Below are 230,686 nucleotides of genomic sequence, written 5' to 3'. Positions count from 1 at the left end.
GGTACCACCGCAGGTAATCCCATCAGTGCAACTAATCCCATCAAAGTGACGGTAGCTGCTGGGGATGTTGCAAGTTATCAGGTGATAGTTGATTTACCTGCTGCACCACAATTGAAGGGTTTCCCAGTACCGATTACTGCTTTTGTGGATGTGAACGGTGATGGTAAACCCGCAGGTGAACCTAGCAATATTACCATCGATCGGGTATATACAAATTACTTGGAATTGAAGAAAGAAGCACGAATTTTAGAAGCTAATGGAACTCCTGTTAGTGGTGCTGCGGGTACATTTACAATCAATCAAGCAGATTTAGCAGTAGCAGCAACTCCCGGTAGGATTATTGAGTACCGGATTACCTACACCAATATTTCCACAACTGGTGGTGCTAATAGTGTAATTCTGCCTGTTAAGGATTTGGTGATTACCGAGAATGGTTCCACTGGTGGTAATACCTGGTTTAGCACTACTGTGGATCCGAAATATTCCGCTACTGTAACGCAGGGTTCTGCGGTTGGTACAAGTGTGACTGTGACGACTGCTGCAAATGCTTCCGTGACTGATATTCAACAGTACGAAGATGCGATCGCAAATGTCAATCCTGCGGGAACTGGTACATTTATCTTCCAGCGAAAGATTAAGTAAATTACCCTAATCCCCCCCCTTATAAAGGGTGGAATTGCCTGAAGTTTACTTGGTATTAGCTTTTAGCTAACTAAAAACTCAAATTTTTACTATTTCTAAGCAAAAGGAAAAAATGATGAAAAAACAAAATTTGTATTTAGCGGGATTAGGGATAGCAACGGTTGTATTATCTCTGTTACCGATGGGAAATAAACCTGCAATCGCTCAATTGCTGGAAAGCGGAACAATGGTAGTTCAGAATGTTCTCCAGCAACCTAAGGTAAGTTTAAATTTGGTTGCAGATAAGCAAATTATTCAGAAAAATAATCAAGGTCAGGTGATAGTAAGTTGGAAAGAACTGGATACCAAAAAAGCGGTTTTACCTGGAGAAGTAATTCGGTTTACGGTGTTGGGAAAAAATCAAGGTAATAAGTCTGCAAAGAGTTTAAATATTGTTCAGCGTATTCCCCAAGGGTTGATATATCAACTTAAATCAGCAACAGCCTCAGTTAAGGATACCACTATTACTTATAGTATCGACCAAGGTAAGACTTTTGTGGCGAGTCCAATGGTGAAAGTAACTTTAGCTAATGGCAAAGTTGAAGAACGTCCCGCACCAGATTCAGCTTATACCCATCTGCGGTGGGATTTTAAGCAACAGCTACAACCAGAAGCATCATTGCAGGTAGCATACCTGACGAAAGTTCGCTAGTTGCCTTCGTAGTAGCACTGAACCCGGATTTCTGAAGATTGCGCTAAAGCGCTACTACAAAATGTTATTAGGTTTTTATCATGCATCTTTCAATCATAAAAAAAATAATAAAACGAATTAATCGCTGTCGATTAGTTTCAACAAATTTATTAATAGCAACTAGTTTAATATCACAACCTGTTTTTGCTGCTGGATTAATTCAAAATACAGCAACATATAGATTTAAAACACCAACGGGAGAAAATATCTCTGGGGTGACAAACCAATTAAAACAGGAATTAATTGACCCTTTTGGTCGAATTCGCGGTTGTGGTGGTGAGGTTTTAACTGATTATACTGGGTTCAGTGTGGGGTTGTATGAGGTTGGAGCAAAGGATACTTTAGCTGGTTTGGTACCTTTAACTCGCACTGGTTCAGGGACTGATTTTACTGGACTTTCACCAAATATACAGAATGTCAATCCCTTTTTCTTGGCAAATGACGAACCTAGAGGTGCATTTAACTATTTATTAAACCGCGATCGCGGTCAGCTTGAAATAGGCAAACGCTATATCTTAGTTGTCAATCCACCTGCTGCTGCAACAGGGTTTAGTCAAAGGCAAATCCGCATTGTGATTACGAATGTTGATAATGTTGCTAAGACTGTATCCTATACGGCAACTGCCCTGGATGGGAAGGGCATTAGTCAAGATGGGGATTTGGCAACATTTAGCACGACGGTTGCTATTAATGACGCGGTAACTACAGGTTTTACCCTCTCAGCAATTGATTTATTAGATCGTCCAATCTGCGTTGGTGCTGCTCAACCAATTCAGATTACCAAAACCGCAGATAAAGCAGCAGCAGAACCGGGGGATACGGTTATTTATCGTCTTTTGGTGCGGAATTTAAATAATGTCCCTGCGACTCAGGTTGCAATTACAGATGTTTTACCAACGGGATTTGTGTTTGTGGGTAAATCTAGCCGTGCTGAACTCAATGGCAATTCTGTAATTGTTAATACTAGTACAAGTGGTGCCAATATTACATTTAACGTTGATGGAACGATTCCTCCGGAAGGTTCTGTAAATCTTGTCTATGCAGTGAAACTTAGTCCTGATGCGGTGCGGGGTTCTGGTGAAAATATCGCTAGTGTTATAGCTCGTCGTCCTGATAATAACGCCGAATTGCGGGATGGTCCTTCCCGTTATCGGGTGAAAGTTCGCTCTGGAATTCTTAGCGATTGCGGTACGTTAATTGGTCGAGTATTTGAAGATAAGAACTTTGACGGAGAACAACAAACTGGTGAACCTGGGATTGCAAATGCTGTAGTAATTCTGGATGATGGCAACCGTATTACTACTGATGTGAATGGGTTATTCTCGGTTGCTAATGTCATTTCTGGTAGTCGTACTGGAGTGCTGGATTTGAGTAGCGTTCCTGGATACAACATTGCTCCTAACCGTAAGGTGAGGGAACGCAATAGTCAATCTCGCTTGGTACGTCTGGAACCCGGTGGACTTGTTCGGATGAATTTTGCCGTCACTCCTTGGAATGGGGAGGTTCTGAAAAAATGAAAACTTTAAAATATACTTTTATCGCTCCTCGTTTACTTGTTTTAGGGTTGTTTGCCGAATTGCTTTGTTTAGGTTTGGGTGGAAATATTGTTAACGCTCAACAGAATCAAGATGACTTGTCTCTAAATCTCTCTCCTGAGAAGAGAGAGACTTTGAATTTAGATATGGGTTCTCAGGGAGAAACAAAAACTGTTGCGACTCCACAATTAAATTCTGATAACGGGATTAAATTTATTGAACCTGTTACAGGCTCTATTATAGATATTCCTACGAGCGCGATCGCGTTAGAGTTTCCGCAGGGTTCCCAAATAGAGTTACGTGTTAATGGGGTGTTGGTTGATAACAAACTCATCGGACGTACTGAAACCAATTCTCAAACCAAAACTATTACCCAAATTTGGTATGGGGTGGGATTGCAGGAAGGGGAAAATACAATTACTGCTCAAACTGTGGTGAATGGTGTTACTAGTCAACCTATCACAACAAGGGTGACGGTGCGGGGTACTCCGAAGCAAATTACCCTAAAAACCTTAGAAACCAGGATTCCAGCTAACGGACGTTCCACAGCTACAATTACAGGGGAATTGTTGGATGCTGGGGGAAACCGTTCTAACCGGGATGCTTTTGTTACTCTGGAAGCAACTGCGGGTGAGTTTGTGGAGAAAGATGCAAGTGAGTCCCAACCAGGTTTTCAGGTACAAGCAAAGGAGGGACAATTTAAAGCATCTTTGCGTTCGGTACTCCAAGCGCAAAATGTGCGAATTCAAGCCAAATTAGGGGATATTGATGCTTTTACCCAACTACAATTAGAAACAGATTTACGTTCCTCCTTAGTTACAGGTGTAGTTGATTTGCGGTTTGGGAAACGGGGAACTGATTTTTATGGAAGTTTCCGCGATTTTCTGCCACCCGATAAAAACTATAATTATCAACTGGATGGCAAAGGAGCAGTATTTGCCACTGGTAAACTTGGAGATTGGTTATTTACAGGAGCATACAATAGTAGTAGAAACTTGAATGAGACATGCGACCGCACTTCCAGTTTATACCGCGATACTCAATCTTGTGAGCAAGCATATCCTGTATATGGTGATAGTTCCACATCAGAAATATTAACTCCTTCCCAAGATAGTGTTTATGCGAAATTAGAGCGTAGTTCTCCTGGTGGTGTTGGTGTCGATTCCTTGATGTGGGGAGATTACAACACAGAGGAATTTGCAAGTCGTTCCCAAGAGTTTACCGCAACCAATCGCCAACTTCACGGCTTTAAGGCTAACTATAATTTTGGCAATCTCCAAGCAACAGCAATTTACGGTAACAATATCCAAGGATTCCAACGGGATACCATATCCCCAGATGGGACAAGTGGATTTTACTTCCTTTCCCGTCGGATTTTGCTTCCTGGAAGTGAGAATGTATTCTTGGAATTGGAAGAATTAAACCGTCCGGGAACTGTATTATCACGGAAGCAGTTAAACCGGGGTTCTGACTATGAAATTGATTATGACAGAGGTACATTACTATTTCGTGAACCTTTGCTGCGAACCGATGTTGATAATCAAGGACAGGTATTAGTCAGACGGATTGTTTCCACTTACCAATACGACAACCAAGATAATAGTAGTAACTTGTATGGTGGGAGATTGCGTTATCATCTCAACCGCAATCCTAATCAAGAAAGTTGGATTGGGGGAACTTACCTAACTCAAAACCAAGGTGTACGCAACTTTGAAATATATGGTGCTGATGGGTTATTTTCCCTCAGTCCAAAAACCAACTTAATTGCCGAATACGCCCATTCCCGTAACGATTCCGATATCATGGGTTTTGTCAGCGGTTCTGCTTACAGATTTGAGGTAAATAGCGAAATCGCCAAAGGTATTCAAGGACGTGCATTTTACCGTCAAGCGGAAACAGGTTTTGCTAACGATGCAACCATCAGTTTTGTACCTGGACAAACCCGCTACGGTGGGCAAATTAGTGCAGCACTTTCCCAATCTACCCGTTTACGGTTGCAATATGACCATGAAAAAAATGAAGGTATCGCACCTCGTCAACTAAATACCTTAGAAGACTTACTCACACCTCGTACCCAAGCACTTCCCGGTACAAAAGTCGATAACTCCCTGACAACAATTTCCGCAGGAATTCAGCAGCAAATAGGTAAGGCAAATGTAGATGTAGATTTACTATTCCGAGATAGGGAAGACAAACTAGTACCTGAAGCAACAGGAACATCAACTCAGTTGCGTTCAAGATTAAATTTCCCCCTAGCAAAAAACCTCACATTCCTCGCTCAAAACGAAACAAGTCTTTCCAGCAATACCGATTTAGTTTATAGCGATCGCACTGTGTTGGGATTAAACTATATGGTGACTCCGGGAGTCAATCTACGTTTAGGACAGCAATTCTACACCAACGGACAACTCGCTGGACAATCAATTACCAGTTTTGGTGTTGATGGTGAATACAAACTTGGTTTTGACACCAGTTTAACAGGACGGTACACCCTCCTGGGTGGAGCAAATGGAATGACAGTTCAAGGTGCTATTGGTTTAAACCAACGCTGGGTAATTTCCCCTGGTTTAAAGATGGATTTAGCCTATGAGCATGTTTTTGGCAACTTTGCAGGTGTTACAGGTGCAGGAACCCAATTTATCCAACCTACAGCACCCGGACAAAGTGCTGCTTCCCTCGGTTTTGCAGGTGGCGATAGCTACAGTGCTGGATTAGAATATAACGATGGCAAAAACTTCCAAGCAAGTGCGCGCTATCAGCACCGTAGTTCATCAGGAGGAGCTAATACCGTAATTTCCGCAGGAGCAACCGGCAAAATATCACCATCGCTTACAGGATTACTCCGTTACCAACAAGCGGGTTCATCCAACTTGAAATTATCAGGTATCGAAGATACAGCTAATTTCAAACTAGGATTAGCATTCCGCGACCCCAACAATGACAAATTCAACGCTTTACTACGTTACGAATACCGCAAAAACCCATCCACAATCCCCGACTCCATCTTAATAGGTGGTGGTACAGGAGTCGAAGACCACACATTTGCAACAGAAGCAATCTATGCACCAAATTGGCAATGGGAATTTTACGGGAAATACGCTTTACGTAACAGCACCACCTTTCTAGCAAATGATTTAGTTGGTACCAGTACAATCTCCCTATCTCAACTTCGTGCAACCTACCGTCCTGGTTACAAATGGGACTTAGTAGGGGAGGCAAGATGGATATCCCAAGGTGGACTCAACTATAGTGAAACCGGATATTTAATTGAAGCTGGATATTACATCACACCAAACCTGAGATTAGCAGGGGGATATAGCTTTGGACAAGTAAATGATAGAGACTTTAGTGGTTCTCGCAGTGATGGTGGTTTGTACATGGGTTTAACGGTGAAGCTGAACGAATTATTTGATGGTTTTGGATTACAAAAACCAGTTCCGAAACCGCGACAGGAGCAAAAATCGTTGACACAGATTTTACGCGCAGCAAAGACAACAGAAAGGGTGAGTCGAGGAGTGCAAAATTAATGAAAACACCAATTACTCATCTACAACGAATCCAAAAACCTTTTACCAAACTCACTTTATTACTGTGTACCTTAAGTTGCTGGGTACAACCTGCTAAAGCCGAAGGTAGCAGAGAATTAGTTCAAAACGGCGGGAATCGTCCTTTCACCGAGTGGAGAACCGATAGAACCGCAGGGATTTTGCGGCGTACCGTATTAAAGGTTTATGTTAACAAGGACGAAGTGATTAATCTGGGTTCTAGTGCTGTAGGGGTTGATAAAGGCGATATTTTGCTATTTAAAGATGGAGATAACGTCGATTCGACAACACCGACACTCAAGTGCAGTACGGCTGTAGATAAAGGCATATTAGATACTAGGGCAAAGGAAATAGCCGGTCCACTACCCACTACTGGGGGTTATACGCCCTGTACTTACACAGCACCCGCATCAGGGGTATATCAAGTAGTATTTTACGGAACTGATGGAAAAACCTCTACTACCGATCCTACTACAGCAAACGGTGTTGACTATATCACCAATCCATTGACTACAGCTGCTCAAAAAAGTGCTGTCTCCATGTGGGACATTACAGTAAGAAGCAGTGCAACCTCAACAAGCGATATCAAAGGTCGAGTCTTTACCGACTACATTGCCCTAAATATGGGTGCTAACAACCGCTACTTAAAATCAAACATATACATACTAACTGATGATGGCTACCGATATAGTACCGACTTGAGTGTTGGTAGAGGAATCGATCCTTATGGTTTTCTTTTCTTTGCCAACGAGAAAGGTTTACTAGCCCCAAATGGTCAACCACTCTACCACACTGGAAAAAAAGCAGGAGATAGTGCCATGACACCACCTCTAGATGGGGGTGTGACAATTCAAGCACCCAAATATCCACTATTTTTTAATCCCCCTAGTAACGATGCCATTTCTGGTTTAAACGTATCCCTGATTGCACGGGAACCTTTCCCCGCAAGCAACTTTAAATTCACTGGAGGTGTTGGTGGTAGTGGCAACCAAACCCCTGAAAGCGTGGGGGGTACCTTTAGCTTTGATGCACCCCAATCTGGGGGCTTTCAAATTATTATTGATGCTGATAACGATGGAAACTATAATACGGCTAGTAGCGATCGCATATTAGAAGGTAGTGCGGTTGGAGGTTCTAATACTATTATTTGGGATGGAAAAGATGGTGGTGGGAATGTTTTGCCAGCGCGACCAGGTAATGCACCCTACAATGCCAGGATTACCCTGAAAGGGGGAGAATACCACTTTCCCCTCATAGATGCCGAATCAGCTGCTGACGGGTTCAAAATCGAAATGCTCAACCCACCTGGTCCCTTTTCCAACGGTGCAAATCAAACAACTATCTACTTCGATGAACGTGACTATAAAGTCTCAGAGACAGATGTGACGCTGGGTTGCAGCCTTGCGGCAGGACTACCTGTATGCGATGGACGAGGTGGTGTTGATAGTGCATTAGGCGCACACAAATTTGGAACAAACACAGGTAATTCCACTGATTATGGTGATCGAAAAGCCATTGACACCTGGATTTACTTTCCCAGTTCCGCTGTATTGACCCCACTGATAATTATTCCTCCTGGCACATTAACCGCAGATAAAACCGTTGCTTTGGTTGTGGATAGCGATAAATCTGGTGGTAGCACTCCCCTAGGTAGTCAGGTTCCCACCCCTGGAGATATCCTGGAATATACAGTTATTGTGAAAAATACTACCACTACCACCCAAAGGGATGATGTTGTTCTCAAGGATACAATCCCTGTGAATACAACTTACGTTCCAGGTACATTACATATTGATGGGACAATTAAAACTGATGGTACAGGTGATGACCAAGCTGAATTTGCCAGTTCTGAAACCGTATTCAGATTAGGTACGGGGGCAAACGCAACCACAGGTGGAACTTTAGCAGCTAACGCAACCAGCACGATTAAATTCCGGGTCAAAGTTAACGATCCATTACCCAACGGTGTTACAAAAGTATCCAATCAAGCAGTTGTTTCTAGTAATGGCATACCTAATATTAATAGTAATGACCCCGGTACACCCACAGCAGACGACCCTACAGTCACTAAAATTGCCCCCCGCTTGCGTTTGGTGAAGCGGGTGACAGGTATCAAAAAGGCAAGCAGCACAGCAGTTACTCCCGTTGGTGGTTACAACGATTTAGCTACAGATGTAAACGACGATGCCGCAGTTAGTTGGACTCCCAACGCCAATACTTATTTGTTAGGCGCGATCGCATCCGAGGATATTCCCACCAATCCCGGCGCTCCCGCACCCCAAGACGAAGTTGAATATACAATTTACTTCTTGGTTGACGGGGGAATTACAGCCAGAGATGTGGATATTTGCGATTTTATCCCCGCGAACCAAACCTATGTTGATGGGACAATGGAACTGAATTTGAACGGGGGAACCACGAGTGCGATCGCAGATACTCCCGGTGCAAGTGGTGGCTTTTACCCTCCAACTACAACTTCTTTTCCTGATGCTTGTTCAGGTACAAATAACAGCCGAGGTGCATCTCACTTTAAAGTTGGTAATCTTAATTCAAATTCCTACGGATATGTTCGGTTTCGAGCTAAAGTAAATTAGCTATCAAAAAAACACCAGCTTTCCATAGAAGGGTATCCCTGTAAAAATAATCAGCTAAAATGTAACCAACGGAATCAATGCTAACTTGCGTTCCGTCGTGGCAGTGTTAGCTGAAACAGCAAGAAGCCTCACGTCTCGCAGGGGAGTTAATATTTACTTTATAAATAAGCTCTTGGCATCAATAACAAAAATGAAAAAAGAATTCTCAAGCTTGGTGATTTCAACTATCAGCTTATTCTTTGTTTCTACTTCTGCTGCTATTGGTAGTGAACAATCTTATGATAATTTCGTAGCTCAACTACCAACTCAGGGGGGAACTTATATTTGTAATGGCAGTAGTTATACTTATCCCTATGCGGGGTGTACTTATAGCACCACTAATACTAATCCGACGATTGGTAAGTCGGTAAATCAGGTTCCAACACAGAGAATAATTTATGTCTGTAATGGTAGTAGTTATACTTATCCATATGCAGGCTGTATTTATAGTACAACAACTAACACTAATCCGATTATTGGTAAGTCCATAACTGAGATGCCAGTTCAGGGGGCGACTTATGTCTGTAATGGTAGTAGTTATAGCTATCCATATGCAGGCTGTATTTATAGTACAACGACTAATACTAATCCAATTATTGGTAAGTCCATAACTGAAGCTCCAAATCGAAGGGCAACTTATGTTTGTAATAAAAAGAATTATACATACCCATACCCCGGCTGTACTTATAAAAAAACAAACGGTAATCTCATAATTGGTAATCCGATACCTTAAAAAATAGTTTTGATGATAGAGTCCTGTTGCCGGAGATTATGCGATCGCCTAAAATTTCTAGCTTCAGAAACTCAATAATCGTCGATAATATATTCAAAAACTCATGACTCAATCCAAGGGCAAAGTTTACCTGGTGGGGGCTGGCTTAGGAAATCCAGAATACCTCACTTTGGCTGCCTACAACTTGCTAACTACAGCGGAAGTCTTAGTTTATGATGCTTTGGTAGATTCCCAATTATTCACCTTATTACCACCTGATTGCCTTCAGGTTGATGTAGGGAAACGGGGAGGAAAACCCAGTACACCCCAAAATGAAATTAATCGACTTTTGGTGATGTATTGCCAGCAAGGAAAACAAGTTATTCGGCTCAAATCTGGTGATCCTTTTATTTTTGGTAGGAGTGCTGCCGAAATTACGGCACTCAAAGCTGAAAAATGCGACTTTGAAGTGGTACCGGGGATTTCTTCGGCACTTGCAGCTCCATTACTTGCCGGAATTCCCCTCACAGATCCGGTTTTAAGTCGCTCTTTTGCGGTAATTAGCGCTCACGAACCGGAAATGTTAAATTGGGAAGCTCTTTCTAGTTTGGAAACTTTAGTTATATTGATGGGGGGAAAAAATCTAGGGGAAATACTCCATCAACTACTGCGATTTAAAAAACCCCGCATTACTCCCATTGCTATTATTCGTTGGGCAGGTACTCAAGGGCAAGAAACTTGGTTTGGGACTTTAGAAACGATTTTGGCACAAACTGAAGGAATTTCCCTCTCACCAGCAGTGATAATAATTGGTGAGGTTGTGGGTTTATCCCAGTTCTTACAACCAGAACAAGAAGCAGGGGGGAAGGGAGCAGGGAGCAGGGGAAACACTTCTTTGCTTCTACCGCTAAAAAAACTGGAGCAAGGATCACAGTCCCATACTACCCGATCTATTTTTGAATCCAACAGTTTAGAATCTCAAACCATGTCCAGTAAACTTCCTTTGACAGGAAAAACCATCCTAGTCACCCGTGCAACCGGACAATCAAGTCAATTTTCTCAACTTCTAAAAGAAGCAGGTGCAAAGGTGGTGGAAATGCCAACCTTAGAAATAACTTCCCCATCAAACTGGCAACCGTTAGATAATGCGATCGCGCAAATCTCCTATTTCAACTGGTTGATTCTCACCTCTAGTAATGCTGTAGAGTATTTCCTCGAAAGATTACTCTCACAAAATCGAGATACAAGGGTTTTAGCAAACCTGAAAATTGCCGTAGTTGGTGAGAAAACAGCCAAATCTCTGGAAAAATACTCCCTCAAAGCCGACTTTATCCCCCCTAACTTTGTTGCCGATTCCTTAGTGGAAAGCTTTCCGGAACCACTTCTGAATAAAAAGCTGCTATTTCCCCGCGTCGAAAGTGGTGGTAGGGAAATATTAGTTAAGGAATTTTCTGCTAAAGGTGCCGAAGTCATCGAAGTTCCCGCATATCAATCCCGTTGTCCCCAAAATATTCCCCCAGATGTAGAATTAGCCTTGATAAATGGCACAATAGATGTAGTTACTTTTGCCAGTTCTAAAACAGTTCAATTTTTCTATGAACTAGTGCAACAAAACCTATCACAAAAGCCAATTTCCCAATACTTAGCAGGACTTTGTATTGCATCAATCGGTCCCCAAACCAGCAAAACCTGTCAAGATTTACTTGGTAGAGTAGATGTTGAAGCCGAAGAATATACTTTACCAGGTTTAACCCAAGCTTTAATTAAGTGGGGAAAGTTGAGTAAGTAATAAGTAATGAGTAATAAGTAATAAGTTCGTTTTTGAGACAGGGATTCAAACCCCGCCTCAAAAACTATCTGCCTCAAGGCAGGGGCTTTGAACTAGGCTGTTGACTCTGTGCTTTTTTGGAGCTAAAAGTTCACACAATATCTGTGACATAACTTGTTCCTTGTCTCTAGCAAGGAATACAGAGTTGGAGGCTCTGCCTAGGCTGTTGACTCTGTGCCTTTTTTGGGATTTCGTTCATGCAAAAAACGTGGATAGTCACGATGGCTGAAACCTTGTTTTTGGTAGGGTTTTAACGAGAAATTAAACGCCACGAACAAAAGTACCAAAAATCGCCCAATTTTCAACAAAGTCAACAGCCTAGGCAGAGCCTCTGGCTTGGGTTCCCAGGCAGAGCCTAGGAACCAGTCGATGACAGAAAAACTGTATGAACAAAAAGCGTGAAAATTCGATCAAAGTTAACAGTCTAGTATCGTTCGGCTTAAATACGCCTACCATTTAAAACGGCTACAAATGGTGATTTTTTCGAGGTTCGTAGTGGTGGTTTTATTTCCGCCATGCTGTACTAGCTTAAGTCCCCTGCCGCCCCATTACAAAACATACTCATTACTCATTACTTACTTTTTAATGGGTGAGTAAGGTTTGTTGTACCTCCAGTTCCCTCAACGGGACTGCCTCAAATCAATCAAAGTTAGGGAAATAGGAAAAATGAAACGTCTCATCGGTTTAACAGGTGGTATCGCTACAGGCAAAAGCACCGTCGCTAAATACTTAGCCGAAATTTATAACTTACCAATTTTAGATGCGGATATTTATGCCAGAGAAGCAGTTAATCAGGGTTCACTAATTTTAACTCAAATTGCCGAAAGATATGGAAGTGAAATATTACTTCCAAATGATAATTTAGACAGAGAAAAACTCGGTGAAATAATTTTTAAAAACAAACTTGAACGTCAGTGGCTAGAAAGCAAAATTCATCCCTACGTTCGGGAAAGATTTAATCAGGAAATTCAAAAATCCCCTCAAGAAACCCTTGTATTAGTTATTCCCCTGTTGTTTGAAGCCAAAATAACCAACCTAGTTACAGAAATTTGGGTTGTCAGTTGTTCAGAATCACAACAACTACAGCGATTGATCAATAGAAACAAGTTAACGCCAGAACAGGCACAAGCTAGGATAAGTAGTCAAATGCCGCTAACCGAAAAAATCGCACTTGCGGATGTGGTTTTAGATAATTCCCAAACATTAGAGGTTTTATTACAACAAGTCGATCAAGTTATCGATAAGAAAGCCCCTGCGCCAAGCGCACGCTACGCTACAGGCTAAAGCCTGGGGCTATATGAACAAAGTCTGCCTCCGCAGACTAGAATTACCCTGCCGTAGGGCAAGCGGTTAGGGGTTTATCCATCTGCTGTATTCTGGTTTAAAATTGTCCGCCTACTGCAACTTAAAATCTACATTCGTATTCAATTAGTCAGAGATATAAAAACTTTCGCTTCTTACTCTTGATAGAGATATAACTCTAGCGAATGATTGATGTAAATACTTTTAAAAAATGTGGAAATAGTAGAGTGCTAAGTCACACACATTAAAGCTATTTAAATCAGCCTGTTTAGGGCAAGGTAAAGCTTTTAAATTTAAACAGATTATTTAAACTCAAGCAAGTGAGGAGAAAATCATGGTAGTAGGATTACATCGTCGTTCAGTAGGTGTGTTTTCTCGTCGTCAAGATGCCGAATCCGCATTACACGAACTCAAAAACTCCGGTTTTCCCATGGATAGAGTATCTGTAATTGCCCAAGATAGCGATCGCACAATTGCGGGAGCGGAGGTAAAAGAAAATGTAGGCAACTTAGCTGACGAAGGTGCATCCCTAGGAGCAGTTTCCGGTGGTGCATTAGGAGGATTAACAGGTTTGCTAGTTGGTTTAGGAACCTTAGCAATCCCCGGTGTTGGTCCAGTCATGCTAGCTGGTGCCACTGCAACCGCATTAGCAACAACCCTAGCTGGTGGAGCAATTGGAGCCGCTGCTGGTAGCCTACTCGGTGGATTAATCGGTTTGGGAATTCCGGAAGAGCAAGCAAAATCCTACAATTCTCGCGTTGAAAAAGGACATTACTTGATAATTATTGATGGTAGCGATGCTGAAATCTCCCAAGCAGAAATGATTTTAATGGGGAAAGGAATCGAAGATTATTCAGTCTACGAACATCCTAACCGCATGGAAGCAGGTGATTATGTTGCACCTGTAGCCACCTCCGCTGTCACCCCAGATTACTTAACTCCCCCCATGGTTGCACCTGTAGGTAACTCAACCCTGCAAAGAAAGCGAGCAATAGGTGTATTCTCCCGAAGACACGATGCGGAAGTTGCTCTAACTGAGTTACGCGATGCTGGTTTTGATCTTAGCCAAGTTTCGTTAATTGGCAAAGATACATCCGGTAATGTTGCAGATATAAACGTGCGTGGAGATAAAGCAGACGAAGGAGCCAAAACTGGTGCAGCTAGCGGTGCAGCAATTGGAGGTTTAGGTGGACTGCTAGTTGGTTTAGGGGCTTTAGCTATACCCGGTATTGGACCAGTAATTTTAGGTGGTGCTGCGGCAACGGCTCTAGCAACCACCTTGACAGGAGGCGCAATTGGTGCTGCTGCAGGTTCAGTAGTTGGTGGTTTAGTTGGTTTAGGAATACCAGAAAACCGTGCGAAAGAATATAGCGATCGCTTAAATCGTGGAGACTATCTAGTTATGGTTGATGGGACTCAAAGCGAAATCGACCATGCTGCCACTATTCTCAAGCGTCAACATATCGAAAACTTCGAGATCTTTAACGCCACCGATATTGATACCAGAAATAAGAATTACTCTCCCTCAACTCACCAAAATATTGCATCTTCAAATAACGCCCCTGTCACCATTATCGACCATCGTGATGAAACAGTGTGAACTACTCCGACTTGCCTACGGCTAAAGTCTCAGCTTCCCAATTCATCGGGAATAGGCTCTAAAACTCTGTAGTTTTTTTGGTCTGACACTCCCTCCAAGGGCAGGAGTCCTGGTTCCCAAGACCCAAATCTTTCTCTTGCAACATATACCTATTAGCTTGGTTTTCGCTTGCGGCATTGATGGTCAAGACATCAACTATCTTACCATCACAATCCCCACCTTATGAGTACATTGAAGGTGGGGACTTCCGCGACACGTAAAAAAAAGGCAGGGGGTAGGGAGAAAAAGAGCAGACGTTCCCAGAGCGTCAGCCGACGGGGGAAAAAATCCCCACCCATGTTCCTTGTTGAATCCCCATCTGTAATTCTGAGCTTTGCTGAGTACTAAACCTCGTCCATCATGAAAAGTGGAGTTTTGTCATTGCGACGTAAGGTAGACGAGCGAAGCGAGGCTTCTCGCAGAGTAGCATAAGCCCGTAGGGCTGGCTACGCCTACTCACAATCTTGACTTTAAACTACGGTTCTTAAAATATACAAGGTTTATCCCCCTTACTAGAAAGCTCCTCTACTGCCCACTGCCTACTGCCTTTTTCAAAGAAATTAATTCCATCAATTCCACTTAAGTAATCTATCAATAAACCCAAAAGGAACAAATATGAAAAAAATCGCCACCATTACTGTAGGTATTCTTCTTGCACTCGGTACCGCTGCCTGTGAAAACCCAGCCAAAACCAGTGCAGACGCACCCAGCAGTACCGAAACCGTATCCAGCCAAGTACCAGATTCAACATCAACCGAAGCAGCCCAAAACGATGCTCAAAGCGAACTGCGTAGAAGACAGCTAAACGAGGATATCCGCGCTCGTGAACAGCGCAACAACGTCACAGGTGGAGATACAGATAGAGCCACAGGAGACTTAGAAAGTCAAGTTCGCTCCAAACTAGAAGCGAATATACCTAACGGTGCTTTAGCTGTGAAAGCTGAAGAGAACGGTACGGTGACAGTGAGTGGCACAGTTGCCAAGCAGGATCAACTAGCAAAAATCGCACCCTTAGCCAAAGAGATTAAAGGTGTAACTGCCGTTGACGTGAAAGCCACAGTAGTACCAGGCAATAATTAGTAATCTGTCAACACGTAAATAATGTGATTTTTGGGGTGCAATTTCCTGCACCCCATTTTTAGTCATTTTTGGGATTGTGCGATCGCATGATAAAGTTTTACCTTCTAAGTTCCGGATAGTATTTTTTATCGCCGTAATAACACTTAGATACTCAAAGATATCTCTGTATATAAAGACGTGGCTTCCTCTAAAATTGTCAAAATTATTACAATTTTAATTCATGAAAACTCAGTAGCTTAGATAGAGTATAACTTGATTACTTATCTCACATTTAATATGAAAATACTGTCCAAAGCGAATGTCCAAACTCCCATAACCAACTATAGTCGAGAAGTTGAGTTACTACTGTGCTGTAGCCGAACAAGTATTGATAACGCTACATGCGAACAACTCACATCACGCAAGCTTCGCATCAAAACTCTAGTAAAAAAAAATATTGACTGGGAATATCTACTAATCCCAGCGAGTCAGCACTGAGTGCAAAGACTCCTGTATCATAATCTGAGTAAAGCTTGTTCAGTACATATTCCCCAAGATGTACTAGCTCATCTTCTTATATCTATTTCATAAATCATCTAGAGTTCCAATATTTGCTATTTGCGTAATTTCCCGATTTACCAATTTTAGGTAGAAATGTTAACTACGTGTAATTTTTTATCAAGTCCCAAATTGCAAAGATATCGAGTAGGAAAGTATGACCACCAATACATACGATAGTAATAAGCAACCAGGAGATATGCAAACTCTAGAGAAATTCGATCGCCAAAGTTCGGATATTTTAACTAGTCAAGAAATCGAATTAATTCTTGCCTGTAGTCGTACACAGCACGATTTAAAAACAATCGATCGTATTCATAACTTAGTCGCGCAGGCTCTGGATTGGGGTAAGATACTCCAGGTTGCTTACATGCATGGTGTCATGCAAATGTTGTATTGGAATCTGAATAATATTTGTCCGAATTCGGTTCCACCAGAAGTATTAGCATCATTACGCCAGTACTATCAAAAAAATACTTTTAATAATCTCATTCAAACACAAGAATTGTTGAAAATTCAGCAGTTATTTACCGAACATCAAATTCCAATTCTCCCTTTTAAAGGTCCCCTATTAGCTAGTGCCGTTTATCGCAACTATTCCCTACGTCACATTACAGATTTAGATTTTTTAGTAAGAAAAGAAGACTTTAGCAAAGCTGTAGATTTATTAACATCACAAGGCTTGGAAGCAAAAATTCAAGTTCGTTGGGAATGTCATTTAATTGGTAAAAATGGATTACTTAATATTGATCTTCACAGCGAAATTATTCCCGAACATTTATCTTGTGCGATCGAACCCAATTTTTGGTGGGATAGTTTAGGTAGTTACGAATTAGGAGGTAGTAGCGTTCCTAATTTATCTCCCGAAGCTTGGTTTTTATTATTGATTTTGAATGGGAATAAAGAATGTTGGAGAAATTTAAAACGAATTTGCGACGTTGCAGAAGTAATTCGAGCCTATCCCAAAATGGATTGGGATGCGATATTAAGCAAAGCAGATCGATTCGGATTTCGGAGATTGACTAATTTAGCTTTTTTGCTTGTCGGTAATTTATTGGCTGCTCCGATTCCCGAACCAATATGGCAGCAAGCAGTATTAGATAAAAAAGCTGGTGCGCTATTTTTGGAAATTAGCAAGCAATTATTTGTAGAGAATAAAGAAATAATTTTAGAAGTTCATATCAACCTATTCCACATTCGCACGCGAGAAAGAATTCCCGACAAGGTAAAGGTATTAGTAGATTTAATGAATTATTCGGGATGGTTTACACCAACAGAAAAAGATTTGAATTTAGTCAAACTACCAAATTATTTATATTTTCTCTATTACTTCATTCGTCCGGTACGAGTTTTACAAAAGTATCAAGTAGTTATTTTTAAGTTTATGGATCTATCCGGTCAAAAGAAATTAAATAATTAAATTTATCCATGACTCGTTGCACTCGATCATTCAAAATAAATCATAAAATAGCATCGACAAATACGACAATATTACAAAAAGTACTGATTCTATATCTATCTTGAGAAAGAGGGAGTTAGGATAGTCCCAGCAAAAAAAGGAATAATGTTAATGTCGATCAAGCAGTTAACTCAAAACAAGCAAACTAACAGAATTATGTTATTCGACCTTTCCATTAAAGGTCATCATCCCAGTTATATCCAATATTTAATTAAATACTGGGAAAAACATAATTTCGATAGCGATTTATCCAAAAATTTAAATATTGTTGTGTCTCCAAAATTTATCCAAGAACATGGAGATGTAGTATCGCTGGTTGGAGATAGCAAAAATATCAAATTTACAGCTATTAGCGCAGCAGACGAGTCCATTCTCAACGCACGCAAAACAAAAGTTCAACGCAATTTGCGGAATTTTCGCGAATGGTCGATATATTGTAAGTATGCCAAAAGCTTACAAATCGATCGTGCATTAATTATGTATTTCGATACTTGTGGACTTCCCCTGGCATTAGGAGCGAAATCACCCTGTTCTTTTTCGGGAATTTATTTTCGTCCCACATTTCACTACAACGAATTTGACGAATATAAATCTTCTTTACAGGATAAAGTGCAAGCAACACGGGAAAATATTCTTTTATCTCGTATTCTCAGGAATCCTCAATTGCAAAATTTATTTTGTCTCGATCCTTTTGCCATAAGTTATCTAAATAAATTTCATTCCCAAACTCAATGTATACATTTACCCGATCCAATGGAAATTATTCCGAGTAAAAATTCTAGTTTTGGCATGGATTCGATAGAGGTGAAAGAAATAGATGTAATACAAAAATTGGATAAACAAAAGTTGGGAGTCGAACCCGGACGAAAAATATTTTTACTATTTGGTGCAATTACTTCACGCAAGGGAATATACCAATTATTAAAATCTCTCAAACAATTATCCGACGATATCTGTCGGCAAACCTGTATTTTAATTGTGGGAGAATGTGGAATTAAAAGCTCGATCGAGAAATTAATTATTGAAGTTTGTCAGGAAAAGCCTTTACAAATTATTCGGCGCTACGAATTTATTAAAGATGAAGAAATTCAACCCTATTTTCAATTAACCGATTTTGTCCTCGCTCCCTATCAAAAGCATGTAGGGATGAGTGGAATCCTCCTCTGGGCTGCCGCTACGGAAAAAAATGTCCTAAGCTCTAATTATGGTTTGATGGGTGAAATGGTACGACGCTACAAACTAGGAATTGCGATCGACTCCACAGTACCCGAAGAAATTGCCAAAGGGATTACAAAACTTTTATTGGAGAAAAAAACGAACGTGCTAGATGAAGAACGATCAATATTAATGAAATCCTTTATCGAACAGAATTCTGCCGAACGGTACGCTCGGACAATATTAGATCGTATTTTGTAGTTATATATTTATAAATTCTATAACGAATAAACTGTCAGATATTATTAACTATTGCCTGTGATCGCTCGCCAATTAACTATCTAACAAGACTAATTAGTCATAAGGATTGGCAGCATCCGGTTTTGCCAGATAGACTTTTTTAGATAACCCATATAGTGAGTTTTCTGGCGCTAGATAATTATGCTTATTCCAAAAAGTCGATGCTCCCCAAGGATTTTCGCAAATTCATCCCATAGAAAATGAAGGTATTAGAGGATGTTATTTAGACAGTTGTATGGAAGGTTGGCGGCGAATAAAAATCTTGGCATAAATTCAAGAATATCCGACATTCAAGATTATTTATACGAGATAAAAGTTGGTTATAAAAAAGTTAAATCCAAACTTAAAAGAAGAGCTAACTATCCCTTTTTTGAGGCTGCGGTTATCGTAAATAATCAACCGACTAGTAACACCAGTTTAGACGGTAACAGAGATAGAGAGGATTATTCGTTCGATCGAATCCCCGTTGCGATTGAAGATGTATGCGAGCTATATCCCAAAAGGGTAAAAATTTTATTTAAAAATATAAATTTAGAAAAACCAGGTTTGGAACTGGTTAAACAAGCAGTATTAGACAATAACTTAGATGCTGCTTGTCGGGGATTAATCGATTATTACCATCAGAGACCAATTCAATCCTGGCTGGGAAATTATTCGATAAAATGGCTGGAAAATTCTAATTGCAGTAATAATATATTAACATCAAGAGATGCCGACGAAATCATAAATGATATCTATACTTTCCAAACAGTAAAATCCCAAGTTCCTCGTTTTAAGAATGGTTTTTTAAATTGGTCTTATTCTGGAATAAAAAACGATCGAGAATGGGCTTGGTTCCTAAATCGTCACTACCATATCAAAGAGTTATTTAGCAGCTATAAGCAAACTGGCAAATTAGAATATATTCATTATTTAAATAATAATATTATTGATTGGATAATTTCGAGTAATAGCGAACAAAAACATATTCGATCTCAGTGGCGTGGACTAGAAGTTGCATGGCGAGTTTATCATTGGTCTTATATTTTTTATGGACTGCAAGATGTTCCAGAATTTAGCGATGCTTGCCGAATTTTAATGCTTTCTAGTATTGTCGAACATGCATATTTCCTCAGGCACATGCACACATGGGGAGCGAATTGGCTAGTCAAGGAAATGAAAAGTTTGGCGCTTATTGCTTGTTGTTGGTCGGAATTTAAAGATGCGAATAAATGGCTGGATTATGCCTGTAAACATTTAGAAGCAGAAATTATCCAACAAGTTTATCCCGATGGCGCTCATAAAGAACTCACCAGCCATTACCATCGAGCAACTTTAGATGATTTCCAAGATTTTGCCGATTTATTAGTTGCCATGGGAAAACCAGTCCCCGATCGATTCCATTCCTATTTGGAAAACATGTGGAATTATTTGGCTTATTCTATATCTTCAAATGGGATGAGTTTACTTAATAACGATTCTGATTTGGACGACAATCGTGAAGCATTAATATCGGCAAGTAAAATCTATCATAGACCCGATTGGATATATATATTAAATCACGGTCAAGAACCCGCTGAGAACCCCACCAAATCATTCGCCGAAATCGCCAAAAAACCATCAATATTTTTTCCTTGGGCTGGTCAATTAGTCATGCGAAGTGGTTGGGAAGAATCATCCCATTGGGGATTTTTCGATATGGGTGCTTTGGGGATAAACTATCACGTCCATCACGATAAACTACATCTATCAATATCAGCTTATGGTCGTGATTTATTAGTAGATAGTGGTAGGTATAGTTACGTCAGAAATAAATATTGGCAGTATTTCCGCGAATCTGCCGGACACAATGTAATTTTAGTCGATCGCCAGGGTCAAAAAAACGATCGCAAACAATCCTACCAATCCCTAATCGATCGCTGTGTCATTACAGAAGAGTTTGACTTTGCCCAACAAACATTCGATCGCGGTTATATCAATATTAAAGGTAAAGCAACCCACACCAGGGCTGTTCTCTATTTGCGAAATAAATATTGGGTGGTAGTCGATCGCATTTTTACGAATCGACCCCGAACAATTGAAGCTTTATGGCATTTTCATCCCGATTGTACGGTGGTAATGTCGGGTGAATCTGTCGGTTCGATCGATAAAGATGTGGGAAATTTACAAATTATTCCTGCTGCTAATTTCCCTTGGGATGTCACAGTTGTACGGGGACAGGCATCTCCCATGCAGGGTTGGTGGAGTCGGGAATATAACCATAAAACTCCCAATTCTACGGCTATTTATCAAACTGAAATAGCTGGAAATGCAACTTTTGCTTGGGTGCTATTTCCCAGTTTGGGTGTGCCTACAAATGTAACGGTAAATGTTATATCATCGAGCGGAGAAACAATTTTAATCGATGTGAAAATCCCAGGAGAAAATGACACGAGAATCGCGGTGCGATTGTCTGGGAATGGGGAAATGAAGTTAAATGACGAACTATCTTTCAAAGGTAGTTGTGCAATTATTCGCGGTGTGGAGAAAGCTTTGGTATCTAATGGTTGTATTTGCGATGTCAAAGGGGAAATTGTAACATCTGATTCATTTTGCCAAGAAAAATAATACCCTGTATCAACAATCATCCGGATGCCAACAGGGATTGTACGTAGACGTTTATTGTTTGGGTGTTCCTGTGATTTGCATCTATGAAATGTATAAATTGTACCAATCAAATCCATTTGTTTTTAGGTTCGCTAATACGGAGAATCAAATTCTTCTGTTAACTTAATATTTCGAGCTAAATAATTGTCGTGAGTTCCTATCTATGAGTAATTATCTAAAAAAACTTCTCTACGTGCTACCTGCCAACAAAAGTCACTTAGTTATACTGGTACTATCTTTTTTATTAGTATCGCTAATGGAGGCATTTGGAATTGGTTTAATTGGACCATTTATTAATTTAGCTAGTAATCCTAAAGTTGTTTTTGAAAATCAAATTGTAAACAATATTTACGAATTGACTGGTGCCATCGGTCAAAACAAATTTATTGCTGGGATCGGAACTATTATTATTATCACTTTTTGCCTGAAGTCTTATATTAGTTGGAAGGTTCAAACTTACGTTTTTACATTTAGTTACGAACAGCAGGGAAAGTTAACGAGTAAACTTTTACATGCTTATCTAAATGCACCTTACGTTTTTCACCTCAGTAAAAGTTCTAATTATATTGTTCAAAATACCGTTAACGAAACAAAGGATTTTTCCAATGGAATTCTCATCCCTCTTCTAAATAGTTGCTCGAACCTGATTATTTCTTTTTCGCTGACTCTATTATTATCTTTGACTAATTTTTTCACTGTTGTCGCGATTCTAGGAACAGTGATTCCCGTATTTTTATTATTAAATAATTTTAAGGATAAAATAAAAGCTTGGGGAAAGCAGGCATCTATATCAACCGAGTCAATCATACGAATTATTAATCATGGATTGGGAGGTATAAAAGAAACCAAGGTAATTGGTTGTTCTCCATATTTCGAGCAGCAAATGCTAGAACAAGAACATATATATGTTGAAGCAATGAGTGGAGTCTTTGGCTTTAAGTTATTGCCTCGAATTATTATCGAAACATTCTTAGTAGTATTTTTGATAGGGTTTACATCTATATTCTTACTTTTCAATAATGATATTAGAGATTTGACTGCTGTTCTTAGTGTTTTTGCGATCGCTTCGATTCGAGTAATTCCAGCCTTCAGTAATTTGGCAGTGAGCATGACTTCATTAAAAAAGCATAGCTTCACTCTCAATAAGCTCTATAATGATTTAAAAGAGTTAGAAAAAATTGATAAGTTGCTCGATAGACAATATTCATCTAGTGATGCTAGTCGGGGAAAAGAATTAATATTCGATCGAGAAATTACTCTAGATACTCTTAATTATCGCTATCCAAATGCATCCGAGCTTGCATTAAATGGAGTCTCTTTAAAGATTAAAAAGGGTGAGTCCGTCGCACTTATTGGTAAGTCGGGAGCGGGTAAAACAACATTGGTCGATGTCATCTTAGGATTGTTGGTTCCCGATAGTGGTGATATCAAAGTTGATGGTAAGTCGATTTATCAAGATTTGCGCTCCTGGCAGAATTCGATCGGCTATATTCCTCAAAGTATTTTTCTTACAGATGAGACGATCGCCCAAAATATTGCTTTTGGAGTTTCCGAACATCTTATTGATAAAACCAGATTACAAAAGGTAATTAAAACAGCACAACTCGAAGATTTAATCGAGAGATTGCCCCAAGGAATTCACACGATGGTGGGAGAAAGGGGAGTACTTTTATCTGGAGGACAGAGACAGCGAATTGGAATTGCTAGGGCGCTATATCACGAGCGGCAAATTTTAGTTCTCGATGAAGCAACTGCTGCATTAGATAACGAAACCGAGAGTTTAATTACAGAAGCAATGCAGTCTTTGAGTGGAGAAAAAACCTTAATTATTATTGCCCACCGTTTGAGCACTATTAAAGATTGCGATCGAGTTTACGTGCTTCAGAATGGTGCTGTGCTTCGGGCAGGAAACTATCAAGAAATCGTAGAAAAAGAAAATGCTCATTGATGCCTACAATGGCAAGTTTAATACTTGGGATTATCAATGGTTATTTTCTCAATGGTTTCACGATGGTCTTAGCGTTATCCCAAATGTAAATTTTATTTCTAATATTGGCTTTGGTGTGAAGGCTACGAATACTACAAACTCCAGTGAAACTACTCCCTTTGCTAATAGGTCGATTTCAGGAATTACTTTTCCTTTGAAACATCCAGCAAATATAATTGCTCACAAAAAAGCTGACACTTTTACGCAGAAAACTAGATTCGATCCTAGTTTTTTAACTAGAGTCAAGTTAAAACTCCATCGGGCTATCAAAATAAAGCGTAAATAGACCTTGCTATGTAAAGCAAATTGATAGATAGACTTTATTGCAAAAATCAGGCACAAATTATTAATTATGAAAGCAGCTATTTGGGGTTCGTATAATTACGGCAATTACGGTGACGATATAATGGCTCTTCAATTTGCCACTTATTTGAAAAAATTAGGTGCAGAGCCTTATGTTTATGGCTTAGATAACAATCTTGCCAAGAAATATGAAATCAATACTACAGACTCTTGGGATGAATTATTCGACGGTTCTAAATTTTGTCTTATTGGTGGCGGTGGAGTTTTAGTCAATAACTTAACCAAAAATGTAGATGAGGAATTTCAGGAATTATATTTAAGAAGTATCAAGCATAATTGCCCAGTATTTCCAATTTCGATCGGGGGTCAAGGCTTAGGGGAGAATGCTATTTTATCGCAGACGCGATTAGAATTCTTTTCAGGAGATGCTTGTCAAACTCCAACTGTAAGATTAACAGAAGATGTAGAATTATTTCAAAAATTTGGTAAGCAATCTATTTTTTATCCAGATGTTTTACTTTCGGTTGCTGATTATTGGAATATTATTCCTAGAACTAAACCAAACGAGCAAATCCAGGTCGGAATAAATCTCCCCGCTTCTTTTCAAGCAAACTTATTAGTAAATCAACTACGATTTATTTCTCAAGTTCGAAAAGATATTGTTTTTCATTTTGTACCAACATATTTGCCCAACTCTTCAATCAATTGGGAACTATCACCAAAGCATAATTCACCATTTATTAAAAATCATATCTATACCGATCCAAAAAACACAATGGAGTTTCTTCGCTCCTTAGATTTAATAATTTCCTATAAGCTACATTTGGGCTTGACTGCCCTAGCATTAGGTGTTCCATTTTTTAGTGTTGGTGGACCTGGCAAAGCGAAGCAGTTTTTGAAAAGTATCGATGCAGAATTTGCGATTTTTCCATCTAACGCAAAAGTAAGTCGTCTTTTTAGATTTCTGAGTCGTCCTAGTAACGTGAGAAATGTGAGAAATCAATTTGATTTCAACTCGATCGCAAAATTAAGAGAAGCAAGTTGGGGACACATGAAACGTATCGATGAAATTGTTGCACAGTTTCGGTAAAAATTTGTACGATCGATAAAATATGAAAATTCTGCATTTAAGTACGCTGGATCTTGTCGGAGGGGCAGCTCGTGCAGCCTATCGCGTCCATCGAGGTTTGGTTGATATTGGTGTCAACTCCCAAATGTTAGTGAGGTATAAATCGAGCAAAGATAAAACAGTTATTGCACCAAAATCCTACTTGGAAAGGGGATTGGGAGAATTAATTGCTAATGCCAATCAACATCCGATAAACTCCTACAAACATAAGGGTAGAAATTCCTTCTCTCCCCAGTGGTTAGGGGATGGAATTCGTTCTAAAATTAATCATCTCAATTCCGATATAGTGAATTTACATTGGGTAGGAAGGGGTTTTATTCAAATCGAAACCCTGGCAAAATTAAAGCAACCTCTGGTTTGGACTTTAATGGATATGTGGTCGTTTACTGGTGGTTGCTACTATACAGATAACTGCGATCGATATACCCAATCCTGCGGTAAATGTCCCATGCTTAGTAGCGATCGCGATGATGATTTGTCTCAGAAAGTATGGAATCGCAAAATCAAAGCTTGGCAAAACCTCAATCTTACTCTTGTAGCTCCAACTCAGTGGATGGCAAAGTCTGCTGCTGCCAGTTCGGTATTTAAAAACCAACGAATCGAGGTCATTCCTTTTTGCTTGGACACTAATGTTTTCAAACCTATCGATAAACAAGTTGCCCGCAAAGCGTTAAATTTACCACTGGATAAAAAACTGGTATTATTTGGTGCGCTCAATGCTACACAAGACCAAAGAAAAGGTTTTCATTTACTCCAACCCGCATTACAGCAACTTGCCAAAACCGAATGGAATCAAAAAATTGAAGTTGTTGTTTTTGGTGCTTCTCCACCCGAAATACCCCTAGATTTGGGATTTAATGCCCACTATTTGGGGAAAATCAACGATGATATCGCGTTAGCTTTGGTTTATGCCGCTGCGGATGTGATGATTGCTCCGTCAGTTCAAGAAGCATTTGGACAAACTGCCTCCGAATCGATCGCTTGTGGTACTCCTATCATTGCATTTGCTGATACAGGATTAGCGGATATTGTCGAACATCAGAACAATGGGTATTTGGTTAAACCCTACGAAATCGATGATTTAGCAAGAGGAATTATTTGGGTTTTAGAAAATGAAGAACGCCATCAGAAACTCAGCGACAATGCTCGGAAAAAAGCAGAATCCGATTACCCTCTGGAACTACAAGCTCGCCGTTACGAGACTTTATATGCAGAAATATTGCGAGATTGTAATGCATTGAATCATTAAAAAAATATGCTTTTCATCTGATTCATGGTTCGGATATTGAAGCTATTATTATTCAAATTTATACTATAGGATTCCTATAGGAGGATTGCTCTGTCAGTGAATAACATAATCATCGAGAACATTCAAATATTGAATAGCCAAGTAGAATCTATATTTGATTCCAATATTTCATCTTCAAAAAGTTATTTAACAGCTTCTATTGATGGTAAAACTATTTATTTTGCAGTTCAAAAAGAAAATGCCAAGTATCTTATACATGAAGTTTATGATGCTTTTGTCGTTGCATCAATTCCTCTGGCACTTCAAACTGGTAGGAATATTGTTGTAAATGGAAGTATCTCCGAAAGTCTATTTTATAATCTGAAGAATGAAGTAATTCCGATTTTGTTGATGACAAATAAAGACTATCGAAATTTTGAAATTTCAGCCCAAGAACTTTACTCTGAATCAATTAATAGTGAAAATGCAATTGGATTGGCTTTTTCTTGTGGTATCGATAGTTTCTGCAGTCTCGAAATTAATAAAGATTCACCTACCAATTTTCAGATTACCCACTTCCTAAATTTTTATGCAGGAGCAACACATAATAAAGTCGAGCATGAAAACAAACTAGGAAATGTCAAAAATTTAGCCTCACTACTGGGCATAGATATCATAGAAGTTGATAGTAATATTACAGATTTAATTACTATGAGTCATTCCCAAATTCATTCTGTCCGAAATATGGCACCAGCTTTAGCTATCCAAAAACTACTAGGAAAATTTTATTATTCATCTGCTTATCATTATAAGGATTGTGGGGTTTTTCAAGGCGGTACATCTGCTCATTTAGACCCAATAATTTTGGCTAAAATGGGAACTGAAACGATGAAGGTATATTCGATTGGTTCCCGATTTTCTAGAGTAGAAAAAACAGAAGTAGTGTCCTGTAACAAATATAGCTACGACTTTCTTGATGTTTGCGTCGATACAGACTACCAGGTACAAAGAAAAGAAAGCGATCCAATGAATTGTGGAGTTTGTTGGAAATGCAATCGAACCTTATTAACTCTTGAAATATTAGGCAAGGAGAAGTTATACGAACGAGTTTTTAATTTGGATAAATACTATTTCCAAAGAGATAATTACATCAAGAGTATTATCAATGATGAAAGCTCTCTTTCTCAAGAAGTACTGGAACTAGCAAAAGAAAATAAATTTTCTCCAATCGAAGACTTAGAATATGATAAACTAACTTTAATTAATTGGAAAATTAAAGCAACTATTTCAAAATACCGAAAAAAAGTGTTCCAGCGTCTCAATCGCAATAAGCTTATTGCCGTAGCTAGTACAAGACGGCGTAAATAAGCAGACCATTATTAAAGCTCAGTAATAATCAGCTTTCCCCTACTACCTACTGCCTACTCACTACTGCCTTCATGTATGTACTAGAGAGGAAAAGGCAAGCTGACGCACTATTAAATGAAGGGAACGATTACAACACCCCATAAGAAACCAAAAAAAGCAGAGCTTTCCGAAACTAAAAAAGAGGAAAATAAACAACTATCCTCTTTACGAATTAGTGTTGAGCATCTAATCTGTCGAGTCAAAACTTTTCACGTTGCTAGCGACAGATTTCACCTAGGGAGGCATCGTTACAACCAGGTAATTATGACAGTATGTGGGTTAGTTAGATTACATCTAAATTCATTAAGAATACGAGCGTTATAATCTTTGAGTTTTATCCATTCACATTTACTTCAAAGGACAGCTATGTTTTTCCCAACTTTTAATATTTTTGATTTCTAAACCCCAGAAACCTCATTTTTACGTTCGATGAAAAAGTAGTATAAATGTATTTATCGTGTCTGTAAAGCCTTTACTGCAAGCACTTTATCTTTCGTAGACAGGTATACTAGAAAAACCCAGTCATCTTTAAATGACTGGGTTTTTTAATTCAATTTTTTTAATTCAATTTTCTGTTATCTCAATTAATCGATAAATCACAATACTGTAATACCCAAGCTTTTGCCCGCTCTCCAAAGTTTAATACTGGCTCGATCGCGATTGGTTTTAATTCGATCGTGTTTGCAGAAAAATCCTTGAGAATATCTTTGAGTTCACCAACACTTTGCACACCAATGCCATTTCCATTTATCCGACAAAATTCCCGCATTTTAGCATCGCGAGCGATCGCAATATAGGGAATCCCCAATCCATAAGAAATAATTGCACCGTGCAATCTCGTCGTAATTAATAACTGGCTGTGACAGTAATAATCTGAAATAATATCGTTAAGCCCTAAATAAGTTCGTTGAATATTATCTGTATATCTAAATTTTGTAATCGACTTAGCAATTGTCGCTTTGATTTCCTGTTTGTCTACTTCCGAAACCAACTCCTCGTGAGAACTATATAAAGCCGTTTGGGAGTTGCGATCAACAGAATCTCGGAAATTCTGCATCATTTTAATAGTGGGACAGGCACTAATATCGGCATTATCAAATCCATAATATTCTGCCGTCAAATCATCACGCACATTAATTAATTCGCATTTTTTAGCCACTTCTGCAACTATTTTCCGATCGACACCTGCATTCGCTGTACTGTCCAACAAATCTTTCCGTACACCCGTTTTATCGGGCAAACATACACCCACACCCCAAATTATCACCGGGATTTTGCATTCATTTAAAAACTTAGTCCAAAATCCTTCAAAACATTGGTGTAATAATCCCGCACCGCCAATAATTGCACACTTATAATTACTATTGATAAAATCGAAATCAATTTCTTTGTCGTGGATACACCAAGTATCCGTTACATGTCCGAGCATTTCTTGAATTCCAATCACCGGGGTAAAATTCCCGATATTATCCACAGAAGAATAAAACTGAATTACGGGCGATCGCGTCTGTCTTTGCTGGGGTTTGATTGTGGATAAATCGTATAATCTTGTTCGGCGATCGCCGACAAAAGTCCGATATAGAATTGTGCGAGCTTTTGTTCTAGCCGTACGAATAAAAATCATTGTTATCTCCAGGCATAATTTACCTATATTTATTTTCATTTCTTTGCTGGGTTATCCGGTAAATTTACGGATAATGTTGTTTTTGGATGTAAATTCTAGTATGAAATATTGATGCCCCTATCATCCTGAATATCGAACGTCAAGATTAATTATCCCGATTAAGTAGGTGGGCATAAATAAACAGAACTATACTTTGTCATTGCGTAGTTTACGAACCGAAGGTTGGAGGCACGACGTTCGCTGAAAGCGTTCTCGCAGAGTAGCATAAGCCCTCCGGGCAGGCTACGCCTTTCTTAAATGCCGTAGGCTTTACGCAAGGGTTTTGAGCTATTTACATTTTGTTACATAGTTGTAAATTTTCCCGCCTACCTACTTAATCATAAATATTTAATAAAAATATTTGGCTAATAACAGATAAGAACTTCCAACAAAAGCATAAATTCTATAAAACATGAATAACCTGCGTATTGCCTGGCTCCTAACAGCAGCGCCAAGCTACTGGCATCCCATCCTCACCGAATTTGTGTCCATATTTCCACAAACAAAATTATTTACAGCCAAATGGCAGGGCTTTGCCAAGGGATACGAACAGAAATTTGCCGTCGAAATTATTGGCGATCGCAAATTATTGGAACTAAAACAAAACTCGGGTGGTTACAGCAATAATGTTATGTACCTTTCACCCCAAATAATCCCCTATTTATGGAAATTTAAACCTGATATTATCTTTGCCGATGGCTTTTGTCTGTGGACGATTTTTGTCGCGATTCTCAAATTAGTTTTTAGCTGGAAAATTATCTTAATCTACGATGGTAGTTCCCCCAGTGTGGACTATCGAAATTCAAAATTGAGAATATTTACTCGCAGGCGGATTGGAAAGTTTTGCGATCGATTTATTACCAACCACCAACCAGGAAAAGACTATTTGCATCAAGTTCTGGGTATAGATGCCCATACTATTTTCGTACATCCCTATCTCGTACCAGATCTACAAGCATTATTGCAGGATTTTGACCCCCATCTCAGTCAAAATCTCCCTCAAACTATTCAACTCCAAAAGCCAATTTTTTTCTCTATCGGACAAATTATTCCCAGAAAAGGAATTCGAGAACTCATCGAAGCTTGTTACATCCTCCAACAGCAAGGATACGAAAAATATTCCCTACTCATTGCAGGGGAAGGAAACCAGCGTCAGGAATTGGACGAACTGGCGAAAAAATACAATTTAGCTACCAATATTTCTTGGCTCGGACAAGTTAACTACAGCCATCTAGGAAGCTATTTTCACCTCATCGATGTATTTGTATTTCCTAGCCACGAAGATGTTTGGGGAATGGTATTGCTCGAAGCGATGAGTTTGGGGAAAGCGGTAATTGCTTCTCAAAATGCAGGTTCGGCAGAACTAATTAGAGAAGGAGACAATGGTTACACTTTTAACCCTTCCTTTCCGGAAGAACTCGCAAACTCGATGAAAGAATGTATGGATAATCCACCTCAGATTGGGGATATGGGGGATCGATCGCGGGAAATCATGAGCCAGCATACACCCAAAACATCTGCTATTTTTTTGACAGATGTAGTTAAAAATGTAATTGAAAATAGCGTTCTCCAGGACAAATAAAAATATTTGTTTTTGGAATTTTTGGAATTATTGGAATTCACTTTATTGGAATTAATTTTATTTTTCTAATTACTATGAACCAAACTCGGGTTGCCTGGTTACTAACAACGGCTTATTACTACTGGCAGCCAGCAATGGCTCACCTGACCAAAATATTTCCCAATACCACCGTTTTCACCACCGTTTGGAAGGGATTTGCTCCAGGATTTGAAGACTCCTTCAAATTTGAATTGGTAGGCGATCGCAAAATTATTTCCCTGAGTAAATCCACAACGGGTTACGGTAACAACTTTACCTACATGCCATTAAATATCGGCAAACGGCTTTTGGAATTCAAACCCGATGTAGTTTTTGCGAATGCATTTGGTGTGTGGACTATCTTGGCTTTGCTGTTTAAACCGCTGGGAAAATGGAAAGTCGCGATCGCTTACGAAGGTAGTTCCCCCAGCGTTGATTTTCGGAATTCTCCCCATCGTTTGTACCTCCGCAAAGTTATGGCAAATGCTGCGGACGCTTTAATTAGCAACAGCAATGAGGGAAAAAACTACCTGACTCAAGTTCTCAAGGTCCCCGAAACCAAGGTATTCGTCCAACCCTACGAAGTCCCCTGCGCCAAATCCCTACTGGCAAGTCATAATTCTTCCCCAGAGATCAGCCAAATTCAACCCGAATCCAAATCCGAATCCCACCATCCCGTTTTCCTATTCGTCGGTCAAATCGTCCCGCGTAAGGGGTTACATTTGTTGCTGGCAGCATGTACATCCCTAGCAAAAAAAGGTGTAGAGAATTACACGATTCAAATTATTGGGGATGGTAAGCAAGTGGAAGAATTAAAGCAATACTGCCGAGAAAATCAATTAGAAGAACACATCCAATGGTTGGGAAGGGTCGATTATGGATGTTTGGGAGAATACTTCCGTCGAGCCGATGCCTTTATTCTTCCCACCTTAGAAGATACCTGGGGATTGGTAATCTTGGAAGCCATGATTTTGGGTAAGGCTATTCTGACATCAAAATGGGCTGGTGCCTCGGAACTAGTGGTTGAAGGGGAAAATGGGTACCTATTCGATCCCTACCAACCGGAAACCATTGCCGCAGTCATGGAACGAGCGATCGAAAATCCTCAATTGCTGCCAGCAATGGGGAAAAAGTCCCAGGAAATCATGAATAAATACACCCCCGAAGCTGCGGGCAAATTTTTGGCAGATGTGACATCCTTTGTTTTGGGAAATCAGCATGAACAATAATCCCGAAAAATTGCATATTCTCATTTCTGCCTACGCTTGCCGACCAAATGAAGGTTCGGAACCGGGAATTAGTTGGAATCTGGTTCCAGAACTTTTGCAATATCATCATATTTGGCTACTAACCAGGGAAAATAACCGCAAAGTTATCGAAGCGGCTTTACAAACCCATCCCATCCCCGGACTGAATATTGTCTATTCCGACATTCCTTCCTATCTACGTTGGCTCAAACCCAGTCAAAAAAGCGTTCACATCCATTATTATCTCTGGCAAATAGCAGCCTATTTATACGCCAAGAAACTCCACCGAGACATTAAGTTTGACTTAATTCACCACCTCACCTACGTCAGATACTGGAGTCCCAGTTTTCTCTCTTTACTTCCCATACCATTTTTATGGGGACCAGTGGGAGGGGGTGAATCCGCACCTGGGGCTTTTTGGTCGGATTTTAGTCTGCGGGGAAAATTCTACGAAGTCATGCGAAATTTGGCTCGTACCCTTAGCGAACTCGATCCCTTTGTGCAAATAACAGCCAAACGTAGTGTATTGGCACGGGCAACCACGGAAGATACGGCAAAATGCCTGAAGAGATTGGGAGCCAAAAAAATTGAGGTTGTTTCCCAGTTGGGTTTATTGGATGGGGAGATTTCCCACCTATCCCAATATTCCCTGGCAGCTAATTATCCGGTGCGATTTATTAGCATCGGTAGGCTGTTACACTGGAAGGGATTTCATTTGGGTTTGCGAGCTTTTGCCCAGGCTAATTTACCTGGAGATGTGGAATATTGGATTGTGGGAGATGGTGCGGAAAAAGCCCAATTACTTGCTCTAGTGGAAGAATTAGGGATTGGGAATCGGGTCAAATTTTGGAACCATCGATCCCGTCAGGAAACCCTGGAAATTTTGAGTCAAGCGTCAATTTTGGTACATCCCAGCTTGCACGAATCGGGGGGACAGGTATGTTTAGAAGCGATGGCAACTGGTCGTCCCGTGATTTGTTTGGATTTGGGTGGTCCGGCAACCCAGGTTACCCCGCAAACTGGAATCAAGGTGCACGCAATTAATCCCGAGCAAGCGGTGGCAGATTTGGCAGCAGCAATGGCAAAATTGGCAACCGATGCCCAATTGCGATCGCAGATGGGTGAAGCAGGAAAAAACAGGGTAAAGGATTTATATAACTGGAATGCCAAAGCGAAATCGCTAGCACAACTATATACGGAAATTGTTAGCAAAGAATTGCAACAGGTAATTATCAAATAGCGATGACTAGAATCCAACAACCGATGAAAAAACCTTGGAAAATTCTCATTTCTGCCTATGCTTGTAAACCCAAAATCGGCTCGGAAGGGGGTGTAGGTTGGAGTACGGTACGGGAATTAGCCCGCCATTGCCAAGAAGTATGGTTAATTACCCGTAAGGATAACCATCCCAGTATCGAAGCCGAGTTGCAACTAAATCCCCTACCGGAATTAAAAGTATATTATTACGATTTACCACAATGGCTGATTTGGTGGCGTAAAGAACGTACCGTCGTCTACTTGCACTATTATTTTTGGCAATTGGGAATTTATTTTGCCGCCCGCAATTTACATTCCCAAGAAAAATTCGATCTTATCCACCATGTCACCTATGGTCGCTATTGCTACCCAGTGTTTCTGGCGTTGCTTCCCGTTCCTTTTATTTGGGGACCAGTTGGAGGTGGGGAAGTTGCACCAAAAGGCTTTTGGAAGAATTTCGATCGACAGGGAAAATTACATGAATTGTTGCGAAGTTTGAGTTGTCGAATTGGGGAATTCGATCCCTTCGTAAAATTGACGGCAAAGCGGAGCGCGATGATTTTGGTATGTACGCGAGAAACAAGCGATCGCGTGACTAAATTGGGAGCAAAACGAGTCAAACAAATTTTGGGACAAACGGGAATCGATCGCGAAGATTGGGAAATTTTGGAAAAACATACCATTTCACCAAATCATAATCCCATCCGATTTATTAGTATCGGTCGTCTGCTGCACTGGAAGGGGTTTGACTTGGGTTTAAGAGCTTTTGCACGGGCAAATATCCCAGAAAGCGAATACTGGATTGTGGGGGATGGTTCTCAACGTTCCCAATTAGAGACTTTAGTAAGGGAATTGGGAATCGTTAACAAAGTTAAGTTCTTAGGTGAGCTATCGCGACACCAAACCCTAGAAATTTTAGGAACAAGTAGTGTTTTAATCCATCCCAGTTTGCACGATTTTTCACCGACGGTATGCATCGAAGCAATGGCTGCTGGCAAACCCGTAATTTGTTTGGATTTGGGGGGACCAGCAGTTCAAATTACCGATACAAGCGGATTTAAAGTCAAAGCGAGGAATGCAGGGGAAGCAATAACCGGGATATGCGAAGCAATGCAGAAATTGGCGGTAAATAGAGAGATGGTTTCAACAATGGCAATAGCAGCGAAAACAAGAGCCAGGGAAGAATATACCTGGGACATAAAAGGATTATCGATCGTCCGGTTGTACGAAGAGGTATTGCATCGGGAGGTATTAACCCATGCCTAACCCGAATTTAGTCGTATTCAACGGTCGCTTGCTAGCCAAATCGGAAACCTTTATTCGCGCTCAAGCCGAAGGTTTGAAAACATTTACCCCCTACTACGTGGGAGCCAAATTCGTTGGAGGATTGGAATTACCGATCGATCGAACTTTGGTTGTCAACAACGGTGGTGTTATCGGTTCTATTCGAGAGCTGGGTTTTAAGTTTTTGGGAATTGCCCCCCAACTTTACCAGAAAGTCCAACAACTCGCTCCTGCTTTAGTTCATGCCCATTTTGGAGTTTGCGGAGCTTTGGCACTTCCCTTGGTTCGTCAATTACAGGTACCTTCGATCGTCACCTTCCACGGTTTAGATGCGACAATGAGCGATCGCTATGCCCGTACCCAATCCATCAGTACCAGGCTTTACCTCCAACGTCGGGAAAAACTCAAGCACGAAACCAATTTATTCATCACCGTGTCGGAGTTTCTCAAGTCCGAACTCATCCGTCAAAATTTTCCCGAAGAGAAAATAAAAGTCCACTACATCGGTGTCGATACCCAAATTTTCCAACCCAATCCCGATATTCAAAGGGAGCCGATCGTTCTATTCGTCGGTAGATTGGTGGAAAAAAAGGGTTGTGAATATCTCATGCAAGCCATGTACCGAGTTCAAGCCACCATGCCAGAAGTGCAATTGGTAATTATTGGGGATGGGGAATTGCGATCGAACCTAGAACATTTGGCAAAATCAAACCTGGTAAATTACCGGTTTCTGGGAGTCCAACCCTCTGATGTAGTGAAATCCTGGATGCACAGAGCCAGGGTTTTTTGTGTTCCCAGTATCCGTGCTAGTTCGGGAGATTCTGAGGGATTTGGTATCGTTTTTGCCGAAGCCCAAGCAGTAGGATTGCCCGTCGTCAGTTTTGATCACGGTGGCATTTCCGAAGCAGTAAGCCATGGAGAAACTGGACTGCTGGCAAAGGAAGGCGATAGTGAAAAATTGGCACAGTATATTTTAAAACTTTTAAATGATAGGGATTTGTGGCAAAAGTTTAGTAACAAGGGAATAGAAAGGGTACGAGCGCACTTCAATCTCCACAAACAAAATCAAGCTTTAGAAGATATTTATCGATCGGTATTAGCAGGGATTATTCATAAGGGGAAGTAGAATGCGAATTTTGAGCGTCCACAATAACTATCAAATCCGTGGTGGAGAAGACGAATCCCGAGAATCGGAAGAGAGACTATTGCGGGAAATGGGACACGAAGTTGATGTGTACGAAGAACATAACGATCGCGTTGCAACCATTGGTGCTGCAAAAATGGCACTGCGAACGATTTGGTCGGATGAATCCTACAATATTGTCCGGGAAAAACTGCAAAAATCCCCCATGGACTTGATGCATGTGCAAAATTTCTTCCCCCTGATTTCCCCTTCCATCTACTACGCAGCCAAATCGGCAGGGGTTCCTGTCGTGCAAACATTACGGAATTATCGCTTGCTCTGTTCCAACGGTTTATTTTTCCGCGAAGGTCAAGTCTGCGAAGACTGTTTGGGGAAATTTATTCCCTACCCCGGTGTTATCAATGGCTGCTACCGAGAAAACAAAGCCGCAAGTGCAGTCGTCGCATCGATGCTCGTCACCCATCGATCGCTACAAACCTGGACAAAAATGGTAAATAAATACATCTGCCTGACGGAATTTGCCCGACAAAAATTCATCGCTGCGGGATTTCCCCCCGAAAAAATCGCCGTCAAACCCAACTTTATTCCCGATCCCGGTATGGGAGATGGCAGTGGTGGATATGCTCTCTTTGTCGGCAGGTTGTCAGTGGAAAAGGGATTAGATACCCTACTTTCGGCTTGGGAAAAAATCGGTGGCAAAATGCCTTTGAAAATAGTTGGGGATGGTCCTCTGTCAGAGCGAGTCCAACAAATTACTCAAAAATTACCCCAAGTTGAATGGTTGGGCAGACAACCGATGCCAGAAGTTCACCGTCTCATGGGTAGTGCCAGGGTGTTGATTTTTCCCTCTGAATGGTACGAAACCTTCGGACGGGTGGCAGCAGAAGCATTTGCCAAGGGTACTCCCGTGATTGCCGCCAAAATTGGTGCGATCGCGGAATTGGTAGAACATGGCAGAACCGGATTGCAATTTCAACCGGGTAACGTCGAAGACTTGGTAGAGCAAGTGGAATGGGTATTGAACCATCCCGCAGAATTCGATCGAATGCGTTTGGTAGTCAGAAACGAATATGAAACCAAATATACCCCCCAAAAAAGCTACACCAAATTGATGGAGATTTATGGTTTGGTTGGTAAAAAGTAAATAGGGTAGTCCTAAAGATGTGATAAATTTTTGCACTTTGCATAGCGCATTATCATCCCAAAAACATTACTTTTTTAGGACTAACATAAATTTAAGTAAAAAATTAAATATAAAGTCGAACATCAATCCAAACAACAGTTGTGCGATCGCCAAAAAATATGAATACCCCTGTTTTACTCAAAACGAAAAAGAGTGCTTTCATTGCTTTTTCCACATTAATATTATTGGGATTTTACACTACATTTTATATTCGTATTTTTACGTCGGTTGGTATCCCATCTGCAATCAACTTTTTGCATCTTCTCATTGTTCCTTGGGCTTGTATATTTATTCTGACGAAAACCCGCATCAAAAATAAAGCTCAAATTGCCGCAGTTAAGGAAATAATTTTCGCTTTATTTATCTTTTTTACGGTTAATGTTGCCAGTGCCTTTGTCAATAAAGCTGGTTTTATCAACTATATTCTCAATTTTCTCCTATTGTGTGAACATTTTCTGTTGCTACTAGCAATTATCTGTGTTCCTATGACCTGGGAAAGAATCAAAGGGCTGCGATCGCATATCGTCTTTGCTGGATTTATCAATACTATATTTGCATACATACAATATTATGTGTTTAGATTGCATCTGCTGGGAGCGGGAGGAGCAGATAACATCAAAGGAGTTTTCATCGGTCAGGGAGCAGGTCACGTTGTTGGTGCATCCGTAGCTCTATCCTTCGGTGCTTTTTATGTTTTAAGCGCAAAAATAATTCCTATTTGGTTGCGCTTAAGCATACTCCTCATCACGATTTGGCACATGAATATCGCTGATGCGAAACAGTCCATATTAATCTTTGCCCTAGCATGGATGATTTTATTACTAACTAAGTTTAAAAATATCGGAAAATTACTACAATATTTGATTGTAGGAATTATCTTAATCGCTGGATTTTACTGGTGTGTACAAAATATTCCCGAATTTAGAGCTTTCAAAACTTGGATTCGACCGGAAATCTACGGTCCGGATGGAGAAGCAACCTTACTCAAAACATCCATATTTCGCATCGTCCCCAGTTACTATCAATCCTTCTGGAACCAGTGGTTGGGTTTGGGTCCAGGTCACACAGTGGGACGGTTGGGGGGTTGGCTAATCAAAGACTATCGAGAAATATTAATACCACTGGGAATCACCATCCATCCAGCTAGTAATGAGGTTTGGAACGCAGTACGCGATAGCTGGTTGGGCGACCAATCGAGTATGTTTTCGCCCCTATTTGGTTGGGCTGGAATTTGGGGAGACTTGGGATTTTTGGGATTGGCTTCGTTTATCTATATTTGGTCGGTTGTGTGGCGGAGGATTTGCGTGGATGATATCTCACGGTTGTTTGTAATTTGCGTGTTTCTCTTTGGCTTGGTTTTGTCGCAAATGGAGGAACCGGGATACATGCTGTACATCAGCAGCATTATTGCCATTCAATACCAAGAGCATCAATATAGGAAAACATACTCTACGGCAGAACAACCAAAAACAGAATTAAAAAATCCCAAAACATTAAAGGGTTGGGTAAAGCGCTTGTTATTAATTAGCTAAATTATAGCTAAACCACAATTACCCGTTCCCGATTCGTTCGATTTGTGCCGTCCACATATCGGAAGGATTGGCATAATAGTCGATTTGTTCGACTCGATATCGGCATACTTGGGAATCATGGCATCAAACGATATAATTTCCCACACTAACCCCTTTAATTTGAGCGGTCATATAAACTGTGGTACTACCTTCCACAGCTTCAAATACGTAATCGCGATCGCGTTCTTGATGAAAAGGTCGTAGATTCTCAGTTTTTGGCGGCTTATTGGCTGGAATTTATGGTGCAAGCTGTTCGATACAGATGCCGCTACAGCTAGCAAATCAATTTGGGTGCGACTCTTTTCCACGAGAAATTTTGAAAAATATATTTCTTGCTTTAGCTTCTCTATTTACCACCTTGAAAAAGCTAGTACTGCTAACGTTAGTTGCTAGCTACCTAAAATTGAATAAGTTCAAGATTTTCTCGCCAATTTGGCAGAACTAATCCAAATGTCTGAGAAACTTTCTCTGTATTAAGTGTAGAAAAAGCTGGTCTTTTGGTTGGTGTGGGATATTCAACAGTGGGTATGGCAACTAGATTTTGGAGTTTATACTGATTGCGATTGGGAACCAGTTCAAATATTGCTTTGGCAAAATCATACCAACTTGTTTGACCTGTGGAGGTGAGATGATAAGTCCCGCTGTGATGATGCAAAAAATCTTTGAAGTTATATTCTCCCAAAGATAAAATTTTTGCAGTTGATTCAGCTATTAATCTACTCCAGGTAGGTGAACCAATTTGATCATCTACAACTTTTAATTCTTCCCGTTCTTTTGCTAATTTCAACATTGTCATCAGGAAGTTTTTACCTCGTAATCCATATACCCAACTGGTTCTAATGATTAGATGTGGTATTCCTACTGCTTGAATTGCTTTTTCTCCAGCTAATTTGGTTTTACCATAGATATTTTGTGGTTCTGGTTGATCTATTTCCGTATAGGGTTTTGAGCTTTTGCCATCAAATACATAATCTGTTGAATAATGAATTACTCCTGCACCAATTAATTTTGCTTCTTCGGCAATAATACCGGGTGCAATACCGTTAACTGCCATAGCTAATTCTGGTTCTGATTCAGCTTTGTCTACTGCTGTGTATGCACCGGGGTTAATAATTAGATCGGGTTTGATTTCTCGAATAACTTGGCGAATACTGTCTGGTTGCGATAAATCCATATACAAATCGGAGTTACTGACATCACGACTGACGGAAATCACTTCACCCAAATTCATTAAACTTTTTTGCAGTTCCCAACCAACTTGTCCGGTGACTCCTGTAAGTAGTATTTTGGTCATGGGTATACCTCGGCTGATTTGAGATATTTACCTGCTTGATCTTTGGCTGAAAGTATGGGTGATTCTGTTAAAGACCAGTTAATGCCAATTTCTGGATCATTCCAAATAATGGTACGTTCATGTTCTGGTGCATAAAAATCTGTGGTTTTATATAGTATTTCCGCATAATCTGAAAGTACCAAAAAGCCATGGGCAAATCCGGGTGGAATCCATAGTTGCTGTTTGTTTTCTGCGCTTAAGTTAACACCAACCCATTGACCAAAGTATTGAGAACTAGTACGTAAATCAACTGCAACATCGAATATTTCACCGAGGATTGCTTTGATGAGTTTTCCCTGGGGTTGATTTATTTGGTAGTGTAGACCACGGAGAACGTTTTTTACAGACCGCGAGTGATTATCCTGGACAAAGTGCTGAGTAATATTTACTTGATTGAATAAGGTTTTTTGATTATAGCTTTCGTAGAAAAAACCACGTTCGTCACTAAAAATTTTTGGTTCAATTAGCAATACGTCAGGAATTTTGGTTGGTGTTATTTTCACGATGCAGTCCTTTAATCTCTCTGAAACAAATTATCACGCTTGGGATCGCAAAACCAATTTCCTTTCAAAATTGTTAAACATAATTGAGTATATTTAATAAATATTGTCCATAACTACTTTTAATAAGTGGTTTTGCGAGTTGATAAAGTTGTTCAGAATCGATATATCCTTGGTGATAGGCAATTTCTTCTATACAAGCGACTTTTAAACCCTGTCTTTGTTCCAAGGTTTGAATAAAACTGGCAGCTTGGTGTAGGGATTCGTGGGTTCCTGTATCTAACCAAGCATAACCACGACCTAGTATTTCGACTTTTAGTTTTCCTTGATTGAGATAATTTCTACTCAGATCGGTAATTTCTAATTCGTTTCGTGCTGAGGGTTGGAGATTTTCGGCAATTTTTACTACTTGAGAATCATAGAAGTAAATACCAGGTACAGCATAGTTAGATTTTGGTATGTGTGGTTTTTCTTCTAAACTGACAACTTGACCATTGCTATCAAATTCTACTACACCATAATGTTGGGGTTCTGCGACTTGATAACCAAAGATTAAGGCACCTTCTTGTAACTTTGCGGCACTAGTTAATACTTCAACTAAGCCATGTCCATAAAATAGGTTATCACCTAAAATTAAGCATACGGTGTCATCACCAATAAAGTCTTTGCCTAGGATAAAAGCTTGTGCCAATCCTTCAGGTTTTGGTTGTTCTATGTAGCTAAATTTTAAACCCCATTGGCTACCATCTTGTAAAAGTTGTTGAAATAATGGTAGATGTTCGGGTGTGGAAATTATGAGTATTTCGCGGATTCCTGCCAACATTAATGTTGAGAGGGGATAATAAATCATTGGCTTATCATAAACTGGCATTAGTTGCTTACTCACTACTTGAGTGAGTGGATAAAGTCGAGTTCCTGATCCGCCAGCTAAGATAATACCTTTCATGTAATATTGATAATTTTGGTTTTAGATTGAAGAAGATCTTTGAAAAATTGCAAAACTGACCGAGGAACCCCTCTCCATAGCTTGCTTCCCGCAGGGTACCTCTCCCCCACAGGGCTGCGGTGTACACACAAGTATCGAATTCCCTATATTTTTTATAATTCCACGCCCGTCAACGGTTGAAACCGCCGTCTAATAGCTAAAGTCATCTACAAGATGACTGAATATTTTTAGTTTTTAGTCCATTGAAATGGACTTTTGCTGTGAGACTAGGATTTTCAATCCCAGACGGAGTGAGGGATTTACCTGTTATTACTTTACTTGGACTTGTGTGTACACCGTAGGCTTGCGGGGAGGGGGAACTAAATTCTTGTTTCCTCGCTGATTTCGGGGAGGGTTAGGGTGGGGTTCTTTATGATTCAGCTTCATATCAAATTGGTATTAGTAGTCTGTCAATATAAAAATGACGGTTGTAGAGATGTAGCACTGCTACGTCTCTACAGGATTGTGGATGTGTATATAACCATCAAAATTTTATTGACAGACTATTAGGTGGATAGTGATATTTTTCTGTTTTCATAGTTTTGTCGAATCCAATTTTGGTAAGTTCCTGATTGAATTTGTTCAATCCAAGCTGTGTTATTTAGGTACCATTGAATGGTTTTTGTTAAACCACTGGCAAAGTTTTCTTTGGGTTCCCATCCCAAGTCGTGTTTAATTTTACTACAATCAACGGCATAACGTCGATCGTGTCCTGGTCTATCTTTTATATAGGTAATGAGGGAAGAGTATTTAAAGTTAGATTTAGGGACTAATTCATCTAATATCGTACAAATTTGCTCCACAACTGTGATATTTGCAAGTTCGTTATTTCCTCCAATATTATAGGTTTGACCTATTTCACTCTGTTGTAAAACTAGATAGATTGCCTCACAGTGATCTTCAACATATAGCCAATCACGGATATTTTGACCATCTCCATAAATTGGTAATTGTTTGCCATTTAAGGCATTGATGATCATTAAGGGAATAAGTTTTTCAGGGAATTGATAAGAACCGTAATTATTTGAGCAATTAGTTGTTAATGTTGGTAAACCGTATGTATGCTGGTAAGCTCGAACTAAGTGATCTGAACTGGCTTTAGAAGCAGCATATGGGCTATTGGGATTATAGGGAGTATCTTCTCTAAAAGCTGACGCACTGGGTTCTAAGGAACCGTACACTTCATCAGTAGAGATGTGTAAAAAACGGAATGTTTTACCTTGTTGGGGAGATAATTGATTCCAGTAATTTTTGCTGGCTTCTAGGAGATTAAACGTCCCAACTACATTGGTTTGAATAAAATTTTCTGGACTAATAATTGACCTATCTACATGACTTTCGGCAGCAAAGTTAATAATTGCATCAGGTTGATGCTTTGCTAATAAGTCCTGTATTAGCCGACTATCGGCAATGTCACCTTGAACAAATTTATACCCGTTGTCGCCCTGTAATTCAGCCAAATTATGGGGATTGCTGGCATAGGTTAGCTTGTCTAGGTTGATGATATTAGCCCACTTTTGCTTTCTAGCTTTGAGGATGAAGTTAGATCCGATGAAACCGACTCCACCTGTAACTAAAAATGTCTGCATACATTCACGTTTTAGTTTCCATTACCAGTGTTGCAGAGATGAATTACATCTCTCTGCTTTTCCAAGGCTTGATTTGGTAGATCGATACTCCCTGCTAGAGTGTCGCCAACGCACAGAAGTGCGAATGCCCTCAATCATGTTCTCACAAGTTGTTGCCAATTTGGCAAGTATTACCGAGAACTTTAATTTCAAATAATTATTTATATGAAGATATTCACTGGGAAAATCCGCTGAAATACCTACATGAACTGAAATATCTTTATATACTAATTCGCTAAATATGAAGATCCGATAGATAAAGACTGTGTAAATTTTGAAAATTCTTCCGGATATGTCTGGTAAATTTCTGTATTTTCGGGGTTTTTGAGAATCCAAGGCTAAGGGGAGTGAGTAGTGAGTAGCGAATAGTCAGTAGTGTTAAGGGTTTGAGGTAAGTTTATGTTCTCTTACATAGCGGATTTTTGGGGTGCCTCTGCCTCCAAAAATAGTTTTCCAGAAGCGAAAACATTTGGGGTGGTTAGGGCAATCAGCACAATTGAGGCAAACAACCGTTTGCCCCTAAGGGTCAGCCCTTTCAATGCGAACTAGTGTACTAGCTTTTCTGTCCAAAATACACGTCCAATTAACCCCCTAAAAATAAGGCTTGTGATAAATCTTCGACAAAACGAATAATTCAATCGGCGGTATATTGATCGTTTTTGATCTGCGGAGATCGTAAATTTGTATGGATAACTAAAAAACTTAATTTTACGGTAACGCAAGAATGAGGGTTTCAGCCGGAAAAATGGTAGTACGTATGAACGCATTGAAAGGACTGCCCCTAAGGGTTTATTGATATTAAATTTGGTAGTTTTAGTTTTTTAGTAAAGATATCAAGTGTTTTAAATATATATAACTATGTAACTAAATAAAATTATTTTGGTTCTTCAACTTTAATTTTGATCAAAGAAGCCATCCACATATCGGGTGGATTTGAGTAATAGTCAATCATTTCAACGTCATAATGGTAAATGCGATCGCTTCGTCCGCCAAATGCATCGCTCTTTTGAATGAGAATGCGATCGCCAACTTTGATCCCTCTGCCCTGTGCCGTCATGTAAGCTTTTGTCAAATCTTCGCCAACTTCAAAAACGTAGTCGCGTCCACTAACATACTGGGTATAATCGTATATCTTGTTTCGTCTCTGCTGAATTCGATTGAGCAAAAAATTAAACAAGGATATTAGGGTGGGACGGTTAGCACTTTTTGTAGTAGACGACATATTTAAATAGGATGATATTTCACTTACAGTACAGGAGGCAATAACTATTAGTGGTCAATTTGGCAAAACCTGAGATGGACGTTAGAAAAATAAATAGCAATCGTAGAAATAAATAAACTATATTAATCATATCCTGGTTTTTTTCAGACTAGGGACAATAGTTACCTGAATATTCTTAACAGTCTGAAGATTTCTGTAAGTCTGCCAGTAAAAGCAAACTGACAATAAAATATTTACCAATCTATTTAAATTTTTGCTGAAATAGCACTTGACAACATTGGGGTAGTACCTGCTATATTAACAAGTGTGAATCGTTGAGGCGTCGCCAAGTGGTAAGGCATCGGGTTTTGGTCCCGACATCCCTAGGTTCGAATCCTAGCGCCTCAGCTTTATAGAGCAGTCTAATGGCTGCTCTTTTTTATTGCCAGGAATTACTGAGCGAATAATACGGTGTACCTTTGCTTCGTTAATCTAATTTGTACAGGCAGGATGCCTGTTCCACAATATAAAAACTTGCATTGTATTTAATGGACTTGTACTGTGAGACTGGGATTGGACATCCCAGGCGGAGTGGGAATTTACTCCACCTCTTGTTGAAAATCCTAAAAATTTCAACAACTAAACTTTATCCGGAAATCTTTTATGTGTGATGTAAGAATAGACTAGTCGGATAAAACTACGTATTTTTACTACTCTAGCCAGAGAAAAATAAACTGCGATCCGTCAGTAAATTTAATATATCTAGGGAATAGATAGGAATTGAGGCGCTGCTGACTTGATGTATGAAAGCGATTCTGCGTAATGTTGAAATACTGGGAAGACGCAATGTATTGGGTCTCTACATCCGTAATTCGGCAAAGCTGGGGTTTTTTAGCACGGGTCTGTGCGACCAATTAAGTACTACTCCATTAGTTAGGCAAGGAATATCACCCTATTTGTACCAGAGATTAAGCTAAATCATGTATAAAATCAAGATATTTTTAATTTAAAACCAAACAAGTTCACAAATTTTTACTGTGTGATGTTACTGTATTTTTAGTGCATCTCTCCATGTTTGCCCGGATTTTGTATTTTCGCTGCTAATTTACGTAGGTTTTAAATCATACCGAAGTTAGATCTTGGGCTAACTGTACTTTGTCAAAAATCGGGTGCGACGATCGTCAGACTAAAACCTCAACCGTACCAAAATGCGATCGCATCCAGAAATTGCCAACATTAGTAATCACAACGACCCGCATTATGCTGAAGTCAGAAAAACATCCTCAACAATTGTTACAAACCAACGTCAATCAGTTAAGTGATGCAGATGAAGGTGGATTGAATCTCGGTCAAGTTGGCTCCACTCTCCGTCGTCGAGCCTTACTAATTGCTGGAATCACCGGTGTAGTCGCAACTGCTGCGGTACTAAAAGCAGAAACCGATCCTCCAGTCTATCAAGGTCAGTTCGAGATTTTGACAAAGCCTGTCACAGGTGAAACCAAAGCTATAGTCAATGTCCCTCAAGCTATTAGTGGACAGATAGCACCTGAGGCAGCTAATGAAATTAGTACAACTATCAAAGTCTTAGAAAGTCCACGTCTTCTAAATCCTGTAGTTAAAAATCTCCAAAAGAAATATCCAGATTTGACCTACACTGGTTTAGTTAGTAATTTAGAAATAACTTCCCAAGAACAAAATATTTTGTCTATTGAATATGCTGACCTTGATGAAGCGCAAGTTACTGATGTGCTGCAAGCTTTGTCGGAAGTGTATCGACAATACAGCTTGGATGAACGCCAAAAAGATGTAAAAGAAGCAATTAAATTCGTTAAGGAACGAATCAACAAGGGTGGATTGTTGACGCGAGTTCAGGAATGGCAAAATAGACTCCGCAATCTTCGTCAAACAAACAACTTAGTTGAACCAGCCCAGAAAGCGCAAGAAATATCTAGTCATATTGCTAGTTTGACGCAACAGCAACTAGAAAACCGAATTCAATATGAGCAGATGCTAGCTCAATATAATGATTTACAACGAGAATTAGCACAGCAACCAAGCGAACGAACTGGTAATTCAATTTTGAGTGCAAATGCTCGTTATCAAAAGATACTTGACGAAATTCAACAAGCTGACATTGTAATCAGAAAGCAATCAGCTATTTTCAAAGCAGGTGATTATCATCTAGATACTGCTACTGATACAAAAGATGGTTTGCTACCATTGCTAAAAATTGAGGAAGAAAGAGTTCAGCGAGACTTCCAAAGTCGAGTTCGAGAACTAGCTGCCAAAGATGGGGCTATTGGTCAGAAAATTACTAATCTAAATGCCTACCTACGCACATTGGCAACTGTGAGTCGTGACTATGACAATATCCAGCTACAACTGAAGATTGCCACTGATAACCTCAATCAATTCCTAACTAAGCAGCAAGCATTAGAAATTGAAGAGGCACAAAGACTTCAACTTTGGCAATTGTTAGATCCAGAACTTACTCAAGTCAATGAACCGTCAGCTGTCTCTGATAGTGTGAAGCGGAACTTGGCACTGGGTGTAATGTTAGGTTTACTGTTAGGAACAGGGGCAGCATTAATCATTGACAAACTCAGCAATGTTTTCTATACATCTAAAGACTTGAAGGAATCTGCTTTACTGCCTTTGTTGGGTGTGGTTCCTGCCCGTAAAGAATTGGCTACTTTGGGTTTACAGGATAGTACAACTGGTGAACTACTTCAACCTAACCGTGCAGCATTCTTTGAAGTGTTCCGCTCTTTGTATACTAATATTTTGCTTTTGGGTTCAGATGCACCCATTCGTTCGTTAGTTATTAGCTCGGCACAGCATGGTGATGGTAAATCTACCGTGGCTGTATACTTGGCTTTGGCGGCTGCGGCAATGGGACAAAGGGTATTGTTAGTTGATGCGAATTTACGCTGTCCGACTCTGCATCAGCGATTGGGATTGATGAACATTCAAGGCTTGACAGATGTGATCTCCTCTGATCTGGAGTGGAGTAATGTGATTGAGCGATCGCCTATTGAAGATAACCTTTATGTTCTCAGCGCTGGTCCAATTCCACCTGATTCTGTTCGCTTACTTGCCTCCCAAAAAATGCAGGATTTGATGAATGACCTGCAAACAAGTTTTGATTTAGTTATTTACGATACACCACCAGTTGTTGGTTTTGCTGATGCTAATTTATTGGCGGCAAATACCAATGGAATGGTCTTAGTGGCTGGATTAGGCAAGCTGAAACGAACCTTATTCAAGGAAGCCTTGGATGAGTTGCAAATTTCCGGAACTCCAATTTTAGGAATGGTAGCAAATAAATCTAAAGATGCTCTCTCTGCTAACTACAGTCATTATCAGCAGTACTATAGGCAGAATGTCAGTGTGGAACGGATTAATACTGGGGAACAAAATCAGCAATCAAGTTCTAGTTCTAGTATTAGAAGAATCGGCGGTAGATAAAAGTTTAGGACTAGCCCTTTCAAGGTGATAACTAGATTGAAGAAGGCAGGAAGCAAAGGGCATAAGTGTTAACTAAAAAGTATAGGTAATCACAAAGCCAGTTAACAAACCATAAAAAATGTAGAGACGTAGCACTGCTACGTCTCTACAAAGGTTTAAGATTAATTTGAGTTATTTATCTGCTGATTTTAAGGCTCTATCTAATACTTCCCTCGCTTGTTCAGCTTTTGATCTTGCTTCTTGGTAGCGAAGATTAGCTTGAGCATAGTTTTTCAATACCTTAAAGCCTTCTTTGAGTTTAGAAATCTCTTCCTCTGATACAGATTGATCTGAGAATAGGATATCAACGGCTTTGCGAACCTCTAAAGCTTCACTGCGAGACTCTTGGACTTTTAATTTGAGGGTAGCTAGATTACTAAGGATTTGGACAGCTTGAGTAATGGCATCTTCGCCGCTAGTATTTTCGGTAGCGGTTTCCTTGACTTCGATTAGTTGTTGGGGGCTAAATCCCTCTTCAAGTTCCGTGGGTAATTTACCTGTATCCATGAGTTCCATCAGCTGATCCATGGCTTTCTCACGGGCTTTGGCTGAATCTTTTCCAGGAATATTGAGGATGATTTCTGGGCTTTGAGCGAGGGTGTACTGAACCATAATACAGGCAACGAATTTACAGCTTGAAGAGCTAGTAGATTCTGGCAGAGCATACTGATTCACATACAGGGGAAGATCAAGCTTGATTTTCTGAGTCTGTAATTAAATTTTGTATTTTTGCCAAACTTTACTAGGTATCTCATATTAGCGTGAAAGCTGAATACAAATTTACTGGGATATTCAAAAATTAACAGAGATTGTAGTTAATCATCTATGCTGGTTAAGAGGAGTTGCCATTCAGCGATCGCATTCTCGGAAATAGTTATACTCAGCCGTTGTTTTTCGGTTACAGGTAGGTAAAGTTTCAAAGGGCTATCTACTGGTATTTGGGATAAAATACTGGTTAATTTATATTCTCCGACGCTAGCTGCTGGGGACTCTTGGGCGTAAACATCTGGTGCAGTTAATAGTTGACCATCTTTTGTTTCGATTTCCAAGACTTGGGGATGCAAAAATTCAACCACACCAGGAAAACCAACTAAACGAAGATGTTGATCTGGTGATTTACCGGGATTTATTTTTTTATACAGAACTACCTGCCAGGGATGCCCGATGTTATCTCTGGTGGATATTTGGGAATGGTAACGCATTACCCCAGGTGCATCTTGGTGTTGGCGAAGTGTTGCTGATACGGAAGATGGAAAGTTAACTAATAGAGTTAGTATTAATGCGATGGCAAATAGAATATTTTTTGACATAAATATTACGATAGTCTTAAGTATAGTTACAGGTGGTAGATTTTGAGCAGAATGAATGGTGATCGCTAGCAACTTTATTTATAAAATAACTTAACTTAAACCCATACTTTAGATAGAGGTAACTGAAGTTGTGATGTTAGATAGTTGAGGTGGTGATAAAAAATAGATAGTTAATTTTTACGTTAAGTTTAAAAGCATCAAGACTTCCAGCTTTGATGTTAAGGTCTATATTTGAAAGATAGCTTGCATCATTTGCCCAGCCAGGTGATGATGTCGGCTGTTACTGTTTAAATTAGTAGACAGTGTGGACGCATAGCGGAAAAACCGCAAGCTACAGTAGGCAGTTATCAAGATTTAAATTAATGGATGGCTTAAATAATAGCTGATAACTGGTGACTGATAATTGTTTAATTTGCGTCTAGTTCTAATTCAGGAATTTGCCATGCACGAACTAGCTCAAACTGTTCTCAACAGTGATGAAAAAGTTGCTTTACGTCAGTTAATTTCAACTTTAGGGACTTCTGGGAAACGATATCTACTCAGAAATGAAATTCTCCAAGCTTTTGGTGATTATTGTCAGCAGACAGAAAAACCTGCTTACTTTTTCCATGTTTCGGGATTGGGTAAACTCATCAATTACACCCACGAAATTATTTTAGAGGAAGAAAGTACCTGGTTTTTGGTGCGTCCTTGGATTGCCAGTCAGGAAGTTTGGCGTTTAGGTGCGGATATGGAGAGTTTTGAGCGCATGACTCCCCAAGCATTGTTGAATGTACGCGATCGCATTGTCAATCGCTTCCAACCCCAGATACTAGAAATAGATTTAGAACCTTTTTATCAGGGTTCTCCCAGAATTGATGATGCCCGAAATGTGGGTCAAGGTTTAGCTTTCCTGAACCATTATTTATGTAGCCAATTGGAAACCGATCCTGAACATTGGCTAGAAGTATTGTTTCAGGTTTTACACCGTTTGGAGTATGATGGGTTGCCGCTGTTAATTAGCGATCGCATCACCTCTGGAAAAGAACTAGTCGAACAGGTTAAAGCTGCACTCACCATCCTCAATCAACGTTCACCCCAAGAAACTTACGATAAATTCCGCTTTGACTTACAAGCACTGGGTTTGGAACCAGGTTGGGGTAATACAGCTTCCAGGGTGAGGGAAACCCTAGAACTATTTAACCGTTTGATTGATAACCCAGAACCGGGGGTAGTGGAAGCTTTTGTTGCTAGGATTCCGGCAATTTTCCGTGTCACTCTCATCTCCATCCATGGTTGGGTAGGACAGGAGGGGGTAGCAGGGAAACCGGAAACTGCTGGGCAGGTAATGTATGTAATCGAACAAGCTCGCAACTTAGAAAAAAAACTCAGAGAAGAGATAAAGCTTGCAGGGCTTGATTTATTGGGAATCAAGCCTCATGTGATAATTTTGACGCGGTTAATTCCCAACTGCGAAGGAACAGCTTGTGATATGCGCTTGGAGAAACTCCAAGGTAGTGACAATGCTTGGATTTTACGGGTACCTTTTGCCGAACATAACCTGCAAGTTACCCAAAACTGGATTTCTAAATATGAAATTTGGCCCTATTTGGATCATTTTGCCTTAGAAGCAGAAAAACAACTCCTGGCAGAATTTCGCGGCAGACCAAATTTAATTATTGGTAACTACAGTGATGGTAACTTGGTTGCTTCCCTATTGGCACGCCGTTTGAAAGCGACTCAATGTAATATTGCCCACGCTTTAGAAAAACCTAAAAACCTATTTAGTAACCTTTATTGGCAAGATTTGGAAGAAAGATACCATTTTTCGGCTCAATTTACTGCTGATTTAATCAGCATGAACGCAGCAGATTTTATTATTGCTTCATCTTACCAAGAAATTGTCGGCACACCCGACAGCATCGGGCAATATGAATCATATAAGTGTTTCACAATGCCAAGTTTGTATCATGTGGTAGATGGGATTGATTTATTTAATCCCAAATTTAACGTTGTGCCACCAGGAGTAAACGAGAATATTTTCTTTGCCCCCAGCCAAACAGGGAACCGTGATGATAACTGCCGCAGCCAAATTTGCCAAACCTTATTTACCCGTGAAGATCCGCAAATTCTGGGTAATTTAAAAGACCCAAAAAAACGTCCGATTTTTGCCATTGCCCCCATTGATGCCATTAAAAACCTGACTCGGCTCACGGAATGTTTTAGCAAAAGTCCAGAATTGCAAGAACATTGTAATTTAATTTTACTAACTAGTAAATTACATCCTGACCAAACAACCCACCCAGAACAAGCAGAGGAAATTGCCAAACTCCACGAGTTGATTAACCACTACCACCTCGAAGGCAAAATTCGTTGGTTAGGATTGCGCCTCAGTAATTTAGACTTAGGAGAAACCTATCGAGCGATCGCAGATTATCAGGGGATATTCGTTCACTTTGCCCATTTTGAACCCTTCGGGAGAACCATCTTAGAAGCAATGATTTCTGGTTTACCTACCTTTGCCACTCAGTTTGGAGGTGTATCGGAAATTATCGAAGACAAAGACGTATTTTTAATTAATCCCACCGATTTAGAAGGGACAACCCAGAAAATAGTACAGTTTTTGGAAACATGCGATCGCATTCCTGAATATTGGCAGGAAACATCACAACGGGTAATCGAACGCATCCAGAATAAGTTTAACTGGGATTCCCACTGTAAACAACTATTACTCATTGCCAAAATTTACAAGTTTTGGGATTTTGCCATCCCCGAAAACCGTGAAGCGAGAATGCGCTATTTAGAAACTTTATACCATTTAGTTTTTAAACCCAGAGCTGCAGAAATCTTGGAAAAACATAGTCACATTAAATCAGAATAAGGAAGAACAGACAACGAATAAGTTATACTGCAAGCGGTTAGCTATTAGCCTTTAGCTATTAGCCATTAAGTTTAACCTGAAAGCGCTATAGCGATTTAGGAAGTCCAGTTTCTAGCCATTTTTGGTATATGTTGATCTAACTTATCAAGGGAAAATAGCCAAAGGCAGATAAGGGTATAATCGGGCAAACAAATAGTCTATTCCTCTCCCCCTGTCTCTTTGTTCATCTTCATGGGTTTCCCCACCCTGCGTCAATCCAAATCAAAAAAAATCAGTACCTTTGAATAATTAAGAATAGCAGCTATGGATATAAAAGGTCTGAATAGCGATTTCATCTACACAGATTGGACATTAATTGAAACTCGGTTTCCCCCAGAACAAATTCATCACCGGGAAACAGTTTTTACCATAGGTAATGGTTATTTAGGGACAAGAGGAACTTTTGAAGAAGGTTATTCGCGCTCGGTGGCAGCTACCATGGTTAACGGTGTCTATGATGATGTCCCCATCGTCTACACCGAACTTGCCAATTGTCCTGATTGGTTACCTTTAGCAATAGTTGTCGAAGGCGATCGCTTCCGCATGGAACGTGGTGAGATAATTAGTTATGAGCGACAACTAGATTTGCGTTGGGGGGTTCTACAGCGTAGAGTTAGATGGCGTAGTCCCAATGGCAAAACTGTAGACTTAGAATTTGAACGCTTTGCCAGTCTTGCCGACGAACATGTATTAGTGCAACGCTGTCAAATTACACCCGTTGATTTTGATGGTTTAATAGAAGTCCAAAGTAGTATTAATGGTTATCCCGAAAACCAAGGCTTTAACCATTGGGAATTACTAGATCAAGGTAAACGTAAAGAAGGACTGTGGCTGAATCTGAGAACCCGTGGTTCCCGCATTAGCTTGGGTATGGCAACGAACCTAGTTGTACGGGATACTGAAGCGAACTTACAAGTTAGCAATCCCCCTGGATATCCCACCTTCACTGCATCCTACCAAGGAATAACCGGACAAACAGTCACGGTAGAAAAATTTATCACAGTTTATACATCCCGTGAAGTTACAGATCCTGTAACAGCAGCATGTGAAAAACTAGGAGAACTATCTAGCTACTCCCAGCTTTTAACTGCACAAAAGCAGGCATGGAATGCAGCTTGGCACAATAGCGATATTAAAATAGAAGGTAATACCCGCGATGCCTTAGCGGTACGTTACAATATTTTTCAACTTCTAATTAGTGCCACAGCTCACAACGATAAAGTTAGTGTCCCCGCTAAAACCTTATCTGGTTTCGGTTATCGCGGACATATCTTCTGGGACACAGAAATTTTTATCTTGCCATTTTTTACCTTTACCCAACCAGAATTGGCGCGAAATCTCCTATCATACCGCTACCATACCTTACCTGGAGCCAGACGCAAAGCCATCCACTACGGCTATAAAGGGGCAATGTATTCCTGGGAAAGTGCCGATACAGGGGATGAAGTCACACCAAGATGGCTGCCACCTAATGACCCCTACGGAGATGATATCCGCATTTGGTGCCGCGATCGCGAAATTCATATTAGTGCTGATATTGCGTATGCAGTTTGGTACTACTGGTACGTCACAGGTGATGATGGGTGGATGCGAGATTACGGTGCCGAAATTATCCTCGATACCGCCGTTTTTTGGGGAAGTCGGGTAGAATACAACACCAAATCAGAACATTACGAAATTCGTGGTGTAATTGGTGCAGACGAATATCACGAATTAGAGAACAATAATGCCTTCACCAATCGCATGGTACAGTGGCATTTAGAAAAGGCGATCGCACTCCAAGATTGGCTAAGGGAAAATTACCCCGACAAAGCCAAAGAACTAGAAGAAAAACTTCAACTTTCCCTCAGTAGAAGACTACGCTGGCAAGATATCATCGCCAATTTGTGGATTCCCTACAATGCTGCCACAGGCATGATAGAACAATCAGATGGATTTTTCCAACTCCAAGATATCAATCTCGAAGATTACGAACCCCGCACCAAGTCGATGCAAACCATCCTCACCATCGAAGGTGCAAATAAATGTCAGGTTCTCAAACAACCCGATGTTTTAATGTTGCTGTATCTGATGCGGGAATCCCACGATTTTCCCTATACTTTAGAAGTTTTAGAGAAAAATTGGGACTACTACGCACCCCGTACTGATATTACCTATGGTTCATCTCTAGGTCCCGCAATTCACGCAATTCTTGCCTCCGATTTAGGAAAAACCGCAGAAGCCTACACCCGGTTTCTCCAAGCAGCATTAGTTGATATCGAAGATGTACGAGGAAATGCGGATGATGGCGTACATGGTGCCAGTGCGGGAGGTGTTTGGCAAGCTGTGGTATTTGGCTTTGGTGGAATTCAACTCACAGAAGCTGGACCCGTTGCCACACCCCATCTTCCCCCCGAATGGCAACGGTTACAGTTCAAAGTTTATTGGCGTGGGAAATGGCATGAATTTGATTTAAAGGCAACAGGTGAAACCATGGAAAATAATGCAAATCAGATTCAAGGAGTCATCTTTGATTTAGATGGTGTGTTAACTGATACCGCAGAATATCACTATCGAGGATGGCAAAAACTCGCCGATGAAGAAGGATTAAGTTTTAGCAGGGAAGCAAACGAAAACCTCCGAGGTGTATCTCGAAGGGATTCACTCCTCTACATCACAGGTGATAAAGCCTACTCAGAAGCACAAATCCAAGAGATGATGGAGCGTAAAAACCGCTACTATTTAGAATCAATTCAAGATATCTCACCAATCGATTTACTACCAGGAGCGTTGGATTTACTTAAGGAACTGAAAGCAGATGGTATTAAAATTGCTATCGGTTCAGCAAGTAAAAATGCTCAAATGGTGGTTGAAAAACTGGGAATCAATTCCTACATAGATGTTTTAGCAGATGGCTTTAGTGTGGAAAAACCTAAACCAGAACCTGATTTATTTCTCTTTGCAGCCAAAGAACTAGGATTAATACCTTCCCAATGCATCGTTGTTGAAGATGCAGCCGCAGGAGTGGAAGCTGCATTAGCCGCGAAAATGCGAGCCGTGGGGCTTGGTCCCGCCGAACGAGTGGGAACCGCCACCGTAGTTTTACCTAGCCTTGCAGGAGTTAATTGGCAGGATTTGCAAGGTAAATTAACTAAGTAATCCAGTCCCATTAGCAAGCCGGGAAACCCAGTTTCTTCAGTTAAAACATGAAAAACTTTTGTGTTTAGTCGAAAGAAACCGGGTTTTTGTCGTTAGTCGCTACCCACCTTCAAGTGTAATCAGTTGTTCCTAAATACGACTATATGTACACAAAGCATATTAATATTTAATTATCAAAATAAAATTTTCAGTTAATTTGAACTTTTTGAATCTGTCTGTTTCTATTGTCAAAACATTTCTTTTTAGTCAGAGCATCTATTAAAGTCTTAAGCAAGGCGAATGAAACAGGAAAAAACTCGACGCAATCGGGGCGTAATACTCACCCTTCAAGGCTGGGATAAGTTCCAATCTGCAAAAGTTACAGCCGAATTAGCAGAAAACACACAAGCCAATTTTACCTTAGAAGAATTAAGCGATCGCACTCAGCTAGCACTGCATACTATATCTAAAATACAGGGACGCACCGAACCTGTAGATAGAAGTTCGTTGCAATCTGCCTTTGCTGCCTTTGGCTTAGAATTGTGTAAAAGGGATTACACCCAACCCAGTCCCCCTGATGACTTGGAAATCCGACGTGCAAATCCTCAGTATGACTGGCAAGAAGCACCGGACGTATCTGTATTTTATGGTCGCAGCGAAGAACTGTTACATCTACGACAGTGGACATTAGAACAAAGGTGTCGTTTAGTCGGATTACTAGGAATTGGTGGTATTGGTAAAAGCACATTAGCAGTTAAATTAGGACAACAGATTCAAAGCGAATTTGAGGTAGTTGTATGGCGAAGTCTGCAAAATGCACCACCAGTGGAAGATAATTTAACCAGCATCCTGCAATTTTTACTGTGGTCACTGCGAAAAGAGATAGTGATCCCCGAAAACCTTGACGGTAAACTCTCAAAGTTGATGGAATGCTTGCAATTAAATCGATGTCTGCTGATTTTAGATAACTTTGAAACAATTTTAACTAGTGGAAATCAAGCTGGGCAATATCGCCCTGGTTACGAAGGATATGGGCAATTACTCAAACGTGTGGGAGAAGTAACCCATCAAAGCTGTATTTTGATTACTTCTAGAGAAAAACCCAGAGAAATGATCCCGTTAGAAGGAGACAGAACAGGAGTAAAATCTCTACCATTAAAAGGATTAAATCCTACCGAAGGGCAACAATTATTTCTGCAAAAAGGGGAATTCACGGGTACAGAACAAGAATGGCAGTTACTCGTTAATCATTATTCAGGTAATCCCCTCGCATTAAAAATGGTAGCAGCCGGAACCCAAGAACTTTTCAATGGTAGAATCGCCTCTGTTTTAGAGTATGCAGAACAAGGCGCACTCATCTTCGAGGATATCCGCAACCTCTTAAAATGTCAGTTTCAGCGTTTGTCAGCAGCAGAAGCGGAAGTAATGTACTGGCTGGCAATTAATCGAGAACCAGTATCCATTGCTGATTTAACAAACGACGTGCTGACACCTGCTTCCAAACGTCAATTACCGCAAGTAATCAAATCTTTATTACAACGCTCATTAATTGAAAAAAGCGGTGAGCATTTCTTTCTCCAACCAGTGGTGATGGAATATACAACACAGCAATTAGTGCAACAAGTTTGTCAAGAACTTGTAGAGCAAAAGTCTGTTCCTTTACGCTTATTCCAAACCCATGCTTTAATCAAAGCAACAGCAAAAGACTACATCCGAGAAACACAAAAGCAATTAATTATCCAACCCCTATTTGAGCAATTGTTATTAAAGATAGGCAGCCAACAACAACTGGTAATTTTATTGCAGGATGTATTGGAGCAGCAAAGACATCAAACTGGAATACTAGCAGGATATGCAGGGGGTAATGTCCTCAACTTGTTAGCCCATTTGCGAGTAAATTTACAGGGGTATGACTTCTCGAATTTGAGCATTCGGCAAGCTGACTTACAGGGTTTAAGTTTAGTAGGAGTTAATTTCCAAAATACTGCCTTTGATAACTCTGTATTTGCTAAAAGCTTGAAGGGCGTTTATTCACTTGCTCTAAGTCCAGACGGTAAACTATTAGCTACAGGCGATCACGATGGGCAAATTCATCTGTGGCAAATAGCAGATGGAAAAAACCTCCTGACATTTAAAGGGCATAAAGGTGTAGTTTGGACAGTTGCCTTTAGTCCTGATGGGCAAACCCTGGCAAGTGGTGGTCATGACGGATTAATTCAATTATCGGATACACAAACAGGAGATTGTTTAAAAACTTTAGATCAACACACGGGTATTGTTTGGTCTGTCAGCTTTAGTCCCGACGGTCAAACTATCGCAAGTGCTAGCCTAGACACTTCAATTCGCTTGTGGGATATCTACTTAGGTGAATGTGTCAAAATATTGCATGGTCATACTAGTTCAGTATGTTCAGTTAGGTTTAGTCCAAATGGTTCTATCCTGGCAAGCAGTAGTCAAGATGGTGACATTCGCTTGTGGGACATCAGTAAAAGCATCTGTATAAAAACTTTGGCAGGTCACGACACTAGGGTATGCTCGGTTCAGTTTAGTCCAGATAGCAAAATTCTCGCCAGTGCTAGTAGCGATCGCTCTGTCAAATTATGGGATGTGAGTAAAGGTACTTGTATCAAAACATTTAATGGTCATAAAAATGAAGTATGGTCACTTTGCTTTAGTCCAGATGGTCAAACTGTAGCTACAGCTAGTTATGACTATAGTGTGAGATTGTGGAATGTAGAGCTAGGTACCTGCATCAAAATTTTCCAGGGACATACAAGTGAAGTGTACTCAATCATTTTTAGTTTAGATGGTCAAAACTTAGTAAGCGCTAGCAAAGATTCCAGTGTGCGTATCTGGGATGTAAATACAGGTGTATGTCTGAGAAATTTACAAGGTCATTCCAGTGGAGTGCTTTCGGTCAGTATTAACCCTGTATGCACAGCATTTTTGGAAGGGATTGATTATGTATTAGCAACAGGTAGTAGTGATGGTTTGGTTAGGCTATGGGATGTCGCATCTGGGTACTGTACTAAAGTTTTACAAGGTCACGTAGATTGGGTATGGTCAGTTAGCTTTAGTCCAGATGGTCGAACCATAGCCAGTAGCAGTGACGACAAAAGCATTAAACTGTGGGATGTTATTTCTGGTGATTGTATTACAAACTTGTATGGTCATAGCGGTGGAGTCACATCAATTAGCTTTAGTCCAGATGGTCGAACCTTAGCTAGTGCAAGTAGAGACAAGAGCGTGAAATTGTGGGATATTCACGAGCATAAATGTATCAAAACTTTAGTTGCTCACACAGAGCCAATCTGGTCAGTTAGCTTCAGTCCAGATGGTGATATTTTAGCTACAGGTAGTGATGATTACTTGATTAAGCTGTGGGATGTCTCTGAAGGTAAATCCATAACAACTTTATCTGGTCACACTAACGGAGTCTGGTCATTGAGTTTTAGTCCAGATGGTAAAATGCTCGCTAGTGGTAGTGTTGATCACTCAATCAGATTATGGGATACCAGTAACTTTGCTTGTGTAAAAGTGTTGCAAGGACATACTTCTACTGTATGGTCAGTCAGTTTTAGTCCTGATGGTTCCACCTTAGCATCCGCCAGTTCTGATCAAACAATTCGCTTATGGGATACCAGTAACTTTACCTGTTTCAAAGTGTTGCATACTCATGGTAGTGGAGTATGTTCTGTTTGCTTTAATTCTGTTGGTAATATCTTGGTTCATACTAGTCAAGATGAGGGAATTAAGTTTTGGGATGTGGAAACAGCTGAGTGCATAAAAAATCTGAAGGTTGATCGGCTGTATGAAGGGATGAATATCAGGGGGGTGACTGGGTTAACAACAGCCCAGCGATCAGCTTTGTTGGCTTTAGGGGCGATGGAAGGTGTAAGGTAGGTTTGAGCAGGAGTGCGATCGCTCATATCAACCCTATTACCGAAAGGGTGATCGCTGATTTGACACATTTACTTAGAATGCGATCGCCTTTTTTGAGATAGGTCGTAAGGGGGCGATCGCCATACAAGCTCTATGATTAGTTTTACCTTGTTACATATTTTCTACATTGCAAATTACCATTATTGTTAACAATTATACCTGGGTTACAGAGACGATAATTGTCTAGGTGTGTATTTACCCATCTACCCTGCAAATCTTGACAACTTGCTGACAACCTATCAATCTTTCGGCTACCTTCAGAATATGTTGATTCTTGAATACCTTTGCAAGTCTGAATGTAGCTTCCTGATGGAATAGCAAAAGCTGGTGCAAATATTATTTGAGCCGCGAATATAGAGCCAACTAAAACTGCTTTCTTCATGATTGTTTTTCTTCTAGTTGTTACATGCTCTAGTTTGCTTATTTTCCTTTTCTGACACCAGGCAAATTTAGCAAGTTAAACTCAACTTAAGCATTTTGTAAATTGTCTAACAACATTTATGTAGTGGCGACTTCAGCTAAATCGACCCTTTGATCTAGAATGCGATCGCATTTGTGAATATATTAAGAATGGATGCATAAATTGGAAAATTCTCTTTCCCCTCGCTGACTTAATTAAAAGTATTCAGCCTAACACGATATCACACACCCTACGAGAAAAAATGTGCTAGTTGCGTAAGGACTACTATTTACTAATGTTAATAAATAATGCAACACCAAGACGAATTTCATAAAACTCTGATGTCTCTGAATTAGTAGCATTCAAAGCGATATTTGAGTATCTTGACCAATTGCTCAACACCGTATCATGAGTCTCTTCAAAATTGATTCTTGCGCTTGGATTCCTAAATAAACGAGCCACATTCCTACCAACTTCATTAAAACGTACAGCTTCGGAGATGGCTACGGCAAAGCGTACAAGTGCAGTATTTATGCTTTGAGAATTGCGAGAAGGGTTATTGTTTACTAGATTTCGGAAACTCTGTCTCAGTTCATCTAAGTTAAAATCAGCGCGAGAAAATTCTCCTCCTAACAAACTATTATAGTTTTCTGTCGCTGATAGTTGAGTTTGGCTGTTCGCTTGTCTAACACTTGTAACAGTCGCTTCCCTAAAGTAATAATAAGTTGAGTTCCTACTGTTAATGTAACCCTGCAAATATAGGTCTCTACGCCTGAATACAAATCCAATATTATTACCTTCAAATTCGACCTGGACTGTAAAATAAACATTGTCTGCTTGGTTACGAGTTCTTCGTATTTGTGGGGGATTAGTTGAACTTCCAGGTATATTTAAATTAACTAATTCAGTTTGACTATTTCTAATAGAAGAGACTGCCCTTATATAGTCATCTAAACTATCAAGTAATGTTGTCTGAATGACTTCAATAGGCGGATTTTGATCATTGGAGTCAAGACTGGGATCTCTCGGTGGTTGTTGAGCTATTTTAAAAGTAGAATCGGAATTAATAGTAGTGCTTTTTTGAGAAAAAACTGTTTTTTCGGAAACTTCTGAGGCAAGTATTACTGCTGGCGAAGAAAGAGTTGTCAAACTAGTGGTTATTATTGCCCCTAAACGTAGTATGAATCTTTTTTGCAATAGCAGATTAGAGATATTTTTCATGATTAATTACTCGCTGATGCTTCAATTATGTTGAGGAAAATTCGAGAGTGTTTATAAATAAAAAATAAAATTGTTGTCGGGGGAGGTAAAAAGCGGTGTGGATGTTCCTCCCGCTTTATTACCGTTGTGCAAGATGCAGGGTTCTATATGACAGGATTTACGCGATTGTGACAATGGGAAGGTTGCTGCGTGACACCAAAAGCCTTATTTTTCGTTTCAAATTAATCGAAGTGTCAGACACCCTACTTAAAAAATTATTTTATAAACACTCTCTTAGAGTTCATCGCGTATGCGTTCTGTTTCTAGTTCCCTACGTAAAATTTCTTGCTCAATCAATTCTTGATTTGCATCCCTAGGAAGAGGAGGCAAACGTCGTAAATTATTTACATCTATATCAGCAATATCAGTTGTAGCTGCGGATGTTTGAGGAGTGCAACAATAATTAGAATTCCTACGTAATAAAAATCCTAAATTATTATCAATATTTTCCAACCTTAGTTTAGAAAGTTTGTTGTTTCCTTGCCCATCATCACATAGAGCATATAAAACACCTCGGACAATTCTAGCTTGCGAGCAGGTTTCTAAAAATGTACTTTTATAACCGTCTGCTAGGCTACTATACGCTAAGTTGCCGTTATTATTATTTATCCCTTCTAAATCAATTTCGGCTGGTATAGTAATACCGAAAGCTCTACAGTTAGCAGCTAGTACTGCTCCTGTATTGCCTCCTCCCAGTATCTTCTCATCGGTACAACTTTGAAAATATGTTGCAGGATTAGCAGAAGCTTGGGAAGTCGCAATTAACTCTAACGTGAAACTAAATACGATGGTGGCAACCGCTCCTTTCAAAAGTATGGCACTAGTTTTAAAAGTTGCAGTGAGGAATGGATTGATTTTTTCTCTTGGATACATGATTATTTATCCTTATTCAAAGGTATTATAGTTGCGATGTAATGAGAATTTACACACCGTTCAAATTCTTGATTATTTCATCCGAATTGCTTGTTTAATTGAAGTTCTAGCCACCTCCCGTAAACTTTGAGCGAAGGAGTCTGCTTGTATGCACATACCAATACTTAACAATGCTAAAACTCCAATAATTAAGCATAGAGATCTTTGCTCATACTTAGAAGTATCTTTTGTTTTTATTGAAGATACTGTTAAATTTTCTAGAGATTGATTATTCCTAATACAATTAAAGCTACCTGGTCTATAAAATTTATAATTTAACAATTTTCCTTTATACAAAAATCTATAATTAGGACTCTGATAAGTATGGTTTTCTTTCTCTGGAAAAAGCATAAGTTCATCCCTAAAACTCTGTGACTCTTTACGAGTAAAATTTATCTTTTTAGTCAAAAAAACATGTAATACCAAGTTGATTTCTGTAGTGGTAGTTTCAGGATGATGAGATTGGTATCTACGTAGCTTGCTTCTCCGTAGGAGTAAAGTCGCTCCGCGTCTACGCAATGACAGATAGATACTACTACCTCTGATAGCAACTTAGTATAAGAAGTCATTTGCTAAGTAAGTGCGATCGCGTTGTTGCACCATTTCAGTCTGCGTACTATTCCTTAATTGCACAAGGCAACTTTGGCAAGTTAATTTCAACTTAAGATTCTGGAAAAAAAAGGAAGCGATGATCTTTAGTCGGTCACAGACCATCATCGCTAAATAAATCCTTTGAGAAAAAGTAAGAAGGATAGCACTAGTAAAGAAATAAAGTCACCCGAACAAACCACAAGTTAGCAGCTATTTTTAAAGAATCGATAAACTTTATCAACTTGGATTCGACAAATCAGAAATTGAGTCAAAGCAAGAGGTAGTTAGTATTCCACCTTGTGGAATCGGTGAATTAGGGTTGTATCTTGACTTCAAAATCTCAAATAAATCTATGTTTAGGCAAATTTCGCCATTTACCCTGTATTAAACAGATATAATCTATGCAAGACTCTCCCTCATCCCCTCGCTTCCCTCAATTTTTTGCGGGAATGGCTGTTTTGTCGGTTGCGTTAGTAATTAGTTCCTTTATCGGTGCTAGTGCAATTCGCAAATTAAAACCACCAACTGATGCACTTAGTGTCACAGGTTCTGCAAAACGACCGATTAGTTCGGATTATATCATTTGGCGGGTATCTATATCTAGCCAACAACCAACACCCCAAGCAGCATACCAAGAACTAAAAACCCGTACAGAAAGGGTACAGAAGTATCTCCAAGATAAAAAGGTTCCCAATGATGTTGTAAAGTTGAGTTCCATTGATACTTCTACAGTTCCGGAGGTAATTAATGGTCGGGAAACTGGTAATACCTTGGCTTACAGGTTGAATCAACGGTTTGAAATTCGTTCTAATGATGTCGATCGCATTTCTAAATTATCTCAGCAATCCACAGAATTAATAAATGAGGGAATTCCTTTAGTTTCTGAACCTCCAGAGTATCTATATACACAATTAGCAAAGCTGCGAATAGAGATGGTGGCAGAGGCAACAAAGGATGCAAAAGAAAGGGCTGAAGCTATAGCTAAGAGTACTGGAAGTAAGATAGGGTCAGTACAAAGCGCTCAAACTGGGGTATTTCAAATTACTTCCCGCAACTCCACAGAAGTGAGTAATTCCGGTATTTATGATACTTCATCGATTGAAAAGGATATTACTGCTGTTGTGTCGGTGAAGTTTGCGATGGAATAGATTTAATCAGGGAACAGGGAATAGGGAACAGGAAACAGTTTTCCTTTCGCTCTCTATCAACCCGCTACTTAAAGCGCAAGTAAATTAATAAAGCCTCGACTTTCTTCCGTTCTAACTGATAACTGTTAACTGATTATCCCATTCCCGCGTGAAAATAATCATAAATTTCCTGAGCAATGTGGGAACCGATACCGGGAACTTCTGCGAGTTGCGAGGGTGTTGCTTGACGGATATAATCAACTGAGCGGAAATGTGCGAGGAGTTGTTTTTGACGATGGTGTCCTAAACCGGGGATTTCGTCTAAACGCGATCGCTTAAGCTGTTCACTACGCTGTTGACGGTGGAAAGTCACAGCAAATCTATGTGCTTCATCCCGTAATCTTCGTAATAGTTGCACTCCTGGTTGTTCTGATTCGGTTTCTAGGGGGAATGATTCTCCAGGAAGGAAGATTTCTTCCCGTTTTTTTGCCAAACTCACAACACGTACATCTTTGATTAAATCCATTTCCTGAAGAACTGCCACCACTGCGGAAAGTTGTCCTTTCCCTCCATCAATCATTACCAAGTCAGGGAAATCTGGGTTTCCCTGACGTTTTAGTTGGGGTTGTTCGGCAAATTTGCGAAAGCGTCGTTGAATCACTTCTGCCATACTGGCAAAGTCGTCTGAATGTCCGATGGTAACGGCGGGATTTTTGATTTTGTAGCGACGGTAGTGTTGTTTTGCCGCTAAACCATCAATAAAGACTACCTGGGATGCAACCGCGTTGGAACCTTGGATGTGGGAAATATCATAACCTTCGATGCGGTGGGGAGGTTCTGCTAAATCCAAAATAGCCGCTAAATCAAGCATTGCTTCGTGATTTCTGTCTCCTAATTTCTGCATCCTGCGTAATTCGTGTTCGGCATTACGCTCCACCATCTCAATTAATTCTGCCTTAACTTGACGCTGTGGTGCCAGAATATTTACCTTACGTCCTTTGCGTTGACTCAAAGCTGCCGCTAAAATCTCGCTATCAGGTAACTCATGCTGAACAATAATTTCTAGGGGAATTTCCACATCATCGGCAGTTTGGTAATGTTCTTCCAAAACCCGTTGTAAAATTGCTCCAGGTTCACTATCTGCATTGGCAACATAACCCAAACGTCCTACCAATTGTCCTGCACGAATTTGGAATAGTTGAATACAGGCGTGGTTATCATCTTGGGATAACGCGATCGCATCCCGCGACACAGTATCATCTGGTAAGGAAACTTTTTGACCTGCCGTGAGAGACTTCAACCCATTAATTTGATCACGGATTCTTGCTGCTGATTCAAAATTCAGTTCCTCAGCTTGCTTCTCCATCGTCACAGTCAGAATATCAATCAATTCCTGTCCTCTACCTTGAAATACCATTGCCACCTTTTGAACAATTTTCCGGTACTCTTCAGGTGAAACCAATTTTTGACAGACTCCTGGACACTTACCCAAATCGTAATTTAAACAGGGACGATCCTTAAATAGAGGTTGGGGACGTTGACGGAGAGGAAAAATCTGCTTACAGATATGTAAAACCTCCCTAAGTAACCGAGAATCAGTATAGGGACCATAAAATTTATCTTTTTCCTTACCCAGTTTCCGTTTGCGAGTAATAAAAATTCGCGGATATTCCTCAGACCAGGTAACAATTATATATGGATACTTTTTATCATCTTTGAGAAGAACATTGAAATGTGGTTGGTGCTGCTTGATGAGATTGGCTTCCAGCGCTAAAGCTTCCGATTCAGTATCAGTAACGATGAACTCAATATCTGTTACTTGTTTTACCATCGTGGCAATCCGCTCAGTCAAGCGCTGCGAATCACGGAAATAAGAACGAACACGCGATCGCAATTTGCGTGACTTGCCTATATACATTATGCGATCGCTTTCATCCCGCATGAAATAAACACCCGGTTCTGGGGGAATTTCAGCTAGACGAGTTTCTAAGCGTTCCGGATCCCTAACTAGCGGTACTATTGTAGCAGATATTGTCATCGTTCAACTTCTACCAGGTTAAAACTTTTTTGGTATCTTCTTTGGTACCCCTTTTTATTTTAGGTAAAATCACTACATTTAAACCTGCTGCCACCCTAATTTTTGGTGGAGATAACCCCACTCAATTGTTCACAGCGATATTCTCCACACTACATCTACTTAGAACCTATATGCAGTCAAACTTTTAGCCTAATTTATCGAGAATTATTAATTATATTTTGTTCTTTTACGACTGAAGCTAAAAGAGATAATTTACCTTTAAACATCGAACTGTATATTTAGATATTTGCAGACACATACCATCTTCATGTTTATGAAATTAACTAATAGAAGCTTGTGTGAATAGAAATTGGTGTTTTTGAATTTTCCAAGTTACTTGAACACTAAGTCACAAAACTCCTTAATATCCACCCAAAGTTATTGCTTACTTGGTAAATAACATCCTATTGTTTGCAATTTCTTTGTAATTCATGGCAGTAACACCTGACAATTGGTCAATTTTTCGGAAATTACTCCAAATATTCAATATTAAGCACATTAACGGATTTATCTGAATATGGGAATTGCTTATGATTTGTATATAAACAAAATAACTAACATAAGCAGGGTTTAAAACAATGACTAATTTTCAAGAATTTGAAGCACAATACAAAAATGCAATGAGTGAAACTCTTGATGAATTGCAAACAGCAGTCCTTTTATTAGCACAGGTTCAAAATAAAATTTATCAAATTGGTACCTCGGTTCAACATCTAAGTCAGAGCGTTGAAGAATTTATCAGTAACCAAGATTCTCAATAAAACCAAATTCAAAAATCAAGATACTTAAATATAACTACGATCTCGATATTCTTATGTAGTTAGAAAACCAAATAACTTACAAATAATTAATCCTAAATTTGACAGCAAGTCAACTCTTCACCAATTACCAAAAGTAACTCGCTGAGATTAACTGGTTTAACAAAATACCGACGAGCACCTAACTTCATTGCCCGCTCTTTATCTGCTGCAAATGCAAAGGCAGAAACAATAATAATTGGAATTTTTAAGTATTTTGGATGTTGTTTAACTTCTGTCAACAGCGAATAACCATCGATACCTGGTAATTTCAAATCAAGCAATATTAAATCTGGTTTAAAAATTTCAATTTTTGTAAAGAAATTATGACCACTAGTCAAACTCTCGACATGATACTTAAAAAAGCTTAAGTAGTCACTCAACAACATTCGGTTAATGTCATTATCTTCAACCAGTAGAATGCGTTGACTTGAATGTAACTCAAATGTTTGTTCTCGATTAATTAACTGCGCTGTCATCTCTACCCATTTTTTTATTTCAAAGCAAATAAATATTGCTGAAAGTCGGTAAAATTCGCACAATTGCCAATATTATCCGGGATTTTGGTTAATAGTCTCAGTATGGTTTATGACTTTTTCTCAATATTATCTTAAGATTCATAATTAGGCAAAGAGCATGATTTTCATCATATTAACCTACATATTTACCGTTTGTATATCCATTTTATTTTAACTAACCAATTTAACGACTCCACCCTTGGTAAAGAAGATAAGGCATAAAATTAAAATTTCCATTCCCTAGACTCAGCAACTCCCTAAGACTGTAATTCTAAAAGTAGCCTACTTTGTCAAAATTAGTAATGCCATGTTTACGGAAAATTTGACAATAGTCAAGAAAACATTACTAGGGACTTCCGATTAAATAATTATCCAATTTCGTATTGTACAAGAGGTATCCCTGTAATCTTTTCCGGCAAGACTTCGGCGTGAGCGCTCAGTCCTTACCTCCGGTACACTTCGTTCCGACAGGCTCAGGAACCATCGAACGCTACCCAAACCACAGGATATTTTACTTCCTGGAAGTCCCTTAGATAAATAATATATTCGGCTGATAATTATTTTGAGAAAGCCGTGATTATACGATTGATATATCAACAGATAAATGATATGAGAATAGGTGTGATATGAAAATTAATATTTATCTCTAGAATGCCAACTTGTCATCAGCTAAAATGTATTATTTTCATTTCCCATTTTGCCGAAATCATTATTGATATTCACATCGAAAATTTGCAGATTCCGACACTTTGCAGCAAATCCCATTCAAATCGTCACACAGATTAAGAGATTAAAAAGGGGACAAATGCTTCTCAAAGTCCGCCTTAAAAAGGGGGATTTAGGGGGATCTAAAACGTTTCGCTACTCACAAGAGGACTTTTCAAACATCCTCTTAAACCCCCTAAGCTGTTAAGCGCCTAATTTGTATATCTAAAGCGGGCAAGACTTCGGCGTGAGCGCTCACGCCGAAGTCTTGCCGGAAAAGACAGGCACAGATGGTTGTTCCACAAGAGAAAATTGGATAATTATTTAATTTTGACTTGTTTATTGACCACAAAACCTATAAATATCAACAAACCAATAATTGATGACGACTCAGGTACACGTCTGCGAGGTGAAGCTTTTGGTACTTGCCAACGGTTAGATAAATATTGAGTTGTGTTTGGAGATTGACTAGTCGTTTTAATAGTAGTTTTATTATTACCTTGGTATGTGTAGATAATTTTTCCATCAACAACATCTTCAGTAATTTTAGCTGCTTCTTCTAGTTGAGCGATAGTATGTGAAAATTTAGTTACTGGCATTTGCAATTTATAAGCAAACTGATCGCTATCAAAATAGTTCGTGTACGTATTTTTACTAGAGACTATTTCTGGTTGTGGTGTGAATAAAGAGATATTTTTAACTTTTAATTCTTTGCTGCTACTGGGAAATTCGGCATCCTTTAATGAAGCTGCCTGTACAGGAGAAGTTAGTACGGTAGTCACAGCCACCCAAATTACGACATACAAACTAATCTGACTTTTCGCTAGTGTCATTATATAAGAGTGATATATTTCACAGTTTCTATTCAGTATTTCACTGTAGTTTAACCTGAATGTGAAAAAATCGTGATGACAGGAATAAATTTATTGTTAATTTATAGTGAAGACTTAATGAAGTCTTTGAACATTCAATAGTTTGAATTTTTGGGTTTATAAGATGGGGCAAGATAGCCACACCACAACTATTTTACATTGGCGGTTGATATGTAATAATCCTTCTCGTTTAGATAGAATACAACTCAGCTAAAAATTCGCCAATTCTGGCAACGGCTGTTTTCAAAATATCTGGTTGATGAACTAAGGCAAAACGCACATAACCTTCTCCGGATTTACCAAAACCAGCACCGGGAGAAGCCGCAACACCTGTTTTTGCTACTAAATTCATACAGAATTCTACTGACTTATTGTTCCAAGGTTCGGGTAATTTAGCCCAAATATACATAGTGGCTTGGGGTATAGGGACTTGCCAGCCGATACTATGCATTTCTTTGATGAAGGTATCACGACGTTGTTTGAAGGTGTCTACAGCTAAATCTACACCTATTTGGGAACCAGTCATAGCTGCGATCGCACCATTCAAAATCCCTTGATATTGGTTAAAATCCACGGCAGCTTTAACTTGACGAAGTGCGCGAATTAACTCAGCATTGCCGATAGCGTAACCGATGCGGAAACCGCCCATATTGTAGGATTTAGACAGGGTAAAAAACTCAATAGAAATGGCTTTTTCGCGGTCTGCTTGGAAGATGGAGGGTGCTAGGGAGGTTTTTGATGTTTCCCCGTTGTCGGGAAAAACCAAATCAACATAGGGGAAATCATGAACCAGAATAATATCGTGTTGCCGACAAAAACTCACGGCAGACTGGAAGAAATCCAAAGGCGCGATCGCACTGGTGGGATTATGGGGATAACTCAATACCATCAACCGTGATTTTGCCAAAATATCGGCGGGAATATCGGCAAAAACTGGTAAAAAGTTGTTTTCTGCCAGTAACGGCATGGGATATATTTTTCCTGATGCCAAATAAACCCCCCCAGCGTGGGAAGGATACCCAGGATCTAACAGCAGAGCATAATCTCCCGGATTGAGGACTGCAAGGGGGAAATGTGCGGTTCCTTCTTGGGAACCAATCAAAGGTAAAACTTCAGTTTCGGGGTTGACAGAAACACCAAACCTCTGCTCATACCAAGTAGCCGCAGCTTTGCGGAAATCTTGAGTTCTGCCAAACAGCAAATAACCATGGGTGCTAGGGTCATAGAGAGATTGTGCGATCGCATCAATGACGTGAGGTTGGGCAGCCAAATCGGAGGAACCCAAAGATAAATCAATTATTTGTTTTCCGGCTGCCAACGCTTGACTTTTGGCAGTATCCATGTCTGCGAAAACGTTAGTTTCCAGAGGTTGTAAGCGTGTGGCAAATTGCATGTTTGGAGAAATTAAAAATTTTTCAATATTATTGGTATTTAGCTCCGCGACTTTTCAAAAAGCCGGGGAGCTAGAACAGCTAATTTAAATAGGTATCTATAAAACTGAGTAGCTTCTCTTTCCCAATTGCCCCTTCAGTTGCAGCTAAAAGTTGACCATCTTTGACCAACCGAAAAGCTGGTACACCTTCGATTTGATATTGTTTAACAGTGATGGGGTTGGGATCAACTTCCATTTTGACAATTTTTAAGCGATCGCCATATGCATTTGCGGCAGTATTTACCGTTGGTGCCATCAATTTACAAGGTCCACACCAAGCAGCCCAGAAGTAAACTAATACGGGCTGCTGGGATTTTAAAACTTCAGTTTCAAACTCAGTATCATTAATAACTGTTACACCCGTACTCATCTTAATCTCCATCAAGTATCAGAAATAAAAGCATTACACAACAATACTTTATCTCAAAATGACCGGGGAATTGGGTAAACACAATGATTAACCAATTATAATTAGGGCAATAAGCACCATCCCCGACGCATTTATGCTGTCAGACCAGCTAAAAATTACTTTACCTACTACCGACGAACTGCCTTGTTCCGATGATACGCCAGTGGATAATGTAGACCGAAGGGCGGGGCGAAGCCAAGACCAGAATTTTTTACCCAATTTACTGCTATTTCTCCTTAACTCCATCTGGGCTAATCGCATGGATTGGTTTTTTGGTGTAGATATGGGAGTTTATCACACCACAGGAGTGAGTCCCAAAGTCCCTGTAGTTCCAGATGGCTTTTTGAGTTTAGGGGTGGAACGTAAAAAAGGTGGAAAATCCCGCAAAAGTTACGCAATTTGGGAAGAAAATCAAGTTGTTCCGAAACTAACCCTGGAAATGGTATCCCATACACCAGGGGGTGAATATGACGAGAAGTTAGAAATTTATCGGAAGCTTGGCGTACTTTACTATGTGATTTATAATCCCGAATTTTGGCGACGTGACCAACAACAACCGTTTGAAGTGTATAAGTTAATTGGAGAAAATTATCAACAGCAAATCGGTGAACCCTATTGGATGCCAGAAGTAGGTTTGGGTATTGGACGTTGCAATACTGTATTTGGTGGTATCCAACAGGAGATTTTAGCTTGGTATGACGAACATGGTAAGCGGTATTTAACTTCAGAAGAACAAGTTCAACAGGAAAGGCAACGTGGAGAACAGTTAGCGCAGCATTTGCGATCGCTCGGTATCGATCCTGATAATCTACCTACTACTTAGGTGATTTCCAGAATAAAAATTACCACATAATTTTCATGACATGGTAGGGGCAAACAACCGTTTGCCCTTCTAATTGGTAAAATCATTCCTAGAAATCACCTTATTGATGTTGGGTTACGCAAAGCCTCCACCCAAGCTGCAAAACTGTAGGGGTTTAGCATTGCTAAACCCCTACGGCAAATGTGTTTTTTCAAATATTCATATTTTGTATTTCGTGTCAATGTGTAAGTTCTGATTTTCTTAAATTCATCAACAAAAAGACAGAGAAAATTCCCTGTCTTTGTGATGCTATTTCCAAAATCTTACATTTGGTCAATTTGCTTCCGCAGTGCTTCCAACTCAGAATCCACTGGTTCTTTTTCGGTGGGAGTGGATGTTGCTGCTGGGGTTGATGTTGCCGCAGTTTGAGAGGGAAGTGCCGCTTGATTTGCTGGAGTTCCTCCCAACATTTGCATTTTCAATGCTTCCAATTCATCATCAACATCGCTACCCGATTCCAACTTAGCAAACTGGCTTTCCAAATCCTGTCCAGCCATTTCAGCACTGGCTTGGGCGCGAGATTCTTGGAGCATGACTTTCTCTTCCATCCGCTCAAAAGCAGCCATAGCCGAGGAAGTATTCATACTACCAACCATACCTTGGAGTTGTTCTTGTGCCTTGGCTGCGGTAATCCGCGCTTTGAGCATATCCTTTTTGGTTTTGGCTTCCGAAAGCTTACTTTCTAGTTGCTGTAGACTGCGTTTGAGGGTTTCAACTTGAGTTGTTTGTTGATCCAAGCTAGCTTTGAGAGAACCACTTGAGTCGGCGTATGTTTTTTTCCGCTCCAAAGCTTGACGGGCTAAGTTCTCGTCGCCTTTTTGCAGTGCCAATTGGGCGTTACGTTGCCATTTATTGATTTCGTTTTGTGCGTCGTTATATTGCTTGTCTGTGCGCTTTTGAGCGGCAATAGCCTGGGCGACACCTTGACGCAACTGTACCAAGTCTTCCTGCATTTCCAGGATAGCCTGTTCGAGCATTTTTTCTGGGTCTTCAGCTTTGCTGACCAGATCGTTAAGGTTAGCACCGACGACTCGTTTGATTCTGTCAAATAAACCCATAACTTTTCCCTTTGAGATTTACGCCCTAGCTGTGCGGTTTGTTTCTTTACTATTTAATAACTACCTATTTCACTGTAATATTTCCAGCAAAAATCGGTATTACTTCTCTATATCTTTCTAAGATAAGCGCAATGCAGGATAATTGACCATCCCTTAAGGTTGCGAATTGTTAGTTGATTCTGGTAGCTGAGATTTGGGGGTACTGAGTTGCTGTTTCATTGCCGCTAGTTCGCTATCGACTTCCTGATTTGCTTCTAAAGCTGTAAATTGCTTTTGTAAATTGTCTTCACTATTGAGAGATAGCACCTCATTTTGTGATTCTAATTGTAACAGTTTATCTTCGACCCGTTCAAACACCCCGGTACTCGTAACTCCTGAGACATCCCCTAAAATTTCTTGGAGACGTACCGAAGCTTCGGCAGAACGGATACGGGCAATATACATATCCCTTTTGCTTTTGAGTTCGGATATCTTTAGTTCTAGCGATCGCATATCTTGTTTAAGCTTACCAACTACGGTATTTTGCTGTTGCAGTTGTTGAAACAGGGCAGTAGCAGTATCTTGGTAAGATTTACGTTTAACTAGGGCTTCACGGGCTAGGGGTTCGTTAGTTTGTTGGATGGCAAGTTGAGCGCGACGATACCATTCTTCGGCGTTGGCATTGGATGTTTCCGCCTGTCTTTCGGTACGCTTTAAAGATGCGATCGCACCTGCCACCGCTTGCCGAAGTTGGATTAACTGCTCTTGCATTTCCGACACCGCTTGTTCCAAAATTTTCTCTGGATCTTCGGTTTTTGTCACCCAACTGTTGACATTGGCACGAACTACACGGTTGAATCTGTCTAAAAATCCCATATTTATATTATAAAAATTTATAAAATTGTGCTAAAGGGGCGGAGTGAGAAATTTGCCCGAAATCTTTGTAGAGACGTAGCGGTGCTACGTCTTCACCTATTAACGAATCCGAGCTTCAATTCCCTTCCCTTTCAATTCTGCCACTAACTGCTTGGCTCTTTCCTTAGTTGTGACAGCACCTAAATGAATTAATTTGCCATCTGGTGATAGATATGCATCACTAATTGCTTTACGGGCTTGAGCAAAAGCGCGGTCACCACTATTATCAATCACCACATGATATAACCCATCAGCACCAGGTTGGATATCAACATCCGATTGGGCAACTGGGGGGGCAGTGGTTGGGGTAGGAATCACCGCTGGCAGTGGTTCAGGGTTAGCTGGAACTACTTGGAGTGGTTGAGGGGGAACCGCTGGGTTAACTGGATTTGTTTCCACAACTGCTGTCGGTTCTGGTTTTGGTTTTAATCCCACAACATCATTGGGATTTTTGACTTCGGGAAAATCCTCGCTGGCAAGATTCGGGTATCTAGGTATGGGTGTTAATGTGGGTTCGGAAACAGTTTGATTACTACCATTAGTTTCCATATTTTCACCAGTACCCAAGCTTCCCTGAGCAAACTTAAATAGCTTAGGATTTGCAATAACAAAGGCTAATAGTAAAGCACTTGCTAAGAGTACCAACATTGAGCCGATACCCAAAGGAGATAAAAAGATACTTGTATTTTGTTTTTTCTCGGCTTTGGGTTGTTCTTCAGTCAAGCTTCGTAATAAAGCTTCTGAAGATTCCAAATAATCATCAGGTTCAGTAGCGCTTTTTTTCGACTCCCCAGAATTATCCTGTGGTTGGGCTTTTATAGTTGTCGGCACAATAGTTGTAGAGTTGGCAGTCACAGGTATTTCCGGCTTAGTTTCGGGAATCGGATCAGCAACAACAGGGGATATGAGAGTATTTAGTTGAGATGCAGGTGTTTCTTGATGTTTTGGTTCAACTGGCAACTCAGTTGCACTCGCAGATGAAAACGCGATCGCTGATTGTGTGGAACCTGCTGTTGAACTAGCTGCACTTTGACTTGCTGTCTTGACTATACCCCTTGTACGTCGATAGCGAGCTAACTCTTGGTCAAGTTGCACCTCCAAACTTGCCAATGCTGCTGCTAGTGGGGGTTTGATGCTAGGAGTTTTAGAAGATTGCATACCCGAATATGTCAGGGATTTTTGAATCATATTTGTCTACCTTCAATTAAACCTAGATTGGATGGAATAAAGCAAAATATATTCGTGCGAATTTAGATATGGAAATTATCATGGAGATAACACACAACCAAGATAAAGTTTTGGTACTTTTTGAGCAAAATGTCATTGAAGTCTATTCATAATATTTTAGGTATCTTAGAAATTCAAGAGAGATGGCAAGAACCACCACTACAACGAGTGTTGAAATGTTGGCATGAAGTGGTGGGAAAAACGCTTGCCAAGCACACCAAACCTGTGTGGATTCAGCGTGATGTCTTACAGGTGGCAACTTCTAGCGCAGCTATGTCACAGAATTTAACATTTGAACGGCAGCGGCTGCTAGAAAAATTAAACCAAAGATTAGCAATACCCTTAACAGATATTCATTTTTCCACGGCTAACTGGTACAAATCATCACTACCGAAGGAAAATATCACCATTGCTTTACCAAGTGAACATCCAAGTTACGTAGGGGAAAAGCTGAAAAGATCTCGTTCTCAGATATTCGTAGCAAAAGATATTAATGAAGCTTACGATAAATGGGCAGAAATTGTGAAAGCGCGATCCCATGATCTCTCCCTCTGCCCTCAATGTCAATGTCCCACCCCCCCAGGTGAACTGCAACGTTGGGGTGTATGTTCATTTTGTGCCGCAAAACAAATGCGGTGAAGTACCCCAACCTACTTCGCTAAGGTTGGGGCTTCCAACATCATTGAACCAGTGACGGTTTTATTCGTCCTCGGAGTTTCCCGTATCTTTCGCTCTTGCCACGTTAGGCATTCCTATTGCTAGAAATTCGGAACTAAATCCGATGATGATCTTACAAAGCGTCTACGGGCAGAAAAAAGTACGTTTACCTTTGGGGTGAAACGTTTGCGGAGTTGGATGACCCCGCAAAGCTTTCACTAAAATATTGGCTAGAGGATAAATCTGAGGAATCAGAATAGAAAAGTTTTGCGAATTGTCCCCACATAAATTGCATCATTATTGGCATTATGTTCAGGATTAATAATAACATAAAATCCGGGAGTAATATACATATTATCGTTGATATGGTAACGATAAAAAGCCTCAAAATGTAAGGCTGTATTTGGGTCTTTTCTACCATCAACATCAGTTTCAATTACCTTTGGGGGTTGACCAATAATTAAACCCAATAAATTCCCCTCACCACCAATATCATTTAACGCTAAAGTTGCCGCCCAAGTGAGAATTTTTGCCTTATCTCCTTTATTTTCCGAAGACTGTGCCTCTGCGTCAATTAACCCAACCCAACCCGATAATGTTGTTCGTTGATCGAAGCGGTAAGATGTTTGTATTCCATAGGCATTTGCAGTATTGGCAGCACCATCAAAAGGGTCATTTGCAAACTCGCTACCTTTCCCTGTATCTAGATTATTGTAGGCACGAATATAGGTCAAACCCAAACTAAGTTTATCAATCGGTCTTAAAGTTAACTGCGCGATCGCACCATATTCTCCTCCAGTGATTCCTTGTTGGGGATTATTGGGTTTATCCCCTGCCATATATCCTAAAGATAAACCGACGCGATCGCTAAATCGATATTCAATTCCCGCACCAACTCCACCACCCAATTCATAAATTGCCGATTTATCGCTAAAATTACTAATGTGTCCAATAGCACTGCTGCCAATTGGTGAGTTGAGACTATTGGTAAACGAGGTCAAACTTCCTCCTTCTGTGGAAATAAACACCTCTAATTTTTTCATCGGTCGAAATTGATAGCTAAATTGACTAATTTCCACATCATTTCTACTGTCTCCAGCGAATGATAAGTTTGCCATGTCAGTATCAGCAACTCGACCAAATCTAGTGCTATTTCTTGCTAATAAACGCATCCGTAATTTATCTTTTCCGGTAAAGCTACTATCAATATTTAATTCGGTGCGATGACTAAAAACAACATTCCCATTAATATCATTACCATCAACATTACTAACTGCAAATATCACTTTTCCTAAAAGTTGACTGGTGGTGGAAAAAGCCGGTCGTTTTTCCAGTCTACTTAAGTTATCTGCGATCGGCTGTAATTTGGGATTTAGCTCGGCTAATTCCTGGGCAAATTCTCCTTGCAATCGTTTGACAATTTCTAATTCTTCCTGGGTTGCATACTGTTCTCTCGCAGTTTGAATCATCTTATTTACAGTATCTAAACACGCATTAAAAGCGGCAGCAAATTCATAGCGATTTAAGCTACGATTGCCTCTAAAGCTATTATCAGGATATCCAGAAAGACATCCATAGCGCTCGATTAAAGATTGTAAAGCTTGAAATGCCCAATCTGTCGGTTGGACATCAGTAAGTTGATTAACTGATGTCACTGGTAAATTTTCTTGATTATTTTCTTGATTATTTTCTTGATTAATTGTAGGTGCTTCTATCTGAACATTATCAGGATTGCTTAAGTCAGCTTGAGAGGTTTTATGCTCAAAATTTATTTTGTCGTTATCACTAGAAGTGTTCGGAAAATTTTGTCCACTCGCAAATGCAATATTCATTGTCTTGCCAGGAATTAATATTCCAATAAAAACATATATAAATGTCTGACAAATGTAGTGTCTAAAAGTTTTCATAAAACCTCATAACAATTACAGATGGTTTGATAAGCCATCCATGAACACTTATATACAACACTCTCAATTTTTATATTTATTTCAGTTTTCACACAGTTTACTTACTGCCCATGTTTTAAAATTCTAGTCAGACTTTAGCATTAAGTACAGTATAAATGAATAGGCTCAAAGTCTTGAATAATTATCATAAGTTTTATCCATAGTGCTTAAGCATCAAGAAAATTAACGATATCAGAATTTGTACCTGCTGCCGGGAGTATCATACCAGAAAGTGCTGATACCAAAATTAATTATGAATCCTATTTGGAAACACCTCCCAATTATCACAACTTTATTCGCTGTATCTTTTTCAACAATAGATATCACTAGAAGTTTTGCATCACTAACGAACGAGAATAAAGAAGTTAATTCAGAGTCCCAAAACCAAAATTACTTATCTCTTGTTAGTGTACGAGCCAGTGAAATTACTGCAAGAGCAAGAAATACAAAATACTATTTCACGATTAATATACCTAAATCTTCACGACCCTTACGAAAGGTAAATATAGTTCAGCGTGGAGGATTTGACATAGTAAAATTTAATCTTAATCAAACTAAAGCTTATGCAATAAATAATACTAGAAAAGAGATTAAGATTACTGAAACCAAACCCGAACTAAATGGTCAATCTGTCACTTTTGACCCTCCCGTTGAATCCGGACAAAAATTGACTCTAGTGATGGGAGTAAGGGAAAATCCTCAAAACGACGGGAATTACTTATTTGAGGTGACGGTTTTTCCAGAAGGAAAATTGGAGATGGGTCAATCTTTGGGTATTGGAAGATTGCGAATTACCTCGATGTTTTAGTTTTTTTCATCACATTAGACAGTAGTACTTCATACTTCTAATACTTTCATGATAGCTTTCTCATCAAAATTTCATTCAAAACTCATGTACAAGCCTGAAGATATGTATCAAGAAAGGAAACACTATTTAACCGCAGTGCTTCCCTGATGTATTGAGAGGTTTGTCACCATGGGAGTTTGTGTTATCGGTACAGGATATGTCGGCTTAGTTACAGGTGCTTGTTTAGCGAAGGTTGGACACCAAGTAATTTGCATAGATAACAACGCTGAGAAAGTTGCATTAATGCAGTCTGGGAAGTATCCCATATTTGAACCCGCATTAGATCTCGATGGTGTTGCGGAACGTCAGCAAGCGATCGCAGGGTTTGATCTCGTTAGCAACCCCGAATTTTTGCGTGAAGGTTCGGCTGTATATGATACTTTCAATCCTGACCGCATTGAAGTAGCGAATATTTGCGATCGCGTTGACGCGGATATAACGCAAGTGGCAAAAGGTATTGCTTAGATTCCCGAATTGGTAGTAAATTTTTGCAAACTGGGATTGGTTGGGGTGCTTCTTGTTTTCCCAAGGATGTATCAGCACTGATTCATACTGCTGATGACTATGGTTATGAGGCACAATTATTAAAAGCGGCAGTTTCGACAAATCAGAATCAGCGTTTATCTGCTTTGGAAAAACTGCAACAGGTATTAAAAATTCTTAAAGGTAAAACGATCAGGTTATTGGGGTTAACTTTCAAACCAGATACTGATGATATGCGTGATGCTCCTTCATTAGATTTGATTTCCGAACTAACGCCTTTGGCTGCGAAAGTTAAAGCCTATGACTCAATTATTTCACAAAAGAATCTCCATCCGCATTTTGCACATATTAATTTAGCAAATAACCCAAAATAACTTGCAAAGGATTGTGATGCATTGCTTTTGGTGACAGATTGGCAAGTATTTAGCGAACTTGATTATCGAGAACTTGCGAATGTAATGGTGACAGAAATTATGATCGATGGTAGAAACTTATTAAATCCGCAAACTTTAGAATAAGCTGGGTTTTATTCTGTTGGGATTGGTCGTCCAAATCGCGGAAATATATGTTTGAAAACTAGAATTTTATCGAAAACAACTAATATTCACGTAATTTACAAACTGTCGTCTAGAGATTCTCAGAATTTGGGATTACATATTTTCTGTAATTGCGATGTTGTCCAAAATCTAAAATCCGAAATCTAAAATCCGAAATCTAAAATCCGAAATCTAAAATCCAAAGTCTAAAATCCAAAGTCCAAAATCTAAAATCAGAAATAAAATTGAGGCTTTTAATGATGAGACTAATGGTATATTCTCACGATACATTCGGTCTAGGCAATATTCGGAGAATGTTAGCTATATGCGAACATCTGGTACAGGAAATTCCCGGACTTTCGATTTTGTTACTATCTGGTTCACCGATGTTACAAGGATTTCGTTTACCCAAAGGACTAGACTATATTAAACTTCCCTGTTTGAACCGGGGAGAAACTGGGGAAATAGCAGTCAAGTATTTGGAAATGAATATAGAGGATACAGTCAGATTGCGATCGCACCTGATTTTATCAGCAGCAATTAATTTTCAGCCCGATATATTTTTGGTGGATAAAAAAGCTTACGGTATCAAGGATGAGTTAATTCCAACGGTTCGTTATTTACATAAAGTATTACCAAAAACAAAGCTTGTATTGTTGCTACGGGATATCCTCGATACTCCAGAAAAAACCATCCATGAATGGAAAAAACAGGGTTACTATGCAGCAATTGAAAAATATTACGAATCACTATTAGTTGTGGGAACTCCAGATATTTTAGATTTCCGTCAAGAGTATCAATTACCGGAAGCAACAGCAAAGAAGGTAAGATTTTGTGGTTATATCCGTCGTCCATCAGGAAATAAAAGTAAAACTCAAATTCATCAAGAATTAAAAGTACAAATAAATCAAAAGTTAGTATTAGTAACTCCTGGTGGTGGAGAAGATGGTTATGATTTAATTAATAATTATCTACAAGGGCTAAAAATATTACCGAATAGCGACTATATCAAAAGTTTAATTATTTGCGGTCCCGAAATGCCAACAGAGCAGAAACAAGGATTTGAAGAAGCTGCAAAAATAAATCCCCAAGTACAAATTGGAGAATTTACCGACGACTTAATGAGTTATGTAGAAGCCGCAGATGCAGTCGTGTCAATGGGTGGTTATAACACAGTTTGTGAGATACTTTCGGCTGCTAAACCTGCTGTCATTATACCCCGCGTCAAGCCTTCTCAAGAACAGTTAATGCGTTGTCAGAGAATGCAGGAAAAAGCTTTATTTAAAACTATACATCCTGATAATCTCACACCAGAAATATTGATGAATCAATTAATCCATGTGTTAGCAAATCCTCATAAAGTTCACAGTGTTGATTTAGAAGGTTTACCCAGAATTACACACCATGTCAGGAATATTTTAGTCGATAAATTCACCCCCCCCCCTCAACCCCAATTTGTTTATTCATAGTCCAATAAAAATAACCATCTAGCAACCGCATTAATCACCGAGAATATATAGCTAATGACTCCGATTCATTTGCAGAACAAAAATTAATAATTTAAATAGCAAAACCTGAATATTACACAGAGGAAAAAATAATGAAAAAACTCATGTTTTACTGCCAGCATATTTTAGGTATGGGTCATTTAGTTCGCAGCATGGAAATAGTTCGTGGTTTGATACCAGAATTTCAAGTTTGTTTTATTAATGGTGGAGAAGTAATTCAAGAATTTCCATTTCCTGATGGTATTGAAGTAATCAATTTACCCGCAATCAAAACAGATTCTGAATTTCAATCATTACAAGTAGTCGATACGTCATTCACACTCGCAGAAGTTCAAGAAATTCGCAAAAATAAACTTTTGGAAATTTTCAATCAATTTCAACCTGATATTTTCATGATTGAATTATTCCCCTTTGGTAGAGGAAAATTTAAATTTGAGTTGATTCCCCTACTCGAACAGGCAAAAGCAAGCAAAAAACCAGTGAAGGTGGTTTCGAGTTTACGTGATATAGTCGTTACCAAAAGTAATCGTGTTGATTATGAAGAAAAAGTTTGTAAATTGATGAATAAATATTTCGATTTACTGCTAATTCATGGGGACCCCAAATTTTATCCCTTGGCAGAAACTTTTACACGTTTAGCAGATATAAGATGTCAAATTAGTTACACAGGGTTTGTTGTTCAGAAACCACCCATAAACCCGATTTTAAATTCAGAAGAGCAAGCAATTATTGAATCAGATAATCCACTTATCTTAGTGAGTGTTGGTGGTGGAAGATTTGGTCATGAATTAATCGATTGTGTAGTAGCATCAGCACCTATACTTGCACAAAAAATTCCCCACCACATCCAAGTATTTACAGGACCATTTATCTCCCCAGAAAAATTAGATAACTGGCAAAATCTCACAGCTAATCACGAAAATATCAGCGTTAGCTGCTACACCACAAATTTACTCAGTTATATGCAAAAAGCCGACTTATCTATTAGCATGTCCGGCTATAACACCACTCTAAATATTATGACAATAGGTGTAAAAGCCATGATATTACCCTTTACAGGTAACGACGACCAAGAACAACAAATGCGAGCCGAAAAACTCGAAAAGTTAGGTGTAGTAAAAATGATTCAACCGCAAGAATTACAGCCGGAAATATTTGCAGACGAAATAATTAATTACCTAAGAAAAGACCATAATACTATAAACTTTGATTTTAATGGTGTAGAAAATACCACCTCACTATTAAAACAACTTATTCCCCAACCACAAGTAGTTTAATTAATTTTCTGTTTACCTTTACCTTACAACCAAATAAAATTATGACCAAAAAAATCTGTATCACAACCTTAGAATATCCTCCCGATGTTGGTGGAGTTGGTGAGTCAGTAAATCGCATTGCTAAAATGCTGAGAGAGGTGGGTTATGAAGTTCACGTCGCAGTTTTTCGTTCCAAACAACGTTTAGTAGAAAAAAGTACTTATCGTCGTGCTAGCTGTAAAACAACTGTACAAGATAATATATTTGTACATAGAATCAAATCAGCATCTCGTGACGGTGTAACAGAAGTGACGGACTTTTTAGCTGATGTTTATTTTCAATTAAAATGTCTCCATCAAAAATATAAATTCGACCTTTTTCATGCATTATTTTTGGTGGAAACTGGTTATGTCACCACAATGTTGGCGAAAGAAAATAATATCCCAGTAATTAACAGTGTGCGTGGTTCAGACTTACACAAACATATTTTTAATCCCAAAAATTACGGTCAAATTGCTTGGATTTTAGAAACTTCCGCTTGGACTACTTTTGTCAGTCGAGATTTACAAAAACGTGCCCATGTTCTCGTTCCTAGCATCCAATCAAAATCCTCTGCTTTCTGGAATTCGATTGTCCCGATTGATTTTACAAGTCTTCCCAAACCAGCTTTATTCGATGAATTATCTGGTTTAATTATTGGAACTACAGGGAGATTTCGTGATAAAAAGGGGATTGAGTTTCTGTTAGATGCTTGTACGAAACTAAGTCAGGAAATTGATATTACTCTATTATTAGTTGGTGACTTTGTTGATAAAGAAAAGCTATATTGGGAATATGAATTACAGCAATCTACCCTGGGAACTAAACTGCGAATTACAGGGATTAAAAGTCGGGAAGAAGCTTTAGCTTATTTACCACATCTAGATATCTTTACCATACCTTCTCTGACCGATGGTTGCCCCAATGCTTTACTCGAAGCAATGTTAGCAGGTTGTGCAATTGTGGGGACAAATGTGGATGCGATCGGGGAAATAATTGAGGATAATATTAATGGTTTGTTGGTGAATCCTGGTAGTAGTTCAGAATTAGCTGCTGCTTTCAAATATTTAGCTGATAAACCAGAATTGCGACAAAAATTTGGTGTTGCAGCACAGGAAAAAGTATGTCAGCAACTGACACCAGAAATTGAACAGGGTAATTGGTTGAGTATTTATCAACATGTATTGAAATCATCAGATTCGTTGATTACACCCCCAGCTAACTGCTGTGTAGTTTCTTTTGGTGTCGCTGATTCAGGATAGAGATGAATCTCACGTAGAGATGCAGAGAAGAGAAGGAGTTTCGTTTTGATATTATCTCTTTGCTTAGAGAAATACTGTAACTTCTTGTTTGAGGTACTTTGATTAACTCCACGTATCAATCCGTAATTACTATCAAGGAATTATTGGTCATTAATTATGAACAACCCACAAGTAACTATTGTTATATCTCAACGGGAACGTTTCAGTTTTACCCGTGAATCTCTGGAAAGTATTTACGAGCATACGACAGTACCTTTCAAGTTGATTTATGTAGATGCTAATTCTCCTCAAAAAATTCAAAAATATTTAGAAGAACAATCTCAAGCAAAGGATTTTCGACTGATTCGTAGAGATTATTATCTATCTCCAAATCAAGCACGCAATTTAGCTATTCCCCATGTAGATACTGAATATCTGTTATTTATAGATAATGATGTTTTGGTGAGTCCAAACTGGTTAGAATCTTTGTTGCAATGTTCAGAAGAAACAAATGCAACCGTTGTTTGTCCTTTGACTTGTATTGGCAAAAACTTTGGTGAAGTTGTGCATTTAGCAGGTGGAGAAGCACATATTGTTGAACATGTAAAAGATGACGGCAGAATTAAACGCAAAGTTCATGAGAAACATTACTTTGTCAACCGTAAAGTAGCAGAAATAAAAGAACAGTTACAACGTCAAAAATGTGAATTTGCAGAATTCCATTGTATGTTAATTAAAAGTGATATTTTCCAAAAAATTGGTTTGCTAGATGAAGGATTCCTTAGTACTCGTGAACATATAGACTTTTGCATGACTGTCAATAATGCTGGTGGTAGTTTTTATTGTGAACCTGCTTCTGTTGTCACCTATGTACCTGGTTTAAAATGGGAGTTACCCGAACTAGCGTTTTTTATGGTGCGTTGGAGTAATGCTTGGGAAGTTGCTAGCTTAGAACATTTTGCTCAAAAATGGAATCTTGCAACCAAAGATAGATATTTCGAGAAACGCTACCAACGGATGGGACATCGACGACACAAAGGTTTTTTGATACCTTTCCTAAATTATATTACCTTTGGTTGGAATCCATTATGGTTAGAAAAATGGGCGATTAATCTGGAACGGAAAATTAATCAAGTTATCACAGATAATTATGTGAAAAGTCTACCACAACAGTATCAATCGCTATCTGAAACCAATCCTCAACAACGGGAATTAGTTTCTAGTCAATAGTTTTTTTGCAAAGGCAACTTACAATTGTAGTCAGCGATTTATTGCTCAAATATAACAGATATAATGACTAAATTTCTGACTACAAACCTTTAAATACACAAGTAGTTTCTTTATATCTTGCACCTAGTAAAAATGCAGTAAAAAGAGCCAATATTTGCTTGAATAAGTTCACCATGACTGAAATTCAAATCCCAGTCTAATAGTCAAAGCCTATGCTCATGAGACTAAAAAATTGAAGTATATTCTATTAATCTTTATTTAAAAATTATTTACTTAACTCAGATTCATATACACCGAGAAAATGACACAGAAAAAACCCAAAAGTATTAAAAACGCTTTACCTGTAATGGTAAGAATTTGGCAGCGTTTTTCACCTCAAATTCAGCAGCAAAACAAGTTACTAATTACATCTTTTATTGCTTTAATAGCGGAGATATTTCTTCACCTCTTAGAACCTTGGCCGCTCAAATTTATTTTTGACTATATTCTTGTCCCGAACTTTAAAGAAAAAATCTCAGAAATTCCTTTATTTCAAGGATTAGACCCATTTAGTTTAGTTGCTGTACTTGCGATCGCATTAATCATAATAACTGCTTTACGTGCTTTTGCAGCCTACTTTAGTATATATGGAATGTCATTAGCTGCAAGTAACATCTTAACAGAAATTCGAGCCGAACTTTATCGCCATATTCAAAATCTTTCCCTATCTTTTCATCATCGAGTTAAAAGTGGTGATTTAATTACCCGTGTCACTTCAGATATTTCTAAACTGCGAGAAGTAACAGTGATGTCCTTATTACCCTTAGTCGCTAATTCTTGCACAATTTTAGGCATGATTATTGTCATGTTTTGGGTACATTGGGAATTAGCCATTTTTGCTTTAGCGATATTTCCAATATTTATTTTTGCAACAGCACGTTTAACAACAAAAATTCGGGGAATAGTCAAATCTCAACGTCAAAGGGAAGGATTATTAGCAGATGTGACAGCAGAATCCCTTGGTGCAATTAAAATTGTACAAGCACTGTCTCTTCAGTCCATGCTAGAAAATACCTTTGCAAACCAAAATCGTCAAAGTTTTCAAGAAAGTACCAAAGCACAAAAACTTGCCGCAGGGATGGAAAGAATGGTGGAACTTTTAGTTGGAGTTGCCACCGCTTTGGTACTATGGCGAGGTGTGCATTTAGTGATGGGTAATCATATTACCCCCGGTGATTTATTAGTATTTGTCAATTATTTCCGTATTGCCTTTAAACCCATGCGGTTACTAGCAAAATATGTCGGACAAATTGCCAAAGCGACTGCATCAGGCGATCGCATTCTTGATATCCTTGATACTGTTCCCGATATACAGGACACTCATTGGTCAAAAGAGGCTCCGCGTTTTCACGGGGATATGCATTTTAAAAACGTCAGTTTCGCCTACAATTGCGAACAAAGTATCCTGAAAAACATTAACTTTACAGTCTTACCCGGTCAGCGCGTGGCTTTGGTAGGGGCTTCGGGTGCTGGAAAGTCAACACTGACAAGCTTATTGCTCCGACTCTACGACCCAACCACCGGAGGAATTTTCATCGATGGACATGATTTACGTGAGTATAAAATACAATCTCTACGTCGGCAAATTAGCGTAGTTTTACAGGAAAGTGTGTTATTCGCAGCCAGTGTAAGAGATAACATTGCCTACGGTGATTTAAATGCATCAGACAAAGAAATTGAGCAAGCTGCAAAGTTAGCTAATGCCCATGATTTTATTCTGCAATTACCGCAAGGATACAACACAATTTTAGGAGAACGGGGGGCAACACTTTCGGGAGGACAAAGACAAAGAATTGCGATCGCTCGTGCTGCGGTACGTCAATCACCCATAGTTATTTTAGATGAACCAACCACAGGTTTAGACCAGGAAAACGAACATGCGGTAAATGAAGCGTTGAATCGATTGACTGAAAGACGCACAACTTTTACAATTTCCCATAACCTCAAAGCAGTTCAGAATGCTGACTTAATTGTTTATATCGAAGCAGGGGAAGTTTTAGAAAAAGGCACTCACGAGGAACTAATGTATCAAGGTGGTAGGTATGCAGCGATGTATGCATTGCAATCAGCATTAGGAAATAATTGCGATCGCCCAGATTCTTTTTCAGTGCAGGTATAAAGAGTAACTTGTTATTAGATATCCAACAACAAAAACTTCGCAAATTTAACCCGTCTAATTTTCCTGCGTCACGGACAAAGTACATACAACTAACAGAAATTATATCAAGGTTGTTGTGATGAATCATTACTTACTCAAAAAGGAAGAATCCAAGCAGATAAAAGTGGGAAATTTTTAAGTATTACAACTAGAAACGAATCCACAACAGCTAAATATTCAACCCAATAAAATTAGCATATTATTTTATCCCACATCACAAAATAAACCAATTATCCAAGCAATAAAGATTTGTACGTGAAAATAAATAGATTTGCGTAAATCAAAGACATTCCATCTAGAGTTGATAGTTGTGATTCAGCACCAACAGTTTTTACTAAAGCACAACTTACAAAAAACAAAATATCTTGAGGTAATTTATGAAAATTTTAATTACAGGGGTTGCAGGTTTTATCGGTTATCACTTAGCAGAAGAATTACTTCTTGAAAGTGAGCAAATTTATGGAATTGACAATCTTAATTCTTACTACGATGTCAGTCTTAAAAAAGCAAGATTAAGCCAATTAAATCTAAATTCTAATTTTAAATTTCAATATTTAGACCTCATCGATAGCTTAGGAATATCCCAACTATTTCAACAGGAGAAATTTGATTGCGTTGTTCACCTTGCTGCACAAGCAGGAGTCAGATACTCACTAGAAAACCCCCAAGCATATATTGATAGTAACTTAATTGGATTTACAAATATCCTTGAAGCTTGTCGTCACAATCAAATTAAACATTTAATTTTTGCATCTTCTAGTTCCGTTTATGGTGCAAATATAAAAGTTCCATTCTCAGTTAGCGATAATGTAGATCATCCAATTTCATTATACGCAGCGACTAAAAAAGCCAATGAACTAATGGCGCATTCCTACAGCCATTTATATAATTTACCCATTACTGGATTGCGTTTCTTTACAGTTTACGGTACCTGGGGTAGACCAGATATGGCTTATTTCAAATTTGCTAAAGCCATCGATCAAAATAAATCAATTGATGTATATAACTATGGCAAAATGCAACGTGACTTTACATATATTGATGATGTAGTTGAAGCGATAGCGCGATTAATCCATAAATCACCGCAAAAAATGTCCGCCAATATTAACAGCAACGCTTGCTATAAGATTTATAATATTGGTAATAATAAGCCAGTTGGATTATTACGATTTATTCAACTAATTGAATCGGCAATGGGTAAAAAAGCAGAGAAAAACTTTTTACCTATGCAACCAGGTGATGTGACTGCTACATATGCAGATGTGGATGATTTAATCCGAGATATTGGATTTAAGCCAAGTACCAGTATTGAAGAAGGTATCGAACGCTTTGTTCAATGGTACCAAGGTTATTATCATTAGACATCTCCATGAATTAATTATGTGTCACCTGGAACCCTTGTAGAGACGCGAAATTTTTCGTCTTTCAAGAAAGACTTTGCATAATGCTTATATGATAACTTCTGGTTCGCCCATTTTTTGGGAGCATCTCACCTTTGCGGCGTTGTATAAATGCGGGATGCGTAAACGGGTATTCTCACCTTCTACTCTCGTCATATATGTTTTACTAACAATATGGTGTTCATAGTTTTTACAATAAATGCAATTTTTATCGAGATTCCTTATCACCCTTTTTGCAGTGGTGATACTACCTTCACACCTAGTAATAGCTCAAACTTCCACTATCACCCCTAACGAAAATCTAGTTGTTCAAGGTATTCCCCCAATACCTACAAGTTTAGTTACAACAATTGAACGCTATACAAATTTTAGAGCTGCAAGCTTGGCAAGTTGGCATCCAGTGCGGCGAGAAATGCTCATTTCAACCAGATTTGCAGATACTCCGCAGATACATCTAGTCAAATCTCCTTTAGCCTATCGTCAACAGTTGACGTTTTTCCCAGAACGCACTTCTGGTGGAAGTTTTCAACCCACAGAGGGTAATTATTTTGTCTTCAGTAAAGATATTGGTGGTAACGAATTTAGCCAAAATTATCGCTATGATTTAGCCACTGGAGATATTACCCTATTAACTGATGGGAAATCGAGAAATAGTGGTGGACTTTGGTCTAATAAAGGTGACAAAATCATCTATACATCTACTCGTCGCACTGGTCAAGATAATGATTTTTATCTAATTGACCCCAAAAACCCCCAAAGCGACAAGCTGCTGATGCAAGTCAAAGGTGGCGGTTGGGGAGTATTGGATTGGTCGCCAGATGACACACAAGTATTAGTATTAGAATACATCTCCGCCAATGAAAGTAACCTCTGGTTGGTAAATGTAGCTTCCGGTACCAAAAAACTCATTACACCGAAAATAGGTAAAGAGAAGATTTACTATGGGGGCTCTGCATTTAGTACAGATGGTAAGGGGCTATATATTATTACCGATAAAGGTTCTGAGTTTCAGCAATTAGCATATGTTGACTTAGCAACAATGCAATATAGTTTTCTGACTCAAAATATTCCTTGGAATATCGAAGAATTTGAACTTTCTGAAGATGGGAAAAATCTAGCTTTCATCAGCAATGAAGATGGTGCCAGTATTTTACATATTCTCGACACCAGCACCCGTAAAGAAAAACCATTACCAAAACTACCCGTAGGACAAATATTAGGGATTACTTGGCATCGCAATAATGTAGATTTAGGTTTTACCCTGGTTTCAGCCCGTTCTACTGCTGATATTTACTCCTTAAATATTCGTGATAACAAAGTTCAGCGTTGGACACAAAGCGAAACTGGAGGATTAAACACAGCAAATTTTAGTGATGCACAATTGGTTCGCTGGAAAAGTTTTGATGGCAAAATGATCTCTGGCTTTCTCTATCGTCCGCCAGCTAAATTTACTGGTAAACGCCCTATCATGATTGACATTCATGGGGGTCCAGAAGCACAATTTCGTCCAGGATTTTTAGGACGTAATAACTATTACCTAAATGAATTGGGTGTAGCTTTGTTGTTCCCCAATGTTCGTGGTTCTACAGGTTATGGAAAAACCTTCCTTCAACTGGATAACGGCTTTAAACGAGAAGATTCAGTTAAAGATATCGATGCGTTATTCAATTGGATTGCCACTCAAGCAGATTTAGATAAAGATCGAGTGATGGTGACAGGTGGCAGTTATGGGGGTTATATGTCATTGGCAGTTGCCACAAAATATAGTGATAAAATCCGTGCTGCAATTGATATTGTCGGCATCTCCAACTTTGTCACATTCTTGGAAAAAACCGAAAGTTATCGGCGTGATTTAAGACGTGTGGAATATGGAGATGAGCGAGATCCGAAAATGCGGGAATTCCAACTCAAAATTTCCCCTTTGAATAACGCTCAAAACATCAGAAAACCGCTGTTTGTCATTCATGGGAAAAATGACCCCCGTGTTCCTTTGAATGAAGCCGAACAAATAGTCAAAACAGTCCAAAAAAATAATGTACCTGTTTGGTATTTGATGGCGAAAGATGAAGGACACGGATTTAGTAAGAAGAAAAATATCGACTTTCAGTTTTATGCAACAGTGATGTTTGTTAAGGAATATTTATTGAAGTAGAAGCTAAGTTGACCTTGATGCTAGCTATAAAGGAACGTGTTTTATCGAATCCCTTTACATCCTCTGCCTACGAAACGTTGAAGCAGGGGATGTAAAGCCATTCTTCGGTTAGATCATGATGACTAGTTACCATATTTCATCTTTTGGCTTTAAACTATAAATAATCAAACTCGTGATCACCATTCCAGAGAGCATATGGATGTTGAACCTCAAGACGCAACTAAAAATTCTGGTAAATATTTTCTCAATCGCAAACCATTAGAACTGCTCAGAGAGACGGAAGCGTTATTACGTCGTCCAACGGTTTCTGTACTTGCACCAATTTTACCAGCAAACTTAAGTCAAGGTTTAGATCAAGCGTCTTTAATCGCTGAAGATACTTTGGAAAATCTAGCAAAAATTGATCTGGATGAAATTACAGATTTTGATTTGCGAACTGCTCGAATTCACGTTGGTTTAAGTTTTGTGGGTTTTGGAGCATTGATGCTGGTTATATTGTTACTTTATCTTCAGGCTTTGCATCCAGAGATGAGCGCATCTGAACAAATCTATCACTATTGGTATGAATATGTCTGGTTTGTGAATCTTGGAGTTGCGGGAATGTTTGTGTTGGGTAGGGAAGCAATGCGTCCAGTTCAAAAAAACTCTAACAAGTCATTTTAAAATTTTAACTTTGCTCAGTTTAACGTTAGTTAGAGTAAATGAATGGGAATAATACGAAGTAGATTTTTCATGGTTCCCTATAAATATGCAGTATCCTCTCCAACTAACCTTTAAATTTTGGGCTTTTTCTCCCCAAATCTCCATCGTCGATACTCAAGGTAATTTACTTTTTTACGTCAAACAAAAGCTTTTCAAGCTTAAAGAAGCAATTACTGTTTTCGCTGATGCGGAGCGTACTCGCCCTTTATACTATATTAAGGCTGATCGGGTTATTGATTTTTCGGCACGTTACGATTTTACAAACGAAAATGGGATTTCGATTGGTGCAGTCAAACGGCAGGGATTAAAATCGTTGTGGCGAGCGCGTTATGATGTATTTGACGGTGAAAATATCAATTTTACGATTCAAGAGAAAAATCCTTGGGTAAAAATCGCTGATGCACTGTTTCAAGAAATTCCAGTTGTTGGGATGTTAAGTGGATTTGTGTTTAATCCTACATATTTAGTTAGCCGCAGTGATTCTTCGGTTGTGATGCGGTTAGAAAAAATCCCTTCGTTTTTTTCACGGCAGTTTAGTATCAAAGCGATGGATAAATTAAGCGAACAGGAAGAAACACAAGTTCTATTAAGCTTGATGATGATGTTGCTGTTGGAGAAAAATCGTGGTTAATAATTTGGATTGAATCTAAGTAAATATACTTTGATGAAGTGGCTCGTAGGCGGAACTTGGGGTATAAAGCTACACTCTCCCGCTTGTGGTGGTTTTCAAAGCTGGGTATTTGGTATCCCAAAAGTTAGCCAATATTATATGGGTGAGCCGAAATACTGTTAACTTTGACTTTACAATTTGATAATATTCTTTGCTCAATGTCGAAGTTATGTTAACGGAAATTTTGCCTTTCAGTTTTGAAGTTGATACGGTTGCGATCGCTGGTTCGAGTTTGTGGTCTTTAGCTTCATATTTGGCTTTTTCGCCTGCGAGTGATCAGGTGACTAATTTGCTGAATCGCTGGTTTAATTTTGCTGAGGGTTTTCTTTATACTAGTAAGGATGAGTTTGAGAGGACTCGGAAGGCGAGGGAATCTCAGAATGCTTTCTATGCTTCACTTTTGAGTATTGTCCCTTTTATTCTTTTTGGTGCTTTTTGTAACTGGGGTGTGGAGTTGAGTTTGGGTCGGAGTTGGGCGATTAGTATGGGGATTCTGGCTTGTATGGGTTGTGGGGTGTATGAGTTGGGTAGGCGGGATGGACAGTCGTCTGAGGAGGAATGAGAGGAAGAGGAGAGAAAGAAAGAGTTTTAACGCAGTAGACGCTTTTGCGGCTTCCCGCAGGGTGGGGCGCGGAGGTAAGCGCAGAGTTACGCGGAGTCGGTTTTTGAGAGGTTTTGGGTGTTGGCAATTTCTTGTTGGACGATGTTGACTAGTTTCTCTGCTGCACCTGTTTCTCCTCTAATTTGACGCAGCTGTTGGCGCATTTTTTCGAGTTTTTCGGGGTTGTTGAGGTAGTCGAGGACTTGTTCTCCCACTTGGTGGGGGTTGAGTTTACCGATGAGTTCGGGTACTATTTCTTGTTGTGCCCAGATGTTGGGCCATGCTAGTAAGCCTCGACGACGCAAAAACCACCAGTTGATGAGTTTGGCGAAGTTGGTACCTATTCCTGGTAGGTTAGCAAGGATACCGAGTATGCCGTCCCAAGAACGCATTGCGTCGAGTTGTTGGGTGGGCAGAAGGACTACCATGGGAATGGCAAGGGAACCGAGTTCTGCGGTGTTTGCCCCAACGGTGGTGAGGCAAATACTGGTTTGTGAAAGTATGTCGTAGGCGGGACTTGGGGTATAAAGTTGAACTATTAAGCCTGTGGTGGTTTTGAGTACTGGGTAGTTGTATCCTTCGAGGTGCTGAATTAGGGTTGCACCTTGAAATCCAAAGTAGTTAGCGATGGGGTTTGTTTCGGGATTGGCGAAATTTAGTAGTGTCTCGAAGTTGAGGGTTGGTGCTACGGGGATGATGAATTTTATTTCGGGTTTGTGGGTGTGGATGTGTTGCGCGATCGCTAATGTTAATGGTACACCTTGAGCTAGTTTGGCTGGTTTTGATCCGGGAAGGATGCCAATTAGGGTTTCTGTTTGGTTTGCAATGTTGGATTCTGGGATAAATGTTGCTGTTTCGGAAATGAGGTCGCCAACTACGGTAAATTTATCTTTGTATTTTGGTGCAACTTTTGCCATGGTTTCGGGTTTCATGACGGCAAATCGATCAATGAGATTATGCCACCTTGCATCCCATTCGGCGTAGATAATGGTTTTGTATCCCAGTCTTTTACCAATGATGACGGGGAAAAATTGATCTCCTCCCAAAAAGATGACGATTCCTTTGTTTCTCCAATCCCAGTTTTCTCTGGTTTTTCCCCACAGGAGAAAGGGAAAGAAGTCTGTAGCGGCTTGCACTCGATCCACTTCTGGGTAAGAATTAAGAATATCTGCTTCTTTGCCGCTGGCATTGGGACAGGGTGAGAGAATTACTGATATACGGACTTGGGATGTATCGTTTCCAAGTTTTTGTCGTAGCACCTTGACAACGGGACGCACCCATGTGGCAACTTCACCGGGACCATTGGAAAGGATAAGAATGTCTAGTTGATTCATGAATTTAGTGAAGTTTTCGTGGTGAGTGCATCTCGATTCTGTTTCTAAGCATACAGTGTAGAAAAGAGCCTATTTTAAAAAATCAACCCTTAATTATGAAACGTAGATGGAAGTCACTGTTTCTTTCCTTTAACTGGGTATTACTCTCGGTGGGAACTTCTATATCTGTGATTTTGACACAACCTTTAATTACTCCTGCGAAGGAACCTGTGATTTTTCCTGTGACTGAGGAATCACTGAATTCTGTTCCCAATCAAGGAGGTACAATATCAGATGATTTCGATTATTTATTTGCACCACCAGTTTTAGATCAAGTTACTACAACTAAAGATAATTCTAAAAGTCCTTCACAGCAGCAAATTCCTGAGGAAGTTAAAAAACCGGAATCTGAAGATGAAGCTAAGAAAAAACCCCAAGAGAAAGTAGAGGAAGCTGCACCAACTCCGGAGGAATTAGCTCGTCAGCAAAAGTTAATTGAAGCGGATAAACTATATTTGGCAGGAAATCTCGCAGAAGCTGAGAAGCTTTACCGGGAAGCAAAGGAACCTTTTTCGCAGACATCTACTAAAGATGAACCGCGTCAACCTGCAATTACTGATGCTGAACAGTTGACACCAGCAGGTAAGGTATATTGGCGAGAAGCGGAAGCGGGAATTGCTAAGAAGTTACAAACTCGCACTTTAGTTCCTTTGGATTTACTGGTGCAGCAGGTACCACAATTTATCCCCGGTCATATAAGATATGCTGAGGAGTTGAAAAAATATGGGGATGAGAAGAAGTCACTCCAAGTCTTAGAAAGGGCTGCATCTTTATATCCCAATCAGCCTGATTTAGTGAAAGCGCGTGTAGATGCTTTAGCGGATGCGAAAAAGTGGATGGAAGCTTCTTTGGCAGCTAGGCAATATGCGATTTTGAATCCTAATAATTCCTTAGCACCAGAATTTACGCAGTTAGCCGATAAACACCTCAAACAATATAAATCATACATTAGAGGGGAGATTCGCGGGAATGCGATCGCTAATATCCTCACGGGTGCTTTAGGATATGCGGTGACGGGTAGTTTGTTAGGACCTTTTTCCGCCCTCGATTCTACAATACTCTTATTCCAAGGTGAACAATCGATTGGTGAGTCGGTGGCAAAGCAAGCGAAAAAGCAGCTTGATTTGGTGAAAGATGAAACAGTTAATACCTATGTTAATGATATTGGGCAGAAATTAGCTAAGGTTGCTGGACGTGATGAATTCAAATATGAATTTTTCGTCATTCCCGAACCCGATTTAAACGCTTTTGCCCTCCCAGGTGGTAAAGTCTTTTTGAACGCTGGCGCGATCGCTAAAACCAAATCAGAGGCTGAATTGGCTGGTTTGATTGGTCATGAATTGTCCCATGTAGTGCTTTCCCATGGTTTTCAACTTGTGACTCAAGGTAATTTAATTTCTAATGTGACTCAGTATTTACCATTAGGTGGTACGGTGGGACAGCTATTTGGGCTTAGTTATAGCCGGGACATGGAACGTCAAGCAGATATGTTAGGCACCCGTATTCTTGTCACATCTGGATATGCAGCCGATGGATTGCGAAACCTGATGGCAACTCTCAAAAAAGAGCAAAAAAATTCACCCCCAACCTGGGTATCATCGCACCCTGGAGGTAATGAAAGAGTTAGCTATTTGGAGGAAACAATATCCCGCAATGGTTACAACCGCTATGCTTACGAAGGTGTTGCCAAACACCAAGAAATTCGGGAGAAAGTTAAGGTGATACTGGAAAAAGCAAAGGAATGTAAGGAAGACGCGACGAAATGTCCAGAAGAGAAAAAAGAAAATTAAATAAGGGAATTCCAACAAAATAATTTCCCAATAGGTGCACTGGTGGAACAGGCTAGAAGCCCGCACCACATGAGGATTTTTTAAATTGGAAGTCCCTAAATGTAGAGATGCGATATATCGCGTCTCCACATCATAATTATGCTGACATGCCATTTTCAAATCTATCTAGCTGTGCTATGTCATCCTGTTTTGGATGGGATTGACCGTAGATTTTTGGTAAACTGCCAGTACTTGCTAAAATATTGCGAACTTCCAAATTAGAGATTTCATTGAGAGCGCGATCGCTTAAAATAGAAGTCACTACTGCAATCCCGATTCCTTGGGCAACTGCACAGTTAAACTCCACAATTCTTCCTGCCGAACAAGCATAACCTTCAAATCCGGATGCAGGACTAATTACGGCTAAGTTGTCGATATTTCGCAATAATGTGTGTTGAATCCCGACATTAAATAGGGGTACTGGTAATTGAAAGAACAACAGATTTCCCATGCCTTTCTCAGTTGCCCTGGTACCAAGCCCTGCAATTCCACCTCGGACATCAAAGTGGTAGCCAAAAGTACCAATTGCTTCTTGGGGAGATACACCACCTTGAAGCATTTCAGTACCTGTGAGGGGGTCAATTACTCCTGTGATGTTTCCGGCATGACGAATGTATAATTCTGGTGCAGGTGTGACAGTGGTAGCACCTAAGCTTTTAAACCACTTGATGAGATGTTGCATCTCCTCTAACATCGCGGCTGTGGGTTTCGCATTACCACGGGCTAAATTCTCGGCTTCATCAGCCGAAACATCGAATAGAAGTGCATTCCAAGACATTCTCCCGTTCTCCAATATGGCAATATTTGCCTTATCTAAAAGAGCGCGACTTTGATCTAAAGATAAAGCTGTACCTCGGAAACCATGGTAGACGATGGATAAAGCGTAACTGCGAACATCAATATAATCGCTACCTGCATACATCGCAATTTTACTGAGGTCATGCTGATTTTTGCTAAATGCTTCTCGAAGTTGGGAAAAACGCTCGCTATCCCCACCCGCAGCAACTTTCATCCAGTTTTGGGCAACTGCATCATTAGGGTTAGCTAATCGCTGCATATATTGCATTTCCAAGTCTTTCAGCTTTTCCACTGTCAATCCTTGAGTTTCAAAGGTGAGTGTGACTGAAAGTTCCGAACTTGGTAAACCAAATGTTTCAAATCCCTTGAGTTTTTTCGCTCCACTGAATTGAGCTAACTCGGCATTAATTGTAGCATCAATAAATTGCTTGGCTGTGTAAATTTCGCCTTTGGTGAGACGAATTGCTGTGATTTTGGAACCAGATTTAGTCACAGATTCAATTTCAATATTGCTTAAAATATCTGCTTTTACTTCCTTCAACATCCCCCGTAAAACTGCATCTGCTTTGCGGGTATCTAAGGCAACTTGAGTAACTTCAGCTTTGGTTAAAAATTCCTGATAAATTTTCGATGATTCACCATAAATGCCGATTTTATGAAGCTTTCGGATATCAGCAGGAACTACTGAGCGGTCAAGGTAAGACAAAGCACCTCGCACTAAATGACCACCAATACCTAACTGAGAATTCCCTTTAAATAGTAATAGGGAACGAGGATACTTATTTGTGCGACGGTAATATTCCCTCGCCGCACAAACTAAAGCGAAAATACCAGGTAACTCATCGCCAAAAGTAATGATATCATAGTTACGAATATTGGAATTATTAACTGCTTGTAGGTCTAACATGAGGATTTTCTCTATATTTTTATTGTTCTAGAGAAAATCAACAACAAATTTCAGTACAATTCCGGATTCTAACGGGTACCCTTAAGGGTAATTATGGAAGTTTTTTTAGATGGTAATGGTAATTCGGAATCTGGTATTTTGGTTATGTATCTTTAAATTGGTATTTGGGTTAAATCAACAGTTAATTCTTGACTAGAAATCACGCATACCTGACATCTTACGAGATATCACTAGGGGTGTTTGATGTTTTCTTATGTTAGGAAGAAAAAGAGATACATAACTAACTAGCGGTGGACAGAATGAAATTCTTTATCAAAGCGGGAACAGCAGTAACTATGAGTTTTTTACTCTGTTCACCAGCAAGTGCAGCAGAGTTAAATAAGATACTGACTACAAATAAAAATTTGTCTGAAGCTTCAGCGCAGATATCTGGCAAAAAAATCAGCGAAGATACTAATTCTAACCCAGTAAATAATACATCCGATCAGCCATCAATCCCTGTAAACCCTGAACAAGCAACAGAAACCGCACCACCATCCACTGGGGGAAACATCGCTGAAATAGCGAAGATGTTACCAGAAAATACTCCTTTAATCGGGATAGTTAGTACTAAAATATCAGCCTGGAGTGATTTAAATCGCTTCCAATTGTTTAAAATGGCTGAAGATGCCATTAAAACATTTATTCCAGCAGGTACTAACTTAGATTATGTCAAAGATGTTCAATCTTGGCTAGGTGAACAGGCTGTAGTTGCCTTCATGCCGAAGGTAGGTTCTACACCCGTAACCCTTGAAGAAACTTCTGTGATTATTGTTCCCATCAAAAATATGGCAAAGGTACAGCCATTTATTGATTTAATCACATCCAACAAAGAAAATACTACAGAAAGAGAATATAAGGGTGTGAAGATTACGGAAATTAAAATTGAAGTACCTCAGTTGGAAAAGCCACCCACGAAAAAAGAGCCAGCAGCCAAAGCAATTAAGAAACCATTACCAGCTAAGAAGTCAAGAATTTTAGCGATCGCTTCCGTTCCAGGATACGTTTTAACTGGTAACAGTAGCAAGCCCATCGAACGGGTAATCGATATGCGTGAAGGTGGCATTCCCACCCTTGCAGCAAGTCCCCGCTTTCAACCCACACTCCAAAATCCCCAAGTTAACACCACCCTATTTGGGATTTACGAAAATATCCCAGAATTTATACCTTTAATTAAAGATATATATGATGATTTGTTAACTCAAATCCCCAAAACAGAAGGTATACCTTTACCTCCCAACCCCTTTGATGACAAATCTTTCAACTTTGAAGCTCTCAAAGAATACTCCAGTGTTAACGGGTTTGTGACTCAACAACCAGAGGGTTTACGGTTGCAAATCAATTCTTACCGTCAGCAACCAAAATCTGACAATGGAATCGAAACCACCAACAAAACCGAAACGATTTTATCACGTTTACCTGGCACCACCTACTACTCATTTTCGGGACGCAATCTCAACTTTGTTTGGCAAACTATTTCCACAGCATTTTCTACCCGACCAGAATTGAAGAAAGGTTTAGATGAATTCCGCAAATTTGTCAAAACCAGTGTCGGCTTAGACTTCGACAAGGATATCATGAGTTGGATGGATGGGGAATATGCTCTTTTTGCCTATCCCACCAAAGGCGGATTTATCCAATCGTTTGTTCCCAACTTTAACTTGGGTATTGGGATTGCACTGCAAACTAGTAACCGCAGCAGTGCTGATAAAGCCATCAAGAAACTGACAGAAGTCTCACAACTAAAGGTTAACGAAACTGATATTAAAGGACAAGCAGTCACCAGCTTGAAAGTTGGAGAGCCATCTCAAAGCTTGGTGGCATATAGTTGGATGGAAGATAACACCATTATATTGACCACTGGACAGAGTGCGATCGCTGATTTAGTTCCCAAGCCCCAAAGTTCTCTAACCACGAATTACAACTTTATCACTGCAACCAAATCTTTCCCTCGCCCTAACCAAGGATATTTCTACCTGAATATGGGATCTGTTTTGTCATGGGCTTATGGTCTTATACCATCACAATATACTCAAGATCCAAACTTCCGTATTTTTAAACAAGCTATCGGCTCAATTTATAGTATCAGTGCTACATCTACCGCTGACCCAGAACGGGAAGAAGTTGATTTTCTCATAGTTTTAGCACCAACAAGAAATGTGAATAAAAATTAGCATCAAGCATCAGTTCGGTAGAAGCAATTTTGTTTATTTCTCCTTGAAAGTCATTCTACCGGACTGATTTCCTAATTTGTCGCTACAATTTAAACCAAAGAGTAATTAAGTAGGTGGGTAGAAAAAATTATCGTTCTGCTCAGGGAGTAGTGAGTAGGGGTAAGGCTTTGAGATGAATTTACATTCTGTTACATAGTTCCGTTTATTTCCGCCTACTTACTTACACTTGTATTCTATTAAGTTAACAAAATTTAATGAAATCCACAGTTTCCTTAAGTTTGAAAGATGCATTTTTTCCGGATAAATATAGATAATTTATTCAAGTTTAACAACAACAATTAGATTAGTAATCAATATGAATAGTAGATGTTAAATTGCGTGTATTTACTCAAGTAGTTTATATTTATTTGCCGTCATCATGTAAGCATATCAGCCAACTTCATAAACAAAACTTACAACTAATATTGGCTGCTTGAATTTAATTACATAGTGGAGGACATAGAATTTTATGGAAACTTATTTGAGTCACGGTTCAGATGGAGATAATGTTATTTACCTACAAGAGTGTTTAAATAATTTTGGTTATGATTTGGACGTTGACGGCATTTTTGGTGATAACACTCAATATGCTGTTGAAGATTTTCAGTCTTCTCAAGGTTTGGAAGCTGACGGCATTGTTGGCTCAATGACTTGGGATGCTATTCAAAATGTACTGGCAAGTTTTGAACCTGCCTGTTAATTTTTATCAATTTTATCGTCATATTTCAAATATCACAGTTGCCATTCTAATTACTTTTAGAATGGCTTTTTGTAATTAGGATATCCAAGATATAGCAGTGGACATCTAGGTTATGTCATAAATATTTGTTTAAAAGGGAACTGGGAACAGATAAATATCCTAATAAAAATGGCTACAGCTATAAATTTGAAATAGTATTAAGATAATCCCCAACTTACTTTTAAATAAGTCGGGGATGTGCTTCTCAAAACTGTCATGATGTGGTAATAAACATCTAAGATTTTCCATAGATGTTTAATGAGTAAAATCAGAGATTAAGATATTTAATTACAGATTGAACATCTTTATCACCACGTCCTGAGCAGTTGATGACAATGCGGGGATTACCAGTAAGCTGGGGACAGAGTTGTTCGAGATATGCGATCGCGTGTGAGGTTTCTAAGGCTGGAATAATTCCTTCCAATTTTGATAACCGCTGAAATGCGTCTAAAGCTTCTTGATCTGTAACGCTGTAATATTCAGCACGTCCATAATCTTTCAAAAAGCTATGTTCTGGACCAACACCAGGATAATCTAAACCAGCACTAATTGAGTGTGGTTCAATTACTTGACCTTCTTCATCCTGTAATAAATAACTCATTGCTCCATGTAACACACCCACTTTACCCTTGGTTAAAGTTGCTGCATGTTTATCAGTATTTACACCAAAGCCTGCGGCTTCCACACCAATGATTCGGACACTGGATTCATTAATAAACTCGTGAAATAACCCCATGGCATTGGAACCACCACCCACGCAAGCCATGAGGATATCCGGCAACCCACCCCATTTTTCCATTGCTTGGGCGCGAGTTTCTTCCCCAATCACAGCATGAAAATCCCTTACCATCATCGGATAAGGATGGGGTCCAGCCACAGAACCAAGAATATAGTGGGTGCTTTCCACGTTTGTTACCCAATCACGAATCGCCTCTGAAGTTGCATCCTTCAAAGTTCCAGTTCCCGACTCCACCGGGCGAACTTCAGCCCCCATCAAGCGCATCCGAAACACATTTAGGGCTTGGCGTTCCATATCATGAACACCCATGTAAATCACACATTCCAAACCAAAGCGAGCGCACACTGTAGCAGTGGCGACACCATGTTGTCCCGCACCAGTTTCGGCAATAATTCTTTTTTTGCCCATCCTTTTAGCCAATAACACCTGACCAATGGCATTATTAATTTTGTGAGCGCCAGTATGATTTAAGTCTTCACGCTTTAAGTAAATCTGCGCCCCACTACCATCAGGACGAGCATAATGTTGAGTCAAACGTTCGGCAAAATAAAGCGGTGTGGCACGTCCCACATAATCCCGCAATAAACCCTGCAATTCTGCTTGAAACCCCTGTTCGTTACGATACTGGTAATAAGCAGTTTCTAATTCAGCTAATGCAGGCATCAGAGTTTCGGGGACATATTTTCCACCGAAGCGTCCGAAACGTCCTAATGCATCCGGACGTTGTGTATTTTGGAAGTTTGGGTTGATGGGTGTAATGGTCACGGCTAACTCTTGGCAATTTACAGCACGACCTTAATTATAGGCAGTCAGAGGGGACAAGGGGTAAGTTGAAACAATAAAGGATAAAATTAAAATTCAATTACGGTCAGATTTCCAACTCAATTTATGACTCCCAAAAAAGGTAATTCTTCAGGAAGTGGTTTTTCTTGGCGCGAATTTGGTGATGATAATTCACCAGCTTTGGAACGGGGAACACCAGATTTACCACCAGAAAAGCAAAATGTCCGCGTGCAAGCCACTAGAGCTGGACGTAAGGGTAAAACTGTAACTGTGATTACTGGATTTGAGACTAACACGGAGACTTTACAGGCATTATTAAAACAATTAAAAGCTCAATGCGGTAGTGGTGGAGCATTGAAAGAGAACGAAATCGAAATCCAAGGCGATCACAAACAGAAGATTTTAGAAATTTTAATTAAGTTAGGTTACAAAGCTAAAATAAGTGGTGGTTGACCGTAGCCCAGACTGGAGGCAGGAGCCTCCAAATCTGTATTCCTTGCCCGGAGACAAGGAACGAGTTAGAGCAAAGATGTTGAGTGAATATTGAGCCTCTAAAGTTTAATTTTTAGCTGCAAGCAAAATAATCCCTAATTTTCAACTACCTGAAGACATATTGTGTTGATATATGCTTTGCTGTAAATTTTTACAGTAATCTCCAATACTATCATTTCCAAGATAATACCATCACTTCAGTGTAGGTAGTTGATTTTATATTTACGGGAGTTCAGTAACCTTGAGTGAAAAAGAACTATTTGAGCAAGAGGACTATCTCAAATCTCGGATTGATGAGTATATTTATCAGAAAAGCCGCGAACATCAGATATCCAAAAGGCATTTTCTCCAAATATTAGCCGCCACAGTTGGAGGAAGTATAATCACTGGTTTTTCATCATCAGCGCGTGCCGAAACTATCATCAAACCCCAAAAAATAGTCAAAGCAGTACCAGCAAATTATATTTCCCATAGTCAAGGAACATTGGAAATGAATTGGGGGGAAATGTATCAACGTGGTTACATTGTTCCCAACAGTTTATTTTATGTGCATAATCGTAGCGCCCCGCCAGCTTTTGACCCGGCAACTTGGCAACTAAAGATTTCCGGAACTGGCGTGGCTCAACCTTGCAGCCTTAGTTATGACCAAGTTATCACTATGTCATCCCGTTCGGTTATCTGTGCGATTGAATGTACAGCTAACGGTAGACGGTTCTTTGAAGAAGCATACAATCGTCCGGTTCCCGGTGCTAACTGGCGCTTAGGTGCAATTGGGGTCGCAGAATGGACTGGTGTACCTTTAGCGACATTATTAGAACTTGCCAAGGTAAAGTCAACAGCCCGTGATGTCCAAGTTATTGGTGCTGATTTAGATTCCCTCGATGGTAAAGGAACAAACACATCCAACTTCAACAGTGTTATTCCCATCGCTAAGGCAAAGTCAGCCGATTCACTCCTAGCATATGCCATGAACGGTGAACCCTTACCCCCAGATCATGGTCGTCCCTGTCGAGTAATTTTACCAGGATGGTCAGGTAATGCACATGTCAAATGGATTACGGAAATAGTAGTTTCTGAATCACCTATATATACCCCTTGGGTGACAGAACAAATGGTTTTAAAAGGTGCAGATTACCCAGTTGCAGAAAAATATCAAGGTAAATTAGTCACCTACCAAAACGTGAAAAGTGCCTTTGAATTACCTTGGGATACCACCTTAGTAGCAAAAAAATATCTGTTGCGAGGGCGTTCTTGGTCAGGTTTAGGAAATATTCGCCGTGTGGAAGTGAGTTTAAATGGTGGGAATACTTGGCAACTAGCAAGAATGCAAGAACCCAATTTACCTTACGCATGGGTGCGCTGGGATATCGATTGGCACCCTATACCTGGTAAATATATCCTCCAAGCTCGTGCCACTGATAGTAAGGGAAACACCCAACCATTAACTGTTCCGTGGAATGACGGGGGATTACTGTATGGGGGTGTTGTGAGTCACCCTGTGACAGTGGTGGGGTAGGGAGGCAGGGGAGCAGGGGAGGTAGGGGAAAATAACTTTATTGTCTACCAGGATCTGAGTAATACATTTAGTACATTGGCTTGACCAAAATTTAATGGGGGAACGGGTGCATGGATAGTTATAGTTGGTTGATTTTGGGTACCGGGGGTTTAGTTTCTGGGGTGATATCTGGACTTTTGGGAATTGGTGGAGGTATAGTTACTATCCCGTTGATGATTGCATTAGGTTATTCTCCGGTTCAAGCGATCGCTACTAGCAGTTTGTTCATTGTTATGACTTCCATATCTGGTAGTATCCAAAACTGGTTGATGGGTTATCTCAGTTTCCGAAAAATTATGTTTTTAGGGATTCCTGCCTTTATCACCACCGGAATCGGGGTATATTTTGCTAGTCGTATTCCCCCATATGTCATCTTGGCTGCTTTTGGCGTGATTTTGGTGATGAATATCTACTTAATTGAACTACGTAAGCAGTTAGTTAGTCACACAGAACAAACCGCATCACTCACACCAATACTAAATCCTGTTGTTGCTAGTGTTGGAGAGAGTAGCATATCTATCGAACCAAGCTTTAACTCCCTAATCTCGACAATTAGTACAGGAAGCATCGCCGGAATCATGGCTGGTTTATTTGGTTTAGGGGGAGGTACAGTTATGGTGCCACTACAAATACTCTTACTAGGGGAACCAATCAAAGCAGCCATTCAAACTAGTTTGGGGGTAATTGTAATTACAGCCTTTGCAGCTTCCCTAGGACATAGTTTTGAGGGGAATATTCTCTTTTTACCTGGTTTGATTTTAGGATTTGGTGGTGTAATTGGAGCGCAACTAAGTACCAGGGCGTTACCAAAATTACCAGAGCATATAGTTCGCTTAACATTGCGAATCTTTTTAGGAATTTTGGCAATTTACGTATTTTGGGAATCCTGGGTTAATTTCTCTAATTCCAATAGCTAGGTGGGGATAAACATGGTATTCAACCTATACAAGGTTCATTTCTGCTCAACTACAATCGACTCACCATCACTTAATCTTTCCAAACCAGAAGTAACTACTTGTGTTCCTGTTTCCAAACCTTCTATAACTGGGTATTTATTACCTTTGATTTTGCCCAGCTTCACAGATTGCTTACGGGCAATTAACTCAGAAGTTGGTTGGGTTTGAGCTAGGTAAACAAAAGTCTCTCCTCCAACTCTTGATATCGCTGCAGCAGGAACTAATATACCCGGACGTTGATTCCAAATTAATCTTGTCCGTACAAATTGCTCGGCTTTTAACTCACCTTTCGAGTTATTGTAGGATGCTTTTGCTAACATTGAGGGAGTCGTATTATTGACATTCGGCTCAATGGAAGCGACGGAAGAGGTACCAATCAATTTACCCTGAATATCTAAAATTTCCACTAAAGTACCTTGACGCACCTGCCGAGATTGTTCGATAGGTAAAGAAATTTGCACTTCTAAAGGTTGATTTTGACTAATTGTGACTAATTGGGTGGAATTATTCACGATGTCTCCGACTTTGACTGAGATATTCCCAACAACGCCAGTTAAGGGAGCGGTGATGCGATAATATTGTTGTTGGTTTTGCTGCTGTTTATTAGTTGTTTGAGCTTGCTGTACAGCTTTTTCGGCTTGGGAAACACTGATACGTTGTGATTGGATTTTTGACTCCACTGCACTTAAGGCAATTTTGGCTGCACTGAGACGGTTTGCATACTGTTCACGATTTTGACGGGAAACAGCCCCTTCTGATGCAAGCTTGGTATACCTATCATATTCTTGCTGGTTAGTTTTTACGTCAAGTTGTCTTGATGTGAGTTCTGTTTCTAAGGAATTGAGTGTGCTGCGAGCATTGTCTAGCTGGGATTGTGTAACTAAAGCTGCGGCAGTTACACTACTGATAGCGGCTATTTGCTGCGGTGGATCGATTTGTATAACTGTTGCACCTTGCTTGATAATACTTCCCGAACGAACAAAAATTTGAGTGACTTGACCCTGTATTTGTGATTGTAACGCCACAGAACGGCTGGAAGTCAGATGGGCAATAAATTCAGAACTATCTTCTACGGTACCAGTTTGGACTGTGGATAATTTGACTGGTGTTGGTGAGAGGTTGGTGGGTTGTGGTGTGGTGCCAGATTGGGATGTTTGTGGGGAAGAAGTTAGATTACGCCAAATTAGGAATACTCCCCCTGATAATGCAATTAGGGGTAGTAATAACCATAGCCACTGTTTTGAGCGCTGTTTATGTGTTGGGGGTGACGAAGAGTTTTCATGATCAAGTTCAGTTTCGGGTTTAGAAGATGTCATAGCTTATACAGAGCTAATGTAGTTGATTTGAAGCGAGTCTGTTGGTTGGTAGAGGCAATGAGGGATTCTTGGTACAAGTAATCAAAAGTTAGAAGTCTTGGTTGAAAAGAAAGACGATTTGATAAGCTTTGTAGAGTTTTTAAATGTTGCTTTACCTGTATCAAGTTGTACTAGCCTGATTTGATCTGTATCGGTTGTTCAAATCTACTGATTTTCCCTGGTTATTTCTGGTTAAGGGTTGATTATATTAATCTACAGAATTTGAGCAATTTCGCTAAATTTCCCACGGATGTGTACCCTGGGGATCTATGGCGACAGGTGCTTCATACAGGGTGCTACGTTTTTGGGGATGGATGCCCCCGAAAGCTAGCTTATCTAATTATTATCCAATTATATTTTATTCCAGCACACACTACAGATTTTTCTTTGGTGGAATGGTTAAAAAGTCGTTAAAGGTGAAGTATTAAGAAAAAATATTAATTAATGATGCAAATGTTAGCTATTGATTGAGGTTTTTTGATAATTAAACATACTAGTACTGCAATGCTGAAGTCAAAAGCAAAAAGACCTATTTTTGATGCTTTGACACTGTTTCAGATGGTAGCTTTATTTGCGAGCCGCTTATTCTACATCATTTCCATCATCAAAGTAAATCAAGGAAGAAAAGCACATGTTGATGTCAACTCTACTAGCTACTGTTGCCGATACAACCTCAAGTTTAGAATGGAGTCCAGTGGTTGGGGGAATTATGGTTGCTGCGAATATAGTAGCGATCGCACTGGGCAAAGCGGGCATGAAATATCCTAGTGCCCCTCCAGCAGCTCCTGCTTCTAATTTCTTCGGTGGTTTTGGCTTGCCTGCAATTTTGGCTACAACTAGTTTTGGACATATTTTGGGTGCAGGTGTTATCTTAGGTTTGCACAATATAGGCAAAATCTAAGCCTATTTCCCCGACTAAGCACCTAAAACGAAAATTTTCTAGAGGTAGCCACTAAGCCGTCTCCAGAAAGGTTTCACTCCTTGTTTTCACCTCGTTTGCTGAACGAAGAAGTTAGAGAACACACTTGATAGATAGAGAAAATAGAGCCAAAGTAACTTTGGCTCTATTTTTTTGATTTTAGGACTGACGCAATCGTAACGAGAAAACGATACTTTGAGTAGGTGTAGCCAGCCCTACGGGCTTATGCTTACGTCGCAATGACGTAAATTCGTAGTTATTGCGTAAGTTCTAGATTTGTTTTGTTTGACTTAGTTGTCGTAGTTTAGCTTGGGGAATTATGAAGTTGTACTAGAAGTTGCTACCACAGCCAGAAGCGATCGCGTACTGCTTGGAGATAGGCTCGTACAGGGATTTGATAAATTTCAATAAACAGCCAAGCAATAATTACAAAATGGCACAAAAAAGTCAGCACCATCCAAATATAAGGAACCCAACTCAAAGGAGCATCAGGAACTGGGGGAAAATTATACACAACCACCCCAATAATAGTAGTGGGTAGAAGGATAAATGCGATCGCCGCACAAACATAACCCCAGCCAAGTTCCATCCCTTCTAAATGGGCTTCTGTCCAACTAAAGCCATTCCAGCGCCAAACTAAGGGAGGTTGTCGTGCAGGCATCTTTAATTGTTGTTGCTCAACATTAACCGTAAATATCTGTTGACAAAAGTCACAAGACATTGCTTCCATCATTGGCATGTGGCTAATTTTACCAACCCTGCACACAGGACAAGGATAGACACCGTGATAATCAACAGATGAAGCTAGGCGTTTAGAACCTGACTTCAGAAAGTTTTTTCTCAAAATTGAAGATGGTTTGTCCATACACTGTTGACAATTGGTAACTTTTTAGTTTCTTGTGAAGTAGCCACCATGAGCTTTGCACAAAAATCAGAATTAAAAATGACACTTTGACTAACTGATCAGAAAATTTGGGTAGAAACCCCATCCTCTAAGATTTTTCGCTGCTTTTATTGAATCGGGCTGTTGAGAAAATTACAATTCTTTCTGGAGCATTTTTGGGGATTGACGTTACTGTTTTGTTTTGTTAGGATAACCCCATCTACGACTATTTTAATTTTTCTCAATAATTTATCAATGTTCCACAAAAATTACTACTTCTATTTTTGGTATGGATTGGTTCACCGGGGGTGAGTCTAGTTTCCATACGGAAATTACCCGGTGAACCGCAGAGTGTACTCTGCGGTTTTTGTTTTTTGAGGAAAAATTAGCAAAGTTTCATTGACTACCATGACATTTCAAACAATCTCATTCAATAGCTATTACTTTTGGTTTTACTTCTGGCAAGATCCTTCCGGGAGATAGCTATTGCGTGAAAATGCCATCGCCCGGAACCACAAATTATGGTTTCGGGCTTTTTTTGTTCTATCTATCAAACTTACTTAGGAAAACTAGCAATCATGATTAACGCTAAATTAGCCGCTAAATCCCACCCTCAACACCAAAGCATCGTCAAACTCAATTCCCAAGTTGCTTTCGGTGGTAAAGAATTGGTGATTATTGGTGGTCCCTGTACGGTGGAAAATCGCCAACAAATGGAAACAGTAGCGGCACATTTGTCAACTACATCAGTACAAGCTTTGCGTGGAGGTGCTTACAAACCCCGTACCTCTCCCTACGCATTCCAAGGGATGGGAGAAACCGGATTAGAAATCTTAGCGGCAGTTAGTAAAAAATACCATCTTCCCGTTGTCACCGAGGTAATGGCTATTTCCCAAATTCACGCGATCGCATCCCATGCTGATATGCTGCAAGTTGGTAGTCGCAACATGCAAAATTTCGATTTACTCAAAGAATTAGGACAAGCAGGTAAACCAATTCTCCTCAAACGTGGTTTAGCTGCTACCATCGAAGAATTCGTCATGGCTGCTGAGTACATCATGAGTCATGGCAACCTGGATGTAGTACTTTGTGAACGGGGAATTCGCAGCTTCGACAACTACACCCGCAACGTTTTGGATTTAGCCGCAGTTGCCGCACTCAAACAAATCACCCATTTACCCGTAATTGTCGATCCCTCCCACGCTGTCGGCAGACGGGAATTAGTGGCACCCATGGCAAAAGCAGCAGTCGCTTGTGGTGCTGATGGTTTAATAATTGAATGTCACCCAGAACCAGATAAATCAGTTTCCGATGCCGCCCAGGCATTATCTTTACAGGAAATGCTGGAATTAGTAAATAGTCTCAAACCTATTGCCACAGCAGTGGGACGCAGTATCTCAGAATTAGCAGTGGCGTAGTGCCAGTTACAACAGTTTTCACCCTAGTACGTCAAGGCAGTAGTGAGTAGGCAGTGGGGGAAAGCCGTTTATTACTAAGGCTTTCATGGTCAAATAATGGTCTAGTTATTTACGCCATGCTGAAGCTTCTTGTGTTTTCTATTCCTTATTAGATACTTAATTTAATTACATTTACTTCCCCCGGTAGAAGAATAAATAAGGCATGAAAAACTAAGATGATAGCAACATAGAAAAGGAAAAATAACATGAATCTTCTAGCTTGGATCGTTTTAGGAATAGTCGCCGGTGCAATAGCTAAAGCCATTTATCCTGGTAGGCAAGGTGGTGGTATTCTTTCAACCATGATTTTGGGTATTATCGGTGCCTTTGTCGGCGGTAGCATCATGACATTTGTGCAGACGGGAACCTTAGCATTAGCAAGTACGACTTTTAGTCTTCCCGGTTTATTCGTTGCTGTAATTGGGGCTATTGTCGCAATCTTCCTCTGGGGATTAGTAACCCGTGGAAACGCCGTTTAATTAAGTTAAAAAAGTAGATTTAATTTAAAGGTTAAAATCAGCCTTGTTGGAACTATAAGTGATCTACCCCACTAATTTTTTTTAAATAGTGGGGTTATACTTTTGCAGTAATAGCGATTCACAAAACGTTTGCCACTAAATTAGAACCTACCGATGTATCAGTCCCACAGATATTCCCCATGTGTTAGACAACACACAAAATGTATACCTATAGATTTACTCAAATCCTCCCAAGATACTACATTGGGATGGTTCCCTTAACTAAAAGCAACGACTAATATTTATACAACCGACAAAAATAACTATGGTCTTAACAATAATCGCCTACACTACTGTCACAACCTAAAAGCCCGAAAGAAAAAGAGCAAATTAATCTGGACTCCAAAGATTTTATTGGAAATACATCAACCTTCCAGAGTCTAATTTTAACTTTTGGCTTGTCCATAGTAGTCTATTATTTCAGAAAATTTAGCCATGACAACACAAATTCAAACTCGTGGTCAACTAGAACGGACATTATCACAGCGCATTCAAGCTTTCTACCGTGAGCAGCTAGGGCACCAACCCAGCAAGATCACCTGTCAAATTAGCGATCGCAATCTCCTAATTGTACTAGAAAACTCCATCACTCCAGCTGAAAAGTTATTAGCAGAATCGGGGTCTCAAGAACTGGCTGAACAAGTTAGAAGCGAATTAGACGAGGCAATCCAACCATTGCTTCTAAAGTTGATTGAAGAGACTTTGAGTGTAACTGTCCTTGAATTGTTAAGTGATGCAACTGTAGAAACTGGACGCACCGGGATTATCGCCGTGTTAGGGGATTTGCCCAACTTCCGCAGTCCTACCGCTACAAATAAACACAAAAAAAAGGAAATTAACCAAGATGAATCTCAAAACTAAGTCAACAGCTGTTTCCAACCCCAGTGGAACTTAAGCGGAGTCGCGTATTAGATGGGTGGGTAAATAGCGATATAGTAATGCCTCCAAATTGTCAATTGAATAAGGCTTACTAATATAATCATCAAAACCTGCACTGAGAATACGATGATATTCCTCAACCCCTGATAGAGCAGTTACAGCAATTGCTGGTATTGTGCATGTCAATGGTTCTTTCTTCAAAGTATAAATGAGATCGATGCCACTAATTCCCGGCATCAAAATATCTAGTACAATTAAATCTGGTTGATATTCTTTCGCAATTGAAACCGCAGAGGAACTACTTCCCTGGGAGATTAGTCTACAACCTATAGATTCGATCACATAACCCATCAGTAGTAAATTATCTTCGTTGTCTTCCACAACCATCACTAACGGCTGTTGACGACTGTGCGGCTTTTCGGCTGCCATAAATCCATACGACGATTCCATTATCCCTCCAGCAAAGCTTAAGTCGTGGCAATTTCCCGTAAATCCAAAAACAGACAAGGCATCCCATCGACAAGAAAATACTAAGTTTCTTTAGGGTTGGCTTAATCTTCGGAGCACAGATTTTACTAACTTTGCTTACATTTACAAATTCGTAAGGAAAAAATAGTTGAATCTTTATATATAAGCTACATACTCCACTAATTATATAGAAAATAAGCAGACCAGTATAGTGATTGATTCAATATTTGTTAACTTTTTTAATAATTTCTCAAAACTTACAGAAATTTTATCTATGAGTGTAGATTAAATAAAGTGCATCTGTAAATTTGTGTTCTTTAAAGGCTTCAAAGCCCATAGAAAGAAGACTCATTTCCCAGACTCCACTTAGAAACAAAGAATTTTCGTAGCACAGCAAAAAGTTGTAGAGACGTTAAACCGTAACATCTCTACAACTTTTGAAGAAAAATTGAGTTTTTTAGCGCATTAGTATTCTACTACGGGGACCAACTGCTTTTTTGGGTTGATTACTGTCAAAACTGACGTTTTTGACTGTACCAGATGGATCAACTGCTGCAATATTAAAATCTATGCCACTACCAGTACTTGGTGATGGTTGATCTACGCTGTTAGAGTCTGACGATATTTTATTACTAGGAGTAATCTCAGCGTCTGAAGTTACGCCACTGTCAAAAGATATGTTGTTATTATTGTTTAAAGCCCCAATACTATTAATGGTTAAATCTGGTTCTGGATTCCCCATTCTATTAGCTTCTACATTAGTGTTAGAAGTTTCGTTTTTCTCAGTAATTTCACGCTCATCTTTTAATGTGTTAGGTTCGACTGTAACAGCCTTATTTAGAGCAATAGTGTTAACCATATTGGTAGTAACTGGATTATTATCATTACCAAGAGTTCCATTGTCACTAACAGTAACACCACCAGTAAAGGTGCTTGGTTCAACAGTAACACCTTGATCTAAGGTAATTCCACTACCTGGATTAGCAGCAACTGGGTTAGTGTTAGCATCAAGAGTTCCATTGTCACTAACAGTAACACCACCAGTAAAGGTGCTTGGTTCAACAGTAACACCTTGATCTAAGGTAATTCCACTACCTGGATTAGCAGCAACTGGGTTAGTGGTAGCATCAAGAGTTCCATTATTGCCAACTGTGATACCACCAGTAAAGGTGCTTGGTTCAACAGTAACACCTTGATCTAAAGTAACTCCACTACCTGGATTTGTTGCCACTGGGTTAGTGGCAGCATCAAGAGTTCCATTATTGCCAACTGTGATACCACCAGTAAAGGTGCTTGGTTCAACAGTAACACCTTGATCTAAAGTAACTCCACTACTTGGATTTGTTGCCACTGAGTTAGTGGTAGTACCAAGAGTTCCATTACTGCCAACTGTGACATCATTGGTAATTCCAGAACTTACTATTCCACCACCAATTCCACTGTTGATGATTCCAGTATTAACTATCCCAGTATTTGTATTAGTGGTGGTATTAGAACTAGTATTGGTGTTGGTATTAGTATTAACGGGACTGACAGTAGATAGAACCTCTGCATTGTCAGGTACTTTGATTGTCACCCTAATTAAAGGTGCATTGTTCATCTTGTAAGATGTAACAGTTGGTTTAGCTTCGCTACGTTTCCCTGGCATGAAATCCGATTTAAAATCAAAGACTGTCGGGGTATCAGTACTACCAGCTTTAGCATCACTATACCGCAACCCTTGAGCATTGACTTCAAATTTGCCTTTGTATTGTTGTCCAGTTTTGGGATCGGTGACAACACCTTCATAGTAGGCTTTACCGACCGTAAACTCATCTTGAACGTTACCTTGAAATTTTACACCATCCAGCTTACCTTGATAGGAATAAGATGAAAGTTCACCATCTGAAAGTGCAGGTGAAGTTAAAACTCCATCAAATGAAACAACAGGAATTCCGAGGAAGTCAACGTAATATTTGATGCTTCCATCAGGATTGTTACTGAATTGAACAAATTTAGAAGAGTAAACAGGAACTAGATTTGGGTTATTTTTTGTCCCAATATTTCGGTAATAGGTACCTGTTGAATCTGTATCAATGCGGGTTGTACTTGTGTTAAAATTTGGATTAAAACTGGGTAATTGAATTGTCCCAGATATTGCTCCGGTACTTTGAATTATAATTTCAGCAGATGCGCTAGAAATATCTGTGTTTAGCAAACTTGCCGCCAAACCGCCAGTTTTTAAGGCAGCTAGGGTTAGCTTGGGAATGATACTTTGATTATTTTTTGTTAGAGTCATCAACTATTTTCCCTGGTATTAAATAATCTTGTGAAGTTGGTTTTGGTAAAAAATCTGCTGTCAAAAGATAGGATCCAGAAAACAGAAGTGAAAACTATTTGATCTGATATTCTGTGAGCCTTTAAAGAAAGGTTTTGATATTTGTTTGAGGTTGTTTAAAAAATGATTTCATACTCCTGTTAATGACTAAATAGGTTAGTGTTGAAAATTATCATTATGACAAGGCATAAAGAGAGAAGTTTTTGGAAAACTTTACTTTCCCTTATATACTTCCATTTTTTAGCGCCATTCTACTTAATTTATAGGTGGTTGCAAAGTAAAAGCTAGAAAGTTGAGAGAGTTTGTGAATTTGAGATACTGCCGTGTTGTCAAATTGTTTGGTAACTGGTGTGTACGTAGTTGAAAACCTCTAAAAAAAAGCAGAAATCATTTATCAATGCTTGATTTGTGAGGATATTCGTGGCTTGCTGACTGTATTTAAAAGCCTCCAATTATATAGTTCAATCTAAATATTTCTACAGAAAGATAAATCTAAAGCCGGAATGCATTTGTAATCAAGATATTAACTTCATCTTTTTAAGTGAATCACAAAGTTTTCTTCAAGAAGAGATGCCTTAATTAGAGATTGAAAAAGGTGCGAAATGCTTTTTGATCGAGGTATTCAGCATTTGAGTTGGTAATTTATTTTGACCAGATTTGCTGGGTGTTCCGACTAAGTACATACTGAGAACAACCAACAGAAAGTTCTATTACAAGAAGGCAGGAGTCAGGAGTCAGAAGGCACGAGTCAGAAGGCACGAGGCAGGAGGCAGGAGTCAGAAGGCAGAAGGAATAAAGCCGATAAAACAGGCTTTTCACTTATTTTCAATGGTTAGTTTATTTAAGCTGAACTGTAGTAGTGCAGCATCGCGTAAATAACTAGAGGATTATTTGACCATAAACGGCTTTCCCCCACTGCCTACTCACTACTGCCGTGCTGTACTAGGAAAAGTTTTACAGAAAATTTTAAAAGGGCGAACATTTGTTCGCCCCTACTGCTAGGACTCTTCTGCTTCTGGATAAATTAGGATTTTATAGGTTTCGGCTGTGGGTTTAGTCGCTTGTTCTACAGCTTCAGATAGGTTTTGCAGCGGGAAGCGATCGCTTATTAATTCTTTTACATTAATTCGGCGATTAAACACAATATCAGCGGCTAAACTCTGCACCTTAAATGAAGAACTGTAACTTCCCATCAAGTCAATTTCCCGACGGTATAGAATATTGGGGTTAATGGGAATCTCCAATTCATCGGGGAATTCGGCAAAGAACAATATTTTTCCACCTTTGCGGGTACAATCCAAAGCTTGGAAAAATGCCTTCTCACTGGGGACAGCAAGTAAAGTTGTATCCACACCCATCCCGTTAGTAAGTGCGTGAATTTTTGCAGGTAAATCAGCATCTCTAGCATCAAAAGCAGCTTCTGCACCTACTTTTAAAGCCTTCTCCACACGGGAAGGAATCAAATCGGTGGTAATTGCTTTAGCGCCAAAATACTTCACCAACATCACAAACATTAACCCAATTGGACCAGCACCAGTAATTAATACGGTTTGCCCAGGTTGAATATTTGCCTTTTTCACGGCTTTGAGGCAGCAATTAGTAGGTTCAACAAAACTTGCTTCCTCAAAGCTAATATCGTCTGGGATGGGAATCAAGCCGCCATTTTCCACAATATGTCCCGGAACCTTCACATACTCAGCAAAACCCCCTCCGCTGGGTGCAAACCCCGCTGTGGTGACGATATTTTTGTAGGTGTCGCACATTGAATAATTTTCATTCAAGCAATAATCGCAGCGCATACAGGGGATGTGATGCATTACTGCAACCCGCTGTCCAATTTGCCACTTTTTCACCTTTGCACCCACACCAGCAATCACACCCGCAGTTTCATGTCCAAAAATGCGTGGAGGTTCATAAAGGGGGTAAAGGATTTTTTTGATATCAGATTGACACAACCCTACAACCCTGACTTGAACCAGTACTTCATCTGCTTCCAGAGATGGGACTGGGATGTCCTCGTAAGATAGATTTTTAACGCCTCGAAATACCTGTGCTTTCACGTTGATTTTACCGCGATCGACGTTTATAGATGTAACATTTTGTGGGTTTTTCGGCTATCTTTCTGTTGAAAATCAAATTACTGCCTTGGAATCTCTTGGGTTATGGGGAAAGGGCAGGTTAGTATAAATACGCAAAAGACATTCTAGTATTTTTTATTACTTTATATTCAGGAAAATTCCTGACAGAGGTAGATTTTGTCTGTGAAGATGAATATTGATATATATACATAAAATATAATGAGCAATATAGGTCTGTTGCTAATGGGTGTAGCTGTATCTGGGCAATCACCAATAGCTGAAATCCATTCCTCAAAAGCAATTAGCCTGGAAGAACCAGAAAAAAAATTTGTAGCTGCTCAAGTAAATGATGCTATTAGTAGCGACAAAATTACACCTCCAGAATTTGCTATGGGGGAAAATAATTTACAGCCCATAACTTCTCCTTTAAAAATAGAGCATCAAAATATACTAAAAACTTCGACTCCGCCGAATCTCAAAAATCACCTTCAACAGAATCAGTCAAAAGCCGATACGGAAGTGGAGAAAAAGATTCTTCTTTCTCCGTCCACCAAATTAGCTTCCTCAGAACCGAAAACGCAAGAGGAATCAAAAGTAGATCTATCAGCATCAGTATCATTACTAGGGGATAGGGAGGAAAACACAGAATCGGAATCTGATGCTTCCATGTCCCAGGTGACATCGGTATCACAGTTAGAAGATGTAAAACCTGCCGATTGGGCATTTGCAGCTTTACAATCTTTGGTGGAAAGATATGGTTGTATCGCCGGATTTCCTGATGGTAAATTTAAAGGCGATCGGGCAATGAATCGGTATGAGTTTGCAGCTGGGTTAGATGGTTGTTTACAAAAAGTGAGTGAATTAGTTGCCAATAACACCGAAAATGCTGTGAAACAGGAAGATTTAGCTGTGTTACAGCGTTTACAAGCAGAATTTACAGACGAATTAGCGACAGTCAAAGCCAAACTGAGTTCCTTAGAAGGACGTTCAGCACAGGTTCAAGAAAATCTGTTTTCTACAACCACAAAGCTGTATGGACAGGCAATCATGAGTGTACAGGGAACCAATGCAAGTAATCAGTACTTATTTCCTGGAGATCAAAAACGTGCAGCGCAAACCAATCCAACTTTTGCTTACAGCACTCAATTAACATTTGCGACGACATTTACCGGGAGAGATTTGTTGTTAACTGGGTTATCAGCAGGAAACCTCAAACCTTTCACCCAATCAACTTTTACTAATATGGGAAGATTGGGTTTTGAGTCTGATAGTGACAGTAATGTATCACTAAATGAATTATCTTACCGTTTCCCAGTTAATGAAAATTTAGGTGTGGTGATTGGTACAGCTGGTGTGAACCCAGTCAATGTATTTCGCGGGATTAGTCCCTTAGAAGGTTCAGGGGAAGGATCAATTTCCTTATTTGGTCAAAGAAATCCTATTTTATCAGTTGGTGGTGGTAGTAGTGGAATTGGGGTAGATTGGCAATTAAGCGATCGCATTAGCTTACAAGGTGTTTATAGTGCGGAAATTCCTTTTTTCCCTGGAGACATTAATATTGGTGGACTATTTGGTGGTAGATATACAGCAGGTGCCCAATTAACAGCCACCCCCACCGATAATATTGATGTTGGTATCCACTATTTATTTTCCCATGCTCCCGACGACAACCTCCGCACAGGTATCGGCGATACACAATTAACTTCACCTTTTGTACCCAATATTCCTTTTGACACCCATGCAGTTGGTGCAACAGTCGGATGGAGAGTCAATCCCAATTTACATTTAGGAGGATGGGGTGGTTGGACATATTCCGAGCCAACTAGTAATATTTCTGGAAACGTCCAAACAACCAATTGGGCAGTTTTTGCTGCACTTCCTAACCTCTTCCGTCCTGGAAATATGGGTGGAATTATTGTTGGGCAACCTCCCAAAATCTCATCCAGTACACTACCTGATGGTTACAACTTGCCCAACTTTGCAATTCCAGATTTTCAAACAGGTGGTGGTAAAGGAGGAAGGGAAGATACATCACTGCACGTTGAAGCCTTTTATCGCGCTCAACTCACTGATAATATCGCCATAACTCCTGGTATCTTAGCTGTCTTTAACCCTAACCACAACGATGAAGGTGATACCCTAATTGTCGCCGCATTGAGAGCGACATTCCGGTTTTAGGCAACTCCACAAATTAAAATTTAATCTATTTGAATCACACTTAACTACCTAAATCTTGTTTAGACGTTCCACCGGAACGTCTCTACTATTCACCTGAAAATTGCTGTAAAATTTCACCTATTTGAATCACGCACTTACTTTCTGGCAAAATTAGATGGGTCTTGATCTCGTCGATGCTTAGTGGGAATCGGGTCTGGCTGTCCATCACCTACCAAGGCTGCGGTTTTCTCCAAAGATTCCCGCAATCGCTTGGCTGCGTAGATGGACATGTCTCGCGGTACATTTATGCGATCGCGTAAATATCGCAGAGCAATATCAGAACCCTGGGGAGGTAGGCAATCTTCACCAGTCATCATCTGTGTTAAAGCACATCGCAAAGCTTGATCAAACAGTTCATCATCAGCGGGGTTAACTCGGATGATATTAACATGATGCTCAATAGTTCTTTGTAGAGCTTCCCTACGGGAATTTTCGGGTTCGGGATAGGTGACATCTGGTAGCCCAAACCAAGAACCATTATCTACCCGTTTCTTATTAAGCAGCATCTGGGGTTCACCGTTTTCCCAACAACCCCCCATCTGGGGAGGTAAATCATGTACATGGGTATGAAAATCGCTCTGGGTACCGCAGTAGGTTGGTCGGCTTTCCATCGCCGCAAACCATGCACCCAAGCGGGGATTTTCTTCTCGCAGGGAGTAACCCTTGTAGTAATAAAGACTGGCATTCATCCGTTCCACATAGGGCGTAAAGATGACATCAACAGTACCGAAAGTATTTAAAAAGTAAGAACCCGGAGTACTAGCCAAAGCCTCCTCAACCCTAGCCACCACCCTGATAAATTGCTCACGGTTGCGTCGTTCTTGGTTAGAAGAAATCATTGGGTAGCACAACCAAGCGCACCAAGCTCTAAATAAAAGCCGCTCTAATTGACGCAGGGGAAGCACGCTGGGGTCTTCCATTCCTTGATTTAATGAGCCAAAAACCTTTTCCAAGGCAAGTAAAATATCATCACTTTCTGTAATAATTCGCCCATCTAACTCGATGGCAGGGAGCATTCCTGATGGTACTTTGCGTTTGTACCAGCTTTCTTTCTCCCCATAGCAGAACATTGTCACTTTTTCGATCCGGTAGGGGATTTGTTTTTCCTCTAACCATAACCAAATTTTTTGACAATAAGGACACCAAGCATGGTTATCACGGTATAGCGTTACCCGCACAGCAGATTCCGGCTGTCCAAATAAGCGCAACCTGGCTTTCGCGTTGGTAAGACCGTTAACGGCATCGATTTTATAGTCGGTAAGGGTTTCTAGTTCTTGCCAGCTTAGGGGTGTGGTATTCATAGGGTAAGTTGGGAGTAATAATAAATTTAGCTGAAACAGCAGTTAACTTCACTTTGGGATGTACGGTCTTCTAGATTTTGTCCGACCTACTGCAATAAAGCAATCCGCAATCGCTTCTCAGGGGTAAGTTCGTGGTAAAAATCCTCAAGTGCAGTTTTGTTTCAAACATACATTTTTATTTTTTGTGCTTGTGAATATTTGGGTTTATTTCTCTTTTGAGTTAGAGCAGTCAATCAAGCAAAATATGTGTATTTACTGAGATTCTTTCAACTACGTAATTCAAGTCACTATTCACACACTTAAATTTCTCGATTTTTGTTACTTAAATTCATTTAAATCAATAACTATTTACAAATAACCAGCTAATTATTTCCAAACATTAAGAAAATCCAAGTCATTCTCAACTATTTCACGATTTTGCTGCATTACAAAACTTCTCAAAAACCCGATACATTCGATGTTATAAATAGAATGAATAAATTGGGAAACTATACCCATTTATTCTCCGCGCTTCTTTGCGCTTCACAGGGAAACACGGGATGCGGGAAGCTCAGTCACTACGTGCAAAGCACGGGCTTCGCCTACAGTGCTGAGAGGGAAGCGACAGGAGGGATTTTAATCCCCTTCAATCTTTATCTAATCTTCATATCAGACTCATATGAGTCTGATATGATAAGAATATGAAAAAGAAAGCAATGCCCATTCAGCTAGACGAAATTGAAAGACAAAAGTTAGAAGCCCTTGCTTCTAAATGGGGTTTAAGTCTATCAGGAGTTGTAAGACGTTTAATCAGGGAGTATAGCGATGTCTAATTATGGATGTCAGCAAATACTGATCCACCCAGATAAAGATTTAAAAGCTTTGTTGGAGTATGTTTGTACAGAAGCAAATAATTTAATTAACTGTGGAGTCTATTACAGTCGTCAATATTATTTTAAAACTGGTAAATTCCCTAGTAAAGCTGATTTACACAAACAGTTAGGAACTGTTCAGAGAAATAAACATTATCAAGCATTGTATTCGGACACTGCACAGCAGATTTTAACGAGTGTTGCTGAATCTTTTAAGTCTTTTGTAGGATTATTAAAAGGAATTAAAAAAGGCACTGTTACTCAAAAGCCTAGACTTCCAAACTATCGAAAATCTGGAGGATTGGCTCTAGCTACATTTACCGGACGTTCCCTTAAGTTAAAAGATGGAATGATTCGGTTTCCTTTGGGGACTTTGGTAAAAACTTGGTTTGGGGTTGATGGGTTTTACTTGCCAATGCCTACAAACCTAGATTTTAAATCTATTCGAGAGGTTAGGATCCTACCGAGGAACAGATGCTTCTATGCAGAGTTTGTTTATCAATCTGATGATGCTGTTTGTCAAGTTGATAAATCCAAAGTATTGGGAATCGACCACGGAATAAATAACTGGCTAACCTGTGTCTCTAATATCGGAACATCTTTTATTGTCGATGGTTTACACCTCAAGACTCTTAACCAGTGGTACAACAAATCAGTTGCCAAAATCAAAGAGAACAAGCCCCAAGAATTCTGGTCTAACAGACTTGCGGCAATAACAGAAAAGCGTAATCGTCAAATGCGCGACGCGGTTAACAAAGCCGCAAGGATAGTTATCAATCACTGCATTGACAATCAAATCGGCTCTATAGTCTTTGGATGGAACCAAGGTCAGAAAGATGGTGCTGATATGGGAAAAAACAATAATCAAAAGTTTGTCCAAATCCCTACTGCAAAACTAAAAAACCGTATTGAACAGTTGTGCGAACAATACGGAATAGTCTTTATTGAAACCGAAGAAAGTTATACTTCTAAAGCATCGTTCTTAGATAATGATGTTCTACCTACATTTGGTGCAAAACCCGAAAGGTGGAAAAGTAGCGGTATTAGAACCAATCGTGGTGTATTCAAAACAGGAACCGGAATCAAAATAAATGCCGACTGCAATGGGGCAGCAAATATTATCCAAAAAGTAGCGGTGATGGCTGGATTTAATTTAGCCGGAATCAGTAGAGGCTGTTTAAGTCAGCCTAAGAAAGTTCTTTTATGGACTCTTCAGAAATCTCAGTGTCTTTAGACCTGAGAAGCTTAATCTGCGATTCTCTGCGTTAAAACTCTTCTCTTCCTCTTCCCTCTCCTCCTTTATTCCTTAAAAAAGTGCAAATCATCAAACGCAACATCGACTTAAAAGTAGATGATAGCCTCATGAGGGTTTATATAGCTTCACCAAAAACCCCAGGAGTATATCCAGCAATCATTTTCTACAGTGACATCTACCAACTTGGTAGCCCGATGATCCGCTTAATTAACTACTTAGCTGGATTTGGCTACATAGTTGCAGCACCGGAAATCTTCCACCGCATCGAACCTGTGGGTTCTGTAATTGAACCAGATGATATAGGCAGAATGCGAGGAAACGATGATGCTTGTCGCACTTTGGTGGCTGAGTATGACAGTGATATTCAGGCGATGATTGATTTTTTAAAAGCTGAAAATTCAGTTTCCCAAATTGGCACCCTCGGCTTTTGTATTGGTGGACATTTAGCTTTCCGTGCGGCTTTTCACAATGAAATCAAAGCGGGTGTTTGTTGTTATCCCACGGGAATTCCTAGCGGGAAGTTGGGTAAAGGGGTAGCTGATAGCATCCACAGGGTGGGGGAAATAGCTGGTGAAATGTTGTTGATTTTTGGGACTTTAGATCCGCATATCCCCGAAGCCGATCGCATCACTTTGTTAGAGGCGCTCTCTCAAGGGGAAGTTTCTCACCAAGTTTTGATGTATGAGGCAGAGCATACTTTCATGCGGGATGACGGTTATCGTTATGATTCGGTGGCTGCAACGGCTGCATGGGGAGAAATTATTACTTTTTTAGGTTGTTTGAGCTAGTTTTGCTAATAACTGGTTGATTTTGTCTGCTTCTTGGGTGTTGCGCTGTTTTTGTAGTAAGTCTCTGGCTTTTTCTAAGTTGGTAATTGCCTCTTTCGATTGATTCTGTTGCATTAGGGCATTGCTAAGTCGTAAATAAGCGTCGGCTTTTTTTGGCGCTCTTTCTATGACTTCTTGGAATTGCGCGATCGCTTCTTGGGTTCGGCTTTGCTGCATCAAGGTGTCTCCAAGAAGTAGATGCACTACATCGTTGGTTTTGTTGATGGCGATGACTTTAAGAAATTCGGTTTCGGCTGCTGGGTAGTTTTTTTCTTGGTAGAGGGTGAGTCCTTTTTGGTAGTGGTTGTTGGTGATGATGGTTTTCCAACTGAAGTAAATCAGGAGGAGGAGGGTAAAGGTGACGGTGGTAATGGGGATGATTTGGATCATAAAATATTTTTAACGCAAAGGAGCGCGGAGGGAAGCGCGGAGGGAAGCGCAGAGAGAAGAAAGAGAGAGGAAGAGAGAGGAAGAGAGAGGAAGAGAGAGGAAGAGAGAGGAAGAGAGAGGAAGAGAGAGGAAGAGAGAGGAAGAGAGAGGAAGAGAGAGGAAGAGAGAGGAAGAGAAGAGAATTATTTTATTCTCCCTGCTCCTTTTTCTCTTCTCAAGTTAGGGTTGCGATGGGAAATACTAAATACTCAAGGAAGAATAGCTTCCAGATGAATTGGTAGAAGTTGGTGATTTCAGCTTTGCTTTCTAAATCGATTTTTCTACTTTTTTGCCACATCCAGATTAGGGGGATGAGATGGGTAACGGTGAGGAATATATGGTTGAGATTGGGTTGGAGGTTTCCGGTGATGATTATTCCCAGGTAGCAGGTGGTGATAATCCATAGGGAAAGCTTGAAAACTGTTTCTTTTCCCAATTTTAGGCTCAGGGTGGCAATATTATATTGGGCATCGCCTTCCATGTCGGGGATGTCTTTGAAGATGGCGATCGCTATTGTGAATATAAGTACAAATAGCGTTATTATCCAAATTGTTGCTGGAATTGTTGGCGGTTGCTGGATTGTCCAGTTGTAGTGCAGGTATAACCCCAGGTTGACTATGGCTCCCCTAACTGAAAATATACAGATTGCTGCTAGTAGGGGAAATCTTTTGAACCGGATTGGTGGGAGGGAGTAAGCTGTACCAATTAATAAACTTATTCCTACCATTCCTAGTAAATAGGGACTTTGGAAGAAGGCGATAAGTAAGGCGAGGATTCCACAAGTAGCAACAATGGATTTGCCTGTGGGGATGGAATATTCTCCGGCTGCTAGGGGAAGATGGGGTTTATTGATTTTGTCGATTTCGATATCTTCGAGTTGGTTGAGTCCTACTATATAGATGTTCCCTAAGATGCAAGCTACCCAAGCACCTATTAGGGAAATGGGAGAAATAGTTTGATTGTGGATGCCTCTAGTAATAAAGTAGATTCCCAACACACTCAAAGTTGTACCGATGATGGTGTGGGGACGGGAAAATTTCCATAGTGAGTAGAACCAATTACTCTCAGGTGTTTTGGAGATGCTAGTCATAATTTAATTTATATTTATTTATTCCCACATACCAAACCAAACCGAATTAAACCTGTTTCATATCCTCGTTGCATTAATCCCAAAGATAAAGCACCTTGAATTGTTGTCCACCCAGAACACAGCAAACCCCAAATCGCTTGGGGAGTTATTGCCGAATCTATCACTACGTTCCAAAATGGTGCTACTGCTTGTGACCAATCATCTGTACGCAAATTATATAGCGGCAGTTGAGATGCGATCGCTTGATACTCTGGCAAGGATATCACGTAAGGTAAGCAGTAAACTCGATAAATCTCTTGCAGTTGTTTTTGTTCTTCGGCTGTGAGTGGGGAATTGTCAGTTGGACGATGACACCATGTCACCATAATTAGTTTGCCACCTGGTTTTAACACTCGGTGGCATTCTTGCAAAAATTTGACTTTATCTGGCATGTGTTCACCACTTTCCAATGACCAAACCAAATCAAAGCTATTATCGGCAAAGGGCATTTCTAAAGCATTCGCCACTTGAAAGTTAACTCTTTCACCTAGTCCTAATCCCCTAGCCCTTTCTTTTGCCCTATCCGCTTGCACCGGACTTAATGTAATCCCGGTGGCATTGGCTTGATATTTATTGGCTAAGTATAAAGTGCTGCCACCAATTCCGCAGCCGACATCTAAAATATTAGTAGCGGTATCTACTTGTGACCACTTTAACAGTTCTTCTATTAAATCAATTTGTGCCTGACGACGTTCTTTCTTAGTTTTTCCATCCACACCATAGTAACCATGGTGCATATGTTCGCCCCAAATATCTTCCCACAATTTGGAAGAAGCATCGTAAAATTGCTGAATATCGCGGTAAAGTGTTGCACTCATAGATTACTTAGCTAAAAAATACGAATAAATCAGGTATATACACTTCTTAGCGCAAGTGCTGTAATTTTGAAACCTACCTGGGGCAGTTGTATTTATTTTGTTGTAACTCTATACAAAGCGATAACTTACGTAATCAGTAATTTTAAACTTGGATAGGTATTTTTTTGCGATCGCAATTCCTAATCATAGCCATTAGCTAATAGTGAAACGCCCAGAGAGAGTTATACTCAATTCACAGTAATATGACAAAAATGTCACATGAGCGTCTCCAGGACAATTTGTTTAGGCTTTCTTGCAGTTATCCTTTTCGGTAGCATCTGTTTAATGATGCCTTTTTCCACCAGTAGCGGTACCTGGAATGATCCAATTGTGGCGCTATTTACCTCCACCTCCGCAGTTTGTGTTACAGGTTTATCGGTTGTTGATCCCGGTACATACTTTTCCTTTTGGGGACAGTTTTTTATTGCGCTACTAGCACAAATTGGTGGTTTAGGCTATATGACTACTACCACTTTTTTAATTATGCTGATTGGTAAAAGATTTGATTTACGACAAAAAATTGCCATTCAACAAGCTTTAGATCGTCCAGGGATAAGTGGAAGCAACCAAATTCTTCGCTCAATTATTGCTACAACTCTAATTTTTGAGATTACCGGAGTATTTTTACTACTTCCGGCATTTGTACCGCAATATGGCTGGAATCAAGGGTTGTGGTTAGCAGTTTTTCATAGCATCAATTCTTGGAATAATGCAGGTTTTAGCCTTTTTAAAGACAACCTAGTTGGTTATCAATCCTCACCCTTGGTGGTGTTTACAGTGACAGGGTTGATTATTTTTGGTGGAATTGGCTATCAAGTCATTTTAGAAGCATTTGTCTGGTTACGCGAACGACTTGCGTCGCGCAAGCTTCGCATCGGGCAACGAAGTGAGAATCGGTTATTCTCACTAGATTTCAAAGTTGCCACCAGCACGACTCTGATTCTTTTGGTATTAGGAACAATTGCCTTTGTGGCAGTTGAATTTAGAAACTCTGGAACTCTGAAAAATCTCAGTTTTGGGGATCAGCTATTATCTGCTTGGTTCCAATCGGTGACTGCCCGTACAGCAGGTTTTAATACCATTGATATTGGTAAAATGACTAATGCTGGTCTTTTTATTACCATAGCTTTAATGTTTATTGGTGCTTGTCCTGGTGGTACGGGAGGCGGTATAAAAACTACTACTATTCGGGTTTTAACTAGCTGTACCAAGTCAATTTTACAAGGCAAGGAAGAGGTTTTATTATATAAGCGAAAAATCGCACTTTCACTAATTTTAAAAGCGGTTGGTGTTTTTATCGCTTCTATTGCCACAGTTATTGCTTCCACAACTTTAATCGCCCTTACCGATCCCGAATTAAACTTTATTCAAATACTTTTTGAAGTTGTCTCCGCTTTTGGAACAGTGGGACTTTCAACTGGAATTACTGGTAGTGTGACAATTGCTGCCAAACTGATTTTAATTGTCACTATGTATATTGGAAGGGTGGGAATTTTACTCCTAATGTCGGCGATTTTGGGTGATCCTCGTCAAACTCGAATTCATTACCCAGAGGAAAATCTATTAGTTGGATAATTTTCAATCATCAAAAGTTGTAAATTAGGACTAGAAACTATTTTACTTCTTACCCTTGGCTAGCTAACGCCAGTAGTCGTAAAATAGAAATACCTAATTGGAGAATGCAGGATCAAAAATCAAAAGCAATTATCATGAATATGTCTTGAGAAATAGCTTTTTCATCCAATACCAATGGTTAGTTGATTTTTGTCACCGGCTGTAGTAGTGAAAGCAAGTATTTAAATACTTCAATGAGTTTAAATTTCATCATATCAGGAAGCCTGAATAAGGATAAACATCGTGAATTTGCCATCGCTGAGTTTTTTTCGTAGTTTACGTAAAGACAATCAACAATTCGCTGTCATTGGATTAGGACGTTTTGGACGTTCAGTTTGTTCAACATTACATAAATTCGGCTATCAGGTATTAGCAACTGATATCGACGAAAAAAGAGTTGCAGAAGCACTAAATGAACGCATAGTTTCCCATGCATTACAAATAGATTCCACCGAACCCGCTGCACTCAAAGAAGCTGGAATTTTTGAATTTGATACGGTAATTGTGGCAATTGGAAATTACGTCCAAGAAAGTGTAATTACCACACTAAATGTTAAAGAAGGTGGTGTTCCCCACGTTATTGCCAAGGCATCTAGTGAGGTTCATTGTAAACTGTTAAAACGGGTTGGTGCTGATCATGTAGTGTTCCCAGAATACGAAGCTGGTTCAGCTTTAGCCAAAACATTAACCAAACCATCAATTTTGGAACGCTTTGATCTTGACCCAGATAATAGTATTGTAGAAATGATTGTTCCTGATGAATTTGATGGTAAAACCATCGCTGATTTACAGTTACGTAATCGCTTTGGTTTAAATTTATTGGCAGTTAGTCAAGATGGTAAGTTTCAAATTAATCCAGAACCCACTAAGCGATTGGAAAAAGGTTCGGCAATGGTGGTAATTGGTTGTAATAAAGATATTAATCGCTTGCCTATTTAAATTCTTTGTAGGTTTAAATGTTGTCATTAAACCCAATCATCCAAAGTATGTGAGGAAAGACGTTCCGGTGGAACGTCTCCATGACTATTTTGAATATAATGTATCTTGGGTAATTAATTTACCTAAAATCTGTTGTATGCTACGACAATTTAAGATTTACCAGGTATTGGTTGCCCAAATTCAATCATATTATTGGGAGTAATTTCGGTGGGGTTATTACTTTGAATTGGGGATTGAGATGTTTCTGGTGCAGTTGGAATTTCTGATGTGGGTAATGTTTCTCCAGGATTTTTGTTTCCTTGGGCAATTTGTTGCAGCAGTTGTTCCAACTTCTCAGCTTGTTGATAGTTTCCTTGTTCTCGATACTGTTTTTGAGCGCGTTGAAAAGCTATATTTGCTTTTTTAAATTCACTTTGATTGTACCAAACTGTGCCCAAAGAATAGTAAGCTTCGGGATTTTTGGGAATTCTTCGTACACTTTCCTGGTAAGTTGCGATCGCATCGGCGGTTTGTCCCTGCATAATCATTAAATTACCCAAACTATTATATGCTGCTGCACTGTTGGGGTTGATTTGCACAACTTGACGGTAAGCATTCATTGCCGCCTGGTTTTGCCCCTGCTGCTGTAATGCGATCGCTAAATTAAAATAAGCATTGGCATTACTACCATCTAAACTAATGGCTTGCTGGTAAGATGCGATCGCATCTGCAAATTGTCCCTGTTCATACAAAGCCAATCCCATGTTATAATGCGCCCCTGCCATAGTGGGATTAATCACCAAAGCTTGACGATACGCTGTAATTGCCGCTTCCTGCTGTCCCTGCTTTTGCAAACCCAAACCCAAATTAAAAAATCCCTCAGCAAAACTCGGATCAATTCTGACAGCTTCCCCATACTCCTGTACCGCAGCATCCAAACGATTCTGCTGCAACATAATATTACCAAGATAAGTCCGCGCTGCTGCCAAGTTTGGATCTATTTGCAAAGCTTGACGCAGCAGCATTTCAGCCCCTTGGAAATCTGTTCGACTGTAACGAATTACACCCTGTTGATATAATCCCGCTGCTTCCAAATCCTGAGTCATCACACTTTGCGCTAAAACCCGACTTCCTGGAACTTGCACCACCGAAGGAATTAATAATCCCAACATCACTGAACAAGCTAAAAATACCCTTTGTGAGTAACTGCGAAAACACTTATTAAACTGATACTTTAGAGACATAAATGTTATACCTACACTTATAGCGGGATGCATATAAGTTAGGATTCCCCAGACTCAACTAGAAATTAATCATGTGATGAATTATTCCTGGTATGGTTGCTAAAGGCATCGCTTAATAACCAAGATAGCCGCAAATAAGATGAATGCGGATGTCATAGCTGGTTCAGGTACAGATTTTGGTGTCAATAAAAAAGCACGAGTTTTACCATCAATTCTTCCAGTCCCGACAATTAAACCTTGATCGTTAATTGCGGTGACAGTATCCAAATTCCAACCGCTATTACTGGGTATGAGGTTGTTCAAATCAGCGATCGCATTATTCTCCCACAGCACAGGACGATTACCCAAAGCAGATGTGGAAGTCCCGATTACTTGACCTTTTTCGTTAATATCATAAGCAATGCTGAGGGTTTCACCATTTCCACCGCTTCCCAATACACCTAATGTTTGTAAATTCCCATTTTTTTCTCGGATAAAAGCTATTCCCTGGTTGTTAATCAATGTGACACCAACTACTTGACTGGAATTATTGATATCATAAGCAGTCCCAGAAAGACCTAAATCTTGTAAACCCTGGGTTCTATCCCACAAAAACACTTTACCATCAGAACTTCCCACTACCTCGCTTAAATCATTAATACCGTAGGGAATGGTGAAAGCATAATTATACTCATTCAGACCAAAAATACCTAAATCCATCACTGGATTTTGCGGGTTAGCACTATCATACAAAAAACCTCTAGTTCCACCAATGATGTCAGAACTTCCAACTACTTCACCTTTATTATTAATATCGTAGGCACGTTCATAAAGCAGAGTTGGTTGAGTTGGCAGAGCTTCCACCCTTTGTATACCATTTTTAGCATCCCATAAAAAACTATAAATAGTTTGCCTACCAGTAACAGACAAACCAATAACTTGACTTTTGTCGTTGATACCTGTAGCTACAGATTCACCAAAGGGAGATTCAATAGATTGCGAATCTGCTATGATTTTTAAGCCGTTCTGACGATCCCAAATAAAAGGACGTTGAAATCTGGTAGTGGAAGAGCTTCCCACTACCTGACCATTATTATTGATCCCATAGGCTTGGCTATTATCTCTCCCATCAGCATCAGTTCCCAAAACACCTAAATTTGTGATGGAATATAGAGATGCTGCATTAGATGGGACTGATGTCAATACAGCAAACGTAATAGTTGATGCGATAATTGTTAAGGTAGTTTTGAAAGCGTATAGCACTGACTTAAGTTTTGGTATTGCTAGTATTAATTGAACGTCTTTATTATCTGACCTAAATAATACATCCTTACTGCCTCAACTTCCCCCCTCTGGCAAAATCAACATCGCATCACCAAAAGAATAGAAACGGTATTGAAGTGCGATCGCTTCTTGATATATCTTCAATAAATTCGTTCTCCCAATTAACGCACTTACCAACATCAACAAACTAGAACGGGGTAAATGGAAGTTGGTAATTAACCCATCCACAACCCGCCATTGATATCCTGGGTAAATAAACATATTTGTCTTCCCACAAAACGGTTGCAACTCCCCGCTCACCGCTGCACCCTCCAAAGATCTCACCGCAGTTGTTCCCACGGCAATAATTCTTCCACCCGCAGCTTGAGTTAGTTTAATTTGTTCCACCGTTGCTGCTGGTACATCAATCCATTCTCCATGCATCTGATGGGTAGTTATATCTTCCACCTCCACCGGACGAAATGTCCCAATACCTACATGTAAGGTTACGTAGGCATAATTTATCTGTTTTTCCGCTAATCTTGCTAACAATTCGTGTGTAAAGTGTAACCCGGCTGTCGGCGCTGCCACTGCCCCTAGATTCTCTGCGTAAACAGTTTGATACTGCTCATCTGAAGCTTGACTATCGTGAATATAGGGAGGTAAGGGAACTTCCCCTAACATCCCCAAAACCTGGATTAATGGCTTGCCATCAGGAATTTCAAACTCTAACAAACGTCCCCCCGTTGCCCCATCACCACTCATGACAGTAGCAATAATTTCAGTTGCCTGATTTTCCCCATCTGGTAAGTCGAAAATAATCTGCGAGCCAATTTTAAAGCGTCTTCCAGGCTTCACCAAAGCCAACCAACAGTTATATTTTTTTTCTTCCAGCAACAAAACTTCAACTTTTGCTCCTGTGGATTTACGTCCGTATAAACGCGCAGGAATAACCTTGGTGTTATTCATAATTAATAAGTCACCAGGTTGTAAAATATCCGGTAAATCACGGAAAAAGTAATGCTGTGAATAAATACCTTCACCCCCCTGTGGGGTATTTACAACCAATAGGCGTGAACTATCTCTAGGAACCGCTGGATTCTGGGCGATTAGGGCTTCAGGTAAGTCATAATCATAGCCAGATAAACAAAAATCTAATTCTTGATTTTTCTCCCCAGTCATTGCTAGTCCTTGCTCCATAGATAACTCAACGATTTTACAGATTTATTTAGATTTCTACTCTTTATAAAACTTTAAAGTATTTTTACTTAAATTATCATTGAAGCCATCGGGTCTACAATTAAAAATACGTAAGCAAGAATATGAAAATTGGGTAAACCTCCCTAATAAAAAACGGGGGCTTTTACCCTACCGGATGACAGAACAATATACCAATAATAGAAATGTAGGATTGGTATATTGACCCAAGCACCAAGATGGAATACTTGTATTATCTGGCAAATGCTAGCCTAACTCTGAGGGTAGTTCAACACTTACACTCTAGACCCAAAATGCCGGTTTCCTTTGTTTCCGTGATTCATCAAATTGATGGCTGGGTTGTTAGGATTAAACTTGATCAAAACTTTTCAGCAGAAGAAGATGGTGACTTTCGGGCATTTCTCAATGAATTGGGAATCAGCTATGAACCACCAATGCGCTTACAAATGGCATTGTGGAGTCTAGAAGCAGGACAAAGCACCGTTGAGGTGATGCGTCGCTATCAAGTCGCAATTGTTTCCCATGGAAATCCAGAACGCGAAGAAATTGAAGCATTTCGCCAACAATTTGTCCGAGGTTTAGGATATTGTCCGGAAACACTTGCATAAAAGTAAATTTTGTCAAGGGTAAATCTTGATAAAATTAGCTGTGATTAAGCTTATAAACAGTCAAAAGCAGCAGGAATATATTCTTGTAATGTTAGATGATAGCCAAGTATTGATATTGCAGCTAAATTAGCACCCACAGAATCCACAGTCCTATTTTTAGTAATTCGCTCAGAATAGACAATAGCAACATCAAAACGACAAGTATAATCAGCCTTTTGGGGATATTTAGCTAAAAACTCTTGAGCCGTTCGGCAAATCCGTTGTTGCTTCGGTAATGCGATCGCATCTCGTCCCCCACTATCCCAATTTCCGGCACTACGTGTCTTAACTTCCACAAAAGCGAGAGTTGATTCTCCTTCCCCATCACTTCGCAAAAACTCAGCAATCACATCAATTTCCCCACCACGAGAGCGCCAACGGCGATGTAACAGCATCCAACCACAAGATTCTAACCATTGTGCCACTAGATCTTCACCTAAAGCACCGAGATCGGGATAATAGGAGGGAGGTTGGTTTGCCATTACGTAGAAAAATATGATGATTTTAAAGTTAAGTAATAATTTTTGGAGAATTGTACTTAGTGCATTACTTGGCACAGTAATCTGGATGATATCAACTTGGGGATTGACACCCATTGCCTTTGCCCTTGAATATAACAAAGAAATTCTTATTCAATCCGACTTTTCTGGACGGGACTTGAGTGACTCCAGCTTTACCAAAGCAAACCTGAAGCAAAGTAACTTCAGTAATACTAATTTACGCGGTGTTAGCTTCTTTGCCGCCAATTTAGAATCAGTAGATTTGACAGGCGCAGATTTAAGCAACTCCACCCTAGATTCTGCACGTTTAGTGAAAGCAAATTTAACCAACGCGATTTTAGAAGGAGCGTTTGCAATTAGCGCAAAGTTTGAAGGTGCAATCATTGATGGAGCAGATTTTACTGATATTTTGCTCCGCGACGACGAACAAGCTAGACTTTGCAAAATCGCCACAGGTACTAACCCCACCACTAAACGCAATACCCGCGACACTCTAATGTGTCCGTAAATATTGACTACACAATTGACTACGCAATTAATCGTACAGTTTAGAGACGCTCCAATGGAGCGTCTCTACAAGTTTTTAACATACCTCAAATTCGTCACACATACTGAAGTCCAGAATGGGAATCCCACTCTGGGAATGCTTCTTACTATGCTATTTGGATTAAATTTTCTACTTTCGCAGGTATAGTATATTATTCACTTTTTATAACCAATATATACCTTTTGTTAGAAGGATAATTACTTGTTTAAAGTTACACTTTACTTATGATTAAAACAGTTAGATGGTTAAAAGATAGCGAAATAGCAACCGATTTAATCAGTGAAATAAGCAACTATATTCATTAAATTAATTGTACATAGAAGCCAGAGCTTTTAGAACAGCAACAAATGAATTTGGAATTAGCCGATTAACTATCGATTGATTATATTTCACGAATTTCAGAGACTGAGAAGTGTCAACAATCAAACAACAGAGTACTTGCATGAAGAATTTGATTTTTAGAACAACTACTTACATTAGTTCCTTGCTGAAGGTGCTTCCAGTAAAACGCTTCTTAGCTATCGTCCTAGTTGGACTTTCGTTATTAACAACCAACACCGCTCTGGCAGACAATAACATAGGCTTAAAAGAGAGAGTTCGGGAACAAGTAGAGCAAAACGATGCTCAAAGACCGAAAACAGTAGGAGAGTGGAATAAAGATGCTCGTGAAACAGAAGGATCTCCTGGTAAGCGCATTCAGAAAATTGGACAGCAGTCAGCAGAAGCTTTGAAAGAATTTGGATCTGGTTATGTAGAAGGTGCGAAGGAAACTGCTAGCGATATTGGTAATGGTGCTGCACAAGCGGGTAAAGATGTCTCTAAACAAGTTCGCTAGATACTTTATTTAAATACTAATATAACCAGGGTAAACTAATGCCAGACGAAACCTTTAGAACTAACATTCCAGAGATTGATCCAACCGAAATTGAAGACTCCAGAATAGTCATCAACGATGAACACAAATCATTCCTACAAAAGGTTATGGTTGAAGGTAAATTCGCAGACCCCTATGATGCAAGGGACTTCACCGAAATTGTCTTTCGCGTCATGCGAGACTTGATGACAACAGAAGCAGCTGACAGGGTTGCAGACGAACTGCATGAAGAGATGATGCAGACAGACGAGAAAGCTCTGCAAATGGAAGTCACAGAACTATGGAAAGATACAAATCCGATAGTGGGCTTTTTAAGCCGGGTACGTCCGCCTTGGCAAGGTCCTGGAATCTTTAAGATTGATTCTGATCGTTTCTTCTTTCGGGTTGCCAACGAAGGTGGATTTGAAAGGGGATCTGAAGATAAGGACACTGCAAGGAAGCAAGCAGTTAAAGCCGTATTTTCTGCAACCAAAGATGAACTATCCGAAGAGCGGATTCAGGAAATCGCAACTTGGCTGCCTGAGAACGGAGTTAAAGAGCTTTGGCAAGAAGCCTAAATAAGACCTTTGACAACAAATCATGCACATCTAGGCGTATCTTGAATGCAAGATACGCTTTTTCTAACACAGTCAGTTGATGATTAGGCTTACGGTGTTGCTAATTTGATGTATGAAAACGATTTTGCCTAATCAAATAAATCTTTGGAAGGTTATCTCTACATTTTAATTCAAATTCCTAGGGTGATTCAAAAACACCAGGCTTTCTATAACTAATGGAAGATGAGCGTGGAAACCAAAATTAAGATAATGGCACTAGAACAAAGTGATAGGCTTTACTTGGATTGTGTGACTTCTGAAACCCAGAAGCTGCACAATCCGATTATTTATTTGAGGAATTAAAATCATGATTAAATCATGGATGGTAATTGGGGGTGTAGCTTTGCTGGTGGCGATGGGTGGAGGTTTAATTTCACCCAATGGCGCTAAGTGGTTTAAACGTCTTCAACGCCCTAAATGGTTAATATTTGAGAAACTAATTCCTCTAATTTGGACTATTGTGTTTATTTGTGGTGCTTGGTCAGCTTATATTGTTTGGGAAAGCGCTCCTGGAACTCCCACGACTTGGTTACGGATGGGATTATATTTATTATTAGAAATAGTCACGATTGCCTACACACCTGTGATGTTTAAACTACGTAGTTTGAAAGTGGGAACAATCATAGGAGGAACGGGATTTGTGGTTTGTGTGATTACTGCGATCGCTATTTTCGGAATATCCACTTCCGCCGTACTTTTACTCCTGCCATACCTCTTATGGAGTCCTATCGGTACATACACAACCTGGGAAATGTCACGCCTCAACCCCTGGGATGCTTAATTTCTATCAATCGTGTTAGCAGCTACAGTCAAGGGGAAATAGTTAAGCAAAAATGTTAATTAAATAAATATTTAATCACACAGCTTCTATTCCAGCTTATGCTACCGATACATGAAACCTCGTATAATTGTTTGTGGCTTAGGAAGAACTGGGTATAAAGTATTTCGTCTGCTGCGACAACAGGGGGCTTTCGTCATTGGGATAAATCACCGTGAGATTCCTGGAGAAACCGCAGGCGACATTATTGTCGGTAATTTACATGCAGCAGACACATTAAAGGCAGCGGGAATTGAACGCGCGCACACTTTAGCGATCGCTAGTCCTGATGATGCGGTAAATTTGTCGGTGATGATGCAAGCACGAACTTTAAACCCCGATATTCGGATTATTAATCGTTTCTTCAACACCAGTTTGGGTGAACGTTTGGATCAAAACGTCCCTAATCACATGAGTATGAGTGTAGCAGGTTTAGCGGCACCTGTATTCGCCTTTGCGGCACTGGGAAACAAAGCGATTGGACAAATTAAACTATTTGGCGAAACATGGCCCATTCATGAGGAACATATCGATGGTAATCACCCCTGGGAAGGCAGAAGAATAGATGAACTTTGGGAAAATCCAACTAGGATGTTTATCTACTATTTACCGAAAGAAGGTGATGTCGATTTAATTTCAGCTGTGGTACTGGGAAAAAGATTACGCAAAGGCGACAGATTAATTATTGCCACCAAACCAGCCGCTCGTTCTAAACGCAAATCAATAATTCTCAAATGCCTTAAGTTTCTCAGAAATCTCCGACGGTTTCAAGAACATGGTCGGGCAGTATTGGTGATGTCCATCACCTTGATGGCAATCATCATATTTGCAACCATTATTTATTGCTCCACCAACAATAGTATATCTATTGTTGATGCTTTATATTTTGCTGTCGGCATGATTACCGGGGCTGGAGGCAATGATAAAGTAGTGGAAAATGCCCCCAACAGTATTAAATTATTCACCATTATCATGATGCTGGTTGGTGCTAGCGTTATTGGTTTGTTATATGCCCTACTTAACGACTTCGTACTTGGTACCCGTTTTAAACAATTTTGGGATGCTGCCCGTGTCCCCCATCGCCAACATTATATAGTTTGCGGTTTAAGTGGTACTGGCATCAAAATTGTGCAGCATCTTCACGGGGCTGGACATGAAGTAGTAGTAATCGAACAAGATGCAAATAATCGCTTTGTTAATATTGCCCGTGGTTTAAGTATTCCCGTCATTAACGGTGATGCCAGCTTTCCCAACATGTTAGAGGCTGCCAATGTCAAATCTGCATCGGCTTTGTTAGCCGTGAGTGGCGATGATGCCACAAATTTAGAAATTGCCCTCAATGCCAAGAGTATATCCCCTAAAGTCCCCATCATCGTCCGTTATGCCGATCCCGATTTTGCTCGGATGGCTCAACAAGTGTTTGATTTTGATGCTGTTTTGAGTCCCGCAAAATTAGCCGCACCTGCCTTTGCGGCTGCCACATTAGGTGGACGTATTTTAGGAAATGGCATTACTGATGATACCTTATGGGTAGCATTAGCAACTTTAATTGCAGCCTCTCATCCTTTTGCTTGTTTAACAGTCAAAGATGCAGCAATGTTAGCTGATTTTGTCCCGTTATATTTAGAAACTGCTAACAGAACCTTACATGGGTGGGATTTACTGAATCACAATCTCTGTGCTGGAGATATTCTATATTTAACAATGCCAGCAACCCGACTTAGTAAGCTTTGGCGACATTCTCCACCTTCGCAACTGGGAACAGGAAATAGGGAATAGGAGCATTTTATTTGATAATCTTTCTAGGTTCTTCTGCAATTATGTAAACTAATCAAAGATATCTTAAACACTAATATCTCCGACTTCTTAAAGAAGTTGGGGATCTTAACTTCACAAACTTATCTCTTGGACGGGCTAACAGTTTTATCTAATGGTTTGGATAAGTTAATATTTATATATTTTGCGAAAATCATGTTTATATAATTCAACTATTTGAGTAAATGAATGATAACAATTAACTCATATCTATGCATTGCTAATACTCTTTGACTAAATTGATCTTAATAAGTTTTTGCTTATATGATTAATCCAATATTTATTTGATAATTACTAGTTTGAGTTCACCAATTTAAATAGAAAACATGTAAACTATATTTCAACGAACTCAGTAATCCCCAAACAACATCCCAGAACCCAACTAATTTAAGTAATAGATTTTTATCAATACTAGTCATATGTAGCCTTTTAAACTCTTAATAGGCTGTAATTGACTTATTTGATTTGAGTATAAATCCAAATTATGCAGTGATTGCCCCAAGAGAAATCATATTCTACTTGTGTTCACTCTCATGCCTAATATTTTCATGGCTAATAAAAAATCTAAATTCAAACTTTAGGAGATAGTAATGTCAGATTTTTTAAATCAAATTAATCGCCGTAAATTCATCTTAACAGCAGGAGCTTCTGCGGGAGCTATATTCCTGAAAGGCTGTTTAGGTAATCCTCCTGATAGTACTGGTGGTAATTCACAAGCTATCCCAACTGCTCAACAGGTTGCTAATTTGACTCCTGAACAAAAACCGGAAACTGAGACAGTAAAGCTAGGATATATCCCCATTGTGGAATCGGCTCCCCTAATTATTGCCAAAGAAAAAGGTCTATTTGCTAAGTACGGCATGACAAAAGTAGAACTTGCGAAACAGGCTTCTTGGGGTGCAGCGCGGGATAACGTAGAAATTGGTTCTGCTGGTGGTGGGATTGATGGTGGTCAATGGCAAATGCCAATGCCACATTTAATTACAGCAGGTTTAATTACCAAGGGGAATAAGGAAATTCCCATGTATGTCCTAGCACAGTTAGTCACCCATGGAAATGGAATTGCGATCGCTGACAAGCACAAAGGTAAGGGTCTTGGTTTAAAACTGGATGGTGCTAAGTCTCTATTTAAAGAACTAAAATCCTCAACCCCATTCACTGCTGCATTTACATTTCCCCACGTTAACCAAGATTTATGGATTCGCTATTGGTTAGCAGCAAGTGGTTTAGATCCTGATGCAGATGTCAAATTGCTGACAGTTCCGGCAGCGCAAACTGTAGCCAACATGAAAACAGGAACTATGGATGCCTTTAGTACTGGCGACCCCTGGCCCTTCCGCATCGTTAATGACAAAATTGGTTTCATGGCATTATTGACCGCAGAGATGTGGAAGAATCATCCTGAAGAATACTTGGCGATGAGAGGTGATTGGGTTGACAAGCATCCGAAGGCGACAAAAGCGATTTTAAAAGCCGTGATGGAAGCACAGCAATGGTTAGATAACTTTGAAAATCGCAAAGAAGCAGCAACAATTCTCGCTGGAAGAAAGTATTTCGACCTATCTTCACCTGAGATTCTTTTAGATCCATATCAAGGTAAATACGATATGGGTGATGGTCGCAAAATTGACGATAAGTTAATGGCACCATATTACTGGAAAGATGAAAAAGGCAGTGTTTCCTATCCCTACAAGAGTCATGATTTATGGTTCATCACTGAAAATGTACGTTGGGGATTTTTACCTAAAGATTACCTAGCAAATAATGCCGCCAAAGCGAAGGAACTAATTAATAAAGTTAACCGCGAAGATATTTGGAAGGAAGCTGCAAAAGACTTGGGAATTGCAGCGGCTGACATCCCCACAAGTACCTCCCGTGGTGTCGAAGAATTTTTTGATGGCGTGAAATTCGACCCGGAAAAACCAGAAGAATATCTCAAGAGTCTCAAAATCAAAAAAGCTGGTGTTTAGTAACGGCTATAAGCTAACACGAACTGTCTTGTTCCTTGCCAGAGAAAATAACAACTAACAACATTTGAGGAGAACCCAATTAATGACAACTGTACAAAGACGCTCTACTAACCCCAAGCTAAATGCTGGTAATAACTTTATATCCAGTCTGCAAAAGCAATTTCCTGATTTTATCCCACCTGCGATCGCGCTTTTGATCTTTCTCGCTATATGGCAACTATTTGCCTTGACTCCCGGTGCGACATTACCAGGTCCAATACAAGTAATACAAGATACCTGGATATTGATTTTGTACCCTTTTTATGATAAGGGCGGTACTGATAAAGGGCTTTTTTGGCAGATTTTAGGCAGTTTGCAACGAGTTGCAATCGGTTATACCCTAGCGGCAATTGTTGGTATTGCTTTAGGTGTTTTGATTGGTGTTAATCGAACAATGTCTAAAGCCTTAGACCCCCTTTTCCAACTGTTCCGAACTGTACCACCCTTGGCTTGGGTACCGATTTCTTTAGCAGCGCTACAAAAAAATGAACCAGCAGCCCTATTCGTAATTTTCATCACTGCAATTTGGCCGATCTTAATTAATACTGCTGTGGGTGTAACTCAAATTCCCCAAGATTACAACAACGTTGCCAAAGTTCTACAACTTAGCCGCAAAGACTATTTCATCAATATTTTGATTCCTGCTGCATTGCCCTACATTTTTACTGGCTTAAGAATTGCCATTGGTTTAGCTTGGTTAGCAATCATCGCCGCAGAAATCGTCATGTCAGGTATTGTCGGAATTGGTATTTTCATCTGGAATGCATATCAGACTAACAAAGTCAGTGAAGTAATTTTGGCTCTTATTTATATCGGTGTTGTCGGTTTGATCCTAGATAAGTTGATGGCTGCCTTGCAAAACTGGATTTTACCAGCAGAACAAAAGTAGTAATTAGGTATTTGCGACTGCCTGCCCCCCTCCCCTGCCTCCCTACCTCCCCTGCCTCCCTACCTCACTCCCCAAAATACTATGTCTATATTCGTTGGTGTCGATCAAATTGATAAAGTTTTTGAACTAACTGGCGGTGGTCAATATATCGCCCTCAAAGGAATTGACCTCCAAATTAAAAAAGGAGAATTCGTTTCTTTAATTGGTCACTCTGGTTGCGGAAAATCCACCCTATTAAACATGATTGCTGGCTTGGATTTACCAACTGAAGGACTTGTCACCCTAGAAGGACAAAGAATTACCCAACCAGGACCAGATCGGATGGTGGTATTTCAAAATTATTCCTTGTTACCTTGGCGAACAGTAAGAGAAAATATTGCCCTAGCGGTGGACTCAGTAATGAGAGGTTTACCCAGTGAAGAACGCAAAGCAATTATCGATAAACATATCGATATGGTGGGTTTGCGTCCCCATGCTGACAAACAACCCGGAATGTTATCTGGTGGGCAGAAACAACGAGTAGCGATCGCACGCGCCCTAGCCATCCGTCCCAAGCTACTATTATTGGATGAACCCTTTGGTGCATTGGATGCCCTGACAAGGGGGAATCTGCAAGAACAGTTAATGCAAATCTGCGAAGAAAATGAAGTCACTGCGGTAATGGTGACACACGATGTGGATGAAGCAGTATTGTTGTCTGACAGAATCGTCATGCTGACTAATGGTCCCGAATCAAAAATCGGCGACATTTTAGAAGTAGATATTCCCAGACCCCGTAAACGTATGGAAGTAGTAGAACATCCCAGCTACTATATCTTGCGAAGTGAAATGATTTACTTCCTCAATCAGCAAAAACGCATCAAGAAAATTCGGGCAAGTAAAACTGGGGCTATTGTCCGTCATGGATTAGAAAAAGTTAACTTAGACATTGGCTTTTTACCCCTGACTGCTTGTGCGCCTTTGGCAATAGCCAAAGAAAAAGGCTTCTTTGTCAAACATGGCTTAGATGAAGTTAACCTGGTGCGGGAAAGCAGCTGGCGAGGTATTGAAGATGGCATAAGTGGCGGTTATTTAGACGCAGCACAAATGCCTTCCGGGATGCCCATGTGGCTAACTTTGGGAGGACACAAAAACCAAACTGTTCCTGTTGTTAGTTCCCTAACTATGACCCGCAACGGTAACGCGATTACCTTGGCAAAACGCTTTTATGATGAAGGCGTACAAACCCTATCTGACTTCAAAAAATACTTACTACGTACCCGTGAGTTACGTCACACAATGGGAGTAGTACATCCTGCATCCATGCACAATTTACTGTTGCGTTATTGGCTAGCATCTGGTGGGGTTGACCCCGATTTTGACGTGGATATGAAGAATATTCCCCCGGCGCAGATGGTAGCAGATTTACAAAACAAAAGTATTGATGGTTACTGCGTAGGTGAACCCTGGAACTACCGTGCTGCTGCTGAAGGTGTCGGCTTTACCGTTGCTAGTGATTTAGAAGTGTGGTTGGGACATCCAGGTAAAGTACTTGGTGTGCGTGAAGATTGGGCAGAGGCTTACCCCAATACCCATATTGCCTTGACTAAGGCTTTATTAGAAGCTTGTCACTACTGTGCAAATCCCGAACATACTCAAGAAGTCAGACAAATTCTGGCACAGCGAGAGTATGTGAGTACTGATATCGAGTATATTCAACTGGAAGATCCAGATGGTGATAATGCCTGTAGCTTAGATCATCCTTTGCGGGATTACGCTCATCTTCAATTTTATTCCGATTCTGCTATCAATCGCCCCAGCCGAACTGAACAAATTTGGATCATGAGTCAATTGGCACGTTGGGGTGAAACTCCTATGCCGAGAAACTGGGTGGAAGTTGTGGAAAGGGTATGTCGAGTGCGTGTATTTAGCACCGCAGCTAGAGAATTAGGTTTGGATATTAGTTATACTCGGCAACCCATTCAGCTATTTGATGGTACTCCTTTTAATGCGGATGACCCAGTGGCTTATCTCAACAGCTTGCAGATTAAACGTGATTTTTCAATTGCTGAAGTTGTTCTTGATGCACCCAGAAGAACAGCAGCGTGAGTTGAAAGCCCCCTAAATCTACAATTATGGGGGACTTTGACTTCGTTGACCTCAGAACCTCTCATCATATAGCGTTAACGCACCACCTGAAGTCAAAGGTGCGTTACGAACTACTTTCAGAAGCCGCTTTGCGTCTACGTTATAACACACCCTACATACAACACACCATGCAAAACCGCACTTTAGGAAAACCATTCGTAGATACAGCTACAACTAACCGTCAGCCTTTTTTAGAAATTAAAGACGTTTCCAAGATTTATCCGACAAAAAAAGGTCCCTTCACCGTACTTGATGGCGTAAATCTCAATGTCGGCAGGGGTGAGTTTATTTGTGTAATTGGTCACTCTGGCTGTGGTAAATCTACACTCTTAAATATGGTGTCTGGTTTCAACTTTCCATCTTCCGGACAGGTTTTATTAGAAGGGCAACCGATTACCAAGCCGGGACCAGATAGAATGGTGGTTTTCCAAAGTTATGCTTTGCTACCTTGGAAAACAGCTTTTGAGAATATTTACTTAGCTGTAAATTCAGTTTACCCAAATAAAGCCGAAGCTGAAAAAAGAGCAATTGTGCGAGATCATTTGGCAATGGTGGGACTAGGTGATGCGATGGAAAAGAAACCCATGCAAATGTCGGGTGGGATGAGGCAACGGGTTTCTATTGCCCGTGCTTTGGCTATTCGTCCAAAAGTATTGATTTTAGATGAACCTTTTGGGGCGCTGGATGCCATTACTAAGGAAGAATTACAAGAGGAATTACTGAAAATTTGGGGTGATAATCGCTGCACAGTGTTGATGATTACCCATGACATTGATGAGGCATTATTTTTGGCAGATAAATTGGTGATGATGACTAATGGTCCCCATGCCAAAATTGGTGAAGTCATGGAAATACCCTTTTCTCGTCCACGCGATCGCGCTCGCATTATGGAAGACCCAGAATACTATAAACTACGTAACTATGCCTTAGATTTCTTGTTTAACCGTTTTGCCCACGATGATGTTGGCTAAGATGGCAAGAAAGGCTATGGGTGACTAAATTACAGCTATTTTCAGGTAAATAAACCACGCTGTAAGGAATGATCCTAAAATCCAAAGTGGGTATTTAGATCCCCGACTTCTTAAAGAAGTCGGGGATCTGGAGTGAAACTTTTGGAGCCGGAAATTGTTTGTGTTAATCTGCAATGAATTAACACAAACCCTATCAATGCTTGGAAAATGGCTAGTTATTTTCAACCACTACTGCTGGCACTAACAACAATTTACCATGCGATCGCTTGTTGCTTGGAAGACAGAAATCCACCTCCAGGAAAATTAATCGATATTGGTAATTACAAATTGCATTTATATGAAAAAAACTTACATCACAAGGTTGAAGGTAGTCCCACCATAATTTTAGAACATAGTTTGGGGGGAATTGAAGGGTATTTTCTCATTGATGAATTGGCAAAAATTGGGCGAGTTTGCATATATGATCGAGCTGGGTTTGGTTGGAGCGATATTAGTCCCCATGCCCGTACCACTGAGAATATAGTCATGGAACTGGATACACTTTTGCGTTTTTCGGGTATCGAACCACCTTATATTCTAGTTGGAGATTCATTTGGTAGTTATAACGTCCGGTTGTATGCACATCGTTTTCCCCAGAAAGTTGTGGGGATGGTACTGACTGATGGTTTGCATGAATCTGGGATGTTAAAAATGCCTTTTGGGTTGCAAGCTTTGAAATACTTCTTTGCTTCTGGGTTTGTAATGTCGCTATTTGGGGCAAGTCTAGGGATTATTCGTGTTTTCAAAATCCTGGGAATATTTGAATTACTCAAACCTGGATTACGTAAATTTCCTCAATATGTACGTCAGTATGCAATCCGTTCTTTCTGTCGCCCTAAACACTGGCTAACAATGGCACAGGAAATTTTGAATTTAGATGCAAGTAGTCAGCAAGTCATGTTAGCGAACAATTTTGGTAACTTAGCAATTGTGAGTATCAAGGCAAATAGCTTTTTTCAACCTTCGCTCTGGACTAATTTTATACCTTTGGCAAGTGCTAATCAACTACGGGAAACAATGCATCAAGAATTAATGCTGTTATCAACCAATTGTACACAGATTCAAGCTCATAACAGTGGTCATTTTATCTGGATTGACGAACCGGAGATGATAGTCACCGCTGTGGGGATGGTTTTAGAGAAAATTGAAAGAATGTAATCAACCTGTATAAAAACCCAACTGCCTGACGACAATCTGTACCTAACTACTATCGGAATGGAAGGCAAATGCGGCTTTCCACTGATACTCAATCACATGGATAATATCGAGAATAGTAGTCAGTAAATTGACTCTGTGTTGAGAAACATGAGTCTGTCTTTTTTTGGGATTATTGCTTTAAAGCCTTTGATAACAATACTCTTGTTTCTACTCTTTATCAGAATACAGTATCATGACACGAGCCGCACCCCTTTCAATTTCAATGTACCAGATTTGATTTATACTATCTCAGGAAATATATCTCAGGTGCAATTGAAATATGAATCAAAGATTAGTATTTAACTATTCATCTTACTCATTTGTATGTCAAACTCTATTGATTTTTATTAGTATTTTCATCAAAATTCTCTCTACTACCGATTTAAGCTTTGCCAGAGAAAATCAAGCCGACTCTTTAGATACTATTTCCCAAGTTTCATCTGTTTCGCAATTATCAGATGTGCAACCTACAGATTGGGCTTTTCAAGCATTACAAAGTTTGGTAGAGCGTTATGGTTGCATTGCTGGCTATCCGAATGGAACTTATCGTGGTAATCGGGCAATCACACGATATGAATTTGCAGCAGGATTGAATGCTTGTTTAGATCGGGCTAACGAACTGATTGCCACAGCGACAGGTGACTTGGCAAAGAAAGAAGATTTAGCAACTTTGCAGCGCTTGCAAGAAGAATTCAAAGGGGAATTAGCAACACTTCGCAGTCGAATTGATACAGTAGAAATGAAGACTGCTGAATTAGATGCGAATCAATTTTCCGCCACAACAAAACTCGAAGGTGAGGTGATTCTAGGTTTGACTAGAGTATTTGGTGGAAATTCTGATGGGGATGACAATCCGAATAATCATTTGGAATTGAATGAAAATATAACTTTAGGGCAGCGTACCCGTTTAAATTTTATCACGAGTTTTACAGGAAAAGATACATTAAATTTGCGTTTAGAAGGGGGGAATATTACCGAGTTGGATGATAGCATCACAGGAACTCGAATGACTCGTTTGGGTTTTGATGAAGATAGCGGGAATGATGTGGGTTTGGGTGAATTATATTATCAATTTCCAGTTGGCGATCGCCTGAAGGCAACTATTGCAGGATGGGAGATGGAATTAAACGATATTGCCGAACCATTGAATCCTTTAGATAGTAGTGGAAGTGGTGCTATTTCGCGCTTTGGTCGTTACAATCCAATTTTACGATCAATGGAGGGAACTGGATTGGGGGTTAATTATCAAGTTAATCTCAGCACAAATTTAGCCTTTGCTTACGTGACTAATGATGCGTCATTACCAACTGAAAAAAATGGGTTATTTGATGGCAATTATTCGGCATTGGGAAATGTGACTTTTCAGCCATCTGATAATTTTGGTATTGCTTTAACCTATCTCCATTCTTATTATGGTGGTGGTAGTGAAAGTGGGGTTAATTTAACTGGAAGTACGGGTAGTTTAATCGCTCGTAGACCATTTGGAAATGTTTCCACAAGTACCGATACTTTTGGACTCGAAACGAGTTTAAAAATTAATCCGGGTTTGATTATTTCAGGTTGGGTTGGTTACATCCAAGCAGATGCCAAAGTCAGTAATGATGAAGCGGATATCTGGAATTATGCTGTGACTTTGGCAATGCCAGATTTAGGTGGGAAGGGAAATTTAGCGGGTTTAATTGTCGGAATGCCACCCAAAGTTACGAGCAGTAGTTTGGTGGCAGATAGGGATACTTCTTTACATATCGAGGGATTTTATAAGTTTCAGGTGACAGATAATATTTCGATAACACCAGGAGTATTTGTAATTACCAATCCCGAACATAATGATAGCAATCAGAGTATTGTTGTTGGAACTGTTAGGACAACATTTAAGTTTTGATTAAGGATTAAAAATTAGTGTGGGCGAAATGCCCACCTATATTAAATCTCTGGATTCATCTATATCTGAGCAAGATAGCTATTCGACAATCTCAAACTATTTTGAATCCGCATTAATAAATCAGCAAATCTAAACGGTTTTGCAACATAATCGATAATATTTTGATTTGGCAATTTATTAATTACTTCTCTAGCATCAAAATAAGCAGAAATAATAATAATCGGAATATATTTTTTCTGTGCTTGCAATTTTTCTAAAACTATCCAGCCGCTTTTAATTGGTAATTGCATATCTAGTAATAATAGATCAAATGCATCATCTTCTAGCATTTGCAAAGCGGCTTCCCCATTGTCTGCGATCGCAACTTGAAAGCCATTATTGATTAATCCTTTCTCAATAAATGCAGCAATTCTTTCTTCATCTTCTGCAATTAAAATTCGGCTCATAAGCTTTCCCTGATGATGTTGATGCAAGTATTCTCTACGAAATTTAGGTAGGTAAGAGTCAGCCACAAAACAAATGATCCTGTGTTGTCATCCTGAGTGTAGCGGTAGCGCAACGAAGCATCTCGCAAGATTATTCACTTCGTTTCATTCAGAATGACATTGGGTACTTCTTTCTTCCTCCTTCTTTCTTGGTGAAATGCTTAACGTGGTCACTGAGCTAATACCAATTTGAAAAAAGAATGCGACACATAGATTATAGGTGAATTGCAGGGGCGAACAACCGTTCACCCTTACCTTACTACTTGGATTCAAATCCCTATTACCAACCTGTCAAAGTACAGCGACGAATTTGTTTACCAACCAATAGTAACCTCGCTATTTGTTCGGCTGTATCTGTAAGCGAACTAGCAGTTTGATTTATTGCCTCACTCAAGCCACAGGGATGGGTCAAAATACTTGTAAAGTAATCGATACCATGCTGCAAATTAATTTCCGCACCTTCCCCTATCGTTCCCACCAACGCAATCACTGGTAATTCATAAATTTTGGCTCGTCTTGCTACCTCCGTAGGAATTTTACCCCGTGGAGTTTGAAAATCGATACACCCTTCGGCTGTAATAACCAAATCGACTTCGGGAATCAAACTATCTAACTCCAAATATTGCATAACAATCTCGTAGCGGGGATGTAATGTCGCACCAATCAACGCATGTAAACCCGTACCCAATCCCCCGGATGCTCCACTACCGGGCATTTCCCCCACATCCAGACCTAGATCATCTCGAATTGCAGCAGCATAATGTTCCAAACCCAAAGCCATTTGTTCGACGATTTCTGGTGATGCTCCTTTTTGCGGACCAAATACCCTGGCAACTCCGCGATCGCCACACAATAAATTATGCCAGTTACAAGCCACATCTATCTGTACTGTATCCAAACGGGAATCCCGTTTGGATAAATCGATATGTTTGACTTTGATTAATTCACTTCCACCCCAGCCAATCTCATCGCCATTTTCATCAAGTAATTTTACACCTAATGCTTGAGCCATTCCCGCACCACCATCGTTAGTACCAGAATCACCACAACCAACTAAAATTCTTTCTGCACCAGCATCTAAAGCAGCTTTAATTAACTCACCTACTCCATAGGTAGTTGTGACTAAGGGATTCCGCAAGTCAGGAGGAACCAGGCGCAACCCCGCAGCAGCAGACATTTCTAGCACCGCAGTTTTTACCGAACACCCACCCAAGAATCCGAAATGAGATGGAACTTTTTGCCCGACTGGACCAGTTACTTCTAGATAATGCAAGATTCCACCTGTGGCATTCACCAGAGTTTTGGTGAAACCCTCACCACCATCAACCAAAGGTGCTTTGCGAATATTCACATCTTTGAGAACTTTGTGAATACCGTTCGCTATACAATCAGCAACTTGTTCTGCATTGAGACTTTCTTTAAAACCAGAAGGAGCGATGAGAATATTTAGTGTCATATTATTTTCCTGTTGATTTAATGCCGTTTTTTGCTGGAAATTAGATTCGATCGAAATTAAAGAGATAAGCCTACCCAACGCCACCAGGTATAATAGAACAGCACAATCAAAGCAAAGTGGATGGGAATCATCACCGCACTCAAACGCAGTAAATCTTGGGGATGAAAGCTTTGTTCATCCATATCTTGATAAACCATCAATGCTTTAGAACTGACTGGAAATGTCAGACAGTAATCCATCCCTAGAGTGCTGATAAACATGACTGCGATGGGGTTAAAATTCAAGCTCACCGTCAGATATAGCAGGGGAGGAATTAAAGCTGCTGCTCTTGCGGTATGGGAAGTCATGTAGAGATGAGAAGTGAGGGAAATACTCGTCAGAACCAACAGAATAATGAAGCGAGAACCTGCGCTGTTGATGTCACTGAAGTCGAAAATATGTTCGAGAATCCACTTTGACGCACCAGAAGTAACCAGAGAATGACCTAACACATGAGTTGCAGCAACGAAGAGAATTAGATTCCAAGATACAGCTTTGACTGCATCTTTCCATTTTATGACCCCGATATTCATCTTTCCAATTTTAGGTGCCGTCAGCAATAATGCTCCCATGACGATAACAGTTGCAGTTTCTAAACCATGCCAGCTTTCTGTTAGCCACAAGCCGAACATTAATATAATTACTAACAGAGTTTTCTGCTCGTTGCTCGATAAAGGTTGGGATGGGAATTGGGTGATATTTAACTTTTTCTGCAAGTTTTTTTTATCAACGAATAACCGCATAATTACCCAGCAAGAGGCATAACTTGCAACAGTTCCAAAAGGCAAACCATAGAGTACCCACTGTCCGAAGGAAATATGTTGTTTGGTAATTTCTTCGAGCAAATCTCGGGCAATTAAATGGGAACCAGCACCAGTTAGAGAGGCAATTGTTGATACCAAAATAATAGTCGGCATTAACAAACACAAAGCGCGACGAGTTTGCTTATCATCAATTGCATTACTGATACTGCGAAAGATGGGATATGTTACCGCAGCACGTCCAGAGGTGGAAGGAATTAAGAATGATAGTGGAATCAAAACTGAAGTTAGCATCCAGAAAAGACTACTAACGCTACGTGCTTTCGATGCAACCATTTGGGTCAATCGTACAGCCAAACCCGTTTCTTTAACCGCACCTCCCAAGACAAAAGCACCAATCATCAACCAAACAACATCGGAACCCAGAGAATCAAAAAACTGCTCCTGGGAAATACCTCCCGTTAATAGTAGTAACATTACTGCACCAAGAGCAACATAACCTGCATTGATGGACGTTGTTGACCACAAAATACCCGCAAGCAAAAACGCAAATAGAGATAATCGCGCTGGTGTTGGTAAATCGCTAGGTAAAGATAAAGTCACAGCAGCTACCAGTAGAAAGATGGTAGCTATGGCAATTTTCCATTGATTGGAAATTGAAGGAGAAATTTTTGGCAAAAAGTTCCTCAAAAAGTAGGGAATACAGTTGAAACTGGTTTGGTCTGGATCAATTTTCATTTGTGGTTAATTTGCTTCATTACTCTCGTATTTACATTGAATGGTAATGATGCCCTGTGATTTGTTCCTAAGTAAATAGAAGTACTTCTTAATTAGCTCTTAAACTTAATTTAAAGCTATCTTTATTAAGTTTGTGTGAGAAAACCATGAGAAACTTCTTATCCTTTGCGCTTACGTCGTTCCTCCAACCTTCGGTTCGCAAGCTACGCAATGACAATTGGGCATTGACAATTGGGTATTTTTTTACTTGAAATACTTTAAGTTGCCCAACAACATATATATAATTTCGTTGAAGTAGATGGGGAAAATTCAATACTTCTGAAAAGTTGCTATGCGATCGCAGTATTTATAAATTCTTCAGCTAGTAATTAATGCTACATTCATGAGAAATGTCTCATTCAAACTTCATCAAAGACTCATTAACAAAAGTGAAGATCTATTGAACATAAATATTAAGCACAACATTAAGCACAACTTCACTTGAGTCAGTTGTAGATATATTCAGAGGTTTCTACTATGCGGGTTTGCGTTATCGGTACGGGGTATGTGGGACTACTCACAGGTGCTTGTTTGGCGGAAATCGGACACCATGTGATTTGTATAGATAACGATGTGGAAAAAGTTGCATTGATACAGTCAGGGAAATCTCCTATTTTTGAACCGGGATTGGATGAAGTTGTTGAATCGGGAATGAAAGCTGGAAAATTGCAATTTAGCACGGATTTAGCTACTGGTGTTGTCCATGGTGAAATCCTTTTTATTACCGTGGGAACCCCCGCGTTACCGACAGGAGAAAATGATACAAGATGCATGGAGGCAGTCGCCCGTAGTATCGGTTCGCACCTCAATAGTGGTTATAAGGTGATTGTGAATAAGTCTACGGTTCCCATTGGTTCTGGTGATTGGGTACGGAGAATTGTTTTGGATGGAGTTCCGGAACGTCAGCAAAAAATAGCTGGGTTCGATGTGGTTAGCAACCCCGAATTTTTACGTAAAGGTTCGGCTGTCTACGATATATTTAATCCCAATCGCATTGTTTTAGGAAGCAATAGTGAAAAAGCGATCGCAATGATGCAACAATTATACATGCCAATTGTGAAAAGGGAGTTTGCTGAGAATAAAAATTTACCTGCTGTTCCAGTTGTGGTGACAGATTTAACCTCCGCAGAGATGATTAAGTATGTAGCGAATGCATTTTTAGATCCTAGTATTGAAAATATTAATGTGGCGATTCGGAGTTTATGGAATACTTGTAATTTTCAACGTGTATAACCTAAAACGCACTTAATTTGTAAACCCGAAAACGTTACAAGTAATTGAACAGAATTAATGACATAGATATATATAGGACTCATATTTGATTTTTGTTGGTGTAACCCGCGCTTTGCGCGTAAAGATACGTAGGGTGTGTATAGCCTTGCGGCATCCAAGAAAAGCGACAGCGTAACTCACCAAACCCTTGAGAATGGTGCGTTATGCGAAACGCTAACGCACCCTACAAATACCTAATTTTGTAAGTGCAAAGCACAGGCTACGCCAACAAAAATCAAACCGGATTCCTATATTAGAATTATACTCAGAAAAAAGAATGCGTTAATTAGAGTTTTATATAATATTTATCAGAGAGATCAATCATCTTACGTCTAAATTATTAGAGCGAATGTATCGCTAAAGCAGACATCATCAGGTATGTCAAAGAGCGCATTGTCTTATATTAGCTTTGGAAGGAGTCGAAAAAGAAAAGTTAATGAATATTTTTCAGGTAAGTTAGTTATAAGACACTTTATAAAGCCTTGAAATCCTGAATATGTCCAAGACTTCACTTTTATTCAGCAACCCCTAATTAGAAGAGAAAACAAGATTACACTACAATGCGCTATCATAACCTCGAAACTATAAAATTTTCCTAAAAAGGGGTAAGAAATTTAACTTGTCGCCTAAGCTCAATATCTGATTGAATTGCAGAGCATTCATCTTAATTGTTATCTCTAAAACTTGCCATAATAAGGAGAATTCATGGATTTTCTCGCGGATACGGTTGTATTGTCACGAATTCAATTTGCTCTAACAGCAATTTTTCACATGCTTTGGCCCGTCCTGACGACAGGTATGGCAATCTACTTGGTAATTGTGGAAGGGTTGTGGCTGAAAACACGTAACCCCGATTACTACCGTCATGCTCGGTTTTGGTCAAAGCTTTATGTCCTCAATTTTGGCATTGGAGTGGCATCTGGTTTACCGATGGAGTTTCAGTTTGGTACAAACTGGGCACCCTTCTCGGAAGCAGTCGGTGACTTTTTTGGCAGTATTCTCGGCTTTGAAGGAGCGATGGCATTCATGCTGGAAGCGGGATTCTTGGGTATTATGCTATTTGGCTGGGGGCGGGTACATCCAGCCATTCACTACCTTGCCACTATCATGGTTGCCTTTGGTGCCAACCTCTCGACTTTCTGGATTTTGGTGGCTAATTCCTGGCTGCAAACTCCATCTGGTGGGGAGATGGTGAATGGCAAATTTATTGTGAGTGATTACTTCCAAGCAATTTCCAATCCATTCATGGTGAAAAGCGTTTCACATATGTTTTTTGCCACCCTGGAAACATCTTTATTTGTGATTGGTGGCATTAGTGCGTGGTATATTCTCAACAACCGCCATCAAGAGTTCTTTGCCCGATCGCTCAAAATCGTTTTAGCAGCTGCTGTTGCTGTCACTCCATTACAAATCTATATCGGACATCTGAGCGCCGAGCAAGTGGCTCACTATCAACCCACCAAACTGGCAGCAATGGAAGCCAAATGGGAAACCAGTCCTGCTGGACAACCTGCCGATTGGAGCTTGCTGGCACTACCTGATGAAGCTGGACAAAAAAATAAGTGGGAAATTACTATTCCTAATGGGTTAGGTTACATTCTCGAATTTAAGAAGAACTTATCTGAACCCGTGCGAGGATTGAAGGAATGGGCACCGAGCGATCGCCCTCACATGGTGGGATTGATCTACTATTCTTTCCGGATTATGAGCGGCATTGGCTTCTTTTTGGCAGGATTAATGCTGTGGAGTCTGCTGCAATGGTTGTTGGGCAACCTCTCCCCGGAAAAAATTGGTCAACAAAAGTGGCTGCTGCATACTTGGATTTTTGCGGCTCCTTTGGGCTATATCGCAGTTGAATCAGGTTGGATTGTCCGTTGTGTTGGACGACAACCCTGGACGATGTATGGGCAAATTCGCACGGCTGATGCAGCCTCTCACATCCCAGCTGGAAATGTGCTAACTTCCCTCACCTTGTTTGCGGTTGTTTACTCCATTTTATTTGTCTCAACCCTATACTTTGGGAGCCGGATTATTCGCCACGGTCCTAATTTAGAGCTACCTGTACCAGGACTAGATGATCAACCTGCGATGGAGACAGAACCAGCCACATTTATTCCCGATCAACGTCCAGCAGAAGCACAACAGTAGGTTAAAAAATAAGTAATGAGTAATAAGTACGTTTTGTAACGGGGATTTTACCCCGACACAAAACACTCCCAAACTTTGTTAAACCCCCCAATAAAGGTTAATTATATGGACGCATTACTACATTTTCTGCCTCAAGTTTGGTTTGTGATTCTGGCGTTGTTCCTGTTTCTCTACGTCATGCTGGATGGGTTTGATTTGGGGGTTGGTATCCTGTCTCTCACCAGTTCAGATGAAGAACGCCGCAGTATTTTGATGACCAGTTTGGGTAATATTTGGGATGCCAACGAAACTTGGTTGGTGCTGATGGGGGGAGCCTTATTTGGGGCGTTTCCCCTCGCTTATGGCACTATTCTTAGTGCCCTATATATTCCCATTTTCATGATGATTTTTGGGCTAATTTTTCGGGCGGTGGCGTTTGAATTTCGAGAACATTCCAATCGCAAGTTTCTTTGGAACTTTGCCTTTGGGGCTGGTAGTTTTATGGCTGCACTTGGACAAGGTTTTGCCCTGGGTAGTGTAATTGAAGGGATTGCCGTGGATCAGGCAGGTCACTTTATCGGATCTACCTGGGATTGGCTGGATTGGCGATCGCTTTTAGTTGCCTTGACTTTAATCCAGGGGTATGTATTGATTGGTTCCACCTACCTGATTTTGAAAACAGAAGGAGAACTACAAAAAACCCACTTCCGCACTGCCAAACTTGCTGCTATCACCACCTTTATTGGCGCAATTTTAATCACAATCGCTACCCCAATTGTTTATGAAGCAGCGAGAACTCGGTTATTTAGCCCACCTTTAGTTTACATCTTTGCTGTGATTCCCGTGCTAGGTGTGTTGCTGGTGGGGTTGTTGTTGCGAAGTCTCAATCGGGAGGAAGAAAACACACCATTGATTTGGACAATTTTGATTTTCTTGCTCACTTTTATTGGCTTAGGACTAATTGTCTTTCCCTACATTATCCCCAACCAAATCACCATCTATCAAGCCGCAGCTTCCCCCAGTGCTTTGGTATTTATGCTCACCTTTATTGGGGTTCTGATTCCGATTATGTTGTTCTACAACATTTATAACTATGTGGTGTTTCGTGGCAAAGTGGTCAGTGATGCTTATGGAGAATGATTTTCTTCCATACCACGAGGTGTAATTAACTATGATTACAGCTATTTTCGGTTAAATAGACCACGCTGTAGGGGTTTATGTATTTTCATCAGGCAGGGTTTTGAGCACTGTTGAGAAATTAAGCGATGCCTCCAGCTATACCCTTCGGGCTTATCGCGTAATCGGCTCACTTAATAATAGTTAAACGGCATAAAGGAAACATCAAGGAGCGAGATGATGAAAAAACAATGGTATGAATCTCTTTTTGAAAATTACGGATTGAAATATGATAATGAAAATTTCACACAGGGTACTGTTGGTGAATGCGATTTCATTGAAAGGGAGATAAATTTTGATAAGTCATTAAAAATATTAGACATTGGATGCGGAACTGGCAGACATACAATTGAATTATCAAATAGGGGATATAACGTTACTGGGATTGATCTATCAGAAGCTCAACTTGCTAGAGCGAAGCAAAAAGCAGAAAGTTACAATTTAAAGATTGATTTTCAGAAACAAGATGCAAGAAATCTTGCATTTAACAATGAATTTGACGTTGCAATAATGCTTTGTGAAGGTGGATTTCCATTAATGGAAACAGATGAAATGAATTATGAAATACTTAATTGTGTGACAGAATCGCTTAAAGAGAATGGGAAATTTATATTTACAACTTTAAATGGATTATTTCCACTGTATAATTCTGTTGAAAATTTTTGCGCTTCAACAACACAAGAAGGTAATGCCGCATATCGAAGCAATACATTTGATTTAATGACATTTCGAGACCACAATGTTATGGAATTTGAAGACGACTCTGGAAATAAAAAGACTCTTGAATGCAATGAAAGATATTACGTTCCCAGTGAAATTAATTGGTTGTTAAAGTCGCTAGAATATAAAGAAATCAATATATTTGGAGCGAAGCTTGGAGCATTTTCCAGAAATGACAAGTTGACAACTGAAGATTTTGAAATGCTGGTTATCGCTGAAAAATAATTATGAAAGAAAAGCGCGATAAGTACTCCCAACAAAACGCCCTTTGTGGAAACAATATGCTTATCCCTTCCTAATTTCCCCGGCTTAATCCCCAACGCCAACCCAATTGACTCCGTAATATAAATCACAAATATTTTGCAGGTAACTCCGTATTTATTCTTAATATCCGGCTGTCTCAACTCCAAATTAGTAGGACACAAGGAACAATTTTAACAGTTCATAATACAAGTAAATCCTAGCGAAGTGACTGGACATTCAGACAATATTACTATATAGTCATATCATTGGATGATAAATACTCCTGGAGTTAACCATCATGTTATTCCGCCAACTTTTCGACCCAGAAACCAGTACATATACTTATTTAATTGCTGATTTAGCAACTCAAACTGCGATTTTGGTTGATCCGGTATTAGAACAGGTGGAGCGCGATCGCACCATACTCAAAGAACTAGGATTAACGTTAAAATACTGCTTAGAAACCCATATCCACGCCGATCACATTACTGGAACTGCTAAACTGCGGGAAGCTACAGGTTGTTTGGGAATTGTACCGGAGAATACCCAAGCTGTATGTGCAGACAGCGTGATGAAAGATGGAGAAGTGTTGAAATTAGGCAGTTTGCAAGTAAAGGCGATCGCAACTCCCGGTCATACTGATAGTCATAATGCCTATTTAGTTAACGGTACTCACCTACTTACTGGAGACTCGTTATTAATTCATGGTTGCGGACGTACTGATTTCCAGAGTGGGAATGCAGGGATGATGTATGATGCCATTCAACGGTTATTTACATTACCTGACGAAACCTTAGTTTATCCCGGTCATGATTATCGCGGTAACACCGTTTCCACCATTGGGGAAGAAAAGCAGTGGAATCCTCGATTTGTGGGACATAACCGTGATCAATTTATCCAATTGATGGCAAATCTCAATTTACCCAACCCCAAAAAGATTATGGAAGCAGTACCCGCTAACCAGCGCTGCGGTAGCGTTGCTGCGTAACCAAATCACTGTACTCCACTCTGCGTTTAAAAATCTAAATTCCTAAGTAGAAAAAAATGACCACTTCCCGTGTAAACAAATTACAAACTGTTGATACTCAAACTCTGAAAAAATTACTTGAGCAACAAGCTGTCACACTCATAGATGTCCGCGAACCTGGTGAATATGCAGGGGAACATATTCCCGAAGCTAGATTAGTTTCCCTTTCCAACTTCGAGCCGCGTAAAGTTCCCCAAGATGAGGATAGGAAAGTAATTCTCTACTGTCGTTCTGGGAACCGCTCAACAATGGCTGCTCAAAAACTTTTTGATGCTGGATTTACTAAAGTAACCCATCTAGAAGGGGGTCTGGGTGCTTGGAAACAAGCAGGTTATCCGACTAAAATTAATCAAAATGCTCCCATTAGTTTAATGCGACAGGTGCAAATTGTAGCTGGTTCCTTGGTGTTAACAGGCACATTATTAGGAGCATTTGTTTCTCCCTGGTTTTTGCTTCTGAGTGGCTTTGTGGGTGCAGGCTTAATATTTGCGGGAATTACAGATACCTGTGCGTTAGGAATGCTACTAGCAAAACTTCCTTATAATCAACGGAGTCGGGTATGACTTGGATTATTGGGCATTTACTAGCTGCTTGTATTGGCATTAGCTTGGGTTTAATTGGTGGTGGGGGTTCAGTATTAGCGCTGCCAATTCTAGTTTACGTCATGGGTATACCTCCAAAATCTGCGATCGCCATGACTTTGGTAATTGTCGGTACTGTGAGTCTGTTGGGGGTAATTCCCCACTGGCGAGCCAAAAATGTGAATTTCAAGACAGCACTTATCTTCGGTTCGGCAACGATGGTGGGGGCATTTGTAGGGGCAAAAATTGCTACCCTACCAGTAGTTACGGAAACCTTTCAAATGATGCTGTTTGCAATCATGATGTTGGTGGCTGCGGTGTTTATGATTGGTCGTAGCTCCAAGCCTGTGGCAGCAGATGATACACTGGCATTCTATCCCCCACCTGTGTGCAAGTATTGCTGGTTGTGGTTAATGACTGAAGGTTTAGCGGTTGGGGTGCTAACTGGGTTAGTTGGTGTTGGGGGTGGATTTGCCATCGTTCCCGCTTTGGTACTATTGGGAAATGTACCCATGAAACAAGCAATCGGCACATCCTTATTAATTATTGTATTTAATTCAGTCGCAGGCTTTTTGGGTTACTTGGGACATGTTTCGTTAGACTGGAACTTGATGTTATCTTTTATTGTGGCTGCTAGTATCGGGACGATTTTCGGTGCATACTTGGCTGAATTTGTTCCAGCTAATAGACTTCAGAAAAGTTTTGGTTATTTTTTGCTTGCAGTTGCAGCTTTGGTTTTGGTGCAGAATCATCAGCGTCCCCAGTCTTCGCGGGTGGAAAGTCATAGTAATCCAAGAATGATACAGCGTCATTTTCGAGTTTAAGTTTTATTCAGTATTTAGCTATACAAGCAATAGGCATGATCTCTTGTAATTTCAGCGCTTCGGATTCGTGATTCAAATAACAATGATCCTACCTATCTTATAACTCAAATTCTAAAGTCTCTATATCCCCATCATTAGTAAAATCATCTTCGCTTTCTGTATAACTTCTTTTGCCTCAGTCATATTCCCAATATCTAGATGACTGGCATTCTAGAGCCACCCTTTACTATTTCAAGTATTTGAGTATAGGCATCATTTTCTCGAATATTTGTATTAAAATGGTTGATATCGCACTGAAAAGTTAAAGCCATTATCTTGCGTTCCAATTAATGGGATACCGTAGTCTGTACGTAATACCAAACCATTAAAAGGTTGCCACTGCAAGCCGAATCCCAAGCTGGCGAGGGTTTGCGGGTCACGATTGCTACCGCGATTGTTCCAAACTGTAGCGATATCAAAAAATGGTAATAACTGTAAGGCTTCGACATTTGATGTTAGGGGAATACGAACTTCCACACCTCCAACTACCCCACTGTCAGCAACAAGTTGATTTTGACCATAACCTCGCACTGTGTCAACTCCCCCAATACTAATCTTTTCCAGGGAAAGTAGAGAATCAGGTGTAAGTTGAGTGTTAATTTTAGCAAGCATCAAGACACGGGGAGATAGCCGTTGTACCCATTGAAATTGTCCCACCCATGAGAAAAAACGCCCATCAGTAGCACTGTCGTTGACGGTTGCATCCATTGCACCTATGCCAAAACTAAATTGCGATCGCGCTGCTAGAACAGTGTTAGTATTCCGTTGTAGCCAATCTTGGGAAAAGCGAATCACCGTAACTTTTGATTCTCCATCTTCGGATCCTTCAGTAAAGGAGAAGGGGATATCATTAAGTATGAAGGTTTGACTGCGCCGTAAATCGAATGCTAAAGAGAGCGCAAATTCGCTGTTTGCGGTATAGGTTAGCGGTTGACGGACGTTAAAAGAAAGAGTTTCGGCTTCGCTGCGGATATTCAAGCTACGAAATTCGCTTTCAATAATGCGACTACCACTGTTGCTGTAACGAACTCCAATGGTTCCATCTAAGGCGTTAAAGGGAATAGAATAACTGATATTGTAAATGTCTAAGCCTTCAGTAATGCCATATTCGGCACTAAATTCATCTCCAAACCCTAATAAATTATCGTGAGCAACAAAAACACTCCCTTGTTCTGAACCCACGCTAGCTGATTGGTTATTTGCAAAGATAACCCCAGCGTGGAATGCTGGGGATTCGGTAATTTTCACTTGTAAAATATTGCTGCCGGAGGTGCTACCTGCGATTAACTCGGCATTGACTCGTTTAATTACGGGATCAAGTTGTAATAATTGTAGTGCTTTTTCAAGGCTATTTTTATTCAATGGTTTGCCTGCAAAACGCCGAATCCGGGAACGCACGTATGCAGGTTGCAATCTTTGTAACCCTAAAATTGAAATTCCTTCCAGTTCCCCTTCCACAACTTGGATTTGCAAGACACCACTAGCGACATCTTGATTATTGGGAATAAATGCACCACTGCTGATATAGCCCTTTTTAACGTAGAGTTCAGTGATTTGCGATCGCAGTTGCAATAATTGCTCAAATGTGATTTTTTTATTTTCTAAAGGCTGTTTTAACTTAATAATTTCGTCTTCTAAAACAGAATACCCTCTAACTTGGATTTCTTTGATAAAAAAACTTTCTCCACTAGGAAAAATTGTGTCGGGTAGATTTTCTGGTGGGGATGATGGGAGTATGGGGATTGGTGTAGATGGTGTCGGAAGGGGCTTTGGTGATGGTCGAGGTAAAATTTCTTCGATTTTACCTGGTGTATCGGGGGGAATTGTGACTCCTGATGGGGGTTTGGATTGTGCCAATGCTACTAGGGGAGTGATACTTATGTAGGAAAGTAATATTAAAAACAACTTTTGCATCCGCAGGAAGAAACCCATTGCTAATGAGATGTGTAAAATTTATATAAAAACAATGAATGTTTTTAAAATCATATAGCAATTTGAAACGGGTCAGAGAAAATTAAATCAATGTAGAGCTGGTTATAGAGGACTTTCTGCAACAGAAGCGATACCTACGGTGGTAAACTACGTACTAAGCCTGCATCGTGATCAGTGTGAAGTAAGCTACAGCAATACCTGCCAAAACTAGACTAGATCGCATCCCTTGTCGATTTCTCTGAGCGACGGTTGTAACCGCATGAGCAATAAAGCCTGCTGCCATGCCATCGGCGATCGAAAAAGTTAGCGGTGTAATTAAAATGACTACGAATGCTGGAATTGCCTCTGCTAAATCATTCCAATTGATCAGACGCACACCACTCATCATTAAAACACCAATCATCAGCGGAATAGGAGCAATAGCAAACGCAGGAATCGCGGCAAATAGGGGCGTGAACAACGTCGAAATGAGAAAGAGTAACCCAACCACGATCGCGACGAATCCACTACGCCCGCCTTCAAAGATGCCAGCAGCAGCTACTAGATAGGGCATGACAGGAGTACTACCAATGATCGCACCAAAGACGGTTCCGAGTGCGTTGGATAATAAGGCTTGTTTGGAGCGGCATAGTTCACCGTCGGGCTGAATGCAGTCGATTTGTCGCCCTAACACATTCAAACTCATCGCATCGGATAAGGACATAAATAGCAGTACAAAGACGACTGCCACAAAATTTCCCAGTTGCGACCAGGTGAGATATTGTACTCCAACGATCGCTTGCCCAATCAAGTCTTGAGGCAACTGGGGCAGGGCGAGAATGCCTTTAGGGAGTGGTACTACTCCTGTCAGCCAACCGAGCGCAGCCGTACCAAAAATCACGAACAGAAATGTGCCTTTGACCTTCCGCACCATGAGCATTATCGTCAATAAAATCCCAAAAATTGCAATCAGTGTAGCAGGCTGTTTCAGTGTACCTAGACTGGTCAGCGTGGCAGTATTCGCAACGATGATCCCTGCACCCACCTGGGGAGAACCTACTTTTCCCGACAGCGCAATATATGAGAGAAACAGACCCAAGCCAATCACCATCGCCTGTTTTAGCGAATTGGGAATGGCATTATGCAGTTGGCGACGGAGTGGACTAACAGACAACGCTGTGAAGAGAATTCCCTCGACTAGGACAGCGGTTAATGCTAATCGCCAATTCATTCCCATACCTAACACAACAGAGAAGGTAAATAGTGCGGCGGCACCAGTCGCCGATCCCAGAACAAAAGGATAGTTAGTTAGTAATCCAATTAGGAAGCTAGATACCGCAGCACAAAGGGCAAGTGCTACCAAAATTTGCTCAAATAAATCTCCAGCCTGCTGTAGAAATATCGCATTTCCTAAAATATGAGCATTCACCACCAGAATTGGAGCCGTGGTTATAAAGATAGTCAAGCCAGCTAGTAATTCTGTGCGGAAGTTCGTTCCCAACTGTTGAAACCGGAAGAATTGACTAATGCGATGGCTTCGCCCGCCGTAGACATCGCGCCAGGATGGGGGCTTGGAAAATGGGATTGCTTGTCTGTTCATAGAGCATTGAAGAGTTGGTGTAATGCCAAGCTACGGGAGATTGCGTACTTTACCACCGTAGGTATCGCAGTTTATGATCGAGAGTAAAATCTAAGCACGTTCTATTCTCGATCATAAAATTTTTAAAGATGGCTCATTAGTTTGCGCGCCGAGTTTGGGTTAGCGTTTACCAAAGACTTGCGTCCAGTAATGTTTGTATTGATATCGACCTGGATCATTCTCTAGATAATAATGACCAACGCCAATTTCTGTATAGTCTGAATTCAGAATATTGGCGCGGTGTCCTGGGCTATTCAGCCACTGTTCCACTACACCTTCTGGTGTAGGTCTGCCTGCCGCAATATTCTCTCCAACAAAGGAAGATGGATATCCTTGGTCTTTGGCACGTTTAACGGGATCGCCATGCTCGAAGAAATCGCCGTGTGCCATGTTTTGGGAATGTCCTTGTGCCGCTTTGAATAGTTGCTCATTCCATTGCAATGCTCTTAAACCATGTTTAGCACGTTCATTGTTTGTCAATGCAATAACTTGTTGTACAAGATCCATATCAAATTTTCCCCTTAATTTTCAATGATTTACTGAATGGAAACGTAGGAATTAGATGGTGCGTTAACGAGGTAACGCACCTAAGAAAGTTTAGCGATCGCACTTACTTACAAGTCTTGAAATCCAAAAGTGCTCCACAGGTCGGAAGCATTGAATTCAAGACCTACGCCGTCCGCTAGGTTCGCGGAGTGCAAATATCAACAGCCCCTAGTTGGATTTCCTATCTGGGTACGCATTCACAGCTCATGAAACCGGTGTTGGTACAGAAAGTGCCTTCCGGGCAAAAGTTACCCCCGCCACACCCAATCGGACAGAAGAACTGAGGCTTCACGCCGTTGGAACCGTCCAGAGGAATGGAACTCACTTTTCTGTTAATCGGTTGAGCTTGAATTGGAAGTTTCATGATTATTTCTCCATGCTTTAGTATTGAGTGTTCGTTCTGCGAGGTGCAACCGAGAAAATCTCTCCCTCACAGGTCAAGTCGTGTCTGATAACGGGCATACACAACCTGGATGAAGGTTACATTAGCTAACTTCCCCTCACTATGGCATTCACAAAAGTATTAGAGGCTGCGTTAACCAGATGTGTATTAGTATCTCGCTGAAGCGGCGATCCTGCGGATTTATCAAAATGGCGAACAGGCAGCAAAACAATCCTCACATGCCTCTCGACTTCTCCGGCACGGAATGGTGCAGTTACAGGGACGATTCCATCCAGAAGTAACTATATCCGTGCTGATAATTTTTGCGGTGCTAACTTTTCTCAAGATGGGTTGAGATTGCATTGGAAGTTTCATGATTGTTTCTCCTTGTTTTAGTATTGAGTGTTCCTTCTGCGAGGTGCAACCGAGAAAATCTTTCCCTCACAGGTCAAGTCGTGTCTAATAACAGGCAGGCACAGAAGGAGTGCTTTATCCTCGTGCCAGTTAGCTGGCAACAGACCAAGAGCGGACTCTACCGATAGAGACAGGAATCGCATCGCTCACATCCACTGTGAATCGATAAACTTTTCCGGCTCTGCGGCTGTCTTCTAGGTTAAAAAACTGAAGTTTCACATCGTAGCAGTTGGAATCGGGGCGACAGATAGGACTCTTCTCCACCGTAATAGTGTCCAGTCCAATATCGGCAGCCGTGCCAGTAGACATCACATCGGCAATCTGGAAAGCATTGGTCGCAGAGAAGTTTAACGCTCGTTCCTGGGGTGTGACACCTAGATTGCGGAATTCATAATAGATCCGCTCCAGATATTCTCGAATCTTATTGCTATAGTCTTCTTCTGAAGGACCTGCTGGATAAGCTTGTGTTAAATTCTCAATCAACGCAGCAACCGACCATCCGTACATCCCTCGAACTTCTGGGATGATGGCAGGAACGGTTTGACCCGAAAGTAGTTTCACGCTGCCCGCTATATATCCTGGAATTGAAACCCGCTCAATATTTTCGTCCCCTAGGAAGGATCGTAGTCGCTCGTAAGTAACATTGGCGTAGGGACCAGAAGGCACAATCGCATAAATGGGCGTAGCATCGAGATTCAGTGTCCAAATCAGCGATTGTGCTTCCCAAGGGTTTTGCTCTAGATAGTCCAGCAAATTAATCCCCGCAGGTATGGCTTGGGTAAAGGAATCTTGACGGGCTTGAGTACCGAAATCATAACCTAACTCTCCTAAAGCATAAACTAACTGAATTTGCTTGCTACCACTACAAGAAGCACACTCAGAAGGAGCTACTGAAGAATTTGCTTGGTTGCTAGCAGTAATCATCATCGGGGTTTCTTTCATTAGCATAGTTGTTAATTGATTTATTTCCGCAGCCTGAACACCGATCGGTGAAGACTGGGAAATCTCTTGTTTCAAATCAAATTCAATCACCTCACTCGGTTGCAGTTGTGCGATCGCATTGTCAGCTTCACTTGATTGGATCATGACTCCCCCTGATTTCTCGTTTGTCATTTGTTTAATTTCTCCTTTGGTAATTAGGGTATATGCCCCAGAAATATTCAGCGTTCCCACTAGACAGCGACGGCTATCTAAACCCTTTAGTTGGTTGCAAGACAAGGCACTTTGGAGGATGGCATCACGAATCGCATGGGGGTCAGGCTTTTCCTCTCGTTGCAGTTGAATACTGAGCAACAGCGCCACAATGCCCGACACAATGGGAGTAGCAAAGCTAGTACCAGTTTTTGTCGCAGTTTTTGCACCAGGGATAGCACCCAAAATGTTTTCACCGAGAGCGAGAATGCCTTGGTTTTGGTAAGCCTCACCCCAATTACTAAACCCAATGGGATTTCCTTGGGCATCCATTGCCCCCACTGCGAGTACCGACTCAAGAGCAGCCGGAAGATGAAGACAATCACAGCCATCGTTGCCCGCAGCAGCTACGATGAGAACGTTATTTTCCCGGCACAATCTAACCGCATTCGCCAGTAATCGATCAGATTCAGCCGATGCAGCCAATTGACCACCACTAATATTGATGACATTGGCTCCCTGCTCAACTGCTTGGGTAATCGCCCGTGCGAGGTCAATCTGGGAACAAGGGGCAAGCCCGTCTCTCCCATCACTAAAAACAGGTACAATTAAGCCTCGACAATTAGGTGCAATACCGCGAACAGGGCTGTCGTGTTGACCAAAGATAACGCTGGCAACATGAGTTCCATGCTGGGATGCAGAACCGCGATCAGCAACACTAGAAACCAAGGTTGGAAGCTGAGTCAGATTAGCTCCGTCGAAGCAGGGGTGAGATTGATCAACAGGTCCGTCAAGTACGGCGACACATATTTTAGAATCACCACCAAACTTCTCATAGGCAAAATTACTTATGTCAATCTCTGACATCATTGCGATTCCTTATTATTTTAGTGTTTGATAATCGAGGATATTTCGCAAAGCAAATCCAAACTACAGAGTTAGAAAACGCAAGGTGAGTGCTTGTTTGTTAATCTCTTCGCTCTTTCTTAATACTCATACTATTGTTTCTTAAAATTTTATACATCGACCTTTTCTGCATGTTTGTGTGCACTATTAAGCACTGGTTAGTGCAGGAATGCGATCGCACTATTGCAGAAAACTGTATATGCTATTGTTGTCATCTGTGCAATGTTTCCTTTAATTCCAAGTCCGACTTAGCAGGCAATAGCATTGAAGTAAATTTCAGTCAATGCATAAACATGCAAACAATTATGCGTTAACTCGCAAGACTTCATAATCAAAAAGTTGGCAAAATACAATACAACGAAAAGAAATAAGCACAAAGTTTAGCAAAAATGATGAAGGATGAAAACAGAAATGTTTACCCACGACGTACAGACCTGAACCGACCCCTATGTCTGGAATTTTCTCTAACCCGAAAATTAAAGGATAAGTGGCTAACAATTCCTTTAAGTCACACTAGAATCCCAAACATTTTCATTTAATCAGGAGATTTTTGTGGTTAGACAAAAACTAGTAATCAAAATGCTGGTTCCGCTTGCTTTAATGTTAGGAGGATGTAGTGGTAGTAGTTTAGACATAGAAGCTGCTAAAAATCTATCCAAAATAGGGCAAAAAGCAGATATAGCATTCGAGAAAATTGCTAATGACTTGTATCAATCTTGCCTTCGTACTGCGAATTATACTCCGTTGCAATCTTCAACTACTGAGGGAATTAACCAAGCTAGGGTCAATGCAGAAAAATCCTGTTCTGAGGATGAACAACGAGAACAAAGCTCACTTAATGGGGTAAACCGTAAAACCAACTCAAAAGAAGCTAGTTTAGCGTTAAATAATGGCAATTTAATAATTATAAGTTATTTAACAGCTTTGGGGCAGTTAGCCTCTGATGATTTAATTAACTACGACCCCGAACTAAATTCTATTCAAGACTCACTTGTAGAAATACCCGGAATTCAAACCGATGTAGTTGATGCGGGAACAGCGATTGCTAGATTCCTTTTTAGAGTGTTTTCTGAGCAAGAACGACGTTCCACTTTAAAAGATGCTGTTTTAGAAAATGATCGGAGTTTAAGATTTTATATTGATGGCTTCTCCGAAGGAATTATTAAAGGCTATATCAATGGAGCTTTAGAGACTGAGGAAATCGCAGTTGATAACTACTACAGACAATATTTAGGAAATCTTATCAACACAGTCAATAGTTCTAATGTAGAAGGAATTGGTGTGGTTCTCAGAGATAAGACAATTGTCGAGCTAGATCGAGAATGGAAAAATACCAGATTAGAAATTGTGGAAAAGCAAAAAATAGCAGAGGAATATATCGAGATTTTAAAAAGAATTGCTAAAGACCACCATGAAATTAAGGAAATTTATCAAAAAGATAAAAATCCTTCATCAACAGAAATTAGACAAAAAGTGAAAACTTATGTCAAAGACGTAGATGAGCTAGTCCAGCGTTCTAACAAATTTTTTAAACATAATGTCAAGTCAAAATCAAAATAAAGTTATGAGCAAAGAACTAACCCCAGATGACTTACAGCAACAAGCTGAAAACTATCGTAAAGTTGTTAAAGCTAGTATGGATAGACGGGACACTTTGAAAGCAAAAATCAAGGATTTTAAACAACAAAAAGTCTCTGGAGCAAAAATTAAAGGTTTAGAGGATGAAATTCGTTTATTGGATAGCCAAACGCAAGATTTATTGAGTAAAGCCTATGATTTGGATGCATTAGGAATTATGAGTATAATGACTAATCTAGAAAATGCTAAAGAACAAATAAAAGCAACCACTGATAAAGTTTTAAAAGCTATTCAAAAATTTAATGACATGAAAGAACTTCTTCGGGTTCTCTCTCTTTTTGTTCGCTTGGGTGCGGCTATTGTAAATACAGTTGCAACAGGGGGTGCTCCAGCTGATCAAATTGCTACACTTGTAAGCGAAGTTGACAATTTAACCTTCAATCTTTAAGCAGCATCTTAGAACCTGTTCAGTGGCGATCGCGGGAATATTTCCTTTAATTACAAGCCCGACTCAAGAGCGATCGCCCATCGGATAACTTGTATAATCCTTGTGCTTCAATGATGGGGTCGCCTTTTTTCCAAGGACGTGATATTGGTTCAACATTACGCACACCGCCAGTTGTATAGGTAGAAATTAATATGTCTCCCGGACTATTGTGTAAAGCACCAGAACCTGTAATGGTAAATGAGTTTTCTTGTCGCTTGGTGCTGCGTGCAATGCAACTATTGGCAATCAGTGCGTTGGTGTCGATCGCGTTCGGGGATAATTGGGTGAAGCTGTTTTGAAGCGAACTGTTATCGGGTTGATTGAGATTGATTACACCCGAAATGCCTTGTTCCGAAGTGGCAGTAATATCACTTCTATCGGTTGGTTTGGAACGGGACTCGATACCGAAGATACCTTGGGCGTTAATTTGGATGTTTCCACCTTTTCCAGTGAAGGCATTGGCGCTAATATCGCTATTTTCGTTGGGAATCGCCACGATAAACTTACCATCAAAGTTGATATTGCCACCATCTCCCCCTGCCTGAGCCGTTCCAGCCGTGGTAGAAATAAAGCTATCCTGCCGCAATAGCAAGATGTCACCTACTTTCAGCGTTATATTCCCACCCTGACTGGCTGTTGTGACAGCATCGATTCGTGATTGATTGCTTAAAATGATTGAACCTGCCCGTACTGTGATATTACCTGCATTTCCCAAACCTTGGCTTTTTGCGCTAATTCGACTAGTATCCTCAACCACCAACCTACCCGTGTTGATTGTGATGTTACCTGCATCTCCGGGGCTTTGAGTGTTTGTGAAAATAAATCCTTCTCTGCTCAACTCTACAGAATCAGAGGCATTAATCGTTAGATTACCAGCTTTTCCTGATACTGGGAAAACCTTTCCATCCTCAGAAGCAATCAGCGATTGGGCGGATACAACTCCTTGATTGTTAATGATCAGCTTGTTTGTATTGATAATGAGATTTCCTGCTTGTCCGAAATTACCTGTAAAACTAGCTAAGGCACTAGAACTTTCAGGATTTTTATCTATACTTATTATCTCGACAATATCAGACGCATTCACACTCAACTGACCTGCTGAACCGTTACCAAGCGTCCCAGATAAGATTTGTGCCCCATCTCGAATACTTAATCTTTTAGTCTCGATTGTCAGATCGCCAGCCTGTCCATCCCCAAAACTCAAAGTCGATATATTCCCAAATGGGACGATTCCAATCACTTCCAAAGACTCAGAGGCATTCACGGTTAAGCCAGTTCCGGATTTTGCTCCTTGGGTAGAAGCCGCAATTTGGGAGCCGCCGTTGATGAAAACATTTCTGCCCCAAATCTGGATCGAACCACCCCCTTCACCGCTGGTATTGACTGTCGCGCCATTAGTTAGAGAAATATCGGCTCGATTGAGCGTGGTGGGAAAAATCAAGCGCAAATTGTTGTCATTGAAAGCCAAGTCTACTTTACCTTGATCTGCCACTGCTCCCAAATCCACCTGCCCCCCAGCCGCATTTACACCACCCCCGGCAAAATTTATCTCACCTCCTAACAGGATCAAACTCTTGCCATCTGCCACTTGTAGCCCTTGTGTACCCGATTCTTCTAATGGGGTAGTGGAACGGTTGACAATCGGTGCAGCAGCAACTTGATTGAACAAAAAAGCAGATGGATTAACCGTTAATAAAGGCGGGGAATCAGGGACAGAACTACTATAGAAGCCTCGATCGCCAAACTGAATCGCAGTTGCTGTTGTTGCGACAAATGAGCCTTTAACATCGAGGCGAGAATTTTCTCCAAAGATGATCCCATTTGGGTTGAGGAGAAATAAATTGGCAGTGCCACCTGATACACCTAATGTTCCTGCGATGTTGGAAGAACTGCCGCCAGTCACTCGACTGATAATGTTTGTAATGTCGATTGGGTTTTGAAAGTAGAGGCTTTGCCCTTCAGTAATGTTGAAGTCGCTGAAGCTATGAAACAGATTAGTGCCGCGAATTGCTCCACCCTCAATTTGCAGACTATTATTAGTGTTAGAAGTAACTACGGACTTTTCAACGCCCAACGTATTGTCAGGCATTACTTGGGCACAGATCCGGTGTTCAAAAATAAGAATGACACCTGCGATCGCTACAGAGCTAAGTAGTCTCTGGCTCCAGACTTTGCTGATAAGTAGTAGCACAAAAGTAATGGTGTATTTTAATATTCTCAGATTTTTTGATCAAATTTTTAAAACTGTAAGCTCTGATGCTAGTGACGATATAGATTTAATTTTGTATAACCACTTATTCCTTTGAAGTATAGATTGCTTTGAGTGAGCGGATCTATGCTTCAAAGAAATTGCAGAATCGTCAGAGTAAGAAGCTTAAATTATCCTGGTAAAACTCACGAGTTAGAACATTCAAGAGTATTTCTATCGTTTTGGGAAACCCATTGACAAACAATTGGCTTTCTAGGAGCAGTTGGGGCTGGATTGATGAATATCTGAAGTTTAAATGTCCCATTTGTTTGCTTGGCGGCTTCACTTAAATTTCTTAAAACCTTAGACAACTCGGATTGAACATCTTTACATAACTGTTCTGCCTTCTCAACATCTAACCCTACGCCCCCTTCAGGTAGTGATATTCTATAACCCGTTCCGCACTTCATGACACCGTTGACAAAGCAGCAAGTGCAACCAAATGTGGCAGAAGAAAAAGGTGATTCTACCTCAATTTCTAAAGTTATTGATGTCGATACATTATATCTCTGAAGCAATTTAGCTAGGTCAGGCAGAATTTTTGAGAATCCGGACTCGAACTCAGAAATCACCGATGTTGCTGTTGCGTTTTGATAATCCATATTTTTCTCCTGTGGATAAGATGCATCTAAATAATGAAATTACATTCGGAGTTTGACACAGAACTTGTTTGAGATGAAGATGAGAATGTAAACCAGATCGACTCAATTCTCAAAGCGAAGCGGTGGTTAGCAAGGTGCTAAATTTTGAGCGATTATTGATTTATTTTACTCAAGATTATTCGTTAGTCAAATCATATCATTATATATCTATTGCAATGTGAACACATTGATAAGTATTTAAAAGGAGGTAATTGGAACATAAATCAGGATATTTTATCTAAAGTAATAATTTTTAAACTGAGTTTTTGACATTTATATTTTTGATGTATAAATAATTTATCTTGGATCAAATAAAAATTCATGATATTTCTTATGCTTCTGTTTTTTTGGGGTTATGAAATCCCCTAGTTAGGCTATTATGCAAGAAATACCAGTATATAGTTTTCTTTTGTATACAAGATTAAGAATAACTTTTATACGAGGATGTTTCGGTATTAAAATGAAAAATAGAAATTATTGCAAAATATTAATTTATTTTCTGCAGCAGAACCAAATATGTATGAAATTGAGAACCATTTATAAGCGGATAATTTATTTTTCGAGTCATCAATCCCAAAAACTCAATAGTCATCAAGTAATTAAATTATTATTTTCCCTAACTCTTATAATTTGTTTATTATTTGGACAGGTTGTAACGGCACAACCTTCAAATACAAATGTACTAGTAAAGCAAGGAATCAAAGACTATAATGCTGGCAATTTTTCCAATGCTATAAAAAATTGGCGAGAAGCACTAAATTACTATAAAAATAATCCATCAGCTAGGGCAGTGGTGAATGAAAATTTGGCACGCGCTTACCAACAAGTAGGAGAAAATAAAGATGCGATCGCATCCCTAGAAAAAGCCATGCGTGACTATGGTAAGGTGGAAAATATCCAGCAAGTTGGACGGATGAAGTCGGAACTGGCACAGGTTTATAGCAATTTGGGACAACCTCGGCAAGCGATCGCGCTTTTGTGTGGTCAAATAGTAGAGAAGTCGAAAATTCCAGCCAGTCAGGAAATAAAATGTACTCCAGACAGTGCTGAACAAATTGCCATCAAATATAATGACAAACGTGGTCAGGTTGCAGCTTTGGGGATTCTTGGTGAAGCATATCGCTTAATTGGCAGTTACGACCAAGCAATTAAATATTTAGACGCAGCACAACAAGTTAGTCCAGAATATCAATTTTTGGTCTTCAATAGTTTGGGTAATGCTTACAAAAGTCGTGGACAATTGCGAGAGTTACAAGCTGATTCTGCAAAGAAGGCTGGTATTTCTAGTAAAGAAAAAGAATTGACACAAAAATTTCTCGATGACTATCAAAGAGCTTACCAATATTTTAAAAATAGTATAAAATTCGCCCGCAACGAAAAACAACCTTTAGCCGAGATGCGGGGATTATTAAATTTACTTCAGTTGGCTTCCCAGACAAATAAGAGCAAATTTATTCCTGATGAGGAGTTTACAAAAACTCTTGAGGATGCTTTAAAAGTTGTCGAAAGTTTACCCAATTCAGCCACAAAAGTCTATGGGGAAATTGATTTAGCATATTTGCAGCGCGATGGGAAAAGAACTTCACCTTTTACTTACTGTCCAACTCAGCTTGTATTATCTGGTGATAATAAAGCATTAAATTTGCTAGAAAATTCAGTGTTAATAAGTAAACAAATCCAAGATAATCGCCTAATTTCATATGCTAACGGTGCTTTGGGACATTTCTGGGAATGTCATCAAGAGAATGAAAAAGCATTAAAATATACTCAGTCTGCAATCATCGCCGCAGACATAAACTTGAGTGCAAAAGATAGCTTGTATTTGTGGGAATGGCAAGCAGGCAGGATTTTGGACAAACAGGATCGAAAGCAAGAAGCGATGCCTGCGGCGAGCGAAGCTATCGCATCCTATCAGCGAGCCTTTGATATCTTGGAAAATATCCGGCAGGATATTTTGACTGCGGAACGGGATGTACAGTTTGACTTCCGGGATGTAGTTAAGCCACTATACCGGACATTGGCACAGTCGCGCTTAGATTTGCTGGGAGTTGGGGCAATTGTAGATGAGAGACGTGTGAAGGAACTATCGAAAGTCGTTAACACCATCGATGCGTTGAAGCTGGCAGAATTACAGAATTATTTTGGCAATGATTGCATATTGAGTGGGTTGAATCCCAAACTGGTGGGGGAACTCCTGAAAGAGAATAGTGCAGCGTTTCAGAATACTGGGTTTTTGAGTTCCATCATTTTAGATGGCAAAACCGGGATATTATTACAGTTACCCAATCAAGCAACCAAATTTAAGTGGATTGAAGACCCCAACCAACAGGGTACAACTAAAATAGTTAGTAATGAAATCCTGGAGAAAAAAATTACCGAGTTTCGCAAAGGACTAGTTAGCAAAGAAGAAATTAATTACGATACAACAATTGCCGCACAGCTTTATGACTGGATAATTCGTCCTTTTGCTGAAGATATCAAATTACAGAAAGTCAAAACCCTGGTATTTATTCAAGATGGGTTCTTGCGTAGCGTACCAATGGCAGCACTTTATGATAGCCAACAGAAGAAATATTTAATCGAAACCTACGCAGTTGCCACAACCCCCAGTTTACGACTTACCAAACCTAATTTAGGTAATGGGAATACACAAAAAGCATTAATTGTGGGTTTAACAAAAAAAGCCACAATCGACGGCAAGACTTTCGATGCACTTTCTGCTGTTCCCGATGAAGTAAAGACAGTTGGAAGGATATTCCCCAATCATACCCGCCTAATGGACGATAACTTTATTCCCGAAAGCTTTCAGAAAACACTGGAGAAAACCACATATTCGATTGTTCACATAGCTAGTCACGCTCAATTTGGTATCATTCCTGAAGACACCTTCATTGTCACAGGGAAAAACCAAAAACTTACCATCAACCAATTAGAAGCATCTCTGCGAAACCTCAACAACAAATCAGATAGTGTCGAACTTCTCGCACTGACAGCTTGCGAAACCGCAGTTGGTGATGATCGTGCCACACTAGGATTAGCTGGAATTGCATTGCAAGCTGGAGTTAAAAGCGCGATCGCATCTTTGTGGAATGTCACCGATGAATCTACGTCTGAGATAATCAAAACATTCTACACCAACTATCGCAAGAACGGCATGACTATTGCCCAGGCTTTGCAAACAGCCCAAATTAGAATGATTCAGGCGAAAAAATTACCATCATCTGAAGGTATAAATATTAAGTATGATCATCCTGCATATTGGGCACCAATAATTTCCATCGGTAATTGGCTTTAAATATATTTAACTATACCAAAAACGGCTAGAAATTAAACTTCTTACAAACTTTAACGGAGGCAGAAGCTCAGTTAAGTTTGCGTTTGTCTAATCGCTATATGCTTTGATTATTAACGTTTTAGCTAATCGCTATAGGCGCAGCCTTCTCTTAGAGTATAGCTAATAGCTAACCACTCGCAGTATAGCTCAAGGCTAATATATTTAACTATACAAAAGATATTATTATTCAATAATTCCAATCAATATTTGCATTAAAATATCTAAATCATCAGGTACACGATACAAAGTAATGTCTTGAGTAATCCGAAGATGTTGTTGTTCTAATAAACCAAAACGCCAAGTATCACCTACTGTGACTGCACCATAAAGAATATCTTGTTCTTCTGCTATTGCCAAAGCGATTAACTCTGCTGATAGTTGAGTAAAACCTCTTGACAAATCGTCGTTTTTAGCCTCAACCACTAGAAAATTTTTATCTCTTTCATTTGCATTAACGTTTCGTAGTAAATAATCTAAATTACCTTTGAGTCGAGAATTTATCTGGAGAGGATATTCTAAACGCATTTGACACTTACAAAAACGTGCTAGTTCCGCAAGTACCGGTGCTACCATAATTTCTCGACGTGCAGTTTCACTCGATAAAGTTACCAGTGGTAATAATTCCTCGATTTGCTGACGTAATTCAGGTAAACGTTGTGGTACACGTTGAGAAGAGGGTAATGTCATACGGGTACGTAAGAAGCTGTAACCTAATTCAGCTAAAATGTCTTCTGTTTCATACGGTAACTCAAAGTAAGAACGAAAAGTGTACGTCTGTCCTTCTTGCAAAATTTTTGGTTTAGACATAATAAATCTGACATACAGCTAATAAGAAAGCATCTTAACTCTTTTACGCAGTTAAGCGAACCTAGTCTAATTATAAGTACGTTGATTCGTTTGTTTCTATTTCCTCTCAGTTTTCGCTCGCAATTTTCTGGAGATGTTCAATTCGTTGCTGAATATTTTTTAGATCTATGTTGCTGTCACTACCAGTTGATATTTCTGACTGTGCAAGTTGTTGAACTAAAGTTGTCCCAATTTCTCCCAGTTTAGCATTATCGGTTGCTTTCAATGCTTCTTCCATTGCTTCATACCACAGTTCATTTTCAGCATAATAATTGACCCTTTCGGAAATAGTAGTAAACTGGCTTTTGGGGAGTGATTGAGGTTGGATGACGGTAAATTCTGCTTGGTTAAGAATTGTGTCATTGTTGCAATCAATGGCGATTTGCCATAAATAGGTTTTACCTACTGTGAGTTCAGGGTACTTGAGGGGAAGTTTTAGCTGATTAATCCCAACTATCGTGGGTATTTCTTGAACTTTGCCAAGTTGTTTCACGCTTTTTGCAGAATTAAATTCAAACAGTCGGAATCGCACATTTTGAGAACTTGACATATACCAAGCAAACGTTGGACGTGCAGAGGCAGTTTTACCGACAAATGTCTGAGGTGCAAGTTGCGTTAGGGGGATACCGCTACTTGAACATCCACGGGAACCACCCGCACTAGTATTGCCGCTAGCTGGTTTGCGATCGCGTGGTTTAAATTCGGCAGATGCAGGGAATGTAGTCATCAAGAAAAGCACTCCTACAACTAAGCTTGTAAATCTATGGCTATTGCGCCAAAATCGAAAAGGTTGATGTCTCATGGTGCTGTTGTTGATTATGTAATTATCTATAACTTTTACTTTCCGTCACCTGTGTTGAAATATACTAAATACTGGAGAAAATTTACGTTTAAAATCGCTAAGAGATTAGCAAATAAAATGTTATTTGCCCAGGTAAAAGTCCAGCAATCAGCCGTGTTTAGTGTAATCATTCATAAGAATTTGAACTTTAGACAAATTGTTATGAATCAAACATTGATAAAACTGTGATTGTACAAAATACGTACTTGTTTTATTGCATGAAAATAAAGTGGGCTAATTTTCTTAGATATTATTCTATAGGTCGTGGCAAAATCAATTTATGCACTTGCCTTAGATAATACACAAATATAAATCACACATACCAATACAAAAATTCATCAGTAGCCATCATCAACTTACACCAGGACGGATGAAAATGGAAGATAAGAGAGACCTGTTGCCTGTGAAACGACGAGGAACATCCTCTGACTTTCCTGCGGATATGAACGTGAATGTATCTATTTTGATAGCCATCAAACTTTTATTTGCAAGTTAGATTAGCTCAGATAAACTTAATTATGTAATGAAATGTAAACAACTTAAAACTTTTTTATAGGTATCCAACTAAGTTCGCATATAGTCCCACGAGGAGAAAGTGATTCCCGTCGAAATTCTCCTTCTAATTGTCTGGCAAGAATTTTAGAATTTTTTGTACCTTTATTTTCTTGCTTTGATTTAATTCCTGAACCGTTATCTTTTACCGATAGCTTATATATATTCCCAATAAAAATACCAGATGCTTGAACTCGCTTGACTCCTTGAGCATGTTTACCAACATTACACAAAGCTTCCTCCAGAAATAGGCAGATTCTCCGCTTACATTCTTTACTCAAATACTTATCATCAATCGGGTCAAAATTACGAATTTTAACTTTTAATGCTTGAAAGTTTTCAAAGTCTTGACGTTCCAAAGTGCTTGAATAAACTTCATATAATAAATCGTGAAGTGGTCGATTTAATTCAAGGATTAATCCACTACCTAAACGCAAACTCTCTTCTTCAGTTAGTGCTTCAAGTTTGAGAAATTCGCCAATTTCTCGAATTTCTCGATTTAGTTTTTCAAATTGCCCAACTAGCTGTTCGTAAGGAATATCTTGGGCACGTAGATGCTGTAATCCATAGGCAAGGGTTTGCAAAGGACCATTATGTATAATTGTAAAAGTATTTTGAATTGTATTTTGACGTTCGTTAATTTGCGATCGCAAGAATCGATCGTGCTGGTAAAATGCAAAAGCACTCAAGCCAACCCCATTCATCGCTAATATCACGAAACTCGGTGCAATAGGAATCCATATACCCCACACCCACAGCATTACATAACCGCAGCTAAACAGAAAAAATCCGGCTGTACCAACACTAAGTATATTTTTCCACACAGATTGGGTTATTCGTCCAATTATAATCGGTAGAAAACCCCAAATAAATATCCATATATACTCTTGCATATCTCCCCAACTGTTCAACATTGGACGATTATCGATGACATTACTCAGAATTTGACTGATGACATGAGCATGATATTCAATGCCATAAATTTGACCGCTTAATTTTAAGTTCGGCAACGAAGATGTATAAAAAACATCCCCGGTACTCATATTGCGGTTGCCAACTAAGACAATGCGATCGCGTAACAATTTCGCATCAACTTTCTCGTTGAGAACATCTCGTAGCGACACAGTGCGAAAAGCCTGAGAATTGTTACGGAAGTTCATCATAATTGAGACTCCCCCATCATCAACGTTCACGTATCCACCAAAATTTTTGGTGATGCGGGGTAATTCGACCCCACCAAACATTATTGTATTGGGGTCATTTTTACCTGTGGCGATGGTAATTGCATTGTTTTTAAAGTATTTAATAACTAACCGTAGCGCTAGAGAATATTTATCTTGACTAACATTGTGAGGATTAGGTGTGTACAACAAATAACGTCGATTTTTGCTATCCCCATCATTAGGTAAATCAACAAATCCGATTTGTTCAGGTGGTAAACTTCGAGGTGGGGGAGTTTCTCCCGGTGGTAAGATTTTTTCAATCCCAATAATATTGGTATTTTCCTGAAACAACCGCGTGAGTTCTTTGCTCCCAGGTTCCACAGGAACATTTTTAAAAATATCTAATCCAATTGCTAACGGTTGATAGGTTTCTAACTTAGTTAGTAACTGGGCAATTTTTTCATCTGGAACTGGGTATTGTCCCACCCATTGAATATCCTTTTCATCGATACCCACAATTACGACACGTTCATCGAGTTTTTCCACCGGACGCAGACGTAACATAGTATCGAGGAGCATCGATTCTAAAGATTGCATTCCTCCAATAGCACGGATCAACATCACCACAACCAACACCATTATCCCTGGAGGTGCAGCCTGTGACCATAACCCCAACTCTTGGTGAATGCGATTCCATATTCTCCTTCCCATCTTGATCCCGAATTAATAATCCTGCATCTTAATCAAGTAAACCTTCTTCACGGGAACGAATTTCGGTTTGGATTCGCATATTCTTACCGCTTTCCTTACAGTCTTCTGGGTATACTCCCAACACATCCTGAATTTTTGTCCAGTAAGTACGTACTGCTCGTTCAGACTTGTACATCCTATCGGCGATCGCTTTATCTGTCAAACTCTCTTCAAAAGCCAAGCGCAACACCTCCAACCATTCGGGTTTAAGTTCAATCCCCGTTTTGATGTCTTTCGTGTGAGTACCACCTTGAAGCGCTAAATTAACCCGCATCAACATTTCCATTTCGGGCAATCCTTTATCTGCGATCGCAAACCCTGCTAGATGGTTGTCAATCTCGTGTTTAATCCGGATTAACGCCTTCACATAGCTAGTTTGTACCATGAAATTGCGATCGGGATATTCTTTGAGTAAAGTTTGCAAAAGCTTAATTCCGGTATCAATTTCTGCTATTTGCTCTTGATCATGGGGAATCGACAAATCCAGTATGATTAGGTCAAATGCTTGAGATTGAAGTAAAGTCAGTGTCTCTTTAGCTGTCTGAGCCTTCAGTATATTGGCTTCTGGATGCTGTCTAATTAATATATCCAGGGTTCCAGTCAAAATTAATTGATGGTCATCGACAACCAAAATATCGAGTTTTTTTTTCACTGCTAAATGCCCATAAATTTTATGTTTTTCTAACTTTACTACTGCCATAATATTCTTCCCTTGTTAAGTAAGGTGAAGTTTTTAAATGTAGGAATATAAATATTGAAGTATTTACTGATTCTAATTGGAGATCGATTTTTCAACTATGCACAAAAGTGCAAATCTGAACCGGTGATTTTGTACTATTTTTACAGAGAATGGTTGGAAAGTACAACGTAAGGTGATGCCTGCGGGCGACGTAGCGATCGCACTTCTCAAGCAAGCATAGTAGATTCGATGACAAGCGATCGCACAACCAGATTCATGCTTGCATTTGAGTCACCTGTAGTTTGTTTCTTCGTTTGCTAGCAGGGAAGTCTATTAAATTCCTCTTCCTTGCTCAAAATCGGAATGTAGCTCTGACAACTCCCGTATAAATTGTGTCATTATTGCTATTGTGTTCAGGATTAAAGATCACAATTAAACCCGGTGTAATTGACAGGCTAGAATTAACTTGATATCGATATAACGCTTCTACATGGAAAGATGTATCACTATCTTCGCGGCGATTGGTAGTAGGAGTCAACACAACAGGACCAAAATCATTACTTGTCACTTTCGGCGGCTGACCAAAAATAATCCCACCTAAATTACCTTTCTTACCCAAGTCTGGAAAAGCTAAAGTTACAGCCCAATTCCAAATATCTGCTTGATCACCCTTATTAACTACGTTTGTTGTGGGATTGCTACCAGAACTAGTTTGAGCTTTAGCTTGGGTATATCCAGTCCAACCCGAAATAACAAATTTCGGATTAAAACGATAACTAGCTTCTAAACCATATTGATTACTGGAAGTTGCAATAGTTGAACCAAAGGGAGTATTAGCAAAAGCACTACCATAGCTTCCCGAAACTGTGACATCTCCAGCACCACCGCTCAAATATGAATGTCCATATGTTAGAGCCAAAGTTGCATCTTTGTTGGGTTGGATTGCTAACTGTACCAAAGTCGCATAACTACCATCAAATAAACCTCTACCAGGATTCGGATCGCTTCCTCTACGAGCAAGATAACCAGCAGATAGAGTAATTGCATCGCTAAATTTGAAGTTAGCACTAACCCCAGAACCTGTATTGCTAGCTGAACTTGTATTACTTACCCGATAGATAGGAGAGAAACGACCAAAACGTGAAAGCGAACCAACAGGAGTGGATGATAGTAAAGGATTGACGGTATTGAAGTTATCATAAAACTCGCCGCCGATAGCATCAACAATGACGTTGAGTTGATCGCTCACTGGAAAGCGGTAGTACAACTTGCCCATTACGATATTATTGTCATTGTTGGCATCCCATGACGTGCGGGTCATGTTTGTACCTGTAACTACCCCACTGAAAGAATTGGTGTTGTTGGCTTCTAAACGAGCAAACAATTGATCTTTCCCTGTGAAGCTAGTAACTAAGTTTAGGCGAACGCGATCGCTTAAAACTACGTTGTCTTGTAATTTGGAACCAGCAGATCCAAAAGCTGCTGTTTTCCTTGTATTTCTCACCGTTTCATTGGGTGCAGCATCTATATTTCGCCATTGATCTGAATTTAGCGCTCTATCTTCACCAAACACTCCTCCAAGGCTAACAATAACTTCAGCGTTTAGGAGTTATGTAAAAATAAGTTGCGTAACTTCAAGATAGCAAACAAGTGGTTGCCAATAAATTTTATGCTGGATTATGTCAACAGTAAGACAGTATAAAAATCATGCGCAAACAGGGTGCAGTAATCAATATTAGAGAAAAATACAGAGAAATAAGCCCTTACTTAAATGAACGAACACGTAGGATTTGGGCAGGAACAGAGGCTTTGGGGTTAGGATATGGGGGAATTACAGCAGTATCAGAGGCAACAGGTTTAAGTCAAAATACCATTCGCTCAGGCATAGAAGAATTACTTTTGTCGAGTGAAAATCCGACGCAAACGGCAAGGATACGCAGTCGTGGTGGTGGACGTAAAAAATTGACGATGGCAGATAAAACTTTAAAGCAAGATTTAGACTCTTTGGTAGAACCAACAAGCCGTGGAGACCCAGAATCACCCCTGCGTTGGAGTTGTAAGAGTTTAGCAAAACTAGCTTCAGAGTTAAAAAACATGGGACATAAGGTATGCAGCAAAACTGTTTCAACCTTACTTAAAAGTATGGGCTATAGCTTACAAGGAAATCGCAAAACTCAGGAAGGCAAACATAACCCTGACAGAGACCAGCAATTTGTTCACATTAATAGAACTGTACGACAGTTCCAAAATCAGAAACATCCAGTAATTTCAGTGGACACAAAGAAGAAAGAATTAATCGGTAACTATAAAAATTCTGGCGTGGAGTGGGAACCTTCTTCGTCACCCACTCAAGTCAAAGTTCACGACTTTGTTGACCCGGAGTTAGGCAAAGCAATACCTTACGGCGTATACGATTTACAACATAATCAAGCTTGGGTAAGTGTAGGTATTGACCACGACACAGCATCGTTTGCAGTCGAGACAATACGGAATTGGTGGTTCAATATGGGAAAACCATTATATCCAGATAGTCAGCATCTTCTGATTACAGCCGATTGCGGAGGTAGTAATAGCTACCGTAGCCGCCTCTGGAAACTGAAATTACAAGAGTTTGCGGAGCAAACAGGATTAACTGTTCACGTTTGCCATTTTCCACCTGGAACTAGCAAATGGAATCGAATCGAGCATCGATTATTCTGCCATATTTCTCAAAACTGGCGAGGACGACCCTTGGATAGCTTAATGGTGATTGTAAGCTTGATTGGTAATACAAGTACAAAACATGGCTTAACAGTTCACGCACAAGTAGACCCAAATCAGTATCAAATAGGTATTAAAGTATCCGATGAAGACTTCAATGCTATTGCCATCACAAAAGATACTTTTCATGGTGAATGGAACTATCAAATTAGCCCTAGAAATTCAACGTAGTTTATCAATTTATTTTTACACGACTCCTTAACTTGGTAGTGATGGAAAATTCTTCACTTTCGAGAACTGCTGTATGTGCTTCCAGAGGGTCGATTCTTCCTCGCAGTTCAACTAATCCATCGGCAAATTCTTCTGACAGTTTTTGTAGTTCTATGAGGTCTTCTTTCCTAACTATATCAGCCGTACCCGTGGCAATTAGTTCGTTTACCCGGTTTAAACATGCATTCAAACCCGCAGCAAATTCATAACGAGTTAATGCTCGGTTGCCTTTGAAAGTGCCGTTTGGATACCCTGTAATACACCCATAGCGTTCAACCAAGGATTGTAGAGCTTGAAACGCCCAATCTGTGGGTTGTACATCTGATAGTTGGGATACCGATGTCACTTGTGACATTGATGATTTTGGGTCTTTCGTACTGTTATCAATCCCAAGTTGTGAGACGGGGATTACCTCGCTAACTGTGGGTTTGGAACTGTTACCGCTGTAGTCTCTAATTTGCTGGAGTTGTTCGGATACATTTCCCTGGGGAGCGACATCAACATCTTTATCCGACTGCAACTGTGGCAGTTGAGTTTTTGATTCTGCTATTGGATTCGCAAATGCAGCACCAGCAGAAATCAAGCTTGCTACAAACACTATCGGCGTAATCCACAAGGAATTTCGGAGAATACTAGACATTTACCTCACACCTCAACCTATTTCAAATAACACCAACTTCATTGGTAATACATCTTACTACCAACTTGTTTGGTAGTATAGTATCAGTAATTACCGAGTATATAAATTTTAAGCGTCCATAATCTAGTTACAGGCTGAGATTAAAAGCCGCAAGAATCTAAGACACCTGAGTTCGGGTTAAGCCAGAAACTAAAAAGCTTATTCTGTAAGGATTGAGCAAAACTCTAAGTGATATAAGAAGCGATTAAAGTGGAATCATTTTGTCAACAAGGCTTACAAATGAGGCTAATATCAACAATATGGCTTATTGAGAATAGATTAAAACAGAGCTTCAGACGGAACAATGAGAAATCAAGGGTTTTGAGGATTTCTTATCCCGAACTCAGGTTAAGACATAAACATTACCAATTTAGTTGGTAGGTTGGTTAAAAGTTGGTATTATAATATCAAGTATCAGAAACACCTTGCCGTTGTACGGGGAGGCTTCCTCTGACTCGGTTAATTCTAGGACAAAATCCTCTCATAAGCAGGCAATGATGAACAGAAGACGATTTTTTGCTTTCGTTGGTTTGACGGTTGCGAGTTTATTGCTGGCAATTGGTTTACCCTTACGATCTGTGTCAACCTCGAATTTAGTAGCACAGTCAAATGGTAGTTTGTTGGTATCTACTGCCGCTAGCTTAAAGGAAGTAATGGAGGAAATAAAAACTAACTACCAACAAAGTAAGCCTGGAGTCACCATCAATTATAATTTTGGTGCTTCTGGTTCCTTGTTGCAACAAATTCAGCAAGGTGCTCCGGCTGACATTTTTATCTCTGCGGGTAAAAAGCAGGTAGATACCTTGGAACAGTCAGGTAAACTGGTTGCTGGCACTCGCAGCATTTTAGCAAAAAACCGCCTAGTATTGATTGTCCCTAAGAGTGCAGTTGGTGTAACTAGTTTTTTCAACTTGACTGGAAATAGTATCAGGAAAATTGCGATTGGTGAACCCAGGAGTGTACCTGCTGGACAGTACGCAGAGCAAGTTTTGAAGAAGTTGGGTATTTTCGAGAAAGTGAAGACAAAGTTTGTCTACGCGAATAATGTGCGTCAAGTTTTAGCTGCGGTAGAAAGTGGAAATGCTGATGCGGGTTTGGTTTATCGAACCGATGCCAAAATTTCTAACAAGGTAAAAACTGTTGTTGCGGCAGATGAGAAATATCATTCACCAATTGTATATCCAATGGGGGTATTGAAGCAGAGTAAAAATGTGGCTGCTGCGACAGATTTTGTTAAGTATTTATCTAGTGAACAGGCTAAAATTACCCTCAAAAAATACGGATTTATTTTGCCTTAATAATATTTGATATCGGCTTGTATTTCTACAAAAAACTTTAGTTGGTTATCATCCTGTAGGGATTTAGAATGTTCCAATCAATATAATGCTCCAAAACCATTCCCGCTATACGGAAGTACACCCCGTTAGCGGGGTGTACTGGATTTTACTCTATCTACTTACCCGTGCTGGTTCAACCGACTCATCCCAAGAGCTATCGTAGCCAGTGTAAGTAACTTTGTAACTGTTTTTACCTACATTTAGAATTTTCCCTGGGTACCATTTCCCTTTCCAAAAAATTCTCACTGAATCTCCAGTTTTGAATGATGCCCGAAAGCGTCTAGCTTCAACCCACTCATTCCAAGAGCTATCGTAGCCTTCGTAGGTCACATAACACTTATTATTTTTCACATTGAGTACCTCTGCGGGATACCATTTCCCTTTCCAGAGCACTTCGGCTTTTTGCCCTACAGAGCAAGGAGAAGAAACTGCAAAAGCACTAGGAATATCTATTCCTACACAAGTTGCCATGAAAGTAGCTGCGAAAATTAATTTTTTTATCTTCATTCTTTTTTTAAACGAGTAAATCCCAATTGATATCGTGAGTTTTTTACAGTTTGATACCTATAAAAATGGATGTAATTTATCCAACTCATCTATCTCATTTTTATCTTGAGGAACCAGCGAATTGCTTCAGCAAAAATAATGAATTCATAGCAGGTATATGAAGAAGTTGGTAAATAATTGTCAATTTAATGGCGGTAATTACACAGAAACAGTAAGAAAATGTTACTGATTAAGAGTTGCTGTTTGGCTGTAACCATTAATCAAGCTAAACCTATATTTGAAGAACAGTTTTTCATATGTGTAGGTCAATAATCAAACTGATTCCCAAATTAATATTGCTAAATAAACTATGCCCCAAGATTTATCTCCCCTTTGGTTATCAATAAAAACTTCATTACTTGCCACTGGAATTACCTTTTTTCTGGGTATTGCTGCCGCATATTGGATGCTGGGATATTCCGGTAAAGGTAAATCATTGATTGAGGGGATATTTATTTCTCCTTTGATTTTGCCCCCTACTGTCGTCGGCTTTTTGCTGTTGATGTTTTTCGGTAAGTTTGGTCTGGCAGGGCAATTTCTGGAGAAGATCGGCGGGTTTAGTGTTGTTTTTAACTGGTATGGGGCGGCGATCGCAGCTACTGTTGTTTCCTTCCCCTTAATGTACCGCACGGCTTTGGGTGCTTTTGAACAAATAGACCAAAATCTTCTACTAGTAGCAAAAACTCTCGGTGCTTCCCCCGCAACCATATTTTGGCGCATCATGTTTCCGTTATCATTACCTGGGGTTTTAGCGGGGACTACATTGGCTTTTGCCCGTGCTTTGGGGGAGTTTGGTGCAACTTTGATGTTAGCTGGGAATATTCCTGGACAAACCCAGACAATGCCTCTAGCCATTTATTTTGCTGTGGAAGGGGGAGCAAATAATGAAGCTTGGTTTTGGTCACTGATAATTATGGGTACTTCTTTATCAGGGATTATTGGGGTGAATATTTGGCAGGAATCACGGGGGAAGAGGAGGAAGGGAGGAGGGGGAGAGAGGGAGAGGGGGAGAGGGGGGGAAATTAGTAATTCCCCAACCCCAATACCTAATTCTGGGCTTTTTGTTGATATCTACAAACAACTAGCTGACTTTAATTTACAAGTATCTTTCAGTGCAGATAAGCAACCTTTAGGGTTATTGGGGGGTTCTGGGGCTGGTAAGAGTATGATTTTACGCTGTTTGGCGGGGGTAGAAACACCGACATCTGGGCAAATTATTCTGAATGGAAGGGTGTTGTTTGATTCGCAAAAAAAGGTTAATGTACCATCACGCGATCGCAAGATTGGTTTTCTGGTGCAAAACTACGCTTTGTTTCCCCATCTCACGGTAGCCCAGAATATCGCTTTTGGTTTACCCAAAGGACTTTCGGCTACCGCGATGCGGGTACAGGTAGAGAGTCAACTTTTAGGGGTACAATTAGCGGGGTTGGGAGATAGATATCCACACCAGCTATCTGGGGGACAACAACAACGGGTTGCATTAGCCAGGGCGTTAGCTTCGCAACCGGAAGCGCTATTATTGGATGAGCCTTTTTCAGCATTGGATACATATCTGCGAAGTCAACTTGAACAGGAAATGGTGGCAAAGCTAGCTGATTACGGTGGTGTGTCTTTATTTGTCACTCATAATATGGAAGAGGCTTATCGAGTTTGCCCAAATTTATTAGTATTGGAGCAAGGGAAAGCTATACAATATGGTTCTAAGCAAGAGGTTTTTGAACAACCCAGAACTGTCACAGTTGCCCAAATCACGGGTTGTAAAAACTTCTCTCCAGCCGTTGTCAATGGGTTTGACTCTGTAAAGGCTGTGGATTGGGGTTGTACACTGCGAGTAGTTGAACCAATCCCTAATAATTTATCCCATATTGGAATTCGCGCCCATCAAATTAGTTTCAGTAAAAATGCAAATCAGGAAAATACTTTCCCTTGTTGGTTGGCAAATTCCATAGAAACTCCCCATAGAATGACACTGTTTTTGAAGTTGCAAAGTCCTGCTGAAAATGGTGGGGATTATCACCTGCAAGCTGAGGTTTTTAAAGAAAAATGGGTGACAATTAAAGACCAGCCTTTTCCTTGGTATGTGCAGTTGGATTCGTCGCGGTTGATTTTGATGGAATAAAAAAATACTGTATATAATTAGGTCGGCGTTGAAATTTGTAATTAGGGCAAGGCGGTAGCCAGTAGGTTTTACCCTAAGCCTGCCGTACCTTATCTGCGGTACGCTCCGCTCCGGCTCCGCTCGGTAGCCGTAGGGCAGTACGCGTACTGCCCTTTGGGCATGAAAACAGCGCAGTGGGGCGTACCTGCGATTTGTTTTAATTGGCTTTAAGTGGCATCAATTACAGTCTGGATAGTTGTTGTGTGTGCTGGTTTTGGAACAATGTAAGTTAGATTTTGAGTCCCAAATGTATAAATCCCAATAGATTTTCCATTTAGGAAGTTAAACTTGATAAGTGGTAATTCTGAAGATTTCTGAACATCTCCGCAGACTTTAACGCTGGCAATATTCCGACCTTTTTTGTCTGTAGAATAACTTAAGTCTACACGCGCCACAGTTTTTTTTGTAGAGTCTAAAACAAGATAGGCAAAGCGGTTATTAGCAGCGCTGTAAGCCGTACTGGAATAGTTTGCACCGTTTGTTTTTGCCTCTAGAATAGGAAGTCCGCCTAACTTGCGATACGCAGAGTTTAGACTAGTTACACTGCAAGCTTTTGTGGTTTGAGCGTTAACGCTTTGGATTGCCAGATTTGGGTAAGAACTCAAAGTTAAGCCAATTAAGCTAGACAAGAACACAGATTTACTAATTTTTTTCACTTTACTGATTCCAGAAATATTTGTAACTAACTTGAATATTCAATCACACTATCTGAATTTCAAAATTATGGTGAGCAATACAGGCAAATAACTTTTAGCCATCGCTAAATAATTACACACATACCTCAGAGGTTTTTTGAAAAGTGTTTGGCTGTCACTTTAGGCACTTACAGATCCGCCTAAATCTCTCTTGAAAAGGGGAAGCATTTTCCCAAAACTGGATGTTCCCGCAGAAATCAACTGCGAGCAAATGGTGAATTTGTTGGTGAGGAAATAGTTATTTTGAGAGGGTACTTAAAGCTTTAATCTGTTCAAATTCTTTAGCGCGCTTTTGTATTTGATCACCAATGCGATCGCATACCAATTCACAGAGACTAAAAATCACAGGGTCGCTGATAGCATAGTAAACGCTAACCCCTTTTTGTTGACGGGATATCAAACCTGCTTGAGTCAATACTTTTAAATGTTTTGATAGGTTTGGTTGTCCCAAACCTGTCGCTTCACCCATTTCAGTAACGTTCATCGCTCCCGTTCTCAGACAGCTCAAAATCTGTAAGCGACTGGTTTCAGAAAGTACTTTGAAATACTCTGCAACAGGAGCAAGCAGTTCTGGAGAATTTTGTTGAGAAAGAGTTTTTGACATGAAGGTTAGGTTAATTCTACCAATTATATCACTATATGGTTATTTTAGCCTATAATCTGCTTAAAAGCAAACCCTACCCCATAATACAGCATAGACTTTTGCTCCTTTGAGTGGCAGGCTTTGTTCTTAGAGCCATACCCTATAGACATCTCCACAAATTAATTATGCATTGCCCGAAACCCTTGTAGAGAGATAGTAGTGCCACGTTTCCAGATTCATTTTTGGAGATACCTAATGATTCGATTGCTCGTGATTAACAAAAATATTTAGTCAATAGATTATTTTTGAAGGGCAACGCTACAGAGAAAAGATGAAATTAGCCCTCCAAACACTGATGAAAGCGGTGAAGCAGTTTGACAAGCACTTAGAGAGCAAAGGTGTAACAATTGAGGAAGAGTTACAAAGACTTCGAGAAAATGGTCAAATTCTAGGTACAACTACAACTGAACCGCGATCGCACCAAACAACTTCGATTAATTCTCGGTAAACTAAATTGCGTTCATAGGGTGTCATACCTTCCCAAAAATCTGGGTGCTGCATATACTGCAATAATTTAAGCTTTTCGGAGGATTCAACTGCCCCTAACTTTTCATTTTCTTCCAGCAGGAATAGTTGAGTCCGTTTTTTCTCAATTGCGTCATGTAAATCTGCGTCGTTTAATCGCTCCAACATTTGGATCGAGTCTTTGAGTTCTTGAATTTTCGGATTATCTGGTTTATCGCTAGGAAGCAGGTTTGCGATTTGCTGCGATCGCGTGATCAGTTCAGTCTGTAATTTCTTTTCGGCTATATCTAAAGTCAAGCCATAGGTTTTTGCATAAATATTGTCGCAAAGTCCATTTCGGCTTCTAGCATTCCGGCAAGCTAGAAATCGTCCCCACTCACCTGATTTATTTTTGTAATTTAACCTCTGTGACATTGCTCCACCACAATTTCGGCATCTGGCAACGCTGCTGAGAGGATTGATCAATTTGTCACAGCTAACACCTTTTTTACGAGTTTTGTTATCCTCAAAAATCGCTTTTATCATCAGCCATTCATCTTCAGTAATTAGCGGTTGATGTATGCTATCAATGATTATTTGTGGCGTTTTGTGTCCAAATGAGAGATATTGCAGTTTCCCCCTCAACAGAGCATTGAGCAACCAACTTCTTACCCCCGTACTGCTAGAAGGAGCTTTGAGGTGAATCTTCCCTTTGTAGCTAGGTGGGTGCAAATAAAATTGCTGCTGAAAGTCCTCACGAGCTTTACTTAAAGACTTACATTCTAAAAATAGATCGATTAACTTCCTGGCAACCTGAAAATAAGTTAAGTCACTTTTTGGGTATAAAGATTGATTAGGAACGATCGCACCATCAATTTTAATGTATCCAAAAATCGGTTTGTATGGTTCCTCGCGCTCTCGGTGTTTTGCATGTCCAGCGAGGGAATGACTTCTCAACCGATCTCGAACCTGCGCGGCTAAGGCAGCTTTTACCCGTCCTGTAAATAATCCGTCAGGAGAGGTCAAGTTTAATTCACCATCCTCCAAGAACTTGATTTGTACATCATGCTTTGTAAACAGTTCCCTCGCTTGCTCCCATTGCAAAGGACTGCGAGTTAATCGGTCAAAATTGGGGATAATAACCTGGCTAATACGATTGGCTCTTACCAAGTCGAGGATAGCACCAAAGCCTTCACGAGTATCGCTAACCCCTGTCTCAATATCAAAATAGATTAAGCTTTCCGGTATTCCATAATTAACTAAAGCATCAATGTATCGTTCCAGTGCATGACCATCTGTAAATTGTTGTTTACTGCTAACCCGACAATATCCGACAATTAACCTAGTCACGACTAACACCAATCATCAACAAGCTTCATCATATCACGGCATCTACACAGCCAATCTAAAATCATGATTGTCCCGTGATTTGTCATGAAAGCGTTGTAGAGGTTGGGATCCAAGACATCAGAATCCGGTGTGGCAAGTTCTAAACGCATTACCACAGCCATTAATCCACCAATTAGGTAGAACAAAAAGGATGTGACTAGATATTGAATACCGATAACTTTGTGGTCGATATTAAAAGTAAAGTAGTGATACCATTTCCAAGCTTTAGGATGCTCGGTATCAGATGATACTTTATCAAGTTGGATTGTCATAGTTACATCTATTTAGATACTGCTAAAGAAGAAGCAAAGGGAACAGGGGGGATAAAACCCCGTCTTTTGTTACCGAGTTGTCATTGATAATATTGTCTAAAATGTAGAGACGTGACATGTTGCGTCTGACGACGATTTTGTTAAATACAGGGCAAGAGGGAAAAATTTCTTCTTCACCTCCCTGTTTCAACTCCTCTGTCCATACATTTCTAACTTTTCAACGCTACTGCTTGAATTGCCTCAACCTCTGGTGTTTCCAAATTTTCGGGTAATTCTTCGTTGAATTCTGGTTCTAATTCTGGCTGAATTTGCTCTTGAATTTCCACCTGAATTTCTTCTTGAACTGCTTCGGGAGGTTTTGGAGGTGGTTCAATAACTGGACGATTTGCCAAAAGCCAACTTTGATAATCTTCTGGTGTGTGGACAATCACACGCGATCGCATCGAACCGTGATACCCTCCACATAATTCAGCACAAACTATCGGGTATGTTCCGGTTTTGGTAGCAACAAACCTGAGTTGAGTAGCTTGCCCAGGAATTGCATCCTGTTTAATCCGGAATTGAGGAATCCAAAAAGAGTGAATCACATCAGTTGCAGCCAAGTTTACTTGGACATCTGCACCAATGGGAACATGTAACTCACCCGTATTAATCTCATCTTTGGCATAGTTAAATAACCATGCAAATTGCATCCCGGTGACATCTACTGTTAAATCGGCTGTTTTTCCAGAAGTTCCACCTAAACCAATGTTTGCCTGTTTGCCTGCTACTGGAGTTACTTCTTCATCTAAAGTTCCAGCTACAGCAGTTTGAGACATGACATGGTATGAAGGAGAATTACCTGCCTGACTCATCATGTGATGACTTCCAGCCCCAAAACCACCCATTTGGGTAAATACATCAACACTATATATTCCTAAACCAATCACAATAACTGAGGGAACTGCCGTCCAGAAAATTTCTAAAGCAAGATTTCCTTCAATTGGTATACCATCACCATCATCACCACGACGACGACGATATACATATGCAAATACTAATATTGCACCTTCTACTATTAAAAATAGAGCGACGGCAATAGTGAACATCACATTAAAAAAATTATCTACCAATGGCGCTTGTTGCGATGCTTGTACTGGCAGAAGGTGGTGATTTTGACCAACCCAAATACTGACAATTGTGATTACAATTCCAGCCAGTAGGGTTAACAGCGAAACAGGAACTTGTTCCATACAAACCTGCTCTGTTAAAGTTATATAAAGGACTTTATTGAAGTTTGTTAGCTAATAACTATTAACAGGTAATGTTGAGATTTAAACCTGAGTTATAAATATCAATTCAATATCAACTCAATATCGGCATGTAGAAGATATATGTATAATTTTTTATAACTACTAATAGTTAAAAGCTAAACACTATCACTATTGTCATCCATAATTTTCAAATAAACAAATTACTTTAGATTTTTTTCGCTATTTTTATAGTTTATGTACATCCCTTCAAAAATCTCTCCATATTTCCAAATTAAAAAGATACTCAACTCCCTCCAAGAAGTCGAGTATCTATGTATTTATTCCTGAAAGTAAACTGTGTTCCTATTTTAGGTATCTTTGCTTGCAGTTTACGATTAATCAATTAATCCCCCTGGAGACAAATCTCAAATTGTCTAACCAGATTACTGTTCTAATGCTGCATGGGTATAGCAATTTTTTGAGCAAATTCTGGCACAAGCTTGACAACCAATACAGTTATCAGCATTTTCTACAGTCATTACTTTTTTTTCAACTTCGTCTTCGTCTTCGTCTACAAATTCTCCTTCATCATTTACTGCTTTAAGTGATAATACGTTGTAACCACAAATCTTAAAACATCTGCCACAACCGATACATTTATGTTTATCAATATCCTGGACATATTTGGGAGTCCAAGCTTTACCACCGAATGTTAATCCTGTAACTGTAGCCATTACTTTACCTTCTATTTTTGAACTAAAAATTGTAAGAGGTTTTACCCTCATCAGAGTTTTAAGACTCTGCCCTTTTTTTGATATTAGCAAATGATTTTTTTGATAAATTTAATGTTTGTTTTTTATAGTTACAATCTGGCAGTAAATAGAGGTTTTTTTTTCGCTATATGCAATAAGTTTGCAATAGTCTATTAGTATGTCTGAGAAGTTGGGAAATGTATAATTTTTTATTCTGTAGCTTCTATCCAGTTTATGATCTTCCGAGAAGATACTATACGTCTAAGATGATGTTTATTAATAAAATATTAAGTAGGGTGTGTATAGCCTGACGGTATACCCTACGGGAAGCAAGCTACAAGAAAAGGGCTACGCAAGAATTTGAGAATTGGAGTAAGTGAGAATTTGCCCTAACGCACCAATGTAGCTTGTTCAATAATACTAATAATTCTCATTTAGTTAGAAGAACATCCAGATAAAAATAGATAGTATATGAAAACACACTATTTGATGAATAAAAGCCTCAATTAATGATTTACAAGAACGAAGAATTAAATAAATACATTTGAATTTAAAATAGTAGTGTTGATAACATAATTATACCTTTGATAAATTATTAATAATATTAATAAAGGGGACATATAAGTTAATCTGATATTCTCATATGAATTAACCGCAGATTGGATACTAGTTGGACGATTAACGGAATCAGGGATCATAAATTCTGCCTATGTCGATTTAAAAAATCATTCAAGATATAGGCAAACTTTTAGGAGTTTAGGAATGTACGTTGCCCCTACCAATTCAGTTGTTATATTCTTTCTGGAAATTGGCATCAATGAGGAAATCAATAAATTACAGATGTTATAAAATAAGAGTTTAGGTTCTGAAAATGCTATATGGAATAACTAAAATTAGTATTGATGATTTTCAAGCTCATTAGGAACAAACTTATAATTTTTATCATGGAATGTTATAAATAAGAAATGCATACAATTAGGCTCTGAATTAATAATCTTGCATAGCTTAAAGACGGATGCAAATTACTGGAAGAATCATGACTTCTTATTAAATGAATATTATTAGGTTGGTTATGAGGTAAAAACTCAGAAAATTAGGTAGATCCGGCGTAGATTCCAACAGCCAGAATACGCTTAACATGGCAATTGCCCTATGTCTTACACGATTCCGAATATGAGTTGCATTGGATGTGATAAATGTCGCCCCCAATGTCCTACAGGTGCTATTAAATTAGAAAATAATGAGTATTGGATTGATCCGTCTCTTTGTAACAATTGTGAAGGCTTTTACTCAGAACCTCAATGTGTCGAAGTTTGTCCCATAAACATCCCGATCAAACTACAGACGAAAAAAGGAAGATGTAAAGTTGAAGCTGGAGTTGCAACCAGTCCAGATTTATTTTCTAATGGCAAAAGTAATCCCTTTGCATCATCGATTGCAATTTGGGAAGCATGTAATGTTTTAGCTCAACGTGGTTCATTAGCTTGGGAAATAGATTCTGAGGGTTATATATCTTACAGTCGTCAGGTGAATCAGGGCAAAGGCGCGATCGCATTCCATCTTACAGCCGCTCAGGATACCGATCAACTGGCAACGGAGCTAAAAGCTGTGGAAGCGCTAGATATTCGTGCTGCCTGTGTTAACTTAATTTTTGCGGCTTATGCCACAACTGTAAAACAAGCTTGGCAAACTGAATTTATCTTGAGTGACAAGCAGCTGGAGAAATATCTGGGACTGGAAAAACGTAAAGATTTAACCAAATCGGCAAAATTGCACCTAATTAAAAGTTTGGTAAATCAAGTTTGTTCGCTGATTGTTTCCATTAACTGGTTCCAACAGGGAAGAATTCGCGGTTTTGATATCGAAAAAAGCCGTCTGTGGGAACTAGTGGAAACTCAGCATCACTTCCAGCAAGATGAAATTGGATGCAAATATCTAACTGGTTTAACTTTTAAAGTCAAAGCTGGAAAATGGTCACAATATTTTCTAAATCGACAAGCATGTAAAGAACGAACTGCTTTTTATCAGTATGGTAGTTTACCTAAATCACTACTGAATACGGCAATGAGTATGTGGCAACAACATGAGGGTGCCACCAGACTGATGTTGTGGTTACTATTTAAAACTAAAATGGGCAAAGAACAACGTATCACTGTCCCGACACTGCTTCGTGTTGCCTATGGTGAAACTAAAGTGGCAACTGCTTATCGGCAACGGGATGATAGAAAACGTTTGTTACGAACTTTTGAAAGTGATTTGGAAGTTCTTAACCACTTTGGATTGAAACCCAATTTTGACCCCATTACCTATCCACCGAATATTCAGCCAATGTGGGCAAAATTAGTGGATATTCCTGAAGATCCGGAAGAAGCGATCGAATTCTGGATTAATGATGGTGGTGGTAAAAATAGGTTGACAGATATAGGACCCCGTGGTAAGTGGAATCTGTTGATGAATGCGCGCATTTTGTCCTTTGAACTACCCCCGGAATTAGAACAAGCAGCTTCTAGCGCGCGGAAAAAACAAACAATTGCCAAGGAAAGGAGAAAAACCAGAACTGTCAGCGGATTATTGGGTGAGCAAATTTCCCAAGCACGCAAAAATCTCAACCTTTCACAACGAGAACTAGCGAAGCTTGCAGGGAAGAGTCAAAGTTGGATTCGGGATATCGAAAATGGTCGTCTTAAGGTTAAATCGGAAGATCAAGGTGTTCTGAAAAAAGTGTTAGGGATTGGTTGAATCAGTTATCAGGGAACAGGGAACAGTGTTAAAAAGTGATATCGGGATTATTGCGTAAATTCTATTTTTAACAAAATTTGGGGGTTTAATTCCCCAGGAATCAACGACGGCAGCGCGTTTTCGGGGTCTGTCTTACAAACTTTAACGCAGGCACAGCCCCCGTTAAGTTTGCGCTAAATCCCCCTTACAAAACATACTCATTACTCATTACTTATCTTTTAAGTTGACTCTGCGAGGTTCTATGGTCGAACAGGTTCAAGGTACAGTTGTAATTACTGGAGCATCTACGGGAATTGGTGAAGCTTGTGCTTTAATGTTAGATAAATTGGGTTTTTCTGTGTTTGCTGGTGTGCGGAAAGAAAGTGATGCTGAAGCACTCAAGCAGAAAGCTTCATCTCGATTGACACCAATTTTCTTAGATGTAACTGATGCTGAGTCGATTCAAGCTGCGGTAAAAACCGTTTCCCAAGCTGTGGGTAATCAGGGAATTTGTGGATTAGTAAATAATGCTGGTGTTGTGGTTCCTGGTCCTTTAGAATTAGTAGGAATTGCAGATTTTCATCAACAGTTATTGGTGAATGTTACCGGACAATTGGCTGTAACTCAGGCTTTTCTGGGTTTATTGCGTTCGCATCGCGGCTCCGATGGAGCATCGCATCCCGGTAGAATCGTGAATATGGGTTCAATTAGCGGTATCAGTCCATCTCCCTTTACAGGTGCTTACAACACTTCCAAGTTTGCCCTCGAAGGAATGACAGATGTCCTACGGATGGAATTAAAACCTTGGAATATCTCAGTTTCCCTGATTGAACCAGGTGCGATCGCAACTCCAATTTGGAGTAAGTCTTTCGTTCAATCGGATGTTGCTAGGGCTACTTTATCAGAATCAGCAGAACATTTGTATGGTGCAGCAATGAATTCTGTGCGTCAACGGATAGAAGCGATCGCTTCTGGAGGAATCTCCCCTAATATCGTTGCTAATGCTGTAGTTCATGCTTTAACTGCCAAAAAACCCAAAACTCGCTATTTAATTGGTTCTGATGCCAAATTAGGTGCATTCCTCAAACATATATTACCCGATCGCCTTCACGACAAACTTATTTTATTCTCCATGGGATTATAAATTCTTTACATCCCTTATTTCTTCAAGAAGTCGAGGTTCTAGAGATCAAATACTAATCCTGTTTTTTTCTTTTTACTTTTAGCTTTTTATTTTTTACTTTGAAAAACATGCCCCACAGCTTAGTTTTACTAATTGTTGAGATTATCGCCGTATTACTGATTTTTCAGACGTTAGTTAGTGTTTTGAAAACTGTCTTTAGTACTGTAGTGTTAATTTGTATACTAGCGATAGTCATGACATTTTTCGGGTTTAGTCCTCAAGATTTATTGCAAAAAGTTATGAATCTTCCACAAACTATTCAAGAATTGGTCACGCATTTAAAAGAAATTACAGGGTTATAATCAGCTAAACCACGTCTGTGAAAATTAAGATCCCTAACTTCTACTAAAAGTCAGGGATCTTGTTGCTGTTGTCAGGGAATTTATCTATCTCCAGATAGATGAATCATTGGATCAAAATTGTGTATTTATATTCGCTTATGGGCATATAACTACTAGAAGCAATTTTGTCGAATCGAAAACTGATCAACCAGTGACTCGAAATTCAAAACATTAATCAAGTTTAAAAAAAGATAAACACAATGTTGACGTGACATTGAAACAAGGTACAGTAAGACCTTGTATAGCTTGTCACAAGTATCTAACAAAATTTTAGACAAACGTAAAAACGATAGTATAATTAGCCCTGCTCCCAGGCGCGAAAGATAGCAATTATGACTAGCCTGCTTTCTGTTTCCTCTACCTTGATAAGATATGTGGCAAAAAGAAAAAAAATATAGCTCTATAGTCAGTATAGCCTTCTTGCTGACATTAGCCTCCCAGCCTTTGGTAACGACATTCTTTTTTTCTCCCTTAGTAGTAGCACAATCGCCAAGTCCAGAACCGTCGTTTCCTTTACCTAAAGCGGTTCCCACTGGTACCACTGTCAACATTGATGGTTCCAGTAGTATGGCGCGGATTAACGACAACCTCAAACAAAAATATGAGCAGCAGTACCCAGGTACGAAAGTTAATATTACAACCAACGGTACAAATGCAGCCCTAAAGACTCTGCTTGATGGAAAAAACGTTGATATAGCAGCCATTGGACGTGGTTTGACACCACAAGAACAAAGCAAAGGACTAGAGCAATTTCGCTTACGACGTGAAAAAATTGGTATCGTTGTTGGGGAAAAAAATCCTTTCAAAGGTAATTTAACTAACCAGCAATTCGCCAAAATTTTTCGAGGTGAAATTACCGATTGGTCACAATTGGGCGGTGCTAAAGGTAAAATCCGTTTTATCGATCGTCCTAACGATAGTGATACCCGCGAAGCTTTACGGAATTATCCGTCTTTTCAATCGGCAAAATTTGCCACTGGTGCAAATGCAACTCAACTCAAACAAGACGATACTGCCCTATTGGTGAAACAATTAGGTAAGGATGGGATCGGTTATGCGATCGCTAATCAGATTTCACAGGTTCCAGGACTGCGTGTACTCAAATTACACCAAACCCTACCAGATAATCCTAAGTATCCTTTTTCTCAACCGCTGGTGTATGTTTTCAAGAAAAACCCCACAGCACCTGTAGCTAGCTTTTTGGGTTTTGCAGGTGCGGAACCAGGAAAAATTGCTGTAGAAGCAGCAAGAACCGCTGAAGCAACAGCTGTAGCTCAAACTGTAGCACAGGCACCAGCACAGGCACCAGCCACAACTGCTACACCTGGAGTGACAGTTTCCCCCACTACCGAAGCAGTAACTAACACTAATACCACTACATCCACCACAGTAACCTCTCCTGATGGGGGAACTACCACCACCGTAACCAATAACGGGAACCAAGCATTTGTTCAAGGTACTTCAGAGACTGCTGCTGGTGGAAGTGAAACTACACCTTTCCCCTTATGGTGGCTAGCTTTACCCGTAGCAGCCTTGGGTTTATTATGGTGGTTAATTGGTGGAAAAGGGAAAAAAGAAAAAGAGCCACAACAGACCATTGCACCTGCCACAACCTTACCCATACAAGGAGCTACTAATACAGTTTTACCAGTAGGTGAGCGTGAGTTAACAACTAGTAACTCTGATCTTTCTGGTGCAGTTTTGGGAACTACTGCTGCAATAGCAGGTGGTGCTGCTGGAGTTAGTTTATGGTCGCGTTTAGGTAATCCAGTTACTGAAGATAGCAATCATGATATAGAAAGTGTCACTACAAATAACACAGAAATTAACACGGAAATTTCTTCAGACTTAGAAGAACCCGCCGCTGTCGTTATGCCCTACACTGGCTTAACTGGTATGCCACAGGGTGACTCAGTGGACACTCTCAACGCAGATATACCTAATGTCGAAATTTCCCCTGTTGATGATTTACCACCAGGACATTCAAATTTACTCGATAATGTAGATCTTAGTTCATCTGGCGTAGATGCACTAGCTGCTGGTGCAGGTGCTGGTTTATTGTCAAGGTTTGCCAATACAGATGATCAACAAACCAATCAAAATCAGGAAATTCAAGACACCACAAAAGCTGAAGCTACACCTCCTACATCCACTAACTATGTTTCCGAAGTATTACCAGATGTTTGGGATGATTCGCAGACTAACAACAGTGGAAATATTAGTTCTAGTGAAATAATTGTTGAAGATGACCAGTTTCCAGTTATTTCCGAAGTTCCTGAAATCAATACTGTCCAAGATACTAATTTATTAGCAGTTGATGAACCTCAACCTGAGGCAAATTGGTTGGATAATATTACATCCACCGATAATACAACCGCTGCTGGTATCGCAGGAGTTGCAGGAGTTGCAGGTGCTGGTGCAGCTTTATGGAATCAATTTGCTAACCGTGACAACGAACAAAATAATCCCGAACCGATTGTAAACCCAGAAACTCAAGTTAATACATGGGTTGATAATTCTACAGAAAGCGGATTAGATTTAAATACAGTTGCAGATGCTGCTGAGTTTCCCCAAGATGCAGCTGCTTTAGACACAGAAGCATCGAATATTCCAGATTTTCAAGTTAATGAAGACCCCAATCCCATTGCTTTAGCGGGTGGTGCCGCAGCCGTGGCAGGAACTGGAGCGGCTTTGCTGTCAAATTTTTCAAATTCTCCGCAAACACCCACTGTAGTCCAAACTGTAGACACAATTCAGCCTAATCAACCCCACTCTCAAAGTGGTAACATTATTCTGACTCCACGCACGCCAAAATGGGCTTATGCCTCTTGGCATGTCAGCGATGCTGAAAAAGAAATACTGCGCCAACAAGGCGGCTCACAGATGACTTTGCGGTTGTATGATGTCACTGGAATTGATCTAAGTTATCAAGAACCACAATTAATTCAGCAGCACGAATGCCAAGAAGTTACCGAAGACAGGTTTGTGGCAATTCCTGTGAGCGATCGAGATTACATGATCGAGTTGGGTTATTTAACAGATGATAGTCGTTGGTTGCCGCTCACTCGCTCCTCTATTGTACGTGTTTTCAGTCGTCCCCATGATGAATTTTGGTTTGAAACAGATGCCGAATTAATTATTCATGGTGCCACTAAACCAGGTTCAAATGTCTCAATTGCAGGACATCCTATTAAACTCAAATCTGATGGTACATTTCATTTACGGGTTCCTTTTACCGAGGAACTACTTGATTATGTGATGAAATCTGTGGCAGTTGATGGAGACAAGGATAAAACTGTTCATGTGCGTTTCTCTCAAAATGAATCACAAAAATAGCTAAAACCGTGTAGAGACGTTCCAGTGGAACGTCTTTAGACATCTCCAGAAATTAATTGTGCATTGCCTGAAGTGTCAAATGATTATTAGCTAAGATATGTATAACATGAGTTTAGTTTCACCTGATATCAATAATTACCAGATGACTTCAGGTGAATCTTTAAAATTGGGTATTATGGCTTCGGGAAGTGGTAGTAATTTTGAAGCAGTTATCCAAGCCATCGAATCTGGGAAACTGAATGCTCAGATTCAAGTTTTGATTTATAACAATCCTGATGCTTATGCAGCAGTCAGAGCTAAAAAGTGGAATATACCAGTTGTTTTATTAAATCATCGTGAGTTTGAAAGCCGTGAACAGCTAGATCATCAGATTGTTGAGACTCTCAAAGAACATGATGTAGAATTAGTAATTATGGCTGGCTGGATGCGGTTAGTAACTCAAGTATTAATCGACGGTTTCCCTGATAGAATTATCAATATTCATCCCAGTTTATTACCGAGTTTTAAAGGCGTTAATGCTGTGGAGCAAGCACTAGCTTCGGGTGTAAAAATTACAGGTTGTACCGTGCATTTAGTTTGTCTAGAAATGGATAGTGGCAAAATTATTATGCAGTCAGCAGTGCCAATTTTAGAAGATGACACCTCAGAAAGTCTTCATGCACGTATCCAACAGCAGGAACACCGCATTTTACCAGATGCGATCGCGTTAGCGTTCCGTAGGAATATCGCTTTTAGCGGGCATCGCCTATCGCGTTAGCAGTTCAATTAAGCAAAAATTGCTATTAGCTATTAGCTATTAGCTTTTAGAATCAATAGGTTATACCAATTTAAATAATGATTGCAACATATGCAACGGTAGAGACGTAGCACTGCTACGTCTCTACAAATATCTATCTGTCGCGTTGTTTTTTCAAGTTGGTATTATATAGCTTCTTTTTCTTTAACTGAACTGAACCGTATTGAACTATAAACAACAAAAAGAACCTGATTTCATCGTGAAACCAGGTTATCTGAGTATGCGAGATCCCCGACTTATTTAATAAGTCGGGGATCTTAAAACCCTTGCCTTATTGGACTAGTACAAGACGGCGTAAATAAGCAGACCATTATTAAACCCTGAAAAGCTCAGTAATAATCAGCTTTCCCTACTGCCTACTGCCTTCATGTACTAGCGTGATTCTGTACCTTGATTTGGGCTACCTACTACAGAATCATTAGAGCCAGATTCTGGTGCTGCACTGTCTTTGCCCTTAGTTTTTACGTCGCTGCCAGTCTTGCGATCGCTTTCTTCAACAGGTGTGTTTGTGTCTGTACTTTCTGCGTTTGGTGATTTTTTATTTTCAGACATGATTATTTAGTTCCTTTATTGTTCTTGCTGTTATCTTAATCGGCAAGACAAAAGGAATTCATCTTTCTTTAATCTGATTCGGTTTTGGTGTTATGTCTATCAAAAGAGTTAGGGAGCAGTATATCTAAAGCAGAATAAACACAGCAAATTTTTGTTGACAAATATATTAAATATTAAGAAAGACGTTCCACTGGAACGTCTCTACAGGTAAATTTTATGAAACTCGCGCCACTAAAGCATAAGATTGGGGATGCAAAATCCGATAAGCATGAACAATGATTTCTACTTTCCCAACTGGAATATTATTCCAAACGATTTGTTCGACATTATTGCGACGATCAAATTCGCTAGATGTAGGAGCTACATTTCCATGTCTTTCTTGAGCATCAGCAGTTTTCACAATCAAATCTAAGTCATTTTGTAGCGCTTCTCCAGGGTAATCTGTCCACACTAATGTGACTTTTAAAGTGGATTCACATTCAGCAATTTCCACTTCGATTTTTTCTTCCTGCTGAGTGTCTAAAGCAGTTTTTTCATCTTGGAAAATTACCCGCTCTTTTTCACCTAGAGGTGCTGTACTAGCAGCTAAATCAACTCTGCCAAATCCTTCTGAGAAATTAGGAATATCTCCAGCATCGGAAGGTACATATTGACCTGTAATATCTTTAGCACCATTGATTAAGAGTGCTTTAACTAAAGCTGCACTGGGTTGTGGTTGGTTTTCTTGTTTTTGCAGATATTCCCGCACCACCGCTGCACAACCAGCTACCAACGGTGTTGCCATGCTGGTACCAGCAAGGAAAGCGTAGAGAGGATCATCAGATTTGCCAAACATTGGATCTATTTTGGCATCGCGGGAGTAAGCAGAAAGAATCGCAGTCCCAGGGGCAACTACATCGGGTTTGATACGTTCATTTTTAGTTGGTCCGCGACTGCTGAAAGCAGCTATGCCTTCGGGGTTGTCTGACCAACCATCGGAAGCAATGGGTTCAGTTTTGTAGCGTTGTAATTTGCTGTAGGGTTGCGATTGTTCTGGTCGGTTATTTTCGCTAGCACCAACCGAGATACAATTTTTAGAAGTGCCGGGTGCCCCTACTGAACCAGTATCAATTACACCATTCATGTCTTTGTCGCGTCCATCGTTACCAGCGGCAAAGCAGATTACCATATCACGGTGTTCCCAAACAAATTGGTCTACTTGGCTACAAAGTATGTTGTAACCTCCCCGCGTCGAAGCACCCCAGGAATTGGTATGGACGCGAGCGCCATCATTTTCATAGGGTTCTTTGAACAATGTGTTGAGGTCGTCAGGGATACCACCCAAACCACCACTCATATCAAGGAGGGATTGTACTATTAACTTTGCTTTGGGTGCTGCACCGCGAATTGGTCCACCCATGGTTTCGGAAACACCATCACCAAGAACGGAACCGCATACATGGGTACCGTGTCCATCCGGGTCTGCTGCTCTTCTTTGTCCGAGGGGATATAGTTTGAGAACTCTACCTGTGAAGGCTGGGTGAACGTCTTCTGTAGAGCCTTTGTCAAAGCCTGTATCGGCAACAGCAACTACTTGACCTTCGCCTTCAAATTTGGCGATGCTGTGGGTTTTATCAGCGTTGATGACTTTAACAGCAACGTTATTGCAGAGTTGAGGAGTGACATATTCTTCGATGTGACGCACTTCATCGATTTTTGCCAAATCATCTAGATATTGGGGTTGGATTGAAAGTCGTAGAGATTTGGTGTTAAGTGGTAGTTCTTCGGCGTTGAGACGGGCAGCTGTGGCAATACGCGATCGCAGTCCCTCATCAAGGGTAATATTATTGTGAAGTACAAGGGTCACGGCTTGCGGTTTTCTGGTCATCCGCAGCTTTGGATTCACATTTGAGAGTGAAATTAGGTTGCCTTTGTTGACGTTAATACTGGAATCCCGTAACTGAGGTGGAATTTTAAACCCTTCTAAATATACATTTGCCCAATCCACAAAGGCTAAATTCCGCACTGCATCCAAGTTTTCTGGATTATAGCGACATACATAGGTGTTTTCGGGAACAAATTCTAAAATCTCTGCCCCTAATGCTGCTAATTGGCTTTTTTGCTCACTATTTAGCGGTTGAACAGTTTGTACCAGGATGTAGTTGGAGTTGGAACTATCGGGACTAATTAGATTAGAGGCATTCATCGCCTGACTTTGAGCTTCTGGATCAATCGATATACCGTTAATTGTAATTTGCACCATATTCTTTAGACTGATAGTTGGGACTTACAAGGGCTATTAGCGGTTAACTATTAGCTTTCAGTTGCTTGGGAATTTTAATCCCGATTGATTCCTACACCGTAATAGATGAAGATTTCTGAATTTAGTTATCAGGAAATTAAAAATTTAATGGCTAACCGCTCAGAATTTGTTCAATCTGATTCTGACAATTATTACCACTAAAAAAATAAAAAACCACTTTTTTTTACAAAATCATGAGAATATACAGCCAATTTTTTTCGCCAAAAAACCTGTATAAGACTTATTCTATAAGACTTATAGCTAAATGATAACCATTATTCTATTTGTATATAAAAGTACAAAAAAGTATTTCAAAAATGTAACAATTAGAGAATTAGTCAAGGAAGGAATGAGAACGAAATTCCAGGACTGGTAACTGCAAGGCTTACGCAGCTGGCATATTTTGTCTGTAGGATCTATGACCAAAGGCAACATGGTACAAGCCTCCCCTTTTAAGGGGAAAAGTTTTTGCTTTCGCTTTTCTTGCTTCCTCCAAAAACCCGCCTTCTGCATTCATTGACGCTGTGAGAATATTTGAACGAAGCAATCAGACTTATAGCCTCACTCACTAATCACAGATTGTGACACTTGCTCCCAACCATCAACGATTACTATCTAACTTAATCGAAATAGCCTTTAAAGCTTTCTGGCGCTGATTCCAACTACCCACTGCCTGATCATAACTATGATTTTTCCTACCCACCTAACCGATTGTTGCCGATTTTAATAACCAGCCGATAATTATCCCCAATCCCCCAAACCGAACAAACTGCCAAAATGGCTGTTTGACGCTTCTCCAGGTAAATAGGCGACTTTCTAAGTTAATTTCCAGTACTTCCAACTGCTGCTGAATTAACTTGAGTTCCACTTTCATTTCCGGAAGCTGGTTTTCCTCCAGTTCATGGAGACGTTGTTGAAGTTCAGCTTGCAGTTCTTGATCAGTTTCTACCTGGAAAAATCTATCCTTGAGAGCAAAGAGCGAACTACTTACATCGCGCAAGCTTCCCTCAAGCTCTAAAAGCTCGTTTTCAAATTCCGATAGTTGGTTTTCTTCACCCGAAGGTTCAGATGGTGGTTGAGGATGCTTCATGCACAAGTAGTAAACTAAGGTTAGATGCAGGTATTTTACTAGTCATACCAGATCCGTTTATATTACACAGTTTTCTCAGTGGCAAATAGTTAAGGATCAATAATCATGACTAAACCTCCCTCACCCCCACTTTTTTCCCCTATGTCTCAAAATAACAAACTCCAAGAATTAACTACCCTAGAACTCGCTCAAGCGTTAATGGAACGTTTGAGTATTTCCCCTACTGATTGGCATCGTCTCAAATCTAACCGCAACGCCCGCGCTAGCGAACAGGCAGCCGCAGCATTAGTGTTTTTACTCAAAGATAACCCAGAGGATGCTTTAGCAAAGTTTAACCAAGCTTCTGGCTGGCTAGATCGTTCAATTTCTGCTCCACCTTGCCCGTCTCATGGAAAATAAAAAAGTTTTGAAAGAAATACCCTAGAAGAGTACCCCTACATGAGCAGAGGCAACCTTCGTGAGATAAAAAGATTCTAGCCCACGAAGGCTGGCTCTGTTTGTTTAGCCGAATGGACGAGGTTTAAAATTCTATTTCTCAATTCTTCCATCCCCCAATTGTAAACTTTCAAAATATGGAAACAGTCAAACGGATCGAAATTATTGTTAATTATGTAGAACTGAGTAAAATTTTGGAAGGATTGGAAAAATCTGGAGTCCAAGGTTATACGATTATTCGTGATGTTGCAGGTAAAAGCGATCATGGTCATCATAGCCAAGATTTAGCAGTGACGATGTTAGATAATGTCTATATTCTGGCTTTTTGTAAGCCTGAGCGGATTGATAGGATCGCTGCAAACATCGGCGTGGTACTAAATAGATATGGTGGTTCCTGCTTTATTTCCGATTCCATGGAGTTGCCAACCACCAGATGTGTGGGTAGGCAATGATTTAAGCCTAAAAAGAATGTAGAGACGCGACATGTCGCGTCTCTCTGTATTTCAAAAATATACGGAAATGAAAATTCGATTATTTCAAGAACAAGATGCTGAACAAATAGCGTTATTATTTCATCAAACTGTGCGAGAGGTTAATATTCGTGACTATTCTCTTAATCAAGTTAAAGCTTGGGCACCAGACAACATTTATTTTAGAAACTGGTTTAAAACCTGCTCCGAAAAATTGACTTATGTTGCCGAATCCGAAGGATTAGTTATTGGCTTTGGAGAATTAGAACTAAATGGACATATAGATTGTTTCTATTGTCATAAAAATTCTCAAAGAATTGGTGTTGGTAAAAAAATCTATAGTGCAATTCAAACGAAAGCTCAAGAATTACATATTAATCGTTTGTATACCGAAGCCAGCATCACCGCAAAACCTTTTTTTCTCAATATGGGATTCAAAGTAGTGAAAGAACAAAATGTCCAATGTAGGGGGGAAATTTTTATGAATTATGCAATGGAAAAGTTGCTAATAACTGTTTGAGTATAGTGTATATATATTAAGAATTTAAATAACTATCATGACATTACTCAAACAAATTCAATTAATGGCTCAATATAATCAGTGGATGAATGAAAACATATATACATCATCTATGAAACTGTCAAATGAAAAACTCAGTGAAAATAAAAAAGCATTTTTTAAATCGATATCTGGTACCCTAAATCATATTCTAGTAGCTGATATTATCTGGCTAAAAATATTTTCCCAACATCCAGCTAATTATACGGAACTTGAGCCAATAACTAAAATTAAACAACCTACATCTCTAGACCAAATTCTCCACTCTGATTTCGATAAACTTTTCCAGGAACGTAGAGATTTAGATTATCTAATTATTAAATGGTGTCATGAAATATCCGAAGTTGATTTATCCCATCATCTTGAATACAAAAATATGAAAGAGATACCTGCTATTAGAGAATTTGGTAGCCTGATATTTCATTTTTTCAATCACCAAACCCATCATCGAGGACAAGTCAGCACGCTTTTATTTCAAGAAGGAATAGATGTGGGTAACACTGGTTTACAGACGCAAATTCCTGATTATATAGGAACTTGATGAGCTTCTAGTAATACAGAACCCATATAGCATTATCTTGTCGGGTCGTTAAGGAGTATGATAAGTAAATTAGCAATTCTTAACTAAATTTACTCATCCCCACCTTATCCAGGAGCATTGCGTGTATTATTTTCCTCAACAACCACCTTACGTCTTGTTGGTAATTGGACTGTTTATAGCAGTGACATCGGGTGCGGCATTATCAGGTACATTACAACAAGTTATCCAGCAGTGGCAAACCGCAGGTGCTGAAAATTCAGGTTTGCAGTTCTCGAAAAAACCTTTAATATTTCCCTTTTTAGGGATTATGTTGGGAACAGGTTTATTTTTAACTTGTGGTTTAGAAATCTTTGGATTTCCACCATTAATTGCCATAGGAGTTGGACTAACACTGGGTTTGCTGACTTCTGCTTTGATGTGGTTCCAACTGGGAAGTCTGATGAAATTCGTCGAAACTCGCGGAATGCGATCGCTTGATCTCGATTCTCTCAGTTAACTCGTCAAAATACCCAAAAAACATCCCTCTACAAAACTTCGTAGGGGGAAAATTTTTTATACCCACAGCATAGATATTTTAATTATCGGTGTAGATTTACCCTGTTCCCTGCTTACTGTTTACTGGTCCCTGTTCCCTGTCTTGCTACCCTTGGTTGTTCCACATAACCATAAACTAATCGAGAAACCTGAGTAATAAAACTTTTAGCACGAGAATCACCAAAAGGTCTTCTCACCATAATCCCTGCTAAATAACGTTTTCCCGATGGTGTTTGCACAATTCCAGCATCTCCCAAAACTATCCCCAAAGTCCCAGTTTTGTGAGCAATTATAGTACCTTTGCCTAAACCAGATACCAGCAGACTTTGATTTTCTACCCTACGCATTATATCTAGAACTCGGTTACGACTTCTATCATTTAATAGTTGGTTATTTGCAATCAAAGCAGATAATCTCACCAAATCTTTAGGACTGCTAGTATTAGTCCCCTTGAAATCACCCAATAGGTTACGAATGACTGTATTTTGCAATCCCCAAGCACGGAATTTGGGATTCAATTTTGCTTTACCACCCAAGCGATCGATGATCATGTTAGTAGCAGTATTGTCACTAATAGTAATCATCTTGGTAGCAGTTTCCAGCAAACTAAACTTACTACCCGCAGGTTTGTATTGAAAATTTCCCGAACCACCAGTAATCAAATTCCTTCGCATTACCAAAGTTTCATTCAGCTTAATCCTACCTGCATCAATTTCTTGAAACAGAGCAATCAAAATTGGAAACTTGATCGTACTAGCAGCAGGAAAAGCTTTTTCCCCGTTGAAGTCAATATAATTACCAGTTTGCAAATCCAAGAAAAATATTCCCGGATCTAAAGAACTATAACGGTTCATCAGTGACTTTACCTGAGAACTCACGGATGATATTTCACTACCCAATTTAACAACACCAGCAAAGGTAGAAGTATCACCAATAGCAACAGGTATTTTGTCCTCACTAGATTGAGGAACATTATTAGTATTGCGTTCAATAGCAGAAAAATTAACTATCCAGTGGGAAGAAGAATCACCACGAATCAAGAGTTTTTCGGGAGAAACTGTATATCCTGCTGCTAATTCCACTACTAAACGAGTTGTAGTGTCATCGACTTTACCGACACGGATTTCTTGAACTGCGGAACCAAAACGCTGACGCAATGTATTTCCATTCACATCAGTTCCCGGTAAATCAATCACAACTCTTGTGGGACTACCAATAATAAATGCTTTGGGTTTTACCCCAGATTCGGTGGTAATATTTAATTGATTTTGGGCTTGGTCAAAATACCAAGATTCCAAACGAGATGCTTTAGCTGGAGTGGAAAGCATAACAATACTCACCACGCTAAGTAGCAAAAAGCGTAATTTCATAAGTGTTATTTCGATGTGTGAGGGAAGTGACTTTCACCAATTTTCCAAGTTTCCACGGTACATCCGGAAGAAAACTACACGGCAATTGGAGGTAAATCATTACCCCAAGACACAAAAATTACAATATTGTTCCGCCAGATTTATCAAGGAAATGTGTTTGTAGCAGCTTTCAAGCATCTAAGTAGGAGAGTTCTAAATAAAAAATATCCCAAAATCTTTTGTGGTGTAGTTATCTTGCCTGCTACTAATACAAGAATAGGTAAGATCCCTATCCCACAATATTGGATGATCTTTTTTGTCGAGTTCTCTAAATAAATACGACAGCATAGCTACAACTACTAACCCTCAGCCAAAAGTTCTAATATTTTGCCGTAATACCACTGATTTCGTTCACGGTTTTCTTGCAGTGCTTCTGAGTAACTTTGGCAATCTTTAAGATAACTTTGCCAATTATCAATATTACAAATAAATTTATTTTTTTGATAAGAATGGAAAATTGTTTTCTTAAATAAAGAGAGCTTGAATTGAGGCTGAAACCACTTTTCTACTGGGAAAATCCCCGGACTATGTTTAAAAGTATAAAACTTACTGGTAAATGGAAAAGATAAGACTTTTCTTCCTAGTAATGTTCCCCAATATGCTCCATGATAAGAACTAGTTAGTATGGTTTCACCTGATCCTAAAAAATCTAAAATTTCATCTAGATTTTGAGAACTATTAGTCATATGAGGAAAAGGATCGATTTTAATTTGAAACTTCTTATGGGAAAAAACCACAAAGTCATGCTTAATTTCCCTTTTCTTATCAAAGGACTTATGCATACAACTAGCACAGGGAACCCAATTATCTTGATAGTGAGAGTCCCTAATACCAACTAAATCAAACCCTTGATTATATTCAGAATAATCAAAATTTTGAATATCTTGAGGTTGATAACTATCATATATTTGTTGTCCGATTCCCCAGGAAATAAGTTTTGTATTTTTCTTTTGTTGACTAAGCTGAGAAAAACTCTCTAAGAATCTTGAAAATACAAGTCCACCACCACCAACAATAATATGTTTATCTTTTATATCTTCTGGTTTAATTGTTCTAATATCTTCCCTAGTAACAGAATATCCAGGAAAATCAAAGTATAGGGTTGGAGCAGATACTAAGTCTCCAATATTAGTTGAGTCAATGACATGATAATTGATGATGTTTTTCATATTCTAGTTTTATCCAATTTGGCATAATTAGCGACTGATTAATACGTTTTGTTTTTCAAGAGTTCGATTAAAGTAATCTTCCACAACTACATTTATTTCTGACATAAATCTCCCAGTAGAAAATAAATCTACCTGATTTGCCAAAGATATAATTAACTGGTTTCGTTTATCTTCATGACTCAAAACATGAACAATTCTATTTACCGCTTCCTCTTCAGTATTAAAAAATAACTCTTGATTGTGTTCACCAACAATTTCAATTTGCCCACCTTCACCTTTGACAAAGGGAATAGCACCAGCTTTCACCATTTCTGCAATTGATATACCAAACGGTTCTCTCTTGAAGTGAATCCCGTACTTACATACACTTACAAGTTTAATATATTCCTGATATGGCAAGTTTTCGTGTAAAGTAATCCAATCAGAATTTTCTTGAACTATTTTATGGATAAAATTATTATATTTCCATCCATAGATGCCTCCACCACCACCTGTTAGATGTAACTTAATATCAAAGCCTTGTTCACGAACTAATTTGAGGATTTTAATTACTCGGTGAGGCTCTTTGGCTTTGACTATCCTACCACTACAAATAAAAGTATTCTCTTTCTGATGCCAAGGTATATTTTGAGGTTCCATAACCACAGGAGGATACACAACTTTAGCATCTACACCATAAATTTCTTTAGTACGATTTGCTATCCAACGAGAATTAGCAACAGAAACATTTTGTAGTAGATTTTTCTGAGAAAAATTAGAGATTTTTTGATGAATAGGTAGACCTTCTTCTAATACTTGAGTCCAATGGATGTAGTGAATTCCAATTTTGTCGCCTAAATCTGCGGCATTATATCCAGATATAACTAAATCATAGCTATTAGCTTTTTGCTTTAACATCCTCAATACTAGATGGATAAACATCATTCTTAATTGTTGGTTATTTGCAATTAAAAAATGACAAATATTACTTATAGCATCAGGTACCAGCTTGAAAATTTTTATATTACGATTAGATAAGCTAGTTCCGTACATTGAATCTAGTTTTTCAAAATTAATATTTGCTAAGGTAAATAGAGTTAAATCATACTTATCTACTAATGCTTGGAGCATCCATAGTGCAACTGTCTCTGCTCCACCACCCATAAAATATGGATAAAATACTGCAATTTTTTTCATGATTTATTCCCTTGGATATAAAATGTATGGAAGAATATCAAGCAATTATGGAGATTTGTTAGAAGCTCAAATTTTTGATTTTTCTAAGACTTCAACCTTGTCTAATAAGTAAATTGCTAGATGATAAGATTCAGAAATTAGGTCACTTTGTTCTTGAGGATTATCAACTAGCCCATCTGCTAAAGAAACAAATACACTTAGCTGATTTTTCAGTTTTGCCTGAAGTTCATCTAGGATACCTATGAGATGTCCTGAGGTATCATGTGAATAATTTTCTGTACCGCCAGAAGATAATTGTAAGTCTCTACTTAACTTGATATTTTCCTCAAAAATTTCTATATTTGTGACAATTCTTAATGCAGATTTGTAAGATTCTTCCAGTAACTCTTGTCGTTCTTTTGCTTCATCCACCATTCCATCAATCAATAACTTCAAGCAACCAATCATGGAATTTAATCTTGTACGAATTTCGTAGGACATACGAATAAACGTCTGCTTGTAATTACTAGTCTTTTCTGCTTTTTCTCCAAATTGCATTGAGTGGAGACGTGAGTAATGACCATTTTTGCTTAATAGCTCTGTATGGTTTCCAACCTCAACAACACGTCCTTGATCAAAAACAGCAATTTGATCCGCTTTTTGGATAGTTGAAAGACGATGTGCAATTACTAAGGTAGTGCGATCGCGGCTTAAATTATCAATTGCAGCTTGCACCAGTCGCTCAGAAACAGTATCTAGTGCGGAGGTTGCTTCATCTAAAATCAGAATCTCTGGATCTTGAAGTAGCGCCCGTGCGATCGCTAAACGCTGACGTTGCCCACCAGATAACATGACACCGCGATCGCCAACCATAGTATCAAACCCTTGGGGCATCTTTTCGATAAATTCATAGGCATTAGCGTGTTTGCTAGCAACCATGATTTCTTCATCGCTAGCATCAGGTTTTCCGTAGGCAATGTTATTCCGTATGGAATCGTTAAACAGGAAAGTATCCTGGCTGACAATACCCATTGCCTGACGTAGACTTTTAATATCAAACTTACGTATATCTAAATCATCAATCGTGATACTTCCAGATATCGGATCATAAAATCTTGGCAATAAATCCGCCAAAGTCGATTTTCCAGCACCAGAACTACCTACCAAAGCTAAAGTAGTTCCCTTGGGTAAAAATAGATCTACATCTTTCAGAACTAACTTTTCATTGCCGGGATAAGCAAAAGACAACTGCTTGAAAGCTACACCATTTTGTAATTTGCTATATGCGACTTCCCCGTTAGGCATAAGGGGTTTATTATCTCGTCGCAAAAAGTCAGTGACAATATCTACGCTAGCCGAGTTATTCGCAAAGCTACTACGAAGGGTATTTAACTGGGCAATTAATGGTAAAAGTCTCATTAATACCAGTAAATATGTGAGCAGAATTGCAGAGAGGGAGGCGATTTTATCAGCAAATAATATTCGACCTAAAAATACAATTAGGATTAAAGCAATAATTCCAGCAACTTCACTAGTAGGTGCAATAATTTCCGAGTTTATTTGAGACTTAAATTCAGCTAATTCTCGATGAGCAATTAACTTATCAATCTTCTGATAGGTTCTTTGCTCGTTACTATTTGCCTTAACTAGGCGAATACCACTTAATGTTTCTATCAAGTTATTAGTGAGCATTTTAGACATATCAGAAAGAACTTTTCCGTAATGTCTAGAACGAGAAATGGCGTATTGATTTACTAAAGTAACAAATGAAAGTAAAACTGTTGAGCAAACTGTTAATTGCCACGAAATAGACAATAAAAAGAATAAAAAAACAAATATTGTAATAATTACTATGATTAATTTAATGATATTATTTAAAGAAATTGCAGCGCGAGGAATTTCTGCATTTAAATTATTCATTAAGTCACCAAGTCTCATCTTGGTGTAGTAATTTATATCTATATCTAATAGTAGCTTTAGTCCATCTCTTCGCATATCTGAAGTGAGGGTGCGGGCTAGAGAACTGGAGGCTAAAGAGCTAGCATAACTAGCCGCATTTTTTAAAGCAATCATCAATATAATTGCTCCTGCCATCACCATAGAACGATAGCTATCCGGCAAATTTTCAAATGGCGACATGATAGCTTTAATAATAGATGGAGCATTAGTTAGATTAATTTCTTGTCCAATAATACTTAAGATTATTGGAACAATCATCGCAACACTAATTCCATTAAATAAAGCACCAGAAAAACCCAAAACAATGGTTGCAATAACCCTCATTGGATATGGCTGTGCAAATTTAGTTAGCTGCTGAATAGTAGACATGGATATTTAAAAAATAATTGAATTTATGATACACCCTATACTTCAAGTAATTTGATGTTTTTTCAGAATAATTGTTCAAAATGATTAATTATTGTTTTATTTATTACAAGTAATTAATGAAGATTTAGCCCAGAAAACAATTGAGATATAATAGATTTCATAGTATCAATACTATAGTATTTAACGCATCTTTCCCTTGCTTGAATACCTCGTTGTTTCGCTAAATCAAAATCTTCAAATATCGCTTGAATTTGTTCAGCAATTTGTTCCGGAGCGTTTGAATCAACTAGATAACCATTGTTGCCTAAAATCTCTGGAATATCTCCGACACGAGTCGCTAAGATTGGCTTTGCCATTGACATTCCATCAGTTAACTTTAATGGGAATTGAGCTAAAGCGGCTGGTGTATTTCGCTGGGGAACAACAATTACATCCGCTGCTGCAACAATATCAGGCATCTGTGATGATGGATATTTTGGTAACTTAATGATCCAACGTCCCCATTTTTCCATAAGTTGACTATCGTAGTCATCGTAGGGACTACCTCCAACAATTACTAGCCTTAAATCTGCTTGATTTAAGATATCTAGTGCCATTAATATATCTTCAACGCCTTTATATGGTCTTGGCGCTCCGGGAAACATTAATGTTCTATATCCAGATAAACCATAACGTGCTTTACTTTCTTCCGAGTTATAAAGTTTGGGGTTAAATAGATTGGTATCTTTCCCATTTGGTAAATAAATGCCGCCAAATTTTTCCTTTAAAAATTGGGTGTGAATTGTAATTGCACTGGCACGCTTAGTCATACCTTCAACCCACTTGATGTAAAGTGGATGGTCTGGATATCTCAAAACTCCATCCTGTTTTAAGATATCTTTTGCAAATTGTTTAATCGATGGACGATACTGCCATTGATCTCCACCATGCCAACTGAGTTCCCAGTCATCTATATCTAAAATTATCGGTTTATGTGTCTTAATTTGATTTAGCAAAGATAGACCAAAAGTAGTCATTTTTGGTCTCATGGCATAGATGATATCACCATCAATTTTTTTGAGAAGTTGAGATGCCGAATTAAGAAATTGTGGATAGTTATAGCCGTTAACATAGCTAACTGGAATTTCAGATTGAGGAATAACAGCAGGTTGATTACCAAACACAAATCCCACAATCTCTACTTGATAACCCAGCTTTTGGAGTGCCTGAGCGATCAAAAAAGAGCGAACACCTCCACCTCCCCATCTTCCTGCTCCAGCGCTTGAAAGGTCGCTGACAAGTAATGAAACTTTTAATTTAGTTTTGCTTTGTTGCAAACTTTCAATATTTTGCTTATGTTGATGCGTGTTAGTTAACATCAGTAATATTACTAGTAATAGATTTCAAAGATGCTCCTGAAATTCTGACAAGCTTGCGATCGCAAGTTTGCTGTCTATATAATTAAATCGTCAAAATCAATCACAATCTAACTTAATGTGTATCTAGACTTCCACTATAAATATACTGATGAATTAAAATATTTTATACAAGCAAGTAAGCGTTAATACTTATTCGTCTGTAAATTATATGATCTATAATTGCTTTATTCAAAAAAATATATTACTCAAACTAAAAAACTTATTTCATTTTTTCTTGTATCATCATTCTCACAATATCTTGCATTTGATATTCTGCTTGCCAGCCTAATTGCTGTTTAGCTTTGGTGGGATTTCCTTTCCCTAAAGCAATATCAGTTGGTCGTAGTAGACTTTTATCAGTAACAACATATTCCTCCCAATCTAAGTTAAATTCTGCAAAAGCATACGCAACAAAATCTTCTAGTTTGTGAGATTTTCCTGTAGCAATTACATAATCATCTGGTTGATCTTTTTGCAAAATTAAATGCATTGCTTCTACATACTCAGGTGCCCAGCCCCAATCACGCTGAATATCAATGTTGCCTAACAATAACTTTTCTTGACTACCAGCGGCAATTCGACAAACTGCTGAGATAATTTTTTGTGTGACAAAACGCTCTGGTCGTAGAGGAGATTCATGATTAAATAAAATACCAGAACAGGCAAATAAGTTATAAGCTTCGCGGTAATTAGCAACTTCCCAAAAGGCTGCTGCTTTAGCTACACCGTAGGGACTTCTAGGACGAAATGGAGTGTTTTCGTCAGCGGCTTCTCCTCCAGTATCACCAAAGCATTCACTAGAACCTGCATTGTAAAATTTAATTGGTTTCCCCAGAAAACGAATTGCTTCTAATAGATTTAAAGTTCCTGTAGCAATACTTTCAAGTGTCTCTACTGGTTGCCCAAATGAAAGACCAACTGATGTTTGTCCTGCTAAGTTGTAAACTTCATCTGGCTGAATTTTGGTAAGTATTTGGAGGACGCTACGAAAGTCGTTGAGGGCAACTGATTCTAACTTAATTTGCTCTCGAATACCTAAGCGAGCTAAGTTGTTAAAGGATGACATTTGAGCATCCCGTGAGGTACCACAAACGTTATAATTCTTATTTAGGAGTAACTGCGCTAAATAGGCTCCATCTTGACCTGAAACACCGCAAATAAGGGCTGTTTTCATAGTTTTTGTTTAGTTAGCTATTTTAGAAATTAAAAATATTTATAGAGAAAATTGCAAGATTAATAACTAGATTGAGTTAATACATCTTTGAACTATTAGATATAGCAATCCTGATAATTTACTCAAAAATATAATGCAGCATTTTATAAGTATTACAGCCCTCCTAAACCCTCCCCTTTGCAAGGGGAGAGTAAGCGATGAAATTAAGATATGCTGTATCTAGGTTCAATTTTTGAATAGGTATTTTCTAATTTTGCTTTACCTAAATGCTGATGAAAAATATTTTTCAAACAATTTATGGATTGCTACACTTAATAGATAATATTTTACCAACCAATTAATTTAAGCTGTCCGGTTTGAACTTGGTCAAATATACGATTTATCTGACGACGTTCACCATCACTAATGCGACTATTTCCTAAAATTTTTGATGTTAGCAAAATATGATCTTGACGGCTCAATCTTCCTGAAAAAATAATTCTATTGACTATCCTAGCAACAATTGTTTCCCGTTCCATACTTTCTAATCTCGGCATAATTTGTAATCCATATTTAGGTAGATACACAAAGCAATATTTACTCAACAGTCATTTTGTTAAAGTGAGTATTAAAAAACAAAAATTATTAAAATTGAAATGTTGCAGGTAAATATTGATGTTTTTGATATCAAAACTTTTTGATACCTTTATATAATAAATTTAACTTTGTGCTGGCACATCTTTCCAGGGAATTTATACTGATATATCGGGAAAGTGAGATATTTTATAATTTTGATTTTAAGTAAAAATACAATTGACTTTCACAATCTTTATAATAGGTAATGCAAAATACTCTTCCACTTGATGAAATATGGAGGAATTACAGTACCTTAGTATTAGGTCTAACTAAAAACTGTCAAATTTTTATAAAGGAATTCAAAAAATGCAAGTTATCCTCATACCAGCACTTGCAGATAATTACATCTTCTTGTTGTATGACTCAAAAAGAGGTATTGCCGCAGTGATTGATCCGGCAGTTGCAGAGCCAGTTTTAACAAAACTTCATGAACTGCAAGCTGAGTTAGTGGCAATTTTCAATACTCATCACCATCATGATCATGTAGGTGGTAACAAGAAATTGATACAATGTTTCCCTGATGTCAAAGTATACGGAGGTGTGGAGGATAGGGGTAGAATACCGGAACAGCAGGTTTATTTAGAAGATGGTTCCAAGGTTGAATTTGGTAATCGTCAAGCTGAAGTTTTCTTTGTTCCTGGACATACAAGCGGACATATTGCCTATTATTTTCCTCCGCAGCACTCGGATGAGATGGGTGAGTTGTTCTGTGGTGATACGTTATTTGGGGGTGGTTGTGGTCGTCTATTTGAAGGGACACCATCCCAGATGGTAAGCTCTCTGAGTAAACTGCGATCGCTTCCTAACTCTACACGGGTTTGGTGCGCTCACGAATATACGCAGAAAAATCTCGAATTTGCACTGACAGTGGATTCGGGAAATATTCAGCTACAGCAAAGATATGATGAAGTTAAAAGCCGTCGGCATCGGCAAGAAGCAACAGTTCCTTTGTTGTTAGGAACCGAAAAACTTACCAATCCTTTCTTAAGATGGGATATCCCAGCACTACAAGCTGCTGTTGGTGGTGATGAATCTGTAGTTACGTTTGCACGATTACGGGGAATGAAGGATAAATTTTAATTTTAACTTGTAATTCTGGGGAGTTGCGATCGCGTTTATCATCTAAGATTAGAATCGCTCCCCTCAACAACGAAAAATCAGTCTGAATTGAGGGTTGCGATCGCGTAGTGTTCCATAGGAATATCGGGCTATGGATTCTGTTAGGATCTTTGGGCTATATATATATAGCTGTATACTAATCGAATGCGATTAAATCAGTTATCAGTGAAGAGTCAACAGTGAGCAGTGAAAATTAATATAACCGATACTTTACCTGCGGTACACTTCGTTCCGACAAACTCAGTATAGGTAACTGATAACTGCTAACTGATAACTGATTATTACCAAGTTAGTCAAATTTGACAGATAAAGAGAGTAAAGCGAAAACAATGGCGAAGCGAGTACAACTAGTTTTAAACCAAGATATCAGCAAATTGGGTAAGTTTGGCGACTTAGTGGAAGTTGCACCTGGTTATGCACGTAATTATTTGATTCCTCAGAAGTTGGCAACCCATGCAACTCCTAGTATTCTTAAGCAAGTAGAACGTCGTCGTGAAATTGAACGTCAACGTCAGGAAGAACTGAAACAGCAAGCATTGACACAAAAAGAAGCTTTGGAAAAGGTGACTGGTTACACAGTTTCTGTTCAAGCTGGTGAAAATGATGCAATTTTTGGTACTGTTACCACCCAAGATGTTGCTGATGTAATTAAACAAAACGCAAATCTTGAAGTTGACAAACGTGGTATCACTATTCCTGATATTGGCAAGTTGGGTACTTATGAAGCAGAAATCAAGCTGCATTCAGATGTAACTGCCAAAGTCAACATCCAAGTTGTCGCTAGCTAAACCAAATTCCTAGATTTGCAGGTAAGTAGATGATGGGGCGGGGAAACTCGCTCTATTATTTTAGTTACGGCATAGATTTTTCCTGGGGACAGATATCCCCAACATTTTCTAAGGGACTTCCAGAAAATAAACTATTCCATTGGAAATAATGATAATCATTTTAAAGGGGGATGAAGGGGCGTGCCGACGGCAGCCCCTTCATCCCCCCTTTTGTAGTAATTTGAATAATGACTGAGTTTTTGAGTGTAGCAACTGGTGACTATAGTATTAACTGATTCTCTGAAAAAGTTGTTCATTGAAACTGCATCTCAATTAAAAGGTGCAGAAAAGCGTAGATTTATGGCTTCGACAGTTCAAAGCTTAGGTTTAGGAGGGCAAAGACTTGCACAATCAGAATTAGGATGGAATCGAGACACAATTCGCAAAGGAACAAGAGAATTAAAAAGCGGTATTACTTGTGTTGATAACATGAGTGGCAAAGGACGTTACAAAGCAGAAGAACATCTGCCAAATCTTTTAGAAGATATCAAAAAAATAGTTGACTTCTATAGTCAAACCGATCCGAGTTTTAAAAGTCAAAGACTATATACTAGACTCAGTGCAGCCGAAGTTAGAAAGCAATTAATCGAAAAGTCTGGTTATAGTGATGAAAAGTTACATACATCAGAAACAATTCGAGTCAAATTAAATAATTTAGGTTATAAGCTCAGAAGGGTAAAGAAAGTTCAGCCTCAAAAAAATACCCACAAACTGATGCAATCTTTGAGCAATTAGATGTAGTAAATAAAGATGCAGATGAAGATAAGAGTGTTTTACGTCTAAGCATGGACGGAAAAGCCTGTGTTAAGATCGGCTCATTTGACCGAGGGGGTAAAAGCCGGGATGGGGTGAAAGCATCAGACCATGATTATAATCCGAAAACAACTGTAACTCCTTATGGAATATTTCTTCCAGAGCTTGACGAGTTATTTTTGTACTTTACAGAATCGAAAGTTACAAGTGATTTTATCGTTGATATTCTAGAAGATTTTTGGTCTTGTGAAAAGCATCGTTTTTCTGAAGTTAAAACACTACTTCTGAATCAAGATAATGGTCCGCAGAATAGTTCGCGGCGTACCCAATTTATGAAACGTATAGTAGAGTTTGCTCACAAACATCAAGTAAATATACGTTTAGCTTATTATCCTCCCTATCATAGTAAATACAATCCAATAGAAAGGACATGGGCAGTACTAGAAAATCATTGGAATGGGAGTATTTTAGATGAACTAGAAACGGCTTTAAATTTTGCTAGCACTATGAAATGGAACGGGAAACATCCAGTCGTTAAGCTAGTACACGAAACTTATGAGAATGGGGTAAAGACTTACAAAAAAAGCTATGGCTCAAATCGAAAAACAGATTGAGCGGCTAACCGATTCTAATCATGAAGTTTTCCCAAATTTAGGTAATTGGTTTATTGATATTTGTTGTAGTAAAACAAACGTGATTTCATTTTAATAGCAACATTTATTTAGCGGCAAAATATCCCTTATTTACACTGTTTAACTTCAAATAACAAGTGTATAGACTCTTATGCATAAATGAGGGGGAGAAAAGGGCTTGCCGACGGCAAACCCTTTTCTCCCCCTCAAAATGATTATCATTCTTTAAATCAACCTGTCTTTTCCTTTTTTTGGAATAATTTATTCTTTGGAAGTCCCTAAGGTGAAAGCCTAGCTTTACCCATTCTCGTGGATTTGTACCAAGCAGCTATTGCTGGTGTCCATTCTTCAAGGTGGGGAAACATCAGTTCACATAGCTTTTGAATTTCTAGCTGTGCATCTTTTTTATATCTTAGGTCAAGGAAGTGAAGAAGCGATCGCATGTTGAAACTAACGACAAAATGCTGTCGATAATCGAAGGGGACTTTCCCCCTTGCGTGTTCTTCGGACATTCCCCCATCAATATCGTCTTTGTAGCGTTTTGCAGCTTCTAAGCACCACTCTAGATCTTTTTGGCGCTGCTCAGGTGAATAGTAGTATTTTTTACCTTGTCTGTCGCTGTAATTACCAATTGGACGGAGGTAAAATACTTCTTCTATGTCTTTTCCTGCCTCGATTACATCGATTACCTGCTGGCTGGTATATCTGTAAGAATTGTGAACAACCATCCCATTAGCAACAAAATTGTGCCATGAACCATCAACCTCTAGGTCATAAGTCATTTGTTCACCCAGATATTCAACACTTTTCACCTTGACTGGATGTGCCTTTAATTTTCTACCTGGTGGTTTTGGTTTTTCATTCCAATTAGCTGGCTCAATTATGGGTTGAAACGATTGAGCAAATTCTGCTTCTAAATTGTTGTGATGGATATGTTCGTGACATTGCTTGCATACTGTGACAAGATTATCAAATTCGTAAGCCACCGACTCATCAGCAAAAACAGGGATCAAATGATGGGCATGAAGATTACCACCCATATTTCCACATCTTTGACAAATATAATTAAATTTTTTATGTACTTGTGGAGCAGTATCTCTTGTCCACGCACCTATAAGTTCTCGTTCTGTTGATGTTCCCCCTTTCCAAAAATTAGATTCTTCACCACGTCTGGTATATTTTTTCGCATTTTCGACCCTGATTACACGGCTTTCCTCTGAAAGCTGTAATTTATAGCCTCTTTTTTTCTTGTTCCAAGGATTTTTGGTGCCTTTGGGCTTTTTATTTAGCGATAAACCGTAAGCGTAAACCCATTTTTTGATAGCTTCAACTGAACAATTAGCTAACTGTGCCATTTCATCTGCATGAAGCCCTTTACTTAGCTGTTCTTCTAACCAAACTTGATTTCGGTAAAGGGCATTGGGATCATAGTTCCAAGGTTTACGCTTTTTATCATCCACTACTGCCACACCATTACACATCACATGGCAAGATTTCGTAATCTTGCTGACGCTGTGATCCAAATTCACTAGTAAACCAACAGCATCACCCATTGTTTGCCATCCTTCAGAAGTAAACAAGCGATGTTTAGCAGTACAGTCGATTGTTTTGCCATCCTCCAGCGTCACTCGATAAACAGGCTGCATTCCACTACACATTACATCTTTGATGTGTCCAACTTCAAATAGCCCTGTTTCTTCATTGAGAACCCGTAAACGCATTTTACGAATACGTGTTTTAGAATCTCGTCGATATTCTCCAGGTAGTTCTCCATTTCTACCTTTAATTAGCCTTTGACGAATAGCACTCTCTCCATTTGTCCAGAGTTCGTACAGTTCCCCGATTGTTTTATTGAGTTTTGAACTTGCTTGGTGTTTATAATCAACAAACGTAATTTCTGTATTTGCTGCCAAACACTGCACATCGAACGATACACCAGTACGATGTGTACGTGCTTGCTGCATGACACTGTGGGGAAAATAGCCGCAGTTAAAGACTATTTGTGGGTGTTCCGTACAGCCGTAGTGTCCTCTGTCACCAGCAAGGAGGCGCTTAACAATAATATCACCACATTGCTCTTCACTGGGAAAGCGATCGCGTTCATCATACACAAACGCACCTGTGTAGTCTTGATGCATCGCTGCATAAATTACTTGTTGGGGATTTGGGGTTTTTGATAAAACCTCGACTCGAAATTTATCCATGATGTGGGTCAATACTACTGCACTTGAGTCATGATATCCCAGGTGGCGATCGCATAACTCATTAATCTTGTTTACAATCTTCTTTACAAAAATTAATTTTTGCGTTACAGTTTGTTACATAAGGAAAAAACAAACACAAGCAAGGAAATAAATTATGACATCATACAAAGGTTCTATTATTGACGAGACTGGTAAACTAAACAACTTTGCAATTGAGCCTAAAGTCTATGTTGACGCACAAGGCGATCGCACTGGCTTTACAACCTATGCTGAGATGTTGAATGGTCGTTTAGCAATGATTGGTTTCATTTCGCTAATTGCATTGGAAGTATTCACCGGACATGGTATCTTCGGTTTTTTCAGAAGTCTGTAACTATCTGAGTTAAAGGGTCAAGGATGATTCTGCTTTTATGTCCCTGTACCCTTCACTCCTAATCTAGTTATGTTTAATGTTTAATAAATATAAATAACATAAAATTTCTATAGACTTTAGTGCTATATTTATCGCACGAAAGCTACAAAACCTATAAAGTTATCAAAAAAGTATCAAAGGTCGGGTTAATCTTCAAAACCCGACCTTTGACTATTTTAAAGTTTCTTTCGGAATGCCAAGAAAAAGCGATATGATTCCTAGGTTTATCTTCAATAAATTCTGTTTTAACTAATTTTGCGGAATTTCCCATGCTTCTACAAGCTGGGGATGGATAGCAACAGATGCTAGATCCAGCATCTAATTATATTTTATTTCAAATATCATATTTATAATAAATGTGATTCATGAGCAATACCTCTGCCAAATTAAGAGGATTCAACGCCCGTAGAAACGTGATGAATACGCCCTAAAGAAGTAAGCTTGGCAAAAATCTGGGTTAATAAAATAGGCTCAGGAATTTCTGGAAGCATTTTTAAGATTTCATGAACATATCGAAAACCACGGTAATGAGCCTTAAGGTCAATAATGCCGGAGTCGGGATTCAGGATGCGGAAATCAGCGAGAAGATGATGAGATAAATTAACCATAAAGAATGCTAGATTAGCAGCATTAGTCACCGCAGTTTGACCGATGTTCATAAAGTCTTCCAATCCCCAAAATTGCTTGGCATCACGGAAGTTAAACTCGATCTGAAAGCGTAGTTTGTAGTAGTCAATTATTTTCTCAGATGACAACTTTAGGTCACTAGAAAACAGAATTACGTGACTGCGAGCATTAGTTTTCAGATTTGTTTTCACCAAAATAACTACATTCAGGGACTGGGCAAATTCTTTGTGCAGTAAAGTAGCTTGGTAACTATCGGTTTGGATATCCTCTTCGATACTACTTTGACGCAAATATTCATCAGAAATATTACGCCAGTCTAGTTTATCTCCGTATTTACGGCGTGAACGATGATTAGGGTCAGGATTTTGGTAAGGTATGTATAATGCTGAATCGTGGCGTAACTTGGAAATTATATGTAAGTTGACCTGTCGAGCCATCTGCAAAGCATTATTGTTTCCAAAATGACCATCTAAGACTAAGTAAGTCAGTGGGATAAAGTTAGCTACCAGCTTGACTAGCTCATTAATCATCTTCTTAATTCTGAGTAATTCAGACGTAAGAATTACTTCGGTCTTGTTTTTATTTTTACTCCCTTTTGGTCGTCCACGTCCACGTTTTTCTTTGGCTTTTATTTCTGGTCTTAACGATACGCTACTTTTTTCTATATCGTTCTTTATTACCTGTTCTATCTGAATTGGAAATGAGTGCCTTTGTTCAACACTTACTAATGATAATGTAAAGAAAGATAACCCTGATATTGGCTTACTTACTAGGCTGGAAAAGAATCTATCCAACCCATAAGTTTTTTTCCCGGATTTACTTACTACAACTTCATCTCCTGCAAGTAAATACACCTCATTCGCACGGAACAAATGCTTGCGGAAAAATAGCCAAAACAATGTCGCCCAAGGGATTACCGTATGAAAAAATCTCAACATCGTCCGATAACTACCACCACTACCTGTCCAACGAGAAATTCCCAACATAGTGACTCGCCCGCTCATCGCTAACATTGCCAAGATTATTTGGTTCAATTGCTTCATCGTTGTAGCGTTTATCTGCGGCAGGAAGCATTGTAACAATGATAAAATGTCAAGCATGGGCGCACATAGTGGTTTTTGAGTTGTCGTTGTGAGAGACAATAACTCTACTACGAAACGCCCTACCTCTTCCTCTTCATCCTCTTACTTTGGCGAAGGTATTGATGAGAAAATAACTCAATGAAAAACGTTGCCAAAGTCAGAATTTATCCAACTATCGAGCAAAAGCATCTGCTATCAAAAGCTTTTGGTTGCGCTCGTTGGTATTGGAATAATTCACTCAACGCAACAAATGAACTCTATAAACAAACAGGCAAGGGCTTATCTCAGATTGGGATGAATAGCCGACTACCTGCACTAAAAAAAGAGTTTGAATGGCTTGGTGAAACTTATAGCCAGGTGCTACAAAGTGTCTCCCTAAATCTATCGAGAGCATTTGTAAACTTCTTTGAAGCAAGGGTATCATTCCCAAAATTCAAATCAAAGCACGATAAACAGTCAATTCAGTATCCCCAATACGTCGAAATTGTTGATGATAAGTCACTCAAGTTTCCTGGGAAGTTAGGTATTATTCCTGCAAAGATTCACCGTACATTTGATGGAAAGATAAAAACCGTCACAGTTAGCATGAATTGTGCAGGAAAATATTATGCTTCTTTGCTGTTTGACGACGGATTGCCAGATATTGAAATCAAATCAGAAGGGAAAGCTGTTGGCATTGATGTTGGACTAACGCATTTTGCGGTTACGTCTGATGGTTCTAAATTTGACAATCCCAAACACTTAAAGAAACGAGAAAGAAACCTCAAACGCAAGCAACAAAAGTTGTGCCGCAAACAAAAAGGTTCAATACGACGTTCTAAAGCCCGTCGCATCCTAGAGCACCAGTCCAGTAGAAGTAGTTGACAAGATACATAGTTTTTGCAGAGGCTAATTTATAGGAGAATAAGGAGAATAAGGTATGAGGAGTGCAAACTATGCGTCCATTAATATGGGAACCTCCAATCTCCCTGTCAAGCAAAGAAGAAAAAGTTGCGAAACGTATACGCAAAGCAAAGTTATTTGTATTTTTGCGGCAAATACGACACGAATTATTTGACCCAGACTTCCAAACGGAGTTAGCAAGGGTATTCAAGGACAGTAGTGTTGGTTTATCTCCAATACCACCAGCACAACTTGCACTTGCAGTAATTTTACAAGCATATACAGGGGTTTCAGATGACGAGGCAATAGAAGCGATTGAAATGGATAGGCGATGGCAGCTAGTTTTAGATTGTCTCGATTGTGAACAAGCTCCATTTGGCAAAGGGACACTAGTTAGATTTCGTGCGCTTTTGATGTCAAAGTCTCTTGACCAGAGGATTGTGGCGAAAACAGTTGAAATGGCACATTTTCATGAAGGTTACAATCCGAAGTCGTTAAAAGTAGCCTTAGATTCAAGCCCGTTATGGGGAGCGGCACGTGTGGAAGACACGTATAATTTGTTAGGTCATGCACTAAGGAAAGCATTATTCGTAATAGCTCAGAATTATGAACAGGACGATTCTGGTGTTACAGGCGTTACAGCGACTATCGGTGCAGAAATCATCACGGGAACGAGCCTGAAAGCTGCCTTAGATTTAGATTGGGATGACCCGGAAGCTCGTAATGTTGCACTATCTACAATATTGCAAACATTAGACTCAGTTGAGTCTTGGGTCAAACAAAAAACTGATTTGGATGAAAAAACAAGCACTCAAGTCAACAAGAGCATTGAAGATGCGAGGCAAATTGAATCACAAGATGTTGAGGAGAAATCTGATGGCTCCCCAAAGCTCCGTAAAGGTGTTGCTAAAGATAGACGCATTTCAATTGAGGATGAGGATATGCGTCATGGTCGTAAAAGTCGCAGCCAAAAAAATTGATGGTTACAAACGTCATATTTTCAAAGACTTAGAATTGCAAATGGTAAGAGCTGTTGGTGTTACCAGAGCAAACGAACCAGAAGCATCTGTAACTATGGCAATTGAGTTCGACTTAAATGCCCAGAACGTAACAACTCTTGACATCAAAGAGCTACATATTGACCGTGCATATTTAGCTAGTCATTGGGTTAAACAACGCACACCTGATATGACTATTATTTGCAAGGCATGGAAAGTCCGCAACGGTAATTTTTTTGATAAAAATGCCTTTGTTCTGGATTGGGAAAATCATTTCATTCGCTGTCCCAATGGAGTTAGTTTACCCTTTAATGAGGGGACTGTTGTCCACTTCCCCAAACACGAATGTCAAACCTGTCCTTTACGCTCTCAATGTACAGAGAGTAAGCAAGGTCGCAGTATCTCTATTCACCCTGACGAGTCTCTACTTGTAGAGCTACGGGAACGTCAAACTACACAGAGTGGACGTGAGAAACTCCGCGAGCGCGTTAGTGTTGAGCATAGTTTAGCTCATATTGGTCAGTGGCAAGGAGATAAAGCTCGCTACATTGGCTTACGCAAAAACCTTTTTGACCTTCGACGTATGGCTGTTGTTCATAATCTCCACGTTCTTGCTCGTATGTTTGAAACTAATAATAAAGAAATTTCTAATTTTAATAATTCATACTCTGCCTGATTTGTCAATATCTTCTACTGGACTGGTGCTCTAGAAATTGGTAGATTTTTCCCATCGAGTAAAACTTGTCATGTATGCCTTAATCAAGTTGGTAGTCTGCCTTTAGATGTGCGTAGCTGGACTTGTTCTAGTTGCGGCACTAAGCACGATAGAGATGTGAACGCGGCTATCAATATTCGAGACGAAGGGCTTCGAGTATTAGCGTTAGGAACTAGCGCTACTGCCAATGGACGGGATGTAAGTCCGAGGGTTGGAAGGAAATCTTCCGTATCTAAGGCTGTCCCGGTTGAAATTGGAAGCCCCATCCACCTATGAGGCGGGGTAGTTCACGAAGAAATATATTTGCTAAAAACATCACTAAAATCGCGTTTTGTATAATTTACCAAGATGGCAGAATTGAGATTTTTCAGAATGTCATTAAATTGAGTAGCGATCGCTTCCCCAGAAACTGGATTACTAATCTTGTACATAGAAGCAGTCGCATCCAGCGCTTTCAGTGCATTATTCCTACAAATCTCATCGGTATACTGACGTTTACTAATGCTAATTAATGCTTTGTAAATATCTTTCAATTGTTCGATGAACGTCTTTCGTACACTGATCAGGAATGAAGTTGTTCCGATCTTGAACTTCAACTCGATATCCATATCTACACTTCCAGCAGTTTCCAACGTGACGCTAGAAATATGCTCGCAAGCGTATTCGTATCGTTTGATAGAACGCTTTGAGGAAGTAGCAGAAAAACCATCTACGTGAATCAATGCAAAGTTAGTAAAGCAATACTCATCTTTTCTAGACTTAATGAGAAAAAATATCTTTTCACCGTCTTCGTGAAATAAATAATCATCTGCATCAACTTTGTCAAAATCCCGGGGCTGAATTACAGAACCAATATCACCCAATCCTAGTGCTTCCGAAGCCATCGCTTTAAACATATTAGCAATCTCCTTAGAATAGTTTTTGAAAAATCAAGGTCTTCTCTCGTCAATTAGCGAAAAATTCTGGCGATGTGAAGCCGTGGTTGCAACACTTTCCAAATTCTAACAGAGCAAATTATGTTGTCAATATTTATACTTATTATTCCAAGTTCTAAGTACAGGAGAAAAGTTGTGGTTTTTCAGTAGTTAGGTTGGGCGCAGCGGAGCGTAACCCAACATTGATCAACAGGTAAAATATTAAGTAGCGTGAATTTTGCTTGTTGATTGACATATTTATAGTATCTGAATATTTATTAGTTTCCCGCTTGGTTTTGTTGGGTTCCGCAAAGCCTCCAACGTCACCTGCTACAACGGGGAAACCCCCGCAACGCAGTGAATCCATAACCTACGGGAGATTGCGAACCAAAACCGACTTTTTGCCATTTTATTCTTTGAGAAAAATAAATAATCAGTAAACAATGTTCCGTCAACCCCAGCTACAGGTTATGATCTAACAATATCAGGTTGACCTTTGTATCACTAGATATCCATGACAGCTTCCTATTCTGCATCTTCATCGGCAAATAATGCCAACAACCTAATTACAGATCACCGTGACGTTGATGTGAGTAAGCTGAGTTTGATGTATCAGCACTACGTCGAAGTCAAAGAAAAGCACCTGCACGCGGTGCTTTTTTATCGAGTGGGTGATTTCTTTGAATGTTACTTTTCAGATGCGGTGACGTTAGCGCAGGAATTGGAGTTGGTACTCACCAGTAAGCAAGCTGGGGAACAGGGAAGGGTAGCAATGTCGGGTGTTCCTCACCATTCTTGGGAACGTCACGCGACACTGTTAGTGGAAAAGGGCTACGCTGTAGTAATTTGCGATCAAGTAGAAGATGCTGCTGCCGCTGCGGGGAGATTGGTAAGAAGGGAAGTTACCCGCATCCTCACCCCAGGAACACTGTTAGAAGATGGAATGTTGAAAGCCAGGAAAAATAATTACTTGGCAGCAGTGGTAATTGCGGGGGATTCCTGGGGGTTAGCTTATGCAGATATCTCCACAGGAGAATTTTTAACTACCCAAGGCAGTAATTTGGAACATTTGACGCAGGAGGTGATGCGGTTACAACCTGCGGAGATATTAATACCAACCAATGCACCAGATTTAGGTGCTTTATTGCGTCCTGGGGAAAAGTCGGCAAGTTTACCGGAATGCCTACCAGCCAGCTTTTGTTATTGTATGCGATCGCAGTTGCCATTTTCCCAAGGAGAATCAAGGAGTCGGTTACTCCAAAAGTTTAAAATTCGCTCTTTGGAAGGTTTGGGATGTGATCATTTGCCCTTAGCTGTGCGTGCTGCGGGAGGGTTGTTGGAATATTTGGAGGAGACGCAAAAGGAAAGTTCGATTCCCCTGCAACCATTGCGAAGTTACACCTTGGCGGATTTTTTGATTGTAGATTATCAAACACGCCGCAACCTGGAAATTACGCAGACAATTCGAGATGGTACTTACCATGGTTCCTTACTGTGGGCGCTCGATAGAACGAGTACGGCTATGGGGGGAAGGGCGCTGCGAAGATGGCTGTTACAACCGCTACTTGATGTGAGGGGAATAGCTGCCCGTCAAGATACAATTGCGGAATTGGTGGAAAATACATCCTTGCGTCAAGATTTGCGAAGGTTATTAAAGCAGATTTACGATTTGGAACGGTTGACGGGGAGAACTGGTTCAGGAAAAGCAAATGCTCGTGATTTGGGAGCGTTGGCAGAGTCACTTTCTAAGTTACCAGAATTAGCAAGCATTGTAGCCGAAGCGCGATCGCCTTTTCTCAAAGCACTGCAAAAAGTCCCCACAGAATTGGAAACTTTGGCAGAGAAAATTAGCGCGCATTTGGTGGAATCTCCACCAATTCACATCAAGGAAGGTGGGTTGATTCGTTCGGGAATCAATGAGATGTTGGATCAAAGAAAGGCTTTGGTAGAAGAGGATCAAAGGTGGATTGCCAACTTGGAAGTGGATGAGAGGGCAAAAACAGGAGTCCAAAATTTGAAAGTCGGTTTCAACAAGACCTTTGGCTACTACATTAGTATATCCCGTGCCAAGGCAGACCAAGTTCCCAGTAACTACATCCGCAAACAAACCTTAACTAACGAAGAACGGTATATCACCATAGAGTTGAAAGAACGGGAAACTCGGATTCTCAACGCTCAAGATGATTTATATCAGTTAGAATACGAGATTTTTGTGGCATTACGAGAGGAAGTCGCCGTTTATGCCGAAATCATTCGGAATATTTCCCGTGCCGTTGCCGCTGCCGATGTATTATGTGGATTGGCAGAGTTGGCAGTGATTCAGGGTTATTGCCGTCCCCAAATGGTGGAAGGTAGAGAAATATACGTTGTGGATGGGAGACACCCGGTAGTCGAACAATCCCTACCAGCAGGCTTTTTCGTCCCTAATACCTGCCGTTTGGGAGCAGATACTGAGAACAATAATAGTGGTAATTCACACAATCCATCCCCCGATTTAGTCATCCTCACCGGACCAAACGCCAGCGGTAAAAGTTGCTACCTCCGGCAAACAGGATTAATCCAAATAATGGCACAAATTGGGAGCTTTGTCCCCGCAAAATATGCAAAATTGGGGATATGCGATCGCATCTTCACTCGCGTCGGTGCTGTGGATGACTTGGCAACAGGACAATCTACTTTTATGGTGGAAATGAACGAAACCGCCAACATTCTCAACCACGCAACCGCAAAATCCTTAGTTCTCCTCGATGAAATTGGACGCGGTACTGCAACATTTGACGGACTTTCCATCGCTTGGGCTGTGGGAGAATATTTAGCAATGGAAATCAAATCCCGCACAATTTTCGCCACCCATTATCATGAATTGAACGAATTAGCCGGGATTTTACCCAATGTGGCAAACTACCAAGTCACGGTTAAGGAAATGCCCGATAAACTCATATTTTTACACCAAGTTCAACCAGGTGGAGCGCAAAAATCCTACGGCATCGAAGCTGGAAGGTTAGCAGGTTTACCAGCAGTGGTGATTCAAAGGGCAAAACAGGTGATGGGGCAAATTGAACAGCATAGTAAAATTGCGATGGGGTTACAGAATATGGAGTGAGGAAGCTAGGTTTCTCATCGCACCATGATAATTTCTCCGAAACCCAGTTTCTATTTAGCAGGCGAAATAAAATATGTTATTATTGTAGGCTGACTATATCTCTGTTATTATAAAAATACCCTGCTACTTGCGAAGTCTCAAGTTCCACTTGGGATACGCCCAAACACAATCCTTTATGGACTTGTAACGGGCATAGCAAGAGCGGGGCTTTTAAATTTTTGAATTAGATTTTGTTCTACTGGGATCTATATTAAAATCTTCAGGCTTAAACAACCAGTGGCGGTATGGATGATTCCATCTATTTGTGACATCTTCACGTAGAGATGTACTGACTCCTATATTGAAGCGCGGGTATATTTGGTTAATGCGTTGGTAGATGTAAGTATATAGTTTTTCTTTGGCTATTGTGCGTTTTGCTCTACACCTTGCACCATCAGGCTTTTCTTTGTGCTTGTTGTTCAGCCGAAATTGCATTGCACCTAAAACCACATCCAAGCATTGTAATATTGTGTGATCGTGCGATCGCACTTCGGCTATCTGGTTTTCATCAATGTAAATACCTGCATTTTCAAGCTGAGGATTTTTATTTAAACCCAGCAAGTACTTTTTAAAACTTGCTGCTTTTTCTCTTGTATCTGGAAGGTAGTCAAGATATAGTCTAATTCTGGTCTTTTCTTCTGTTGGGTTAGAGTATTGTAATCCAAAAGCGTGTTTAAGAAATTGATAATATAGTAAAAAATACTCGTTATCTATTTGCTCAGAGCTTAGATTATTAGGTACGTTGCAGTTTTGAGTAAACATAATCCTAATTTTGACTATATCAGCTTCAATAAAGTCAAAAAACTTTTCCATTAAACCAATGTACTTATCCAAATATAGACTTGTTACTTTCGACCATTTAATCTCTTTGTACAAATTTAGTTCATTTTTCTTGGCAAATAAGATTTTCTCGACTTTGCGTAAATCCTGAGAACGAATCAAAGCACCACCATAGAAGTTAGAAAAGAAGCGCCCTTTGTCAATTGACTCATCACAATAAATAATATATTCTTTGGACAATTTCACCTCTCCTCTGATGATGCCACCTGATGGTTAATACATAGTTAATTTGTATTATATTAGCAGGAAAATCCTGACATCCAGCAACCATAAGATCTCAGAAACCCGGTTTCTCCACATTCAACATCACGATTTTTCATCTTCGACTGATGAAACCGGGTTTCTCGCTGCACCACGTAGGGTTAAGCTGCTACGCTTTGACCCATTAATTTTTGGTAGAATGGGTGATACCAAATATATTCACTTGGTCAGGTAAATAGGATGAAACTGAAAGTAGTTATTCATGAAGCAGAAGAAGGTGGATATTGGGCAGAAGTACCAGCAATTCCTGGTTGTGCTACTCAAGGAGACACATTTGAAGAACTACTTGAAAACCTCTATGAAGCAATAGAAGGTTGTTTATCAGTTGATATAGAAGGTTGTTTATCAGTTGATATTGATGCAGCCCAAATAACAGAAAAATCGAAAGTGATGGAAATTGCTGTATGAATTCAATGTCCGGTAAAAAGTTAGCAAAACTTTTAGAAGCAAACGGCTGGACATTATTACGATTTTAGGGAAGTCATTATATTTATGCTAAATCTGGTGTTCCATCTCGAATTTCTGTACCAATTCACGGGAATAAAGATATCAAAATAGGTTTACTTAGAAATCTTTTAAAAGCAGCTGGTTTATTAGAGACTCTCTCCCAAGAAAAACAGCCTCCTGAAGAACCGCAAGATGAGATTGTTGATGAAATAGAGAATGATGTGTAGTTGAGAAAAATGCAATAAACCGACAATTTGCTAAAAACTCCAGAAACTCGATTTCTCCAGATTCAATATCACGATTTGCCACTGCGACTAATGAAACCGGGTTTCCTCGAAGTCGAAAAATCCTGTTCAACCTAGTTTAAGTAACCAAACAGAATTAATTACACAATGTCATTGCGAATGTAGCGTTCGCGCAGCGTGTCGCTTTGCGACTTAGCGGAATGAAGCAATCGCAGGGATTAGAGATACTTCGCGTTACTCTCAATGAATGTAAATATTTTTGCCTATGTACTTATCTTGGAGGATAAGGTTGTTGCGGATTGATTAGTTTGTACAGGAAACCAGGTTTCTTTAAGTTTTAGTGTTTGATGGTTTGTTTACCAAGCTGGTGAAACCTGGTTTCTGATATTCGCTGCACCACGACAGTCGTAAACAACAGATTTTGAGATTGCTTCCTTGCGTCGCAATGACAAATGCCTCATCATCGGGGATCTAAATCTTGTTGCAAAAACTGAAACCAGGTTTACCTACTCTTCACTTTGGCTTTAAACTGACCACTATATAATTCAGTATATTTCCGGAAATATAAAATTATTCTTGTCATCGCAACCGTATAAATACGGTCTAATTTTTCACGACTAAAAATTTTGATTGAGGACTAAAAATGAACGGGTGCAGAAAAAATAAGCAAATTATCAAGTTTTCACTACGTCAAATCAATTGCTACAGCTTGATTACCCTCTTAAGCGTGGTTTTACTCTCAGATTCGG

The 230,686-nt window shown here is 39.7% G+C and carries 175 protein-coding genes, 1 tRNA gene and 10 pseudogenes (2 of these 186 cut by a window edge); 110 read left to right on the top strand and 76 right to left on the bottom strand.

From position 1 onward, the window contains the following. From CAL6303_RS10550 to CAL6303_RS29105, 19 genes are all read left to right on the top strand, one after another. Positions 1-642: the 3' end of a beta strand repeat-containing protein gene (locus CAL6303_RS10550; protein ID WP_015197839.1), read on the top strand. It extends 1,887 nt beyond the left edge of the window; 642 of the gene's 2,529 nt are visible here — the last part of the coding sequence; its start codon lies beyond the left edge, outside the window; it ends in the stop codon at positions 640-642. Positions 643-754: 112 nt separating this feature from the next. Beyond that, positions 755-1,333: a hypothetical protein gene (locus CAL6303_RS10545; protein ID WP_051036640.1), complete on the top strand. Its 579-nt coding sequence runs from the start codon at positions 755-757 to the stop codon at positions 1,331-1,333. Positions 1,334-1,413: 80 nt separating this feature from the next. Next, positions 1,414-2,889, top strand: a complete 1,476-nt coding sequence (locus CAL6303_RS10540) for a DUF11 domain-containing protein (protein WP_015197837.1) — start codon at positions 1,414-1,416, stop codon at positions 2,887-2,889. Continuing rightward, positions 2,886-6,434, top strand: coding sequence for a hypothetical protein (locus CAL6303_RS10535; protein WP_015197836.1), 3,549 nt, complete (start codon positions 2,886-2,888; stop codon positions 6,432-6,434). Before CAL6303_RS10540 ends, CAL6303_RS10535 begins: the two co-directional genes overlap by 4 nt. Next, a complete protein-coding gene (locus tag CAL6303_RS10530) occupies positions 6,434-9,046 on the top strand; it encodes a DUF11 domain-containing protein (RefSeq protein ID WP_015197835.1) in 2,613 nt (870 codons plus the stop codon). Before CAL6303_RS10535 ends, CAL6303_RS10530 begins: the two co-directional genes overlap by 1 nt. A gap of 190 nt (positions 9,047-9,236) precedes the next feature. Continuing rightward, complete coding sequence (locus CAL6303_RS10525; RefSeq protein ID WP_015197834.1) at positions 9,237-9,818, top strand: hypothetical protein; 582 nt, start codon at positions 9,237-9,239, stop codon at positions 9,816-9,818. A 103-nt stretch (positions 9,819-9,921) separates the two neighbouring features. Further along, positions 9,922-11,586: a uroporphyrinogen-III C-methyltransferase gene (gene cobA / locus CAL6303_RS10520; protein ID WP_015197833.1), complete on the top strand. Its 1,665-nt coding sequence runs from the start codon at positions 9,922-9,924 to the stop codon at positions 11,584-11,586. 705 nt (positions 11,587-12,291) lie between these two features. Next, the gene (gene coaE, locus CAL6303_RS10515; RefSeq protein ID WP_015197832.1) at positions 12,292-12,909 is read left to right on the top strand and encodes a dephospho-CoA kinase; all 618 of its coding nucleotides are present in this window, start codon (positions 12,292-12,294) and stop codon (positions 12,907-12,909) included. 352 nt (positions 12,910-13,261) lie between these two features. Continuing rightward, positions 13,262-14,527, top strand: coding sequence for a general stress protein (locus CAL6303_RS10510; RefSeq protein WP_015197831.1), 1,266 nt, complete (start codon positions 13,262-13,264; stop codon positions 14,525-14,527). Positions 14,528-15,181: 654 nt separating this feature from the next. Continuing rightward, positions 15,182-15,646, top strand: a complete 465-nt coding sequence (locus CAL6303_RS10505; protein WP_015197830.1) for a BON domain-containing protein — start codon at positions 15,182-15,184, stop codon at positions 15,644-15,646. A 694-nt stretch (positions 15,647-16,340) separates the two neighbouring features. Next, entirely contained in the window at positions 16,341-17,603 is a 1,263-nt protein-coding gene (locus tag CAL6303_RS10500; protein WP_015197829.1) for a nucleotidyltransferase family protein, read from the top strand. Positions 17,604-17,753: 150 nt separating this feature from the next. Continuing rightward, positions 17,754-19,058: a glycosyltransferase gene (locus tag CAL6303_RS10495; RefSeq protein ID WP_015197828.1), complete on the top strand. Its 1,305-nt coding sequence runs from the start codon at positions 17,754-17,756 to the stop codon at positions 19,056-19,058. 255 nt (positions 19,059-19,313) lie between these two features. Continuing rightward, positions 19,314-21,683 (top strand): alginate lyase family protein, encoded by a 2,370-nt coding sequence (locus CAL6303_RS10490; protein WP_015197827.1) that lies wholly within the window; start codon positions 19,314-19,316, stop codon positions 21,681-21,683. 202 nt (positions 21,684-21,885) lie between these two features. Beyond that, positions 21,886-23,670, top strand: a complete 1,785-nt coding sequence (locus tag CAL6303_RS10485) for an ABC transporter ATP-binding protein (protein ID WP_015197826.1) — start codon at positions 21,886-21,888, stop codon at positions 23,668-23,670. Then, the gene (locus CAL6303_RS10480) at positions 23,660-23,995 is read left to right on the top strand and encodes a hypothetical protein (protein WP_051036638.1); all 336 of its coding nucleotides are present in this window, start codon (positions 23,660-23,662) and stop codon (positions 23,993-23,995) included. The genes CAL6303_RS10485 and CAL6303_RS10480 overlap by 11 nt, the downstream gene beginning before the upstream one ends. A 66-nt stretch (positions 23,996-24,061) precedes the next feature. After that, on the top strand, positions 24,062-25,102 hold the full coding sequence (locus CAL6303_RS10475; RefSeq protein ID WP_015197825.1) for a polysaccharide pyruvyl transferase family protein: 1,041 nt from the start codon (positions 24,062-24,064) through the stop codon (positions 25,100-25,102). Between the two features lie 22 nt (positions 25,103-25,124). After that, a complete protein-coding gene (locus CAL6303_RS10470; RefSeq protein WP_015197824.1) occupies positions 25,125-26,390 on the top strand; it encodes a glycosyltransferase family 4 protein in 1,266 nt (421 codons plus the stop codon). Positions 26,391-26,519: 129 nt separating this feature from the next. After that, positions 26,520-27,737, top strand: a complete 1,218-nt coding sequence (locus CAL6303_RS10465) for a hypothetical protein (protein WP_144051027.1) — start codon at positions 26,520-26,522, stop codon at positions 27,735-27,737. Between the two features lie 114 nt (positions 27,738-27,851). After that, a complete protein-coding gene (locus tag CAL6303_RS29105) occupies positions 27,852-28,100 on the top strand; it encodes a transposase family protein (RefSeq protein ID WP_083866304.1) in 249 nt (82 codons plus the stop codon). A 256-nt stretch (positions 28,101-28,356) separates the two neighbouring features. On the opposite strand, the gene CAL6303_RS10460 is transcribed toward CAL6303_RS29105, so the two are convergent. Then, positions 28,357-29,400 carry a polysaccharide pyruvyl transferase family protein gene (locus CAL6303_RS10460; RefSeq protein ID WP_015197822.1) on the bottom strand — a complete coding sequence of 348 codons (1,044 nt, stop codon included), beginning with the start codon at positions 29,398-29,400 and terminating at the stop codon, positions 28,357-28,359. A gap of 451 nt (positions 29,401-29,851) precedes the next feature. On the opposite strand from CAL6303_RS10460, the gene CAL6303_RS10455 reads away from it, so the two are divergent. The 7 genes from CAL6303_RS10455 to CAL6303_RS10425 all read left to right on the top strand — a co-directional run bounded on the left by CAL6303_RS10455 (position 29,852) and on the right by CAL6303_RS10425 (position 38,686). Beyond that, the gene (locus CAL6303_RS10455; protein WP_015197821.1) at positions 29,852-31,021 is read left to right on the top strand and encodes a glycosyltransferase family 4 protein; all 1,170 of its coding nucleotides are present in this window, start codon (positions 29,852-29,854) and stop codon (positions 31,019-31,021) included. 74 nt (positions 31,022-31,095) lie between these two features. Next, positions 31,096-32,268 (top strand): glycosyltransferase family 4 protein, encoded by a 1,173-nt coding sequence (locus CAL6303_RS10450; RefSeq protein WP_015197820.1) that lies wholly within the window; start codon positions 31,096-31,098, stop codon positions 32,266-32,268. Next, positions 32,258-33,526, top strand: a complete 1,269-nt coding sequence (locus tag CAL6303_RS10445; RefSeq protein WP_015197819.1) for a glycosyltransferase family 4 protein — start codon at positions 32,258-32,260, stop codon at positions 33,524-33,526. The genes CAL6303_RS10450 and CAL6303_RS10445 overlap by 11 nt, the downstream gene beginning before the upstream one ends. A gap of 2 nt (positions 33,527-33,528) precedes the next feature. Continuing rightward, a complete protein-coding gene (locus tag CAL6303_RS10440; protein WP_015197818.1) occupies positions 33,529-34,809 on the top strand; it encodes a glycosyltransferase family 4 protein in 1,281 nt (426 codons plus the stop codon). Then, on the top strand, positions 34,802-35,953 hold the full coding sequence (locus CAL6303_RS10435; protein WP_015197817.1) for a glycosyltransferase: 1,152 nt from the start codon (positions 34,802-34,804) through the stop codon (positions 35,951-35,953). Before CAL6303_RS10440 ends, CAL6303_RS10435 begins: the two co-directional genes overlap by 8 nt. A gap of 1 nt (position 35,954) precedes the next feature. Then, positions 35,955-37,115: a glycosyltransferase family 4 protein gene (locus CAL6303_RS10430; protein WP_015197816.1), complete on the top strand. Its 1,161-nt coding sequence runs from the start codon at positions 35,955-35,957 to the stop codon at positions 37,113-37,115. Positions 37,116-37,255: 140 nt separating this feature from the next. Continuing rightward, entirely contained in the window at positions 37,256-38,686 is a 1,431-nt protein-coding gene (locus CAL6303_RS10425) for a hypothetical protein (RefSeq protein ID WP_203225947.1), read from the top strand. Between the two features lie 436 nt (positions 38,687-39,122). Here the strand turns inward: CAL6303_RS10425 and rfbD are convergent, their stop codons facing one another. From rfbD to rfbB, 4 genes are all read right to left on the bottom strand, one after another. After that, complete coding sequence (gene rfbD, locus CAL6303_RS10420; RefSeq protein ID WP_015197814.1) at positions 39,123-40,019, bottom strand: dTDP-4-dehydrorhamnose reductase; 897 nt, start codon at positions 40,017-40,019, stop codon at positions 39,123-39,125. Then, positions 40,016-40,561 (bottom strand): dTDP-4-dehydrorhamnose 3,5-epimerase, encoded by a 546-nt coding sequence (gene rfbC, locus CAL6303_RS10415; RefSeq protein ID WP_015197813.1) that lies wholly within the window; start codon positions 40,559-40,561, stop codon positions 40,016-40,018. Before rfbC ends, rfbD begins: the two co-directional genes overlap by 4 nt. A gap of 73 nt (positions 40,562-40,634) precedes the next feature. Next, on the bottom strand, positions 40,635-41,504 hold the full coding sequence (gene rfbA, locus CAL6303_RS10410; protein WP_015197812.1) for a glucose-1-phosphate thymidylyltransferase RfbA: 870 nt from the start codon (positions 41,502-41,504) through the stop codon (positions 40,635-40,637). A 545-nt stretch (positions 41,505-42,049) separates the two neighbouring features. Continuing rightward, positions 42,050-43,132 carry a dTDP-glucose 4,6-dehydratase gene (rfbB, locus tag CAL6303_RS10405; RefSeq protein ID WP_015197811.1) on the bottom strand — a complete coding sequence of 361 codons (1,083 nt, stop codon included), beginning with the start codon at positions 43,130-43,132 and terminating at the stop codon, positions 42,050-42,052. A gap of 438 nt (positions 43,133-43,570) precedes the next feature. Between rfbB and CAL6303_RS30285 the strand changes: the two genes are divergently transcribed. After that, positions 43,571-43,720, top strand: coding sequence for a hypothetical protein (locus CAL6303_RS30285; protein ID WP_158333142.1), 150 nt, complete (start codon positions 43,571-43,573; stop codon positions 43,718-43,720). Positions 43,721-44,045: 325 nt separating this feature from the next. Here CAL6303_RS30285 and CAL6303_RS10400 read toward each other — a convergent pair whose 3' ends face one another. Then, on the bottom strand, positions 44,046-44,393 hold the full coding sequence (locus tag CAL6303_RS10400) for a hypothetical protein (protein ID WP_015197810.1): 348 nt from the start codon (positions 44,391-44,393) through the stop codon (positions 44,046-44,048). A 315-nt stretch (positions 44,394-44,708) separates the two neighbouring features. On the opposite strand from CAL6303_RS10400, the gene CAL6303_RS10395 reads away from it, so the two are divergent. Beyond that, a tRNA-Gln gene (locus CAL6303_RS10395) sits at positions 44,709-44,780 on the top strand. 852 nt (positions 44,781-45,632) lie between these two features. After that, positions 45,633-47,840: a GumC family protein gene (locus tag CAL6303_RS10390; RefSeq protein ID WP_015197809.1), complete on the top strand. Its 2,208-nt coding sequence runs from the start codon at positions 45,633-45,635 to the stop codon at positions 47,838-47,840. 171 nt (positions 47,841-48,011) lie between these two features. Here the strand turns inward: CAL6303_RS10390 and CAL6303_RS10385 are convergent, their stop codons facing one another. Together CAL6303_RS10385 and CAL6303_RS10380 are read right to left on the bottom strand one after the other, a co-directional pair. After that, positions 48,012-48,491, bottom strand: a complete 480-nt coding sequence (locus CAL6303_RS10385) for a hypothetical protein (protein ID WP_015197808.1) — start codon at positions 48,489-48,491, stop codon at positions 48,012-48,014. A gap of 203 nt (positions 48,492-48,694) precedes the next feature. Beyond that, positions 48,695-49,189, bottom strand: a complete 495-nt coding sequence (locus tag CAL6303_RS10380; RefSeq protein ID WP_015197807.1) for a DUF3122 domain-containing protein — start codon at positions 49,187-49,189, stop codon at positions 48,695-48,697. Between the two features lie 442 nt (positions 49,190-49,631). Here CAL6303_RS10380 and CAL6303_RS10375 point away from each other — a divergent pair, with 442 nt between their 5' ends. From CAL6303_RS10375 to CAL6303_RS10365, 3 genes are all read left to right on the top strand, one after another. After that, positions 49,632-52,049: a sucrose synthase gene (locus tag CAL6303_RS10375; protein WP_015197806.1), complete on the top strand. Its 2,418-nt coding sequence runs from the start codon at positions 49,632-49,634 to the stop codon at positions 52,047-52,049. 303 nt (positions 52,050-52,352) lie between these two features. Further along, complete coding sequence (gene pgmB, locus CAL6303_RS10370; protein WP_015197805.1) at positions 52,353-55,226, top strand: beta-phosphoglucomutase; 2,874 nt, start codon at positions 52,353-52,355, stop codon at positions 55,224-55,226. Positions 55,227-55,505: 279 nt separating this feature from the next. Then, positions 55,506-59,108: a WD40 repeat domain-containing protein gene (locus CAL6303_RS10365; RefSeq protein ID WP_015197804.1), complete on the top strand. Its 3,603-nt coding sequence runs from the start codon at positions 55,506-55,508 to the stop codon at positions 59,106-59,108. Positions 59,109-59,250: 142 nt separating this feature from the next. Here the strand turns inward: CAL6303_RS10365 and CAL6303_RS10360 are convergent, their stop codons facing one another. From CAL6303_RS10360 to CAL6303_RS30280, 4 genes are all read right to left on the bottom strand, one after another. Continuing rightward, the gene (locus CAL6303_RS10360) at positions 59,251-59,529 is read right to left on the bottom strand and encodes a hypothetical protein (RefSeq protein WP_015197803.1); all 279 of its coding nucleotides are present in this window, start codon (positions 59,527-59,529) and stop codon (positions 59,251-59,253) included. A 303-nt stretch (positions 59,530-59,832) separates the two neighbouring features. Continuing rightward, the gene (locus tag CAL6303_RS10355) at positions 59,833-60,768 is read right to left on the bottom strand and encodes a ribosome-inactivating protein (RefSeq protein WP_015197802.1); all 936 of its coding nucleotides are present in this window, start codon (positions 60,766-60,768) and stop codon (positions 59,833-59,835) included. 273 nt (positions 60,769-61,041) lie between these two features. Then, positions 61,042-61,680: a CVNH domain-containing protein gene (locus CAL6303_RS10350; protein ID WP_015197801.1), complete on the bottom strand. Its 639-nt coding sequence runs from the start codon at positions 61,678-61,680 to the stop codon at positions 61,042-61,044. A 72-nt stretch (positions 61,681-61,752) separates the two neighbouring features. Then, a complete protein-coding gene (locus tag CAL6303_RS30280; protein WP_015197800.1) occupies positions 61,753-62,070 on the bottom strand; it encodes a hypothetical protein in 318 nt (105 codons plus the stop codon). 641 nt (positions 62,071-62,711) lie between these two features. Between CAL6303_RS30280 and CAL6303_RS10340 the strand changes: the two genes are divergently transcribed. Continuing rightward, the gene (locus tag CAL6303_RS10340; protein ID WP_015197799.1) at positions 62,712-63,458 is read left to right on the top strand and encodes an SIMPL domain-containing protein; all 747 of its coding nucleotides are present in this window, start codon (positions 62,712-62,714) and stop codon (positions 63,456-63,458) included. Positions 63,459-63,591: 133 nt separating this feature from the next. Here the strand turns inward: CAL6303_RS10340 and uvrC are convergent, their stop codons facing one another. Further along, complete coding sequence (uvrC, locus tag CAL6303_RS10335) at positions 63,592-65,475, bottom strand: excinuclease ABC subunit UvrC (protein ID WP_015197798.1); 1,884 nt, start codon at positions 65,473-65,475, stop codon at positions 63,592-63,594. Positions 65,476-66,092: 617 nt separating this feature from the next. Between uvrC and CAL6303_RS10330 the strand changes: the two genes are divergently transcribed. After that, entirely contained in the window at positions 66,093-66,275 is a 183-nt protein-coding gene (locus CAL6303_RS10330) for a hypothetical protein (RefSeq protein ID WP_015197797.1), read from the top strand. A gap of 92 nt (positions 66,276-66,367) precedes the next feature. On the opposite strand, the gene CAL6303_RS10325 is transcribed toward CAL6303_RS10330, so the two are convergent. The 4 genes from CAL6303_RS10325 to CAL6303_RS10310 form a co-directional block, all read right to left on the bottom strand. Next, entirely contained in the window at positions 66,368-66,790 is a 423-nt protein-coding gene (locus CAL6303_RS10325; RefSeq protein ID WP_015197796.1) for a response regulator, read from the bottom strand. Positions 66,791-67,854: 1,064 nt separating this feature from the next. Beyond that, positions 67,855-68,367: a PEP-CTERM sorting domain-containing protein gene (locus CAL6303_RS10320; RefSeq protein ID WP_015197795.1), complete on the bottom strand. Its 513-nt coding sequence runs from the start codon at positions 68,365-68,367 to the stop codon at positions 67,855-67,857. 229 nt (positions 68,368-68,596) lie between these two features. Then, positions 68,597-69,799 carry an LL-diaminopimelate aminotransferase gene (locus CAL6303_RS10315; protein ID WP_015197794.1) on the bottom strand — a complete coding sequence of 401 codons (1,203 nt, stop codon included), beginning with the start codon at positions 69,797-69,799 and terminating at the stop codon, positions 68,597-68,599. 79 nt (positions 69,800-69,878) lie between these two features. Then, positions 69,879-70,208, bottom strand: coding sequence for a thioredoxin family protein (locus tag CAL6303_RS10310; RefSeq protein WP_015197793.1), 330 nt, complete (start codon positions 70,206-70,208; stop codon positions 69,879-69,881). Positions 70,209-70,341: 133 nt separating this feature from the next. Between CAL6303_RS10310 and CAL6303_RS10305 the strand changes: the two genes are divergently transcribed. Next, on the top strand, positions 70,342-71,070 hold the full coding sequence (locus CAL6303_RS10305; protein WP_015197792.1) for a Uma2 family endonuclease: 729 nt from the start codon (positions 70,342-70,344) through the stop codon (positions 71,068-71,070). A gap of 302 nt (positions 71,071-71,372) precedes the next feature. On the opposite strand, the gene CAL6303_RS10300 is transcribed toward CAL6303_RS10305, so the two are convergent. From CAL6303_RS10300 to CAL6303_RS10290, 3 genes are all read right to left on the bottom strand, one after another. Then, complete coding sequence (locus CAL6303_RS10300; RefSeq protein WP_015197791.1) at positions 71,373-72,167, bottom strand: PspA/IM30 family protein; 795 nt, start codon at positions 72,165-72,167, stop codon at positions 71,373-71,375. A 153-nt stretch (positions 72,168-72,320) separates the two neighbouring features. Then, positions 72,321-73,022, bottom strand: coding sequence for a PspA/IM30 family protein (locus CAL6303_RS10295; protein ID WP_015197790.1), 702 nt, complete (start codon positions 73,020-73,022; stop codon positions 72,321-72,323). Between the two features lie 99 nt (positions 73,023-73,121). Further along, on the bottom strand, positions 73,122-74,249 hold the full coding sequence (locus tag CAL6303_RS10290; RefSeq protein ID WP_015197789.1) for an SPOR domain-containing protein: 1,128 nt from the start codon (positions 74,247-74,249) through the stop codon (positions 73,122-73,124). 129 nt (positions 74,250-74,378) lie between these two features. Here CAL6303_RS10290 and CAL6303_RS10285 point away from each other — a divergent pair, with 129 nt between their 5' ends. Next, entirely contained in the window at positions 74,379-74,927 is a 549-nt protein-coding gene (locus tag CAL6303_RS10285) for a DUF721 domain-containing protein (protein WP_015197788.1), read from the top strand. A 269-nt stretch (positions 74,928-75,196) separates the two neighbouring features. Here CAL6303_RS10285 and CAL6303_RS10280 read toward each other — a convergent pair whose 3' ends face one another. Further along, the gene (locus tag CAL6303_RS10280) at positions 75,197-76,777 is read right to left on the bottom strand and encodes an iron uptake porin (RefSeq protein WP_158333141.1); all 1,581 of its coding nucleotides are present in this window, start codon (positions 76,775-76,777) and stop codon (positions 75,197-75,199) included. Between the two features lie 367 nt (positions 76,778-77,144). Here CAL6303_RS10280 and CAL6303_RS28430 point away from each other — a divergent pair, with 367 nt between their 5' ends. The 12 genes and pseudogenes from CAL6303_RS28430 (at position 77,145) to CAL6303_RS10220 (ending at position 91,714) form a co-directional block, all read left to right on the top strand. Beyond that, a complete protein-coding gene (locus CAL6303_RS28430; RefSeq protein WP_015197786.1) occupies positions 77,145-77,699 on the top strand; it encodes a DUF2808 domain-containing protein in 555 nt (184 codons plus the stop codon). A gap of 168 nt (positions 77,700-77,867) precedes the next feature. Next, positions 77,868-78,739: pseudogene (locus CAL6303_RS10270) on the top strand (UDP-glucose dehydrogenase family protein). A gap of 278 nt (positions 78,740-79,017) precedes the next feature. Then, positions 79,018-80,226 carry a glycosyltransferase gene (locus CAL6303_RS10265; RefSeq protein WP_041739377.1) on the top strand — a complete coding sequence of 403 codons (1,209 nt, stop codon included), beginning with the start codon at positions 79,018-79,020 and terminating at the stop codon, positions 80,224-80,226. Positions 80,227-80,357: 131 nt separating this feature from the next. Next, positions 80,358-81,542 (top strand): glycosyltransferase family protein, encoded by a 1,185-nt coding sequence (locus CAL6303_RS10260; RefSeq protein WP_015197784.1) that lies wholly within the window; start codon positions 80,358-80,360, stop codon positions 81,540-81,542. A 41-nt stretch (positions 81,543-81,583) separates the two neighbouring features. Continuing rightward, the gene (locus tag CAL6303_RS10255; RefSeq protein WP_015197783.1) at positions 81,584-82,822 is read left to right on the top strand and encodes a glycosyltransferase; all 1,239 of its coding nucleotides are present in this window, start codon (positions 81,584-81,586) and stop codon (positions 82,820-82,822) included. Positions 82,823-82,978: 156 nt separating this feature from the next. After that, the gene (locus CAL6303_RS10250; protein ID WP_015197782.1) at positions 82,979-84,031 is read left to right on the top strand and encodes a glycosyltransferase family 2 protein; all 1,053 of its coding nucleotides are present in this window, start codon (positions 82,979-82,981) and stop codon (positions 84,029-84,031) included. 301 nt (positions 84,032-84,332) lie between these two features. Then, positions 84,333-86,189, top strand: a complete 1,857-nt coding sequence (locus tag CAL6303_RS10245) for an ABC transporter ATP-binding protein (protein ID WP_015197781.1) — start codon at positions 84,333-84,335, stop codon at positions 86,187-86,189. Positions 86,190-86,605: 416 nt separating this feature from the next. After that, complete coding sequence (locus CAL6303_RS10240; protein ID WP_015197780.1) at positions 86,606-87,589, top strand: NAD-dependent epimerase; 984 nt, start codon at positions 86,606-86,608, stop codon at positions 87,587-87,589. Positions 87,590-87,827: 238 nt separating this feature from the next. Then, complete coding sequence (locus CAL6303_RS10235) at positions 87,828-89,780, top strand: S9 family peptidase (RefSeq protein WP_015197779.1); 1,953 nt, start codon at positions 87,828-87,830, stop codon at positions 89,778-89,780. Between the two features lie 195 nt (positions 89,781-89,975). Beyond that, positions 89,976-90,443: a hypothetical protein gene (locus CAL6303_RS10230; RefSeq protein WP_015197778.1), complete on the top strand. Its 468-nt coding sequence runs from the start codon at positions 89,976-89,978 to the stop codon at positions 90,441-90,443. Positions 90,444-90,528: 85 nt separating this feature from the next. Then, positions 90,529-91,113, top strand: coding sequence for a hypothetical protein (locus CAL6303_RS10225; RefSeq protein WP_015197777.1), 585 nt, complete (start codon positions 90,529-90,531; stop codon positions 91,111-91,113). A 208-nt stretch (positions 91,114-91,321) separates the two neighbouring features. Further along, positions 91,322-91,714, top strand: a complete 393-nt coding sequence (locus CAL6303_RS10220; RefSeq protein ID WP_015197776.1) for a hypothetical protein — start codon at positions 91,322-91,324, stop codon at positions 91,712-91,714. An 86-nt stretch (positions 91,715-91,800) separates the two neighbouring features. On the opposite strand, the gene CAL6303_RS10215 is transcribed toward CAL6303_RS10220, so the two are convergent. Beyond that, the gene (locus CAL6303_RS10215; protein WP_015197775.1) at positions 91,801-93,087 is read right to left on the bottom strand and encodes a hypothetical protein; all 1,287 of its coding nucleotides are present in this window, start codon (positions 93,085-93,087) and stop codon (positions 91,801-91,803) included. Between the two features lie 95 nt (positions 93,088-93,182). Between CAL6303_RS10215 and CAL6303_RS10210 the strand changes: the two genes are divergently transcribed. Continuing rightward, positions 93,183-94,916 carry a M48 family metallopeptidase gene (locus CAL6303_RS10210; RefSeq protein WP_015197774.1) on the top strand — a complete coding sequence of 578 codons (1,734 nt, stop codon included), beginning with the start codon at positions 93,183-93,185 and terminating at the stop codon, positions 94,914-94,916. 136 nt (positions 94,917-95,052) lie between these two features. Here CAL6303_RS10210 and CAL6303_RS10205 read toward each other — a convergent pair whose 3' ends face one another. Beyond that, complete coding sequence (locus CAL6303_RS10205) at positions 95,053-96,660, bottom strand: FAD-dependent oxidoreductase (protein ID WP_015197773.1); 1,608 nt, start codon at positions 96,658-96,660, stop codon at positions 95,053-95,055. A gap of 299 nt (positions 96,661-96,959) precedes the next feature. On the opposite strand from CAL6303_RS10205, the gene CAL6303_RS10200 reads away from it, so the two are divergent. After that, a complete protein-coding gene (locus CAL6303_RS10200; RefSeq protein ID WP_015197772.1) occupies positions 96,960-98,873 on the top strand; it encodes a DUF3352 domain-containing protein in 1,914 nt (637 codons plus the stop codon). Positions 98,874-99,381: 508 nt separating this feature from the next. Beyond that, complete coding sequence (locus CAL6303_RS10195; protein WP_015197771.1) at positions 99,382-99,612, top strand: peptidoglycan-binding domain-containing protein; 231 nt, start codon at positions 99,382-99,384, stop codon at positions 99,610-99,612. A gap of 307 nt (positions 99,613-99,919) precedes the next feature. On the opposite strand, the gene trpB is transcribed toward CAL6303_RS10195, so the two are convergent. Next, on the bottom strand, positions 99,920-101,155 hold the full coding sequence (trpB, locus tag CAL6303_RS10190) for a tryptophan synthase subunit beta (RefSeq protein WP_015197770.1): 1,236 nt from the start codon (positions 101,153-101,155) through the stop codon (positions 99,920-99,922). Positions 101,156-101,278: 123 nt separating this feature from the next. Between trpB and CAL6303_RS10185 the strand changes: the two genes are divergently transcribed. The 3 genes from CAL6303_RS10185 (at position 101,279) to CAL6303_RS10175 (ending at position 104,137) form a co-directional block, all read left to right on the top strand. After that, positions 101,279-101,626 (top strand): translation initiation factor, encoded by a 348-nt coding sequence (locus CAL6303_RS10185; protein WP_015197769.1) that lies wholly within the window; start codon positions 101,279-101,281, stop codon positions 101,624-101,626. A 280-nt stretch (positions 101,627-101,906) separates the two neighbouring features. After that, the gene (locus tag CAL6303_RS10180; RefSeq protein ID WP_015197768.1) at positions 101,907-103,181 is read left to right on the top strand and encodes a sulfite oxidase; all 1,275 of its coding nucleotides are present in this window, start codon (positions 101,907-101,909) and stop codon (positions 103,179-103,181) included. A gap of 110 nt (positions 103,182-103,291) precedes the next feature. Next, entirely contained in the window at positions 103,292-104,137 is an 846-nt protein-coding gene (locus CAL6303_RS10175) for a sulfite exporter TauE/SafE family protein (protein WP_015197767.1), read from the top strand. 35 nt (positions 104,138-104,172) lie between these two features. Here the strand turns inward: CAL6303_RS10175 and CAL6303_RS10170 are convergent, their stop codons facing one another. Further along, positions 104,173-105,492, bottom strand: coding sequence for an efflux RND transporter periplasmic adaptor subunit (locus tag CAL6303_RS10170; protein WP_015197766.1), 1,320 nt, complete (start codon positions 105,490-105,492; stop codon positions 104,173-104,175). Positions 105,493-106,162: 670 nt separating this feature from the next. Between CAL6303_RS10170 and psaK the strand changes: the two genes are divergently transcribed. Next, positions 106,163-106,432: a photosystem I reaction center subunit PsaK gene (gene psaK, locus CAL6303_RS10165; protein WP_015197765.1), complete on the top strand. Its 270-nt coding sequence runs from the start codon at positions 106,163-106,165 to the stop codon at positions 106,430-106,432. Between the two features lie 358 nt (positions 106,433-106,790). On the opposite strand, the gene CAL6303_RS10160 is transcribed toward psaK, so the two are convergent. After that, entirely contained in the window at positions 106,791-107,315 is a 525-nt protein-coding gene (locus tag CAL6303_RS10160; RefSeq protein WP_015197764.1) for a hypothetical protein, read from the bottom strand. 596 nt (positions 107,316-107,911) lie between these two features. Here CAL6303_RS10160 and aroF point away from each other — a divergent pair. The 3 genes from aroF (at position 107,912) to CAL6303_RS10145 (ending at position 110,169) form a co-directional block, all read left to right on the top strand. Beyond that, a complete protein-coding gene (gene aroF / locus CAL6303_RS10155) occupies positions 107,912-108,751 on the top strand; it encodes a 3-deoxy-7-phosphoheptulonate synthase (RefSeq protein WP_015197763.1) in 840 nt (279 codons plus the stop codon). 245 nt (positions 108,752-108,996) lie between these two features. Further along, positions 108,997-109,269, top strand: coding sequence for a GlsB/YeaQ/YmgE family stress response membrane protein (locus CAL6303_RS10150; RefSeq protein ID WP_015197762.1), 273 nt, complete (start codon positions 108,997-108,999; stop codon positions 109,267-109,269). 474 nt (positions 109,270-109,743) lie between these two features. Further along, positions 109,744-110,169, top strand: a complete 426-nt coding sequence (locus CAL6303_RS10145; RefSeq protein WP_015197761.1) for a DUF2294 domain-containing protein — start codon at positions 109,744-109,746, stop codon at positions 110,167-110,169. A gap of 30 nt (positions 110,170-110,199) precedes the next feature. Here CAL6303_RS10145 and CAL6303_RS10140 read toward each other — a convergent pair whose 3' ends face one another. From CAL6303_RS10140 to CAL6303_RS10130, 3 genes are all read right to left on the bottom strand, one after another. Next, complete coding sequence (locus tag CAL6303_RS10140; RefSeq protein ID WP_015197760.1) at positions 110,200-110,637, bottom strand: response regulator; 438 nt, start codon at positions 110,635-110,637, stop codon at positions 110,200-110,202. A 475-nt stretch (positions 110,638-111,112) separates the two neighbouring features. Next, complete coding sequence (locus CAL6303_RS28425) at positions 111,113-112,933, bottom strand: hypothetical protein (RefSeq protein ID WP_015197759.1); 1,821 nt, start codon at positions 112,931-112,933, stop codon at positions 111,113-111,115. A gap of 1,037 nt (positions 112,934-113,970) precedes the next feature. After that, on the bottom strand, positions 113,971-115,032 hold the full coding sequence (locus CAL6303_RS10130; protein WP_015197758.1) for a zinc-dependent dehydrogenase: 1,062 nt from the start codon (positions 115,030-115,032) through the stop codon (positions 113,971-113,973). Positions 115,033-115,269: 237 nt separating this feature from the next. Here CAL6303_RS10130 and CAL6303_RS10125 point away from each other — a divergent pair, with 237 nt between their 5' ends. Then, positions 115,270-117,228, top strand: a complete 1,959-nt coding sequence (locus CAL6303_RS10125) for an iron uptake porin (protein ID WP_041739371.1) — start codon at positions 115,270-115,272, stop codon at positions 117,226-117,228. Between the two features lie 134 nt (positions 117,229-117,362). On the opposite strand, the gene CAL6303_RS10120 is transcribed toward CAL6303_RS10125, so the two are convergent. After that, positions 117,363-118,568, bottom strand: coding sequence for a glutathione S-transferase family protein (locus tag CAL6303_RS10120; RefSeq protein ID WP_015197756.1), 1,206 nt, complete (start codon positions 118,566-118,568; stop codon positions 117,363-117,365). A gap of 695 nt (positions 118,569-119,263) precedes the next feature. Here CAL6303_RS10120 and CAL6303_RS30275 point away from each other — a divergent pair. From CAL6303_RS30275 to CAL6303_RS10105, 3 genes are all read left to right on the top strand, one after another. After that, complete coding sequence (locus CAL6303_RS30275) at positions 119,264-119,380, top strand: ribbon-helix-helix protein, CopG family (RefSeq protein ID WP_158333140.1); 117 nt, start codon at positions 119,264-119,266, stop codon at positions 119,378-119,380. Then, the gene (locus tag CAL6303_RS10110; protein WP_015197754.1) at positions 119,373-120,653 is read left to right on the top strand and encodes an RNA-guided endonuclease InsQ/TnpB family protein; all 1,281 of its coding nucleotides are present in this window, start codon (positions 119,373-119,375) and stop codon (positions 120,651-120,653) included. The genes CAL6303_RS30275 and CAL6303_RS10110 overlap by 8 nt, the downstream gene beginning before the upstream one ends. 80 nt (positions 120,654-120,733) lie before the next feature. Beyond that, positions 120,734-121,462 carry a dienelactone hydrolase family protein gene (locus CAL6303_RS10105; protein WP_015197753.1) on the top strand — a complete coding sequence of 243 codons (729 nt, stop codon included), beginning with the start codon at positions 120,734-120,736 and terminating at the stop codon, positions 121,460-121,462. Here CAL6303_RS10105 and CAL6303_RS31630 read toward each other — a convergent pair. Beyond that, complete coding sequence (locus tag CAL6303_RS31630) at positions 121,445-121,705, bottom strand: tetratricopeptide repeat protein (RefSeq protein ID WP_015197752.1); 261 nt, start codon at positions 121,703-121,705, stop codon at positions 121,445-121,447. The two genes, CAL6303_RS10105 and CAL6303_RS31630, sit on opposite strands and share 18 nt — an antisense overlap. On the opposite strand from CAL6303_RS31630, the gene CAL6303_RS31625 reads away from it, so the two are divergent. Further along, complete coding sequence (locus CAL6303_RS31625; protein WP_321572300.1) at positions 121,700-122,164, top strand: hypothetical protein; 465 nt, start codon at positions 121,700-121,702, stop codon at positions 122,162-122,164. The genes CAL6303_RS31630 and CAL6303_RS31625 overlap by 6 nt on opposite strands. Here CAL6303_RS31625 and CAL6303_RS10090 read toward each other — a convergent pair. Together CAL6303_RS10090 and CAL6303_RS10085 are read right to left on the bottom strand one after the other, a co-directional pair. After that, positions 122,106-123,020, bottom strand: a complete 915-nt coding sequence (locus CAL6303_RS10090) for a homogentisate phytyltransferase (RefSeq protein WP_015197750.1) — start codon at positions 123,018-123,020, stop codon at positions 122,106-122,108. The genes CAL6303_RS31625 and CAL6303_RS10090 overlap by 59 nt on opposite strands. Before the next feature lie 14 nt (positions 123,021-123,034). After that, positions 123,035-123,877, bottom strand: a complete 843-nt coding sequence (locus CAL6303_RS10085; RefSeq protein ID WP_015197749.1) for a methyltransferase domain-containing protein — start codon at positions 123,875-123,877, stop codon at positions 123,035-123,037. A gap of 258 nt (positions 123,878-124,135) precedes the next feature. On the opposite strand from CAL6303_RS10085, the gene CAL6303_RS10080 reads away from it, so the two are divergent. Further along, positions 124,136-125,491 carry a TrkH family potassium uptake protein gene (locus CAL6303_RS10080; protein ID WP_015197748.1) on the top strand — a complete coding sequence of 452 codons (1,356 nt, stop codon included), beginning with the start codon at positions 124,136-124,138 and terminating at the stop codon, positions 125,489-125,491. 282 nt (positions 125,492-125,773) lie between these two features. Beyond that, positions 125,774-126,469 (top strand): potassium channel family protein, encoded by a 696-nt coding sequence (locus CAL6303_RS10075; protein WP_015197747.1) that lies wholly within the window; start codon positions 125,774-125,776, stop codon positions 126,467-126,469. 149 nt (positions 126,470-126,618) lie between these two features. On the opposite strand, the gene CAL6303_RS10070 is transcribed toward CAL6303_RS10075, so the two are convergent. The 3 genes from CAL6303_RS10070 to queA all read right to left on the bottom strand — a co-directional run bounded on the left by CAL6303_RS10070 (position 126,619) and on the right by queA (position 130,134). Then, entirely contained in the window at positions 126,619-127,692 is a 1,074-nt protein-coding gene (locus CAL6303_RS10070) for a tetratricopeptide repeat protein (protein ID WP_144051025.1), read from the bottom strand. Positions 127,693-127,791: 99 nt separating this feature from the next. Then, the gene (locus tag CAL6303_RS10065; protein ID WP_015197745.1) at positions 127,792-128,934 is read right to left on the bottom strand and encodes a DUF3466 family protein; all 1,143 of its coding nucleotides are present in this window, start codon (positions 128,932-128,934) and stop codon (positions 127,792-127,794) included. 75 nt (positions 128,935-129,009) lie between these two features. Beyond that, a complete protein-coding gene (queA, locus tag CAL6303_RS10060; RefSeq protein WP_015197744.1) occupies positions 129,010-130,134 on the bottom strand; it encodes a tRNA preQ1(34) S-adenosylmethionine ribosyltransferase-isomerase QueA in 1,125 nt (374 codons plus the stop codon). Between the two features lie 236 nt (positions 130,135-130,370). On the opposite strand from queA, the gene CAL6303_RS10055 reads away from it, so the two are divergent. Beyond that, the gene (locus CAL6303_RS10055; RefSeq protein ID WP_015197743.1) at positions 130,371-130,760 is read left to right on the top strand and encodes a hypothetical protein; all 390 of its coding nucleotides are present in this window, start codon (positions 130,371-130,373) and stop codon (positions 130,758-130,760) included. A gap of 50 nt (positions 130,761-130,810) precedes the next feature. On the opposite strand, the gene CAL6303_RS10050 is transcribed toward CAL6303_RS10055, so the two are convergent. Beyond that, on the bottom strand, positions 130,811-131,281 hold the full coding sequence (locus CAL6303_RS10050; protein ID WP_015197742.1) for a YraN family protein: 471 nt from the start codon (positions 131,279-131,281) through the stop codon (positions 130,811-130,813). Between the two features lie 16 nt (positions 131,282-131,297). Here CAL6303_RS10050 and CAL6303_RS10045 point away from each other — a divergent pair, with 16 nt between their 5' ends. From CAL6303_RS10045 to CAL6303_RS09995, 11 genes are all read left to right on the top strand, one after another. Beyond that, positions 131,298-131,807 (top strand): pentapeptide repeat-containing protein, encoded by a 510-nt coding sequence (locus CAL6303_RS10045; protein WP_015197741.1) that lies wholly within the window; start codon positions 131,298-131,300, stop codon positions 131,805-131,807. A 481-nt stretch (positions 131,808-132,288) separates the two neighbouring features. Then, the gene (locus CAL6303_RS10040; RefSeq protein WP_015197740.1) at positions 132,289-132,681 is read left to right on the top strand and encodes a hypothetical protein; all 393 of its coding nucleotides are present in this window, start codon (positions 132,289-132,291) and stop codon (positions 132,679-132,681) included. Positions 132,682-132,719: 38 nt separating this feature from the next. Next, on the top strand, positions 132,720-133,277 hold the full coding sequence (locus tag CAL6303_RS10035; RefSeq protein ID WP_015197739.1) for a DUF2267 domain-containing protein: 558 nt from the start codon (positions 132,720-132,722) through the stop codon (positions 133,275-133,277). Between the two features lie 346 nt (positions 133,278-133,623). After that, on the top strand, positions 133,624-134,097 hold the full coding sequence (locus CAL6303_RS10030) for a TspO/MBR family protein (protein ID WP_015197738.1): 474 nt from the start codon (positions 133,624-133,626) through the stop codon (positions 134,095-134,097). A gap of 111 nt (positions 134,098-134,208) precedes the next feature. Further along, positions 134,209-135,912, top strand: a complete 1,704-nt coding sequence (locus CAL6303_RS10025) for a potassium channel family protein (RefSeq protein WP_015197737.1) — start codon at positions 134,209-134,211, stop codon at positions 135,910-135,912. A 626-nt stretch (positions 135,913-136,538) separates the two neighbouring features. Further along, positions 136,539-137,918 (top strand): CmpA/NrtA family ABC transporter substrate-binding protein, encoded by a 1,380-nt coding sequence (locus tag CAL6303_RS10020; RefSeq protein ID WP_015197735.1) that lies wholly within the window; start codon positions 136,539-136,541, stop codon positions 137,916-137,918. Positions 137,919-138,000: 82 nt separating this feature from the next. Then, positions 138,001-138,846, top strand: a complete 846-nt coding sequence (ntrB, locus tag CAL6303_RS10015; protein ID WP_015197734.1) for a nitrate ABC transporter permease — start codon at positions 138,001-138,003, stop codon at positions 138,844-138,846. 81 nt (positions 138,847-138,927) lie between these two features. Then, a complete protein-coding gene (locus CAL6303_RS10010) occupies positions 138,928-140,934 on the top strand; it encodes a nitrate ABC transporter ATP-binding protein (protein ID WP_015197733.1) in 2,007 nt (668 codons plus the stop codon). 167 nt (positions 140,935-141,101) lie between these two features. Continuing rightward, positions 141,102-141,944: a nitrate ABC transporter ATP-binding protein gene (locus CAL6303_RS10005; RefSeq protein WP_041740388.1), complete on the top strand. Its 843-nt coding sequence runs from the start codon at positions 141,102-141,104 to the stop codon at positions 141,942-141,944. Between the two features lie 207 nt (positions 141,945-142,151). Further along, a complete protein-coding gene (locus CAL6303_RS10000; RefSeq protein ID WP_015197731.1) occupies positions 142,152-143,141 on the top strand; it encodes an alpha/beta fold hydrolase in 990 nt (329 codons plus the stop codon). Positions 143,142-143,460: 319 nt separating this feature from the next. After that, positions 143,461-145,062, top strand: a complete 1,602-nt coding sequence (locus CAL6303_RS09995) for an iron uptake porin (protein ID WP_015197730.1) — start codon at positions 143,461-143,463, stop codon at positions 145,060-145,062. A gap of 59 nt (positions 145,063-145,121) precedes the next feature. On the opposite strand, the gene CAL6303_RS09990 is transcribed toward CAL6303_RS09995, so the two are convergent. From CAL6303_RS09990 to CAL6303_RS09980, 3 genes are all read right to left on the bottom strand, one after another. After that, on the bottom strand, positions 145,122-145,508 hold the full coding sequence (locus tag CAL6303_RS09990; protein ID WP_015197729.1) for a response regulator transcription factor: 387 nt from the start codon (positions 145,506-145,508) through the stop codon (positions 145,122-145,124). 319 nt (positions 145,509-145,827) lie between these two features. Further along, entirely contained in the window at positions 145,828-147,003 is a 1,176-nt protein-coding gene (locus CAL6303_RS09985) for a glycerate kinase (RefSeq protein WP_015197728.1), read from the bottom strand. Positions 147,004-147,059: 56 nt separating this feature from the next. Next, positions 147,060-148,541 carry an SLC13 family permease gene (locus tag CAL6303_RS09980; protein ID WP_015197727.1) on the bottom strand — a complete coding sequence of 494 codons (1,482 nt, stop codon included), beginning with the start codon at positions 148,539-148,541 and terminating at the stop codon, positions 147,060-147,062. Between the two features lie 516 nt (positions 148,542-149,057). On the opposite strand from CAL6303_RS09980, the pseudogene CAL6303_RS09975 reads away from it, so the two are divergent. The 7 genes and pseudogenes from CAL6303_RS09975 to CAL6303_RS09945 form a co-directional block, all read left to right on the top strand. After that, positions 149,058-149,765: pseudogene (locus CAL6303_RS09975) on the top strand (nucleotide sugar dehydrogenase); the annotation flags it as partial. 792 nt (positions 149,766-150,557) lie between these two features. Beyond that, entirely contained in the window at positions 150,558-152,000 is a 1,443-nt protein-coding gene (locus CAL6303_RS09970; RefSeq protein WP_015197725.1) for a cytochrome ubiquinol oxidase subunit I, read from the top strand. A 105-nt stretch (positions 152,001-152,105) separates the two neighbouring features. Beyond that, positions 152,106-153,119, top strand: a complete 1,014-nt coding sequence (cydB, locus tag CAL6303_RS09965; RefSeq protein ID WP_015197724.1) for a cytochrome d ubiquinol oxidase subunit II — start codon at positions 152,106-152,108, stop codon at positions 153,117-153,119. Positions 153,120-153,332: 213 nt separating this feature from the next. Then, positions 153,333-154,100 (top strand): class I SAM-dependent methyltransferase, encoded by a 768-nt coding sequence (locus CAL6303_RS09960; RefSeq protein ID WP_238993789.1) that lies wholly within the window; start codon positions 153,333-153,335, stop codon positions 154,098-154,100. 316 nt (positions 154,101-154,416) lie between these two features. After that, entirely contained in the window at positions 154,417-155,106 is a 690-nt protein-coding gene (locus tag CAL6303_RS09955) for an MBL fold metallo-hydrolase (protein ID WP_015197722.1), read from the top strand. A gap of 56 nt (positions 155,107-155,162) precedes the next feature. Beyond that, positions 155,163-155,708 (top strand): rhodanese-like domain-containing protein, encoded by a 546-nt coding sequence (locus CAL6303_RS09950; RefSeq protein ID WP_015197721.1) that lies wholly within the window; start codon positions 155,163-155,165, stop codon positions 155,706-155,708. Continuing rightward, positions 155,705-156,550, top strand: a complete 846-nt coding sequence (locus tag CAL6303_RS09945; protein WP_015197720.1) for a sulfite exporter TauE/SafE family protein — start codon at positions 155,705-155,707, stop codon at positions 156,548-156,550. The genes CAL6303_RS09950 and CAL6303_RS09945 overlap by 4 nt, the downstream gene beginning before the upstream one ends. Before the next feature lie 273 nt (positions 156,551-156,823). Here CAL6303_RS09945 and CAL6303_RS09940 read toward each other — a convergent pair whose 3' ends face one another. The 5 genes from CAL6303_RS09940 to CAL6303_RS09925 form a co-directional block, all read right to left on the bottom strand. Then, complete coding sequence (locus tag CAL6303_RS09940) at positions 156,824-158,521, bottom strand: ShlB/FhaC/HecB family hemolysin secretion/activation protein (protein ID WP_015197718.1); 1,698 nt, start codon at positions 158,519-158,521, stop codon at positions 156,824-156,826. 154 nt (positions 158,522-158,675) lie between these two features. Further along, positions 158,676-160,100 (bottom strand): NCS2 family permease, encoded by a 1,425-nt coding sequence (locus CAL6303_RS09935; protein WP_015197717.1) that lies wholly within the window; start codon positions 160,098-160,100, stop codon positions 158,676-158,678. Between the two features lie 159 nt (positions 160,101-160,259). Then, positions 160,260-160,646, bottom strand: coding sequence for a CAP domain-containing protein (locus CAL6303_RS09930; RefSeq protein ID WP_015197716.1), 387 nt, complete (start codon positions 160,644-160,646; stop codon positions 160,260-160,262). Between the two features lie 625 nt (positions 160,647-161,271). Continuing rightward, on the bottom strand, positions 161,272-161,442 hold the full coding sequence (locus CAL6303_RS30270; protein ID WP_158333139.1) for a hypothetical protein: 171 nt from the start codon (positions 161,440-161,442) through the stop codon (positions 161,272-161,274). 129 nt (positions 161,443-161,571) lie between these two features. Next, entirely contained in the window at positions 161,572-163,482 is a 1,911-nt protein-coding gene (locus CAL6303_RS09925) for a PatA/PatG family cyanobactin maturation protease (protein ID WP_015197715.1), read from the bottom strand. Positions 163,483-164,097: 615 nt separating this feature from the next. On the opposite strand from CAL6303_RS09925, the gene CAL6303_RS09920 reads away from it, so the two are divergent. Both CAL6303_RS09920 and CAL6303_RS09915 read left to right on the top strand, forming a co-directional pair. Then, a complete protein-coding gene (locus tag CAL6303_RS09920) occupies positions 164,098-165,078 on the top strand; it encodes a hypothetical protein (protein ID WP_144051024.1) in 981 nt (326 codons plus the stop codon). Further along, on the top strand, positions 165,056-165,544 hold the full coding sequence (locus CAL6303_RS09915; RefSeq protein WP_041739363.1) for a hypothetical protein: 489 nt from the start codon (positions 165,056-165,058) through the stop codon (positions 165,542-165,544). The genes CAL6303_RS09920 and CAL6303_RS09915 overlap by 23 nt, the downstream gene beginning before the upstream one ends. 46 nt (positions 165,545-165,590) lie before the next feature. Here CAL6303_RS09915 and CAL6303_RS09910 read toward each other — a convergent pair whose 3' ends face one another. Both CAL6303_RS09910 and CAL6303_RS09905 read right to left on the bottom strand, forming a co-directional pair. After that, positions 165,591-167,774 carry a filamentous hemagglutinin N-terminal domain-containing protein gene (locus tag CAL6303_RS09910; RefSeq protein WP_158333138.1) on the bottom strand — a complete coding sequence of 728 codons (2,184 nt, stop codon included), beginning with the start codon at positions 167,772-167,774 and terminating at the stop codon, positions 165,591-165,593. Positions 167,775-167,977: 203 nt separating this feature from the next. Then, complete coding sequence (locus CAL6303_RS09905; RefSeq protein WP_015197711.1) at positions 167,978-168,433, bottom strand: hypothetical protein; 456 nt, start codon at positions 168,431-168,433, stop codon at positions 167,978-167,980. 559 nt (positions 168,434-168,992) lie between these two features. Between CAL6303_RS09905 and CAL6303_RS09900 the strand changes: the two genes are divergently transcribed. Further along, positions 168,993-171,767, top strand: a complete 2,775-nt coding sequence (locus CAL6303_RS09900) for a CHAT domain-containing protein (protein ID WP_238993788.1) — start codon at positions 168,993-168,995, stop codon at positions 171,765-171,767. A 222-nt stretch (positions 171,768-171,989) separates the two neighbouring features. Here the strand turns inward: CAL6303_RS09900 and CAL6303_RS09895 are convergent, their stop codons facing one another. The 5 genes and pseudogenes from CAL6303_RS09895 to CAL6303_RS09870 all read right to left on the bottom strand — a co-directional run. Then, a complete protein-coding gene (locus CAL6303_RS09895) occupies positions 171,990-172,613 on the bottom strand; it encodes a hypothetical protein (protein ID WP_015197709.1) in 624 nt (207 codons plus the stop codon). A 106-nt stretch (positions 172,614-172,719) separates the two neighbouring features. Next, on the bottom strand, positions 172,720-173,454 hold the full coding sequence (locus CAL6303_RS09890; protein ID WP_041739356.1) for a DUF928 domain-containing protein: 735 nt from the start codon (positions 173,452-173,454) through the stop codon (positions 172,720-172,722). 578 nt (positions 173,455-174,032) lie between these two features. Beyond that, complete coding sequence (locus CAL6303_RS09880; protein WP_015197705.1) at positions 174,033-175,919, bottom strand: CHASE2 domain-containing protein; 1,887 nt, start codon at positions 175,917-175,919, stop codon at positions 174,033-174,035. A 28-nt stretch (positions 175,920-175,947) separates the two neighbouring features. Then, a complete protein-coding gene (locus CAL6303_RS09875; protein ID WP_015197704.1) occupies positions 175,948-176,658 on the bottom strand; it encodes a response regulator transcription factor in 711 nt (236 codons plus the stop codon). Between the two features lie 331 nt (positions 176,659-176,989). Further along, positions 176,990-178,231 (bottom strand): annotated as a pseudogene (locus CAL6303_RS09870) (iron uptake porin); the annotation flags it as partial. A 113-nt stretch (positions 178,232-178,344) separates the two neighbouring features. Between CAL6303_RS09870 and CAL6303_RS09865 the strand changes: the two are divergent. Then, positions 178,345-179,568: an ISAzo13-like element ISCasp1 family transposase gene (locus CAL6303_RS09865; RefSeq protein WP_015197703.1), complete on the top strand. Its 1,224-nt coding sequence runs from the start codon at positions 178,345-178,347 to the stop codon at positions 179,566-179,568. A gap of 28 nt (positions 179,569-179,596) precedes the next feature. Here CAL6303_RS09865 and CAL6303_RS09860 read toward each other — a convergent pair. Beyond that, positions 179,597-180,247: pseudogene (locus tag CAL6303_RS09860) on the bottom strand (iron uptake porin); the annotation flags it as partial. A gap of 536 nt (positions 180,248-180,783) precedes the next feature. Here CAL6303_RS09860 and modA point away from each other — a divergent pair. Continuing rightward, entirely contained in the window at positions 180,784-181,584 is an 801-nt protein-coding gene (gene modA / locus CAL6303_RS09855; protein WP_015197702.1) for a molybdate ABC transporter substrate-binding protein, read from the top strand. A gap of 150 nt (positions 181,585-181,734) precedes the next feature. On the opposite strand, the gene CAL6303_RS09850 is transcribed toward modA, so the two are convergent. Beyond that, entirely contained in the window at positions 181,735-182,130 is a 396-nt protein-coding gene (locus tag CAL6303_RS09850) for an agenet domain-containing protein (RefSeq protein ID WP_041739350.1), read from the bottom strand. Positions 182,131-182,479: 349 nt separating this feature from the next. Here CAL6303_RS09850 and modB point away from each other — a divergent pair, with 349 nt between their 5' ends. After that, the gene (gene modB, locus CAL6303_RS09845; RefSeq protein WP_015197700.1) at positions 182,480-184,288 is read left to right on the top strand and encodes a molybdate ABC transporter permease subunit; all 1,809 of its coding nucleotides are present in this window, start codon (positions 182,480-182,482) and stop codon (positions 184,286-184,288) included. Positions 184,289-184,494: 206 nt separating this feature from the next. Here modB and CAL6303_RS09840 read toward each other — a convergent pair whose 3' ends face one another. The 6 genes and pseudogenes from CAL6303_RS09840 to fdxB all read right to left on the bottom strand — a co-directional run bounded on the left by CAL6303_RS09840 (position 184,495) and on the right by fdxB (position 189,736). Continuing rightward, complete coding sequence (locus CAL6303_RS09840; RefSeq protein ID WP_015197699.1) at positions 184,495-184,983, bottom strand: hypothetical protein; 489 nt, start codon at positions 184,981-184,983, stop codon at positions 184,495-184,497. A gap of 277 nt (positions 184,984-185,260) precedes the next feature. Continuing rightward, on the bottom strand, positions 185,261-185,626 hold the full coding sequence (locus CAL6303_RS09835; RefSeq protein WP_015197698.1) for an ArsR/SmtB family transcription factor: 366 nt from the start codon (positions 185,624-185,626) through the stop codon (positions 185,261-185,263). 420 nt (positions 185,627-186,046) lie between these two features. Further along, positions 186,047-187,459, bottom strand: coding sequence for a fdxN element excision recombinase XisF (gene xisF, locus CAL6303_RS09830; RefSeq protein ID WP_015197696.1), 1,413 nt, complete (start codon positions 187,457-187,459; stop codon positions 186,047-186,049). 47 nt (positions 187,460-187,506) lie between these two features. Beyond that, positions 187,507-187,770 (bottom strand): annotated as a pseudogene (locus CAL6303_RS09825) (cbb3-type cytochrome c oxidase subunit I); the annotation flags it as partial. Between the two features lie 209 nt (positions 187,771-187,979). After that, complete coding sequence (locus CAL6303_RS09820) at positions 187,980-189,002, bottom strand: cytochrome c oxidase subunit II (RefSeq protein ID WP_015197694.1); 1,023 nt, start codon at positions 189,000-189,002, stop codon at positions 187,980-187,982. 443 nt (positions 189,003-189,445) lie between these two features. Continuing rightward, on the bottom strand, positions 189,446-189,736 hold the full coding sequence (gene fdxB / locus CAL6303_RS09815; protein WP_015197693.1) for a ferredoxin III, nif-specific: 291 nt from the start codon (positions 189,734-189,736) through the stop codon (positions 189,446-189,448). A 1,170-nt stretch (positions 189,737-190,906) separates the two neighbouring features. On the opposite strand from fdxB, the gene CAL6303_RS09810 reads away from it, so the two are divergent. From CAL6303_RS09810 to purN, 4 genes are all read left to right on the top strand, one after another. Beyond that, the gene (locus tag CAL6303_RS09810; RefSeq protein WP_015197691.1) at positions 190,907-192,493 is read left to right on the top strand and encodes a helix-turn-helix domain-containing protein; all 1,587 of its coding nucleotides are present in this window, start codon (positions 190,907-190,909) and stop codon (positions 192,491-192,493) included. Positions 192,494-192,734: 241 nt separating this feature from the next. Then, a complete protein-coding gene (locus CAL6303_RS09805; RefSeq protein ID WP_015197690.1) occupies positions 192,735-193,616 on the top strand; it encodes an SDR family oxidoreductase in 882 nt (293 codons plus the stop codon). 752 nt (positions 193,617-194,368) lie between these two features. Continuing rightward, entirely contained in the window at positions 194,369-197,332 is a 2,964-nt protein-coding gene (locus CAL6303_RS09795; RefSeq protein WP_015197688.1) for a substrate-binding domain-containing protein, read from the top strand. Positions 197,333-197,429: 97 nt separating this feature from the next. After that, the gene (purN, locus tag CAL6303_RS09790; protein WP_015197687.1) at positions 197,430-198,089 is read left to right on the top strand and encodes a phosphoribosylglycinamide formyltransferase; all 660 of its coding nucleotides are present in this window, start codon (positions 197,430-197,432) and stop codon (positions 198,087-198,089) included. 411 nt (positions 198,090-198,500) lie between these two features. Here the strand turns inward: purN and CAL6303_RS09785 are convergent, their stop codons facing one another. The 3 genes from CAL6303_RS09785 to CAL6303_RS09775 all read right to left on the bottom strand — a co-directional run bounded on the left by CAL6303_RS09785 (position 198,501) and on the right by CAL6303_RS09775 (position 202,051). After that, positions 198,501-198,680, bottom strand: coding sequence for a hypothetical protein (locus CAL6303_RS09785; protein ID WP_015197686.1), 180 nt, complete (start codon positions 198,678-198,680; stop codon positions 198,501-198,503). A gap of 214 nt (positions 198,681-198,894) precedes the next feature. Continuing rightward, entirely contained in the window at positions 198,895-200,922 is a 2,028-nt protein-coding gene (locus tag CAL6303_RS09780; RefSeq protein ID WP_015197685.1) for a S8 family serine peptidase, read from the bottom strand. A 742-nt stretch (positions 200,923-201,664) separates the two neighbouring features. Then, on the bottom strand, positions 201,665-202,051 hold the full coding sequence (locus CAL6303_RS09775; protein WP_015197684.1) for a hypothetical protein: 387 nt from the start codon (positions 202,049-202,051) through the stop codon (positions 201,665-201,667). Positions 202,052-202,156: 105 nt separating this feature from the next. Between CAL6303_RS09775 and CAL6303_RS09770 the strand changes: the two genes are divergently transcribed. The 5 genes from CAL6303_RS09770 (at position 202,157) to CAL6303_RS09750 (ending at position 204,552) form a co-directional block, all read left to right on the top strand. Then, positions 202,157-202,450 carry a DUF6439 family protein gene (locus tag CAL6303_RS09770; RefSeq protein ID WP_015197683.1) on the top strand — a complete coding sequence of 98 codons (294 nt, stop codon included), beginning with the start codon at positions 202,157-202,159 and terminating at the stop codon, positions 202,448-202,450. A 173-nt stretch (positions 202,451-202,623) separates the two neighbouring features. After that, positions 202,624-202,938: a P-II family nitrogen regulator gene (locus CAL6303_RS09765; RefSeq protein ID WP_015197682.1), complete on the top strand. Its 315-nt coding sequence runs from the start codon at positions 202,624-202,626 to the stop codon at positions 202,936-202,938. A gap of 67 nt (positions 202,939-203,005) precedes the next feature. Beyond that, positions 203,006-203,476, top strand: coding sequence for a GNAT family N-acetyltransferase (locus tag CAL6303_RS09760; RefSeq protein ID WP_041739345.1), 471 nt, complete (start codon positions 203,006-203,008; stop codon positions 203,474-203,476). A 37-nt stretch (positions 203,477-203,513) separates the two neighbouring features. Next, positions 203,514-204,056, top strand: coding sequence for a DinB family protein (locus tag CAL6303_RS09755; RefSeq protein ID WP_015197680.1), 543 nt, complete (start codon positions 203,514-203,516; stop codon positions 204,054-204,056). Between the two features lie 121 nt (positions 204,057-204,177). Continuing rightward, complete coding sequence (locus CAL6303_RS09750; RefSeq protein WP_015197679.1) at positions 204,178-204,552, top strand: hypothetical protein; 375 nt, start codon at positions 204,178-204,180, stop codon at positions 204,550-204,552. Positions 204,553-204,664: 112 nt separating this feature from the next. Here the strand turns inward: CAL6303_RS09750 and CAL6303_RS09745 are convergent, their stop codons facing one another. The 7 genes from CAL6303_RS09745 to CAL6303_RS09715 form a co-directional block, all read right to left on the bottom strand. After that, positions 204,665-205,960: a serine hydrolase gene (locus CAL6303_RS09745; RefSeq protein WP_015197678.1), complete on the bottom strand. Its 1,296-nt coding sequence runs from the start codon at positions 205,958-205,960 to the stop codon at positions 204,665-204,667. Positions 205,961-206,298: 338 nt separating this feature from the next. Beyond that, a complete protein-coding gene (locus CAL6303_RS09740) occupies positions 206,299-207,168 on the bottom strand; it encodes a polysaccharide pyruvyl transferase family protein (protein ID WP_015197677.1) in 870 nt (289 codons plus the stop codon). Positions 207,169-207,195: 27 nt separating this feature from the next. Beyond that, a complete protein-coding gene (locus tag CAL6303_RS09735) occupies positions 207,196-208,344 on the bottom strand; it encodes a glycosyltransferase (RefSeq protein ID WP_015197676.1) in 1,149 nt (382 codons plus the stop codon). Positions 208,345-208,410: 66 nt separating this feature from the next. Beyond that, entirely contained in the window at positions 208,411-210,651 is a 2,241-nt protein-coding gene (locus CAL6303_RS09730) for an ABC transporter ATP-binding protein (protein ID WP_015197675.1), read from the bottom strand. Between the two features lie 113 nt (positions 210,652-210,764). Next, the gene (locus CAL6303_RS09725) at positions 210,765-212,009 is read right to left on the bottom strand and encodes a glycosyltransferase family 4 protein (RefSeq protein WP_015197674.1); all 1,245 of its coding nucleotides are present in this window, start codon (positions 212,007-212,009) and stop codon (positions 210,765-210,767) included. Between the two features lie 259 nt (positions 212,010-212,268). After that, entirely contained in the window at positions 212,269-213,222 is a 954-nt protein-coding gene (locus CAL6303_RS09720) for a GDP-mannose 4,6-dehydratase (protein ID WP_015197673.1), read from the bottom strand. A gap of 326 nt (positions 213,223-213,548) precedes the next feature. Then, a complete protein-coding gene (locus CAL6303_RS09715; protein ID WP_015197672.1) occupies positions 213,549-213,758 on the bottom strand; it encodes a hypothetical protein in 210 nt (69 codons plus the stop codon). Between the two features lie 385 nt (positions 213,759-214,143). Between CAL6303_RS09715 and gloB the strand changes: the two genes are divergently transcribed. From gloB to CAL6303_RS29100, 3 genes and pseudogenes are all read left to right on the top strand, one after another. Then, positions 214,144-214,917 (top strand): hydroxyacylglutathione hydrolase, encoded by a 774-nt coding sequence (gloB, locus tag CAL6303_RS09710; protein ID WP_015197671.1) that lies wholly within the window; start codon positions 214,144-214,146, stop codon positions 214,915-214,917. Positions 214,918-215,285: 368 nt separating this feature from the next. After that, the gene (gene rplI, locus CAL6303_RS09705; RefSeq protein ID WP_015197670.1) at positions 215,286-215,744 is read left to right on the top strand and encodes a 50S ribosomal protein L9; all 459 of its coding nucleotides are present in this window, start codon (positions 215,286-215,288) and stop codon (positions 215,742-215,744) included. A 261-nt stretch (positions 215,745-216,005) separates the two neighbouring features. Then, positions 216,006-217,244: pseudogene (locus CAL6303_RS29100) on the top strand (ISAzo13 family transposase). Between the two features lie 202 nt (positions 217,245-217,446). On the opposite strand, the pseudogene thyX reads toward CAL6303_RS29100, so the two are convergent. From thyX to CAL6303_RS31065, 3 pseudogenes are all read right to left on the bottom strand, one after another. After that, positions 217,447-217,881, bottom strand: a pseudogene (gene thyX, locus CAL6303_RS31620) (FAD-dependent thymidylate synthase); the annotation flags it as partial. A 3-nt stretch (positions 217,882-217,884) separates the two neighbouring features. After that, a pseudogene (locus tag CAL6303_RS09690) lies at positions 217,885-219,090 on the bottom strand (HNH endonuclease); the annotation flags it as partial. Then, a pseudogene (locus CAL6303_RS31065) lies at positions 219,064-219,372 on the bottom strand (FAD-dependent thymidylate synthase); the annotation flags it as partial. The pseudogenes CAL6303_RS09690 and CAL6303_RS31065, both read right to left, overlap by 27 nt. A gap of 154 nt (positions 219,373-219,526) precedes the next feature. Here CAL6303_RS31065 and CAL6303_RS09685 point away from each other — a divergent pair. After that, the gene (locus CAL6303_RS09685) at positions 219,527-219,745 is read left to right on the top strand and encodes a chlorophyll a/b-binding protein (protein ID WP_015197668.1); all 219 of its coding nucleotides are present in this window, start codon (positions 219,527-219,529) and stop codon (positions 219,743-219,745) included. A gap of 425 nt (positions 219,746-220,170) precedes the next feature. On the opposite strand, the gene CAL6303_RS09680 is transcribed toward CAL6303_RS09685, so the two are convergent. Then, the gene (locus CAL6303_RS09680) at positions 220,171-221,511 is read right to left on the bottom strand and encodes an IS4 family transposase (protein ID WP_015197667.1); all 1,341 of its coding nucleotides are present in this window, start codon (positions 221,509-221,511) and stop codon (positions 220,171-220,173) included. 120 nt (positions 221,512-221,631) lie between these two features. Here CAL6303_RS09680 and CAL6303_RS09675 point away from each other — a divergent pair, with 120 nt between their 5' ends. The 3 genes and pseudogenes from CAL6303_RS09675 to CAL6303_RS31060 all read left to right on the top strand — a co-directional run bounded on the left by CAL6303_RS09675 (position 221,632) and on the right by CAL6303_RS31060 (position 224,364). Continuing rightward, positions 221,632-222,357 (top strand): RNA-guided endonuclease InsQ/TnpB family protein, encoded by a 726-nt coding sequence (locus CAL6303_RS09675; protein WP_203225946.1) that lies wholly within the window; start codon positions 221,632-221,634, stop codon positions 222,355-222,357. Between the two features lie 71 nt (positions 222,358-222,428). Further along, positions 222,429-224,049 (top strand): annotated as a pseudogene (locus CAL6303_RS09670) (IS1182 family transposase). Between the two features lie 9 nt (positions 224,050-224,058). Further along, the gene (locus CAL6303_RS31060) at positions 224,059-224,364 is read left to right on the top strand and encodes a zinc ribbon domain-containing protein (RefSeq protein ID WP_415748901.1); all 306 of its coding nucleotides are present in this window, start codon (positions 224,059-224,061) and stop codon (positions 224,362-224,364) included. A gap of 11 nt (positions 224,365-224,375) precedes the next feature. Here the strand turns inward: CAL6303_RS31060 and CAL6303_RS09665 are convergent, their stop codons facing one another. Next, the gene (locus CAL6303_RS09665) at positions 224,376-224,984 is read right to left on the bottom strand and encodes a PH domain-containing protein (RefSeq protein ID WP_015197666.1); all 609 of its coding nucleotides are present in this window, start codon (positions 224,982-224,984) and stop codon (positions 224,376-224,378) included. A gap of 532 nt (positions 224,985-225,516) precedes the next feature. Here CAL6303_RS09665 and mutS point away from each other — a divergent pair. Next, a complete protein-coding gene (gene mutS, locus CAL6303_RS09655) occupies positions 225,517-228,105 on the top strand; it encodes a DNA mismatch repair protein MutS (protein ID WP_015197665.1) in 2,589 nt (862 codons plus the stop codon). Between the two features lie 210 nt (positions 228,106-228,315). Here the strand turns inward: mutS and CAL6303_RS09650 are convergent, their stop codons facing one another. Continuing rightward, the gene (locus tag CAL6303_RS09650) at positions 228,316-229,170 is read right to left on the bottom strand and encodes a DUF3800 domain-containing protein (protein ID WP_415748899.1); all 855 of its coding nucleotides are present in this window, start codon (positions 229,168-229,170) and stop codon (positions 228,316-228,318) included. Between the two features lie 255 nt (positions 229,171-229,425). Between CAL6303_RS09650 and CAL6303_RS09645 the strand changes: the two genes are divergently transcribed. The 3 genes from CAL6303_RS09645 to CAL6303_RS09640 all read left to right on the top strand — a co-directional run. Next, positions 229,426-229,653 (top strand): type II toxin-antitoxin system HicB family antitoxin, encoded by a 228-nt coding sequence (locus CAL6303_RS09645; protein WP_015197663.1) that lies wholly within the window; start codon positions 229,426-229,428, stop codon positions 229,651-229,653. An 80-nt stretch (positions 229,654-229,733) separates the two neighbouring features. Then, a complete protein-coding gene (locus CAL6303_RS31055; protein WP_255348462.1) occupies positions 229,734-229,919 on the top strand; it encodes a type II toxin-antitoxin system HicA family toxin in 186 nt (61 codons plus the stop codon). Positions 229,920-230,580: 661 nt separating this feature from the next. Beyond that, on the top strand, positions 230,581-230,686 hold the beginning of the coding sequence (locus CAL6303_RS09640) for a CHAT domain-containing tetratricopeptide repeat protein (RefSeq protein WP_015197662.1). 3,077 nt of this gene lie beyond the right edge of the window; 106 of the gene's 3,183 nt are visible here — the first part of the coding sequence; its start codon is at positions 230,581-230,583; its stop codon lies beyond the right edge, outside the window.

The sequence above is a fragment of the Calothrix sp. PCC 6303 genome (assembly GCF_000317435.1).
GTDB lineage: Bacteria > Cyanobacteriota > Cyanobacteriia > Cyanobacteriales > Nostocaceae > PCC-6303.
The sequence above is the reverse complement of the archived record's forward strand: the minus strand, read 5'-3'. Positions and strand labels throughout refer to the sequence as shown.

Bases quoted from the DNA above. Each gene is read 5' to 3' on its own strand.
- CAL6303_RS10545 (WP_051036640.1), top strand. From the start codon at position 755: ATGATGAAAAAACAAAATTTGTATTTAGCGGGATTAGGGATAGCAACG.
- CAL6303_RS10540 (WP_015197837.1), top strand. From the start codon at position 1,414: ATGCATCTTTCAATCATAAAAAAAATAATAAAACGAATTAATCGCTGT.
- CAL6303_RS10535 (WP_015197836.1), top strand. From the start codon at position 2,886: ATGAAAACTTTAAAATATACTTTTATCGCTCCTCGTTTACTTGTTTTA.
- CAL6303_RS10530 (WP_015197835.1), top strand. From the start codon at position 6,434: ATGAAAACACCAATTACTCATCTACAACGAATCCAAAAACCTTTTACC.
- CAL6303_RS10525 (WP_015197834.1), top strand. From the start codon at position 9,237: ATGAAAAAAGAATTCTCAAGCTTGGTGATTTCAACTATCAGCTTATTC.
- cobA (WP_015197833.1), top strand. From the start codon at position 9,922: ATGACTCAATCCAAGGGCAAAGTTTACCTGGTGGGGGCTGGCTTAGGA.
- coaE (WP_015197832.1), top strand. From the start codon at position 12,292: ATGAAACGTCTCATCGGTTTAACAGGTGGTATCGCTACAGGCAAAAGC.
- CAL6303_RS10510 (WP_015197831.1), top strand. From the start codon at position 13,262: ATGGTAGTAGGATTACATCGTCGTTCAGTAGGTGTGTTTTCTCGTCGT.
- CAL6303_RS10505 (WP_015197830.1), top strand. From the start codon at position 15,182: ATGAAAAAAATCGCCACCATTACTGTAGGTATTCTTCTTGCACTCGGT.
- CAL6303_RS10500 (WP_015197829.1), top strand. From the start codon at position 16,341: ATGACCACCAATACATACGATAGTAATAAGCAACCAGGAGATATGCAA.
- CAL6303_RS10495 (WP_015197828.1), top strand. From the start codon at position 17,754: ATGTCGATCAAGCAGTTAACTCAAAACAAGCAAACTAACAGAATTATG.
- CAL6303_RS10490 (WP_015197827.1), top strand. From the start codon at position 19,314: ATGTTATTTAGACAGTTGTATGGAAGGTTGGCGGCGAATAAAAATCTT.
- CAL6303_RS10485 (WP_015197826.1), top strand. From the start codon at position 21,886: ATGAGTAATTATCTAAAAAAACTTCTCTACGTGCTACCTGCCAACAAA.
- CAL6303_RS10480 (WP_051036638.1), top strand. From the start codon at position 23,660: ATGCTCATTGATGCCTACAATGGCAAGTTTAATACTTGGGATTATCAA.
- CAL6303_RS10475 (WP_015197825.1), top strand. From the start codon at position 24,062: ATGAAAGCAGCTATTTGGGGTTCGTATAATTACGGCAATTACGGTGAC.
- CAL6303_RS10470 (WP_015197824.1), top strand. From the start codon at position 25,125: ATGAAAATTCTGCATTTAAGTACGCTGGATCTTGTCGGAGGGGCAGCT.
- CAL6303_RS29105 (WP_083866304.1), top strand. From the start codon at position 27,852: ATGAAGGGAACGATTACAACACCCCATAAGAAACCAAAAAAAGCAGAG.
- CAL6303_RS10460 (WP_015197822.1), bottom strand. From the start codon at position 29,400: ATGATTTTTATTCGTACGGCTAGAACAAAAGCTCGCACAATTCTATAT.
- CAL6303_RS10455 (WP_015197821.1), top strand. From the start codon at position 29,852: ATGAATAACCTGCGTATTGCCTGGCTCCTAACAGCAGCGCCAAGCTAC.
- CAL6303_RS10450 (WP_015197820.1), top strand. From the start codon at position 31,096: ATGAACCAAACTCGGGTTGCCTGGTTACTAACAACGGCTTATTACTAC.
- CAL6303_RS10445 (WP_015197819.1), top strand. From the start codon at position 32,258: ATGAACAATAATCCCGAAAAATTGCATATTCTCATTTCTGCCTACGCT.
- CAL6303_RS10440 (WP_015197818.1), top strand. From the start codon at position 33,529: ATGACTAGAATCCAACAACCGATGAAAAAACCTTGGAAAATTCTCATT.
- CAL6303_RS10435 (WP_015197817.1), top strand. From the start codon at position 34,802: ATGCCTAACCCGAATTTAGTCGTATTCAACGGTCGCTTGCTAGCCAAA.
- CAL6303_RS10430 (WP_015197816.1), top strand. From the start codon at position 35,955: ATGCGAATTTTGAGCGTCCACAATAACTATCAAATCCGTGGTGGAGAA.
- rfbD (WP_015197814.1), bottom strand. From the start codon at position 40,019: ATGACCAAAATACTACTTACAGGAGTCACCGGACAAGTTGGTTGGGAA.
- rfbA (WP_015197812.1), bottom strand. From the start codon at position 41,504: ATGAAAGGTATTATCTTAGCTGGCGGATCAGGAACTCGACTTTATCCA.
- rfbB (WP_015197811.1), bottom strand. From the start codon at position 43,132: ATGCAGACATTTTTAGTTACAGGTGGAGTCGGTTTCATCGGATCTAAC.
- CAL6303_RS30285 (WP_158333142.1), top strand. From the start codon at position 43,571: ATGTTCTCTTACATAGCGGATTTTTGGGGTGCCTCTGCCTCCAAAAAT.
- CAL6303_RS10400 (WP_015197810.1), bottom strand. From the start codon at position 44,393: ATGTCGTCTACTACAAAAAGTGCTAACCGTCCCACCCTAATATCCTTG.
- CAL6303_RS10390 (WP_015197809.1), top strand. From the start codon at position 45,633: ATGCTGAAGTCAGAAAAACATCCTCAACAATTGTTACAAACCAACGTC.
- CAL6303_RS10385 (WP_015197808.1), bottom strand. From the start codon at position 48,491: ATGGTTCAGTACACCCTCGCTCAAAGCCCAGAAATCATCCTCAATATT.
- CAL6303_RS10380 (WP_015197807.1), bottom strand. From the start codon at position 49,189: ATGTCAAAAAATATTCTATTTGCCATCGCATTAATACTAACTCTATTA.
- CAL6303_RS10375 (WP_015197806.1), top strand. From the start codon at position 49,632: ATGCACGAACTAGCTCAAACTGTTCTCAACAGTGATGAAAAAGTTGCT.
- pgmB (WP_015197805.1), top strand. From the start codon at position 52,353: ATGGATATAAAAGGTCTGAATAGCGATTTCATCTACACAGATTGGACA.
- CAL6303_RS10365 (WP_015197804.1), top strand. From the start codon at position 55,506: ATGAAACAGGAAAAAACTCGACGCAATCGGGGCGTAATACTCACCCTT.
- CAL6303_RS10360 (WP_015197803.1), bottom strand. From the start codon at position 59,529: ATGAAGAAAGCAGTTTTAGTTGGCTCTATATTCGCGGCTCAAATAATA.
- CAL6303_RS10355 (WP_015197802.1), bottom strand. From the start codon at position 60,768: ATGAAAAATATCTCTAATCTGCTATTGCAAAAAAGATTCATACTACGT.
- CAL6303_RS10350 (WP_015197801.1), bottom strand. From the start codon at position 61,680: ATGTATCCAAGAGAAAAAATCAATCCATTCCTCACTGCAACTTTTAAA.
- CAL6303_RS30280 (WP_015197800.1), bottom strand. From the start codon at position 62,070: ATGCTTTTTCCAGAGAAAGAAAACCATACTTATCAGAGTCCTAATTAT.
- CAL6303_RS10340 (WP_015197799.1), top strand. From the start codon at position 62,712: ATGCAAGACTCTCCCTCATCCCCTCGCTTCCCTCAATTTTTTGCGGGA.
- uvrC (WP_015197798.1), bottom strand. From the start codon at position 65,475: ATGACAATATCTGCTACAATAGTACCGCTAGTTAGGGATCCGGAACGC.
- CAL6303_RS10330 (WP_015197797.1), top strand. From the start codon at position 66,093: ATGACTAATTTTCAAGAATTTGAAGCACAATACAAAAATGCAATGAGT.
- CAL6303_RS10325 (WP_015197796.1), bottom strand. From the start codon at position 66,790: ATGACAGCGCAGTTAATTAATCGAGAACAAACATTTGAGTTACATTCA.
- CAL6303_RS10320 (WP_015197795.1), bottom strand. From the start codon at position 68,367: ATGACACTAGCGAAAAGTCAGATTAGTTTGTATGTCGTAATTTGGGTG.
- CAL6303_RS10315 (WP_015197794.1), bottom strand. From the start codon at position 69,799: ATGCAATTTGCCACACGCTTACAACCTCTGGAAACTAACGTTTTCGCA.
- CAL6303_RS10310 (WP_015197793.1), bottom strand. From the start codon at position 70,208: ATGAGTACGGGTGTAACAGTTATTAATGATACTGAGTTTGAAACTGAA.
- CAL6303_RS10305 (WP_015197792.1), top strand. From the start codon at position 70,342: ATGCTGTCAGACCAGCTAAAAATTACTTTACCTACTACCGACGAACTG.
- CAL6303_RS10300 (WP_015197791.1), bottom strand. From the start codon at position 72,167: ATGGGTTTATTTGACAGAATCAAACGAGTCGTCGGTGCTAACCTTAAC.
- CAL6303_RS10295 (WP_015197790.1), bottom strand. From the start codon at position 73,022: ATGGGATTTTTAGACAGATTCAACCGTGTAGTTCGTGCCAATGTCAAC.
- CAL6303_RS10290 (WP_015197789.1), bottom strand. From the start codon at position 74,249: ATGATTCAAAAATCCCTGACATATTCGGGTATGCAATCTTCTAAAACT.
- CAL6303_RS10285 (WP_015197788.1), top strand. From the start codon at position 74,379: ATGTCATTGAAGTCTATTCATAATATTTTAGGTATCTTAGAAATTCAA.
- CAL6303_RS10280 (WP_158333141.1), bottom strand. From the start codon at position 76,777: ATGAATATTGCATTTGCGAGTGGACAAAATTTTCCGAACACTTCTAGT.
- CAL6303_RS28430 (WP_015197786.1), top strand. From the start codon at position 77,145: ATGAATCCTATTTGGAAACACCTCCCAATTATCACAACTTTATTCGCT.
- CAL6303_RS10265 (WP_041739377.1), top strand. From the start codon at position 79,018: ATGAGACTAATGGTATATTCTCACGATACATTCGGTCTAGGCAATATT.
- CAL6303_RS10260 (WP_015197784.1), top strand. From the start codon at position 80,358: ATGAAAAAACTCATGTTTTACTGCCAGCATATTTTAGGTATGGGTCAT.
- CAL6303_RS10255 (WP_015197783.1), top strand. From the start codon at position 81,584: ATGACCAAAAAAATCTGTATCACAACCTTAGAATATCCTCCCGATGTT.
- CAL6303_RS10250 (WP_015197782.1), top strand. From the start codon at position 82,979: ATGAACAACCCACAAGTAACTATTGTTATATCTCAACGGGAACGTTTC.
- CAL6303_RS10245 (WP_015197781.1), top strand. From the start codon at position 84,333: ATGACACAGAAAAAACCCAAAAGTATTAAAAACGCTTTACCTGTAATG.
- CAL6303_RS10240 (WP_015197780.1), top strand. From the start codon at position 86,606: ATGAAAATTTTAATTACAGGGGTTGCAGGTTTTATCGGTTATCACTTA.
- CAL6303_RS10235 (WP_015197779.1), top strand. From the start codon at position 87,828: ATGCAATTTTTATCGAGATTCCTTATCACCCTTTTTGCAGTGGTGATA.
- CAL6303_RS10230 (WP_015197778.1), top strand. From the start codon at position 89,976: ATGGATGTTGAACCTCAAGACGCAACTAAAAATTCTGGTAAATATTTT.
- CAL6303_RS10225 (WP_015197777.1), top strand. From the start codon at position 90,529: ATGCAGTATCCTCTCCAACTAACCTTTAAATTTTGGGCTTTTTCTCCC.
- CAL6303_RS10220 (WP_015197776.1), top strand. From the start codon at position 91,322: ATGTTAACGGAAATTTTGCCTTTCAGTTTTGAAGTTGATACGGTTGCG.
- CAL6303_RS10215 (WP_015197775.1), bottom strand. From the start codon at position 93,087: ATGAATCAACTAGACATTCTTATCCTTTCCAATGGTCCCGGTGAAGTT.
- CAL6303_RS10210 (WP_015197774.1), top strand. From the start codon at position 93,183: ATGAAACGTAGATGGAAGTCACTGTTTCTTTCCTTTAACTGGGTATTA.
- CAL6303_RS10205 (WP_015197773.1), bottom strand. From the start codon at position 96,660: ATGTTAGACCTACAAGCAGTTAATAATTCCAATATTCGTAACTATGAT.
- CAL6303_RS10200 (WP_015197772.1), top strand. From the start codon at position 96,960: ATGAAATTCTTTATCAAAGCGGGAACAGCAGTAACTATGAGTTTTTTA.
- CAL6303_RS10195 (WP_015197771.1), top strand. From the start codon at position 99,382: ATGGAAACTTATTTGAGTCACGGTTCAGATGGAGATAATGTTATTTAC.
- CAL6303_RS10185 (WP_015197769.1), top strand. From the start codon at position 101,279: ATGACTCCCAAAAAAGGTAATTCTTCAGGAAGTGGTTTTTCTTGGCGC.
- CAL6303_RS10175 (WP_015197767.1), top strand. From the start codon at position 103,292: ATGGATAGTTATAGTTGGTTGATTTTGGGTACCGGGGGTTTAGTTTCT.
- CAL6303_RS10170 (WP_015197766.1), bottom strand. From the start codon at position 105,492: ATGACATCTTCTAAACCCGAAACTGAACTTGATCATGAAAACTCTTCG.
- psaK (WP_015197765.1), top strand. From the start codon at position 106,163: ATGTTGATGTCAACTCTACTAGCTACTGTTGCCGATACAACCTCAAGT.
- CAL6303_RS10160 (WP_015197764.1), bottom strand. From the start codon at position 107,315: ATGGACAAACCATCTTCAATTTTGAGAAAAAACTTTCTGAAGTCAGGT.
- aroF (WP_015197763.1), top strand. From the start codon at position 107,912: ATGATTAACGCTAAATTAGCCGCTAAATCCCACCCTCAACACCAAAGC.
- CAL6303_RS10150 (WP_015197762.1), top strand. From the start codon at position 108,997: ATGAATCTTCTAGCTTGGATCGTTTTAGGAATAGTCGCCGGTGCAATA.
- CAL6303_RS10145 (WP_015197761.1), top strand. From the start codon at position 109,744: ATGACAACACAAATTCAAACTCGTGGTCAACTAGAACGGACATTATCA.
- CAL6303_RS10140 (WP_015197760.1), bottom strand. From the start codon at position 110,637: ATGGAATCGTCGTATGGATTTATGGCAGCCGAAAAGCCGCACAGTCGT.
- CAL6303_RS28425 (WP_015197759.1), bottom strand. From the start codon at position 112,933: ATGACTCTAACAAAAAATAATCAAAGTATCATTCCCAAGCTAACCCTA.
- CAL6303_RS10125 (WP_041739371.1), top strand. From the start codon at position 115,270: ATGAGCAATATAGGTCTGTTGCTAATGGGTGTAGCTGTATCTGGGCAA.
- CAL6303_RS10120 (WP_015197756.1), bottom strand. From the start codon at position 118,568: ATGAATACCACACCCCTAAGCTGGCAAGAACTAGAAACCCTTACCGAC.
- CAL6303_RS30275 (WP_158333140.1), top strand. From the start codon at position 119,264: ATGCCCATTCAGCTAGACGAAATTGAAAGACAAAAGTTAGAAGCCCTT.
- CAL6303_RS10110 (WP_015197754.1), top strand. From the start codon at position 119,373: ATGTCTAATTATGGATGTCAGCAAATACTGATCCACCCAGATAAAGAT.
- CAL6303_RS31625 (WP_321572300.1), top strand. From the start codon at position 121,700: ATGCACTACATCGTTGGTTTTGTTGATGGCGATGACTTTAAGAAATTC.
- CAL6303_RS10090 (WP_015197750.1), bottom strand. From the start codon at position 123,020: ATGACTAGCATCTCCAAAACACCTGAGAGTAATTGGTTCTACTCACTA.
- CAL6303_RS10085 (WP_015197749.1), bottom strand. From the start codon at position 123,877: ATGAGTGCAACACTTTACCGCGATATTCAGCAATTTTACGATGCTTCT.
- CAL6303_RS10080 (WP_015197748.1), top strand. From the start codon at position 124,136: ATGAGCGTCTCCAGGACAATTTGTTTAGGCTTTCTTGCAGTTATCCTT.
- CAL6303_RS10070 (WP_144051025.1), bottom strand. From the start codon at position 127,692: ATGTCTCTAAAGTATCAGTTTAATAAGTGTTTTCGCAGTTACTCACAA.
- queA (WP_015197744.1), bottom strand. From the start codon at position 130,134: ATGGAGCAAGGACTAGCAATGACTGGGGAGAAAAATCAAGAATTAGAT.
- CAL6303_RS10055 (WP_015197743.1), top strand. From the start codon at position 130,371: ATGGAATACTTGTATTATCTGGCAAATGCTAGCCTAACTCTGAGGGTA.
- CAL6303_RS10050 (WP_015197742.1), bottom strand. From the start codon at position 131,281: ATGGCAAACCAACCTCCCTCCTATTATCCCGATCTCGGTGCTTTAGGT.
- CAL6303_RS10045 (WP_015197741.1), top strand. From the start codon at position 131,298: ATGATTTTAAAGTTAAGTAATAATTTTTGGAGAATTGTACTTAGTGCA.
- CAL6303_RS10040 (WP_015197740.1), top strand. From the start codon at position 132,289: ATGAAGAATTTGATTTTTAGAACAACTACTTACATTAGTTCCTTGCTG.
- CAL6303_RS10035 (WP_015197739.1), top strand. From the start codon at position 132,720: ATGCCAGACGAAACCTTTAGAACTAACATTCCAGAGATTGATCCAACC.
- CAL6303_RS10030 (WP_015197738.1), top strand. From the start codon at position 133,624: ATGATTAAATCATGGATGGTAATTGGGGGTGTAGCTTTGCTGGTGGCG.
- CAL6303_RS10025 (WP_015197737.1), top strand. From the start codon at position 134,209: ATGAAACCTCGTATAATTGTTTGTGGCTTAGGAAGAACTGGGTATAAA.
- CAL6303_RS10020 (WP_015197735.1), top strand. From the start codon at position 136,539: ATGTCAGATTTTTTAAATCAAATTAATCGCCGTAAATTCATCTTAACA.
- ntrB (WP_015197734.1), top strand. From the start codon at position 138,001: ATGACAACTGTACAAAGACGCTCTACTAACCCCAAGCTAAATGCTGGT.
- CAL6303_RS10010 (WP_015197733.1), top strand. From the start codon at position 138,928: ATGTCTATATTCGTTGGTGTCGATCAAATTGATAAAGTTTTTGAACTA.
- CAL6303_RS10005 (WP_041740388.1), top strand. From the start codon at position 141,102: ATGCAAAACCGCACTTTAGGAAAACCATTCGTAGATACAGCTACAACT.
- CAL6303_RS10000 (WP_015197731.1), top strand. From the start codon at position 142,152: ATGGCTAGTTATTTTCAACCACTACTGCTGGCACTAACAACAATTTAC.
- CAL6303_RS09995 (WP_015197730.1), top strand. From the start codon at position 143,461: ATGAATCAAAGATTAGTATTTAACTATTCATCTTACTCATTTGTATGT.
- CAL6303_RS09990 (WP_015197729.1), bottom strand. From the start codon at position 145,508: ATGAGCCGAATTTTAATTGCAGAAGATGAAGAAAGAATTGCTGCATTT.
- CAL6303_RS09985 (WP_015197728.1), bottom strand. From the start codon at position 147,003: ATGACACTAAATATTCTCATCGCTCCTTCTGGTTTTAAAGAAAGTCTC.
- CAL6303_RS09980 (WP_015197727.1), bottom strand. From the start codon at position 148,541: ATGAAAATTGATCCAGACCAAACCAGTTTCAACTGTATTCCCTACTTT.
- CAL6303_RS09970 (WP_015197725.1), top strand. From the start codon at position 150,558: ATGGATTTTCTCGCGGATACGGTTGTATTGTCACGAATTCAATTTGCT.
- cydB (WP_015197724.1), top strand. From the start codon at position 152,106: ATGGACGCATTACTACATTTTCTGCCTCAAGTTTGGTTTGTGATTCTG.
- CAL6303_RS09960 (WP_238993789.1), top strand. From the start codon at position 153,333: ATGATGAAAAAACAATGGTATGAATCTCTTTTTGAAAATTACGGATTG.
- CAL6303_RS09955 (WP_015197722.1), top strand. From the start codon at position 154,417: ATGTTATTCCGCCAACTTTTCGACCCAGAAACCAGTACATATACTTAT.
- CAL6303_RS09950 (WP_015197721.1), top strand. From the start codon at position 155,163: ATGACCACTTCCCGTGTAAACAAATTACAAACTGTTGATACTCAAACT.
- CAL6303_RS09945 (WP_015197720.1), top strand. From the start codon at position 155,705: ATGACTTGGATTATTGGGCATTTACTAGCTGCTTGTATTGGCATTAGC.
- CAL6303_RS09940 (WP_015197718.1), bottom strand. From the start codon at position 158,521: ATGGGTTTCTTCCTGCGGATGCAAAAGTTGTTTTTAATATTACTTTCC.
- CAL6303_RS09935 (WP_015197717.1), bottom strand. From the start codon at position 160,100: ATGAACAGACAAGCAATCCCATTTTCCAAGCCCCCATCCTGGCGCGAT.
- CAL6303_RS09930 (WP_015197716.1), bottom strand. From the start codon at position 160,646: ATGGATCTTGTACAACAAGTTATTGCATTGACAAACAATGAACGTGCT.
- CAL6303_RS30270 (WP_158333139.1), bottom strand. From the start codon at position 161,442: ATGAAACTTCCAATGCAATCTCAACCCATCTTGAGAAAAGTTAGCACC.
- CAL6303_RS09925 (WP_015197715.1), bottom strand. From the start codon at position 163,482: ATGATGTCAGAGATTGACATAAGTAATTTTGCCTATGAGAAGTTTGGT.
- CAL6303_RS09920 (WP_144051024.1), top strand. From the start codon at position 164,098: ATGCTGGTTCCGCTTGCTTTAATGTTAGGAGGATGTAGTGGTAGTAGT.
- CAL6303_RS09915 (WP_041739363.1), top strand. From the start codon at position 165,056: ATGTCAAGTCAAAATCAAAATAAAGTTATGAGCAAAGAACTAACCCCA.
- CAL6303_RS09905 (WP_015197711.1), bottom strand. From the start codon at position 168,433: ATGGATTATCAAAACGCAACAGCAACATCGGTGATTTCTGAGTTCGAG.
- CAL6303_RS09900 (WP_238993788.1), top strand. From the start codon at position 168,993: ATGAAATTGAGAACCATTTATAAGCGGATAATTTATTTTTCGAGTCAT.
- CAL6303_RS09895 (WP_015197709.1), bottom strand. From the start codon at position 172,613: ATGTCTAAACCAAAAATTTTGCAAGAAGGACAGACGTACACTTTTCGT.
- CAL6303_RS09890 (WP_041739356.1), bottom strand. From the start codon at position 173,454: ATGAGACATCAACCTTTTCGATTTTGGCGCAATAGCCATAGATTTACA.
- CAL6303_RS09880 (WP_015197705.1), bottom strand. From the start codon at position 175,919: ATGGGAAGGAGAATATGGAATCGCATTCACCAAGAGTTGGGGTTATGG.
- CAL6303_RS09875 (WP_015197704.1), bottom strand. From the start codon at position 176,658: ATGGCAGTAGTAAAGTTAGAAAAACATAAAATTTATGGGCATTTAGCA.
- CAL6303_RS09865 (WP_015197703.1), top strand. From the start codon at position 178,345: ATGCGCAAACAGGGTGCAGTAATCAATATTAGAGAAAAATACAGAGAA.
- modA (WP_015197702.1), top strand. From the start codon at position 180,784: ATGAACAGAAGACGATTTTTTGCTTTCGTTGGTTTGACGGTTGCGAGT.
- CAL6303_RS09850 (WP_041739350.1), bottom strand. From the start codon at position 182,130: ATGAAGATAAAAAAATTAATTTTCGCAGCTACTTTCATGGCAACTTGT.
- modB (WP_015197700.1), top strand. From the start codon at position 182,480: ATGCCCCAAGATTTATCTCCCCTTTGGTTATCAATAAAAACTTCATTA.
- CAL6303_RS09835 (WP_015197698.1), bottom strand. From the start codon at position 185,626: ATGTCAAAAACTCTTTCTCAACAAAATTCTCCAGAACTGCTTGCTCCT.
- CAL6303_RS09820 (WP_015197694.1), bottom strand. From the start codon at position 189,002: ATGGAACAAGTTCCTGTTTCGCTGTTAACCCTACTGGCTGGAATTGTA.
- fdxB (WP_015197693.1), bottom strand. From the start codon at position 189,736: ATGGCTACAGTTACAGGATTAACATTCGGTGGTAAAGCTTGGACTCCC.
- CAL6303_RS09810 (WP_015197691.1), top strand. From the start codon at position 190,907: ATGTCTTACACGATTCCGAATATGAGTTGCATTGGATGTGATAAATGT.
- CAL6303_RS09805 (WP_015197690.1), top strand. From the start codon at position 192,735: ATGGTCGAACAGGTTCAAGGTACAGTTGTAATTACTGGAGCATCTACG.
- CAL6303_RS09795 (WP_015197688.1), top strand. From the start codon at position 194,369: ATGTGGCAAAAAGAAAAAAAATATAGCTCTATAGTCAGTATAGCCTTC.
- purN (WP_015197687.1), top strand. From the start codon at position 197,430: ATGTATAACATGAGTTTAGTTTCACCTGATATCAATAATTACCAGATG.
- CAL6303_RS09785 (WP_015197686.1), bottom strand. From the start codon at position 198,680: ATGTCTGAAAATAAAAAATCACCAAACGCAGAAAGTACAGACACAAAC.
- CAL6303_RS09780 (WP_015197685.1), bottom strand. From the start codon at position 200,922: ATGGTGCAAATTACAATTAACGGTATATCGATTGATCCAGAAGCTCAA.
- CAL6303_RS09775 (WP_015197684.1), bottom strand. From the start codon at position 202,051: ATGAAGCATCCTCAACCACCATCTGAACCTTCGGGTGAAGAAAACCAA.
- CAL6303_RS09770 (WP_015197683.1), top strand. From the start codon at position 202,157: ATGACTAAACCTCCCTCACCCCCACTTTTTTCCCCTATGTCTCAAAAT.
- CAL6303_RS09765 (WP_015197682.1), top strand. From the start codon at position 202,624: ATGGAAACAGTCAAACGGATCGAAATTATTGTTAATTATGTAGAACTG.
- CAL6303_RS09760 (WP_041739345.1), top strand. From the start codon at position 203,006: ATGAAAATTCGATTATTTCAAGAACAAGATGCTGAACAAATAGCGTTA.
- CAL6303_RS09755 (WP_015197680.1), top strand. From the start codon at position 203,514: ATGACATTACTCAAACAAATTCAATTAATGGCTCAATATAATCAGTGG.
- CAL6303_RS09745 (WP_015197678.1), bottom strand. From the start codon at position 205,960: ATGAAATTACGCTTTTTGCTACTTAGCGTGGTGAGTATTGTTATGCTT.
- CAL6303_RS09740 (WP_015197677.1), bottom strand. From the start codon at position 207,168: ATGAAAAACATCATCAATTATCATGTCATTGACTCAACTAATATTGGA.
- CAL6303_RS09735 (WP_015197676.1), bottom strand. From the start codon at position 208,344: ATGAAAAAAATTGCAGTATTTTATCCATATTTTATGGGTGGTGGAGCA.
- CAL6303_RS09730 (WP_015197675.1), bottom strand. From the start codon at position 210,651: ATGTCTACTATTCAGCAGCTAACTAAATTTGCACAGCCATATCCAATG.
- CAL6303_RS09725 (WP_015197674.1), bottom strand. From the start codon at position 212,009: ATGTTAACTAACACGCATCAACATAAGCAAAATATTGAAAGTTTGCAA.
- CAL6303_RS09720 (WP_015197673.1), bottom strand. From the start codon at position 213,222: ATGAAAACAGCCCTTATTTGCGGTGTTTCAGGTCAAGATGGAGCCTAT.
- CAL6303_RS09715 (WP_015197672.1), bottom strand. From the start codon at position 213,758: ATGCCGAGATTAGAAAGTATGGAACGGGAAACAATTGTTGCTAGGATA.
- gloB (WP_015197671.1), top strand. From the start codon at position 214,144: ATGCAAGTTATCCTCATACCAGCACTTGCAGATAATTACATCTTCTTG.
- rplI (WP_015197670.1), top strand. From the start codon at position 215,286: ATGGCGAAGCGAGTACAACTAGTTTTAAACCAAGATATCAGCAAATTG.
- CAL6303_RS09685 (WP_015197668.1), top strand. From the start codon at position 219,527: ATGACATCATACAAAGGTTCTATTATTGACGAGACTGGTAAACTAAAC.
- CAL6303_RS09680 (WP_015197667.1), bottom strand. From the start codon at position 221,511: ATGCTTGACATTTTATCATTGTTACAATGCTTCCTGCCGCAGATAAAC.
- CAL6303_RS09675 (WP_203225946.1), top strand. From the start codon at position 221,632: ATGAAAAACGTTGCCAAAGTCAGAATTTATCCAACTATCGAGCAAAAG.
- CAL6303_RS09665 (WP_015197666.1), bottom strand. From the start codon at position 224,984: ATGTTTAAAGCGATGGCTTCGGAAGCACTAGGATTGGGTGATATTGGT.
- mutS (WP_015197665.1), top strand. From the start codon at position 225,517: ATGACAGCTTCCTATTCTGCATCTTCATCGGCAAATAATGCCAACAAC.
- CAL6303_RS09645 (WP_015197663.1), top strand. From the start codon at position 229,426: ATGAAACTGAAAGTAGTTATTCATGAAGCAGAAGAAGGTGGATATTGG.